We start from the raw sequence: 230686 nt of genomic DNA, 5'->3' as shown, positions 1-230686 counted from the left end.
AAACAATACCAATAATATTAGCGTTGACGAAACATTGCAGTTTCTCTTCATTTGCTCTCAATGCTTCTTGGGCGTGATTGCGTTGACGGCTGAGGCGATCAATTACCATCGCACTTTGCCAAACTAAAACGCTAAAAATTAGGATTAAAACAATAGCAAACAGTGAAATAGCAAAGGCAGGATCATACATCCTTGCTCGTATACCTTCAAGTATCAACCAACCCAATACTAAAGGTACTATTATTGCTGGCAATAATAAACGACGAGCTATTAAACCACCATAGCTATCATTAGTTATTACCTGCATTAACCCCTGCTTTGAACTTGCCCACAAAATGCCAATAGATAACGCCGTGAAAGTCAGCGCCGTATGTAAAGCCATTGACGTTGTGAGTGCGGGAATACCAGAGAAAACTTCCTCTTTGTAGGCGTAGCCTATCAGCGACTGTAAGGAAATCAAAGCGGTAATTAGGGAAAAAATTTGAGCATACCAATAGCTACGCTGTGTGTTTGGCTGGATAATTAGATGCAGTGCCACACTAATCACCATAAAACTTAGTGCGGTGTTAAAACCCATCCGTCCAGGGTGGGATGTCGTCACTACTATTGGTGAATCCCGAAATAACAATTCATCAATCCCGAAATCCCAGCCAAACAAATATTGAAGAAGTGTCAGTATAGCAATTCCAGTTACTGCTACTGCACAAAATCGAGCCAGCCAAAGGTAAAGAACACGCCGACGAGGAAAATTCCTATTGTTTACCTCTTCCCTGATTTCTCTCGAACTCCTTCTCTGACAGACTATAATTTGGGATAACCAGAGCGATAACCCCGACAGTAAAAAGCACAGTGCTGTATTTGCCTTCATTGTCGCAGGACTACCAGGGAAACCCTTTTTGAGAATTTCGATGTCAAAATACCAGCCTAGTAGCACCAAGCCACCCACAAAAATTGCGATCGCCGGAGGTATCATCCTGCTCACTTGTACTACCCCTAAATTTGCTGGTATTTTCAGTAAATCTTTTATCCTCAAATGATTAATGTTTAACATTGAGGTTCTTGAACCCCTACATAGTTTAAATAGTTAATCCACTAGCTTATATATAGTTTTTGTATAGCCGTAGACAGAGTAGTTAAGACATCAATTGTTCATGTAACTCCCTCTTGTAGAAGGTTTTACTCCTGACTCCTGACTCCTGCTATATATAAATTCTCGCTAATGGCTTACAGCTTTTCTTATCTGATGAATAGAATGCAAAGCTTTTTAAGGGGAATTTAAGGAAATATACAGGTATTAGATACCACAATAAAAAGTTTTCAAACACCCTCTCATATACACATTTTATGCAACCTTATTAAAGGCCAACAGTTAATATTAGTTAGTTTATGTAGTTAAAAAAATCTATCTTGGGGTATATTGTGTATCTTAGAGTGCATCAGACCTAAGAAAATAAGCTATTAAACATTTAAGTTGCACATTGAGTCCAGCAGGGGAACAGAGGCGCAGGATTCATGGTTTTTCCCTAAAATTAAAAAAAATTAAAAATATGCAAATTAAATGTCCAGCAGCTTATTTTAAAAATCTATTCACAGGATAATGTCAATTATTACACCTTTTATTTACCGTTAAACCTATGAAATTTACGAATTTAAAACTTACCTTTGTGTTCATTTTAGCCAGTTGCATCTTTTCCCAAGCTGGTCATACCCAAGATTCCACAACAAAAACATCTAAACTAACTCAAGAAGTTACAAAACTACGTCAACAGGGTGCAACAGGATTAAAAACTTTTCTCAAATCCCATATTAACGATTTCACATCACCACAAATCAAAACAGCTTTAGACCAATTATGTCAACAACGAGATTGTTATGCATCTCAATTGTATTGGTACACAGACATAGAACAAGCTAAAGCCGCAGCTAAAACTAGCGGTAAACCAATTCTTTCTTTGCGGTTATTAGGTAGATTAGATACAGACCTCAGTTGTGCTAACAGCCGATTTTTTAGAGTTGCACTATATCCAAATTCAGAAATTTCTCAAGTATTGAGAGAAAACTTTATATTGCATTGGCAAACTGTAAGACCCGTTCCCAAAGTCACAATTGATTTTGGTGACGGACGCAAGTTAGAAAGAACAATCACAGGAAACAGCATTCATTACATTTTAGATAGTTCTGGTCGTCCCATTGATGCTATTCCTGGACTGTATGGACCCAAGGCTTTTCTCAAACAACTCAAGCAAGCGGAAGTAATAGCAACAGCGTTGAATAAACGTAGTGGTACAGAATACGAAAATTTATTACAACAATATCATCTGCGTCAGCTGGATGAAATTCAAAATCAATGGAGAGCAGATTTATTAAAATTAGGTATTCAGTCTCCACCTCAGTTGGTAGAACGTGCAAATAATTTTACTTCACCTCCTAGCGCCAGTGTTGCAGGTTCTTTAGCAATTTCTAAAGCAGCAGTAGAAAGACCAATTATCAATGCAATTCAACCGGAGACTTTAGATAATACACCCAATCCCTTAGCAATACTTGACCAAGCAACTTGGAATAGATTAGCTAAACTGTATCAAACTGATGCAAAACTTGATGGCAACAGTATTGCTTTAATCCAAACTAAAAAGTTACCAAATACAACAACCAAAACTAATTTATCTAGGGTAATTAGTAATTTTGAAACTGTAATGGCTTTGGATACAGTTAGAAATGAATATCTATTCCATAGGCAAATTCATCAATGGTTTTTACAAGGAAATGAAACATCTGATGTAAATCAACTTAATGAAAAAGTTTATGCAGAACTATTTCTAACTCCCAGTTCTGATCCTTGGTTAGGTTTAGCAAACAATGATACTTATAGTGCAATTGATAATGGTGGTATTGTTGATAATTCGGCATCAATAAGCCGCTAAAATGCTCAAAATTGTAAAAATTCAGGTAGGGCGATAAGATACCCGACTTCTGTTATCAATTAATAATTTGTGGATACAATAAACAAAAGAAGTCGGGGATATATGTATGAACGATTTCTACACTATTCCCAAGCTGATTACTGATTACTGAATGCTTACTGATTTTGTACAATTTACTTTCAATAATTTAACTGATGACTACTAATAACTATTTATGCTTAGATAATTTTACAAGCATAAAATAGCCAAAGGAGTATCATGGTTAAGTCTTTGGAAACTCCCCCAGTTGAGTTATTGAAACCAGGTGTCAAAGCACCTGTGCAAGAAACATTATTAACACCCCGATTTTATACCACAGATTTTGATGCTGTGGCAAAAATGGATATTTCTGCTCATGAAGCGGAAATTAGGGCTGTAGTTGATGAACTCAAGGCTGATTATAACCGCCATCACTTCGTTCGTGATGATGAATTTAAACAGTCTTGGGATCACATTCAGGGTGAGAAACGGCTGGCTTTTATTGACTTTTTGGAACGTTCTTGTACTTCAGAATTTTCTGGGTTTTTACTCTTTAAAGAATTATCTCGTCGTATCAAAGATAGTAACCCTTTATTGTCTGAAGCATTTGAATATCTAGCAAGAGATGAAGCACGTCATGCGGGTTTTTTGAATAAGTCCATGGCAGATTTTAATCTTTCCCTGGACTTAAGTTATCTCACAAAAAACCGTACCTATACTTTCTTTCCACCAGAGTGGGTAATTTACACAGTTTACCTATCGGAGAAAATTGGCTACTGGCGTTATATTTTAGTATATCGTCACATGGCAGAAAATCCAGAATTCCAGTTTTATCCTTTATTTAGAAAGTTTGAAAGCTGGTGTCAGGATGAAAATAGACACGGGGATTTCTTCAAGGCTTTGTTACGTTCTCAACCCCAGTTATGGAATAATTGGCAAGCGCGTTTATGGGTGCGGTTCTTTTTATTGACTGTGTTTGTTACCCATACAATGACAGTATTTGAACGGGCGAATTTCTATGAAATTTTAGGAATTCATCCCCGTAAATACAACAATCAGGTCATTACAGAAACAAACAAAACCGCAGCGAGGGCTTTTCCCACGATCTTAAATACAAATCACCCTTACTTTTTCTGGTATTTGGAACAATGTGCAATCAATAACCAGAAATTAATTGAACTCAAGAACAGCAAGAAGTTGGGTATTGTGAAGTTCTTCCAAAAAATACCATTGATTAAAAATATCGCTTGGTATATGTTGAAACTTTACCTAATTAAACCCATCAATGCCGAAAAAGTTCGTGAGACTGTTTGTTAACCAAGTCAGAATTGAGTAGGTAGGAGTCAGAATATTTGAGAAATTGGTTAATGATCAAATAGGTATTTTTGGTGTGAACCTGAAAAAGCTGAATGCTTGCGTTCACTAATAACTACAGACTACAAATCATTTCGGGGAATCTCTTCGTGAAACTCTATCATCAATTCCATAGTTTCTACAGCTAAATCACATAGGTCTTGATTTGGAAATAGTTAGTCAATCATGTTGAGGCAGATATTTCCACAGTGTTCCACAACTTTGCTCCAATTGATGCGTAACCAGATAGAATATTCCTCTGTCCCTTTGGTGCATAACTACCATGACCACCACTGAAAGTCCATTTTCTCCGCAAGAAATAGCTGAAGAAGGTATCAAGCCTGAAGAATATGCAGAAATAGTCCGTCGCTTAGGTCGTCATCCTAACAAAGCCGAATTAGGAATGTTTGGGGTGATGTGGTCTGAACATTGCTGTTATAAAAATTCCCGTCCCTTACTCAAACAGTTTCCCACCACAGGACCCCGTATCCTTGTTGGGCCGGGAGAAAATGCTGGTGTTGTTGATATTGGTGATGGACTGAGATTAGCTTTTAAAATAGAATCCCATAACCACCCTTCAGCCGTTGAACCATTCCAAGGTGCAGCAACGGGTGTGGGTGGTATATTAAGAGATATTTTTACAATGGGTGCGCGTCCTATTGCTTTATTAAATTCGCTTAGGTTTGGTGATTTGGATGATCCGAAAACTCAAAGGTTATTTACAGGCGTTGTAGCGGGCATAAGCCATTATGGCAACTGCGTCGGTGTTCCCACTGTTGGTGGTGAGGTTTATTTTGACTCAGCTTATTCTGGTAATCCCTTAGTTAATGTCATGGCACTGGGATTAATGGAAACAGAAGATATCGTAAAATCCGGTGCTTCTGGTTTTGGTAATCCTGTATTATATGTTGGTTCTACCACTGGTCGGGATGGTATGGGTGGTGCAAGTTTTGCCAGTGCAGAACTAAGTGATCAATCAATGGATGACCGCCCCGCAGTGCAAGTAGGCGACCCATTTTTAGAAAAATCTCTAATTGAAGCTTGTTTAGAAGCGTTCAAAACTGGGGCTGTTGTGGCGGCGCAAGATATGGGTGCGGCTGGTATAACTTGTTCTACTTCGGAAATGGCTGCTAAAGGTGGTGTGGGTATTGAGTTTGACTTGGATAAAATTCCGGCTCGTGAGTTAGGAATGATACCTTATGAATATCTGTTGTCGGAATCTCAAGAAAGAATGCTGTTTGTTGCCCAAAAAGGACGAGAACAGGAATTAATTGATATTTTCCATCGTTGGGGACTCCAAGCAGTGGTTGCTGGTACGGTGATTGCTGAACCTATTGTGAGGATATTGTTTCAGGGTAAAGTTGCTGCTGAAATTCCAGCTGATGCTTTGGCAGAAAATACGCCTTTATATGAACGGGAATTGTTGACAGAACCGCCAGAATATGCTGTTGAAGCTTGGGCTTGGACGGTTGATAGTTTACCTGCTTGTGATGCGACAGGAATTGAAATTGGTAGAAATTGGCAAAGTTGGAATGATATTTTATTGACTTTGCTGAATACGCCAACTATTGCTTCTAAAAGCTGGGTTTATCGCCAATATGACCATCAAGTACAGAATAATACGGTGTTGTTACCGGGTGGTGCTGATGCTGCGGTGGTGCGTTTACGTCCTTTGGAAGAGGTAGGGGGGCAGAGGTGCAGAGACGCAGAGGAGAAAGAAGAATTGGCTTCCCAATCATCAATTTCTAGTTCCTACAGAGGAGTGGCAGCGACAGTAGATTGTAATTCGCGTTATGTGTATCTTGATCCTTATGAGGGTGGTAAGGCTGTGGTGGCGGAAGCAGCGCGGAATCTTAGCTGTGTGGGTGCTGAACCCTTGGCTGTGACTGATAATCTCAATTTTGGTAGTCCTGAAAAACCAATTGGTTATTGGCAATTAGCTTCTGCTTGTCGGGGTTTGAGTGAGGGTTGTCAGGAGCTCTCTACACCTGTGACTGGTGGAAATGTTTCTTTGTATAATGAAACCCTGGATTCCCAGAGAAATCCTCAGCCAATTTATCCAACTCCAGTGGTGGGGATGGTTGGTTTGATTGAGGATTTGAGTAAAATTTGTGGTCAAGGTTGGAGAAAAGCAGGTGATGTAATTTACCTTTTAGGTTTACCGATTCAATTTAGATCCTCCCAACCCCCCTTAGAAAGGGGGGCTATAGAGTCAGGAATATCTAAAATTGAATTGGGTGCTTCGGAATATTTGGCAACGATCCATAATACAGTTGCTGGTAAACCGCCCAGGGTAGATTTTGATTTGGAACGTCGTGTACAAAAAGTTTGTCGTGAGGGTATTCGCGCTGGATGGGTGCGTTCTGCCCATGATACTGCTGAAGGTGGTTTGACGGTAGCTTTGGCTGAATGTTGTCTTTCTGGTAGTCTTGGTGCAGAGATTAATTTGGATATTTCTGCAAGTGATGATTTGAGATTTGATGAGGTGCTATTTGGTGAAGGTGGTGCGAGGATTTTGGTTTCTGTGAGTGAGGAAAATCTGGAAGTTTGGGAATCCTATTTACAGGAATATTTGCCAGAAAATTGGCAGAAATTAGGTGTGGTTAGTAATTCGGATTTAGGTTTGCAGATTTGCACCAATGAAAACCATGATTTAATCAAGGTTAGCATTAAAGAAATGAGCGATCGCTATGATCTGGCAATATCCAATCGGCTCGCTATCTATGCTAATACCTAAATAAGTGATAGGGAAGAGAAAGTTATTTCTTCCCCTTTCTACCTTCACCAGGAAGTGTGAACACAGCACAGCCAGTATTTTCAGTTGGAGATTATTCAATCTAAAATCCAAAATTCCTCTACCTGCTGATAGTAATTTTGTGCTTTTTGGCCTAAATTCCAGAAATTACGCTAATCTTTTAATGGATGGTTAAAGATTTGTTAAGAATTTTGCAACTATCCATTGACATAATCCCAGTGACGAAGAAAGCAGTTCAGAAAAATAAGTATCTTAATATACTGTTTTGTGTATCTCTATTTTTAGAGAACAGGAATATTCTGAACTCCTAAAATTCTTCATTGACAGACACCCCACCAGGAGCAAAACCAGCATGATTCCTCATCATCCCGTCACTCTGGATCAATCTATCAACAGCGATGAAAACCACCATGATAAGCCAGAAGAAGCTTGCGGTGTTTTCGGTATTTACGCACCAGAACAAGATGTTGCGAAATTAACATACTTCGGATTATATGCCCTGCAACATCGGGGTCAAGAATCAGCCGGTATTGCTACTTTTGAGGGTAAGCACGTACACCTGCACAAAGATATGGGCTTGGTGTCTCAAGTCTTCAATGAGACTATTTTAGAAGATTTACCTGGTAATCTTGCTGTTGGTCACACCCGTTATTCTACTACTGGTTCTAGTCGTAAAGTTAACGCTCAACCCGCAGTGGTGGACACTCGTTTAGGCAAACTAGCACTAGCACACAATGGTAATTTAGTAAATACCGTTCAATTGCGGGAAGAGTTGCTCAAAAGTAATGTGAATCTGGTAACAAGCACAGATTCAGAAATGATTGCCTATGCGATCGCAGAAGAAGTCAATGCCGGTGCAGAATGGTTAGAAGGCTCTATTCGCGCCTTTCACCGCTGTCAAGGAGCATTTAGTCTAGTCATTGGTACACCCGATGGGATTATGGGAGTGCGTGACCCCAACGGCATTCGTCCCTTGGTAATTGGTACATTAGATAGTAGTCCAGTTCGTTACGTTCTCGCTTCCGAAACCTGCGGTTTAGATATTATCGGTGCTGAATACTTACGCGATGTCGAACCAGGAGAGTTAGTTTGGATTACAGAAGAAGGTTTAGCTTCCTTCCCTTGGAATCAACAGCCCCAGCGCAAATTGTGTATCTTTGAAATGATCTACTTTGCCCGTCCTGATAGCTTGATGCACAATGAAACCTTATACAGCTATCGAATGCGCTTAGGAAGAAGACTAGCAGAAGAATCACCTATAGAAGCAGATATAGTTTTTGGTGTACCTGATTCTGGCATACCTGCGGCCATTGGTTTTTCCCAAACATCAGGAATAGCTTATGGTGAAGGATTGATTAAAAATCGCTACGTGGGACGGACATTTATTCAACCTACCCAAAGTATGCGCGAAACAGGAATTAGAATGAAATTGAACCCCCTGAAAGACGTATTATACGGTAAGCGAGTGGTAATAATTGATGATTCCATCGTCAGAGGAACTACTAGCCGCAAACTCGTTAAAGCCTTACGTGATGCAGGTGCAGCGGAAGTACACATGAGAATATCTTCCCCTCCAGTCACTCATCCTTGCTTCTACGGTATTGATACAGATACCCAAGATCAACTAATTGCTGCGACAAAATCAGTAGCAGAAATAACCAAGCAATTGGAAGTTGATACTCTCGCTTATTTGAGTTGGGAAGGAATGTTAGTAACAACAAGAGAAGATACTAATAGTTTCTGTTCAGCTTGTTTTACAGGTGATTATCCTGTAGCTATTCCTGAACAAGTCAAGCGTTCTAAATTGATTTTAGAAAAAGCCGTAGTTTAAGTAGGGTTTGCTGAAAAAGCTATTTATGAGGGCTAGGAGTTCAGGAGTATGGCTAACGCCACGCTTCGCTATCAGGAGTCAGGAGTCAGGAGTCAGGAGTCAGGAGTCAGGAGTCAGGAGTCAGGAGTCAGGATAAAGAAGAAATTTCTCCCCTGCTTCCCCTGCTTCCCCTGCTTCCCCTGCTTCCCCTGCTTCCCCTGCTTCCCCTGCTCCCCTGCTCCCCTGCCCCTCTGCTCCCCTGCTCCCCTGCTCCCCTGCTCCCCTGCTCCCCTGCCCCTCTGCTCCCCTGCTCCCCCTTCCTTAACTCATCAATTCTTGAAACATCACCGTACTCAAATAACGTTCCCCAAAAGAAGGCTGAATCATCACAATTAATTTACCAGCATTTTCTGGGCGTTTACCCACTTCAATAGCCGCACATAAAGCTGCACCAGAAGATATCCCTGATAATAAACCCTCTTCCCTCGCTAATCTGCGTCCATAGTTCATTGCTTGTTCATCATTAACCTGAACCACTTCATCAATCAAATCTTGACGCAAAATATCAGGAATAAATCCGGCACCAATACCTTGAATTTTATGAGAACCTGGTTGACCTCCAGAAAGAATAGGGCTATTACTGGGTTCTACAGCTATCACTTGAAAACTCGGTTTCCGTTGTTTAATTACCTCAGCAATACCAGTAATAGTTCCCCCAGTTCCTACACCAGCAATTAATATATCTACTTCTCCATCAGTATCCGCCCAAATTTCCTCGGCCGTTGTTTCTCGGTGAATTTTTGGGTTAGCTGGGTTTCTAAATTGTTGTAACATCACCGCATTGGGAGTGTTAGCGACAATTTCCTCAGCTTTATTAATTGCTCCCCGCATTCCTTGGGGTCCTGGAGTTAATTCCAAAGTAGCACCATAAGCTCGTAGCATAGCGCGTCTTTCCTGGCTCATGGTTTCTGGCATAGTTAAAATTAATTTGTAACCACGGGCTGCTGCTACCATTGCTAAAGCAATACCTGTGTTACCGGAAGTTGGTTCTACTAAAATAGTTTTTCCTGGGGAAATTGTCCCCTCTGCTTCTGCTGTCATAATCATGCTGACACCAATTCTATCTTTGACCGAAGCAGCCGGATTCATACTTTCTAATTTAACAACTATTCTGGCAACTACTCCCTCAGCTTGAGGAATTTTATTTAGCTGAATTAAGGGGGTTTTTCCAATAAGTTCTGTTACGTCTTTAGCAATTCGCATTGATTAGCTCCTAATATTCTAATTAAATAGAAATTTTCAGTTTGTATTTAGAATACAATATTTTGACAATCCTAATGTGTTATTTATCAACATTTAGTTAATTAGATATCACCAAGGTCTACACCAGTCATAATTGCTGGATGCTGATGAAATCAATCATCAACCTCTAAATTTTTAGGGCTAGTATCTATCGCAGAGATTGTATCAATTAGATTATCTTCATAAAATAATTCCACGTCTTAAACATCTACGTTTGTTGATTTTATCAAGGTTAGGTGATTTGTTTATAAATTTTTAATATATTTTTCTGGCTATTTAGTTTATTTTTAATTCAGTTCTCCTTTGTCATGATATATTGTGATTTGAGTACAAGTTTTTATAGCTAATACTCACTCTTAAAAATTCTCAATCATTGGCAACTAAAGCCTTGAGGTTGAGTACAAAAATCCCCGCACCCTATCTTATAAATGCTAGTACCCCCTCCGAAAAACACTAGCACCTCTACCCCATAGAAATTTTATAAATCTTACTAGATAAGTCTTACAGGCTTTGAGTGCTAATTTAATGATTTTAATAATCTTAATTTCGGTCGAGTAAACTGAGTTGTAGAGAGGGGCTGATATAAACATTTATAGGATTTACGCAGAGATTCCCCTCTACCCCCCGAAATTCCTAGATGAAAATCAACCGAATTAGGGGGGACTTCTTAACTCTCATTACATTAAACATCTCTATGCAAACGCGGCTAAATTCTGTCAGTATTAATCAATACGAAATGGAGTATATTTGAAATTTTTAGTTTTGAATTGCTTAGTCATACTTTATGAGTGTTATGCACATAGATTTTAAACTCATAAACCGACAAATTTTAGATTTAAAGTTTTAGATTCAAATCACTAATTAAATTATTGGGTATCATCTACCAAATATATTTGTAGAATCAAAACTTACTAAATCAAAAAATAGAATTTGATTGGTGTTTGAGTATTGACAATACAAAGGTGCAGTAATAGTCCATAAAATATATTTTCTTACTGGGTAATTTTCACCTAGCAAGGGAGAGCGAGGATGAAATTAAAACTTTTAAATGTGCTGACAGTTAGTTTAGTTACTTTAGCCATCTTATCTCCAGGAATAATTGTCTTTAATTTAATCTGGGGACGACATATAGAGTTAGTTAAGACACAGAATTTATCCTGTCAAGTCACGAAGATTAAGAAAGATTATAGCCCTTTATCTCTTCAGCCAGAGAGCATCAATACTCCTCAATTTCCAGCTAACAAAAAATTATCTCAACATAATTTTTTCGTGCAACTGCAAATTCTAGCTGAACAATATAAAATCGCTACGATTTTGCAATGGTTGGTTTTGTGTACACCTATTGGTATTGGCTTCGGGATTCTTGGTTACGACAGGTATCTTGTGTATCGTGCTGCTGTTTTAAAAGCGCAAGTCGAAATGCTAGAAAGACTTTGGCAGCAAAGTATCGAGCAATAAGTTTCATTTTTCTTATTCACCTTAAACTAATTTACCATGACAGACGAACGCCAAACACAGTATTTTAATTTGATTGATGAATTGCTCAGATGTCCTAATGGCCAAGAACCGGAAGTTTTGGAAGCTCAACCAGAGTTAATTGATTCTGGTTTAATACATTCTATGCTACAAGTAGCCACTATGTTTGCCCATGAAGGTAATCAAGATGGCGCTCAGTTTTTATTTTTTATAGCCAAGGAATTAGCGAAACAATTGGGTTTATATCCTGAAGTTTCTAACGAGGTTGCACATCAGGAGTAATAATGCTATTGACTTCAACTGATGCTGGACAAATAGCTTTAGAGTTCCTCTTGGCAGACTGGAATATTCCAGAAGATTATCGAGATTGGTTTACTATTTTTAACTCCCGCTTAACTGGTGAGTTTTGGTATATTGTAGAATTGGGTGTTGAAGGTTTTCCTGATAAGTGGTTTATTCAAGTTTACGATACAGGAAGCTGTGACCCAAATTATACATTTATTTCTCCTATCTCTGGTTCTGAAGGATATCTGGATTTAAAAAATATTCCTGATATCATTGCCGATGTTTTAGTCGCTGAACGCAATTCCCGATAAAATACAGCAGCGGTTTGCGGTCAAGATTAAAAGCTTTTTTGTGCGTTGTTTTTAGCTTTTGGTTTTGCTTCGTTTAATTGCTATATATGGTCATTATTTAGGGGTGATACTTAATTAAAGTACACCCCTTTTTATCATGCAAATTCAAAATAATTTTAATATTTTATTTACATTGAATTGGCTAATTGTCATGTTTAAATGACAAAATAATGTTATACTAAATCGTAGTGATGGACGCTACAGAAATATCAGTCAAATGATTGCTGAAGATATCCTAGCCCAAGAATTCACAAGAGTCGTCAACCATTATTACCCTAGCACTGGGGAACTACTGGAGAGGTGTCATGTGAAAGTCATCACCGGCTTCTGGGGACGACCTGCTAAACGCTTTCAATATATAGGAATTTATTGTTCGGAAGAAATGATGCCATTAGTGCAAGCGCAAAAAGAAATATTGAGGGAATTAGCAGAAAATATGGGACTAATTCAAGTAGTTTGCATGAATGCCAAGCGATTGCTGCGAGATCCGATGTCCAAACTTAAATTATCTCAACCGCGGTTGTGGTTGGAGTTGCATTTAGTGGCAGCCTAAGGGCAGAAAAATGAGGCTAGAAAGCAGAACCTAGAAGGTAGGAATGCTCATATTATCTACGTTTTTGTTTGATTCTAACTTTCTAATTATTTCTGCTGTGCTGTACTAAAATTTTGCCAACCATGAAAACTGGACTGTTCTGCAATTACGATAATTATCACCAAGATGCCCGTCGCGCTATCTTTGAACAAGTTTTACTGGTAAAACAGGCGGAAAACTTGGGTTTTGAAGAAGCTTGGGTGAGTGAGCATCATTTTAATGAATCCAATCTCAGCCCGTCACTTATGCTGTTAATGGCACATTTGGCGGGTGTTACGTCAACTATTTGTTTGGGGACAGGGGCGGTGTTGTTGCCGTTTCATAACCCGATTCGGGTAGCTGAAGATATTGCGACGTTGGATAATCTCTGTAGTGGGAGATTGGCTTTTGGGATAGCTAAGGGTGGGCCTTTTCCTGAACAGAATCAGCATTTTGGTGTATCGACCCATGAATCTCGTCAGAGGATGCTGGAAGCAGCTGCACTGATTCAAAAGCTTTTATATGAAACTAAAGTCACATTTAATGGGCAATTTTATCAGTGTGCGGATTTGACAGTTTATCCTCAACCACTCCAAAAACCAATTCCTGTGTATGTTGCCAGTGGTGATGATGATGCGATCGCCTATGCTGCTGAAAATTCCTTCGGTTTAATGGGTGGCCCCCCGTTTTCTCTGGTCAGATTGAAAAATACAGTCAGTAAATATCGGCAAATAAATTCCAGTGGTGCGGATAAATTCCTGTTAGCACGCTTCTTTTTTGTTGCTAAAACCTACGATGAAGCGGTGAGTGAGGCTTTACCTTCGATTCGTAAATTCAGCAAAAAAATGATCGCTAATTCAACTCAAGTAATGCAGAATAGTCCCCAACCCCAGAAAGCTTATGATCAAACAAATATCTGTTTTGAAGAAGACTTTCTGATCGAAAATTCCATTATTGGTGATGTAGAAACCTGTCGCGGCAAAATCAAGAAATTTCAGGACGAATTAAATCTCGGCACACTGGCGCTTAAACCCTCATCTTCTTCTCTGCAAAAAAATCGAGAGAGTTTAGAGCGTTACAATCAAGAGGTGCGAAATTATGTCTAAACTTCCCTTGCTGCCACCTGATGATTTACCTCCCATGGAGGTGACAAAACAGGATGGTATGTTACAGATGGAATTAGAGCAGTCTATTGGCAGATGTTTTTATTATGGGTGCGATCGCATCACCCAAGTTCTGCTATCTAACTGTCAGTGGTATATGACCAAAAATACTACCACTCTCATGTTAATTATTGACTGTCCTGACATAGTATCTTACTGGCATATAGTCAGTAATATTCCCCAACTGGGTAATAGATTAGAAAGGTTGACAAAGGACGCGAAAATTCGTGTTTATCCTCCTTTTGGTAAGGGGATGCCCTTTGAAATTGGTGTTAATGAAATCTCGGCTTATCGAGATTGGTTGTAAATTTTAAGCTTTATTTCGCGCCAAGGTGCAAAGATACAAAACAAACTTTGTACCTTTGCGTCTTTTGGTAAGATGATAATGAAAATACAGGAGTCAGGAGTCAGGAGTCAGGAGTCAGGAGTAAAACTGGCTTTGTGTATAGGTTGAAAGTTTAATAATGTACCATATTGATTTGCAATCTTCTGTATCTTAGAAATCATAATGAATAACTTTATAACTAACAAAAAACTAATCTTTGACCGTTGGGCAAACAGTTATGATTGGACTTTTCCTTCTTTTATCTATCAAGCCATTCATAAAAGATTGCTTGCCTACGTTGAATTATCATCAAATGCTAATGTACTTGATTTAGGTTGTGGAACAGGCAGATTATTAGATAGATTAGCAAGTCAATTTCCAGAAATACGTGGTACAGGATTAGATTTATCTCCCCAGATGTTGCGGGTAGCTAGACAAAAGAACCGCCACCGTCCCCGCTTAATTTATGTTGAAGGTAACGCAGAATCACTTCCCTTTGCTGAAGGTCAATTTGATGCCGTATTTAACACCATCAGTTTTTTACATTATCCCCACCCAGAACAAGTTTTAAGTGAAGTGAAACGGGTGCTTTCTCCAGGTGGACGCTTTTATTTAGTTGACATTACTGGCAATAATCCAGCATTTAATCTCATGGCTAATTCTCCGGCTGGAATTAAATTATATAGTCGGGAACAGCGTCAACAATTAGGTGCTGATGCTGGACTTTTATGTTTAGGTCATTACTATTTATTAGGGCCAGTTTTATTGACGATTTTTGCTAAACCCGCATAAAAATAATTAAGGAACTGCTAATTGATATAATTGCTGTTTCCCTAACGGTGTAATCACCACAGCTTCAACTCTGCGGTTAGAGGGTAAAGGAACAGTAATATCCAATGTGCCACTGGCATCAATAATCTGACGCTGTTGATTAATCATCAGCAGATTAACCGGATCAATTTTACCGATAATCCGCACTTGTCCACCATTGGCTAAAAGTTGACTCACATTTAAACTAGTATCTTCCCGCAAAGGAACAGGCACAGAAGGGGGTTCTCCGGGAATAGTCAGATTTTGGAAACCAGCCTTTACTAACTGTGTTTGCCCTTGGGCAGAAGTAGCGACAGCACCCTTTTTAGTGCCAACTCCCATTTTGCCATCATCCTGTACACTCACACCAAATTCAGTTCCCCGGACTCCTGCTACCCCAGCCGGAGTTTTAATTTCCACACGAGATGTGTCATGGGTTAAGGGACGAATTTGCAGACTAACTTGGCCAGACTTTACCTCAAGTTCTGTAATTCTTTGACCTTTATTTCCCGTTGTCAACTTCTGGATAGTGACAGTTGTATTTTCAGAAACTTTTATTAAGCCAGTAGCGATATCAATTCCTAGAACTACGCTAGAACCTTGCTTTGTAGTGATTGTATCCCCTATGGCTTGTAGTTTCATGCCGTTAGTGGCTGGTTTAACAGTATTTCCACGAGAATAAATAACTTGCCCAACGGGACGACGTACCTCTAGCCAACGATTAATATTTACCCGTAATGGGTCTGCGGCGGAAGCATGAAGGGTACTAACTAACCCGACCATGACAAATATTAAGTTAAAAGCCCATCTATTTTTCATATTGGTCATGGATATATGGGTAGGGGGTCAGATGAAAAACCCTGTTTGTGCATGGCTTTTTCACTCTTGTTTTGTACTTTTTGCAACCGGGAATAATTCTATATCATCACTTTATCAGCATAAGTGCTTAGGTATCAATTGCTAAAGGTAGGGGTAATTCATGAATCACCCCCACCTTTTATGTAAATTCCATTAGACATCTCCAAAAATTAAATGTGCGTTTCCTATAACCCTTGTAGAGACGTTCCATGGAACGTCTCTACATTTTTTTCTGGAGATGTATATTAAACAATCAATCCATGATTAGGTTAACGGAGAAATAGAATCAATGGTTTGAATAGGTGGCATGATACCAGGGAAAATATCACTACCACCAAGTGCGGGAGGTGCGGGAGGTTCACTAATGGAACCCAGGGGATCTGCTATAACAGCCGGGAAGGAGTTAAACGCTGTTAATTGGATATTTTGGTTAGCTTTAAGTTGAATATCCTTGATAATACCGAATTGTTGTCCTGTGCTACGAGATTTAATTAGGTAGTCTTGAGATAAAGTAGCTTGACCTTTATTGGAACTATTCACAGCAGTAAAGAAGATATCACTGAAGTTGATATTACCAACCAAACCGATGATATCTGTGCCAACTTGGAAGTTAAAGATAGTATCGACACCCCAACTTGAACCAAGAACAAAGGTGTCAATGCCTTGACCTGTTCCACCGTAGAGTATGTCAGTACCTTGACCACCAATGAGGGTATTATTACCTGATTCTCCGTAAAGGGTATCATTACCAGCTTCACCAAAGAGGAAGTCGTTACCTGTGTGGGCGTAGAGGATATCATTTCCAGCACCTCCAAAGACGTTATCATCGCCTGCATCGGCATAAACGATGTCATTTCCTGTTCCTGCGTCTACATAGTCATTATGAGAACCTGCTTCGATGGTGTCGTTACCGTTACCGCCCCAAATTTGGTCATTATCGGAACTGGCGTTAATGTAGTCGTTACCGTCTCCACCAGAGAGGATATCATTTCCTGAACTGCCGCCGTAAAGTTGGTCATCACCTGCACCACCAAGGAGGGAGTCATTATCAGCATCACCATCTAGGGAGTCGTTACCATCGCCTCCAACTAAGAGGTCATTTCCTTCTTGTCCGTTGAGAGTATCGTTACCTAAACCTCCAAAAAGAGTATCATTACTAGCTTTACCATCCAGGAAGTCATTACCAGCAAGTCCTATGATCGTATTTGCGTTGTTGTCACCAATTAACGAGTCATTATGGTATGAGCCTTCTAAATCTTCTACATTGAAAATGTTATCGCCTTGGGCATCTCCACCTTTATTATGACCAGAACTCAGTTGAACAGTAACTCCTTCAGTGGATGTGTAGTAAGAAATCATGTCTTTATCTGCACCACCATCTAGGGTGTCTCCACCTGCACCGCCGATTATGTAGTCATTACCATCTCCACCAAAGATTTGATCTGCACCGTCTTCACCGTAGAGAGTATCGTTACCTGCATCACCGTAGAGGATATCGTCACCGAGTTGACCGTTGATGAAGTCGTTGTCATTACCGCCACTCATGGTATCGTTACCTGCACCACCGGCTAGGCTATCTTCACCATTGTTACCTGCCATGAAGTCAGCATCATTTTCACCATAGAGGAGGTCTTTACCATCTCCACCACGCATGGTATCGTTACCGTCTCCACCAAAGATTTGATCTTCTCCAGTATCTCCATCCATGATGTCGTTATCTCCGTCACCATAGAGGAGGTCTTTACCATCGCCACCACTGATGTAGTCGTTTCCTGCGTCTCCGTGAATTAGGTCGTTGCCGGTTTCACCGTAGATGTTATCTGCACCGTTGTTACCGGAAATGGTGTCGTTGTCTGCACCACCGTAGATGTTGTCGTTACCGTCATCACCTTGAATGAGGTCATTACCTTCATCACCATAGATGGTGTCATTTTCTGTACCTCCACTGATGCGATCGCTTCCTGCATTTCCGTTAATTAGGTCTTGGCCAGCATCGCCAAAGATCAGGTCATCGCCATCGTTACCTTGAATGGTGTCGTTGTCGTTACCACCGCTAATGGTGTCATTGCCGATATTACCTTGAATGTTATCAGCACCATTATCACCAAAGATAGTATCAGCACCTTCATTACCTTGGATAGTGTCGTTATCGTCACCACCATTGATTAGGTCATTACCAAGATTACCAAAGATGGTGTCATTACCAGCACTTCCTTGAATGGTGTCATCTCCATCATTACCTGTGATGTAATCTGCACCACCATCACCTGTAATACTGTCATTGCCTAAGTTACCTTGAATGTTATCGTCACCAAGACCACCAAAGATACTATCAGCACCTTCATTACCTTGGATAGTGTCGTTATCGTCACCACCATTAATTAGGTCATTACCGAGATTACCAAAGATGGTGTCATTACCAGCACTTCCTTGAATGGTGTCATCTCCATCATTACCTGTGATGTAGTCTGCACCACTATCACCTGTAATGTTGTCATTACCTTCGTTACCTTGGATGTTATCGTCACCAAGACCACCAAAGATAGTATCAGCGCCATCATTACCTTGAATGGTGTCGTTATCATCTCCACCATCAATTAGGTCATTACCGAGATTACCAAAGATGGTGTCATTACCAGCACTTCCTTGAATGGTGTCATCTCCATCATTTCCTGTGATGTTGTCTGCACCACCATCACCTGTAATGTTGTCATTACCCGCATTACCTTGGATAGTGTCGTTATCGTCACCACCATTAATTAGGTCATTACCGAGATTACCAAAAATGGTATCATTACCAGCACTTCCTTGAATGGTGTCATCTCCATCATTACCTGTGATGTAGTCTGCACCACCATCACCTGTAATACTGTCATTGCCTAAGTTACCTTGAATGTTATCGTCACCAAGACCACCAAAGATAGTATCAGCGCCTTCGTTACCCCGGATAGTGTCGTTATCTTCACCACCATCAATTAAATCATTACCGATATTACCGGAAATGGTGTCATTACCAGCACTTCCTTGAATGGTGTCATCTCCATCATTACCTGTAATGTTGTCCGCACCACCATCACCTGTAATGTTGTCATTACCTTCGTTACCTTGGATAGTGTCGTTATCTTCACCACCAAAGATGGTGTCATTACCAATGTTGCCAAAGATTCTATCTTCGTTGTTATCTCCATACAAGAGATCGTTTCCATCATTGCCATAGAGAGTGTCTTGGTTATTTCCACCACTGATATAGTCGTTACCAGCGCCTCCATATAGAAGATCATTGCCATTATCTCCCCAAATTTCGTCATCACCATAACCACTATCACCCCAAACGGTGTCATCTCCGCCCCCAGCATGGATATCATCGTCACCATCACCGCCTCGAATGTAGTCGTTATTACCTGCGTCTGGGTTATTTTCTAAATCGCCCCAAATTGTGTCTATTCCTTGGTTGCCGTAAATTGTATCTGCACCAAGTCCACCGATAATGGAGTCGTCACCAAGTTCACCGTAAAGGGAATCATTACCTAAACCGCCATTAATGGTATCGTTGCCAGCATCTCCAGTAATAATATTGTTTTGGTTGTCACCAATTACTTCATCGTTATAGGTTGAACCAGCAACATGGATAAAGTTGAAGAGTAAGTCTTGACCACCCCATCCATCAATTGCGCGACCTGTGGAAAGATTAACTCGCACTCCACCGACATCTCGACGATGGCTGAGGGTGTTAATTCCTGTACCACCATCTAGGGTGTCATTGCCGGCATTACCAATAATGAGGTCATTACCTGCTAAACCTTCGATGGTGTTATCAAGTCCATTACCAATCAGAATGTCGTTGAAAGCACTACCGATGATGTTCTCTAAGTTGCTGAGGGTGTCAACAGTTCCATAACCATCAACTGCTTTACCTTTGGCAATGGCAAAATTTGGTTCTAGGTCGGTGTAATAGCTGTCGGGGTTGGCATCGTTAACGAGTTGGTTGTAGCGTTCTAGACGATTATGGCTGAAGTCTTGGTTTTCTTCAATGTTGACGATAACGGCATTGGGAGACTCTTGATAGATAACTGTATCTATGTTTTCGCCACCATCAATAATATCGTTTCCTTGTTGTCCTCGGATGCGATCGTTACCTGATTGACCATAGATGGTGTCATTACCAGAACCACCTTCTATGTAGTCACCGTAAGTACCACCTTCTACATAGTCATTACCTGCATTAGCATAAATTTGATCGCCGCCATCACCACCATAGATGCGATCATTGCCGTTACCACCACTGATCCAGTCCCAGTCATCTTGACCATAAATCAAGTCGTTTCCGTCTTGACCATAGATAGTGTCATCTTCTGAACCACCATAGATAGTATCGTTTTCTGTACCACTTTCGATGTAATCATTTCCTGAACCACCTTCAATGGAGTCGTTACCAAGACCACTGTAAAGAGAATCATTACCACCCCAACCTTTTAAGGTGTCATTTCCACTATCACCATAAAGAGTGTCAGAAGCATTATCTTCATTACCACCATCTAAGAGATCATTACCGTCTTCACCTTTCAGAAAGTCACTATCTCCCTGACCATAAAGGGTATCATTTTCTGTTCCACCATAGAGAGTATCTTGACCATACCCGCCATAGATTAAATCATCATCGTTCTCACCTCTTAGATCGTCATTGCCTCCGTTACCATACAGAGAATCTTTTCCATAACCTCCATAGAGATAGTCTGGAGATTCATCTTCATTGCCACCATCTAAAATATCATTGCCATCTTGTCCATATAGATAATCTGTACCACTTTGTCCATATAGCTTATCATCACCACCACCACCAACTAGAGTATCACTACCATTCTGTCCATAGAAAATATCAGTGTAATTACCACCATACATTTCATCACTAAATTGTGATCCTACGATTTGCTCAACATTACCAACCGTATCTACAAATCCAAAACCATCCTGAATCTTATAAACATCTGAACCAGCATATTGTGTAGCTTGAACTTTAATATAAAAAAAGCTAATGGAGTAATCAGCAACATCAACTCCATCACCACCATCCAGTAAGTCATAGCCTTGACTACCAATTAAAGTGTCATCACCTCCATTACTATGAATAATATCGTTCTGAGCTAAACCATTTAGTTTGTCCGAATATGGACTTCCTTCAATCCAATCACTTTTGTCTGTCCCACTAAAATCACTGATACTAGTCAGGATTGTTGGTTTATCTAAGAAATAAAAACCTTTAGGATGCAATTCATTAAAAAACTTTTCAAACGATTCAGTTAGTTCAGGTTTGTTAAGATATATATTAAAGTCATGTTTTGTTAAGAAAGGATCTTGTGCGAATGCAACTGCAAAATTGAAAAGACTTCCCAGCCTTAATAACCAATCATCTTTGGAAAATTGCAGCTTGGTTATAGGATCACCTGGATTAACAATATTGTATTTAGCATCTCCATAATAATTGTATTTAGGGTCTCCATCATAATCATACTTTTCAAACCCTCCAGCACTGAGATAATTAGTAGGTGAACCAAGACCAATAAGTTTAATATCTGAAAAATCAGAATTGTCAATCTTAACTTCATCTCTTGATTTCATATCTACTAAGGCATCCTCAAAGAAAAAATTTCCTTGAGAATAACCAACCATAATTAAAGAATTATCTCCGCTTTTAAGCCAATTAACTGCACCTTGTTGACCATCCTTATCTTTCATCCAAGTCTGATTTAGATTGTTGAAGCTGATATCCGTTCCACTAAACCAAAATTGGCTGAATGCCTCTTTAATATCTTCAGGTAATCCAATCATGACACCTTGATATATCGCATCAATTATTCCTACTTGTGGAAACAAAATTGACAAAATAGAAGTAACTGTTCCAATAACTTTTTCAACAAATTGAGCATCGTTAAAAGCATTGGCTGGATCAGTTGAAAATTTAGAAACTATGGAACCAATATCATTAAAAACAGTGGAAAGATATTCATTGTCTTTAAATTTGTTAGCTAAATTTTGTAATTCATCACTAGGATCGCCATCAAATAACCCTTTAATAAGGTTCCAAGTATCTGTAGCAATCTTGGCAATGCCATTTGTTAAACTACTAATCGAAAACCTAGTAGCATAGAACGCTTTTACGGCATCTATGTCAGACCATTTCACTTTTGTTAGCTCATCAACATTCATTCTTTTGTCTAATAAGTTACCTAACGCATATGTAGCGACTCCAATTACTACACCTCTTGCAATGCCGTTTATAAATGCAGGTCCAATATCACCTTCTGAAGTGTTATAGAATGACTGATAATCTATAGAACTTGTATAAATCTTGTTTCCAACATCAATTTTTTCATTAAATGGTAATTTTAATTTCTCTCCAAGTTGAGTAGATTGTTTTTCAAAATTTTCTTTGGTTGTAAAAACACCATTAATAAAAAGGGTACGGTTTTTACCAGCATCTTGCAGAAGTTGATTGTAAACAGAATCGAAATCCCATGTATACCCATTTGAATATGTTGAAGTTGACAACTCTACTGAAGTATTATTCCCACCCAAATTCAAAACAACAGAATCATTCTCCTGCTTTATCTGCAAAATCTGCTGCTGACTCAAATTCACCCCACGCACAAGAGCAGAAAACAACTCCCCTTCATCCCCAGCAGTATCAGTTTTATTAATTACCCAATCTACAGAATGCCCAATTTCTTCTAATAAAACAGCCGCAACAACTTGAGCATTACCCGCATACCTATTCAAGAAATCTTGAGAGACATAAATAGTATTTGTAGCACCTGCATAAGCAGCATTTGCACCCTGTAACTCAGCACCAGTTTTAACTTCTATATTTGGTAAAAATGAAAAATTACCACCATCCCATTGCTGACGCAGACTCTCTACCTTCGCAGCATCATAATTTGTACCAAAAGCCGTTTGAATCTTACTAATAAAATCTGACCGTCTCGCAAAACTTGTCAAGGAACTATAGGCATTTTGTAGCGCGTCCTGTAATAGTTGCACGGTGAAGCTATCAACATTGTTGAAATTGAAAGACATAATTTTTACTCCGGTAGTTACACTCTGGTATGAAAAAAAAAGACAACAAATCCCTAGCAGGTGCTAAATAAAGATACGTAATATCTCCACCTAATACCCGTGTTTTAGCTGATATGAGCAGTATGTATTGAAAACAAAGAGTTTGAATACATACGTTTTAAATCAATTGCTGTTCATGTCCTGATTATTACTTACTTGCTTAGTCTAAACAAGATACTTTGTATAAAGTTTTGATGAATAACTATGTATTTCGTGTGTACTTAGTATAAACTTGCATTTAAGCAAATACAAAATTTCTATAAAGTCAAACCAGGTTGGAAAAAAGAATGGACAGATACAACCCTGGAAACCCTGTTGTAAGCTGGTTTACGGAATTTTGATGTAGTCTGACGGAAGTAATATTTTGAATATTGAATTGGGACTCAACATATTTTCATGAGACATCTGGTAAAAAAATGCGAGTTCAATAAATCTCTCTGGCGCGGAGAGTGGGATTAAAATCCTTAAGAACGTAAAATTAATGGTTTTACGCCTCTCCCTGTTGTGGGGTTTGGAGAGGGGTCAAATTATACTCGTTAAACTCACCTAAAAAAATATAGAGACGTTGCACAGAACATCTCTACAAGGGTTTTGGAACAGGGATATTTGAACTCATTCTGCTACTGAAAATAGACAACTCGTGCATCTAGTCCGTGCGATCGCAAAAAAGAAGATAAGCACTCGGCCTCACCCCGATTTGTAAATCCTCCTGCATGGACATACGCCCCAAGTTTATGCTGTGCCAGGAAAGCATCAGCAACATAGCGTCTGACAAACTTTAATAATTGATCTGAGTTACTGGGAATAACAACCACATAAGGGCGGTCTGCAAATTTGCCAATAACAATCACATTGCTCTGTTGGGAACTATTGAAAAATCTATTAACTTCAGGCAGACTTCTAGATATACAACGGGGAGTCTGTGTCCAAGCTTGGTCAGATAAACCTTGCCAAATCACAGTTGCAACTATTCCTGTAATCAGATATTTATTCACCTACTGTTTAAACTTGTTTTTAGTTTCCTCAAATTACTTTATCAGTTCTGGCTGAAGAATCCACAATTTTTAAGATTACAGAGGATCAAGTTGACAGATTCTGATTTTAATGATGGGATTTCTTAGACCCTATACCCCGTTCATTCTTATTTTCGGCAATAGAATAAATCATAGTTAGTTGTTGCCTTCCTCGTAGCTGCATCTCTTGTACTTTGTGAGTAGGAAAATGGGACTTAATAAGTTGAAACGTTGTTTCGCTCATTAAGATACTATAAGGATTTCCTTCTTTGACATTTTTGTTGAGTTGTTCTAAACGTGCCGCAATGTTGACGGCATCTCCTAAAATAGAATAATTCAATCTTGCCGACCCACCAACACTGCCAGCAATGACTAAACCTGTATGAATACCAATACCAATACTAATGGCAGGTTTACCCTGGCGTTCTAATTCCTGATTTAAGGAAATTAATCTTTCCTGCATAGACATGGCAGCAGCGACGGCATTAATGGCATCTTGTTGAATTTCTTCTGCTTGGGTGTGGGGAAAGGGAATCCCAAACACAGCCATTACGGCATCACCAATATATTTATCTATGACCCCATGATGTTCTTGAACACAGTCAGCCATAGCACCCAGGTAAATGTTTAACCACTCTAATAACTCTCGTGGCTTCATACCTTCAGAAATAGTGGTAAAGTTACGGATATCACTAAAGAGAACGGTTGCTACCATTTCTTGAGCTTCTAACTGGCCATTTTGCAAAATCTCCCGGCGATGTTGCCAGATTAATGTTGCTGTTTCTTGAGAAACATGACGAGCGAATAAACTCATCAATTGTTGTCTTTCTTTTTGTTCTTGCCACTGTATGCTTAATCCAGCGAGGAATATAGTACCGATGGGAGCAGCTATAGGTAAGCAAAGATGAGAGGTTGTCAGAGTTACAACACAGAGGCTAAACCAAGTCAGAGGTAATAATCCTAGTAGTAGGGTGCGTTGGTAGAGTTTCAAAGGTATTAGTAATAAAGTTGAACTCATACCCATGCTGAGTAATAGCAACAGTTCCATCTGCCAAGATAATCTTTGCAGAAATCGCTGGTTCAGGAGATTGTCAATAGCGGCTGCGTGTAGGTAAATACCGGCTGTTGGTGGTGTTTGTTCATAGGGTGTTTTGAGGATATCCTTTGCACCAGTGGCAGTTAAACCAATGAGGATGATTTTGTTTTTGAGTTTGGCTGTATCTATTTTTCTCTGCACAACATCTATAAAGGAATAGGTGGGTATTTCCTGAGTTGGTGCTATCCAGTTAATCCAGACAGTTTGAGTTTTTATGCCTGCTTGCAGAGATGGAATGGGGATGGGAGATTTACGGGAATTATCAGTATTTGCGGTTATGGTTTGTTGTAGGCTGTTGTTATATGCTTCCAGTAATTTAATACTTAAGGAAGGGACTTGATCGATATAGAGAAAAAATTGACGGGTGACTCCATCTTGATCAGGATTGCTAACGATGTGGCCTTTGGCTGCGACACTATCTAAAATGGGGACGGGACGGAGGGTTTTTTGCTGTGTACCAGGGGCGATCGCTAGGACGATGTTACCATTGATTTCGATGGCTTCGGCCAGTCCTGAATCATATTTGGTGGGTTCTGTAAATAGGATATCAAAGCCGATCGCACCGGGAGGAGAGGCTTCTAATGTTTCTAATAGTTGAGTATAGCGATCGCGCGATAAAGGAAATTCTCCATACTCATTTAATGTCGCATCATCAATACTAATCACAGCAACGCGCTCATCCCAAGTAAAATGATATAGACGGTTGCGAGTATTTAATAATAAATTAAATCCTAGTAATTCTAGGGGTTGCCAAGCACCTGCTTGCCATAATCCCATTGATAATAGCAGGGTTAATAGGTAAGGACTCAGTAAATGGTTGTTTATAGAATTAAGTAGATATTTCCGGATCTTTCGCAGAGATTTTTCCCAAGCTTTAAAAGTCATTTGCAAATAAAGGGAACAGGTAATGGGTAATGGGTAATGGGGAAAAATTCAAACACTTCTGCTTCCTAAGCAATAATTCCTTGATGGTACAAGCCCCCGGATTTATCCGTGGAATCAATCCAAAATCCAAAATCCAAAATCGAACGACTTTCCGCTCCCCTGCGATCGCAAGTTTCATGATCTTAAACGAAATGAAGCTGAAAAATCTAAAATAACTGAATGTTTCCACATCTGTAACACATCGTGAACCTACGCCAATTAATTCCCATTTTTGATAGTTCCGTTTCTAGCTGGTCTTTAGAAGCGCGGTTGCTGCGCTGGTTAACCTATGTTTGGCTATTTATCGGCTTGATTATTCTCTTTTCTGCCTCCTATGCCGTAGCTGATGAACGTCAAGGTGACGGACTATACTATTTTAAGCGACAAATTATTTGGGTATTAGTTTCCTTAGTCATCTTTAATATCATTGTGAACCTGCCCTTGCGGAAAATTTTGGGGGTATCTCACTGGTTTTTGATCTTTTTTCTTTTCTTAATTTTTCTCACCCTCGTACCAGGACTAGGTAGAAAAGCCTTTGATGCTGCCAGGTGGATAGCTTTGGGTCCAATTCCCATTCAACCATCAGAATTGATTAAACCCTTTTTAGTCTTGCAAAGTGCGCGATTATTTGGTCAATGGGAAAAACTTTCTTGGGGAGTTCGTCTGTCTTGGTTAGGAGTTTTTTGTCTTGTACTGTTAGGAATTTTGGCACAACCTAATCTCAGTACCACTGCGCTGTGCGGAATGACTATTTGGTTTATTGCCCTCGCCGCAGGATTACCGTATAAATATCTAGGAGGCACAGCTATAGGGGGAATGTTATTAGCCTTATTGAGTATCAGTATTAAAGAATATCAACGCCGACGAGTGATGTCTTTCCTCAATCCTTGGGCTGATGCCACAGGAGATGGCTATCAGTTAGTACAAAGTTTACTAGCCGTAGGTTCAGGTAAAACCTGGGGGGCTGGATTTGGCCTTTCTCAACAAAAGCTATTTTATCTACCTATTCAAGATACTGATTTTATCTTTGCAGTCTTCGCCGAAGAATTTGGCTTTATCGGCGGCGTGTTACTTTTATTACTTTTAGCTGGCTTTGCTACATTAGGATTAATTATCGCCCTCAAAGCTAAAAATCCTACCGCCCAATTAGTAGCTATTGGCGTAACTGTGGTCATGGTTGGACAATCATTGTTACATATTGGTGTAGCTACAGGGGCGCTACCAACCACAGGTTTACCCCTACCCATGTTTAGTTATGGTGGTAATTCTATGATTGCTAGTTTAGTAGCTGCCGCATTATTGATTCGCGTAGCTAGAGAAGGTAGTGAAGCTGAAGTTGTGCCTTTGCGAAGAACCAAACCTGAGAATGGACGCAGAGGACGGATGTTTTAGAGGTTGGTGAAAAAGCAAAGAAAATAGAATCAGATCCCCGAATTATTTGAGATATCAGGGATCTTTTTTTTAGCTTTGCATATTTAGGGCAGATAGCAGGGTTACAAGTAATGAGGCAGAATCAATTACACATATTCTTTTCCTGTTTCCTCTCTCCACGTAGGAAGTTAACTTTGCACGATCACTTATTAGATTACAAGTAAGTATTCAGGATAAAAATACTCTAAGTCAGGAGAATAAAGGCTTTTTTGGTCAACTTTGATGATTTTGATAAAATCTCACTCCTCTCTATTCTTCATTTCATAAGTATTCTGACTCCTGACTCCTAGATTCTTACGATTACAAAGATGTCTATCGGTTGGAACAATACCTAATTAATTTTGCGGATGTACTGATAAGTAGATATATTGAGAAATCTAATTGAGTTTTTGAAAGAATTACTTATACATCCAAAAAACTTGTTTCTTAGCTCCCTATTACCTGCCGTTAACGTCAAATAGGAATGCCATATTACTTGTATTGGGTCAATATGTCAAAATAGTTAATTTTTGGTTAAATTTGAAAATACTGCACCAAAGTGGGGTATTTAAAAATATAGAGAATAAAAAATCGTTCCAAGACGCAAAGCAGCTTGAGAAAGTAGCACAGCGTCAATATCTTGGTGTAGCTTAAATTATAAGCGATCGCTCATTGAAAGAACTAGATAAGTAATAATGCAGATAATTACCAAAAATCAGAAACTTGCATCTACTCAAGTTCCTAGACTTGATCATTGTATTCACCAAACCCTGCTCAATTATTTTGAAAATTCATGGGAATTAGAAGAAACACTCCTCAAAAGCATAATTAACGAAAACACTTTTTACCTTAATCCCGATCCTTTAAGAAATAAATTAATTTTTTATCTTGGTCACTCCGCAGTTTTTTATATTAACAAATTAATTCGGGTTGGTTTATTAGAAAAACGCATCAATCCCCAATATGAAATTCTCTTTGAAATCGGAGTAGATCCAGAAACACCAGCCGAACTAGAAACAGCAACAAAAGATATCATCTGGCCAGATGTAGAAAAAGTTTGGCAATATCGAGAAAAAGCCAGAACAGCAATTACCAAAGTCATCGAAAATACTCCCTTAAATCTGCCTATTCATCCCGAACATCCCCTCTGGGCTTTATTGATGGGCATAGAACACAGTCGCATTCATTTTGAAACCTCATCTATGCTACTGCGTCAATTACCCGTTGATAGATTAAAGCGTCCCCAAGACTGGAATTACGCCCCTACAAATGGAAAAAGTCCTGATAATCAAATGCGGGAAATTCCTGGTGGTTTGGTGAAATTAGGTAAAAAAGAAAATGATTTTACTTTCGGTTGGGATAGCGAATATGGTAATTTAGAAGTTGAAGTTAAACCGTTTTTAGCCAGTCAGTATTTAATCACCAATGGCGATTTTTTGGAGTTTGTGAAAGCTGGTGGTTATGAAAATGCAAATTATTGGAATGTTGAAGCTTGGAACTGGAAGAAACTCTTTAATGTCCAACATCCAAAATTCTGGATACCTGAAAATAACGGAGAATATCGCTATCGAGCCACATTTGATGAATTAGATTTACCTTTAGATTGGCCTGTGGAAGTCAATTATTATGAGGCAATAGCTTACTGTTCCTGGAAAGGTGAAGGAACTCGTTTAATGACAGAAGCAGAATGGAATCAAGCTCTAAAAATATCAGAAGATTTTTCTGAACAAAATTATTTAGACAATAACTATAATCTCAATCTCCAATTCATCTCACCTTCCCCCGTAGGGATGTTTTCAGCAAAGCATAAATCTGGTATTTTTGACTTGCGTGGTAATGTTTGGGAATGGTTAGAAGATACATTTTACCCCTTACCAGGATTTCAAAGTCATCATCTTTATGAAGATCAATCTGCACCTTTTTTTGATGGTAAACATCAAATGATGCTTGGTGGTTCTTGGGCTACAAATGGTACAATGGCTTCACCATGTTATCGTAATTGGTTTCGTCCCTATTTCTATCAGCACGTGGGTTTTAGAATTGCTGAAAATTGCCAATAATTAATTTATTTTTTCATTCAGGATTATTAAGAGGATTTAGAAAATGATTACTCAACCTTTAACAGTTTTAGATCATCATTATGAAGAGTTAAGCGATGATGGAAAAGATGTAATTCAGGGATTAAGTCAAACTCCAAAAACTTTATCTCCTAAATATTTTTATGATGATCATGGCTCTTTATTATTTGAAAAAATCTGTGACTTACCAGAATATTATCCTACACGCACAGAAGCATGGATTTTAAATAAATATGCTGATGAAATTGCTGAAATTACAAATTGTTGTGAGTTAATAGAGTTGGGTAGTGGGAGTTCTACTAAAACTCAAGCTTTATTAGATGCTTATCAAAAAATTGCTAATTCTTGTAGATATCTTCCCATTGATGTGAGTGGGGGTATTCTCAAAACCAGCGTTTTACAGTTACAAGAAAAATATCCTGATTTTTCGATTCATGGTTTATTAGGAACTTATGAACAAGCTTTAGTTCATTTGGAATCTAATTATTTACAGTCGCGTATGTTGTTTTTTCTGGGAAGTTCTTTAGGGAATTTTAACCAGGAAGAATGTGATATTTTCTTAAATCAAATTTCTCGAACCTTAAAAACAGGAGATTTCTTTTTACTGGGTGTGGATTTACAAAAACCCAAGGATATTTTAGAAGCAGCTTATAACGATAGTCAAGAAGTGACCGCTGCTTTTAATTTGAATATGCTTTCTCATTTGAATTGGCGTTTTCAAGGTAATTTTGATATCAATTTGTTTAAACATCAAGCGATTTATAATCAGGTTGATAATCAAATTGAAATGTATTTACATTGTCAAAAAGACCATTGGGTAAGTTTAGAAGCTTTGGATTTAAAAGTGTTTTTTGAAGTAGGAGAAAGTATACTGACAGAAATTTCTCGGAAATTTGATTTAGGAACTATGGAAAAACAATTGCAAAGTAAAGGATTAAATACTGTGAAAACTTGGACAGATGAACAAGGGTGGTTTGGATTGATTCTTTGTCAACTTAAATGAGCTTTTTTTAGCTTAAATAAATGGGTACATCAGATTAGATAAATCATTAATAATGAATATATGACATCTGACGTACCTTTTAATCAAATTAATCAAATATTTGTATAGATAAATTTGGGTTTAAAAAAATGCAAAGGTTCTTTAATTGCTGTTTTGAGTTAGAATTTTATCTCAAGATTGCTATTAGTTGTACAATGGTTCAGCAGGTATTTTATTTTCTGTTCAATAATATAGAACTTAATTTTATCACCCAGGTATTATTATACTGGCTAATTGGTTCTATCTCATTTTATGCTATTGGTTTTTTTATTGAAAAATTCATCAAAAGTAAAGATAATTTAACTAAAAAATTAACTGCAAGAGTTAAGCAAGTCAAAAAGCAATCATTTCCTGCTTTTACTTTAAAAGGTATAATTACAGGAGAAATTAAAAATTTAATAGCAGCATCAATCATACTATATTTAGCTCCTGAAGTTCATAGAGATAATAATTTACTTCTAAATTTTGGATGGTTTTTGATGAGAATAGTTGCGGCTGATTTCTGCTTTTATGTAGTCCATAGATTATTTCATACAAAATCATTTCTCAAAATTCATCTTAAACATCATGATTTTCAAGATACATCAAGTTTTGTAGCTGGACATAAAAGCCTTATGGAATATATTATTGTTACCATCACAGATGTTTTACCTATCTTTATCTTTGGATATGATATAACTCAAATTTGTGCATGGACTTTGATAGGTAATATTTATAATTTAGAAGGACATAGTTCTTTATCAATATTTTTTATTCCCTCAGATTTTCATGATCTTCATCACACTGGTTTTAAGGGGAATTATGGCATTCATGGCTTTTGGGACAGAGTATTTAATACACTAAATCCTCTTACTAAGAAGGTGGGAATTATGTTTCCTGTAAGTTTGATTGAGTATAAAATTATGAAATTCTTTAGTAGAATAGATAAATATAATTCTTTTGATAATGATGATTACGAATCTAAAACATAACGAAGTAAATGATATATTGTAGAATTAGATTAATACGAATTTATTGGAAATTCTAATTTCCACTTCAGACAAGGAACTTACTAACAATGAAACCAAATCCCATTCCCCCACAACCCGGTCAAGAATCTGTTTGGGACTATCCCCGTCCAGCGATTTTACAAGATACAGATAAACATATCAAAGTGATTTTTAATGGTATTGTTTTGGCAGAAACACATAAACCAAAAAGAGTTTTAGAAACCAGTCACCCTCCTAGTTATTACATTCCTGCTGAAGATTTTAAACTAGAACATTTAATAGCTACACCTAGAAAAACTATGTGTGAATGGAAAGGTGTATGTCAATATTATGATGTTTCTGTGGGGGATAAATATGTCAATAATGCTGTTTGGAAATATATTCAGACTACTCCTAACTTTAACTTGATTCAAGAATACTATGGTTTGTATGTTAGTTTAATGGATGCTTGTTATGTAAATGATGAATTAGTTAAAGCTCAAGCTGGTGATTTTTATGGTGGTTGGATAACTTCTGATATTGTTGGACCATTTAAAGGTGAACCTGGTACTTGGGGATGGTAAATAATGAAAATTTCAGTTGTCAAAATTGATAGTTTGACAATTCATGAACATCATCTAGAAATTATCTATCTTTATTTTTTTTGAATTTTAGTATGTAAAGCTGATAGCTGGCTGCTAAATACTTACGAACAAACACCAAAAATCTTAACTATAGCGATCCTATTTGAGTTGAGAACTTATCAGTGATAGCGTAGCGTGACGCAAGTCATGGAAAGGGAACAGGGAACAGAAAGTGTTCATGAATCATTTAGGATTGCTATATAAGGGATGATTTAAGCAATGAAAAAATCACAGCTTGATCTCATATTATAAGAAGTTAAACAAGCTTTGCAAGAACTTTATCAAAACCAACTGGAAGCAATTATTCTATATGGTTCTCAAGCGAGGGAAGACGCTAAAGAATTTTCTGATATTGATATTCTCGTTGTTCTGAAATCAGAAATTATGCTAAAGATAAAAGGACACAATGAGATTACAGTATTGATGATACCCTTAAGTTGAGTGAGGAAGATGTGAGAATTTTGATTGAACAAAGCAAAAAATTTATTGAAATTGTCGAAAAAACTTTATAAAAAGGTTTATATTTTTTTTTGAAAATCAAACATCTTAAAATTATAACTTTTGAGATTTTAACCAATCCCGCACAACTTTTTCCACTGGTTGAGATTGATTATCTACTTGATAATTCATTTTTTGTATTTCAGTTGTAGAAATTTTACCAGCTAATTGATTAATGGTATCTGTGAGTTCTGGATATTTTTGGAGAATTTCTTGATTAAAAATAGGTACAGCTTGATAGGGAGGAAAGTATTTTTTATCATCTTCTAAAATAACTAAGTTTAAAACTGGAATTAAACCATCTGTAGAGTTTGCAGCGATAAAATCTACTTGTTTTTCCTTTAAAGCTTGATACATTAATCCTAATTCCATTTGTTTGATGTTGGCAAAATTTAAGCCATAAGTTTTAGATAAACCTGGAAAACCGTCTGCACGTTCTAAAAATTCATAACCAAAACCTGCTTGCATTTTTGGAGTGTATTTAGCAACTTCCGATAAAGTTTTGATTTGCAATTTTTTTGCATCTTCACCACGAATAATCATAGCAAAGGTATTTTCAAAACCTAAAGATGGCATAACTGTTAATTTATATTTATCTTGATATTCTTTTTTAACTTTTTCATAAACAAGTTGAGGATCTTTAATTACTTTTTCTTTTAAGACGGCTGTAAATGCTGTACCTGTATATTCTACATAACCTGCTATTTTTCCTGCTTTAACTGCTTCATGACAAATAAATGTACCACCTAAATTAAATTTGCGATCTACTTTTAACTTAGTATGATTCTCTATTTGTTGGGCTAAAATTTCTCCTAAAATAACTTGTTCAGTAAAATTTTTTGACCCAATAGTAATTGTGGCTGGTGTTTGCTGAAAGTTAAATGCTATTAATCCGGCTATAATTGAACCGATTATTCCTAAAATAAAAGCTATTTTTCGATTAAACTTACTTTTATTTTCTGTTTGTTTAGTGAGGTTTTTTTCTAATAATCCTAAACCAAAATCTGCACTTAAAGCAATCAAAGCAGCGGGTACTGCACCTGCTAAAATCAATTCATTGTTAACTGTAGAAATTCCTCTAAAAATAAATACTCCTAAACCACCACCACCAATAGCAGCAGCAATTGTGGCAATTCCTACAGATATAACTGTGGCTACTCTCACACCTGCTAAAATAACTGGTAAAGCTAGGGGAATTTCTACTTGTAATAATAATTGTTGATCTGTCATTCCCATCCCTACCCCAGCTTCTTTAATGGCGGGATTAATGCTATTAATGCCAATAAAAGTATTACGAATAATCGGTAATAATGCGTAAAGTGTGAGGGCGACAATAGCGGGAGTTTTACCAATTCCTCCCAAAAAAGGAACGGAAATTAAAAAACCAAATATGGCTAAACTAGGAATAGTTTGAATGGTGTTTGCTAAACCAAGAATAGGAGAAGCTAATTTGGGTTTACGAGTAATAAAAATACCGACAGGAAGCCCGATAGAAATGGCTACTGTCATAGCGATTATTACTAATATTAAATGTTCGCCACTGCGGAGGAAAATTTCTGAAGCATATTGAATTAAAAACATGATTATTTCTGATTTTAATTAAGTTGTTCCCAATTTTTTAAGGCATTCAAACAAGCCAAAAAAGCCTGTGCTTCGGGATGTTGAGATTGGATAAATTCTTTTCTCGTTCCTAAAGCCACTAAATTTCCTTCATACATTAAACCAATTCTAGATGCTAAAAAGAAAGCTTCTTGAATATCATGGGTGACAAATACTACTGTTTTTCCCAGTTGTCTTTGCAAATATTGAAATTGTTGTTGTAATTCTAAACGAGTAATAGGGTCAAGTGCGCCAAAAGGTTCATCCATCAATAATATAGGTGGATCTGCGGCTAAAGCCCTAGCAACTCCAACTCTTTGACGCTGACCTCCTGATAGTTGATGGGGATAACGTTGAGCAAATTGTTTGGGTTCTAAACCAACTAAGTTTAACATTTCATATACTCGCGCTTCAATTTTCTGTGGTGGCCATTTTTCTAAAGATGGTACAAGTCCGACGTTTTCACCGACGGTAAAGTGAGGAAATAAGCCTGTTTCTTGAATGACGTATCCGATACGTCTTCTGAGTTTAATAACATCCCAGTTAATTGTCGGACGTGAACTTACTAAGACTTGTCCCTGGGTGGGTATTAGTAAATGATTGATTAATTTTAAAGTTGTGGTTTTTCCACTACCACTGCGACCTAATAAAACTAGAGCTTCCCCTTGATAAATGGTAAGATTTAAGTTAGATAATAGGGGACGGTGATTAATTTCAAAACTCACATCTCGAAATTCAACTGCTATTTCTGAGGTTGTAGACATAAGGGTTTAGTAAAATAAAATCAAAGTATAAAAAATATATTGTTATGGTTAAAGTTTGTATTCTTCAGAAATGTCTAAATCCCCGAATTCTGGAAAAAATCGGGGATCTTGTTTATATATCAAAACTTGATAGTTGCAGCGGTGATAGCTAAAGCAGCCCAACCAGCCATGAGTGATAATCCGCCTAATGGTGCGATCGCTCCCAAGGACTTTATACCAGTTAAGCTGATCACATACAAGCTACCTGAAAAAATCGTCACACCAATAATAAATAACCAGCCACTAATGAAAAGCGTAGCAGGTGGAGTTTCTAGACGACTGATGAGGATTGCTACTAACAAAAGTGCTAGAGCATGGTACATTTGGTAGCGAGCGCCAGTGTCAAAAATTTCTAGCATTCGTTCACTGACTTTTTCTCGCAAAGCATGAGCGCCAAAAGCACCAGCAGCAACAGACAAACCGCCAAAAATAGCAGCTATAGTGAAGAAAATCTGCGTCATTAGACCTAGCTGTAAATTAGCAGAGTGAGATTAAACATCAAAGTGATATGATACGCCTCCTTCCTCACTCACTTGAAAATTTGCATTAAATTCTTTAGCTTTCTCATCTAAATATTGTTTGGCTTCCGTTGCTGTTAACTGTGACTGCATGGCAAAACTTAACAATGTGATTCTGCCATTATTTTCTTGTAACATTTGATAAAATTGTGATAGCTTCGCTTGCTCTTGCGATCGCAAATATTCATTTTTTTGTTCTGTCAACGCCTTGGTATTTTGTCGGTTTTGCTTATACATTCCTAATGCTAACCATCCCCCCAATAGCACCGTAGGAAAGCCAAACATGATACCTTGGGTAGCAGTATGATCAAGTTGATATAGCGCCTCTTGATTGACAAACTCTTTTGCTAATGCTTCATCCGGTATCCCTGGTAATATCGGCTTGAGAGTAGTATTTTTTGTAATTACAGCTGATACTGTAGTTGTTAAAAACATGAATCCGAGTGTAAGCAGCCAACCAGCAGCCAATTTTTCCGCCGTCTTCATAGTTTTACTTCGAGTTAGACTTTGCTTGCGATTGTAGCCTTACTTGCGCCAAGCTTCCAGTCATTAATTATCAGCCAGCAGGGAACAGGATTTCCCTATTCCCTACTTGTGAAAAAAGTTTATTGACTTCGTGGCGATTGTTACACTATGCGCGTGTAGCTTCCAACAATCGAGAAAAATAGAAACGAGTTCGAGTCATTGCTTGACGCTGCACTGTAAAGCCATTTTTTTCCAGAATTTTCACCACATCAGCTTCACGGTGTAAATAGGCACGAGTGGCTTTACTCGGTCCTGGGAAAAAACTACCTATTTTCTTGAGGATAGAAAGAAAGCAGGTTTTAGGGGCAAAACTGAGAATAATCCGTGACTGTGCCAAAGAACATAGGTGAGAAATCATCTCATCTGCTTTATCTTGGGGATAGTGAATCAGAACATCCAGGCAAATAACGGTGTGATAATTACCACTCAAAGATTCTAAATCTTGTACCGCAAAAGTAGGATTTGTAGAATTGGAAAAAAGCTTGACACTTCTATCCTGAGCTTCAGAAACCATTTTAGCGGAAATATCACTAGCGTAAACCTTAGCACCTTCAGATGCTAGAGGAATACTCAAACTACCCACACCACACCCAGCATCACAGATTGATAACTCAGATAAATTGTTATCATCTTTTAACCAGCCGATGACGGTATCCACGGTTTGCTGATGTCCAGTACGGATATCTAGCTGTACCTTGTTGACTTCACCATCTCCATAGATGCGTTTCCAACGGTCGAAACCTGTGGAATTAAAGTATTCACGTACTATTGTTTTATCGTCGGCTGCGTTCATAACCTTGATTGTTAAGGATTCACAATTCTTAAAATTATAATGATTTTGAGTAAGAATTCAGCTTTTTAACAGTTACGACTTTTTTTAGATTGACTTATGCGTATATTCAACTTAGTTACTCAAAAGAAACCTCTGCTACTAATATTCAGCTTCAGCCTAACTACTTTTTCTCTGTTACCTCTTCTAACCGCACAGGCGGAAATGATACCCCGTCCTTCTGATGCACCACTAGAACTAAACTTATTAACTAAGCCCACAGGTTCTGTAATTACAGCTAATATTATTAATCAATCAGGATTAACTATCCCTAGTTTATGGTGGGCAAAAGAAAACTCTGAAAACAAACTTCTAGATAATTGGATAGCATACCCAGCATCTGAACAAGAACCAGCCCGTGTAGATTTGATAGTAAATCAACAAATTTGGAGTTTATTAGACTATTTAGAACGTTACAATTTTGTTAATGGCTTGGGTAGCATGGCTAGGAATTTTGGTTATAACATCCGAGTTTTTAATTATCAACGAGATATGTTAGCAACTTACACTTGTAATTTGAGTATCAGTCCATCTTCATGCAATATCCAGATGAGTAATCAGAGTAAGTTAGGGCTTCGTCAAAATTTACAATCAACTGGAAATTAAAATTTCCTCGTCAGAATTTAGGAGACAGGAATAAAAATGTTTGATAAATTGGTGAATAATCAAAAAAGCGGGGTGTACTATCATTAAGTTGATTTTTTTTCACTGTGGGGAATTTTTGATTTTGTTAAATAAATACTTGTAACGCTTATTGACTGATGCTGGCAAGGGAAGTAAAAATTCACTTTTCTCAAATAATTCCTGATTATTTAGTAACAGGCTTTGTAATGAATTCTGAAGATCAGCGGCTACAATGTTTGTCACAATTGGTGAATTATTTTTAGTCAGTATGGCAATTTGTTTGGCTATATTTGGTTGCCAACAAAAATTAATCCATTCCCATAGTAAAGTGTTTTGAGTAACACCTGTTGGATTTACCCATAAATCAGCCCACATTGCTGTTCCTGATTGGGGAATAACTGCGGTAAGTTTTGGATAACGACTGAGCATAGGCATAATGTCATTTGACCAACCCACAGCTAACCAAGTATCTCCAGTGAGTAGTGGTTCTAGATAGGTAGTAGAATCATAAAATTTCACTTGTTGGTGTAGTGCCAGTAACTCTGCTTTTAAGTTGGGAATTTGAGTAATATTCTCTGTATTGTAGGATTCTCCGAGTTTTTTTAAAACCAAACCAATGACTTCTCTAGGATGATTGAGTAAGGAAATGCGCGATCGCAATTCACTGCGCCATAAATCGCTCCAGTCCTTTGGTTGCCAATCAAATTTTTGAAATTTTTCCCGATTATAAATAATTACTGTATTACCCCAGCGATAAGGTGCAGCCCAAATCTTTCCTTGTGGATCTATATTTCCTTGATCATCGCGTCTGACTAATTGCTGCCACCTGGGATTTAAACTTGACCAGTTTTTAATTTTTTCTGTTTCTAGTGGTTGAATCAGCTTCTGTTCAATTGCTGCTTTTAGCCAATAATCTCCCAATGTCACTAAATCAGCTTTAGAGGGTGTTTGACTTTGCATCAAGGGAATATAGTTTTTCCATCCCTGTTGATCTTTAGTTTCTGGTTTTTGCCATATTTGTAATTGCTTAAATAAATCTAAAATTTGATTAACAGGGACAAACTTTAAATTTACGTCTGACTCTAGAGTTTTACGAAATTGATTAACTACCTGACCAGGTATAGAACCTTTTAATAACTGTACATTTAGATGTGTCTGGTTTTTACCAGCACAACCGATGAGTATCTGGGAAAATGCCAGTCCGCTTGCACCTAACAAAAAAGAGCGTCGATCCATTGAATTTTAATTCGGTGACTATGAATAGAATTTTAACGACAGGAGTAGGAAGAGTTAAATATCTGAACAAATATCCATATTCTGCCTCAGAAACCGATGATAGCAAAATCAAATAAGAAATCAGAATACCCTGCGGGAAGCAAGCTACAGAATGCAATCAGTGAGGGATTTAGACCCGCTACCGACTGTTCGCCCTTGGCGTTCCCGAAGGGTAGACCACCAAATCTATATTCGATTCTGACTCCTGACTCCTGATAGCGTAGCGTGGCGTAAGCCATATTCTTTGTTGTGAAATTTATCTGTTGAGGCTGGGTGTGGGATCTTCACATTAGAGAAACAACCTCATGATCCTGAACCTTGGATTTCTCTCAAAAAAGACCAAATGCTTAACCTTTTTCAATAAAAATAGGAGTAAGACTTTTAGTATTTGTTGAGTTGTATATATAAATAATGATTTTATTGACATAAAACTAAGAAAACTTGGAAACATTAAATAAATCATAAGTATTTTTAACTTGAGCAGTAAATTGAATAACATAGAGAAACTATTTTGGGATAAAGGTATTAAATGGAGTCATTACAAAAACAGATACTGACTTTGAGTGAAAAAGTAGATGCTTTGTATCAGGTGATTGAAAAGCTGGATAGGAAACTATCTCAGGGTTTATCTGATTGTTTTTTAGAGCAAAAACAGCCAAAAAATAATTATCTAGAAAAACATCAAGTTGAACATTACCCGTTAAAAGCATGGAATAATTTAACTTCTGATTTAGAGCATAAGGATGTGTTAATAGACGGGATTTATCCAGAGATGAATCCCCAAGCTGGAGATAAGCAAATAACGCCAGAAATTCAAATTCATCGACTTACAGCACAATTAACAGCGGCATATAATCGGATTGCAGCTTTAGAAGAACAATTAATGCGAGAGCGAATTCATTAATTGCTCAAATTGGTCTTCAATAGCTGTTAAAAGTTCATTGTGCTGCCAATTTTGGCTGATATAGGCTGCGATACAAGCGGCTCCAGCACCAACACCTTCTTTGACAAAACCCTGCTCATAAGCTTGGAGTTGGGGATAACGAGAACCCGCGAAACTTAACTGTGTAGCTAAGAGGGGAGGGGTTTCTTGACTTTGATTCACGCTGTTTTTGCCTAAACTGAGGGATAAGTCAACTGTAGCCCCAGTGGAGTCTTCAGCTACCCAACGGGTTGTACCAACGACTATTGCTTCTGGTTGCCAAGATAAAGAGTAAGCTTGAGCGATCGCTTGGATTAGGGCATAAACAGCCAGCATTTGTGTACCACCAGCCAATAGAACGCCACAACGACGACTAGCGGCGATCGCCATCCCAGCTACCACCACCTGCATGGGATCTCCCACAGCAGCCACAAGTTCAAGAGGATCTACAGAAGTGGGAATTTTTGCCAGTCCAGCTTCTACCACAGCCCACTTTTGCTCATGGTTACAAACAGCATGGCTACTGTTAACTTTTCCAGCGGCTTCAATACCTAAACCAGTTAAAATCGCTAAAGCAGTCGTAGTACCACCGACAACACATTCACTTAAAATCAAATAGCTGTGTGAAATATTAGCACTCAGTTGAGAACCCCACAGTAAACCTTGTGCAAATAAATGTTTGACCGTAGCTATTTCCAGAGCCGCACCCGTGCTTAAACATCGAGCGATCGCCCCACCCAAATCAATTATTGGTACAGAGGGGACTAAGGGTAAACCCGCATTAAATATATAAACTGGTATTTTTAGTTTTTCCACCACAGCACGAGAAATTACAACAGGAGAAGCACCAGCAGTCAAAGGTGGTAGGGGATATTTAGGCTGATGTGCTGCACCATAATATAAAAACTCCGCATCAGCACAAGCAGTATACTTTCTATCCTCTGGGGTCAAACCAGCCGCCGAAATCCCTGGAATTAAACAAGTCTCTGTAAAACCTAAAACACAAGCAAACACAGGTAAACTACCACGATATCGTCGTACCCATGCTTCACCCTGTTCAATTTGCGTATAAATACGGATCATATTATCAAAGGGATTGGGCATCGGGCATGGGAAAATTAATCAACTTTTACCTATTCTCTTATAACTAACCTTCATAATCCATTAATACTTGTACCCAACGTGGAGGACGGGGGATAGGATTTCCCAAACGATCCAAAAGTAACCATGCTGCCAAATGTACTACGAACAAATAAATCAAATTGTTGAAAGCTATTAAAACCACAGCCCCCACCTGAATCACCAACACACTCGGAGTTGCCAATATTTGCAGCTTCAGGAATATCCACTCAGTAATTTCCGTAACCTGGTTAATAACATAAATCCAAAGGTCTTCACCAGATAATACTGACAGCAGCCACAGACGGAAAAACACACCTAAAGTACCCAAAAGCATACCTAAAGTAATCGACACCATCCAGGGTACACGACGATACCAAGTAGCCCCCAACAGCACACCCATCAGGCCAAAAGGCATAACAAATAACATACTGCGAACTGGACCCATCAGCACCGCCAATAGTAATCCAGACGTAACAGCACTCATCCAGGCTGCACGTTTACCCCAGCGTAGATAAACTAACGCAATGGGAACTGGAAAAAATATCCGTAACACTGGACCCAAGGGAAAATAGAAATTAATAAACCAAATCAAACTAGCCGTACTAGCCAAAAACGCTGTTTCCACCATCCGCAAAGGAGCATCAACCTGGAGTTTGGGGCGCTTTAAAGCTAGTTGAGCCTCATTAATAGGAATTGGTGATTCAAGTGATGGATCTTGCTGAGGTTCATCTGGCAGCGAATCTAAAATACTCATATCATCTTCGTAATTCTTAATAGAGCCTGCTACCTCTTGACTTTTGCCTTATACCTTCTGGTACTAAATAATCATTTTTTCCAAAGCTGAAACATCAGGAATACACAAAACATCTTGTTCTCTAGCGATCAAGCCTTTTTTCTCCAGCCTTGTTAATACACGAGTTACTGTTTCCCTAGCTAGACCACTGAGACTACTCAATTCCCGATGAGGTAAATTGGGAATTTCTGTACCTGTTTGTCCTCTCTTACCCTGTCCTTCTGCCAAAAATAGCAAAGTATCTGCCACTCGCGATTGACTATCCGATTCTCGCAGCCGTAAGCGACGATTTACTTGTCTTAACCGTCTTGCCATTAACTGCGCTAATCTCAGTCCTGCTAAAGGTTCTGTTTGCAGCAACTTCACAAAATCTTGAGCAGGCATACTACCAATCACCGTTGGAGTAAGAGTAATAACATCAGTAGAACGAGGAACTTCATCTAAGGCTGCCATTTCTCCGAATAATTCCCCGCTCCCAATAATATTTAGCGTTACCTCTTTTCCTTCTAAATTGTAGGTACGGATTTTTACCCATCCCTCTACAATGAAATAGACAGAACCACCCCAGTCATTTTCCAGCAAAATCACTTGATTGGCTGGGTGAGTACGAGTAACAAGATGGGTGAGGGCTGTTTCGACTATAGATTCAGGCAACCCTTGAAAAAAGGGTGCTGAGGTGATCCAGTTATGCGTGGATGTCTGCAAGCTATATCTATCTTCCATTAGAACATATTTATCAAAGCTGCTATCAACAGAAAAAGCAATATTCAGCTATCAGCCATCAGCAGTCAGCTTTTTGAGGCTAACGCCAAAAATACCTATTTGATAATTAACCAATTTCTCAAACATTCTGACTCCTGACTCATGACTCCTGAATTTTTACGTATTTTAAACCTAAACTATAAAATCACAGCCGCTTTCATATAGGAAACTAAACTATGTTACACAAGAAAACGACAATATAATTTTTTCTCAACAAACTTAATTTTGTCTTAGTGTTTACTGGTTACTAAAAAATGGGTTCAGGGAATGGTTCACGGACAAAGTGAAAAACCGCGAATCTCTGATTTTGCAATATGGAGTTCCTCTGCCCCCTGTATACTTTTCCTCCTTTTCTGTTGATGTACAATTGAAACTTCTGTTGCTATTATTACATAGATAATCAATTTAACACTTAAAAAAAGTACAAAATTTGAGTGAACTACCTGAAAAGGGGGTGAACCCTGGGAATCAAGTTGCATCTCTGAGTAATTCATAACATAATTGCCCTCAGAAGTCAGAGCAATAACTTTTGTTACTCAGCACTTCGGTAATTGTAAATACCATAAACATCAAAGTACATTTTTAGCTAAGGTAATTTAACGTGACTTCCCGTACAGATGAAATTCACAAACTGATTGCAGACATTGACAACTTACTTGCCAACGGTGGCAATCGTCTAACAAAACTGCTGTCTGGTCAGGGGTCTGAAGAAAGAGACATTTTACAAAAAGTTCGTGACTTTCTGGTAAAACTCAACGAAAGTGAGACATCAGAAGAAATCACACCCGATCCGTCTGAGGCACCACTATCATCTTTGTTAGCACGATATGTGGAGCAGGAAAATCAGCAAGAGGTCTATTCTTCTTATTCACAACAAGAACAAAGCAAGTTTATTGGTGGACAATTAAAAGATGAAATTTCAGTTTTGCTTAAACCGTTGCAAGCAGAATTGACAGGAATGTTGCAAGAAAGAGCTACTCTTGCACAGGAAATTAGGCAGCTAGAACAAAAGCGACTGCAAAACTATTCTTTAACACAGCAGTTAGCAAACCAAGAGCAGATAATTACCGAATTTTTACAAGTGCTAGTTAGTCGGTTAGTGCCAAATTTAATTCCATATTTGACACGAAACGCGCCTAATTCTCCCAATTTGACTACAGGTGAATATAACCAAGAAGTTACTAAATCTGCTATTCAACCTATTTTAGAATCAGCGGATGGGGTAGAACGATTAGCTAGTCTGGCCAGGGAGTTAGATCAACGCTTGCTGTCATTAGATGGAACTGTCAATATTGTTTTTCAGTCTTTAGAGCGTAATATTAACACCTATCATCAGTCCTTATCCCAAGCACTGGCAAAAATGCACAGTCAGGGGATGCAAGGTGAACAGATGATGGCCAATTTTTTGAATAATTTGACTGAGTATTTACAACAACAATCTCCTGATACTCAATCTTTTATCTTTGGGATAGATACTGGCTCAATAGCATCATCACCATTATTAGAACCACAAGCGGTTGATGATCCTGTTGAAAAATTAACTCCAGATATTGCCACTGATTCACAGGAAACTCCTACAGTGGAGGATTTGGATTCAGTGTTGTCAGAACTGACCCTAACTGACACTTTTAGCTTTGCTGATGAATCACAAGAGCAATTAATCTCAGATATTACTGCTGATTCACAGGAAACTCCTACAGTGGAGGATTTGGATTCAATGCTGTCAGAACTTACCCTAACTGACACTCTTACCTTTGCTGATGAATCACAAGAGGAATTAGTCTCAGATATTGCTGCTGATTCACAGGAAACTCCCATGGTGGAGGATTTGGATTCAGTTTTGTCAGAACTTACTCTGAATGAGCCAACAACGTCCGCTACTGCCACTTTTACCACCCCTGATGAATCACAAGAGAAATTAGTCTCAGATATTGCTGCTGACTCACAGGAAACTCCCACGGTGGAGGATTTGGATTCAGTGTTGTCAGAACTTACCCTGAATAAATTGCAGTCTGAGAATGCTGATGAAGTAGACCAACTTTATGCAAGTTTATTTGGTGGTGAAAACGCTCAAAATACCACAACAGATGCTATTACTTTGCCGATTGTCAAGAATGAAGTATCTACTCCAGATCAGACGTTTGAATTAGGAACTCAAATGGCTGAGAGTATTTCTCCATCTTCAATTTCTTCAATTATTTCAGCAGAACAACAGGATGAGCTATTGTCCTTAAATTATGTGGAGTCAGAAAATTCTACTATTTCTGAGGAGCGGGATAATTCTCTACCAGAAATTTCTGATACTTTCATAGAAGCAACTACTCAACCATCTGAGTTATGGGGAGAATCATTGTTAGCTGAGGATAGCCAGCCTCAAGCCGAATTTGCTAGTTTACCTACAGTATCTGTGTCTCTGCCAGATAGTAGTGATACTATTACTGTTCTGACTGATTTATTAGTTGATGTTGGTGATGAGGAAGAAGTTGTAGAAGTTTTATCTGTGGAAGATAGGGTAGAAACTACAACTAATAAAACTGCTATATTAGCGTCACCAGTAGAGAATCAGACTGAGAATTCAGATTTACTTGCAACCACTTATATCGCTGCTTCACCCAATGAAAATTTACTGTCTTTAGAAAATTCAGAAACTGAAGGTGTACCGGAGATTGTTTTGGATGAAGCACAGTTGCAGCAATTAGATCGAGATTTGGCTAATTTTGATTCGCGGTTAAATTCTGAAACAGTAAATACCAGAAGTTTAGAATATATCCAGAATTCTTTGCCTGACATTGAGGATCTGATGGATACAAGTTTTTCAATGGCAGAATTTCCTAGCAGTGAATCGACAGAGAACATCCCAATAATGACTATGTTGGATTTAGATATTTCTAAGTCAGAAACTGAGTTAGATTTGAGCCTGAATAATGTAGAAAAACAGGAAGTTACAGATTCAAAATCAATAAATTCAGAGCCAAAATCGGCTGTGTTTGCTGGTGATAATTCTCTGGTAAATGTTATAGACAAGGATTCTGTTTGGTATTTAGGAATTGATTTAGGTACGACTGGTATTTCGGCGGCTTTGTTGAATTATTCAAGATTGGTTGTGTATCCGATTTATTGGTCAGCAGAAAGCCAAGTAGATGCAACTTCTTTTGAGCAATCATTTCGTTTACCTGCGGAAGTTTATCTACCTACGGCTTCTATACCTCATTCAGAGGTTGAAAGCGCCACAAATATTGAGCAAATAGCACCTGCGGTAGTGGCAAAAGATAAAACTTCTTCTACACCAGCGCCGAAACAAAATCTTTATTCTGCCAATTTAAAGCCTTATTTACATATAGCTATTCCCTACAAAAGTACCCAGCAGAAATGGGAACCTGTGCTGCAATTAAATGACTTTTCTGCGGGGCCTTTAATTTGGGTGGTGCGATCGCTCTCCAAATTGCTGTTAACCCTCAAGTCGGATCAAACCAGTACGACCCCCGCTTTAATTGCTCATGCTGTGGGTATAGATAAACCAACGTTCTCTGAGATTATCAATAATATTGCTGGTGTGGTCTGTACTTGTCCTTCTAGCTGGTCTGAACAATATCGGTTTAATGTGCGGGAAGCCATACTCACCAGTAAACTTGTCTCCCATCCCCAACAAATATTTTTTGTCGAAGAAGCGATCGCAACTTTACTTCCAGAACTTGATACTGTTAATTCAACATCAGTGCAGTTGCATGAAAATCAAGGTTTACGTCTGCTCAAAACTAGTGAAAATCCGCTCTTAGGTAATACCCTGACCTTGAATATTGGGGCAACATCCACAGAAATGGCACTGGTTGATTTACCGTCAGATTTGAGTCAATTAACATATAGAGATTTCATGTTGCACGGTTTTGCCTATGCTGGTAAGGCAATGGAGCAGGATATTATTTGTCAGTTACTACTACCACCAAAATCTCATCAACCCCGTGGTGCAGCAGCGTCCAATAGTAACACCTCTGCTAGTAACCCCTGGCATTGGCAACCCTCAATCCCTGGTTTAGAGAAGATGCAATGGTCTAGTTTGAGTTTGGATGGGTTAGAATTACCGCGAGTTGCTGAACCAGATATTCCTGCTCGTATCCGCTTCCAACAAAGATTAGAAAGTTCCTTACTAGGACAAGCTTTATTAGATGCGGCTCTAGCTCTAAAGCTGATTTTGCAACACCAAGAATCTTTTACTTTGGAATTAGCTGATCAACGTTGGGTATTGCAAAGAAGAGATTTAGAAAGCCAGGTATTTGTGCCTTATGTGCGTCGTCTCAACCGCGAACTCAATAAATTATTAGTAGCTCGTGGTATTCCCACAGAAGCAATTAATCAAGCGATTCTTTCTGGTGGAGTTGCTGCTATCAGTACAGTTAACCGTTGGTTACGCCAAAAATTACCCAACGCCAAAATAATTCAAGATTTATATCTGGGGGAAAATGGCGCTCCTAATTGTAGCCGAGTAGCTTATGGTTTGGCGATGTTACCTCTGCATCCCCAAGTTTTAGAAATTCCCAGACAACAGTATACAGATTATTTCTTGTTTACTGAATTGCTGAAAATTATACCAGAACGTTCCTTATCCTTTGGTGAAGTTCTGCAATTGTTTGAGAATCGGGGTATCAATACTCGCCAATGTCAACAGCGACTACTAGCTTTCTTGGAAGGGGAACTACCGGCTGGTTTGATACCTTCTGTGCTTTCAGAAACTCTATCTGATCCAGAAGATAATCAAACACCTTTAAATGCTATGTGGTTAGCAAAACACTCCCAGGAAAATCCAGATTATCAGGCGATCGCATCCGCACCACTCTTTGAAAAACAAGGTAATCTCTCCTATCGTCCCAATTCTCAGCAACTAATATTGTTGCGTCGCTATTTGGATGCAGTCAAAGCCAGTTCTCTGCAATCACTGGAAGAACCTTATGTAGTTAATTTTGCTTTGGCAATTAACCCACTTCATTAATACTTTAAAAAACATCTACCTTACGGAAGATATCTACGGATATTTTCTATAATTTACGCAAAACTTAACTAAAACTTCATAAAAGATGCCCACTTTCGAGTAGAAATACTATGATCTCAAGAGTGGGCATTTCTATGTGTAATAGCCTATATTTTAACTTGTTTGAAAAAAAACATCAAAAATTTAAAATAACCTTCCTGAATTCAAAGATTGTATGAATTTTCACTATTTTGCTTTGTAAAGTATGAAAAATTACATAGAATTTTATTAATTTCAATACAGTTCACATTTAATCAAAATCTAGTCCATATCTAGTTCGTAAAAATACGGTGTAAAAAATAAGTATTAATTATGTCACTTTCTACCATCAGAACTAGAACGAAAAACTATACCATGCCTGGTTTGGGTCTTCTGAATCACTTGATTTTGATTGACCAATCACTAAATTCCTTACACCCATCAACCACCAGCATTGCAAAAAGATTAATTGATATACTCGGAGCCATAGTAGGTTTAATAATTACATCTGTGGCAGTAGTACCTATAGCCGTTGCTACTTTAGTTTCCGATCCTGGCCCCATATTTTATTCTCAACTCCGTTGTGGTCTAAACGGACGCACTTTTCGGATTTGGAAATTCCGTTCTATGGTGGTTGATGCAGATAAAATCAAATCTCTAGTCAAAAACCAAGCCAAAGGCAACATTTTTAAATCTACAGATGATCCACGTATTACACCCTTGGGTAAATTCTTGCGTCGCACCAGTTTAGATGAATTACCTCAATTTTGGAACGTCTTAAAGGGAGAAATGAGTTTAGTTGGTACTCGTCCCCCCACACCTGATGAAGTCATCAATTATGCACCACACCATTGGGAAAGGTTGCGAGTTAAACCCGGTATCACTGGAGAATGGCAAACTAATGGACGTTCAACGATCACAGAATTTGAAACTATTGTCCGTATGGATTTAGACTATCAGCGTAAATGGTCAATCACTTATGATTTGATGTTAATTGTTAAAACTATTTGGGTAGTCTTAGACAGAAAAGGAGCTTATTAATAGGTGACAGGTGACAGGTGACAGGTGACAGGTGACAGGTAACAGGTAACAGGTAACAGGTAACAGGTGACAGGTGACAGGTGACAGTGAAGAGACTGATAACTGATTACCCCTTAACACCGCTACCCGTATCGGTGGGTACAATAAATCTTTGTAAAAATATAAATAATAGCAATACTGGTGCAATAGAAATTATAGAACCAGCTGCTACCAATCGCCAATCTAGAGAAAACGTACCTGCTAATTTAGAAACTCCCAAGGGCAAAGTATATAAACTCTCATCTTGGATGACAATTAAAGGCCATAAAAAGTCACTCCAAGCACCAATAAATACAAAAATAGCCAGAGTTATGAGTGATGGACGAATAGCTGGCAACATCACAAACCACCACAATCCTAGCTCAGAACTACCATCCATGCGGGCTGCTTCTTCAATTTCTTTAGGCACACCCATAAAAGCTTGTCTTAATAAAAAAATGCCAAAAGCAGAAGCTAAACTGGGGAAAATCATCCCTAAATAACTATTTGTTAAGCCTAATTGAACTATCAAAATATATAAGGGAATCATCACGATTTGGAAGGGAATCATAATTGTGGAAACAATAGCAATAAAAATGCCATTTCTTCCCACAAATGATAATCTCGCTAAAGGATAAGCAGCTAAAGAACAAAACAGTAGATTCAGTATTACAGTTAATAAAGCTACTATGATACTGTTGTATAAATATTGCCCAAAGGGTAAAGATTCCCAAACACGAGTGAAGTTATCTAAAGTCGGTTGACTAGGCCATAACTGGGGTGGTGACTGGAGAATATTTTCGGTTGGGGATTTTAAGGACGTACTAACTAGCCATAATAAGGGAAAAAGGGTCAGGAGTGCGATCGCACTCAATAAACCATAAGTGATCAAAATTTGCAGTTGTGATTTTTTGATATTCATAAGATTCTCATCATAATTAAACGCAGATGTAGCTTGCTTCCCGAAGGGTACGCAGATAAACGCAGATGATTGATAACATCGAATTTTATTGATTTTAGACTTCTTGATCTGAGAAGAAAAAGTTATATCATAACCGTACTTTTTCTGGTAATATTTTTGACGGTAGTAAGTGCGAGTTCCTTGGGTAAGACAATTATGATATCACCACCGCAACTTCTGACAGACCCATTTTTACAACTCCCAACAAAAAATTCTGTGCGAGTAGTTTGGTTTACTGAGTTTGCAGGTGATAAACACTTAGTTTTTTACGGTGAAAAACTTGATCAAAGTTCAGTTGCAAAGACTAGAAAACTTAGTCGCACTAGAGAAGATCAACTATCCAGAGTAGCAAATCAAACTGAAAATGGGCAAATTTTTCAACAACCTGTAAAGCGGGAAATTTGGCGACATGAAGCCGAAGTTACAGATTTAACTCCAAATGTAAGAATTCCCTATCAAGTCACCAGTATTAGAGAAGATGGTGAAAAAGTTAGCAGCGCAGTTTTTACCCTTGCACCTTCCCCAAAACCTGGCACAGCTTTAAAAATTCTCCTCACTTCCGATCATCAATTAAAACCCATGACAGCCGCAAATTTGCAAAAAGTGGTGGAAACTGTAGGAAGGGTTGACGGAGTATGGTTTGCAGGAGATTTAGTAAATGTTCCCGACCGCGCTTCAGAATGGTTTGATGATAATCGCGGAAATGCTTTATTTCCAGGCTTGCAAGGTCGCGCTAATTATGAAATTGAATATAACGGAGTAAAAGCAATTTACACAGGTGGAAAAATTATTCAAAATGCGCCCATGTTTACTTGTATTGGTAATCATGAAGTCATGGGGAGATATGCCAGAACGAAAAGTTTAGATTCTGAATTTAATGATACTATCCCCCGTGAAGTTGCCGAAAAATTGTATGGTGAAGATTCTCTCAAAGATAATTCTTTTAATACTCTAACCTACGAAGAAATTTTTACTTTACCTGAAAGCAAAGCATCTGGAAAAACTTATTATGCAGTTACTTTTGGTGATGTCCGATTGGTGGTTTTGTATATTACAAATATGTGGCGACATCCTCAATTAAATTCAGAACGTAAAGGCAGATATATAGAACCAGTAAAAGATTTTCAGAATCCTGAAAATTGGGGCTATGGACAGTTAATTTATGAACCTATTTTCAAAGGTAGTCAACAATATAACTGGCTTCAGCAAGAATTAAATAGTGATGAATTTAAAAAGGCAAAATATAAAGTTGTGATGTTTCATCATCCACCTCATACTTTAGGCGATAATATTGTTCCAGCTTACACTAATCCTCTTACCATAATTGAGCGAGATAACGAGGAAAATATCAAAGCTGTTCGTTATGAATATCCGAAAAATGCAGATTATATTATTGGTGATTTAATTCCTTTATTAGAAGCAGCTAAAGTACAGTTAGTATTTTATGGACATTCCCATTTATGGAATCGTTTTGTTAGTGACAGGGGAATGCACTTTTTAGAAACGTCTAATGTTGGTAATTCTTATGGTGCAGCTTGGGGTGAAAGAAAGCGAGATATTCCCACAAACTATCCAGAAAATTATACCAGAATTGGTGATCCAAATGGTTTAGAACCCGTGATACCCAATATTTCTCCCTTATTAGGAGAAGATGGCAAACCTCTACCTTATATTGCCAGTAATGAGATTACAGTTTTTAGTATTTTTGACACAAAAAAAGGTACTATTAGCAGTTATCGTTTTGATACGAGAAAACCTGATTCTGAAGTTGTGAAATTTGATGAGTTTGTAATTGGTGATTGGTGATTGGTGATTGGGAAGAATAAACTTTTGCCTCTTGCCTTCTTTACTGTCACCTGTCATCTACCGTAGATAAAATTTCCTGCGCCCTTTGAATATTTTGGCGTACAGAATTGGCTGAGGTTTGCAAAGCGGCTTTTTCTTCATCATTGAGAGTCAATTCTAAAATGTTCTCAACTCCACCACATCCCAGACGACAAGGAACACCGATAACCACTTCATTTAAACCATATTCACCCTGTAAATAAGCTGCAACTGGCAATAAGCGTGACTGATTTAATAAAATTGATTCTACCATCAGGGATGTGGCAGAAGCAGGAGCAAAAAACGCGCCTCCTGTGTGCATTAGTTCGACAATTTCTGCGCCACCGTTGCGGGTTCTTGCTACTAAATTTTCAATTGTGGCTGCATCTAATAATTCTGTAATAGGAATACCATTAACAGTTGCATAGCGGGCTAAAGGCACCATTAAATCACCGTGGCTACCCAAAACCATTGCTTTGACATCCGCAGGTAAAACCCCTAATTCTAAAGCGATGAAAGTTTCAAATCTGGCTGAGTCTAAAACTCCAGCCATTCCCATAACTTGATTTCTAGGTAAACCTGTGGTTTGCCAGGTTAAATAAGTCATCACATCCAAAGGATTGGTGACAACAATAAAAATAGCATGGGGAGAATGTGCGATCGCATTTTTTGCCGCTTCAACCACAATCTTGGCATTAATTTTCAACAAATCATCCCGACTCATTCCCGGTTTACGGGGAAAACCAGCGGTAATGACCACAATTGTTGAATTAGCCGTATCCGCATAATTATTAGTGCCGCTAATTTGCCGATTATGTAACTCTAGTCCCCGTGCTTCCAGCAAATCTAAAGCCAAACCTTGGGGCATTCCTTCGACAATATCTAATAACACTACATCAGCCAGATTTTTTTCCGCAATGCGTTGGGCTAAAGTGCTACCAACTCTACCCGCACCCACAATCGTCACACGGGGAGATTTACAAACAACTGGGGAAGAAGACATAATCAGTTATCATTTAACAGTAGTAGGGTGGATAATCCCTACCACAAGCATAACTATAGAAAGCCTATTTAAACTCTTCTAATTGTTCTAGCTTTAACCAAATATTTGGCGTTGGTACTTTCCCAAACTTCACCAAAGCATAATCACCTTTGATATCTACTACTTCCCCTTCGCTATCAAATAAATAGGAAGGAAAGCGAGTATCACTAGCTTGGGCTTCTAAGCTATTCTCCAACTTTTCGCGCACAGCCCGAACCATATTTCCTTTTTTAACTGCCATGAGTTCCCCTTACAATTTATAATTGCTTTTATTTAAGATGATATCTCGCGCCAAGACGTAAAAGCGCAATTTCTTTCCTGAAAATTTCTTTCCTGAAAAAATATAACCGCCTACCATCAGGTCAGCGGCATTGATAAAATCATAGATAGTTCTTCCTTATCGAATTAATGATAGCAAATATCGAACCAGTTGTCAAGCCCCAGTCTATGTTTTTGCGCTGCATCACAGAAGTCAAAAAAATGATCAGCCTTCAGTCGTCAACTATTGATTAATGCTAAAATTCTGCTGGAAATTACTAATTTGTCGCTATTCTCATGAATTATTGTGCAAATCTAGCTAATAGTTCCTCACGAGATAATTGTAAAAGCAACGGAGTAAATTCTTCTCTGGTCATAGCAATCAGAAAGTCGATAATTTTTACCAATTCTGGATCAACTTCCCCAAACCGTATTTGCATGATACTTTCAATCATAGCGCGTCGTTCTCTTTCTATACCTGCCTGGATTCCTTCTTGTCGTCCTTCTTGTCGTCCTTCTTGTCGTCCTTCTTGAAGTCCTTGTTTTTTCAGTTCTTCTAATTGTTGTTGATACATTTCCGATAATTTCATAATCAACTCCTGATCATCTTTATCAATATCTTGTTCTTGACGTTGACGAGCCGATAAAACAGCAATTAGGTCATGTACTAATTGTATGATATGGGAAAGAAAGGGACTATTTTTAGATAGTGCTTCTAATTCTTCAACTGCTTGTCGTTGAACTTTCCCTTTACCTAATATCCTCAAAAATAGTGTTTGTGGTGTGTTGGGAAGTTGATGAATAGCAATAATGACGGTTTTTAATCCCTCTCCCAAGAAGTAAATACCTTTAGACCAGTTTTCTTCATCAACAGTAGTATTAAAACTCGCTAGGAGTTCTACTGAAGCGGTAGGAGAAAAAATCCACAGTCGGGGTAATTCTGCTTCATTTATACGGGTATTGTTGCGATTAGATTGACGTTCTATTTGTGCATGGATGTCAAATAATTTACCCATACAACTGCGAATTTCACTTTTGGTGACAGCATTACGGAATGGTTCAAATATAGCATAATTTGTTGCCATTCTTCCCAGTATTCCTAGTATTTCTAAGCTGTCTGTAGATTGGGTTGAAGGAATAAATAAAACGTCAATTTGTCTGACTTCTGCTGTGATATCTTTGCTGGTTTCTACTTGACCATAGGGTGTTAATAGTTCAGTTAGATATTGTTTGGCAAATTGGTCATGTATAAAGCGAGTCATGGAAATTGATTTAAAGGTAGGAAGATTAATTTTATACTTTTTGGATAATAGCGCGTACCAAACTGGATATGATCAATTTCTGTGATGTCGCTGTTTGATGAACAGGAAAACTTTCAACGATAATTAGGAAAAACTCTTTCCTTTCACCTGTCCTCTACTTCTGACACTGGGAACAAAAATGACTAGAACGCCCACCTAATTTAATTCGCTGGATGACATTACCACACACTTTACAAGGCTCCCCAGTGCGGTTGTAAACCCAAGCTTCACCACCATAGTTGCCATTTACACCTTTGACATTGAGGAAATTACTGAAAGTTGTCCCACCAGCGGCAATACTCGCGGATAGAACTTCAATTATGGCTGTTCTTAAAGGTGCAATTTGTTTTTTCTGTAAGTCTGTACAGATGGTTGTAGGTAAGATACCACTTTTAAACAAAGCCTCATCAGCATAAATATTACCTAATCCTGCAACTATCGACTGATCTAACAGCGCAGTTTTAATGGGACGACGACCTTTTTGCAGTTTATTAGCTAAATATTCAACGGTGAATTCTGGTGAAAATGGGTCTACTGCCAGTTTTGCTAAACCTGTAATAATGGTTTCTACAGCCACACCAGGGGGAACATACCACATTTGCCCAAAGGTGCGCTGGTCAACAAAGCGTAATTCTTGCTGTTCTCCAAAAAATAATCTGACTCTTGTGTGTTTGTGTAAGGGTTCATTTCGGTCTAACCATAATAATTGACCGGTCATTCGCAGATGAACACCTAACCAAGTTGAAGAGGGTGTGAGTTCAGCTAAAAGATATTTACCACGACGATGCCAGGATTTAATGCTGCTTCCTTTGAGGTTATCTATAAATTCGCTAACAGAAAAAGGGTAGGCGATGGTGCGTTTTAGCAGGACATCTCCCCCCGTAATTCCGTCGTTTAGGGTTAATTGATTTAAACCCCGTCGGACTGTTTCAACTTCAGGCAGTTCAGGCATTTAAGCAAAATAAGCAAGCAATGTGATATTTTTAGGCACTGTAAAGACAAGACATAAGGAAGGTTGAATATTTTTGCCTTCGGGCTTTGTACTTCACACTTCCTTATATCATGCCTTAAACAATGCCCTAGTAGCTTAATTGCTTACTTTTTAGCAGCAACTTTTTTGGGTGCTTCGATTTCGATTAATTCATCTACGGCGAAGTTGTTGGTGTTGATGCCAGAGTAGTTAACATTGGGGAAGCGGACAATTACAGAGTATTTGATACCGCTTTGGTCTACAGATGCCACGGTTCCTACATCTTGATACCAGTAGGATTCGGGGCGGAGGACACGCACTTTAGAACCACGTTGAACCATGATGATCTTCCCTTTGAATTAATTGCCAATAAATTAGGGCTAATTCTTTTCAGTCTAGAACTTTTTTGCTACTGGTCAACAGCTTGAATAAAATCTTTACGGCTTTCAAAGCTATTCGCATTCTTTTGGGGCGGTGGGAAAACTTAGTGTAAATCTTTGGGTGGCCTGTCGTTACTCCAAGCCCACCAAGCACAACCACAATGGCAATGATAGAATTCTTGCCATTTACGACGATGGTCTACTGTTGTAACAGGCGATCGCCTATTTAACCAAACTGCTGCTGCTTCTCGACTACTGGAGTGGCACTTGGGACAGCAAAACTGATATGCGTGAATAGCTTGATTTGTCCATTCTGGAGGTGTGGGAGCAAAAGCATCCATGTAAATATTTTAAATAAAGTCTTAGTAGTAAATTAATATACATATATTATGGCTAAGAATAAAGACAATGGAGCCAAATAGTGAAATTCGCCGTTTGTTAGATGTAATGCCAGCTTCTGGGCGGATGATGACTAAAATCGTCAGTAAACCAGAGCAAAAAAAGGTGATAGATGCTGCTTTTCCCTTACCTTGGGGTCAGGAACGACCGATATATATTAATTTTGATTTGTGGAGACGCTTAACTAAGCCACAACGAGATTTACTGCTGCTATATCAGGTTAGTTGGTTGACGGGGGTGAAGTGGTTACAACCAGATATTTATCAAGGACTGGTTTTAGCGGGGTTGTTAGGTGGTGTGGTGGAAGTTGCCCAAGCTGATGTGGTAGGTGTAATAATCGCTGGAGGATTAAGTGCTTTAGCTGGTGTGCGGATATGGCGAATGAATCAGTCACAGGAATCAGAATTAACTGCTGATAAAACAGCCATTAGCATTGCCAAAAGACGCAATTATTCAGAAACAGAAGCCGCACAGCATTTGTTAACCGCCATCGAGACAGTAGCCAGGATAGAAGGGCGTTCTGGCTTAGACTTTAGTGAATTAATTCGGTGTCAAAATCTGAGAGCGATCGCAGGTTTGTCTCCCGTAGGCATTCCAGAAAGTAAAATTGAAAATTGGTAATTGTTTGGCATTTTTAATAAGTTTGAATTTTAAATTGGAGCAGAAATTGACATTGTTCAGGATTAAAACCATCAATATTTCCTTGATTAAAGCTGGTTTCATCTGCTCCGACTACCGCCGTATTTTGGATATAAAGTTTGGCTTCATCTACACAACTTGCCACTGCATTACTCGCTTCCAGCCTGAGTTTGTTGACTGTTCCCAACGATATTGAAATTCCAAACACTTCTGCCATCGCACTTTGTACCATTCTGTGGCTGTGGCGATAGACTCCACTTAGCAATGCCACTAGAGCTACAACTCTTAAGTGCGTAATTCAATTAATAAAGGAATAGGTTGGGAAATAATATTATCAATTGATGATTCTACCCAATTTAATGCAAAGAATTGCAGTAATGTAGATTTACCAGAACCTGGATCACCTAAAATTACTACATATTTATAATTTTGCTTGTCGTTAATGATATCTAAAACTGGTCGAGTTGCTTGTTCAAAATAACTTTGTTTGTGGCGTTCTAAATCTTGTATTGCTACTTCTGCTTCTAGCTGATTACTTTCCCGAAGTCGATTCAAATGTTCTTTAGGCAATTCATAAATTTGTGGTAAAACTTGGTGAACTTCCCGCAATTTTGAGCGATGAACATTCGCCATAATTTCAGTTCGTTATAGGCGTAACCTGTTGTATCTAAACTTTCTAATTTCAAATTGCCATATTGAGGCAACCTTTTAATAAATCTTTAGCCCAATCTTTGGTTGCATCTTTGGCTAAATCTTCTAAAATTGGCTTAAACACAAATCCCGCAGCCTGAGTTACTCCCCAAACAACTAACCAGTCCAACATAATACTCGTATATAATTAGCTTTTAACTACCAGTATATACATAAAATTCAGTAATTATTCTAAATAGCAGTAAATTTTCTTTCTCTCAATATAAAAAAGAGCAAATCTACTCACGAAAGTCTAAAGAAATATGAATATCTTTATATTTATAAGAATATTAATAGTTAAATATTTTGTAAGAGATAAAAAGTCCTGAATCTATATCAGCAGTGGTATTTGCTGGATAGATTGGTGCAGCACCCCATAAACCTAGAATAGCAATTTTCTGGCTGTGGTATCGACGGCTAACTGATAAACAAGTCGATGACTATTGAGCAAATTTGCGCGTGAACATGAAGGAAGCAACAATGAGTAATAATTTAGCCATCAAACTGCGTTCTGGTACTCAACAAGCTCATACAGATGCAGAAAATGTCGGCTTCATGAAATGTTTTGTCCAAGGTGTTGTAGATAGAGAATGCTTCATTAAGTTTTTAAGTAATCTGTATTTTGTTTACAGTGAACTAGAAACAGCAATTGAAAAAAATAAACAACATCCTGTAATTGGTGGAATGTATTTTCCTGAACTTAATCGCCAAGCATCTCTAGAAAAAGATATGCTGTTTTATCATGGGAATTTATGGCCGCACCTCATCAGACCATCAACAGCCACTCAAAATTACATTGCACGTATTCATCAAATCTCTACTCATGAACCTGCTTTGTTATTAGGTCATGCCTATACTCGTTATATGGGTGATCTTTCCGGTGGACAAATGCTACAAAAAATTGCTCAGTCAGCCTTAAAATTGTCTGGATATGAAGGAACTTCCTTTTACAACTTTGAGCAAATTGCCGATAAGCAGGAATTCAAAAATAGATATCGTCAAGCATTAGATACCGTCCCTGTTGATGATATCACTGCTGATAAAATTGTCGCCGAAGCTAATCATGCTTTCTACCTAAACATGGAGATAATTAAAGAATTAGAAAGTATTTTAATTCAAGCTTTAGGTCGAGCTACATATAATGACCTAGTTTGATATAGTATTTTTAATCAACACCGGGTTTCTTGAAGTAAGTCCTAGCTAGTTAGTTTCAGTTTTGGAAGCTGAAACATACAAATATATTGGCAATTAGTAATAAAAAATTGTCAATTTTACAACAATTGATTGGGAAAAATTAGCGTAATTACTCCCAATTCAAAAACCACAATCTCTACAATCTCTACAATCACTAGCAGTAAACTAAAAGTCTCTCGGAGGTTTTAATGGTCTTTCTATTACCAGGTGTAAAGTTTGATCTGGATCTGATTAAAAAGTATGATACCCGCGCACCTAGATACACCAGTTACCCACCCGCTACAGAGTTAACTGAAACGTTCACCACAGAAGATTTCCAAGCCTCTATTGCTGCTTCTAATGCACGTCAAACTCCCCTATCTTTGTATTTCCATATTCCATTTTGTCAGACTGCTTGTTATTTTTGTGGCTGTAATACGGTAATTTCTAATAACAAGAATATTGCCAAACCATATCTACAAAATTTGGTACAAGAAATTCACAACACCACAGAGTTGATTGACACAAGCAGAAAGGTGCTTCAGGTACATTGGGGTGGTGGAACACCTAATTATTTGGAACTCAACCAAGTTGAATTTTTGTGGAATCAGATTAATCGTTATTTCACTATTGATTCATCAGCAGAGGTTTCGATTGAAATTAACCCCCGTTATGTCAATAAAGAATACATTCAGTTTCTGAGAGATATTGGTTTTAATCGCATTAGTTTTGGTATCCAAGACTTTAACCCGGAAGTACAAGCAGCAGTAAATCGAATCCAACCGGAAAAAATGCTGTTTGATGCGATGGGTTGGATTAAGGAGGCTAATTTTACCAGTGTCAATGTAGACTTAATTTATGGTTTGCCATACCAAACTCTGCATACTTTTGAGGAAACGGTCAAAAAGACGATCGCTCTAGACCCTGATCGAATTGTGGTGTTTAATTTTGCTTATGTACCTTGGATGAAACCTGTGCAGAAGCGGATTTCCCAGGATACATTACCCGCAGCACAGGAAAAGCTAGATATTCTGAAGATGACCATTGAGGAGTTGACAAATAACGAGTATTTGTTTATTGGCATGGATCATTTTGCGAAAACTAATAATGAATTAGCGATCGCTCAACGTAATGGTACTCTAAAACGCAACTTCCAAGGCTATACTACCCACGCAGAAACAGAACTTTTTGGCTTTGGTTCTACATCTATCAGTATGCTAGAAGATGCTTATGCTCAGAACCATAAGGGTTTAAAGGACTATTATCAAGCGGTATCAGCGGGTGTTATCCCTACCAGTAAAGGCATTAAATTAACCCAAGACGATATCATCAGACGGGATGTAATTATGTCTATCATGTCTCACTTTCAGCTACATAAGTCAGACATTGAACATAAATATCACATCAATTTTGATGAATATTTCTCTCAGGAACTAGAAGAGTTAAAACCCCTAGAAGCTGATGGACTAGTAAATTTATTTACTAACCAAATCGAAATTACAGATACTGGTAGATTACTGGTCAGAAATATTGCGGTGAATTTCGATACTCATACCAGAACTAGAGAAAGAAAATTCTCTCGTGCAATTTAAGAGGTGTTTTAAAAGTTTCTGGTTGTGGCTTTAGGCTACTTATTGATTCCCCCTAACCTCCCTTAAAAAGGGGGGTTAAATTTTTAAACATATCTATTTTCAATTAATAAAAAAATATCAATTATCTCCACCTTTTGGCTGACAGGATTCTATCAAATGATAGAAATAATTATTTTTAATCATTGATAAAATTGATACAAATAAAATATTAGAGGTAATAAGCAATGATCAATATTATTGCTTGGGTAATTTTAGGATTATTAGCTGGTGCGATCGCCAAAGCTATTTATCCAGGTTCTCAAGGTGGTGGGATGCTCTCAACAATCATTTTAGGTGTTGTTGGTGCTTTTATTGGTGGAACTTTGTTTACACTACTCCGCACAGGTACTTTACAATTTACAGCTGCTACCTTAAGTATTCCGGGTCTTTTAGTGGCAATCATTGGTGCAATAATAGCCATTTATTTATGGACGCTATTTCAAAGAAGTAGCAGAGCATAATTTGAGTCTAATTGTTGAATTTTGAGTTAATTAGTTGTATGTTTTTTCACAAAAAAGAACCAATTCATTTTGTCAAAGTTGATGAATCTAACCCCCGTTTTGCTCAATTACTTCTAGAGCAATTTGGCGGTGCGACAGGAGAACTGACAGCAGCTTTGCAATATTGGGTACAATCTTTTCATGTCGAAAATCCTGGTATTCGGGATATGCTCCAAGATATTGCCATTGAAGAATTCGGTCATTTAGAAATGGTTGGTAAACTCATCGAAGCTCATACAAAAAATACCGATCAAACCGAAGCTTACAAAAGCACTCTTTTTGCACTGCGAGGAATCGGTCCCCATTTTCTTGATAGTCAAGGTCAAGCTTGGACTGCAAGTTACTTGAATGAAGGTGGTGATGTAGTCCGTGATTTACGCGCTAATATTGCCGCAGAAGGTGGCGCTCGTCAAACCTATGAAGAGTTGATTAAACTGGCAACAGATCAGGGAACTAAAAATGCTTTAGTCCATCTTTTAACGCGCGAAATTTCCCATACCCAAATGTTTATGAAAGCTCTAGATTCTTTGGGTAAGTTGACTGACCCTATATTTGGTAATGTTCAACCGGATGAAACAGTTTCTCTTTACTATAACTTATCAACAAACGGAACTGAACAAGAACAGCGTGGTCCTTGGAACTCTGAACCAACTTTTAATTACGTTGCCAATCCTTTAGAATCTCGAACTTAATCATTAGCCGATTTTAATCTAGCTACAGTTTTGTATTACTTAGGGTGGAAAAAATCCACCCTTATCTGAATTTAGCAATTATCAATTATCAATTACCCATTACCCATTACCAATTACCTATTACCCATTACTATGATTGTCAATCCAACAAAAAATGGTTGGGAAATTATCTATCATCGCGCTCATGCTTTACTTGCGGCTCAATTAGCAGGACAATGGCAACGCAAAAATGCTCCTGCTAGATTGTATGAAACCTTGGCTGCTATTTCCCATCATGATGATTTGGAAAAAGAGTGGGAGGAAGACAATTTAACTGATGCAGGTGCGCCAATGGACTTTATGCTGAATACAAATATAGATGTTCCCAAAGTAGCTAATTTGGCAGAAAATGCTCTTTACCGTGGTAGATGGGTAGCTTTATTAATTTCTAAGCACATTAGTCGTATACATGAACCGGCTCGTGGACGATTGGCAGAATTGGATATATTTTTAGATGAACAACTTAAACACCAACAGCATTTGCAGGAAGAATTAGGAATAGCGCAGGATCAGGTTGACGCAGCTTATGCTTTTATGCAATGGTGCGATCGCTTGTCTTTGATTCTCTGTCAGCAAGAACTCCCCGCTGATGAACGATGGCTAGAAATTGGTCCAGGCCCTGATGGACAGCGTTATGACATTATGCAACACCGTGATGGTCTGGTAACAGTTCAACCTTGGCCTTTTGAAGATGAACAATTTACCGTCAATGTTGAAGCTTGCAAGTTGTCTCAGGTCAAGTTTAACCACTCTCAAGAACTTTCTCAAGCTCTCCGTCAAGCTCCCATAAATGTTCTGGAATGGACTTTTTTCAAGAGTTAAGCAGATGACAGGTGACAGATGACAGATGACAGATGACAGATGACAGGATAAAAGTCTTGTCGTGTCTACGTTTTATAATCTATTGACAAAATGTAAAGAAGTCGTTAAACTTGTTAACATAAGTTAACTAATACCCACCATTTAATCCAAGAGAGCGGCATACTCAAGGACTGAGCGATTGAAACCCAGAGGTAATATGTCCGTTCATCTCCACAAAGCGGTCTAGTTACTGCACGATATGTCATCGCTAGAGTTCTGGTGGTTTTTGGTACTAGTTAAGAAAGACTGACATCGGTTTTCTATCATTTATTGACATTTGATCTTCTCCCAACTACCTCAGCTACACAGCTGAGGTTTTTTGTTTCAACCTACATTCTTCTAAACGGACTTCGCTATTACTCCTAGTTGCAACCCTGGAGGAAAACTACCTTCTTCTTTAATGCGCTTGATTTCAGCATCGGTAATTCGCAAATTTAACTTTTCTGCTAAACATTTGACAGTATCTCCTCTGTCAATCACACCAGCTACAGCACCTGCGGGAGAAAGTACGGTAATTTGCGATAGCTGTTCGTTTTCTAGCTTGTTAATTACCTCTGCTAAGGAAGTAGATTCACTAACTGTGGGTATGGTTGTAAGAGGATGAACAATGCTTTGTAGGGTTTGGGTTTCCCACTGACTTCTTTCGGTTGTTCGCAAATCATCAACTTTTACTAAACCTCGATAACGTCCATCAGCAGCAGCAAAGTAAATATGAGGGGAAGATGATTCTAAAAGATATAAGTCAGCAAACTCGCGCAGTGTTTGGTCTGCATCCACCACGCGAAAATCACGAGTCATCGCATCACTAGCTACTAGTTTGAGCAGAGTTTCTTGTAATGTGGTTACACGGTCGTAGCTGTTGGCGTTGCGAATTGCAAACCAACCCAATAACACGATCCACAGACCTGTTACCAATTCCTTGGTAAAGAAATCTATAGCAAATCCCAGTGCGATCGCACCATAACCTAAAATTTGTCCAGACCTAGCTGCCCAATGTACTGCTTGAAAGCGATCGCCTGTAACTTTCCATAGTGCTGCTTTTAACACCTGTCCCCCATCCAGAGGTAAGCCGGGAATCAAGTTAAATAAAGCCACAATCAAGTTAATTCTCGCTAAATCCCTGACCATGAAACTTACTAGAGTGGTATCAGAAATAACATTAGAAACTAGATTTAGTAGCAAAAACAGGACGATACTTACCATAGGACCTGCGATCGCCACTTGAAAAGCTTTACCAGGAGTTTTTGATTCCTCCTCTATCGCAGCAATCCCACCAAAGAAAAACAGCGTAATAGAGTTAACTTTAATCCCTTGTGACTGTGCCACCAAGCTGTGACCCAACTCATGTAACAGCACAGAAGTAAATAACAGCAGTGCCATTACCAGTCCTGCACTCCAAGCAGTCCCATTTCCCCACTGTTGATAAGCCACCCCAAAATTTAAAGTTGCCAACCCCAAAACTACAAACCATAAAGGGTCAAGAAACAGCGGAATACCAAATAAAGATCCAATTTGCCAATTTTTTTGCATTACTTTAATTTATCTATTTTTTATACATTTCCCACCTTAAAACACCAGTTTCTAAATTAGAACTAGCGAAGGTCATATTTATAGAATAGACAATTAATTAAAATTAATGCACCTTAGCGGCAAATCTCAATTTGGTAATCAGCGAAAACTGCTTCTCAGGCTAAGTTTAAAGGATTTTTGTAAGTATTCAGCTATAAAACACCCAAATTAGTCAAACCTAAAACCGCAGCCACACCAATAATATGACCAAAACTCATCGCTGCCAAAAATGTAGCAACACTAGGATTATTAAATAATCTTGGAAAAGGTAAAGGCATCTTGCGACCAACATGAGGATAGCGAATTGACCAACCAGCAAGCACAAGCACTAATAGACAGCTGCCAATGATAATTCCTGTGATTGTCCAGTTCCAAGTTGTTACAGTCTTGGGAACAGTAGCTTGAACTGCTAATAATATTGATGACATAGGAGTTGATTTCCATCTATAAAGACAGTCATCTTTATCTTCTATCTCTTCAACCAAGAGATTCTTCTCTCAAAAGTAAGGTAATTCCATCTCCCCTCATCCCCCCATCTCCCTCATCCCCCTCATCTCCCTCATCCCCCTCATCTCCCCTCATCCCCCCATCCCCCAGTTCCCAGTCATAAAAAAGCGGCAAGCAATTTGATCTTTACTTACCGCCAAATTTTTACTATCTGTACTTAGAGAGTATCAAATTGAACTTATAAACGACCAATATTAGTCAAACCCAAAACAATACCAATACCAATCACATGACCAAAAGCCATTGCACCAATAAATCCTGCCACACTAACAGGAAGTAAAGGCAGTTGGGGTCCAACCTTGGGAGCTTTGCTTGCTAAACTCAATAAAAGCACAACAAAACAGCTGGCACTGATAATGATTCCGACTGTAGGACTCCACTCTGGTGTTGCAGGTACGGATGCTGCGGCTGCTAGTAAGATAGATGATAACAAGATGTATTCTCCTACAATGAAAAAATGAATCTAAACCTACAAAATTATAGAATTACGCAGGACAAAGCAAAAGTTTTTCCTCTAACTTAGTGTAGTTTTGTAATTATTTTTAATTTCTCAAACCTAAATGCGGATTAAAATTTGCGGCATTACTGAACCACACCAATCTATAGCAATAGCTTCTTTCGGTGCAACAGCACTGGGATTTATTTGTGTACCGACTTCACCACGCTACGTGACTATAGAGCAAATCCAGGCAGCAGTAGCCAAACTACCTGACAAAATTGATAAAATTGGTGTTTTTGCCAATAGTAATATTTCTGAAATCCAGCAAACAGTAATAGCATCTAATTTAACAGGTGTCCAGTTGCACGGAGATGAATCACCAGAATTTTGCCACCAGTTGCGTCAATCTTTACCCCAAGTAGAAATAATTAAAGCTTTGAGAGTTCGTAATTTGGAACAACTAGAAACTACAGCAAACTATATTGAGTATGTAGATACTTTACTACTTGATGCCTATCATCCTCAACAATTAGGCGGTACAGGACAAACTTTAGACTGGCAAATGTTACAAGCATTTAGTCCTAATCGTCCTTGGTTTCTAGCCGGAGGACTAACACCAGATAATATTATAGATGCACTAAATCAACTGCATCCTAATGGGATTGATTTATCTAGTGGTGTGGAACTTTCACCAGGTAATAAAGATTTGAATAAAGTAGCATTGTTGTTTCAAAGGTTAAAATCAGTCTAAAAGCTGATAAATGAATGATATAATCAAAAAATTACAACTTGATGCTATATCAAATTTATGATCATTGCACAAGAACTAGAAACTCAAGAAAACATCTTCCCAGATATAATTTTTCCCCCTGGTGATTTATATAGTGATGAACCTCCCGTGGAAACAGAACTGCATCTCAGACAAATAATTTTATTATTAAAATGTTTAGAATGGTTATGGAAAGATAGAAATGATTTCTATGCTACTGGAAACATGAGCATTTACTATAGTCCTAACCAGAAAAAATCAGAAGATTCTCGTGGTCCAGATTTCTTTGTAGTTTTAGAAACTGAACGCAAAACCCGGAAAAGTTGGGTAGTGTGGAATGAGGATGGTAAATATCCCAATATGATTGTAGAAATTCTCTCCCCAAGTACAGCTAAGACAGATAGAGAATTTAAAAAACAACTTTATCAAAATACATTCCGAACTCCAGATTATTTTTGGTTTGATCCTTATACTTTAGAATTTGCAGGTTTTCATTTATTAGATGGAAAATATCAGCCACTTGAATTAAATAAAAAAGGACATCTTTGGAGTCAACAGTTAGGTTTATATTTGGGTGTTTATAATGGTTTATTGCGGTATTTTACACGGGAAGGAATTTTAGTTCCTACACCGGAAGAAAGCGCAGAACAGGAAGCTCAAAGAGCAGCACAGGAAGCTCAAAGAGCAGCACAAGAAGCTCAAAGAGCAGAACAGGAAGCAGAAGCCAGAAAAGCAGCAGATGAAAAAGCAGCACGTTTAGCAGCAAAATTGAGAGAATTAAATATTGACCCAGAGACAATTTAAAAGGATTTAAAATAGACATCTGGTGAAACAGATGTAGGGACAATTCATGAATTATCCCTACAATTTTAAGTCACGTATATCAAAAACCATTGTAGATAATTATGTGAGAGCAAAATAAAAATTTATAATGTAAGAGAATAACATAAAATAGTTACATTCTGTCAGAATCAGGATATCCAGGAATCCCTTCGGTGAATCAAAAATTAACAATTAAATATCTGAGTTTATCTGCATTTATCAGCGTTAAAATTTTATACAATTACTAATTATGCTGCTATTTTATATAGCAATCCTAAATGATTCATGAACACTTTCAGTTCCCTGTTCCCTTTCCATGACTTACGTCACACTACGCTATCACTGATAAGTTATCGACTCAAATAGGATCGCTATATAACTCAGATGTTAATTCTCGTAAAACTGAAATATATTGAGATTTATCGCCAAATATTTTTACAATTTCTGTCGGATATCCCAATTGTTTTAGAGATTCCTTTGGTATTTTTGGAAGTTTCTTGATTTTGATTAAAATTAATGTTTTCTCCTGTTTCTTGATCAATACTTTCTGCTTTTAAATCTCCTGTAAGATTATTCTCTGTCATCAAAAATTAAACCGGATTTCTATATTACTAAAGCAGCAAAATCACTCACCCCCTAATGTATTTTGAGGATGAGCGATAATTGCAACAATCCCTAATTCTTAAAAGAATGCAGGTTGATGACGAATCAAATTCAAGAACTCTTCACGGGTTTTTTGCTCATCTTGGAACACACCCACCATAGAACTGGTGACAGTCCAAGAACCAGGTTTTTGTACACCTCGCATCACCATACACATATGGGTGGCTTCCATAACCACAGCTACACCTTTAGGTTCAAGAATTGTCTGAACGGCTTCGGCAATTTGTCGAGTTAGCCTTTCTTGGACTTGTAAGCGACGAGAATACATTTCCACAATTCGCGCCAGCTTACTTAAGCCGACAACTTTTTGATTAGGGATATAAGCAACGTGCGCTCTACCCATAAATGGCAGCATATGATGTTCGCAGAGACTAAAGAAATTAATATCTCGCACTAGCACCATCTCGTTATGGCCTTCATCAAAGATGGCACCATTCACCAGTTCTTCTAAAGATTGGTTGTAGCCATTAGTGAGAAACATCATTGCTTCAGCTACGCGCTTGGGTGTTTTGAGTAATCCTTCCCGTTCTGGATCTTCTCCAACACCGATGAGCATTGTCCGCACAGCTTCCATCATTTGCTCCATGCTTCCCTCTGAAGGTGGGTGCAAATCTGCCTGTTTGCCATTGTGGGTGTTACGGTCAGGTCTGGGACTGATAGCTTGTGCTAAGTCAGGAATCAGAGGAGATTGTGAGCGATTGGAACCGTTGGAACCAGCGATAGTCATGGTATAAGTCTTGGTAATTGGTAATTGATATTGATAATGGGTAATTGGTCATGAAAACAATAAATGACAAATTACTAATTAAAGAACGCCAGCGTTAGACATCAGGGTTAATTCTTCAATTACTGCTTCTTGTGGTAATAAAGCGGTGTGCAGAATTGTCTGAGCTACTATTTCTGGAGTTAACATTTTGGAACGATCAAAGTTAACATGAACTGTTTCGGTGTCCCAAATTTCTGTATTTACAGAACCTGGACATATTGCAATCACACGAATACTGTGGTTTCGTTCTTCTAGTGCTAGGGTTTGAGAAAGGGCTAGTAAACCAGCTTTGCTAACGCAGTATGCTCCCCAACCTGCAAAAGCGTGTTTGGCAGCTATGGAGGCAATGTTGATGATTGTTCCTTGACCTCTTTGCCTCATTTCCGGCAAAATTCCCATCATGGACTGAAAGACGCTGGTGAGGTTTAAGTTAATCACCTGCTGCCAATCTTCTAAGGGAGTTTCGCTGAGGTTGGCTGTGTATCCCATGCCGGCATTGTTGACCAGAATATCTATGTCACCAAATTCTTGGGCGATCGCCTGTATTTTCGCTTGTACTTGGGAAACACAACTTAGATCAACAGTGAAGGCTTTTGCTTCCACTCCTATCTCTTTTGCTGCTGCTGCTACCTTCTCTAATTTATCTTGGGAACGGCTAACCAAGGCGACATCTATTCCCGCCTTTGCAAAGGCTAAAGCCGTTGCTTTCCCAATTCCACTGCTTGCACCGGTAATTAAGGCGCGTCGTTTCTGCTCAAAACTCATGGTGTCTCCAAATTTTTTGGCAGCGTTGTGAGCCGCTACCTACCCATAAATTAAATAAATCTAAAATTCAATTGCTGTTTTTATGACAATTGCTATAATGCATTGCCATTATGGGTATATTGCCTATCATTAGTTTTACCAGTCAGGACGAAAAATATCGACCTGATAAATCAGGTTTTAAACTCAAGGCTAATTACTGAACACTCTGCAAACTAGTCAATTAGATTGGGTTTGTTTGCTGAACACACAACACAAATGCCTATAACTGCTCAGATTGTTAAGAATCGTTAAGCTTTCATAGGCAATTATAGCACCGTTGATGTACTAATCAGTTAGTAGCTATTATTTTTAGTGAGCAAGTTCTGTAAAGACACCAATTTTGCGGAATTTTTCATAGCGGAGTTGGCGACGTTCAGTTGCGGTTAAACGGTTGAGTTCGTCTAGGTTCTCCAACAAAGCTTTTTTGAGATTGGTAGCGGCTGTCAAGGGGTCGGAATGAGCGCCACCAATGGGTTCAGGTAATATTTGGTCAATAATGCCCAAATTTTTGAGGTCATGGGAAATAATTTTTAATGCCACGGCTGCTTGGGGGGCTTTACCAGCATCTTTCCACAAAATAGCGGCACAGGCTTCTGGGGTAGCTACGGTGTAAACAGAGTGTTCAAACATGAGCAGGCGATCGCCCACTCCAATACCCAAAGCACCACCTGAACCACCTTCTCCAATCACTGTACAGAGAATTGGCACATCAAAGCAAAACATTTGCCGTAAATTGTAGGCGATCGCTTCACCTTGTCCTTGGTGTTCGGCTTCTATTCCTGCCCAAGCACCTGGAGTGTCGATAAATGTAACAATGGGCATACCAAATTTGTTAGCGTGTTCCATTAACCGCAGTGCCTTACGGTAGCCACCAGGAGCCGCCATCCCAAAGTTACGGGCGACATTATCTTTTGTATCCCGGCCTTTTTGATGCCCTAACATCACCACAGGTTGTCCACCCAAGCGACCAACTCCACCAACTAAAGCTGGATCATCACCACCACAGCGATCGCCATGTAACTCCATCCATTCATCACTAATAGCCTGAATGTAATCTAGGGTACTGGGTCGGCGTGGGTGTCGAGCTACTTGTAATCGTTGAGATGGTGTCAGACTGCTGAAAATTTCTTCACGCAATTGCATCGCTCGTGTTTCCAGTTGGCGAATTTGACCAGAAACATCCACGCCATTTTCATCTGCAAGTTGCCGAATTTGATCAATCCGGGTAGCCAGTTCTGCTAGAGGCTTTTCAAAATCCAACAGTAGGGGTTTGCGTTCAGTAATTGCCATAGCTAGGAAATAGGGAATAGGGAACTCTTAACTCTTAACAGGGAACAGACCATTCAGTCACTCATTCCCAATGACCAATGACTAAACCAACAATGGTCTAAAACCGTGTTTAATCGACACCCGACCAATTTGCTCCATTTTATCTACGGTAATCTGATTGCGTCCCCAAGAAAAGTTTGTGTATAACTTCTCAAATTCCAACAACATTGATTCCGCGAAACAAGCAAATAATTGGCGACCTGGAACTTCCATATTGACAATTTTCATAATTTTCCAGTCAATATCTAGGGAATGTTCCACTATTCCACCATTTAACACATACACTCCTGGATGCTGAATTTTTGTCCCTAAGTTTTTAGGATAACCACCATCAATCAGCAAACAGGGTTGTTTTAACACTGTGGGATCAATTTCTACACCTTTGGGCATACTAGCCACCCAAACGACAATATCTGCTTGGGGTAGTGCCTGCTGTAGATCCATAATTTTACCCCTTCCCAGTTCAGCTTGCAGTTCTTGAAGACGTTCTTGATTGCGAGCTATCAGCAATAGTTCTTGGACATCTGTTTTTTTATCTAGCCAGCGGGTAACTGCGCTACCAATATCCCCTGTTGCACCACACACAGCCACAGTTGCTTTTGACAGTTCTATCCCTAGTTGTTTAGAGGCTTCTTCTACCTGGCGACAGATAATATAGGCAGTATGAGTGTTACCTGTAGTGAAGCGTTCAAACTCTAATGTGACATTACGGACTTGGCTAAACTGCTCTAAATTAAAGTTCTCAAAAATAATTGAGGAAAACCCACCTAAAGCTGTAATATCAATGCCATGCTTTTGAGCATGAGCCATAGCATTGAGGATTTTACGGGTGGCAGCTTTAATCCGCCGATTTGCCAGCATTTCCGGCAAAAAGCAAGATTCTACATACCGGCCTTCTATTTTTTGTCCTGTGATACTGGTGACAGTGATGTGATCAACAATCTGCGGAGGGGCGCTACACCAAAAATCTAGCCCTTGATCGGCATATTCTGGATATCCCAATTCTTGAGCTACGGATTGAGCGTGTTCTAAACTAGTCAGATGTCCAATTAGACCAAACATTAGTGATATATTAGGCGTGTGCTATGAAAAGCGTGGAATTAATAAGCAATACAAATTTTAGATTTTTGATTAACAGTCTGTGCTAATAGACTGCTCTGGGAATAGCCAAAAATACTAAATTATGCCAACTAGGGATAGAAAATAATCTCTAATTCTTAAAAATACTACATAAAGGTGTCACTATCATTTGTTATTTGAGGCCAAAGGTAGAAGTATGGCAGGTGGTGTGACGAAGTAAGAGTTATACCCCACGCTACCAGGAGTTCAGGAGAGAACAAGAAAAAATTAATTTTTCTCCCTGCTCCCTGCTCTCTGCGCCTTAGACGGTTGCCAGTCCGTATGCGGAAAGACGCATGATCTCACGAGTTGTGAAACCAATTTTACTTAATGCTTCACCGTATTGAATCATGAAGTCTTCTACTAAAGCTTCTTTTTCCATTGCTAAGACACGAGCATCGTCAGCTACTTGGTTAAGCATTTGCCAGACAATGGGGAGGTTTTGGCGGTTTGCTTGATCAAGTTCTGCTTGAGATTCTGCAAAGTGTTTTTGTAGCCAAACTTCGCCAAAGTTGAGATGACTGTATTCTTCTTTAACTACGCCTTCTGTAATTTTGCGGGCAAATTCATCAGCAACGGGAATATAGATGTTATAGGCTGCGATCGCAAAACATTCGATAATCAAAGATTGAATCAGGAGACAGGTAACAACTTTTTTTTCTTTTGCTGCTGTTTGGAAATTTTGGTGCAGTCCAGAGAAGAACTCCTTAGCAAATTGCATATCGGGAGTAACTTGTAAATTGCGTCCACAGGCCTCAAATCCTTTTTTGTGGCGGCTTTCCATTTTGGATAGCTTAATCAGTTCATCTTTGCTTTCCGGCAGCAATTCAGCCAATGTGATGTAATTCTCATGGGCTTCTTGTTCTCCTTCAATCACAATCGCATTAATACGGCTATATGCGTCTTTGTATTCTTCACTTTGGAAATCAATTTTTTCAATTTCTTCAACAAGTTGCTGCATGATATGTTTACTCCGTAACCCTAAATTATTTGATACCGAAATTTATTTTACCCTGTCAATTTAGGGTAATCATCACTGTGGTTTAATTTAACTTAACAAGAAATTATGGTAATTAGATTAGTTTTTACCAAGGAGCTATCCTTTAAGGGGAAACCACCCACTACAAATGAAATAAACCATCCTTCCTTGTTCCTGTTTCCTATTCCTTGTTATCTATAGTCAGACTAAGAAAAACCAATGCTTGTGGAGCAATAACCCATGTCCAAGCTTACCTGGAATTGGAAAAACGCGAATTTTTGGAGCCTGGTACTGTTATTACTAGGAGCATTCATCGTTTTACTGCCTTTGATAGTGGTTTTTCTCACCTCCTTTGCTCCCACAGGTACAACACCGGGAGTTATGGGAAAAAATAACTGGACTTTAGCTAATTACCGTGAAGCTTGGGAAAGGGGGAAGTTTTTACTGGCGTTTGCTAATTCTACCTTGGTAGCGATCGCAGTTACAGCTTTTCAAATTATCACATCTGCTTTAGCTGGTTACGCCCTTGCTAGGCTGAAATTTCGTGGTAGACAAGCACTGCTACTAGTTGTATTGGCAACTTTAGTCATTCCTTTTCAGTTATTGGTGATTCCCATCTTTTTGGTACTGAAATGGGGACATATCATCAACACCTATTGGGCGCTAATTTTACCCAGTGCGGTAAATGGCTTTGGCATTTTTTTGTTACGTCAATATTTCCAGACAATTCCCATAGAATTGGAGGAAGCCGCAGCAATTGATGGAGCGAACAGATTACAGATTTTATGGCAGATCATGTTACCTTTAGCACGTCCCGCTTTGGTAACACTATTTTTGTTCACCTTTATCGGTGAATGGAACGATTTATTTAAGCCATTGGTATTTACCACTAGACCAGAGTTAAGAACCGTACAACTGGCTTTAGCAGAATTCCAAGAACAATTTACCAACAATTGGCCATTGATGATGGCAGCAGTGATAATTACCACCATTCCTGTGATGGTGTTATTTCTAATTGGTCAAAAACAGTTTATTCGGGGTATTGCTACCACGGGAATCAAGAATTAGTTATCAAAAAATATCAAGGCTCATCATATTTTCAGAATTTACAGCTTTGTTAAAATATAACTGGTGTCATTAAATACACAAAACCCTAAAAAGTTTTTAGGCTTTTAGGGTTTGACTTCAGGTAATTCAGTCTATTTTTCTATAAAAATCGCTGAAAAATTGAATTATTTGCTTTCAGTGAAATCAGCATCAATCACATCATCACCACCACCAGAAGGAGGAGTAGCACCACCATCTTGAGGTTCAGCACCAGGAGCCGCACCACCAGCTTGTTGGTAAATATTACTACCTACCGCAAACAAAGCTTGTTGTAATTCTGGTGTCAGTTTCTTGATTTGCTCATCATCATCTTTTGCAACCGCTTCTCGCAGTTCTTTCACCAAACCTTCAACTTTGGTTTTATCAGCTTCAGGAACTTTATCACCTAATTCTTGCAACTGCTTTTCCGCTTGGTAAGCTAAAGAATCAGCTTGGTTTTTACGTTCAATTTTTTCCCGTTTTTCTTTATCAGAATTGGCGTTTTGTTCAGCTTCCCGTACCATCCGGTCAACATCATTTTTATCCAAAGTGGAAGCGCCAGTAATGCTGATAGATTGTTCTTTTCCGGTTCCTTTATCCTTCGCAGTAACGTTGAGGATACCGTTAGCATCAATATCAAAAGTCACTTCAATTTGGGGAACACCACGAGGTGCAGGAGGAATACCATCTAAGCGGAAAGTTCCCAAACTCTTGTTATCATTAGCAAATTCCCGTTCCCCTTGGAGAACATGAATTTCTACGTTAGTTTGACCATCAACAGCGGTCGAGAAAACCTCTGATTTTTTGGTAGGAATAGTAGTGTTGCGGGGAATAATCTTGGTCATCACACCACCCAAGGTTTCTACACCCAAGGATAGTGGTGATACGTCTAACAACAAGATACCTGTAACATCACCAGCCAGAACACCTGCTTGAATAGCTGCACCAACTGCCACAACTTCATCAGGGTTAACAGTTTGATTAGGTTCTTTACCCAGTACCCGCTTCACCACTTCCTGCACAGCGGGAATACGAGTAGAACCACCAACTAAAACAACCTCATCAATATTGTTCTTATTTAACTTGGCATCTCTGAGAGCATTTTCTACAGGAATGCGGCAACGGTCAATTAAGTCTGAACAAAGTTCTTCAAATGTGGCACGAGTTAAAGTCGTATCCAGGTGTTTTGGTCCATCCTGGGTAGCAGTGATAAATGGTAGATTGATTTCTGCTTGGGTAACGCTAGAAAGCTCAATTTTGGCTTTTTCTGCGGCTTCAGTCAGACGTTGTAAAGCTTGTTTATCTTTGCGGAGGTCAATACCTTCAGCCTTTTTAAATTGTTCTGCTAAGAAGTCAACAATTTTTTTATCGAAGTCGTCACCACCAAGATGGGTATCACCAGATGTAGCCAATACTTCAAATACGCCATCACCTACTTCTAGTACCGATACATCGAATGTACCGCCACCAAGGTCAAATACGAGAATGGTTTCGTTACTCTTTTTATCAAAACCATAAGCTAGAGAAGCTGCTGTTGGTTCGTTGATAATCCGCAAAACTTCAATCCCGGCAATTTTACCAGCATCTTTTGTAGCCTGGCGTTGGGAGTCGTTGAAGTAGGCAGGAACAGTAATTACTGCTTGGGTAACAGTTTCACCAAGATATTTACTAGCATCTTCTACTAGTTTGCGGAGAACTTTGGCAGAAATTTCTTCTGGAGAAAACTGTTTACCAGCACCAGGTGAGTCTACCTTGACGTTACCACCACTGCTGAGAACTTTATAAGAGACTTCAGTGGTTTCTTTGGTAACTTCATCGAAGCGACGACCGATAAACCGTTTAACCGAATAAAAGGTATTTTCGGGGTTCATTACCGCTTGGCGTTTAGCGATTTGACCAACTAAATTATCGCCATTTTTAGCAAATGCCACCACTGATGGCGTTGTCCGAAAACCTTCGGCGTTAGCAATTACAGTGGGTTTACCACCTTCCATCACTGCTACGCAAGAGTTTGTCGTACCTAAGTCAATTCCTACTACTTTTGCCATTTTAAGTGCTGGCTCCGTATAACTACAAATGAATGGGATTATAATGGACTACATCTTGAACTAACCGATTGAAACAATCAATCAATACCAGGATGGTTTAGCTTGTCTGGGGTTGAAACCGCAAATTACGCTGATATATATACTGAACTTGTGTAGCCAGTCCATGAAGGGTGGTTTCCCGAACCTTTGGTAGGACGGTTAATTTTAAACTTTGTTTTTAGTTGGTTCATGGATTGAGCAGTTGCCACTCTGACTAATGTATGAGAATTAATACGTTCACGAATTGGGGTGAACCGTAATTTCTAAGTCGTATTTGCCGTCTTTTCATCCATTGGTAAGGAGATATGGTAATGAAAAGAGGAAAATTGCTCTGAGGGTTTATTTATCACTGTTAAAGAGTTAATAGACAGAAATTGTCCAAAAATCAGCAATTAACAACAGCAGTTGAGGAATAATCATGAAAAATACCATCAAATTAACTCAACTGGAATTAGTTCTACTCCAATTAGTCTCTAAAGGAAAAGGAGGTTGGAGTTGGTATGAAATAGCAAATTCTCTTTCTCGCTTAGATGTACCCAGAGAACCTGACATGATGACTGTGTTAAAGGATATGAAATCTAAGGGTTTAGTGGAAAGATATATACAGCCAGGTTCACCAGGCGATCGCTGGGAGTTAACACCAGCCGGTAGTGAAATTTTGATGGAATGTCAATCATCTACCTAAAGCAAGTAAGCAATTATTAGACGGCAACTCAGTAAAATATTTACAGTGCCAATTTCAGCAATTGATCGAGCGTGAAAACTGACAGCATATTTTATCGCCTTTTTCAAGAGTTTCCCAGCATATTTTTTGAATTAATTGGCAACCAACCCCAAACAGCAGCAGCTTATACATTCTCATCTATCGAAATTAAACAAACTGCTTTTCGCATAGATGGGGTTTTTCTGCCAACACAAGATGAACAAAACCCAATTTATTTTGTGGAAGTGCAGTTTCAAAATGATGCAGAAATTTATTTCCGTCTATTTTCGGAAGTATCTTTATATTTACGGCAATATCAACCTCAAAATCCCTGGAGGGGTTTTGTTATCTATCCCAGTCGCAGTTTAGATACAGCAGACACCAAACATTTCAGTGAATTTTTCACCAGTCAGCGTGTCAGCCGTATTTATCTAGATGAATTAGGTGAAAGTGCATCTTTGCCTATTGGTATTGCTACCATAAAATTAATCATCGAGGATGAAGACAAAGCAATTACTACTGCTAAAGAGTTAATTAATAGAACTCAGCAAGAAATCAGCAATGAAGAACAACGGCAGTTATTAGAATTAGTAGAAACCATCTTGGTTTATAAGTTTCCTAGAATGAGTCGCAAGGAGATTGAATCTATGTTTAGTCTAAGTGATTTGAAACAAACAAAGGTTTATCAAGAAGGAAGAGAAGAAGGCAGCTTGGAAGCAAAATTAGAATCTGTTCCTAGATTGTTAGCATTGAATTTGACGGTAGAACAAATTGCTCAGGCTTTGAATTTAACAGTTGAAACTGTTCAACAAATTTCACAAGGAATCCAAAATCAGGATGATGTAAATAAAAGAAAATGAAGATTTGATAGTTAATTACATTTCAACCAAAAAGCCTTAATTAATAAGGCTTTTGTTTTGATTAGGCTTTCAATATTTAAACCAAAGATGCAATTAACTGAATCACTCTTTCTTTCACCTCATCTCGCACACGACGAAAGGTGTCAATATTATGACCTTCAGGATCATCAAGTTGCCAATCTGCAAATACATCTCTTAACACCCATTCTTGGGGTAAATTCACACCACAACCACATAAAGAAATCACAGCATCAAAATCTTCAGGATTAAAATCACTTAATGCTTTAGAACTTTGATTACTAATATCAATGCCAATTTCTGACATCACTTGTACAGAAATAGGGTCTACTTCACTTGATGCTAAACCAGAACTAAAAACAGATATTTTTCCTGCTCCTAAAACTTTAGCAAAACCCTCTGCCATTTGGGAACGACGAGAATTTTTTTTACAAACAAACATTACCTTTTTCATGATGTTATTAGTTGTTAAGTAACCGTTTATGAATTCAAAGCACTATTAGCTAAATTAATAGCTTCTTTTGCTGCTTTTTCTTTGCGTTCACTGTAGCGGTCAGTTAAATAATCAACTTGATCACGCAACAGCAAGGTAAATTTATATAATTCTTCCATGACATCAACTACTCGGTCACGATAAGCAGAATCTTTCATGGTTCCATCTTCGTGAAATTCTTGATAAGCTTTTGCAACGGAAGATTGATTAGGAATGGTAAACATTCGCATCCAACGTCCTAAAATTCGCATTGTATTTACAGCATTAAAAGACTGAGAACCACCACTTACTTGCATTACTGCTAAAGTTCTACCTTGAGTGGGTCTAACTGCACCAATACTCAGAGGAATCCAATCAATTTGATTTTTCAGAATCCCAGTAATATTACCGTGCATTTCCGGTGAAGACCAAACTTGACCTTCAGACCACATACTTAATTCTCTCAATTCTTGTACTTTGGGATGAGTATCAGGAAAACTACCATAAATTGGTAATTCACAGGGGTCAAAAAATTGGACTTCTGCACCAAATCCTTCAATGATTCTTGCTGCTTCTTCGGCTAACAGACGACTATAAGAACGTTCTCGCAAAGAACCATATAAAAATAATATTCTCGGTGGATGATGGAAATCTGTCATGGCAATTGTTTATTAATTATCAGAACTAAAGGCATTAATACAACGTGGATCTGGTAAAGTTGCTTTGTGTGGTTCTCTGGGAAACCAAGCTGCTGTAAGTTTACAAAATTCCACTAGCATCAACATGACTGGAACTTCAATTAAAACTCCCACTACTGTTGCTAGTGCTGCACCGGAATTTAAACCAAATAACATTACAGCAGTAGCTATAGCAACTTCAAAATGATTACTAGCACCAATTAAAGCCGCAGGTGCAGCATCTTCATAAACTAGATTTAGCTTCAGCCCTGCTACATAACTAATTAGGAAAATAAAATTAGTTTGAATGAATAAAGGAACTGCTATCAACAAAATGTGTAAAGGATTTTTAACAATTAATTCTCCTTTAAAGGCAAATAGTAACACTAAGGTAATTAACAAGGAAGAAATGGCTATAGGAGAGAGATATTTTAAAAATTGTCTTTCAAACCATTCTTTACCTTTATATTTGAAAATCCAATAACGGCTGTACATCCCTGCTGCTAGGGGTAAACCAACATAAATTAGGACTGAGAAAACAATAGTTTGCCAGGGTACTGTTAAATCGTTGGCTGCTAATAACCACCTACCTAAAGGTGCATATAAAAATAGCATTGCTAGAGAATTCACCGCTACCATTACTAAGGTATGTGCTTGATTCCCATAGGAAAGATATCCCCACATTAATACCATTGCTGTACATGGGGCTATTCCTAATAAAATAGTACCGGCTATATAGGAGTTAGCTAAACTCACTTCACTACCACGGATTAGTTCTGTACCTGTAATTAATGGTTTGAATAACCAACCTAAAAAGAACTGGGCAAATATTACCATTGTGAATGGTTTAATTAACCAATTCATGACCAAGGTGAGAATTACAGGTTTTGGTGTACGCAGTGCATTTGCTGCTTGAGTAAAGTCTATTTTCACCATGATGGGATACATCATAAAAAATAAACATAAAGCTATAGGAATGGAGACTTGATAGATACTCATTGCATCTAATGTTACTGCTATTTCTGGAAATAATTTTCCGAGTATTATTCCTATAACAATGCACAAAAACACCCATACCGTTAGATATTTTTCAAAAAAACTTAGTCTACTTCCGGCTTTGACTGGGGCTTTATTTTCTGAATGGTTGATAGTCATAAATATTTCCTACTCGCTAAAACTGCTTTTGTTTACGCAATAATTCCCCCAGTGTTAAGTCAAATTGCGACTTACCACCAAATACTGTTCCGACTTTGCCTTTGTATAAGTGAACGTAATCGAGTTTGTAAGCTTCCTCTGGTAAAGGCACATAGCCGACAGAAATAGCTGTTTTTCCTGCGTTTTTAATGTAAAAGTCTGCAAACTTGTAAACTATGGTTTTATTTTTGCTAGACCAAAGATTTACATATATAAATAGAGGTCGAGAAAGAGGTTGATACTTGGCTTTTTCTACTGTTTCTCGTGATGGTAAAACAGCACCTTTACCGTTATTAACTGCTACGACTTTTAATTTATCTTTGTTTTCTTCGTAATAAGCATAGCCAAAGTAACCCAAGGCTTCAGGGTCTTGATTAATACCTGTAACTAATACTTCATCATCTTCGCTGGCTGTGTAATCTGTGCGGCTGGCTTTGGCTTTACCGACAATTGCTTCGGTAAAATAGTCAAAGGTTCCAGATTTATCGCCAGCACCATATAATTTGATTGGGCGGTCTGGCCAAGAAGCGCGTACTTGGTTCCAATGGGTGATTTTTCCTTCAGCTTCTGGTTCCCATATCTTTTTCAGTTCGGTGACGGTGATGTCTTTTACCCAGTTGTTTTGAGGGTTAACAGCTACAGTTAGGGCATCAAAGGCTATGGGTAATTCCATATAGGCAACGCCATTTTTTTTACAAGCTGCCATCTCTGTCTGGTTAATTGGTCGAGAGGCATTACTGATGTCTGTTTCTCCAGCGCAGAATTTTTCAAAACCTCCGCTACTACCGGAAACACTGACTTTTATTTGGGCGTTGTTTTTGGAGTCTGCTTGAAACTCTTTAGCTATGGCGTTAGTAATGGGATATACCGTACTAGACCCATCAATTTTAATAACGGTTACAGTTTCAGAATTAGCCACTTTTGTTGCTTGTTGTGACTGCTGAATGTTGCTGGAGGATTCAGGTGTACTGCTACAACTGGCTGCTAATACTGAAACTCCCACTGTGATAACTAATCTTTGTGTAGTTATTTTCACTGGCTTTTGCTGTATGGTTACTGCTAAGGTTATGTATCTATCATTTCAAAAAAACTTGATATGTCAACCACAAGAATAACACAATACACAAAAATTAATCAAAAAAAGTTGATGGATAACCTGGGAATGGAGATAAAATTACCTATTCCCTGTTCCCTTCTTTACAAATTACAAATTTTTAATTGATTTTTCCCAGTTTTCTTACTCACAACAAGAACGAGTAGGTAAAAGGACAGAATTATGGCGAATATTAGCTAAATAAAGTTCTAAAACCTGAAATTGAGGTAAATTTAAACTATAATAAATCCACCGTCCTTCTTGACGGGCATTAACTAAGTTTGCTTCTTTAAGATTTTTGAGATGAAAAGATAGTTTTGATTGACTGATTTCTAAAGCATCACATAAATCACAGACACATAGTTCACGCTGACGTAGCAATTCTATAACTCTAATTCTAATAGGCTCAGAAAGGGCATGAAAGCCTTCAGCGATAAGGTGAGGAGTTGTAGGAATGATCATTTATTTATAATAATATCAGGCAGCAAAGTTGCTAATATTTTATTATAGCTTTTTTGTCAGAATCAGGATATCCAGGATTTAAGGATTTACAGTATAGAAAGCGCAGATAAAAGCAGATAATTTTATATGTATTGAACGAGGAAAGATTATAAGTAGTCGTGCAAAATAAATTTTATAGTTAGGAGAGGAAACAGTTAACAGGTAAGGAGTACAGACATTATTGTTTTCAATCAATATGTTCAATTAATTTTGCTTGGGTACTTATTAGTTCTGATTCTGCGTCTTTCAACATCATTTCTATTTATTCTGTTTTAAAGTTTTTATTCTAATAATTTAGCATATTAGGTACTGAAGAACCAAAATGGTTTACGTTGGGTTGCGATGCAGCTTAACCCAACCTACTATTCATTATTACGCAGAAACTACGGCTTCAGGTTGATAACGAATTCCTGCTTGTTTAAATCTTTCTAAAGCTTCACCTAAGCGATCGCACTCGGCTATTAAACTGATTCTCACATAGCCTTCACCACCAGCACCAAAGGCGTTACCAGGAGTGAGAACTACACCTGTTTGCTGTAACACATTCAAGGCAAAATCTGTAGAACCCATACCCACAGGACATTTTATCCACAGATACATGGTAGCTTTAGTTTTGGGAATATTCCAACCCAACTTACCTAAACCGTCAATCAGAAAATCTCGACGAGTGCGGTAACGTTGTTGTACTTCGTGTAAATAAGAATCTGGTAGTTGTAAAGCGGTTTCTGCGGCTGTTTGCAAGGCGGAAAAAATGCCATAATCTAAATTGGTTTTTAATGTCCGCAAGCCTTGGATAATGTGACGATTTCCGACCACAAAACCGACGCGCCAACCAGCCATATTATAAGTTTTAGATAAAGTGTGAAATTCCACGCCGATATCTTTTGCACCGGGAATTTCTAATAAGCTGGTGGGTTGATAGCCATCAAAAGCTAACTCTGCATAACATAGGTCATGCACTAACATAATTTCATACTTGCGGGCAAAAGCAACTATTTCTTCAAAAAATTCACGGGGTGCGGTGGCGGCGGTGGGATTACTGGGATAATTGAAATAGAGGATTTTGGCTTTTCTGGCTACTTCGTCAGGAATGGATGTTAAATCAATCAACCAATCGTTTTCTTCTTTGAGAGTTATACTGTGAATGACTCCGCCGGCGATGATGGGACCACGGAAATGGACGGGGTAGGATGGTGACGGTACTAAAACAGTATCACCAGGATTGATGTAGGCGATCGCTAAATGTCCTAAACCTTCCTTAGAACCCAACAAAGGTAAAGCTTCACTATCAGGATCTAAGACGACACCATAACGGCGATCGTACCATTTAGTAATTGCTTTGCGGAAATTTGCAGTCCCTTCAAATGGTGGATAACCATGATTGGCAGGATTTTGTAAAGCGGCTATCCCTGCTTCTATAATTGGTTGAGGAGTAGCACCGTCAGGGTTTCCCATGCCCAAATCAATCAAATCTAGCCCTTGTTCCCTGGCTTTTGCCTTCAGTTCATCTAAACGGGCAAAGACATAAGGCGGTAATTTTTGTATTCGTTCTGCGGGGGTAATCCAACTCAAACTCATTCTAAAACCTCGAAATAGATGACTGGGAATAGGGAACAGGTGACAGGTGACAGGTAGGTGACAGGTGATAGGGAAGAGGGAACAGGGAACAGATGAGAATTTTACCAATAACCAATCACCTGTTACCAATTACCCATTTTTTAATTTTTAACTTTTAATTGATGTGGTGCTGTAGTAGAAATCATGGCGGCCATTAACTGTTCCAATGCTACTGGAAAAGGCAAACGGTGAATATCAGAATTAGGTGCTAAAGTGATTTCTGCGGCTGTTTGCAACTGGGCTAAAGTAATATTTCCTAAACCCAAATCTGCTAATTTTTGCGGTAATCCAATCTCTGCATAGAACTTGAGTAATTGCTGTCTAGCTGCGTCTGCAAGTTGATTACCTTGGAGCATTTCTTCTAATCGCAGTTGTACTAAAATACCATAAGCGACTTTTTCACCATGAATGCTGCCATGTCCAGATAAGTGCGTTAAACCATTATGCACTGCATGGGCGGCTACAGTCCGACATTGTGCGCCACCTAAACCACCAATCACACCGGCAGATAATACAGTGGCATCAACAACTTCTCGCCAAACTTCGCTACCAGGAGATTTTAAAGCAGCGGCAGCTTTTTGGAACAGGATATCTCGTAAAATTCTAGCTTGTTGGACTGCGGAAATCACCAGAGTATCTTGTAAATGGCCACTGCTAACAGATGCTTCATACCATTTTGCGATCGCATCCCCAATTCCTGCAACTAAAGTCCGTTGGGGTGCAGTCTGAATCAAATCATAATCCAAAATCAGCAAATCAGGACAGCGCGACAACGCCACATCATACAAAAACGCCCCAGATTCCGAATATACATTAGATAAAGCCGTCCATCCTGCACAAGTAGCAGCAGAAGTAGGAATAGTCACTACAGGTAACTGTAACTGATGACTGACTAACTTAGCCGTATCTAAGGCCTTACCACCACCCACACCAATAATCACATCTGCTTTATGTTCCTTTGCAGCTTTGCGTAAGGCTTTTAAGGTCACTTCACAACAATCAGCACCATAAGAAACAGAAGTAGTTTGTAATTCTTGGGCTAGAAAAATTTCCTGTAAACTCTCTTGGCAAATACCAAGCGTGCGATTTCCTGCCACAATCAGAGGACGAGTTCCCAACTTAGCAATTTCTGCCACAGTTGACGACAACACACCCGCACCTCGAATTACTTTAGCCGGTGCAATAGTTAGCGTTAATAATGAACTAGCGGTTTGAGTAGAAGATTGATTAGGCATAAATAATCTAGTATGTCAAAACTTGATATTTTTTAATCAAATTAGACTGTTAATTAAAGGTTGTTGTTGCCACGTTGACAGAAGTCTATTGCCCATTGGCCAGGAAGGTGATCAATTTTTCCTGATAGTGGAATTTCTGAAGTTTTAATATTTTAATATAAAAATAATCTTTATTGTATTCTAATTGACAAAAAAATTGTATTCATTTGGGAATGGGGAGATGGGGAGAATAACCTTCTACCTGTTCCCTGTTCCCTGATAACTGATTTAAGCCGTGGGTTTTGTTAGTTGGGCAAACTTGTCAAGATAAACTTCTACAGCCATTTCTGGGTCTTCACGAGTTGTCAAAGTTCTTTGTACCTTACCTAAGTAAACTGGTACGGATACCCCTGGTTCTGCGTGGATTATAGTACGGGCGCGGACAGTCAATTGGTTGTTTCCCCTGCTACCTAAACGACCATAAGAATAGAGATTACTAGCCGCTTGACGTAAAGTAGCTTCTAATTCTGTTGGTGTAATTTCAGGCGAAGTCGCAATTACAGCCTGACTGGAACCATTATCATAAACTAGGGTGTACTTAACTGCACCCGGAATCACAGTCCGACTCAGAGGTACTAAAGACAGTGAAAATAAGCCAACGGTCAAAACTATCATAAAGCCTGTTGTACCCACCAGCCGAAAGCGGAAACCCCATTTGAAAATAAAAGCCAGAATTGCTAAGACTGCAAATAATAGGGTAGCAATTCCTGACCATTGGGAATATTGCAAAAAATCAGCGGTTGTAAACATAAGATTTTCATGACAAATATAGCCATTTTACCCTACAGACAGCCACTCCGCTTGATCATCCTGAGTTTGAGGTTCGGCATCAATTCAAAAATTATTCAAAAATAAATACTTAAGATTGCAAACTTACTTAAGTATGATTACGGCACAAAAATTTTCAATTACCCATAGAATTCAGGAAGAAAAAAAAGTTGTAGTTTCAGTAATCGTGACATTAGCTGTAATTCTGTTAACAGATAAAATAATACTTGTACAGACAATAAAACTCACACAAAAATCTCTAAGCCTTAAGCATTCAGGGTTATTTAGCTATTAATACTCTATTATCCATCAATTGAATGCCTAATTGATGACAGTGGTGCAAATGCAAGGATTGATAAAAAATCAATAGCAATCAGGTCACGTACTACAATAAAATGGTGAAATAATTATGATCGAATGCAAAACTTTATTAAACAACCCCATAATCAATGAATATCAGGACTTGCAAGCAAAAAGCCAGTCATTGATTGCTGAAACTTTATCGCTATATCATAGCGTTGCTTCTATTTCTTACTATGATATTCATGGTGCTTTTAGAATTATCAAAAATTCTCTAAAAATTCAACAAAAGCTGACTCACTTACAACAAATACTAAAGGCTACGAATATAGCCAATTTCATGTTAAAGGAAAGTCTCAGAAAAGCTGAAAAAACTCATTATGTAGACTTCCAAGAAATTAACATCCTTGCCACAGAAATTACCAAAGATATTGATATGGCTGCTAAATATAAGGATTACATATCTTCAATGTTGTTTAAAAATAATATTGTTGGTTTGATAATTAATCCGGTGGAAATGATGAAGTTATTTGTTGTTGACACAAGCACCTGTATTATTGAATCAAGGGGCTTTTTGTCAGCGGATACTTTTAAAGACTATTATTAAAATTTGTTGATGTAATAATTTCAACACTTTTTAATACTGTAATGAATTTTGTCGGGTTATTTTTTTAAATTTGGATTGGGGAAAACCTAAAAATAAGATTGTTTTTTTATTACTTCTTATCCACAATGTCGGATAGGTGTTCAAATGGTTGTGATTCTTGTCATGTTGTGTTTTAAAAAATCCCATTAATCTTTTGTGTAGGAGTTATTATGTTTCATATCAGCCAATATAGTTCAGAACAAGAAGATTATCTGCTGATGCAAGTTTGGGAAACTGATCAAAAACAAAAACACCTGTGTGACAGTTATTGTGATATCAACTATTATCAGCTAAAAATAGATAACTGGAAGGCAAATTTAGCAGAAATACAAAATCAATTAAATTCTATTTCTGATGTCAATAAATGGAATTTATTGTTTAAATTTTTAAAAAAGCCAAATTTAGATCCTTTGTATGAAAATTTAAACAGAATTAATCAGGAAGTTAAAATAGCCATTGAAAATTATGTATATGTGATGGAAGAGTCAAAAGAGGACAATCTTTTACATTTGACACCACTATTAGAAATTATTGTTGATGTGAATATGATGATGAATAAGTTATCAAAAAAAGATGTTCAATTGTTCTTACTCAACCAGTCATAACTTATTGCTTCTTAATTAGTGAATTGTGTTGAAAAATTACTCCACATAATGCGGCTAAAAACACCCAAAATAGGGTACTTAAACGCAAATCAAAAGTGGTGACATCTACGGTATTAAATAGTATCCAACCAATAAAAGCTAGTAGATAGCTAAAAAATATTAATCTATTTTCTGGTTCTAAAGATTCTGATTTCCATAGAATTTGACTGGCGGTAAATAAAATTCCAGCGAGTATTGCAGAAAATAATAAAGTTGTAATTAAGCCTGTTTCCGCAGATAGCATTAAAAACAGGTTGTGGGGATGACCTAAATCAGTTTGCATTTTGGCTTTGTAGAGTCCACTAAAACTGCGTAAACCCCAACCGGTAAAAGGATGCTGTTGTGTTAAATTCCAGGCGAATTCCCATTGGGTTTTTCGCATTAAGGCCAGTGGCCTGTCGGGATACATATCGTCATTTAACCGCGCCCAGATAAAATAGGGAACGAAGCGACGGAAAAATTGTGCGATCGCTCCAGGTGCAAAAGCTGCTAAAAGAATCACAGTGGCTATACTCATACAACCAGCCACAATTAGCCGCCAACCTTGGTACAAGGCATAAGCTAAACAGGTAATAATAGCAATTACCCAGCCATTGCGGGAGTTGGTTAAAATCAAAGCGATGAAATTAGCAAATACCGCTATTGTTAAGAAAATAATAGGACGGTAGTCAGCTTTAAGTTTTTGTTTGAGTTTATGATAGTTTTCTAACCACAAACCTAAACCTAAAATAAAAATAGTCACCAAATAAGCGGCTAAAGTGTTGGCGTGCATGAGTACAGAAGCCATACGTCCTGGTGGTTCTCCTCCAGAGGAAAGTGTTGAATCTATCAACACCCACAAGAATTGTAATTTGAAACTCCAGCCTAAAAATAATTGCCCAAAGCCAATAATTACCACAGGTAAAGAACCAAATACCATAATCCAAGCTATTTGTCTTAATTGGGCTGATGTTTGGATGAGGGCGGTCAATGCTGCAAATACGAAAAAATAAGGTAACAAGTTGAATAAACCCAGGAAAGCCTCTAGTTTATGAGAGGCAAATCCTGTGGTAATTAACAACAATAAACTGAGAATTGCCAATCCTTGGTGTAGTGGTCTGCGGATAATTAGGCGGTATTTTTTTGCCCAAGTAATTAATGCTGCCAAGGAGATTGTCACAGCCCCCAAAAATGGATTGACTGGGAAGACAAGTAACCCAAATTGAAGACTGTTCCAAGGGATTTGCAAACTAGAATCTGGATGATAAAAAGCCTTATTCAAGCTGGCTCCCAACATTCTTCTGCACGGGTGAGACGAATTTGCGCTAAGGTGAAAATAGTGGGAATAATGCGACCATAATTAGTTGCGATCGCTCTCCATCCCAAATCCGCAAAAAACCAAGCCCACATCATCGGGCCAATAAAGGCAAACATACCACGAACTGCACTATAACGGGCTGCACTCATCGTCATTCCCCGTCGCGCCATTTGCGCTGTAACATAGGTTTGAAATTGTTTGCTGGCTACTTGTGTGCCTGTAATTGCCGCTTCTTTAGCCACTTGATAGGTAGCAAAATGGACAGCAAATTGACGGGCGATTTGTTTAAGAACATAAGGTTGAATGACGGAAGTTACAGCTAAAGCACTACCGCCTTTAAAAATTAAACCCAAAGGATCTTTTTGCAATGACAGTGGTAATGGTTGTTGAATTTCTGATGTTAACAACTGACGCTGTACATTGGTCGTGATTTTTTGCTGTTCTTGTTTTGGTAGCTTTTTCCAGACTTTTCCTAAAAGATGTAAAAAAACTTCTGCTTCTAAATCAACGGTGGCTAAATCATCATAATAAGGAATTTTCAAATATTTACATACTTGAATTAAAGCTTGTCGGTAAGTTACTTGTTCAGTACGTCCGCGTAATACCGTCATCCCATCAGCCGCTAAAAAACGAAACCGATCTTCTAGTGCATCTAACCAAACTTGACGATCTTGGCTTTGTACTTCGATGGGTTCAGGTGTGTGAACATAATCTAGGGGATTAAACTTGCGACTAAACAGAATTGCTGTTAAGTCCTGTAGTTCTTCTTCGGTGGCTAATTCTAATACCGCCCTTAGTTCATCCAATTTCCCATCCTCCGTTCCATGCAGCTTGTCTGTATATTCTACTATTAGCTTTTAGCAGATATTCTCAAGGTTGAGGTGTGAGGCATGAAAAATCCTAATTCTCAGAATTCCCAAGCCAAAATTATTATCCCTGATCTTGCTGTCATTGGTGCAGGTATATCTGGTTTAGTTTGCGCCCAGCGGTTACGTCAAGCTGGTTATTCGGTAGTAGTTGTGGAAAAATCTCGCGGTGTGGGAGGAAGAGTAGCAACACGCCGTTTGCAAGGAACTTGTGCGGATCATGGTGCTTGTTATCTCCAACCCAAAGGTGAATTATTCAGTAAATTTGTGGATTTATTGCAAAGTCGCCAAATTCTGAAAGTTTGGACAGATGTAGTTGATGAATTCTGGGTTAGTAAAGGTATATCTCAATCAACAAACCGCAGTCCGCGTTATACTGCACCAGCAGGAATGAGTGCGATCGCTAAATTTCTGACTCCTGGGTTAGACATTATACTCAATCAGCGAGTTATCAACATTAATTTAACCCCAGAAAATACTTGGCTTCTGACCCTGGAAACCAACGAACAATTAACCGCCAAAGCGATCGTCGTAGCGATTCCTGCACCCCAAGCAGAGGATTTATTAGCACCTTTAGGTAAAAGTTTACTAGGTGCTGAATTTCTGGCTAGTCTACATTCCGCCAAGTTTAACCCATGTATCAGCGTCATGGCTGGATATTCCCCCGACCTCCAACCCCTTCCCAACTGGAAAGCTTTAACTTTTCATGATCATGCAGATTTAGCATGGATTGGATTCGATAGCAGCAAGCGTATCCAGGCTGAACAACCGCATTTTGTGGTACAAAGTAGTGCAAGTTTAGCGCAACAACATCTCGAAACCCAAGACTTACAATCTGTTGGCAATTATATATTGCAAAAAGCAGCAGAAAATTTAGCAATCCCCTGGTTAAAAAATCCTCAATGGATGCAAGTACATCGTTGGCGTTATGCCTTTCCTCGCACTCCTTTAGATGTAACTTGTTTATCTGCGAAAACTCCTCTACATTTAGTTAGCTGTGGCGACTGGTGTGGTGGAAATTTGGTGGAAGGGGCAATGGTTTCAGGACTAGCTGCTGCTGTTGAAATTGACAAACAACTGCGTAATCTACTCCCAGAAAACATAGATTTTTTAGATTTTTTAGAAAAATTAGTCTAATAAACACTGTAGCTAGCAGTATTCACTAATAGAAAGGGACGAATAACCCAGTAGAATCACCAGGAACACAGGCAAAATTTATAAAAAGAAATGTAAATTTTATAGTGAGCTTAATTTGACCATTAGGTTAAGCAGAATTAACATAATTTTTAGTGATCAAAATTGATCCCTAATAGTTTATGCTGCGTTTTGTGTAGTTTTTACCTAAAATAGGGTAAATTTGAAATAATTGAATTTGTAGAGCTATAACATCGGTAATTAAGCAGTAGCTTGAATCCCATTCAAGAATTTATTCTGTCAATGGTTATAGATTCAATACTACTTGGTTAACAATCCGAAAGTTGTGATATTGAATTGGGGGTTTCAGGTCTAGTACGGGAAGTGGTTATAACTGCTTATCATTACCAAATTGGTATTGAGCTAAATTTATCGTGGCATAAATCATTAACTAGATTTAAAAAGGACATAATAAATCATGAAAACCGCATTAAAATTAACACATCAATCTGTTGTTAGTGAAATTGAAATTGTTTTAGATACATATCCATACGAAACTTATCAACAGGCTTTTGCAATCCCTGATTTACGCCAAGAACTAATTTCGTTTGTGATCAATCGTCTTCCTTGCTTTGACAGCGAACTTTCTGATCATCAAATTATCTTAGATGAAGAGGAAAAAGACAATTCATTACATCACAAATTATCCCGTAATCCTTTAGAACAACAATTACATCTGCAAAATCTAATTCACCAAGGTATTTTCTCAATTATTCAACAAAAATCTGATTGGATTAGTCATCATCTTTGTGAAACAGTTCAACCAGGTTGTCAAACTTCTCACTGGTTTGGTTGATGCTTCTCAAGAGTCTTTTGGGTTGCCATTAAAGAGGCAGGAGGAGGAAGGCAGGAGGCAGGAGGTAATCCCCATAAATAAATTTAGGGGATTTAATCAGGACGTATTTTTCCTTGCGCTGCGCGTCTCGGAAAAAATATTTTTATTTTTTGCATAAATAAATTTAGGGGCTTTAAACCCTTTTGGCAGAGGACAAAAATTGTATTTTCTTCCTTCTGCCTCCTGCCCTCTGCCTTTCTTCGGTAATATACAGTAGAATATGGCTTACGCCACGCTATCAGGAGTCAGGAGTAAAGCCGACTTTGTGTATAGGTTTGAATTTAGATGTTGTACCTCCTAACTACGCAAACTGCTGTATGTAAGGATCGATTGATATCCTACACCGTTCTTAATCGTAAGGTAAGGCATAACTACCTTACCTACAAATGAAATAAACACTTGTGCAAGAAGTCTACTTCAGATAGGTATGACTTCATATTTCTTATTGAAAAAAAAGTTTATTTAACATTTATAATTGTGATTATCTACGACCCTATTTGATGAGTCTGAATTTAAGGTTTGCCCGTACTGATTTTTATTGCTTTACTTATATATTTGTTATCAGTCTGTTAAGAAACAATTAACAAATTAGCCGGCAAGAGGGAAAAATGTCATTAGTAAAGTTGGAAGTACAATTATCTTCAGAAGAATTACTCAAAGTTGTTGACCAGTTACACCAGCCAGAGTTAGAAAAATTTGTATCTCAAATTATTATTTTACATACTCAAAAAAAATCTGCTAATTTGCTAAAAGATGAAGTAGGATTTTTACTAGACAACCAACATAGTATGTCTTCTAATACTCAAAATTATTACAATCAATTTTTATCTAAAAGCACAGAGGAAAATCTTACCCACGAAGAGTATAGAGAGTTATTACGTTTAAGTGAACAAATAGATCAACTGCAAGCACATCGCTTAGAATATTTAGCAGATTTAGCTAATTTACATGGAGTTTCTTTGATGGCATTGATGCAAAATTTGGGTTTTCAAACATAAAATATCACTTCTCTCTATTCTTCATCTCATAAGCATTCTGACTCCTGAATTCTTACCTTTATTCTTTTAGGTCTTTCCACTTTTAAAATAGGGAATACCTAATGCTTTTGGGGGTGTAGATTTACCAGCTAATCCTACTAATGCCAAAATAGCAATCAGATATGGCAACATTAGCAAAAATTGATAGGGAATATTGACACCTAAAGCTTGAATTCTGAGTTGTAAAGCTTCCGTTGCACCAAATAACAAAGAAGCCAAAGCACAACCAACAGGATGCCATTTGCCAAATATTAATGCTGCAATAGCAATGAATCCTTTTCCTGCACTCATACCTTCGGCAAAAAATCTAATCTGCACGCTTGTAAGATAAGCACCTCCTAAACTCGCTAGACAGCCACCAATAATCACTGCACAGTAACGCACTGATGACACAGATAAACCTGCGGTATCTGCGGCTGGAGGATATTCTCCCACAGCCCGCAATGTTAAACCAAAGTTAGTAGAAAACAAAATATATCTAGTTAAAATAATCAGTAATAATAATAAATAAACAAAAATATCTTGCTGAAATAGTAAACTGCCAATAATAGGAATTTGGGATAAACCGGGAATTATGATCGCTTCAATTCCTGGTAATCTTTGGGTACTACCGTTAAATACTAACCTGGCTAAAAATGATGTTATTCCTGATGCTACTAAATTAATAGCTAACCCAGAAACTAATTGATCAACTCGCAAAGTTACAGATAAAAAAGCGTGAAGTAAACCTACTAGACCCCCAGCAATTACAGCAGCAAAAATACCAAACCAAGGATTTCCAGTGTAGAATGTTGTGGCTGCACTGGTAAAAGCACCTGTTAGTAGCATTCCTTCTAAGGCAATATTGAGAACTCCTGAACGTTCTGAATATAATCCTCCTAATGCGGCAAATGCTAGAGGTACAGAAAGATGTAAACTAGCAACTAAATAATCTGAAAAAAAGTTAAGGTTATTCACACAGATTTGGTAATTGGTGATTAGGGATTGCTGAATTACAACCTCCTGACTCCTGAATTGTTACTTAATTTTTAATTGCTTTTACCCGATATTCTAAAGCCAAAGCGATCGCAATAAATAATACTGTTAAACCTTGAATCGCATAAACTATCGTTGAGGGTACACTGGCGCTGCGCTGCATGATATTGGCACCACTACGCAAAGCGGCGAAAAACAGGGAAGTTAGCACTATACCGAAGACATTACCACGACTTAGAAAAGCGATCGCAATGGCATCAAATCCATAACCAGGTGATACTTGTTCAAATAGGCGATATTTCAAGCCTATCACCTCACAAGCACCTGCTAAACCAGCTAAACCACCCGCTAAACCCATGACTAACAGAATGGTGCGTTCTACGGAAATTTTGGCGTAACGGGCGGCTATGGGGTTAAAACCAACGGCATTAATTTGGTATCCTAAAGGCGATTTTGTTAATAATACCCATAGAACACCTGCTGTAATTAACGCTAATAAAATTCCGGCATGGGCAAGACTTCCAGGTAAAATAATTGGTAATTGGGCAGTTTTAGCAATTAATGGCGAATATGGACTAGGTGCTGCTGGTGCTTTTAAAGGATTTTGTACCAAATAGCTAATTAAATTCACAGCAATGTAATTTAACAGCAAAGTGGTAATTACTTCATTTACACCTTTGATAGCTTTCAGATAACCAGGAATTAAACCCCAAAATGCACCAAAAAGAAATCCAAAAAATAACGCCAAAGGAATATGAATAAATGCAGGAATACCGTGAATATATAACCCAATTAAACTACTTCCCAAAGCACCTAAATAAATTTGTCCTTCCCCACCAATATTAAATTGTCCAGCACGTAAAGCCACCAAAACACCTAAACTAGTAAATAATAAAGGAGTCATTTTAGTAAGCGTGTTACCAAAACCAAAATAAGTAGAAAGGGATTCTTGAAATAAAGCGGTGTATGCAACAATGGGATTAGCACCAGCAAGCAAAATGAGAATTGCACCAGCCAAGAGAGCAAAGACGATGGCAATTAATGGTGATATTATTGGTAGTAGGTGCTTAAATCTATTAGCTATAAACATGATGAGTTAAATCATAAGAATTAAGCCACGCCATACCCTGTGTATTCTCTTGCGTAAGCTGGCTGTAAGCCTAAGATAATATCTTCCTTAATTACGCCCATTTCTACTAATTCATTTGCAATTTGTGTATCTGTTTGATTTCTTTGAATCCAAATTTTACCATCTTTAATATCCAAATGAATTAAGCAGTTATAAATGCGACGATGTTTATCCCAGCCTAAATCAATAACTTGATAATGATCTTGTTCTCTATCAAAAATTGTTTGAACTTCTATATCACCATTAATAGGTTTACTTTTGCTATATTCAGTCAACAATTCTTGAACACAATGACGATAAAATGTTAATTTATCAACTGTTCTATCCATTTTACTATCACCTCATCAATTGGGTCATATACAATTAGCTTAACTTGATATTCCTTAATAGAAGCCTTTGGTAAATCACGTTGAAAAAATGACTCATAAGCTGATATAGGTACTGCTAAATATAAAATTCTTTTACTATCATTTTCTTTTAATGCTAAACGATAGTTTAAAAATTGCCCCAAAGCAGTATGAAAATCAAACAAAGCTGAGTCATTCAAAAAACTTTTAATTTCAACGGCAATTTTTTCTCCTCCTCTTTCTGCACCTAATAACTTTTCTGCACCTAAGTCAATTCTAACTTCATCCTTTTCACCAAAGTCAACTCTTAGAGGGTCATGTGTAATTAACCACTGTTCTTTCTGTAGACCTTTTTTAACTGCTTCATGAAATTTATCTTTGGCTGACATTTCTTCCTCCACCCATTAACAACCCAATTTCCTCAATAGTGGCTGTTTGTGCATCCAAAATATCAACAAACTCACCTTTATACATTACCGCAATGCGATCGCTAATCGCCATCACTTCCTCTAACTCAGTGGAGATATACACAATAGCCGCCCCTCGTCCCCTTTCTGCTAACAGTTTTGTATGTACTACTTCTGTTGCACCCACATCTAAACCCCTGGTAGGCTGCATAGCAATAATTAAACTCGGTTCTCCTGCTAATTCTCTGGCTAGAACTACCTTTTGTTGATTTCCTCCTGATAGTTGGCTTACTTTAACATCTTCAGAATTGATTCTAATATCAAAGGCTTGCATTGCAACTTGGGCATTATTTTTAATTGCTTGTTTTTGTAATAAAAATCGCCGAGAAAATGGTAACTTTCTAAAAGTCTTTAAAATCAAGTTTTCATCAATATTAAACTGTAATACTAACCCCATTTTCTGCCTATCTTCGGGAATATAACCAACTTTTAAATTTTCTTCACTTCCGGGATGATATTCAATTTTACCCTGTTTAATAGTTTGTAAACCTGCAATCGCATCTGCTAATTCTCGCTGTCCATTTCCATCAACTCCTGCAATTCCTAAAATTTCCCCTTCCCGTAATTGAAAAGAGACATTTTTAACAGCATTTACACCTCTATCATCTGCAACTTGTATAGTCTCTACCGATAACAATACTTTTCCTAAAGATGCTGGAGATTTTTGCAAATTTAGAACCACTTCCCGTCCTACCATTAATTCCGCTAATTGCTGAGATGTGGTATTCTGAGTATTTATTGTAGCGACGACTTTACCCCGACGTAAAACCGTTACCGTATCACACAAATTTATCACTTCTTCTAATTTATGACTAATAAAAATAATCGTATTTCCCGTATTAGCAAGTTGACGCAAAATAGTAATTAATGATAGTACCTGCTGAGGTGTTAAAACTGCTGTGGGTTCATCAAGAATTAATAATTTTGCCCCTCTGTAAAGAACTTTGAGAATTTCTACCCGTTGTTGTGTTCCCACTGGTAAATATTCAATCTTTGCATTCGGGTCAATTTCTAATTGATATAATTGGGATAAATCAGCAATTTCCTGTTGTTTTTGTTGGAGATTTAAACGCCATTTTGTTTCAGTTCCCAAAATAATATTTTCTGTAACTGTTAATTGGGGTACAAGCATGAAATGTTGATAAATCATGCCAATACCTAATTTAATCGCTTCACGAGGAGAGTTGATAATTACTGGCTTATTTTCTAAATAAATATTTCCTGAATCTGGTTGATAAAAGCCACTTAAAATATTCATTAAAGTGGTTTTACCTGCACCATTTTCTCCTAATATTCCGTGAATTGTTCCAGATTCTACGGTTAGGTTAATATTGTCATTAGCGATAAATGAACCGAATTTTTTAGTAATATTTTCTAATTGGAGATATATCATTTTTTTGTCAGAATCAGGATATCCAGGATTTAAGGATTTACAGGATTGTTCTTTAAATTCTAATGTTTTAGTATTGAAATTTTTAATTGTCAGAATCAGGATATCCAGGATTTAAGTTAATAGTAGGGTGTGTAAAGCCCTTGTGGGCATGGCTACGCTTAGAGCAAAGCGTAATGCATCTTAATCTATAGGATTATTTTTAATAAATTTGGTGCGTTACGTCGCGTATTTAATCTAATGGTATATTTTCTCATCTTTTCCCGATCCTAACGCATTTCTAAACTTATTCACCAAGCCCTACTTTTTTACATCGTCACAAAGATGGCGATCACTCTCCTCAACACTGGGGTTATTCTTCAGATATTTATGTATCCAACTACACCCGTTTATAAGTAAATTATTGAGTTCTAGAGAGAATTTCAATCTCTGGCTACCATTATCAAAATAAATAGTTTTACTATTAGGACTCCAATTAATCTTGGGGTTAGACTTTCTAATAAATCTTTTAAGAGGAATTATTTTTGATGTGCCTCCTTCTATATCCCATATTACTATTTCTTGATAAATAGTATTTATTAATATTTTATCCTGTAGAAAAGCCAAGGTTTTGCTGTCGGGACTCCAAACAACGGAGGAAATACTGCTGTTGCCATAGTTTACCGACTTTGCTGAGATATCCTTATGAAGCGATTGCTTATCCAGACTTTGTAGTTCAACTTTTGTTGTAAAATCATCACTTACACTTATTGAGGCTAATATTTTGCGATTAGGACTCAAAATTGTAGTTAAAGTGTTTGGTTCTAATTTTTTTTTATCCTCGTCTGTGTGTCGTACCACTTGTTCGGTGGTCGATAAAGCTATTCCGCCCATATCCCATATATGTAATATTCCGTCATTAGTTAAAGAAATTAAATTTTTACCATCAGAACTCGAATCAACGGTAATGACACCACTAGTAGTTTTAATAGTTTGGAACAACTTCCATCCCCATCCCGATCCAATTTCGCTGTCTGAAAATTGCCACAAATTTATTATCCCATCATTACTACTGGAAACTAAAGTAAAATCTTCGTAGCTGTAGTTACCAGAACGCTGTCTACCAAAATCCTGTCCATTAATATTTTTACTCCAACTTAAGCTGTTAACATAAGTTGCGTGTCCTGGAAGATTCACAATTAGTTCACCATCGCGATTCCAGATTTGTATGGTCTGGTCAGTGCCACTAGCAGCTAAAACTTCTCCATCAGGACTCCATGCTAATTGAAAAATAGCCCCCGTAGTACTTCCAAACCCACCACCATTCAAATTTATAGGACTGGGAAGTGTTTTTAGCAAATTTCCCTCCCTGCTCCAGAATTGAATTTTAGCGTCTTTGTTACCAACAGCAAGGATTTTACCATCAGGACTCCAACTTCCAACGTAAATAATATTTGCATTTCCAAGCCAGTTCTTTAGCAAATTTCCGTCCTTATTCCACAAACTAATACCCGTTAAATAATTATTGATATCTGTTCTAGCTAGTATATTTCCATCGGGACTCAAAGTATGCCAAATGTATTCGGAATTTTCATTTATTATTGAGAAAGTTTTGAGCAATTGCCCATCTATTCTCCATAGTTTGATTATAGTTTTATCATTAATTGAAACTGACGATGATAATAGGGTTTTCCCATCACGACTCCAACTCAGGTCTTCAACTTTGCTTCCAGCAAAGAAAGTTTTGAGTAACTGCCCATCTATACTCATTAGCTTAATGATACTTTTATCATTAACCGATACTAATGCCAGAATTTTGTCATTAGGATTCAAACTTATTACTTTTATATCACTCCAACGATTGTGTTCAATTGCTCCATAGACAACTTGAAGTAATGCTGCCATCACATCTGAGTCAGTTCTGTTTTGCTTTTGCAGGATTTTTCCCGCCTTAATAGCTGTGACAAAAGCCTCTAAGTCTTTGTTTTCATTAAGTAGAGATAAGGAATATTGACCAAGAGATTTGGCTCGATTGAGTTCCGCCTGTTTATTCTGATTCCATGCTATCAAACCCAGTCCACTGCTAATTACCACTGCCACTAATGAACCTGCGGTAATTGTTCGCGCTGTCCTAATTTTTTCATTCTTTTGGCGTTCTGCTTGAGTCTCACTAGCCTTAATAAATTCCTTAGCTATATCATCATCATCTAAATTAGGAAGAGATTGCTCTTTCTTAAGTTCAATAATTCGCACTAACTTTGAACCACTCCAAAGTTCATTGTTGGCTTTTTGAGAATCTTTGTTGCGTAACTCATCCCACTGTTTCGCATCAGCAGATAAGCGATTGCCGAGAATGATTATCTCTTCATTCTCTCGAATTAAATCCTGTAAAACTTTCCAAGATCGCAGTAATGCCTCATGTGCTACTTCAACCGTCGCTTTTCCGTCTTCTCTTTTAGTTACCAAAAGGCGATTGTCAATCAATGCAGATAAAACTTTTTGTGTCTCATTTTTATCAAAACTTGTGATATCAGCCCTTTTGCTAACAGGTTCTTTGCGTTCTAATCCGATTAATTTGATAAAAATCTTCTCTGCGGCTTTTCTTTCGTCTTTATTAAATTGATTGTATATTTTATCAGCTTGTTGTTGAAGTGCGCCCGTGACTCCGCCCAAATCTTGATAAGTTTGTTTATTTAAAACTCAGTCTTCTTTATTATCTTTTTTCCACAATTTATTTAAAGTATATTGTAAAAGTGGTAAAGAACCAGCCTGTTGATGAAAATCAGCAAGAATTTGCTCAATTAATCCCTGTTCAAATGTTACTCCATTTCTGGCAGCAGGTTCAGCGATCGCCAATCTTAAGTCACTATCCTCCATATCAGTGAGCATTTTGCCATAGGAATCATGTATTTTTCCTAATTTTAGATAAGGACTTAATTTATCAAGAAAATCAGCCCGCATAGTCAGAATAATTTTGACTGAATTATCACCATTATCAATCAATTTAATCAGGCTATTTATAAAAATATCTCTTTCTTGTTTCGGTGTGATCGTAAACAATTCCTCAAATTGATCTATAAAAATCAGCCATTGAGAATCTTGTTTAAGAGATTGAACAACTTTAATCAGAGTATCTTCTTGAACAGTTTGAGCTAGTTCTGCTGCTGATCTTTTATAATTTTGACTCAGAAGACCAGCATAAAAAGATTCAAAGGGATTATCATCAGGAACAAAAGTTAAATTTATTAATTTTTCATAACCAGATTGATCTTCCAAGGCAGGAATTAAACCGGCTCGAATCAAGGATGATTTACCGCTTCCTGATGCCCCTAAAAGTAAGAGAACATTCTTTTGTTTGAGGTGATTTGTTAATTCATTAATCCAAATATCTCGACCAAAAAATTTACTCCTATCTTTCGTTTCAAATTTACTTAGTCCCAAATAGGGAGAACGTTCAATCAGCTTTTGGGCATGAATATCAGTATCAGATGATGTTTGAGAAATATAAATATTGACAGTTCCTGTATTTGTTCCAGCAACGCCCAAAACATCACCTTCAGCATTTATACTGGAAGGATTTTCCGTCATTTTAATGTTAATTAAATTTGATTAAACTCAGTTATAAATAACTTATTTACCCTTATTTACTCCACCAATATTAACTGTTCCCTGATTTGTCCCAGCCACACCAAATACATCACCTTGAACTGTGACAGTTGTGTTATATTTGCCATCTTGAAATCCTTGAGGATCTTCTTTTTTCATTACTTCTTCGGCTGCTTTAATAATTTCTGCATCCTTATCAACTCCTAAATTAGTTAACTCTTCTTTAAGCAATGCTTTAAAAGCTTCTGAATCTAGCTTTTTCTCATGCTTATCTACCATATTGCTATCATCTTCTTTACCCTGTTCAACAAACTTCGCCTTAATCAAATCTTTCAACCCTTTATAAGCATCTTTAACAGCTTGTCCTGCGGTATCCTTAGCAGCAGCAGTAGCACCAGCGATTAAAGCAGCAATAATTATCTCCATAGTCAATCCTCAACAATTTATAACCGGGAAAATACGTATCTTTGAGATTTAGATTATCACAGAATGTACATTTTGGTAAATCTCTCAGTAATCTCTCTCATTATTACGGTACAAAAGGCTTGGTCATATTTAAGCACAAGCTATCCCAATGCCATACATTGCATCAGATGCAATCACATCCTGTAAATCCTTAAATCCTGGATATTATCTCGACTTGTCTTCGACACACTTCGTGAACGCTCGATAACCGCCTGATTCTGACAGAAATTCACATCATTTCTTCACACAACGGGTATCTTTTCCACCTTGTTTACATGACTCAAAAATGATTTTCTTATCCACAATTTCCTGTTTTATTTTCATCACTTTCTCTTGAATTTCCGGCTTCACCACTCCAAACTTACCCAAATATAAAATCTCTGGTTTTTCCAAACCAATCGTATATATTTCTCCTTTTAATTCTTTTTTCTGGGCTAACTCTGCTAAATAAGCGATCGCTAAATCTAACCGTTTAACCGCACTGGTTAAAATTGCTTTCGGGGCAATATCTAACTGATCCTTTGTATTTCCAAAAGCATAAACTCCTTTATCACTTGCTGTTTGTAAAACTGTGGCTGAAGAATTATCTAACCATTGAAAAATTACATCATTACCAGCAGAAATTAAAGCCAGAGTTGCTTCTTTAGCCTTAACAACATCATTCCAATCACCAATAAAAGTAGGAGTAATTTGAATTTTTGGATTTACAGATTTTGCCCCTAAATCAAATCCGCGTAATTCTTGCTGTGTTGCTTCAAATTCCTGCCCAGCAATGTAAGCTAATTTATTAGATTTAGTGACAGAAGCACCAATGATTCCACATAAATAACTAGCTTGTAAATGATCTATTCGCAAAGCGGCTATATTATCACCTTTAATAGAACCATTCACGGCAACAAAAAAAGTATTAGGAAATTGGGAAGCAACTTGTTCTATTGCGGCATCAAATTGTCCGCCATGTGCAAATACTACATTGTAGCCTTTACGAGCAAAATCTGTTAATGCTTCAGTTTGATCTGCTTGTGCTACATTTTCTACATAAGCAATTTCTGCACCCAGCTTTTGTTTAGCGAGGTTAACACCTTCATAACCGGATTGATTCCAAGCTTTATCTGTGATGACTCCAGGGAGGACAATGGCTATTTTTAATTTTTCACCACTATTAGCTGTTGTGGGTGTAGATGTAGGATTTGCATTAGGGTTATTAGTACAGGCTTTTAGTAGTAAACTAGTACCTAATGTAGCTGAACTATATATAATAAATTTCCGCCGATTTAAGTTAATCACTGATTTGATGTCCCTGTAAAATTATCTTTTGAATACACGATAAAATATTTTAACATTAGCTATGTAATACCACGTTAATATGAAGATGTATAGAATAAGATATTAAGAATAATTGAACGCAGATAAACGCAGATAAACGCGGATGAATTAATGAATATAAAAAATAAGTGCCATGTCCAAACGTCTCTTAGTGGTTGAATCACCGGGAAAAGTCAAAAAGCTGAGTCAAATTCTCGGTGCAGATTGGATTGTTCGCGCTAGTTGTGGACATATCCGCGAACTCAGCAATGAGGGTGATGATTCACTGGGATTTACAATGGATGGTAATAGTGTTCGCTGCAATTATGTTCCCCGTGACCAACGGGCAAAGGAAACGATTCAGCAATTAAAAGCGGCGGTTAGACAGGTTGATGAGGTCGTTTTAGCAACAGACCCAGACAGGGAAGGAGAAACCATTGCTTGGCATCTTAAAGAAACGTTAGGATTAAGAGAACCAAAGCGAGTAGTATACACAGAGATTACAGCATCTGCGGTCAAAAATGCGATCGCACATCCCAGAAAACTTGACTCCAATTTAATCGGTGCAGGATTATGTCGAGATTGCCTTGACAAGCTGGTAGGATACAAAGGCAGTCCCCTAGTTTGGGCATTAAATAACGGTGCAAAAAGCGTAGGTAGAGTCCAAAGCGCCACATTACACCTGATTTGTCAGCGCGAAAGAGAAATTCAAGTCTTTGTCCCCCAAGATTACTGGAGTGTTTGGGTAGATTATCAAGAAGGATTCCGGGCTTTTTACAAAGGTACAGCCAATACTCCCACAGAAACACCAGAAGCAGAAACGGAAACTCATGATGATGCAGCTAGTAATAGCACAGAAAAACCCGAATCTAAGCGCGTTCTCTCAGAAGCAGAAGCCACAAGATTGGTTGAGGAAGCAAAACGTTATCCGCATCAAATTATTCAAGTGGAAGGGAAACTTGTTAATCGTCAACCACCTCCACCATTTATCACCTCAACCCTCCAACAAGCAGCCGGTTCCAAGTTGAAATTTGCCCCTGAGAAAACCATGCAGGTGGCACAAAAGCTATATGAGGTAGGGTTAATTACATATATGCGAACCGATTCAGTGATGCTGAGTCCTGAATTTTGTGCCAGTGCGCGTCAATGGTTAGAACAAAATGACCCGCAGAATGTCCCCCAGCAAGTAGCGAAGCATCGCAGTAGTAAAACAGCACAGGAAGCACATGAAGCCATTCGTCCTACAGATGTTTTTCGTCCTTCGGTGCAGTTACGGGCAGAATTACCTGAAGATGAGTTTAACCTGTATGTGATGATTTGGAAAAGAGCGATCGCTTCCCAATGTCGTCCCGCACAAGTTAGAAAAACTCTAATCATTACTCAATCAGGAAATCTCCTCTGGCAAGCTAGAGGGCAGGTTGTAGAATTTTACGGTTATGCCAAGTATTGGCCTAATCTTGGTAAAGATGCCGTTTTACCTCTTTTACAACAGGGACAAACACTAACTTTAGAAAATGCCGGACATGAAAAGAAACAGACCCAACCACCACCAAGATACAGCGAACCAAAACTGGTACAATTGATGGAACGCAAAGGTATTGGTCGTCCTAGTACATTTTCCCCTACAATTGCTACTTTAAAGAAACGCAATTATGTGGAATTGAAAAAAGACAATCTTCAACCTACAGCTTTAGGTTTAGAAGTTGATGATTTTTTACAAAAGGCTTTACCAGATTTATTAGAAGCGGAATTCACCGCCAAAATGGAAGATGCACTAGACGCAATTTCTGAAGGGAAAAACTCTTGGCAACATTACCTAACTAGTTGGAATCAAAATTATTTTGTACCAGCACTTTCCAAAGCTAAAACTGTAGTTGTCAATTCATCATCTCCAGCTAAAAGTAATAATTTAGTTGAGCGCAAATATGAAACTTCTAGAACTCGTTGTCCTGATTGTAAGAACTTTTTAGCTAAAATTCCCAGCAGTAAAGTTAAGAAAAAATACTTTCTTAAATGTGTGAGTGGCTGTGAAAATATTGTTCTATTTTGGAGCGATTTTAACAAAACTTGGGAAGCACCCAAAACTAAAACATCTCCAGATGAAAATACTCCCAAACCTTCCGCAAAACTTACTTCATATCCCTGTCCAGTATGTAAAAAACCTTTGGAGGAATACAGCTATATTAAAGATGGACAAAATAAAACTATGTTGCGGTGTTCTGGTCAAGATTCATGGAAGGATAAGAAACATAAAGATGTGGCTTATTTCCATACCGCAAAAGGATGGTGGAGTCCTAAATTTGGGAATTTAAATTTAATTGGTTAAAACATCAATTCGGGTTTGTTGAAAAAGTTTTTTCGTTAGGGCTAGGAGTCAGGAGTCAGGAGTCAGGAGTCAGGAGGAAGAATTAGAAGAAGATAAGAATCATCTTGAACCTGGAAAAGTGATAGGTAAATGAACAGTTTCAACGCTTATTCCTTGCACCTGATTCACCTGTTTTAACCTTCAAAGTCTTGATATCTCTAAGTTTTAGATTTATTAAGCAAGCCCAATTATTTTTTATTTCCTCCTAAAAACAAAACCCACCCACACATAAAAGTGTGAAGTGGATTTGTTAATTATTGAAAGTGGAGCTTATGGGAATTGAACCCATGTCCAAATTGGGTATTAACCCCCCGCTCGTTCACAGGTTTAGCCTTTCTGACCCTCAAGGCGGGAATCGTTCATTATCCCGAACGTAGGATGCTCTGATTTAATCTTAGTCAGCAAGCCAACCAGAGAACGCTTACTGAAGCATCCGTTGGGGTTAGGTCTTTAATCCTTAACGGAGTCAAATTAAAGACGCTCGAACCTAAAAGAGGTTTCTTAGGCAGCTACTAGAGCTTCCCGACGAGCAAATTTTACGATATTGTTCGCATTTACTTTTTTTTCGAGTCTTTGATTTCCGAGAGGTGACTCGCTCTCGACCTGAATCACAGAGCAGCTTTCGCCAACCTGTCGAAACCGTTAAAGCCCCGTGTCTTTCATATTTCTATTATAGTACGCATTTTTGCCATTTGACAAATAAAAGGTATAGCTATTTTATTTTGGGAATAAATTAAAGTTAGAGATAGATAGTTTACAGGTATAGTAATACGCCATGACTAGCCAAATTCTGATGCAACCGCAAGAAATTGTCCATTTATCAGGGATTAGTTGGCATACTTATGAGAGTTTGCTAAATGAACTCAGTACCACTAGCCGTTTTCGCTTAACTTATTATCGGGGTAATTTAGAAATAATGGCTCCTTCCCCTGAACATGAACGTTATAAAAAAATTGTTGGTCGCTTTGTAGAAGCTTTAGCGGAGGAATTAGAATTAGATATTGATCCTCTAGGTTCTACTACTTTCAAACGTCCAGAAATATCTGGTGGAGAACCTGATGAATGTTTCTATATCAAAAATATCAAGTTCATTCAAGGTAAAACTAGAATTAATTTAGAACAAGATCCACCACCTGATTTAGTTGTGGAGATTGATATTACTAGCAGTTCAAAAGATCGTTTTGCGGTCTATGCAGAAATGGGTGTGCCAGAAATTTGGCGATATGATGGTAATGTATTTACTATTAATATTTTAGAAGATGGTAAATATATAGTTGTTGATGAAAGTTTAGCTTTTCCTAATTTACCTTTAACAGAAATTTCCAATTTCTTGAAAAATTCTGGTAGTAAAAAATATTTGGAATTAGTTAGAGAATTTAGAGATTGGGTGAGAAGTCAAATTCAAGAATAATCGGAAATTTGAATTTGGACTAAATAATGATTGAGAATATTGTGAGTAGCTGACTGTAGCAAGTTAGGTAATTAAACTTTTATTTTGTTAAATTTCACTAAGTATAATGTCTTTCTCTTATTGAGTTAGTTGTTTATATTTTATAATATCTTGGTTTACAACATCATTTTAAATTAATATGTCTACCGAATCAGCAGATAATTTACTATTACTTCAGCAACTTGAAGAACGTTGTCAACGAGCAAATCTTGACATAGAGCGACTTAATCAAGAAAATATTAATCATGGATTTTGTCTGAAGCTAAATGCTGGGAATGATTATATTAATATTTACATTACACATAACGAAGCAAAATTAATACCAAGAGATGATATTTTTTTTGAGACCATTAAAAAAATTAGTGGTATGAGTGATTTTCATACTTATTATTCCATCGAAGATAAGTATATTGAAGCAATGATTGACTGTGAAGATAGGCCGCAAGGACATGATTCAATTTATAAAAATTTAATTAAACCTAGAATCAACAATGAAGAAGAAAATTCAAGGACAGTTATTAACATTAATGATGATAATTACTCAAGCATTAAATTATCTGTTGGTTTATCTACGCCAACATTTTCAGTTTTAGCAACACTTAAAGACCCCATTTCTCAACCTCAAATTAAGCAATATTCTACTATCCGTATAGAACAAGTAACAATTTCATCCCATGAACAGGCTTTAGAAATTTTGAAAAAAGTTGCGACTGTACTTATTTTGGAATTAAATTATAAAACGGGACTCTCAATTTATTTGTCAGATCAAGGATCATATTCTAAATCACTGAGTGATTTAAAAGCGGAAAGGAACAGAGATTTAATTAAGAATAAAATTCCATTTAAGCCTACAGTAGATATTAAAAAAATGTACGAGTACGAAGAAAAGCCCCTATCTTTGTACATTTATGCTCTTTCAGAAGAAGAAATGCCTGTATCACAATATTTACATTATTACCAAGTAATTGAATGTTATTTTCCTAAATTTTTCAATAAGGAAGCATTAAGAATTATGAAAGAAACAATTAAAGATCCATCATTTTACGAATCTGAAGAAACATTAGATAGTAACATAAATAATTTATTTGATAAAATAATAGGCATAATACGTAGTCAAACTGAAGAAGACCTGTTGAAATTAACTATTAAACATTGTGTGAATAGGGAAGAACTAAGATCATTCTTTCAAGAAAAAAAAGATAGACAAAAGTTCTTTGAAAACTATAACAAATGGAATGATATCACAATTAAAGAAAGTCCTCTTAGTACAGGAGGCGATATTAGAAATAAAACAGCAATTCGCATTTATGATATACGGTGTCAAGTAGTTCATACAAAAAATGACCCAACTGATCAAAGAAAATTTATTCTACCATTGTCAGAGGAAGCTCAAAAACTAGGATACGACATTGAATTAGTTAAATTTATAGCTAGAAAAGTTCTGGAATATTTTAGTAAACCTTTAGAAATTTAGAATGATACAATTCACCATTTCAGGTTTAAAATGTTGGTAAATATCCATAAACTTACAGTTTGCCGCCATAAGTAACCATAATATGTTACATTTGTAGTGAGAGTATGGTTGTAATATGAAATCCCTCCAAGACTATATCAATGTTATTCGTCCTGATGACAATGGTACTTTCGTTGCCTATATTCCCGCTATTCCTAGCTGTCATGCTTTGGGACAAACCCAACACGAAGCCCTGAAAAAACTACAAGACGTATTTGAGATGATTCTAGAAGAGTACGAAGAAGAAGGAAAACCTTTTCCTGAAGACGTTAAACTTGGTATCTTCCGTGAAAACTAACACACTGAGAAATCATCTTCTCAGCAACTATCAAACCATTATTTATAACAAACTGCCAAATATATTAAGTGTTTGGCAGTATTATTTTTTGTGTTATTCTGGCTACAAAGCCTAGACAACTCCATAACCTTCCTCAAGAAAGTCTTTCTCCCGTGCTATCTGTGTAGTCCACTATTAGGGCAAATATATGCCAGTAAAAACACGAGAACTGGAAAGACTAGCATCTGATCTTGGCTTTGAAAGAAAACGCCAAAAAGGTGATCATGTGCGCTGGAAGCATCCAGATGGACGAGCAACCACAATACCAGTTTATCCTGAGATTGGGGGTTGGCTTCTGTACGAAATCCTAGCCCAGCTAGGTGCTACTAAGGAAGACTTGAACCGACATCACAAAAAAGTCTGTTCAACATTCAGCCAGTTAGTGAAGTAAGGTAAGGTAAAAAAATGGTTGCTAGTTTACAAAAACTTGATTATGGTTGGTGTTTAAAACTGAGAAGTTTAAAATATCTCAATAGCTCTTAAAAAAATAAATAACTGAGTATGTCTAGGCTGACCTAGCACTGGGTACATTTCTTGCGGTAGGTCAAAAACAATAAAACCCAATTCGATAATTACGGATTGGGTTTTTCAGTCCAATATGAAGTTAAATAGTAAATTTTGATAGTTGAAAATAATTATGAGACTATATACAATTGATACTGTACAAAAAGATAACTATTATAAAGTTAATTTTCAACCTCAAGCGGGAATTACTCTTGAATTTTTTAAAAATGTACCTTGCCTGGGTTTTTCTGGTGGTTCTGCTATTAGTTAATGCTGATTTCATTTATATTAGAATAATAGCCTAGTAGTAGAGGTGAAACTATGACCATTGAACAAGCAGTTTTAGAAAATCTGCGAGAATTACCAACCGATAAACAACAAGAAGTTTTAGATTTTATTCAATTTCTCAAACATAAATTACCACCAAAAAACCCACGTCCTAGTTTTTACGGGTTATGGAGTGACTTGGATATAAATATTACAGAACAAGATATTACAGAAATTCGCCAAGAAATGTGGGCTAAATTTCCCAAGGATATTGAATTGTGAGAGCTATTGTATTAGATACTCATGCTATTATTTGGTATTTTCTAAAATCTCCAAAACTATCAAATGCGGCATTAACAGCAATTGATCAAGCAGATTCAGTTTATATACCTTCTATTTCGATTATTGAAATTATTTACTTACAGGAAAAAGGCAAAATACCAGAGACAGCATTACAAAGATTTATTGAAATTTTAGCAAATAGTAATACTGGATGGTCTGTAATTTCTCTAAATTTAGAAGTTGCTCAAACAATTACACAAATCCCCAGGAATATTGTTCCAGAAATGGCAGATCGGATTATTACCGCTACGGCGTTTTATTTGAATTTACCTTTGGTAACTTGTGATTCCAAAATTAACTTGTTTAATATCCAAATAATTTGGTAATTCATTTAGTTAAAAATAAGGTATTTATCATGATCATGATTGAGGAGGTTTGACAATGACATTACAAGAAATAATTAAATCTCTGGATGATTTATCTATAGAAAATAAAACTTTTCTACTTAACTTACTGAAATCTCAATTATCCCAAAACAAGGAAAAGGAAGAGATAAAAAGTTTTAATCCTGACGGTGAAAATTTCCGGGAAATGACCTTGCGCTTTCGGGAACGTATGGAAAGGGAGGGTATTGAATTTACAGATGAAGATTTTGCCAATCTTAGAGATCGCAGTCCAGGAAAGGAGATAGAAATGTGAGTTTTCGGATTCTACCGTACTTGTTATACTAAATCTCCAGTCTGAAAGAGGGAACAGGGTAAAGAGGCAATATTTTGTAATAATGTGCAAAATTATGGTTTATTTCTGATGTATAGTCAGCTTTCCGAAATTTTTTTTGTTTGATTTTGCATATTAGGTACTGAAGAACCAAAAATTGAAGATAGAATATTAGTAAATAAACACGGTAAATAAATAAAAAGTTGCTATATTTTTATCAATAGCCAGAATATTTGCCATATCAATATATGAGGAATAAAACATTATGTCTCAATCCGATTTAATTAATAAACCTGAATTAAATAACACTGTTGCAGAAAATTATCTCACAGAAATTTTACGAGAAATTCAAGCAACACCTAAAGAATACTGGCCGAATTTACTACAAATGATGCGAGTATTTCGGGAAAGTGTTACTTTTAAACCTGAACTTTCAAACCCTTCTCCATCAGAAATAGATGCACAACAGGAAAAACTTTTAAATCAACAACATCAAGCACTCAAACAATTAACCAAAGAGTGGTTAGAAGAAGGAGAACAAGAAGAACAAACAGAAACTTGGGAATATTTAAGCCAAGAAAATAATGAAAATCCTGTTTAAGATTAATCTGAATTTATATGAATAAATTGATTTTACTCGATACAAATATTTTAGGAATGGTAACAAATCCTAAAACTTCTAATTCTACTTGTCAGGAGTGTAAAGAATGGTTAGATGAATTACCCTTAAAAGGGTATCAAGTCATTTTACCTGAAATTGCTGATTATGAAGTAAGACGACAACTACTGAGAGCCGGAAAAACAAAAGGAATTAAACGTTTAGATCAACTCAAACAGGCGATTACTTACTTATCTATTACTACTGCTACCATGCTTTTAGCAGCACAATTTTGGGCAGAAGTTAGAAACACGGGAAAACCAACTGCTGATCCAAAATCCCTTGATGGTGATGTCATTTTAGCAGCACAAGCAAAAATAGAAGAATTAAATGGAAATCAAGTTATTGTAGCTACTACTAATGTTAAACATTTATCCTTATTTGTAGATGCTCGTGAATGGCAAATGATAATTTAGATTAAATATCAAAGTTTTAAGTAATTTTTTATGCAGTATTTATATATTCAAAAATTTAGTAATTGATGATTGGCTATAGTTGATTTTACAACTACCCATTACCAATCACCAATCACCATATTAAGTTAGTGCTTCTGCACCACCGACAACTTCCAGAAGTTCCTGGGTAATTGCGGCTTGACGGGCTTTGTTGTAAGAGAGAGTTAGGGTACTAATCAATTCCCCTGCGTTCTCGCTGGCGTTACTCATCGCTGTCATCCGTGCTGCTAGTTCACTAGCTGCGGATTCTTGTAATGCTCTTAATAGCTGATTGCTCAGATACAAGGGTAACAAAGAATCGAGAATTTGTACTGGGTCTTGCTCGAAAATCATGTCACGGGGTAAAGCCTTAACTTGACTAACGACTTTTTCCCGTTCGACTTGGAACTGACCACCACGGGTAGTTAAGCGGAAGACTTCATCATCTGCTGCTTCTAAACCTTGGGTATCTAAAGGTAACAAGGTTTGGACTACAGGACGAGAACTAACCAAAGAAACGAATTTGGTATAAACTAATTCGATTCTGTCTACTTTTTCGGAAAGAAACAGAGAAAGTAATTCGTCAGCAATATTAGTTGCTTCCGCTGCGGTGGGGATTTGTTCTAAGCCGCTGTAGGTCGCATCAATTTTATAGTTGCGACGTTGGAAGTATTGGGTAGCTTTGCGTCCAACAATTACAAGGGTGGTATCTACACCTTCTGCTTGCAGTTCTTTGACACGATTTTCTGCACGACGGATTACGTTACCATTGTAACCACCACACAGACCACGGTCGCCGGAAACTACTAATAAACCGACTGATTTAACTGCCCGTTTTCTGAGTAGTGGTAAGTTGACATCTTCAAACCGCAACCGGGTTTGTAAGCCATACAATACTTGTGCCAAGCGGTCAGCAAAGGGACGGGTAGCAATTACCTGTTCTTGGGCGCGACGTACCCGCGCTGCTGCTACCAGCCGCATGGCTTCTGTGATTTTTTTGGTGTTTTTGACCGACTGAATGCGATCGCGTATTGCTTTGAGATTAGCCATAATATTCTACAAGAATTCAGAATTGAGAACTCAGGATTCAGAAGGCAGGAATAGTCTTATCTTCTGACTCCTGACTCCTGACTCCTTGATTACGCTGCTGCTTGGAAGGTCTTTTTGAACTCAGAGATAGCGGTTTTCAATGCTGCTTCTTCTGGATCACCAAGGACTTTGCTACCTTGTACTGCTTGGTAATAAGCTGTATTACCAGTCTTCAAGTAATCGCGTAGACCTTTAGCAAAGCTGGTGACTTTATTTACAGCAATGTCATCCAAATAACCGTTAATACCAGCGTAAAGAACTGCTACTTGTTCAGCTACGGATAGGGGGTCGTTTTGGGGCTGTTTGAGGAGTTCCCGTAAGCGGACACCACGTGCTAACTGGTCTTGGGTGGCTTTATCTAAGTCAGAAGCAAATTGTGCGAAAGCTTGAAGGTCATCAAACTGTGCCAATTCCAGTTTAATCTTACCAGCAACTTTTTTCATTGCCTTGGTTTGTGCCGCAGAACCTACACGGGATACGGAGATACCGGGGTTTACAGCGGGACGGATACCAGAGTTAAACAAGTCGGAAGACAAGAAAATCTGACCGTCTGTGATGGAAATTACGTTGGTAGGAATGTATGCAGATACGTCACCAGCTTGGGTTTCGATGATAGGTAGGGCAGTCATGCTACCTTTACCTAGTTCGTCGCTGAGTTTAGCAGCACGTTCCAACAAGCGGGAGTGAATGTAGAATACATCTCCAGGATACGCTTCCCGTCCGGGTGGACGACGTAGTAGCAAGGACATTTGGCGATAAGCCTGTGCTTGCTTGGAAAGGTCATCGTAAATTACTAAGGTCGCTTTGCCTTTATACATGAAGTATTCAGCAATTGTTGCGCCTGTGTAAGGTGCGAGGAATTGTAAGGTTGCTGGGTCACTGGCGTTAGCTGCTACAACTACGGTGTAGTCCATTGCGCCTTTTTCTTGTAAGGTTTGGACTACGTTAGCAACTGTGGAAGCTTTTTGACCGATCGCTACGTAAACGCAAACTACATCTTCACCTTTTTGGTTGATGATGGTGTCAATTGCGATCGCAGTTTTACCTGTTTGACGGTCGCCAATGATTAATTCCCGTTGACCACGGCCGACGGGAATCATGGAATCAATTGCGGTGATACCTGTTTGCATCGGTTCGTGTACAGACCGACGGGCAATAATACCAGGTGCTGGGGATTCAATTAATCGAGTTTCGGTAGTCTTAGGATCACCTTTACCATCAATAGGACGACCCAAAGCATCAACAACACGACCAATGAGGACTTCGCCTACACCTACTTGGGCAATTCTACCAGTAGCAGTTACGGAGCTACCTTCTTGAATGTCCCGACCTTCTCCCATCAGTACCGCACCGACGTTATCTTCTTCTAAGTTTTGGGCGATACCAATTGTGCCATCTTCAAATTCTAGGAGTTCCCCAGCCATAGCCTTTTCTAGACCATAGATCCGGGCAATACCGTCACCTACTTGTAGCACAGTACCAACGTTAGCAACTTTCACCTCTTGGTCGTATTGCTCGATTTGCTGTTGGATAATGTTGCTGATTTCGTCAGGTCTAATGGAAATGCTCATGTGACTATCTGTAATTTTCTGTCGAGACGGAAGAAGTTAATGATGATTGGTAATTGGTGATTGGTGATTGAGTAATCGGTAAAAATTTTACCCAGTCCCCAGTCTCCAATTCCTAGTTACTGGTTAAGCGCAAGGAAAGACGACGGAGTTGACCGCGCAAACTAGCGTCTATCACTTGAGAACCAACTTTGATGATGACACCACCAATTAAATCGGAGTCTATCTTGGTAGAGATTTCTACTTCCCGTGCTTTGGTGATAGCAACAACCTTTGTTTTCACTGCTTCCAGTTGTGCTTCTGTCAAAGCAACAGCAGATGTAACTTCAGCTAAGACGGTTTGATTTAGTTGCCGTAACAAAGCTAAATACTGATCTAGAATTGCTTCTAAGAAGGCTATGCGTCGTCTATCGACCAAAAACAGTAAGAAATTACGTAGATAAGGACTTGCTCCTTCCCCTACGATTTGTTTGAGCAGATTCTTCTTGTTGTCAGACTCGATAAAAGGATTATCCAAAAAGTTTTGGAGTTCTTGAGAGCCTGAGAGCAAGTTAATCAATGTTCTCGCATCTGTCCCAAACTCTTCTGTCAGATTGTGTGATTGGGCGATGGATAATAAAGCCTGTGCGTAAGGTTGAGCTACTTCGGCTGTGGCTGCATTACTTTTCATGGTCAAGCTCCCAGTTGCGCGATGCTGCGCTCAATTAAAATTTGTTGAGCATCCTCGGCAATGCCTGTTTGCAGTTGTGCTTCTGCCTTTTTGAGTGCCATAGCTACCACTTGTTGACGGAGTTGGGCGATCGCTCGCTCTGTTTCCGCATTCAAATCAGCCGCCGCAGTTTCTTTCAAACGTTCTACATCCAGAGTCGCCCGTGCTAGAATTGCCTCTCTAGCAGCTTGAGCCTTTTCTTCAGCTACTTGGGTGATTCTTTGTGCTTCTGCCTGAGCCTGTGTCAACTGCTCCTGTACTTGTGCCAAAGCAGTTTGTGCTTCCTTCAAGCGGCTTTCTGCATCTTGAATAACGCTTTCAATATTTGAGCGTCGCTCATTCAAGATGTTAGTTAAAACTTTACGTCCAAAGTAGAATAGTATGCCAATCAGAAGCACTAAGTTAATGAGATTGGTTTCTAGGATGTCTAGGTTTAGACCGAAACCACCTTCTGCCATTTCAGAATGTTCTGTGGCAAGTAATAAAAAGTTGCCCATGTTACCCATCTACAAGTGCGCTGCTCGCTAATTCGTTGATTTTTCCCTACAGGGAAAAAAGTGCCTTTTTGGACACTTAATTTCAGCACGCTGGGACTAATGCCCTTATGTGTTTATGCTTTGATAGCACCAATTTGGCGAGATAGTATTACCTATTTCACCAATGCTGGCCCTAATAGTTTTTCTAGAATCTGGCTGCTGAGGGCATCAACTTGCTGCTCTAAGGTAGCCATAGCTGCTTGCTTTTGCTGCTCTATTTCTTTAGCAGCTTGTTCTCGTTGAGCTTGTGCTTCTTGTTGAGCTTGGGCTATTTTCTGTGCCGTAATTTTCTTAGCTTCAGCCTGAGCAGTTTCCATTGTCAGTTGCGACTGTCTACGGGCTGATGCTAGTTGTTGCTCATACTCTTGGGTTAAGCGTTCAGCTTTTGCCAAGCGTTCACGAGCATCAAGGTTATTGGTACGGACATAATTATCCCGATCATCCAATACCTTGGTCATAGGCTTGTAGAAAATTACATTCAACAAAGCTGCCAGCAACAGGAACTGCAATGCCATTAATGGCAAGGTAGCATCGAAATCAAACATTTCTCTCCTCTGGGGCTGGGATAGTAATTTTCAAAGGCTAGTAACATCATCCAGCCACTCCAAAAAATGCTCACAATTGCTCACATTTTTTCCTGCTTAACTCTGGCAGTATCAACACTATCCAGTCCACAGGTAGCAGTGATTTTTCTAGCCGCTGGCTGTAAATTCTCAAAAAATTGTCAGTTGTAGAGGCGTGATTATGTCTAGCAAATTCTAGCTAAACATCTCTCACGTCTCTACACTAACAAAACTTTTTAGGTCTTAGGCGAAGGGGTTAGCAAACAACAATACTAGCGCGATGACCAGACCGTAAATTGTCAGGGATTCCATGAACGCTAAGGTTAAAAGTAGTGTGCCGCGAATTTTTCCTTCTGCTTCTGGCTGACGGGCAATACCTTCTACTGCTTGACCTGCTGCATTACCTTGACCAATACCAGGTCCAATTGCAGCTAAACCGATAGCGAGAGCAGCAGCTAGAACTGAAGCAGCTTGTACTAATGGATCCATGACGATTTTCCTTGCTTTAACTACAAAAATTACAAATGTACGTGACAACTAGATGTGTGTTTTTTACACTACACTAGGTTTTTAAATCGCCTAAGCGATATCTGGAGCAAGTTTGCTCGTCTGATAGTGCAACGTGGCGTAAGCCATACTGTGCGATCAACTGAGGGCGTTAATGCTCCTCATGTCCTTCTTCGCCGTGTCCCTCTAGTGCCTCATGAATATAAGCCCCTGCTAGGGTAGCAAATACTAGGGCTTGAATGGCGCTAGTAAATAAACCCAAAGCCATAACAGGCAAAGGCACAAAGAGAGGCACGAGCAAAACCAGCACCGCTACTACCAATTCATCCGCTAATATATTTCCAAATAAACGGAAGCTTAGGGAGAGGGGCTTGGTGAAATCTTCGAGAATTGCGATTGGCAATAGTATGGGCGTTGGCTCTATATATTTCTTAAAGTAGCCTAAACCTTTTTTGCTAAACCCAGCGTAAAAATACGCTAAAGAAGTTAGCAATGCCAATGCCACGGTTGTATTGATGTCGTTGGTGGGGGCTGCTAATTCACCGGCTGGCAGTTTGATCAACTTCCAGGGTATGAGCGCACCTGACCAATTTGATACGAAGATAAACAAGAATAGCGTACCAATAAATGGTACCCAGGGACGATACTCTTTCTCTCCGAGTTGGTTTTTCGCTAGATCCCGAATAAATTCTAGGGCATATTCCATGAAATTTTGGATGCCGCTGGGAATTTTCTGGACGTTTCTAGTGGCTGCTAGTGAAGCTATTACTAGGATACCAATCACAAACCATGAGGTGAGAAAAACTTGCCCATGTATTTTGAGACTGCCCAGTTGCCACAGGAAGTGTTGACCTACTTCCAATTCGGCGAGGGGAAAAGCGTTAAAGGCGTTTAAGACACTAAGCATGGGCGTTCTTCAAGATTCTTCCCCAAAAATCGAGGATTGGAGGATTGTCTGGAGTGAGCCTGAGTTTTAAGTTTCAGGAATGAATACAGTTTGCACCATATAGATGAGGAGGGTAACTTTGTAGGTAAGAAATCCCAAGAATATAGGCAGAATATGTAGCTGATGCCATTGACTTGCCAATATAATCGGTATAATTATCAGAGCAAAACGATTTTTGCTCAGACTTTGTTTTTCGCCACCAAGTCTCTCAACATCTTTAGCCAGCATTTTTAAGTAAACCACACCTGTACACGCCCCAATAAAATAATTGAGGGCAATGTTTAAGGAATAAAAAATCCACACAGAGATAAAAATAATCCCCGTCAACACAAGTGTGATTACTAACAACTTCTGATAGAGTTGATAGAACTCTTGCATAGATGTATCTTCTGGTTCTGTATCTTCAAAACCAGGTTGGGCATCTTGTTGTGTTGTCTGATTGGGCGCAATTGATTCGTCTGACAAGCTCACAGGACTTGAAACCAGTACAGCTAAATATGGTGACTGCACATTCAGTCAGCTGAATCATATCACGATCCGGTAACAATACTTTAGGAAAAAACAATTAACTTATTTTTTGAGGAGTTAGGAGGCAGGAGGCAGGAGGCAGAAGGCAGGAGTTCAGGAGTTCAGGAGTATGGCTTACGCCACGCTGCGCTATCAGGAGTTCGGGAGGAAGAATTGATTTTTTTTCTATATTTTGACTTTTGACTTGTCTTACGCCCTCTTGCTGGGTGTTAGTAAGAGTAGTTGTTGTTTGAGGAGGTGTCTTACTCCGTTTAAGTCTAGCTCGACTTGGGCTAGAATGTTAGCCACTATGGCAAAACCATTACATTTTTTCAGAAACTCAAATTCGACTGTTGATAAGATAAGGGCGAAAAGTTGTTCACCCTTACATCTTCTAGCGATCGCTAGACATTGTCGTTGCCACTGCCGGCGTTCAAAATATCATTGCCGTCATCGTCGCTGAGAAAATCGTTGCTATCCAGAGTACCCATGAAATTTCCCAACAGTTAGTTAGGAATGAGCGATCGCACAGTTAAGAAACATTTAGAAAATATTTACGATAAATTTGGTGTCCAAAGCCGCCTTGGTGCGGTCATGTACGCATTACAGAAATTGGGTGTTGTCAATCAATTTCATTATGAAATCCCTGAGAAGAAAATTACACCAACATCATATAGTGGAACTATTTGGTGTGGAAAAGCATACGGAACTCTTGCCCCAATCTTCATAATCATTGTGAATTCTAGGTAAAAATAAGGTTTTGGCAGTTATTTTCACAGAAAATCTAGTACCGTAATTGTACGTATTAGGTAGTAAGTAGAATTAACTGAAGTTTAACAAGATTTCTCACTCCATCTAACCCAAACTGCACTTTGGTGAAAATCTCTGCTACGGTAGATTTACCATCACAGTTTTGCATAAACTCAAGTTCGATATTTCTATGAAAGCATCACATCCAGATATTATCGTGACTAGCCCGGATGGAGAATATTTGATGATTGTTGAAGTAAAACTCAATGATGATACTATCCATCATAAAAATATTATTAATCAACTTAAATGCTACATGATTGAATTTGGTTGCTCCGTTGGCTTGCTTGTGGTAGGGGAGCGTGTTATTGTCCTACGGGATTCTTTTGATGATTCTCAGGGTTCATCAATTCGCGTAGTTGGTGAAGCAAAGTTTCCAAATTACTTGTTACCACCAGCAGATGGGCAATGGAAGGGAAACCCTTACCTTGAGTTTGAATCACAAGTTCAGCGATGGTTAGAGAAATTGAAACTTCAAACTAATGTAGACAGTTTACCAGATGATTTGAAAAATTTGTTTGGCGGACGGATAGTAAATCTTCTGCGAATTGGTGAAATTAGGGCTGGTGGACTAAGGTGGAGTAAAGTTGCAAAATGAAGCCTCAAGCGGTTTTTGTCGAAACAAACTGGGTGGTAGATATTAAAACCTATTCTTAATGATCTCTACAATGCTTCTCGAATCTGGGTATATCGAGATTTTTTGGTGGAAGATGTAGATGAACTTCCCGAAATTTGGTTTTCTTCTAATTAACCGGGTGTTAGTAAAACCATTTGTTGTTTCAAAAGATTTCTCACTCCATCTAACCCAAACTGCACTTTGGTGAAAATCTCTGCTACGGTAGATTTCCCATCACAGTTTTGCATAAACTCAAATTCGGCTGTTGATAGGTTAACTATTTGGTAATCGTAATTAAATAAGCATTGACTGGGAAACCCATCTATGCAGGGGTTGAGTTCGGGAATTGCTGCTAATAGGGTTTTATCTGCTGACCAGTCGGTTTTGGTGAGGGGGGGACGACTGAGGAAAAACTCGTAATGAGTTACTTCAGGATTCAGTAATTCTATCAAGCGATAACGTTGACGTTCTGTTAATTCTTCTGCTCTCTCTATTAACTCTGGTGCTTTTTCTAGGAGCTTTTCTAATTGCCAAAACCCAGGATTTGAGAATCCTACAAAGTCTAAACCGGAAGCGTCTATTAATTCAAATAGTGTATCAATGTTGTAGTCAGTTTCCTGGGGATGAACGTACATATCGGCAAAACATTCGTCCCGCTGATTTTCTAAAGCCCAACGTTCTTTTTCTCTCTTGACAATGCGGTTATTTTCTGGTAAAGAAGCAAATATTTTTCTACCGACTTGCACACCATCACAGTAGTCGCCTTTTTTGTTACCTTGGAGAAGTGCGATCGCTTTTTGCATGAGTTGAATTTCCCAGCGTCCCAATTCTCCATAGACAAAAATGTGCATTAGTCCACCGGGAGCTAATTTTTTCGCTAATGCTTGGATACCGCGAATGGGGTCTGGTAAGTGATGCAATACACCAACGCAATTAATTAAATCAAATTCACCTGGTATTTGTTCCACATCATAAATACTCAGGTGATGAAATTCTACACGGTCTGCACCAGAACTTTGACAGCGTTTTTTGGCTACTTCTAGGGTACCAGCACTTAAATCAATTCCGACTACCTGCGCGCGGGGGTTGAGATGTACTAAATATTCGGTTCCGACTCCTGAACCACAACCAGCGTCTAAGATGCAGATGTCTTGTTTTTGTGGTTTTCTACCTGTGCAGAAGTTGTAAGCGGCTAACCAATTCCAACGCCAATTGTAACCTGGTGGTGGTTCGTCGAGGATGGGTTCGGGGGGGAATGGATAGGTGTCGTAGAGTTTCGCAACAGCAGCACTTACTTGGGAGTCGGACATATTCGGGATTAACGCAGCATTTCTGAGTTTAGCGGATAGGGGGATTTTGGGGAAGGTTGACTATATCAATTCTGTCCATTCGTAGGTGTTTAGCAATGCTAAACCCTTACCGTTGATAGCTATGGGTATTGATACAGTAAAGACACTAATGTTAAGCTATGTAGTAATAAGTAAAATCTAGTTTATATATTTTACATCTTACTTTGATTAACCAGGAGTATTAATAATGCCTGTAGGTTTGCCTGAATTTGTGGAAAACCCGGAAAATCGTTGTCCGGTAATTCTCTTGCTTGATACCTCTGGCTCAATGTCAGGGCAACCTATCCAGGAGTTAAATAGAGGTTTGGCAGCTTTCAAAGAAGATGTGATGAAAGATGCTCAAGCTTCTTTGAGTGTAGAAGTTGCTATTGTCACCTTTGGACCTGTGCAACTAACACAAGATTTTGTCACTATTGATCATTTTATACCGCCTAAGCTAGAAGCAGATGGTGTTACCCCAATGGGTGAAGCCATAGAATACGCTTTGGATTTATTGGAAAAACGCAAACAGTCTTATAAGGATAACGGTGTTCTCTATTATCGTCCTTGGGTATTTCTAATTACCGACGGTGCGCCTACAGATGATTGGAAAGGTGCAGCGCAAAGGGTAAGAGAAGAAGAAGCACAGCGCCGAATGTTGTTTTTCACTGTTGGTGTTCAGGGTGCAGATATGAACAAACTTAAACAAATTGCCCCTCCTGAACGTCCTCCAGTGACCCTGAATGGCTTAGATTTTCGTGCTTTATTTGTTTGGCTTTCCACTTCCATGAAACGGGTTTCTAGTGGCAAAGTAGGGGAAGCTGTGGCATTACCGCCGGTGGGATGGGGTCAAATTACTACTTAGATTTTGAGGATTTATTTATTGTGGGTTGGAAAGCTATAGCGCGTTCTGCTGTGGGAACGAGTCATCAAGAGCAAAAAATACCTTGTCAAGATTGTGGAAATTATCGCATTTTTAATGATGTGATTGTGGGTGCAGTTTCTGATGGTGCTGGGAGTGCTAAATATTCTCATTTTGGTTCTGAATTGGCGGTAAAAACTGCGCTCAAATACCTTTCTAGAATTAGTGAATATCTTCAGAAGCGAAAAGGATTTTGGCAAAGGTTTTCTCAGCCACTTTCCCAAATAGAAGCGAAAAAGCTTTTTACTAAAACAGTTAACCAAGTTATTGCTGAGTTAAATAAACAAGCAACTAATAAAGGTTATTCTGTCAATGATTTAGCTTGCACTCTTTTGGTTTTCATAGCTACTCCTAAATGGGTTGCAGCCATGCAAATTGGGGATGGATTTATGGTGGTGCGTTTCCAGGATGCAGAATATCAACTGTTGTTTGAACCAGACAAAGGGGAATTTTTCAACGAAACAACTTTTGTGACTTCAGCTAATGCGCTGGAGGAAATGCAGGTACAAGTAATTTCAGGGAAGCAAGAGTTTATTTGTGCTTCTACTGATGGATTAGAAAAAGTAGCAATTCGCTTGAGTGACTGGAAACCTTTTCCACCATTTTTTAAACCTTTGGAGGAATATTTGAGAGAAACATCTAAACCAGAATATGATGATCAATATGTGATTGATTTTCTCAATTCTGATCGGTTAAATTCTCGCACTGATGATGATAAAACTTTGCTTTTATGTCTGTTGAGATATGATGCAATTGATGGCAATAAAACTGTAGGTTGGGTTGAAGAATGAAACCCAACATTTTCAATATTTCTGAGATTTTGTTGGGTTTCGCAAAGCCTCAACCCAACCTACGGATTTTAGGATTTTAGAAATATATTTCAAACCATCTAATTGAAATTCTATGACGGTTCTTACCTGTGCGAGTACGGGGAAATCAATTACTCTATTGGGTGAAGAGATTGCTAATAGTGGTGAAGCGAAAGTTTGGCGAACTAATCAAAATGGTTATTTAGCTAAAATTTACCATTGTCCAACACATGAACGGGTGCAGAAGTTAGCGGTAATGATAGCAAATCCACCCACAGAACCAAATTCCCATCTTAATCATGTTTCTTTTGCTTGGCCTAAGTCGGCGTTGAAAAATGCTCAGGGTGATTGTGTGGGCTTTTTGATGCCAGAAATTAAGGATGGAAAAGAACTTATTGATGTTTATAATCCCCGTCGCCGTAAAGCATTAAAACTTGAGGTTGATTGGCGGTTTCTGCACACAACGGCGCTGAATATTGTTTCAATTATTGAAGCACTGCACGCTGCTGGTTATGTTTTGGGTGATATTAAACCACAAAATATTTTAGTTAATAATCGGGCTTTACCTTCAATTATTGATACAGATTCTTTTCAGTTAAAAAATCCGAAAAATAGTAAGGTATATAATTGTTTAGTTGGTTCCGAGGGATATACACCACCGGAACTAATTGGAAAAGATTTTGATAGTATTGAGCAAACGGAAGTACATGATAGATTTCGGTTAGCATTAATTATTTATCAATTATTGTTTAGTGGTAATAGTCCTTTTGACGGAAAATGGACAGGCGCAGGGGAAACTCCAGAACTTGATGAACGTATTAAGCGGGGTATATGGTTGTATTCTCCAGATAATTTAATTCAACCAGTAGATAGAACAATTCCTATGAAAATTGTTCATCCAGAAATTCAGAAATGTTTTATTAAATGCTTTAATGATGGATATAAAAATCCTCATTTACGTCCGACTGCTAAGGAGTGGTTGGAGGCTTTAAGAATAGGAAATGAGAATTTAACTATATGTGGCAGGGTAGATAGTCATTTTTATAGTAGAACTTATGGTAGTTGTTATTGGTGCGATCGCTCTGCAAAATTGGGTGTTGATATTTTTCCTGGGGTTGTTAAGGTAAATTCATCTAATGTTGTTGCTTCCAAATCACAGTCTCAAGTTTTTGTCGCTACTAATACCTTAGAACTGGTACAGCAACAAGGAAAGATCATAACTGTAGTTGGTAAAGTTGTTATTACTAGCCATCTTAGCAGCACAAATATATTGTTTATTAACTTTGGTAACGTTTCCAGTCTCGTCAACGGTTACAGTCCTTTTACAATTGTTATATTTTCCGAAGGTTTAAAAAATTTATATAATTCCAGAACCTTAACAGTTACTCAGTTACGTAACTGGGTAGGAAGTTATATCAAAATTACAGGAACTCTTGAACTATATAAAAAATCTGCTCGCACTACTCCACAGATAATATTAAAAGACTCAAATCAAATAAGTCTTATCAGTCAATCTGAGGCTTATAAACTAATTGCGGGACAGACTGATACAAATACATCATACTCAGTTCAACAAAATCAATCTCAGGTTTCGCAACCAGCAGTTTCTCAACCTCAAAATCAAACTATAATAACCCAAAAATCAGGAACATATACTAATACAAATACTGTACCTACTGTACCTACTGTACAGCCGACTCAATCTAAAGTTCCGCAAACTAATCAGTCTGCTAATTTGCCTCGTCAGGTTGCACAAACGCCAGTTTATAAACCTCAGAGTCAAAGTGTAACAACACCTTTCGTAAGCAATAAGAAACTGAAAAAAGTATTATTAACAAGTGCCATAGTAGGATTAGTGGTAACTCAGATTTATGGCTATGCACGTTCTGTTTTATTTCCAACTAATTCTATATCTGTAATTGCAAAGTCACCTCGTAGTATCTCTTTGGAAAAAACCCTCTCTGGTCATTCTCAGTCGGTTATTTCTGTAGCCTATAGCCCCAATGGACAAACCTTGGCTAGTGGGAGTGCGGACGACACTATCAAACTATGGGATGTGACGACAGGAAACCTACTGCAAACTCTCTCTGGTCATTCTTACCGAGTAGCTTTCAGCCCTGATGGTCAAACTTTAGCTAGTATAAATAGGGAGATTACGGACGAAACTATCAAACTGTGGGATGTGAGGACGGGAAACCTACTGCAAACCCTCTCTGGTCATTCATACGGAGTTAGCTCTGTAGCCTTCAGCCCCGATGGTCAAACCTTGGCTAGTGGGAGTAGGGACAAGACTATCAAACTGTGGGATGTGAGGACAGGAAACATACTGCAAACTCTCTCTGGTCATTCTTACTGGGTCAATTCTGTAGCCTTCAGCCCCGATGGTCAAACCTTGGCTAGTAGTGGGAGTACGGACAACACTATCAAACTGTGGAATGTGAGGACGGGAAATCTACTGCAAACCCTCACTGCTCGTTCTTCAATGGTAGCCTTCAGCCCAGATGGTCAAACCTTAGCTAGTGGGAATGAGTATAACATCATCAAACTGTGGAATGTAACTACAGGAAAGCTACTGCAAACCATCACTGGTCATTCTGACGGGGTTTTTTCTGTGGCGTTCAGCCCAGATGGTCAAACCTTAGCTAGTGGGAGTAGGGACAAGACTATCAAACTGTGGGACGTTAGGACGGGAAAGCTACTGCAAACCATCACTGGTCATTCTGACTGGGTTTTTTCCCTAGCCTTCAGTCCTGATGGTCAAACCCTTGCTAGTGGAGGTCGTGACAAGACTATCAAGATTTGGCGGTTAAGGTGAATTATAAAATGTATTTAATTTAACTAAATCTTCCTTATATTCATCACTTGTACTAACATGACAAAAACAACATCCTAGAAAAAGCTATTGTACTTCTATACATTCAGCTAAGGATAGATAAAATCAAAAAAAGTATTTATAATGAGTGGAATACCACAAGTTAACATTAATCAATTACCTCCCGAAGTTCAAACTACTATCAATCTTATTTCCATAGGCAGTCCCTACCCTCACAGCAAAGATGGCATTGTGTTCAAAAACCTTGAGGGATTATTGCCACCACAAACGCGAGGATATTATAAAGAATACACAGTACCCACCCCAGGAGCAACAGACAGAGGTACTCGTCGCCTAGTTATTGGGCAAAATGGCGAAATTTACTATACTGCTGATCATTACATTACCTTTCAAGAAGTCATCTAATAGCTATAATAAGTGAGGAATATTATGAATAATTTTTTCAATGTTTTATCAACAGACATTAAAGAAAACATCCATCAAACAGTGGAACAAATGGCCGCAGAACCAGGAACAAAAGTCTTCTATCTGAATGGTAAAAAAATCAATAACAAACAAACTTTTTTAAAACAAGCTGCTGAAGCAATGGAATTTCCTGAATACTTCGGCAATAACTGGGATGCTTTTGATGAATGTATCACCGATTTAACATGGTGTCCGGCTCAAAGATATGTCATATTATATGATTATGCTGATATCTTTGCTCAAGCTGAACCGACGCAATACCAAATAGCATTAGATATTTTAAATTCAGCGCAGGAATACTGGGAAGATAATAATACTTCTTTCAAGTTTTTAACTATCAAAAAATAGGTAAATTCAATTTTGCACTATTTATCGTTTGTTGTGGTTGTCAGAATCAGGATAACCAGGATGTGAGGATGTACAGGATTGCAGTTTATAGATTGTCTGTAAATATTTAATGATGATAAATTTTAATTCAGACAAAAAATATATTTCCTATCATTCAAAGAAAACTATTTAGGAGTACCATATAAATAAAAATCATGTTGACTTGACCAATAACTTGGTGCTTCAATAGTTCCTGTTAATGACTCTAGTACATCCCAAGCATTACCTTCATTTTTTATATATTCTGATGTTTCCTCAAAAAGAGGATTATCTTTGTGCATTCCCGCAAATTTCATCCAAGGATGTTCTGTGTTCTGTTTGAGGTGGTTCGATTTCTAAAGTTACTATTTCTGGTTTTCGTGCTTGAAAAATTTGAATTAGATTATTTAATGCTTCTTCTTTAGTAGCACCTAAACTTTGGCATTCTGGTAAACTTAACAGTGTAGCTTTAACTGTGCCATCTTCTTGATTTTCTATCAGCACATCATAAGTTAACTTAGGCGCAATTGTGGAAAGAGAATTTTTAACAGATAAAATCATGATATTTTTACTCTTATAACTCTTGATTGATTATAACCTTGATCAAAATTTCTATATAATCTGATATTCTTGGCACAAAAACTGACCATATTAGAGGAACTTAACCAGACTAACCCTGACTAAAATATCCCCGACTTCTTAGAAGAGTTGGGGCGCTTTTAATTTTTACAAATTCAAAGTATAAAATATAGAGTATAAATTATTAATTAAGAATTATAGATTATAAATTATGGTCGTCTCCACAATCTATGTAAATCCTGTTACCGGAAATGATACTAATACTGGTTCTCGGCTAAGTCCTTTCAAAACCATTACTGGGGCTTTAAAGGCGACTCAATCACCAGCAATTATTCAGTTAGCACCGGGGACTTACAGCACTGCTAGTGGTGAGGTGTTTCCTCTGATTATTGGTGGAGGGATGTTGGTGGTGGGTAATGAAGCTAACAAAGGTCAGTTAATTGTGATTTCTGGGAGTGGTGAGTATCAAAGTCCTACCTTTGGTCTACAAAATATTACATTATTGCTGCTAAGTGATGCGAGTTTGTTGGGTGTGACGGTAAGTAATCCTATTTCTAAGGGTACGGGGATTTGGATTGAATCAACAAGTCCGACTTTAGCAAATAATACTTTTAGTAAATGTGGGAGAGAAGGGATATTTGCAACTGGTAACGCTAAACCTGCAATTTTGGATAATTTGTTTGTACAGAATGTGGCTAGTGGGTTGATGATGGCACGTTATAGCAAAGGGGAAGTGTTGCGGAATGCGTTTGAAAATAATCCGGTGGGGATAGCTGTTAGTGATTTTGCAGCCCCTCTGGTGGCTAATAATAAACTCACAAATAACCGAATTGCGATCGCACTGTCTCGTGATGCTAGTCCTGTATTACGACGCAATCTGATCAGCAAAAATATTCAAGGTGGTTTGTTGGTAAATGGTAATGCAAATCCTGACTTGGGCAAAGAACAAGACCCGGCTGATAATATTTTTAGAAATCAAGGTGAATTTGATGTCCAGAATTTATCTTCCCAAAAGTTAATTTCTGTGGGTAATCAGTTGAATCCCACTCAAGTGAAGGGGTTGGTAGAATTTATTGCGGCTACAGCCGACACTCCCAGTCAAGTGGGAATTAGTACCAGTTTTTCTGATTTGGATGGACATTGGGCTGCTGCTTTTGTTGAAGCTTTGGTGAATAGAGGTTTTATTAGTGGCTTTCCTGATGGTACTTTTCAACCATCCACACCCATTACTCGCGCTCAATATGCTGCCTTAATTACTAAGACTTTTCAACTCCCTGATAGTAAAAATTTAAATAAGTTTAAGGATGTGAGAACGGATTTTTGGGCTGCTGGTGCGATCGCAAATGCTGCTGATGGGGGTTTTTTGGGTGGTTTCCCTGATGGGACTTTTCGACCAGGACAAAATTTAACCAAGGTTCAAGCCATAGTATCTATTGTCAATGGGTTGAAATTTACTGGCAGTAATCCCAATGGTTTAACAGTTTACAAAGACCGGGCGCAAATTCCCAGTTATGCTACCAATGCAGTCACAATTGCCACACAAAAGCTGCTAATAGTCAATTATCCACAACTAGAACTTTTAGAACCATTACGAGAAATCACCCGTGCGGAAGTAGCCGCTTTAATTTATCAAGCATTGGTGGCTAAAGGTGAGATAGAAGCTATACCTTCTGCTTATATTGTTAAACCAGATACAGATATTCCCTCATTTTCTGATTTAGTGGGACATTGGGCAGAGCCTTTTATTCGAGCTTTAGTAAGCATGAATTTAACTCAAGGTTTTGCTGATGGTAGTTACCAGCCAGATAAACCCATGACTCGCGCCCAGTATGCGGCTTTTATTACGGCTGCTTTTAACCCAGTGTCCAAACGTCAAGCCACAGAATTTACTGATGTACCATCAAATTTTTGGGCTGCTAAGGCGATTCAACAGGCTGCTAATGGGGGTTTTGTGGGCGGTTTTAGCGATCGCACTTTTCGTCCTGATCAGAATGTACAACGCCTACAAGTCATAGTTTCTCTGGTCAACGGACTAGGACTACCAGCCGCCAGCACTGATTTATTAAATGTCTATAGTGATAGAAAGTCTATTCCTGAATATGCTCGCACAGCGATCGCTACTGCCACACAATATAAAATGATCATCAATTATCCAGACTCCAAATTACTTGCACCCACACGAGATGCCACACGCGGCGAAGTTGCAGCTATGATTTATCAGGCACTAGTTGCCCTTCAGCGTGTAAAACCCATTAATTAGGGAGTAGGGAGAAAATAAATTCTTCTGAACTCCTTAGTTTGGTTCTATTTCATACCAAAGTAATTTTGTCAATAGCGTAAGTTATACTATATTATTTTGCATATTAGCGATTGACAAGTAGAATAAAAAACACTGCCTATAAAATTTGCAGCTGGTGAACAAACATTCATGTAGCTAAAAAGACTTAGGCTAGATGCGATGGGTGACACATTTATACCTATTGCTTGGAACTAAAAGCCCCATGCTAACAACACCCCCAGATACCTCCGCCGAATTGGCCGTCAACTTATTAGTCCACTATAGTTTTGACCTCAATGGGTACAGTGCCAGTGAGTTAATTAACCGTTGGCGATATGATTACCCAATGAATTGGCTACATCTAGCAGTTATTGAAGCACTGTATCAAGGACGCTATAAAGCGATATCAGTACAACAAATATTAAACTTTTGGCTACGGCGAGGTGAGGTAATTTATCATTTCAACATGGAATTTGAACGCCTAATTTGCAGTAAGTTTCCAGCTAATTTAAGCAAAGTATCTCCGCCTGTTTTACCACCAATACCGCAAGCGCAGCCAATTGAGCAGCCAAAAAACTCTCAATTACTACCTGCACAAGGGGGTAATTATTACCGAGAAAGTCATACTGCATCCCGAACAATAGCCAATGGAGAACCGGAAAGCCGTGTTTTAACATCTCCTTCATTTAAAGTGGCAGCAGATGTTAGCAAGCGACAGTTAGCTGCAACAGTTAGTCAAAAGCTGATTGCTCAAAAAAGCCTGATTCCAGCGCCAATGCCAAAACTGCTGCCAGGAAATGCTAATAATCCGCCAATTGGTCAGTTTACTCCCCAAAGAAGCGATCGCATTGAGTCATTCACATCCAAACTCAAAGCGATGACTGGTGAAGAAGCGGAATTTGCCGTGTGATTGGAGATAAGCCCAATTTTAGATTTAATTTAACGGTTCCATCATGGCTCTCAAACCCCTGCTATTAAGGATTTGAACCATTTCTCTGGCGTTATCTAGAGTGCTAAAAACTCCTACTTGCATGACTGTGCGACCTTGTGAGACTTTAGCAAAAGCATCAGGAGCAACAGAAAGCACTGTTTCCCGTTGTTGATTGTTGGTGACTGGGACTACCACACGATAACGTGAACCCTGACGAGTGGTTGTATAAGGTTTGGATGCTAGGACTACACTAGAATTGCTATCAGTTCTAGGCGTGGAAATGGATGCTTGAGGAGCAATAAATTCAATTACTCCTGATTCCATCACTTCTGATTCAGTTACACCCTGTTTAATGACTCTGGGTTCAACTCGCACATAATTTAATTGCGGTGTATTGGTTTGAGAATTAGTTTTGGGGACAGAATTTTGTAGATTAGTTGGGGCTACTTTAGGGAGAAGATTATTTTCAGGAGGGGTGCTTCGACTGGATAAAATCACCGTAGACTGATTGAAAGCTCTAGGTATATTAGGTTCTGCAAAAACTATTTCTCCTCCTGTGGGTATTTGCTGTGCAGAGACAGAATTAGTTGCAGAATTTCTAACAGAATTTCTCACAATGGTGGTTCTTGAAGCGTTAATATTTACATTGCCGATAATACGATTTTTAGATAGGTTGTTTCCCCCAGCAAAAATTACCTGCTTGGCAGCTTTGGCATTAATATCATAGCGGGCATTATTCCAAAATTGGTTGCCACCAGACTCGCTAGAATTGCCTAAATCTGGTATAGCTTGGGCAATAATCACCAAACCATCTTCTTTGCTGCTTTGAATGACATTATTTCGTAAAATCGGGCTTGTATTTGCTTGAACGATAATTCCTGATCTGTTATTGGAAATTTGATTACCAACAATTATGGGAGCAGCATTTTGAGCGACGTTAATCGCAAAACCCGTATTTTGAAAGACATTTTCCCGAATTTCGGCACGAGAATCACCAGAAACGGTAATACCATTGGCACCATTTTGATAAAAATAATTTTTGCTAATTGTGGGAGTAGCATTACCAGTGGTAGAAATGCCATCTTGGGTATTGCCAGTAAATGTATTTTCCTGAATCACGAGATTAGCCGATTCAATCCATAAACCATAACCACGGCTGTTGGTATTGGTGACTGTGACTCCGCTTAAACTGGCTTGATTCGCACCGACAATAGCAACGTTTTGACGGCCAAAGCTGCGACTGAGGTATTCACCACCACCGTTAATTTTGACGGTTCTGCCTTGGTTGCGAATATCTCCTTGAATAGCTACATTCTGTTTGAGGATGATGGGGAATACTTCCCCTGTTTTGGGACTATATGTACCGGGAGCAAGGATAATCAGAGTATTTGGTTGTGCTAGTTGTAAGGCTTTGGTAATTGTCTTGAAGGGAGCGATTTCACTACCGTTACTTTCTTGGTCATTACCGATACTTGGGTTGACAAAGAGGATGTTAACCTGAGAAATTGTTTTCTCACTCTGGACTATTTTTGTTGATGTTGTGGGAATTTGAGCGATCGCACTGCTAATGTTGGTACTTAGTAAGGCTGGAATTACTACCACCAAACCCAAGGTCAAACCTACAATTGGGGAAGGTGTAGCAGAAAGTCTGTTAAATTCTGAGAAAATGAGTTTTTGAGACATCATCTCTGCTTTACGGCTAGAAATAAAATTAAGAAGAGGCATAAACTATATACAACTCCGGTAGCACACCCATCAGTAATTTTCTCAGACTGTCAGACTGAATATTTCGATCATATTATCCGTAAAGTTGACCAAGTGGCTATTTTTCCTACAAATAAATTAGTAAATTTTAACTCTAGCAATCCTCAATGCAGCGTAAGTAAACTCAATGCCCAATGCCTAATTTCCAAACAACATAAGTAAAATAACAAATTAAATCGGATTACTATATGTCAATTTTAATTAAACTCAGAATGGGGTTGTTGTAATGGTTACAGCCCATCATCAAGGACAAGAAACACAACAAGTGGTATACCGTATTCTGGATGCTAATTTAGACCGCGCTCGCGAAGGGTTGCGTATTATTGAAGAATGGTGTCGTTTTGGGTTAAATGATGCCTCGTTAGCTGAAGCTTGTAAGCACTTACGTCAAGAGGTAGGTCGGTGGCATACGGCACAAATGAGGGCAGCACGAGATACACCTGGTGATCCTGGTACGGATTTAACTCATCCTCAAGAGGAACAACGGGCTGATATCACATCTTTACTGCAAGCTAATTTTTGTCGTGTCCAAGAAGCACTGAGGGTTTTGGAGGAATATGGCAAATTGTATGACCCAAATATGGGGAGTGCTTTTAAGCAGATGCGTTATCAGGTTTATACTCTAGAAAGCACTTTGATGGGTTATCAACGTCATCAATTACTGGGGCGATCGCGTCTATATTTGGTAACATCGCCAGTAGATCATTTGCTGGAAACTGTGGAAGCGGCTCTCAAAGGTGGATTAACGCTGCTACAGTATCGTGAAAAGACATCTGATGATCTGATTCGTCTGGAAAGAGCCAGGAAACTCCAGCAATTATGTCAGGATTATGGTGCTTTGTTTATCATCAATGATAGGGTAGATTTGGCGCTGGCTGTGGGTGCGGATGGAGTGCATTTAGGACAGCAAGATATGCCGATCGCCGTTGCTAGGCAATTATTGGGTTCACAACGGTTAATCGGGCGCTCTACCACAAATCCCCAAGAAATGCAAGGGGCAATTGCAGAAGGTGCAGATTATATTGGTGTCGGTCCAGTCTATGAAACACCAACTAAAGCAGGTAAAGCCGCAGCAGGGTTGGAATATGTCAAGTATGCAGCCAAAAATTGTCCCATCCCTTGGTTTGCGATTGGGGGAATTGATGCCAGTAATATTAATGATGTGATTGATGCCGGAAGTCAAAGAGTGGCTGTAGTGCGATCGCTCATGCAAGCTGAACAACCTACTTTAGTCACACAATATTTTATTTCTCAGCTTTATCGGAAATAGGTGACAGGTGACAGAAAGCTGGGGACTACGACCAAAAGTTTTTGAATTGTGAATTTTGAATAGATTGATTATGAATTCTCAAATTAGTTTGCAAGTCAATGGGGAAAATCAGAGTTGTGTACCCCAAACCCCTTTACCTGAATTACTTCAGCAGTTGGGTTTTAATCCCCGTTTGGTAGCAGTGGAATATAATGGTGAAATTTTACACCGTCAATTTTGGTCAGAAACTAAAATCGAAAATGGCGATCGCTTGGAAGTAGTCACTATTGTCGGCGGAGGATAATTTTCTGTATATATTTAGACATACCAGTTATGTAGTTATTGAGGTACAGAATCTAAATTGAAACCTAGACAACAATAAAGTTTTACTCCTGACACCTGACACCTGACTCCTGCTGTAAGTTCTAAAATAAAAAAGAAACGCAATCATTTATAACATTCATCAAAATCAATGGGAATATTCGGATTAGGTAAAAAACTGGCTATGATTTCACCTGAACAAGCCTTACCAGGACGCACAGACAAAATGCCCGTACCGGCAAAACACTACGTTAACAGCAATCCTCTCCAACCGCCTTTTCCTGAAGCAATGGAAACAGCAATGTTTGGTTTAGGCTGTTTTTGGGGTGCAGAACGTAAATTCTGGCAACAACCAGGAGTTTACAGCACTGCGGTTGGTTATGCTGCTGGTTACACACCCAACCCAAACTACAGAGAAGTATGCACAGGTTTAACAGGTCATAATGAAGTAGTGCTTGTGGTTTTTGACCCCACTTTAATTACTTATTCCCAACTGCTAAAAGTCTTCTGGGAAAGTCATAATCCCACCCAAGGTATGCGTCAAGGTAATGACAGTGGTACTCAATACCGTTCAGGTATTTACGTTTATTCCCAAACTCAAAAGCAATTAGCACAAGCATCACAGGAAGCTTATCAACAAGCACTTAATAGTGCTGGTTATGGCAAAATTACCACAGAAATTTTAGAAGCACCTGAATTTTACTATGCTGAAGACTACCATCAGCAATATTTAGCCAAAAATCCTGGTGGATATTGTGGCTTAGGTGGTACTAATGTGGCTTGTCCCGTAGGAGTTTCCGTTAACAGTTAACAGTAGGAAAAGGCAAGAGGCAATAGGCAATAAATAGGTTATTTTCTCCGTCTACCCACACTTCTATTACCTAATTATTTGCCTTTGAGCCTTTTGCCTTCTATTTGTAGCTCATATTCTTTTTCTAAAAAATGCTCATGATTGTAATGATCCCTGCACTAGTCAAAACAATTAAAAAACCCATGACTATAGATTGACTCAAACTATTTGGTAATTTTGTATTATTCATTTCTCAGTAAAATCCTTATTATTTTAAAGCTTAGGTTAAGATTAACAGGATTTGTATAAAGGAATATCTAAAGTCTAGGCAAAATCAAGTAAAAATTAAAATTGCTTAAAAGAACTTAGCATATTCTTCATTTTTCTTTATAAATTTATAGCCGTATTAATACAATTTGATTTTTATAATTCCTGATACTTGTATTTATGCGTATTTAATTAGGATTGTGCCTACGTATTATCTAACAGTTAATTTTTAAATCCGATTCCATGCAGCTTTAATTCAAACTTTATATTGATATCCGTACATAATCAATACCCTATTATCGACAGGGATAGGTGTCTTTATAGGGTAAGATAAAGCTTAATTAAGGTAAAAATATCTATTTCTAGGGAATCATCATGACAGTTTCCACAGCTTTTGACTTGGATCGCTTAAATCAGCAATTTGAAACCGCTACGCCCAAAGAAATCCTAGCATGGTCTATCGAGAACATCCCCACAGGACTGGTACAAACCAGCGCCTTTAACGTCGATGACTTGGTAATTACTCATATTCTCTATACTGAACTCAAGCATCCAGTCCCTGTAATCTTTCTCGATACCTTATATCACTTTCCCCAAACCTTAGAACTTGTTGCTAAAGCTAAAGAAATCTATAACCTAGATTTGCAAACTTATAAAACTCCAGATGTAGAATCCCGCGAAGCCTTTGCTGCTAAGTTTGGTGAAGCACTTTGGGATAAAGATATTACAGAATTCCACCAAATTACAAAAATTGAACCACTGCTACGGGGTCTAAAGGAACTCAACACCACAGCGTGGATTACAGGCCGTCGCCGTGACCAAGCTGTTACTCGTGCAAATATGCCTATATTTGAATTGGATAATTTGGGAAGATTAAAAGTAAATCCCATTGCAGCTTGGACACGCAAAGATAGCTGGGCTTATGTAGCTGAACATGGAGTAATTTACAATCCTCTCCATGACCAAGGTTATCCTAGCATTGGCGATGAACCCATTACCACCAAAGTAGCTGATGGTGAAGACGAACGCGCTGGACGCTGGAGAGGAACTGCTAAAACTGAGTGTGGAATTCACATTTAGTCAGTTCTCAGAGTAGGGTGTGTTAGCGACAGCGTAACGCACCTTAATTTATATATTTTATCTGAATCAGGATTTTCAGGATGTGATTTAATTGTTATTACAACCTACTAAAAATTATAAAACCATTGCTATTTTGACATTAATTTTTTTCGTTCAGCTAGTCTATCTTCGCTATTAATTTGCAACAAATTAACGCGAAGTTTTATAATACTCACAGGTTATTACTCAAATACGATAAATTACCAGCTTTAATCATGACAATTAAGTGTTCAATACGTTCATACTCATCGAGTTCTTTTGACTCTGTGGGTGTGAGTGTACCTGCTTGACTGCGTGCGAGTAAGGTACTTAATCTATCTTGCATTTCTGGTGTGGGTTTAAATTCTGCTATTTGTTGTGGGGTGGGGTTACTAGCAAGAAAATTAAGAATATACTTGTAAATAGTTGTTGGTATAAGGGGTTGTTGAAGACTCAAAGCAAGTAGTTCTGGTAAAGAATCTATTCCTATTTGTGCTATTTGTTGAGATAATTCTTCTGATATGTCTAGGGTAATTTTGGGCATAGTGTATTTTTCCAAAATCTGTTATTTTATTATTGTCTGAATTAGGATTTACAGGATATTTATTTTATCTGTGATGTACTAATATTTTAAGTTGTCTGAATCAGGATGTCCAGGATTTTAGGATTTACAGGATTAAATTACCCATAGAGGATATCTTTGTAACCTCTTACCTTCGTATCCTTCGCTTCTTCGTGGTTCAATAAAAAAGATAGAATATATCTGAATCAGGATGTCCAGAATTTGAGGATTTTCAGGATGTGATTGGATGATTTATGATAGGAAATTGGGATTTTTAGGATGTTGTTGAATGATGGGTTTTCAATGATTATCAACTATCTATAAATTACCATCCTGTTCATCCTTAAATCCTGGTTATCTCTACACAAAAGACTATTAGGAGTTTTATTCAAATCTTGATGTTTTGCTTTATAAGTAACACCAAAACCCTCAACACCAATTTCTGCTTCTATGACATATTGGGGAAGTTGTTGTAAAGGCTTTCCTGGTTGTAATATAGAAAGATGTATGCTTAAATATATCCGTAATTGTAATATATCTAACTAATTAAAAATCCCAGTCCCTTCCCAACTAAAAACCACCGTCTTCAAACAATCGAACGCAGATAAACGCAGATAAACACAGATAAGGATTTAAACATCTTCTCTCTGTGTCTGGAGTAATTCTTTAATAAAAACTCAGATTCATTAACATGATAAAAATACTTCATCTTTCAGATATCCATATAGGAAGCGGTTTCTCCCACGGACGTATCAATCCGGTGACGGGTTTGAATACGCGATTGGAAGATTTTGTTAATACTTTATCTTTGTGTATTGACCGAGCTTTAACAGATAATGTGGATATGGTGATATTTGGTGGTGATGCTTTTCCTGATTCTACACCACCACCTTATGTGCAAGAGGCTTTTGCTAGTCAATTTCGCCGTTTGGTAGATGCTGATATTCCTACAGTTTTGTTAGTTGGTAATCATGACTTACATTCTCAAGGTGTGGGAGGTGCAAGTTTAAATATTTACCGGACTTTGGGTGTACCGGGGTTTGTGGTCGGTGATAAGTTGACAACTCACCACATCCAAACCCGTAGCGGCATGGTGCAAGTAATTACACTACCTTGGTTGACTCGTTCTGCGTTGATGACTCGCAAGGAAACGGCGGGTTTATCTATGGCTGATGTGAATCAAATGTTGACGGAAAAGTTACAAGTAGTTTTAGAAGGGGAAATCCGCAAACTTGACCCGGATGTACCTACGGTGCTGTTGGCGCATTTGATGGCTGATAATGCAACTTTGGGTGCGGAACGTTTGTTGGCGGTGGGGAAGGGTTTTACTCTACCTCTATCTTTGCTGACACGCCCTTGTTTTGATTATGTGGCTTTGGGTCATGTGCATCGACACCAGAATTTAAATAAATCGAATGACCCGCCGGTGATTTATCCGGGTAGTATTGAACGGGTGGATTTTAGTGAAGAGAAGGAAGATAAGGGTTATGTGATGGTGGAATTGGAAAGGGGAAGTGTAGAGTGGGAATTTTGCTCCTTACCTGTTCGGACTTTTCGTACAATTGAGGTAGATTTATCTAAGAGTGATGATCCTCAAGCAGTATTATTTAAGGCGATCGCCAAACATGATTTGCAAGATACCGTAGTTAGACTGATTTACAAACTGCGATCGGAACAGTTAAGTTTAATTGATAATTCCTCTATTCATAGTGCTTTAAGTGGAGCGCATACATATACTATTCAACCAGAATTAGTTAGTCAGTTGGCTAAACCCCGCATTCCAGAATTAAGCGCCAGCAGCAGTATTGACCCGATGGAAGCGTTAAAAACCTATTTAAATAATCGGGAAGACTTAAAAGACCTTGCCACATCTATGTTAGAAGCAGCACAAAGTTTATTAGATGATGATGAGGAAATTTGGTCAATATAGCAAGCCAGAGCTAAAAATTAATAAAGTACAGTATAAAAACTTATCCAGGTTATTTACTAAGAGGATATTTGCACAATCCATACCAATCTTACAGCAGTTTGCGAGCTAAATCACTCTTCTCAATGTCCACACACAAATGTTAATCAGTTCCCTCACACTTACCCAATCAGAATTGCAGTCTGCCATTGTTGGTGATCCCCTAATGGTGAAACCAGAGACAATGGTGATTGATGCGATTACCCAGATGAGTGGTGTACGGGTAATTTGTAATACGGCTAAAACAATAGATGGACTACTGGATGATTTCCATCTAGATATAAGATCAAGCTGTGTGCTGGTGGTTGAAGATGGAAAATTGCTAGGTATTTTCACAGAAACCGATGTAGTGCGTCTGATTTCCGAGCCGCGTTCCTTGGCGAATTTGGCGATTCAAGATGTGATGACCTATCCAGTTATCACCCTGTACGAGTCAGCTTTTAGCGATTTATTTTCTGCAATTAATCTCCTTGATCAGCATCACATTCGCCATATACCCATTCTGAATGAGCAAGATTGTGTAATTGGGTTGGTGACTGATGAAAGTCTACGGCAAGCCTCTCGTTCTATAGACCTGTTGCGGTTGCGGGTGGTATCTGAGGTGATGACAAATCAAGTAATTTGTGCAGCACCAGATAGTTCTATGCAGGTGATAGCCAAACTGATGTCAAGCAATCACATTGGTTATGTGATGATTGTACAGAGCCATGGTAGCGAAGCTGAACCACTGCAAATTCCTGTGGGAATTATCACCCAGCGAGATATTATCCAGTTTCAGGCGTTGGGTTTGAATTTAGAAACCTGTGCAGCAGAAGCGGTAATGAGTAAGCCGATTTTCTCTGTTAAACCTGATGATTCTCTGTTGGTGGTGCAGCAGATGATGAAACAACGGTTGATAGGTCGGTTGGCGGTGACGAATGAGCAAGGTAATTTATTGGGAATAGTCACCCAAACGAGTCTACTACAGGCACTCAATCCATTAGAACTCTACAAATTGGTAGAGGTACTCGAAAAGAAAGTATTGCAGTTAGAAGCAAAGAAAACGATTCTCCTGGAAACTCGCACTGTTGAATTAGAACAAGAAGTAGAAGCGCGAAAAATTGCCCTTCAGACTAAAGGAGAGCAAGAAAAATTAGTAGCAGTAATTTCTACCCAAATTCGCTCATCCTTGAGTTTGCAAACGATTTTAGACACGACAGTGAAAGAGATACACCGATTGTTTAATTGCGATCGCGTTACTATTTGGCAATTAGAAGCCAATGGGACAGTAATGACTGTGGCTGAGTCCACAAACTCCGATCTGTCTCTGCTAGGAAAACAAATTCAAGACCAATGTTTTCAGCAACAGCTAGTTGAGATGTATAGTCAAGGAAAAATTCGCGTTGTGTCAGATATCTACACAACTGAAATGTCAGACTGTCACCGCGATATGTTAATTCGCCTCCAGATCCGTGCCAAGATTTTGATGCCGCTTATGTGTGGTGATGAACTGTGGGGCTTTATGAACGTCGCTGAAGGCCAGCACCCTCGTCAATGGCAAGAGTCAGAAATTGAACTATTGCAACTATTAACAATACAACTGGCGATCGCCCTTCAGCAAGCTACCACCCACCAAAAATTACAGGAAGAACTAAGAGAACGCCAACGGGCTGAATCAACACTGCAAAAATTGGTAACAGGTACTGCCACAGTCACAGGAGATGACTTTTTTCCAGCATTGGTGCGACATATTGCCGAAGCCTTGGATGTCAGCTATGCGATCGTTACCGAACTAGTGGGTAATAAACTTTATACCCTGGGTTTCTGGGCTCATGGATCTTTGCAACCATCAGTTTCCTACTATGCGGCTCATACTCCTTGCGAATATGCCCTCAGAGATGGGCAATTTTCCTGCAAAAGCGGAGTACAAGAAGTCTTTGCTAATGATTTTGATTTGGTGACGATGCAGGCAGATAGTTATTTGGGCATTGCCTTAAAAGACGATCTAGGTAAAGCAATTGGCAACCTTTGCATTCTAGATGTACAGCCTTTACATAATTCTCAACTCAACGAAGCCAGGGATATCCTCCAAGTATTTGCAGCACGAGCAGCAGCAGAATTACAACGCAAAGTAGCCAAAGATGCCTTAATTCGTTTGAATCAGGACTTGGAACTGAGGGTAGAACAGCGGACAATCAAACTACAAACCAGAGAAGCGCAACTGCGCGATTTATTTGATAATGCCACCGATTTGATTCAAAGTATTTCCCTCAATGGTCGAATTTTATTTGTTAATAAGTCATGGAAAGAAACCTTGGGATACGATGATACCGACTTAGAGCAGTTGTCCATTTTTCAAGTTATCCATCCCGATGAACTTGTACACTGCCAAACATTAATGGCAAGTTTATTTGCTGGTAATCCATCTGTGGGCATGGAAACCAGATTTTTGACCAAAGATGGCCGCGAAATTATCGTTGAAGGCAATGTCAATTGTCAGTTTGCAAATGGAAAACCGATGGCAACACGGGGTGTTTTTCGGGATATTACCCAGCGTAAACAAGCTGAACTTGCCCTACAAGAAGCACAACAATTTCTCTACACTGTACTTGATACATTTCCCCTATTTATATTTTGGAAAAATCGAGAATCAGTTTATTTAGGCTGTAACCAAAGCTTTGCCATTCAAGGGGGTTTTAATTCCCCTGCTGAAGTTATCGGTAAGACAGACTATGATTTTCCTTGGGGAAGTAGCGAAGCCGATCTCTACCGATCCGATGATCGTCAGGTTATGGACTCCGGCATAGCTAAACTCGGCATTATTGAAACTCAGCATCAGGCTAATGGAACAACAATCTGGTTAGAAACCAGTAAATTACCCTTACGTAATCTGAAGGGGGAAGTAATTGGGATTTTGGGAACTTATCAAGACATTACCGAACGTAAACAAGCTGAAATTGCCCTCCAAAATAGTGAAATTCGCTTCCGTCGGATATTTGATTCCAGTGTAGTTGGCATGATCTTTGCCGATTTTCAGGGATGCATTATTGATACCAATGATCGCTTCCTAGAGATGGTTGGTTATACCAGGGATGATCTAGATGCTGGGGTAATTGATTGGCTAAATATGACCCCACCAGAATATATCTCTGCTGATTTGGCTGCTATGGAACATCTCATGCAACATGGTGCAATTGATCCCTGGGAAAAGGAATACTACCGCAAGGATGGCAGCCGGATTCCTGTGCTGATTGGAGCGGCAATTCTCGCCAACTCAGAGGAGCAAACCATTTGCGTAATAGTTGATATTAGTGAACAGAAAGCTGCACTTCAGGAACGGCAACAAGCCGAGATTCAACTGCAACAGCAGACAAGAAATCAACAGTTATTGTTGGATATTACCCAAAAAATTCGCCAATCCCTAGATATAGAAGTAATTCTCAATACGGCTGTTAATGATTCAAGGGAACTATTAGCAGTAGATCGGGTGGCAATTTACCGCTTCCAACCCGATTGGAGTGGTGAATTTATCAATGAGGCTGTAATTGATCCTTGGGTAAAACTTGTTGGATCTGATGTTAACCAGATTTGGGAAGATACCTATCTCCAAGAAACTCAAGGCGGCCGCTTCCAAAATCATGAAACCATGATAGTTACTGATATTTATCAAGCTGGGTTACAGCCTTGTCATATTGAACTTTTGCAGCAGTTTCAAGCCAGATCCTATACCATTACACCCATTTTTGTGGGTGGATCACTTTGGGGTTTGTTAGGAATGTACCACAATGATCAGCCTTATGACTGGACAAAATGGGAAATAGAATTATTGGAACAAATTTCTATACAATTAGGCATTGCTATTTATCAAGCTAATTTATATAAACAAGCTGAATTAGAATTAATCACCCGCAAAAAAGCCGAAGCTATAATTATCAATCAGTTACAAAAACAGCAAACTATAGGAAAAATTGTCCAAAAAGTTCGAGAATCGCTTAATATTGCTGAAATTCTGGCAACAGTAACTGGGGAAATTAGAGAGTTGTTTAACTGCGATCGCGTGATCGTTTTCCGGCTGTTTGCTGACAACAGAAGTGAAATTGTGGAAGAAGCCGTATCTAGTGAGTTTCCTTCCCTGAAAAACTGTCAGTGGCATGATGAAGTTTGGTCTCAGGAAATTCTCGATTGCTATTGGCAAGGTAAACCCCGCATTGTCCCTGATGTCATGAATGATATCTGGACAGACTGCCTGACGGAATATTGCATCACAGGGCAAATCCAGTCCAAAATCGTCGCCCCAATTTTGCAAGAGATGCGAGATGGGGAAAATGATCGCTGGGTTGCTCCCTGGCAAACTAACAGACTCTGGGGGATTTTAGTCGTTCATAGTTGCTCAGAAAAACGAGTCTGGAAAGACTCTGAAGCCCTACTCCTCCAACAAATTGCCAACCAATTAGCGATCGCTATTCAGCAAGCAAATCTTTTTGAGCAATTACAGCAAGAACTCACAGAAAGGCAGCAAACAGAAATAAAGCTAACTCACAGTAATCAACAACTGGCTATTTCCAACCAAGAACTCGTCCGCGCTACCCGCCTCAAAGATGAATTCCTCGCCAACATGAGTCACGAACTCCGCACCCCCTTAAACGCCATTTTAGGCATGACTGAAGTGCTGCAAGAGAAAGTTTTTGGTAGCATCAACGAACGCCAACTTAAAGCCTTAAAAACTATTGAAAACAGTGGTAATCACCTGCTGGAATTGATCAATGACATCCTGGATTTAGCCAAGATTGAAGCCGGACAAATTGAACTCGACTATACTTCAATTTCTGTATCTCATCTGTGCCAATCCAGTTTGTCATTCATCAAACAGCAAGCACTGAAAAAACGCATCCAGCTAAATATTACACTGCCACAAAACCTACCTGACCTGCTTGTAGATGAACGACGGATTCGTCAGGTACTAATTAACTTGCTTAACAATGGGGTCAAATTCACTCCACAGGGAGGACGTATTACCTTAGAAGTTACCCAAGTTCCCCCCAATATGGACATCGCTGATTTCCCCACGCAGCACTTCCTGCGAATTGCCGTGATTGATACCGGTATTGGCATCTCTCCAGAGAATATCAATAAACTATTTCATCCCTTTATCCAAATTGATAGTGCTTTAAATCGTCAGTATGCGGGTACAGGCTTGGGATTAGCATTAGTGAAACAAATTGTTGAACTCCATGGCGGACAGGTGGGAGTAACCAGTGAACTGGGTGTGGGTAGTTGCTTTATGGTTGATTTACCCTGTAGCCCTTTGTTATCTGAAATCCCCGTAGATGATCAATCAAACTCTGCTCTAGCGTTGGATTCCCCATCTATTCAAGAAGTAGCAAGCCCAGCCCCCTTGATTTTGTTAGCAGAAGATAACGAAGCCAATATTAGTACCTTTTTTAGCTACCTGGAAGCTAAGGGCTATCAAATTATCTTGGCAATGGATGGTCAAGAAGCCGTCAACCTGGCTAAAACTCACCAACCTGATTTGATTTTAATGGATATCCAAATGCCAAAAATGGATGGCATAGAGGCTATAAAGCAAATTCGCCTTGATGCTAAATTGATGAATATACCGATTATCGCACTGACTGCTCTAGCAATGACAGGCGATCGCGAAGTATGCTTAGAAGCAGGAGCAAATGATTATTTAACTAAACCAGTTATGCTTAAGCAATTGGTTGCTACCATTCAACAGCTTTTAACCAAAAGTCAGGAGTTGAAAGGCAGGAGGCAGGAGGCCGATTAGAGGGGGACTTAAACCTAAATTGGCGAGTCAAAAAGGCTTTCTTCTTAATTCAAAATTTTCCCTTCTGCCTCCTGCCCTCTGCCTTCTGCCACGCCCGAAGGGCATTAAACTTGAGAGGTCAATATATTATTCCATAGCTCTGGTTTTGATTTAATGTTTAACTTAAGTAGAAAAACATTTGTCAGGTGGACTCTCTATGTCCTTATACCCTCAGATTAAGAAATTTTTTCTTGGTAAATCCTTACCAACTAGCGCCCATAGTGAAGAGCGATTGAGTAATGCTGCTGCTTTAGCGGTTCTTTCTTCTGATGCTCTTTCCTCCGTTGCGTATGCGACTGAGGAGATTTTGCTGGTTTTAGTAGCAGCAGGAAGCGGTGCGCTTGGTTTGTCTCTACCTATCGCTATAGCAATTATTTTCCTACTGGGAATAGTTGTGCTGTCCTATCGTCAAACCATTCGCGCTTATCCTCAAGGTGGTGGTTCTTACATTGTCGCTAGAGAAAATCTGGGTCTGTATCCAGGTTTGGTGGCTGGTGGTTCGTTGATGATTGACTATATTTTGACTGTAACTGTCAGTATATCTGCTGGTACAGCCGCTTTGACATCAGCGATGCCTGTACTGCAATCTCATACAGTTCTTCTGTGTTTGATTTTCATCTTTTTGTTAATGCTGGCAAATCTCAGGGGTGTGAAGGAATCAGGTCAAATCTTCATGATTCCTACTTTTGCCTTTATTGGTAGTATTTTCTTGTTGATTGGTATTGGTTTGTTTAAATATAGCACTGGGCAAGTTATTACAGAATACCCCTCTCTTCCTGTTACTCAAGGATTGAGTTTGTTTTTCATTTTACGAGCCTTTTCTGCTGGATGTACAGCACTGACGGGAGTAGAAGCAATATCTGATGGGGTGTTAGCTTTTAAACCTCCAGAATGGAAAAATGCTCGCCTAACTTTGTTATATTTAGGGGTAATTTTGGGACTGATGTTTGTAGGTATCAGTTACTTGGCAAACATTTATCATATTGTTCCTGAAGAGGGACAAACGGTGGTTTCTCTGTTAGGTAGAGTAATTTTAGGGACTGGGCCATTTTACTATTTTGTGCAAATAGTGACTTTGTTGGTTTTGCTGTTAGCTGCTAATACCAGCTATGCAGATTTTCCTAGACTTTGTTACTTTTTGGCACGAGATGGATTTTTACCTCGCCAGTTGTCTCTCTTGGGCGATCGCTTGGTTTACTCTAATGGTATTGTTCTCCTCAGTGTCTGTGCGGGGATTTTAGTAATTATCTTTAAAGGACAAGTTAACGCAGTTATTCCTCTCTATGCAGTTGGTGTATTTACTTCCTTTACCCTTTCCCAAGCAGGAATGGTACGCCACTGGTTTAATGAACAGACTGGAAGTTGGCGTGCAGGTGCGCTGATGAATGGTTTGGGGGCGATCGCCACTTTTGTGGTGCTGATAGTAATTATTTCTACTAAATTTTTATTAGGCGCTTGGTTAGTGGTAGTAGCAATTCCCTTGGTAGTAAGTCTTTTTGCCGCCATTCATCGTCACTATCAATATGTAGCCCAACGTCTCAGTATTCAGGGGATAACACCACGAAGTTACATCCCTAGACAAAAACCTGAAGTTATCACTCATCCTGCTGTCGTTGTAGTCGGACAACTGAATAGAGGAACAGTAGAAGCTTTAGAATATGCTCGCACAATTGCTGATGAAATTGTAGCTGTTCACGTAGATATGGGTACAACAGACCGAGAGAAACTGCAAGAAAAATGGCGACATCTCGAATCCGATATTCCTTTGGAAATTATTGACTCTCCTTATCGTTCTGTCATTGAACCAATTGTTAATTTTGTTAGTCAATTTGAAGACCATCATCCAGATGTGTTCACAACTATCATCATTCCTGCTTTTGTTACACGCAATTGGTGGGATGGAATTCTACATAACCAAACAACTCTATTTTTAAAGAATGCTTTACGAGCTAAAAAAAGTCGAGTTATAACTACTGTCAGATATTATTTGTAAAGTAAGTTGTAGGGGGTAATAATTTATAGGACTTAAGTATTGATAAAATCTATCAAATATAGATTATGAATTTTATCTCTTGTAGGGTGCGTCAGACCCGATAATTGAGCATCTAACAGATTGTCTCTATCTGACGCACCGCACTAATATACTATTCCAAAAGCCTGAAACTAGGCAATTTTGTTCATACATATCATCTGAAGTTTGTACAGTGCGTAAGTCTTAATTTATTTAATTAGTTGAGGAGTGTCTTATGTCGAGGTTAATTTCAGCAACATTAATTGCTACTGCCTTATTACTAACACCAACTAACAATTCTCCTGTCACATTAGCTCAAACCTGTGCTTCTCATTGTGGTGTGCGTCCACTTCAGTTTAAACCTGGGCAATATATTCGTTTGCAGATTGTAAACCGTACACCTAGAATATTGAAATTGGAGAAATTCCCAGAAATGCGCCGTATTTCTCTAGAACCAGGAAAGGAATATATTGTAGATCAACAAAACGGTACAGAACCAAATCTGTCTCTTCTGTTTTGGGATGATACAGGTAGGTCTTTACAAGCTAATGTTTCTAAACCTAATCTTGCTACACTGCGTTTAGAACTGCGACCTAGTAATAAATTTCCAGGCGATCGCTCTCTTTATATTCTCAATGATGGTCAGATAAATGTGTTTTAAAACATTTAGACATTAGACACCCTACGTATCTTGTCAGAAATCAAACTGGATTCCTATATAAAACATAAAATTTAGTTAACACTAGCACTAAAGGAAATACAGACATAGTAAATTAATACAGTATTTTTATACACACCAAAATATTGTATGCGATTTATCATAGCGTTTTTGCTCTTTTTTCTGCTTATTGGCCAGCAACCAACCTATGCGGACTATCCCATCACAGGAAATTTCACCTCTAATGGCTGCGAAGCTTACACCAGTAGCAGAACCAAAAGTGAGCCTGTATCACTTCCATCAGGACAGATTTACTCAGCCGTTGGTTTGAATATTAAAGACGGAGATTATGTATCTATTAAAGTCGAAGGGCGAAATAAATGGGTTAATAAAAACTGTGGTCAATTGAGTTTAGCCAGTGCAGACATTACTAATAATGCCACCAACAATAATACTAATACTAGCAATCAACCTGTAACTGCTCCAGGTTGTCCACCTAAAGGCTGTGCTGAAAAATATTTATTAGCACTCTCTTGGCAATCAGCTTTTTGTGAAACCCATCCAACCAAAAAAGAATGTCTTGCTCAAACTGAAAATAGCTATGATGCCAATAATTTTACCTTACACGGTTTATGGCCTGATAAACTTTCCTACTGCGGTGTCCCATCTGATGATATCAACAAAGACGAAACAGGAAATTGGAAAGATTTGCCTATATTAGACCTTGATTCAGAGACAAATGGTGAATTAACTAAAATCATGCCCGGTGTAAAATCTAATCTTGAGCGTCATGAATGGACTAAACATGGAACTTGTGATGGCAGAGATGCAGATGATTATTATGATCTAGCCATTGACCTAGTCAAAGAAGTTAATGCTTCAGATGTCAGAGACTTATTTGCTCAAAACATTGGTGAAACAATTACCTTATTTGAAACTAAAAAAGCATTTGAAAGAACCTTTGGTACTGGAACTGCTACCAGTCTTAACCTCAAATGTAGCAACAACCTTGCCACTGAAATCCGCATTAAAATCAAGCGTCCTCTTCCTGGACAAAAATTAGCAGATTTGTTAATTCCCAGTGGTGGAATTTCTTGTGATCAGGTCGTAGTTGATGCTGTTGGTGTAGGTCGTGTGAGCGAATTATAGAACAACATTGCCAAACTAATTAGGTGGGACTTACCCACCTTTCCAATTACTCAATTATGACTGCTACGCAAGTCCTACTGGTTTTAGGTTCAAGTTCTCTTGTGTTTAATAATTTAAAATAGTTCTTCCTTATCAATTCCATGATAACACATTTTTGACCCGTGTCAATAGTTTTAAACCATAATTCCTTGATGATAAAAGCCACTACATTTATTAAGTAGGGAGTAACAATTATTTATAAGATGAACTCTTGGATTCAACATTCTCTAAACCCTTGATTAATAAAAGTTTTAGATGCCTTATCTATCTTACATTTAATTCCATCCGTATACTTACATGGACTCAGTCAAAAATCGGATGACTCTTCAAATCTGAGAAAATTGAGGTGAAGTTTAACAAGAAAGGATTAAATTTAATACATTTAATTCTTGAGAGTTTAAAAGGTACTTTTCTGTAAACAGTTTATTTCTAATTTCCCCTAAACTATAACTTCTAAACACAACAAAGGGAAATTCTCGATAATTATGACCTATGGGTAAAACGTTACCAACAGGGTATAATGAACGAATGTAGGTAGATAGAATATCTTTAAAACGCTGGTCTTCAGGTTCTTCTACTTTACTCTCAAAATATTTTTTCATTACTTCACCGCTAATAAATGCCAATAATGGTAAAGCGTAATATTGATCATGATGTTGACTTTTTTGAATAAAATTCTGAGTTTTTGGTGCTGAATTTCTTAATTTTTCTACTAATTCTATCGCATTTTTAACTGCGTAAGTGAGACTTTCAGGATAAGTTTTATTTCTACTAATGCTTTTTAAGTCATTCCATAATTCTGGTTTGACGTATTTTTCAATGTCTAATAATCGTATTTGATAAGATTCTTGGATATTCTGACTCGGTACAATTAATAAACCACCACTAATATAACCTAACTCCAGCGGTTTAAAATCAAGTAATTGATCAAAAGTTTTAGAAGCTGTTAAAAATTGGCTATTGAAGTTTTGTCGAATAGCTAAATAACTTTCTTCTGTAGTTTTCTCTACTCGAAAATCACCTGCACCCATTAGTAATTCTAAATTGGTATAAGCTTGTTTTAATAAAGTGTGATTCTTGTGGATATTATATTCTTTTTTCAGTTGCTTGATGAGATTTTCGATTTGACTAGAAAAACTTTCTCCAGCAGCTAAAACCGATTTTCCCCCAATAGGTATAAGTAAATAATTTTTTCTCCCAATTTGACCATAACCTTGAATTCTTGTCATGATAGAAGCTTTGAGAATTAAGAGTAGATTTAATAAACTCAAAATGCTTTCTTGTACGGAAAGTTGGGGATTATCTTGATAATAAATTGAACGTTCAGCTAAATAAAAAGTTAGATATTTATCTTGATAATCTATGATATCATTTCCCCTACCTCGGTAAATTACTTGAATAATTTCCATGAGGTTTTTTTCAATTTCAAATTTAGGAATTTCTACCAAAATATGTTTGGCTTTGGGAAAAGATAAACCGCGACTTCCTGACGCAGTCATGAAAACGACTTTGACATTTTCTTGATATTTTTTAATTTCTTGTTTTTCTTGTTCAGAGATATTTGCGTGTATTTCTAAGAAATGTATATTTTTACGGAAATTTTCTTTACCTAGTTTCGATTGAATTTTATCAATTAATTCTGATAGTTTCAGTTTATTTTGGATGTAGACTATAAATTGTTCAACATTGGATTTTTGGATTAAATTTTGAATATCTTGAAAAATAGCATCTTGTAATTTGTTATCTAAATTAGATTTATCCTTTAAATTGTTTCTATCAGTAAACCTGCATGATTCAATGATAATCTGATAATTGATAGTTAAGCTTTTGGCTGGATAAGTGTTAGTATTAATAATGATAGCAGGTAACTTACTAAAAGTGAAAGATTCCACTGATAAAGGTTGGATATTTGATTCGGCTTTACGGAAGTAGACTTTATTCGGTTCGGGAGTAGTATCTTCTAAATGTTGACAAATTACATTTTTATCCACTATGGAAGCATCAGCAACAATTATTTTAGTATTAAACCCATTTTCGGGAGACATTAATTTATATCTGCTGACAATTTTTTGAATCCCATCTAAAAATTCTACTCCTCCTTCATCTCCAGTAATTTCGTCTATCATAATAAATAGATGTTTGATACGACGTGAAATATTTCGCATTTTTTCTGGAAAAACTTTACTTTCACCTTCTTTATATGCGTCACGAAAGATTTTAGTCAGATGTTTCAACGTATCCCCGTAGTCTGTTTTTTTCAATGACTGAGTAGAAGCAGTAGCAATAATCTGGTTATATTTTTCACAACTAATGAGGTTATATAAAGCTTCGCAAATACTATTTAAAACTCCTTTAGTTTTTTGTCCGATATCTTGAAAAGTATCATCAGTAATATGTTGAAGCCTATCTTTTCGTTGTGTCTTTCTTTCCACATTGTCACTTTTAAGAAATTTCACACCTCCTAAATTAAAATCATTTTGATGTGTATTTGATGTATACTCTACTGAGAAGTTACCATGATTGTCTTGAATCAAATTACTGTGAGTATTGATAGCGAAAATTCTGTCATCAACTAACTTTCCAGTTTCCCGAACTTTGAATTTTTCAATGATATCAAGATTGACTTGTTTGCGAGGACTGACATAAAATAGAAGGAAACCATCATCTTTATATTCTGTAAGAAAATCAACTATAGCGGTAGTTTTTCCAATTCCAGGGTTTCCTGTTAAGAAGATATAGGTATTCTCGGAGAGGAGATTTTTTTTAATTAGTTGGTTATGTGCTTGTCGAAAGTTGAGATTTCTGGTTAAACCTAAACTAGAAATTAACTCTGATGGTACTGTTGCGACAGAGTTAAAAAATCCGGTGATTTTTTCTGTGTGAACTGGTACTATATTGATAGTATCTGGAGTAATATCTAGAAGTGAGTTAACAAGTTCTCTTCCTCTGTCAAAACTGCTGGAAGCATTACGTTTGATTTGATTTAAAACTCGATAACGTGCGTCAGTAATTTGTTCTTTGTTATCATGGTGTTTATAAATTTGATAACAAGTTTGAAAAATATCAAGATTTTGTGCTTGAATAGAGATAGTATTAAAAGAGCGATCGCTATATCCAACTGCATTACATACCAACTGTGATATATCTGGGATAACCGCAGTTTGTTTGAGAAACTGACAAAAACTATAAATATAACCACCAGCTTGAATTAATTTCGCGCTTTCCTTATCCTGAGATTTAAAAGCTGTAAAATATTCCTTTAAACTTGGGGAAAAATCTAAACCTAAAGATTCGGTATCAATACGCAAGCTGGAGAACACGCTTTTAGAACGAATATAGTTGATATCGCGCAGCAACAAACGTCGAATAATTTCTACGTAATCAATATTTGCGATATCTTCATCAGTATGAATTGAAAAAACCGACAAATCAAGACATATAACCCGGTAGTTATTTCTATATTTCAACAAAATTAAACTATCAGCGTTGAGAAAATCACCTTTATTTTTATATGTATCAATATCCTGAGAAGTTGGTTCTAATTTTGGAAACTGGGAAAGAACTTGTTTAAACCATTGTTTATCATTAACTTCATGAGTACCAATACTGTTATCTCCATTAAATCGACATTGATAATATACAATTTCTAGATGTCGAAATTTTTGCTTTTCATCACATCCAATAGACTTGAGATATTCACGAAAGAAGTTTAAACCACATAAAAATCCCTTCTGGACAAAGAATTGACACCAAGTTGCAGTTATTTCTCGTTCTAATTTACTGACTACCTTATCAACTATGCGTTTTTTGATTTGAGAAAATTCGAGATTTACTAGTTCATAACGGTATAAATTACCAAAACTATTTTTAATATTATTTTGGTGAAAATAAGATAAGATTCCAATATTGAAACCTATCTCAAATAATCTTCCCAAATCATCTGCGATTTTTGCTGTCATTTTATTTTCCTCCTTAGGTTGGGTAGATACAAGAAAACCTAGTATTATTAAAAATAACCAAGAAAAAACCTTATAAAAAGCCTCTAAAACTCATCTTTAGGGAATTTTTAAGTTAGCTAACAGGAGGTATTGATTTTCACCAAAAAATGCGAAGAAATAAGAATTTAATTTTTTTATTTATCTTTTGCTGCGAGTATTCCTTTGATATGAGTTAAAAATGCGAGAACGTTAAAATCAGCTTTCACTGGATGATGTTGGAATAACGCAGCTTGACTAACTGATTCATCTCCAATTAAATTTTGATAGGGATCTAACTTTAATTGAACATCTCTTGATTTTTCATATCTAGAGAAATGAAAAAGGGTTAAACATTGGAGGATTTCGTTTTTTAGCTGACTTTCATCATCTATTAATCCTTTGATGATATCTTTGTCACCTAAAATTTTATCGTAAATATTTAATAATGTCGCATAAGACATGACTCCGTTATATTTACTGTCGTCAGAAAGTGAAAATCCATTAAATAGGTTGAAGAAAATCACAGATTGTTTATTTTTATCCTCTGCTAAGTCAGTCAATTCCAGAGTATCCTGAATATATAATGATGTTGATTTTATCCCTGCTACTTTGACTGCGTAGTATTTTTCAAAAAACATCGGATAGATTTTGATATCATGTCTTTCTTTTTTTAACGCGCTAATCACGTTTTTGGACATAAAAAACAATTCTTCATCTTTTTCAGTTTGGGTAATATGTAATGTGCTGCTGTAGGGAACTTTTGCTATATAAATAAAGTGTCTATACCCTTTTCCATAAAGTTTGTCTACATTATCAACTACTACCGTAGGATATTCATACATTTCCTCATGATCTTCAAAGTTTTGCGAGAAGGTTTTAAAAAGTTGAAATCTTGCGCTTTGCGCTTCCATCTCTAAGGTAATAATTTCTCCCATTAAGTTAGATTTTTTTGTACTAACTCCTCTTTTAGCATCACTTTCTCGACTGGAAACTACAATCATAGCAAGTTTATCCAGGTTTTCAAATTGAAATTTTTCAGGATTGTGTAATGTAAATTTTTTAGGGAAAACTGAATACAAAGAACTGAGAACATTAGGAATTTTATGTTGTACTTTGTCAAGGTTATTAATAATAATCCCTTGTTCATTACTACGATATTCTTCATTCAATACATGGGATAGTACCTTAGTTAAGGAAACTATAAATTTTTCGATAATCGCAGTGTCATCGGTTTTTTCTTTGAGGTGTATTCTCAACAGGGGAATAAATGGTTTTGTCTGCTTTTCTAAAATTATATGAAGACAAAGATATGTAAGTAAGCTATATGCGATTTTGTAAATAAATTCTTCATTAGGTTTTAGTTTTTCAGTTTCTAAGCGATGAGGAAAAATTAACAGATTACGATCTTTTAAATTTTTTTCATAAAAATTCTTGCATGGTTGACTATCCATTCCTAAAAATACCACAGGTAAAATTTTAACTCCTTCAGGAATATCATATTCCATACTAAAATTTTCTTTATCTTCTGTTTCTAAAAAATTAATTTCGCTAATAGTGATGTTTGCAGAAAGACTGATAAGTACGTTTGTCTGTGTCGTCGGGTTTCCTAAATTGATGTATTTTAAACAGTCTTTAAAGTTTTTTCTTAACGTCTCTTTAAAGAGAGTATCTCTTTTGCTGATTGTGTCGATGTCATCTTCTAGAATACTATATTTTACGGAAATATGTACAGGATATTCCCTAGCTATAAATGGGGTTTCTCTTTTAATTAGGTTTTGTAAAACTTCTTTTAGTGTGTTGATTTTTTGCTGAATTTTAAATTTATCAAAACCTTTTAGCAGATTTCTGAATAGTTTCTTTTTATCTGCTTCATTATCACCTTTTAATATTGGTAAGACATAGCTTTCAAACTTTTTAACAGGATTATATTCTAACTCACTGTGAGGATTGTAATTTTCTGCTTGAGGATCTTGAAGTGATGCAAATATGAAATAATACAAAAATGCAATTTTCAAAACTTTGTTGACAAAATTAAATTTTCTCAAATCATCATCAAGTTCTTTTTTATGATCTTCGTTATCTGGATCTAAAATATCCAGATTTCTTTGAAAAACATTTTTACCTCCATCGGTTTGTACTTTACCATCAAATTTCAACTTTAACCCAAAGGTAAATTCTATTATTTCTCGATTTGGATCTTCAGTTTCTCCTAAATAACCTTCGACAATAGGAATAATGGGTAACATATCATAAGCTTCACTGCGAGAAAACATGGTTTGATAATTAACTGATATTCCCTCATAGTTAACTTGATAATCTCCATCTGCTTTGTTGGTATCGTTAATATAATCCTCTAATAGTTTTAATCTCCTGATTAAATCTTGTAAATATATTTTAGCTTTAAAGTTTTTATCACTAGCATTTTCGTCTAGGTTCTCACACAGAAATTCTAGGTAATTAATTTTTGCTAGTTTCTTCAGCTTTCCTAGTGTCTCTTGGTTAACTAGGTTTTGTAATATGTAAATATCGGATTGGGGATTTTCTTTTAGGTTTTCTAAAATATATTCCAGTTCTTCTTTTTCGCTAGAAGTAGAAAATCTTGTATCTATAAAATTATTAATCCCTGTTAATAAGGCTGCGTAAAAATCACGGGGTTTGTCTACAGAAATTTTGACTTTATGCGCTTTTAGAAGTTTTTTTTGTTTGGTTGCTTTGTGTTTTTTAACGGTTAATTTTTGTTTTTGCAGGTTTGAAGCTATGGGAAAATCATAACTCAAGTCTAATTTAGATGGTTTACTGGAAGTTTTAAATGTTTGTAATTCGGTAAGTAGATTTTTAATAAAGGCTATTCTATCTATTGATTGATTTCCTAGATTATTCTGAATAGCTTCTGTTAAGTTTTGCTGAATATACTCGACAATTTCTTTAATTTTTGCAATAAAAGAATCTTGAGAATTAGGACTAAAATTCAAGGTTGCAGCACGTACTAATCTTTCATTCCCTAAAGGGTTATATGGATTTAATTTAATAACTTCGTTAACTACTTCATTAATGTTAATCCTCACCCTTTTGTGATCAGAAGAAATTGTAAATATTTGCTTTTGCTTTAATACTTGTAGGATTTTATTTAATAAATCAGTATAATCCACATTGGCTAAGTCGGGGTTTATTGCTATTTTGTTCATCTGCGCCCTTTCTTGTGGTTTTTAAAATTACAATTATTCGATAATAATATTTGGCATCTTGGCAAGTCAAGATATAGCAAAGATAAAAATACCCGACCTCTCCAAGAAGTCAGGAATATTTTACACCATAAAATTCATAATATTTGATTATTACAGAGTTACTAAATTCTCCAATATCTGCTGTAAATCATTGGTTAATTCAGCTACTGCTTGTCTGGCACCAACGCGACTGCCTTTATAAGCTGGATATCGTTCAGAAACAGATATCGGTGTACCCACAGTAATCTGCACTTTTTGCTTACCCAGTTGGGGACGTTTTAAAGGATTATTACCTTTAATTTTATTGACCATATCCCATAACAGTAAGGTAGTTTCGGCAAATCTTTCTACTGTTGGTTTTTCACGGATATAACTCCCAGAAACAGCTACAAAACTTTCTACTAACCTCATGTGCCACATCCGAAAATATGCTTCTTCGGCAATGCGATCGCCTAAACTTTTCTCAATTGGTGATAATGATTTAAGATCCTTAAAGTCTTCTCTAAATATATAATTCCAAGCTGCTTGTTCTACTCGTCTACATCTATCATTCCAATTTCCTCTAGATGCTAAATCAAAGTATTGTTCAGCAATGAATAAAGCTACATTCATTACAGCTTGCAACCGATAAGCTAAGGCTTCGTTTCTATCTTTAATTTCTCCGTTAATAATTTTTTCATCAGGCAATTTCTGATGATAAAATTTGGTGTAGAACTGCTCCATTATTGATAATAAATGTTCTGATAAACTCAAAATTCGGGGATAAAGAACTTCAAAGGAAGTTGCATTATGATCTGAGTTAACAGACAAACCACTAGCTGTTTCTAATTCACTTAATAAATTAGCCAACGCAGCCCAAGGTTCATTAATATAACTATATTTTAATCCTATAGGGACAATGAAAACTTCTTCGTTTCTACCTGCTTTTTGCAAATCTTCTGCACACCAAAAACCCATTTGTGAAATACCAGGTTCTAATGGACTGACAATTTCTGATAAACCATTAGTTGCACCTTCGGGTGCAGCGGCCATGGGGAATTTGCCATTAATATACAAATCTCGCGCTGAACGTAATCCCATCCAGTCAGCCTTACCGCGCTGGATAGGAGTTCCACCTAAATTAGCAGCCATCCAACCAATATGTTTACCAGCCCATAAAGGAATACCCCGATCATAAATAAAATGAGCATGAATAGGGTTTTCCAAACTTATTTTCTGCTCATTTGCTGCCTGTGGTACAAGTTGGGAAAACAAATAACCTAGACAAAGGGGATCTGCGGTTTGAGGATGTCGAAACGCTAACATAAAGCGAATCTTACCTTCTTGAAATTGACGATATAGATCCGCTAAAACTTCAACATTATCTGCTTGAATTTGACTGATAGGAGTTTTCCATCTGATCCAGTTGGGTAAGAAAAGATGTACAAATCTTAATAGTAAGGGGTTAAACGCGGGAGGGATAAATTCTAGGGGTGGTTGTGCTTGGTACATTAAATCTGACAAGGTACTTTTCTCCGTAATTGACTATAAGATGGTTGAGATTTAAGGATGAGAATATTTATGAGTTTCTTTTAAGATACCCTAGCGATCGCCAACAAGAGACATCGGGGTAGCAGACTATAGGCGATCGCACAGGACAAAATTGCGGGAAACTGAGAACAGATATGTAAACAAAGGAGAACTGTATGGCCTGGACAAAAATTCTCGCAGAAAATGCACTGGCCTCCGGTGCGCGACAAGTAGTGAAAGTAGGTGACAAAAATATTTTGGTGGTAAACCACGAAAATCAGCTTTATGCCGTGGAGAATAACTGCCCTCACCTTAAATTACCCCTAAAATCTGGAAAAATCCAAGACGGAGCAATAGTTTGTTCTTTCCACCGTAGTGCTTTTGACCTCAATACTGGAGAAGTAAAAACCTGGTGTCCTTGGCCACCTGGAGTTGGTAAACTCCTGTCAATGGTTTCCCAGGAAAAAACCCTACCAGTATTCCCTGTGCGCGTAGAAGACGGCAATATTTTGATTGACGTACCAGAAGCATAAATAGGGCTTGCTAATTTTTTGCACCTTTTCAACAAAGGCATAGTGGGCAATGCCCACCTTCAGTAAATCACAAACTTATCTGTTGAGGCTGGGTGTTAGGATGCAAATAACATTCAGCACTCGACAGTCAACACCAAAACCCCTTGGTGTATAGCTTTTTTACTCATCCTTGGTACATAGAGCAACCTGCAATATGTTCTAAATAAATCTAGAAAATGTTACATAAAATTTACTAAACATTTTCTGTAGTTATTTTTAGACGATAATAAAAGAGAAATAGAAATTAAATTGATTAATTCACTCCAACCCCAAATACTTAATTAACTATTAGTAAATGGAGGTGAAAGAAAATGACCTATAATCTTATCATTCCAAATAGTAACGCCTACCTACTCATTAAAATCGGCGTACTAATTTTAGCAATTTTACTATGGTTTGTAGTCACAGCCACACCAGTGATTTAAGCACCTACCATCATTCCCTATCCTGAGCAGAAACTTTCCTCGACTGAAGCTTATTCTATTATAGGATGGACAAAGTGTTACAAAGTTTGGGGCTATTATGGCTCGCTATACCTGTTCGTTTATCGTTTCTGTACCCATAGACCATCTGCAAGCATTACTGATAGAACTACTACAGGATTGTGGTTTAGATGTTCAATACTACACAGCAGACTACATTATGGCTCGTGAAATTCCGGGTAACGTATCTTTCTCTCAATTAGTGACAGTGGAGGTATTAGTAGATAAATCCAGTGCTACTGAAACGGAAACTCGAATGAGTATTGTGATTAAGAATGAAACACTCCCACTTCAATTAAACAATCACTGCCGACAAGTATTTGATTTTGTGAGGCAAACGATTGAACAGAGCCGACATTGGCATCTAATTGAAAGTATTTCAGGTTAACACTTCTCAGTTTCCAAGACACGGGGATGTAGGGAGGGAATTTTAGATTTTGAAATTATAAAATAAACACATCATGTTGCTTTATAACCGCAACTACACAAACAAAAAGCGTAGCGGTTGCCCCAACATAAATCCACTAACATGGGTTGGGAATCGTTAATTTTTAATAAGTCCACACAGGTGGACTTTGTTTTTGTAGTAGTGAATAATGCTACTCCCTTGCCACTAAGAATATGGATTAAATGTTCGCGTAGCGTGCCGTAGGCATACCGCAAAGACGCGTTCGCGTAGCGTCCCGTAGGGATAGGAAGAAGGAAGAAGGAAGAGGTTTTCAAGGATTTTGCATTTTGTCAAATACTTTTTCAGACATCCTCTAAGATCTATCGTTAAATAAACCCAACAAGGGTCCAAGAATTGCCCCAAAAATAAAACCACCAGCATGAGCCCAATAAGCAATACCACCACCTTCCATGCCGATATTAATAGGTGCTTCTAAACTAGCAATTCCGTAAAAAGCTTGTTGGAGAAACCAAAATCCTAAAAAGAAATATGCGGGTACACGGAAAGTAGGAAAGAAAATACCCAGAGGAAGTACAGTGAGAATTTCAGCTTCGGGAAATCGGAGAATGTATGCGCCCATCACACCTGCTATTGCTCCGCTTGCACCCAAAGAAGGAATATTGGAATATTGGGCAAAATACCATTGGGTTAATGATGCTAAAACACCGCAAGATAAATAGAAAACTAGATATTTAAAATGCCCTAATTTATCTTCTACATTATTACCAAAAACCCAGAGGAACAACATATTACCAGCTAAGTGCAGAAAACCACCATGTAGAAATTGGGCTGTAATTAAAGTTGCCCATTCTGGAATGGGCTGATTTATAGGAATACCTGCAAAGCTTAAAGAAAGTTCTCTGGGAACTACAGCAGCTAGATGTAAAAATCCATTTAATGCTTGAGGAGGAAGACTTGCTTCATAGAAAAAAGCGAGAACATTGATAATAATTAGCCCATAAGTTACATAAGGCGTAATTTCTGTAGGATTGTTGTCTTTAAGGGGAACCACTGGAATTTGCCTAATTTTTAAGAACTATCTTTAAAGTAACGAATTTTTTAAATCCCACATTCCGCGCTTCATGATGTAGTACGCACATGAGTAAAATAAGTAACAGGCAAGCTTTAAATATTAACACATAGTCAATTCAGTAACAAATATAAATAGTAAGTAGATGGGTGCAAATAAGCATAACTATGTGAAAAAAAATTAACGAGGCTAAAACCCTCTTTGCTTATGCCTTCTGCTTTATCCTAACGATAAATATTCCCGCCCATCTACTTAGTATAAAAATTCCTCCTACCGAGATCGCCTAATCAATTGAAATGGAGTAGACAAATCCAGACTCACAACTTTTTTGCCTTCAGGTTTAATCCTTATTCTAATGGCAACCATTGAGGGTGATTATAGTAATCATTAAATTTAATTAGTGTTATTTCTATTCAAGCACTAAAATCTAGTGTTAACTTTATTTTAACACTTATTCATGGAAACTAAATCATTATGGTTCAAGCTGTATCTACCGTTGCTGCACCAGGAGATAGACAGCCGGACATTTGGCATTCCTTGGAAATTAGGGAGGCGATCGCACGGCTAAAAACCGATCAAGAAACAGGTTTAAGTAGCACTAGAGCCACACAGCTATTAACTGAGGTGGGTGCAAACGAACTCACAGCCAAAAAAACCCAGCCTTGGTGGTTGAAGTTTCTATTGCAATTCAACCAGCCACTCTTGATTATTTTGTTATGTGCAGGATTAGTGAAAGCTGTGACTGGTAGCTTTGTCAACGCCGGAGTAATTTGGGGTGTGACTACTACCAATGCCATTATTGGATTTATCCAAGAGTCAAAAGCTGAAAGTGCGATTTCTGCCTTAGCTAAAGCTATTACCACCGAAGCCATAGTCTTGCGGGATGGGCAGAAAGTCCGCGTACTGTCACGGCAATTAGTGCCTGGGGATGTAGTAATCTTAACTTCCGGCGACAAAGTACCCGCAGACTTACGCTTAATTCAAACCCGCAACTTGCAAATTGATGAATCTGCTCTCACTGGGGAGTCGGTAGCTGTCGAAAAAGATACACGAATTTTAAAACCAGATACAGCCCTCGCAGAACGGAAAAACATGGCCTATGCTGGGGGATTTGTTACCTTCGGACAAGGTACTGGGGTAGTAGTCGCCACTGGTAACGCCACCGAAACAGGGCGAATTTCCCAACTAATGGAGCAGCATACTGATATTTCTACACCATTAACGCGCAAATTTAATAAATTCAGCCAGAATTGGCTGTATATGGTTTTAGGTTTAGCAACTCTCTGCTTCGTTGTCGGATTGAGTTTTAGAGGGATGAATGAAGCTCTAGAAGCCGCAGTTGCTTTAACAGTTAGTGCCATACCAGAAGGCTTACCAGCAGTAGTTACAGTCACCTTAGCCATAGGTGTTTCCCGCATGGCGCGACGGAATGCCATCATCCGGAAATTACCAGCTGTAGAGACTTTGGGTGGTGCAACTGTCATCTGTTCCGATAAAACCGGGACTTTGACAGAGAATCAGATGACAGTCCAAGCCATTTATGCTGGAGGACATCAATATACGGTTACAGGTATAGGTTATATTCCTGATGGGGAAATTCTGCGAGATGAACACCCGGTAGATTTAAATAGCGACAAGGGTTTACAAGAATGTTTAATTGCGGGATTACTCTGCAATGATTCCCACCTAGAAGTGAAAAATAGCCGATGGGTGGTGATGGGAGATCCCACAGAGGGCGCTTTGATTGCATCAGCAAATAAAGCTGGTTTTAATCAATCCAATTTAGCCCAGCAAATGCCTAGACTAGATGGGATTCCCTTTGAATCAGATTATCAGTACATGGCAACTTTACATGAAACACCGAGAGGGAAAACTATTTATGTGAAGGGTTCAGTAGAGGCGATTTTGCAACGCTCTCACCTGATCATCAATACCGAAGGAAAATCCCACCCCTTAGATTGTGTAGAAACATTATCACGAGCCAAAATTGAACGGGAAGTGAATATTATGGCGCGTCAGGGTTTGCGAGTCTTAGCCTTGGCGAAAAAGCCTGTAGGAAATGAGCAAAATACAGTAGATCATCCAGATATTGCTGATGGCTTAATCTTCCTGGGATTGCAGGGGATGATTGATCCGCCCCGAGAGAGTGCGATTAAAGCCGTGCAAGCTTGCCAATCAGCGGGGATTCAGGTGAAGATGATCACTGGAGATCATGCTGTGACAGCGCAGGCGATCGCGCGGAGAATGGGAATTAACAAAAATGGCTCAGTTCTGGCTTTTACCGGTGCAGAACTCGCCCAAATGGATAAAACCGAACTAGCTCAAGTAGCTGAGGAAGGCGTAGTCTTTGCCCGTGTTGCACCAGAGCAAAAACTGCGACTAGTCGAAGCCTTACAATCCAAAGGCGAGGTTGTCGCCATGACCGGGGATGGTGTCAACGATGCACCAGCTTTGAAACAAGCAGATATCGGGATTGCAATGGGTGGCGCAGGTACAGAAGTAGCTAAAGAAGCCGCAGATATGCTACTTACCGATGATAATTTTGCCTCCATTGAAGCGGCGGTTGAAGAAGGACGAGCCGTTTATAAAAATCTCATCAAAGCGATTTGCTTTATTCTGCCTGTCAACGGTGGGGAATCCATGACGATTTTAATTAGTACATTGTTGGCTAGAGATTTGCCGATTTTATCTCTACAAGTTCTCTGGCTAAATATGTTGAATTCCATCACTATGACAGTACCTTTGGCATTTGAACCCAAAGGACAAAACGTGATGCAACAACCACCACGTCATCCCAAAGAACCCTTATTATCAGGCAGTCGGATACAAAGAATTTTAGCAATTTCTCTATTTAACTGGATTGTGATATTCGGAGTTTTTGAATACATCCGCCAAACAACAGGCAATATAGATTTAGCCCGAACAATGGCGATTAACTCTTTGATTGCTGGACGAATATTTTATCTGTTGAGTATTAGCCAATTAATCCCTAATCTTATTGCCAAAATGGACGGGACAATGAAAGAGAATGTTGACATTCCCGCCATCGGTTTTGGAATTGTAGGAGCAATTCTCTTACAGATTGTCTTTGCTCATGTGCCGTTGATTAATGAAGTATTTGAAACAGCACCATTAACCTTACAACAGTGGTTATTTTGTTTAGGCATAGGTTCACCAATGATTTTGTGGGCTACAGTTGTGAATCGTTTAGATCCACCTAATTAATGATTGCACACTTAAAGAAAAACTTACCGAAAAAATGAGTTTAAAGCCATTTTTTCGGTAAATGAAGATTTAGTCTCGGTCGAGTCATGGCTAAACTTCGTCATACTTCTTTAACTTCTATTGCTATTTCTTTTGGCTCTTCAGTATTTGTTATGCCAAATATGAGTTTATTTACCCCATAACCCTTATAAATAAAGGACTTTATTGTTTTTGATGCCAAATTTATGTCGAATCAACCGATGAAATAACCTACAATCTTTATATGGCAAGGTTTTTAGAAGTTTATAAGTTAATTTAGTATAGTAAGTACCGAAGAGCCAAAAATGTTTGAAGAATCGTTGTGACGCACATTTTAAAAACCAATATGCTGATCTTCGACTTCTTAAAACATTTGATAATCCATGTTGTATAGCAGATTTACTGTTTCAGAGGGATTTGAATAATAAACTCTGTCCCTTCTGTAATTTTAGAGAAACAATCCAATCTACCTCTGTGTTTTTCGATGATAATCTGATAACTGATTGCCATGCCCATACCAGTTCCTTTACCAACTGGTTTTGTTGTGAAGAAGGGATTGAATATTTTCTGTCGAACCTGTTCAGGCATACCCAAGCCATTATCTACGATCGCTATCTTCGCCCATTGTAAATCAACTATAGATGTACTAATTATTATGCAACCAGGATAATTTTGATTTTCTTTTGGCGTTTGTTGGGAATAACGTTCTTCAATTGCATCGATCGCATTAGCTAAAATATTCATAAACACCTGATTCAATTGCCCTGCAAAACAGGGAATTTGGGGCAAGTTACCATAGTTCTTGATCACAGTAATGGGGGGAAAATTGCCTTTAGTCTTTAACCGATGTTGCAGGAGCATCAAAGTGCTATCTAGTCCATCGTGTAAATTTGTTTGTTTATATTCTGCTTCATCCAACCGGGAGAAGGTGCGTAATCCTAAAACTATATTAGTGATGCGATCGCTACCCGTCTTGATTGAATTCAAAAGCTGGAACAAATCTTTAATAACAAAGTCAAGTTCAGATTTACTTAACAGAGATGTAATCTGAGTATCTGGCTCAGGGTATATTTTCTGATAGAGATGAAGCAAATCTATCAAATTCTGCACATAGATATAAGCATAATCAATATTGCCATGAATAAAATTAATCGGGTTATTAATTTCATGGGCAATACCTGCTACCAACACGCCTAAAGCAGACATCTTTTCAGATTCCACTAGTTTTGTTTGTATCATTTGCAGATTATTGAATGCTTCCTGTAGCTCCTGGCTACGGGTTTCGGCTTCTGCTCTTGATTTTTCTAACCCTTGAATGACTCTGTTGACTAGCTTGGATTGGATTTCATAGGAGTTTTCTAATTCCACCCGATTGAATTCTGATCGATCCAGTTTTTTCTGCAATAGACGATTATGCTTTTCCAAATCTTTCACCCGTTGTTGCAGTTGCTCAAAAGACAGATTATCCATAGTGGATTACTCCACCCCCAACAGCAAAGTCACGAAAGTTTCATTGTGAAATTGCGCTTCGGCATGGGGTCGCAATGGAGCAATTTCACCATAGGTATAAAAACCAGCACAAGTCGCCCCAGCAGGTATTTGAGGTTGCAATACTTGATACTCTTCCTTGGCTCTGGTTCCTAGTGTGTGCATTCGTCCAGTGCAGGAGAATAATAACACTACAGTCGGCTGAATTCCAGGATAATGCTCAAGTGCTTGCTGCATAGAGAGACGAGCAGAATCAACTATTTCATTTCGGTTAGATCGTACAACTTGAACTTCCGAGTAGAGTGGAATATCTGCAAAAAAAGCGATGCTACCGGAGGCTTCGTTGTATTCTCCATTGGAGCTTCTCATGTACCAACTATCCCGGTTAGGTTCAAAGACTGCTAATCTATAGGCAGCAGAGGGGCGAATGTCACCTAAATAATCCCGATAGAACTCCAAGGCTGGTTGTCCATCAACCTCATAAAGCACATTCCCCTCGACTTTGGTAGCCATTCCTTTTTTGCCGATTGGTGTCCAACCACTTGAGACTCCATGTCCCCAAAGTAGATGACCTGAGAGTAACAGAATGGGTAAGGCATCGCTGAGGACTTCTTCTCCAAAAAATTGGTAGGTTTGCTTAAATTGCCATTGGTCGCAGGTGGTGCCACCGACAATAGGGACTTCTGCCCCCAAGGCTTGCTGTAATCCTTGCAGGATTAAGAGTCCACTGGTAGTCAAGCTTTCAGGAGTGGTGATACATAGAGCGGTTGGACAATTCGCCTGTGTTTGGGCAGTTTGAACGGTTTTTTGGGCGATCGCTATAGGATCAGAGGAGACATGACGACCAACAGCGGCATGAAATTCTATTTCATCAGAACAAAATAGAATTAAAACCAAAGAGTCTTGTTGAAACTCTAAAACTGAGGAGATTTCACCGTCTGTTGTGCCACCAATTAATTGAATACCTGGAAAGGTCTGATGAATAGATCGTAAGATTTCAGCATGATCAAAATCTAGAGCCACCAGCACAATTCCCGCCTGAGGGCGGATATCAGCCAGTCCAGTCAGGCATTGTTCCAATACTTCTGCGATCGCCACTTCTGTCTCTGGATCATTACTGTGTCCAACTATTGCTTTTAGCATTGCTTCCTCAGATCCTCTCTGTACTCTTGTTCATCAATTTTGATTCCCTAGTGATCAGGATACCCAAACTGATTTTCTCATACACTATTCGCTGCTTTTATCCCAATATCTATGACCTCGATTATATGGGATATGGTTACACATCCATGATTGCCTACGACACTGGTCAAGCCTCGGTTGTTTTACGTGAAAGTGTGCCAGTAAATTCCTCCCAAGACATTTCCTCCTTCTGCCTCCTGCCTCCTGCCCTCTGCCTTTCTTCGGTAAGTCCTAATTCCAAAATTTTACGGTTTCCGTCATTTAAAATAAATAGTTATAGACTCTTGCAAATAAATTCAATTATGCCAATTATAATTATGGTAAAATATAATACCGGAATTCATCATAGCGACAAAATTTAACTTAGAGTCAGACTATGCGACTAGGTGGACGTTACGAGATTATCGAAGTATTAGGAAATGGCGGTTTTGGCATTACCTATAAAGCTACAGATACCCAAAAACCTAGTAAAGCTATTTGTGTGGTGAAGGAACTTCTACCTCAACACCATAATACCCTCCGTGTGGACTTTTTTGAAAAAGAAGCAAGAATTTTGGAAATCTTGGGTACACATCCCCAAATTCCTCATTTACTAGCCTACTTTGAAGAAAACCAAAAATTCTATATTGTGCAGGAATTTATTCAGGGACAGTGTTTAGATAAAGAAATTATTCCTGGTAAGCGATTGAGTGAAGGTTATATCATCAAATTATTGCAGGATGTTTTAGAAGTTTTGGCATTTGTTCACCACAAACAAGTAATTCACCGCGATATCAAACCGCAAAACCTCATCCGCAGACAGCAAGATGGAAAAGTTTGTTTAATTGACTTTGGCATAGTCAAGGAACTTGCTTCTCAAATTATAGATAGTCATGGTAGTGTAAAAACTTCCATTATGGCTGGTACTCTTGGTTATATGCCATCAGAACAAGCTAGGGGAAAAACTGTTTTTGCCAGTGATATTTATGCCTTGGGCATAACTGCCATTCAAGCTTTAACAGGGTTGCGATCGCAAGATATCGAAGAAGACCCACAAACAGCAGAATTAGTATGGCAACAACAAGCCCAAGTCAGTCACAATTTAGCGGCATTTTTAACCAAAATGGTACGTCGTCACCATAGCTTACGTTATCAAAATGCTCAAGCAGCTTACCAAGATTTGAAACAACTTAATTCTTCTCTACCTACAGCAATTCTATCACCTCCATCTGTACTTCCTCCTGCCAGAGATATATATTATCAAGAAGCTGTAAATTTAGCTCAACAAAGTAACGGAAATTTTTCTCCCGTCATGTTGAAAAGATTAGAAACTAAAAGAATTGACTTAGGTTTATCTGAACAAGAAGCGCGAGAAATTAGGCAAGCAGTATCACAACACTATCATCCATTAGAATCTCAGCAAAAAACAACACCAAAATTAAATCAAACTCAGCCATCAATCTCTACACAAGCGCCAAAATTACCTACTAAAAAATCTGTCTCAAAATCTGAACCTCAACAACAACCAAAAACAGAAAATCAATCAGTCTCTCAACCAAAACCTTTAGCTATTATCCAAACCCAATCATTTGAATTTGAAACAGCACAATTAGTTTCAAAACCTGGCTTTCTAGGTTTAGGAACAACCTGGGTAATTCAGCGCAGTAACAAAAAAGTAGAATTGTTTTTAGAAGACTTAGAAAATAGTATACCTTTAGAATTGATTGCCATTTCTAGCGGTAATTTTTTAATGGGTTCAGCAGAAAATGAAGTAGAAAGCGCAGATAGAAGTAGTCCTCAACATCAAGTGACTATTCAACCTTTTTTATTAGGAAAGTATCCCATCACTCAAGCACAATGGCAAGCAGTGGCTAATTTACCAAAAATTACAATTGATTTGCATCCAGATCCATCTCACTTTAAAGGTGATAACCGACCAGTAGAAAAAGTTTCATGGTATGATGCACAGGAATTTTGCGCCAGATTATCACGAAAAACAGGTAAATTATATCGTTTACCTAGTGAATCAGAATGGGAATATGCTTGTCGTGCAGGTACAACTACACCTTTTTATTTTGGTAATACTCTTAGCACTGATTTAGCAAATTATAATGGTGAATATGTTTATGCTAATGGCTCAAAAGGTGTCTACCGCAAAGAAACAACAAATGTGGGAATTTTTCCAGCAAATGCTTTTGGTTTACATGATACCCATGGTAACGTCTGGGAATGGTGCGAAGATGGATGGTATAATAATTATATAGGTGCGCCAACTGATGGTAGTGCGCGATTGAGTGGTACTGATAATCACCCTCGTCGGGTATTGCGCGGTGGTTCTTGGTCTTATCGTCCAGTCTACTGCCGTTCTGCTTATCGCGTCAATTATCCGGCTGTCAGCAGAGATTTTAATCACGGTTTTCGTGTTGCTTGTTCTGCTAAGTGGAATTAGTAATTTTTGGTTATTTATTATTAATTATTTTTCATCACACAATTCATGTTTTTTACCAATTCTCTAGAAAATCAACTCCAACGCTGGAACGAAACGATTCGTAGTCAACCAAATAACCCTAATGTTTACATTCGTCGGGGAATGGTTTATTTTCAACTGGCGAAAATTGAGGAATCAATTGCAGATTTTGATACCGCAGAAAAGTTGGATGCTAGACTTACACCCTATCTTTGGCAACGGGGTTTATCTTATTATTATGCAGCGAAATTTGTTGAAGGTGCGAAACAGTTTGAAATAGATTTGACCGTCAATGCACAAGATGTAGAAGAAACTGTGTGGCGATATCTTTGTATAGCGCGGTTATCGGGTGTGACAGAAGCTCGTAATTCTTTGTTACCTGTGAAAAACGATCCTCGGAAAATCATGCGGTCTGTATATGATTTATTTGCGGGTAATTGTACAACTGATGAAGTTTTAAATATTGGCAAATCAGAAGGATTAAAAGGTAATTTTTATAGTCATCTTTATTTAGGTTTGTATTTTGAAGCTGAGGGGAATTTGGAGTTAGCAAAAGAGTATATTTTGAAGGCTGCGGATAATTATAAAATTGATGATTATATGTGGTATTTAGCGGTGGTGCATAAACAGGTGAGGGGGTGGGTTTAATTAGTTAAAAAAATGTCAAATCTGCTGTTTATAAAAAAAACTTTCCAAAATATAAATGATGGTAATGCAAAATGGTTTGTATTTACCATCATCATCTAATTCTAAATAGTCCTTAATAATATTCCTAATTTCTTCCTCATTAAAATCCTCATCTGCTAATAATTCTAATTCTGCATCAATAGCAGCTTGACGCATTCTTTGTAACTTAGGAATATTCAATGCTAAATTTTCTATGGTTTTTTCAGCAGCAAGTTTTTTATCTATTTCTTCAGTTGGTAAGGGAGCATCCACTTTTGGCGGATAGCCTTTTTTAGATGAACCATATAGTATGGTTTTTGGACTGCGAGAATTATGTTTCTTCCAAAAGTGGATGCTCCCGTTGGTAAAATTTCCCCAGCAGCAGAATATCTAAAAAACACTGTACAGTTTGCTATTAATGGAGAAACTAACAAATTTTCATCATACCAATTATCTTTTTGATGTCCACAATGTACGGGAATTTTGGCTTGAGTTTCATCTTCTCCTTGACAGGAAACTATCAAATTAAAATAATCAAATCTCACAGATTCATCTGTACCTTGAGGTTTAAAATGTTCAATATGACAACTTCCTTTATCTATAGCAACACCACAATAACAACAAATATAACCTTGTTCTTGTAATAAAGTCTCTAAAAGTTGCTCTTTAACTACCGTTCTCCTAAAACTTTTCCAAGTAGGAATTTTATCACCTTGTTTGATTTTCCATGCAGATAAGCTACTTGGTTCTACACCCTTTTGAATATATTTCATTTATGGGAAAGTCCTTTTCTCCTCATTAAAATATCTGCTTTTACAAACTGCGCTTCATCTTCACCAATTTTTTCAGCTAACTCTTGTCGTAATTGTTTAGCAGCATCTAAATTTCCTGCATCGATTAAACGAAATAATTGTAAAAGGCCTTCTTTTATTTCATAAGGACGTTCAGGAACATCCATTAAATCTTCTAAAATTTGATTACTATCTCTACCATAGGAACTTTCAGGACGTTTAGCAATTATACCATCATTTGTTTTTTCTAAAATGTAAATTCCTTGGGGTTTTATTTGACTAATAACTTGTGGGGAATGGGTAGTAACTATAAACTGACAATGGGGAAAAGTTCTGGTTAAAGCTGGGATAATTTCTCTTTGCCATTTTGGATGTAAATGTAGTTCAATTTCATCAATTAAAACCACTCCATAACCATCTAGAGGATTTTCTAACCCAGGGTTAGCAATAGCTAATCTTCTTGCTAAATCTCCTACCATTGCTAATAAGCATTTTTCCCCATCTGATAATTGATTAACTATTAATTCTTCACCATCTTTTTCTACTGTCATTCTTAAAGGAGAACGACGGACACGCAATTTAGTGAAGTTAGGAATTAATGAAGATATAGCTTGTCTAACAGCTTCTAATTCTTTATCTCGATAATTAGTGTTATTTTCTAAACGTAATTCATTTTCTATATCTTCTTGTCTCCTAAACCATTCAAAAAAAATTCTAAACTCACTAACTGTACCAGTAAGGGAATTTTCATAAGTATCTATTTGTTTAAAGTCATGTTGTTTTTTAATTCTTAATGGAATATCAAGAACTGCACGATTAGTAGAATAATAAATTATGACAGGAAGATTATATTCTTCAGATGCAGATAATTGATGTTTAATATTGTCAACAATCTTGTTGATTTCGGATAAATTTGTACTTGTATCTTTAATACGTCCTTTTTTAACCTTAGTTAAAGACCAAATAAATTGTTGAGATTCAAAATCAGATGTTATTTCATTATGAGTTTCATTTTTGTCATTTTTTATGTCTTCTTCTCTAAACAATCTTCCTGAAGCAGTTGAATATTGAATTGTACTAGAAAAGCGTGATAATAAAATTGCTAAACAATCAATAATACTTGATTTACCTACACCATTAATACCAATAAATACCGTAGGTTCTATTTCATCAAAATCTAATGTTAAATCACCAATTCCGCGAAACCCTTGCATTTTTAGCTTCTTAACTCTTATCATAGTTACGATTTTATTTCAACTGATTGAATATCAATATACAACTTTTTATTTACTTTAAACCTTCTTTAAAAAATCCCTAATCGTAATTTCACACTCAGGGAAAGCTAAAGGAGATATTGTCAAATTTTCTCCTAAAATACTTTGACTTTGATAACCTGCTATATGAGGATTACGATCAACATATAACTTCCTTCCATTAACATCCAAAACCCAATAATCAATAATGCCAGATTGAGCATAAGCTAAACTTTTAACTTCCCGGTCATATTTCAAACTAGAATCAGCAACTTCAATCACTAAAAATACTTCCGATGGTTGAGGATGATGATCTTCATAATCTAAAACATTAGTTTTCACAACCGCAACATCTGGTTCAGGTTCAGAAAAATCATCAAGAGTAATAGGTGATTGAGTCCTAATTAAAACCTGATCACCCAAACGTTGATTTAAAATTCTTTGAATACGAGTAATAGCTGCTTCGTGTGCAGTTCCTTTAGCCGGCATTTTGATAATTTGTCCTGACAGTAATTCTAGACGTTCTTCCGGGTGAAAAATCCCCATTTCTGCCATTTTATGATATTCAGTAACGTTAATGTGGCGAATGTTAGTTAGCATAAGTTTTGGTTAGCTTTTATATTATCTTCCCAACATTTTATCCCGCAAATGCTTAATGCGATCGCGCAATTTTGCTGCTTCTTCAAATTCCATTTTTTTCGCTGCTTCTTTCATCTGTTTTTCTAACAGTGTAATTAACTCTGGAATATCTTCTAAAGATAATTCATCTAGATGTTCATCTACCACCTTTAAATCACCTGAACTTAACCGCCGCGATACATCTAAAAATGATAAAATGGCATTACTTGATTTCTTCACAATCGGTTGCGGTGTAATTCCGTGCATTTTATTATATGCTGTTTGAATTCCCCTTCTTCTATCAGTTTCATCAATAGCTTTAATCATGCTATCTGTTAACTTATCAGCATACATAATCGCTTTTCCGCGAATATGACGCGCAGCCCGGCCAATTGTTTGAATTAACGAACGTTCAGCACGCAAGAAACCTTCTTTATCTGCATCCATGATTGCAACTAAGGAAACTTCTGGTAAATCTAAACCTTCCCGCAATAAATTCACACCCACCAAAACATCAAATTTACCAATTCTTAAATCTTGTAAAATCTCAATTCTCTGAATCGAATTAATTTCCGAATGCAAATATCTAACTTTAATTCCCTTGTCTTCTAAATATTCAGTTAAATCTTCCGCCATCCTTTTGGTTAATGTGGTAATTAACACCCGTTCTTTAAGTTCAACTCTATCTTTGATTTCTCCTAATAAATCATCAACTTGTCCTTCTGTGGGACGAACAAATATTTCTGGATCGATTACTCCAGTGGGTCTAATCACTTGTTCAACAATATTATCTTCAGAAATTTCTAATTCCCAATTTCCTGGAGTTGCAGAAACGAAAATACATTGATTAGCTTTTTGCCAAAATTCTTCTACTTTCAAAGGACGATTATCGGCAGCACTGGGAAGGCGAAAACCATGATCAATTAAAACCTTTTTTCGTGCTTGGTCGCCGTTGTACATCCCACGAATTTGGGGAACAGTAACGTGAGATTCATCAATTACCAATAACCAATCTTTGGGAAAATAATCAATTAAACATTCTGGTGGTTCTCCCGCTTGTCTACCCGCTAAATGACGAGAATAATTTTCTACACCGTTACAATATCCTACCTCGCGCAACATTTCCAAATCGTAGCGGGTGCGTTGATCTATGCGTTGGGCTTCAACTAATTTACCTAATTCTTCTAATGTTAATTTTTGCTGTTTTAATTCTGCGGAAATATCTTCACAAGCGACTTCTAAACGTTCTTCTGGGGTGACAAAGTGACGCGCAGGATAAATATTGATTTTTTCTAAACTGCTGAGAATTTCCCCTGTTACGGGGTCAATATAACGTATTGCATCAATTTCATCACCAAAAAATTCAACACGAATAATTCTATCTTCGTAAGCGGGTCCAATTTCTAACACATCACCGCGGACGCGAAATTTACCCCGACCCATTTCTATATCGTTGCGACTATACTGCACAGATGTCAAATCTCGTAAAATCTGCCGTTGGTCAACCTCTATGCCTATTTGTAGTTTAATTGCGGCTTTGAGGTATTCAGCCGGCATCCCTAAACCGTAAATGCAGCTAATGGAAGCAACAACAATTACATCCCGACGTTCAAACAGGGAACGGGTTGCAGAATGCCGCAACATATCTATTTCATCATTAATTGCCGCTGTTTTTTCTATATATGTATCTGTGACGGGAATATACGCTTCCGGTTGGTAATAGTCGTAATAGCTGACGAAATACTCAACGGCGTTATTGGGGAAAAATTCCCGTAATTCGTTACATAGTTGCGCTGCAAGGGTTTTATTATGTGCCAGAACTAGGGTTGGTTTACCAACTTTTTCAATCACTGCGGCGATAGAAAACGTCTTACCGGTTCCCGTCGCACCTAGTAAAGTTTGGTAACGATTACCCGCTTGGATGCTGGTTATAAGTTGAGCGATCGCCTGTGGTTGATCACCAGTGGGGCTAAAAGGAGCTTGAAGGCTAAATTTTGTCATCACCGTTTTTGCTAAACATACCCTTTCCCATAGTAGCGATAGTGGCGATGCGATCGCATTTGGTGGTGGTGTAGCGATCGCCTATCCGTATGAGTCAGATATTGTTCACAAAAATTCACTCTTTTAATTTACTTATGTATCAGTTTTGAAGAAACTTATATCTATGTGTGCTTTTTTAAGGTTACACTCTTAATATTATGGGAAAAAATAAACCTTTCCTTAATTATTGTAAAATTCATGTAACAAGCTGGATGCGTTAGTTTAGAAAGCACCCAGCTGCAAAGGAGATAAAAAAGTGGAAGAAAATAACCAAGGTAATACAGAACAGGGATCTCAGGGGACAATAATAGTTGCTGGAGAGCGTCCTATTGGTAGCAGCGACTTACAATTTGCAGGAACAGTATCAATCTCTGGATTGCGTCCCATTAGTACAAGCAGCATACAAGTGGTTGAAACTTACAATTCAATGGGAATTCGTCCTATTACTGCTAACACATTCCAAGTTGTGAGCAGCATTAACCTATCTGGCATTCGTCCTATCGGTTCTAGTGCATTGGTAGTTTCGGAAAACTATTCAATATTTGGCAATCGTCCAATAGCATCAAATACTGTTGATGATTCTGAGACTTTAATGGGTTTTCTAGACTAATTTCAAATATTATTCCCATATTCTTAACAACCCAGTTTTATTAGTCAACTGGGTTTTTTTATTATTTATCAACATCTGTGCCAAACCAATAATCTACTGAAAATAGGCAATAGAAATCCTTTCTGCCTCGTTCTTATTTTGGAAATCCTAACTCCTTAACTCTACTTTATATATTCCTTTTTACACAGATAGCTAATATATCTTATATACCTTGTGGTGGAAGTATTAAGTTAATATTCAAGCTAATTTAAGTATGGTAATGAATAATTATAGGCAAAGCAAATGAGCTTAGAAGAACGTGCAAAAGCCACAGGTAAAAATATTGAAGGTAAAGCACAAGAAGCTTTAGGAAATGTTACTGGTGATCCCAAAGATAAAGCCGAAGGTAAAGCAAAGCAAGCAGAAAGTGAAGTACGTCACTCTGTAGAAGATGTCAAAGATAATGTCAAGCAAAAGCTTGACTAAAAGACAGATAGAGTAAAACACAATTCTTAGTGAGAGAAAAATCTCTCACTTCCAAATTTTAAAAGACTTGTATATCAGATTAAAACTTGTGTTTTTATCTTTATTTAGAACTTACACAAGTCTCATATTCAAGTCTATTGTAGAGTCCAGCAGATGCCAAAAATCTCTTGATATTAAGCAATTTATAGGTCTCGCACACCGTAATGATATGCCAGTTGCGTAACCCGAATTTCTCTTTCTATCGAAACTACGACTTTACTTTTGAGTTGTCTGAGGAGAAAAATAATGATTCTAATTCAACAGAGTCGTAAAATTTTAATGTCTTTAGTTTTGATTTTGGTGCTAACATTAACTGCCGCTTGCAGTGGTGGAAGAGTCGCAGAATCAAACCGCACAATTACCCCATCAGCAGTAGGAAGAGATGTTACCTATGCAGAATTAGAACGTGGTAATACTCCAGGAGGGCAGAATTTTGGTAACTGGGTTGTACAAACTTCTAAAGGATTAGTTACAGATGCTTATGTGCGAGATAATAACAAACTAGGTGTGGTTATTTCGCCTCAAGTTAGTCCTAATGATGTGCGACCTTTAGCAAATTCTTTGGTGCAAGGTTTTAGAAAGAATTTCCCTAATCAAGACTTGAAAGTTTTGATATATGCACCTGATAAAAAATTAATTTTGACTGCTGATTATATTGCTCAGACAAATCAAATTAAGTATAGCTAACCATAAACAGTTTCATTGTGTCAATAGTTTAAATATAAAACAGGAGAAAAGTCACATGAGAAGTAGTGAAGAATATAAACGCGATATCATGAAAGATTTGGCACAAGGAAATGTCGAATCTTTGGATAATATGCCGACAGATACAACAAATGAATATGAAACTTTTGATGATTTTGCTCAACGGACAACAACAGACCAACGTCGGCAATTATTTAGTCAATCCTTGCATCCAGAACGCATCCCTCCTAGTCAAATGGAGCCAGAATTACAAAAGGCAATTGCTCAAATTAAACCCAATGAACGAGATGATGTAGCAAAGGCATTTTTCAAACAGTTAAAGGAAAGAGGACTAGATGAGAAAAGGTTAGAACAACAGTTAAATCTTTCTACTCACAACCCTAACCGCATGACTGCTGATGATGTGAGTAATCTTGCATCTTTCACTTATCATAGTCATCCTGATGTTTTCCGTGAAGTGTTAGCAGAACAACCAGGAATTATCAAGTTTCTTAGTAATCCTATTGTGGCAGGTATTATTGGGATTGCAGCGGCTAAATGGTTGGGAAGTCGCAAGTGATAATTGAGGGAAGATAAATTTCTCAAAGTCCCCTTTTATAATGGGGATTTACTTCTCAAATTCCCCCTTTATAAGGTGGATTTAGGGGGATCTACAAGTATTTGATACCAGACGAAAAGAACATCGAAAATTATCGTTTAATTTGGTTATGAAAATCAGGAACTAACAAAGATTTTTCTAATTCACCTTGTTCATTATAGAATTGTATTTGACCTTGTTCATTACATAACCATACTTCAATCGCTTGAGCTTCTAAATATAAATTCTTTTTAAATTCCATTTCCTCAAGAGTGTTACCCGTTGATTTAACTTCTATACAAATTTCTGGTGCAATAGAAGCTGATATTTCATCTTGGATTTGATCAAATCTTGCCTCTGAACACCAAACCACATCAGCTACTTTAACGCCATCTGATGTATTGATTGCACATTCTGGCATGACTTCACCAGTTTTTAATAAAGATTCTAATAAACGTTGAATTCTTCCTTGATAAAATGAATGTTTAATCTTTACAGGACTCATTACGATTTGTCCCCATTTATTCAACTCAATCTTAAAAGGTAAATCTTGTAATTGTTTATTTTCACAAACTTCTTCCCATTTCATAGTCAATTACCTAGAGGGATTATATCAATAATCATCTTAACTGATTGGTGCTTGATTATCAATTCAGACTTAGGGTATAAAATCTGTATTCAGAACTTCTGTTAAGGAGAAAGGAGGTTCTTCGGGGAATAGGTTTGAGGAAAGTTGATATTTGTTAATTGTATCTTTTCTAGCATCTTGATAACAGTCTAGAAATACATCATTTAAGATAGCTTTTAAACTGGGACTATCTGCAAGAGTATAGGCTATTTGTCGTCTTTGTTTAACAACTGTATTACGCCAACCTCTAGCGTTATATTCTTTCTCTTCTGTCCAATATTGTAGTTTTAATAAATGTTCAATTAAAACAACTAAGCGAGTTTTTAGTTCTTTCTTTTCCCTCCTTCCTATACTATCAATTTCTTCAATTAAATTCTCAATATCTAGTTGTTCTACGTTTCTTTCTTTCAATTGTTGAACTGTGGTTTGTATCCATAGGTAAAAATCTTGCTCATATAATTTTTTGTTGTTATCAACTGTCAGCATAAATGTTTCTCCTGAATCAAGTTATTGTTAACAATATTGTACAAGGAATAAAAAGGGTAAACTGATCAGTTAGCAATGCTCTATGAAATTTCAACTCATAAATTTTGAGAAATACTCTCAGAAAGAATTATTCCTATTTTCTCTCTATCCAATAGTTTGGCTTGCGTTGAAGGTGCATTACAGCTAAAATTTGAATTTTATCACCATGAACTCTGTATACTATGCCATAGGGAAATCCATCAATATGGCAACGTCTAGCATTTTGGATCATTGGTGTCCAAGCATCGGGAAAATTAACTATGCGGTTAAGTGTTCTTTCCACCGCATCAAGAAAAGTATTGCCAAGTTTAGAACTAATGTTATCGTAATATAAAGTCGCTTCTTCAAGTTCTATTTGTGCATAAGGATCAAATTCAATCAACATCACCGATTCCTTAATCTTTGTAATACTTCATCGGCTGGTATTAACGTAACTTGACCTTCATCTATTGCCTGAATGCGATTTGCAATTTCTGTTTCCCAAGCAGCCTCAACTTCAGGATTAATTTCATCAAGACTTTTGAGAAGATGTTCAGCAAGCATCGCTCTGTATAGAGGAGGTAAGGTTAATACTGCTCCAAAAATTTCGTCGTAAGTAACGTCAGCCATACAGAAAACTCCTGACAGAGTACGGTGATCGCATTTTAGCATAAATGCGCTTAACCCACCCTACAGGCTGAGAGTGAAAAGTCAATATATACCCATAAAAGACTCACGTAAATGTTAATTCTCCTATGGGAAAATATATGAGAAACAACCGTCAGCACTGCCATGAGGTAGTCTGACTTTTAATTTGTGAGTGTTACACAAAAATATTTTCTACCCACCTCTAAAGAATACCACAAGAAGCGGATGGATTGCAAGCAAAAATTTATATTAATTCTAGTATAGTCTATCCACTAATGAGATGTCAAGAGATAACAAGTAAATTAAGTAAAACCCTTATCCCGTAATAAATACGGGCATTGTTTACATACATTTAGTCGCAATAAGTAACGAAAACATAGGCGTTGTAGAAATATTATTGAGAATAAATAATAAAAAATGTCTAATTCCCAGAAAACCTTATCAGAGAAAAGTTTTAGCGATCGCCACCTTGGGTTAATGACATTCTAGAATTTGGTTAAGGTAGTTGATCGTTTTGGTTGTGTAATTGGTGATCGCCTACACCATCATCTAACCCTCACCCTGACCACCTGATTGCTTGATTAAGTAATCTAAAATTCTGTCAATTCGTTCCAAAGCCGCATTAGTAGTACGTTGAAACTCTTGATTATTTCTTTGGAACTCCTGAAACTGTCTTTCAGACTGCCTTAGTGCTTGCTGATGTAAACGCGCAATATCCGCAAGGTTGGTTACTGTTCTTTCTAATCGTGCTAATGCTTGACTGTTAGAACGGGTTTCACGTCTGACACCCTCCTGAATAGTGCGGACTAAATCAATTTCATCTCCAAGCTGATCTAATCTGCTGTCAATATCATCCAGCCTTGCGGGAAAATCTTCTAATGGCTGTGAATTACTCATAATGCCTCTTTATTTTGTAGATTTTCTTTATTTTTCTCCTTAATAGCTTTCGTAACAATGTACGCTGCTAAGTTAGCTGGTGTACGCTCCTGTTCTTCAGCTATGTTTGTAAGCTCTTTATATATTTCTTCATCCAGTGTAATTGTTACTCTAGGTCTGATAGCCATAGGGGTAATGTTTAGCAGTGATACTATTACAGTGACACTATTTTAGACTCCTGTTGCTTAAAAAATATTCTGTTGACTGCTGACGCGATTAACATCACGGGTCTACTATAGCATCAGTAGCAGCAAAAATAAACCCCCGACTTCCCAAAGAAATCGAGGATTTAAGTATTATTTAGTTAGCAGTATTGATTTAAACAGCCGCTAATTCAGGTGTAGGACGCTTGCTGTTACGGATATTCTTAATCGCTTCAGCATAATCAGGAGCATTGAACACAGCAGAACCCGCTACAATTGCATTAGCTCCTGCTTCCAAAACTTGCCAAGTATTATTGGCTTTCAGTCCACCATCAACTTCAATCCAAGGATCTAAACCGCGTTCATCACACATTTGACGCAGTTGGCGAATTTTAGGAACTACGCTAGGAATAAAGCTTTGTCCACCGAAACCGGGGTTAACGCTCATAATCAGCACTAAATCACACAGTTCCAGTACGTATTCAATTAATTCTAAAGGTGTACCGGGGTTTAGCACAACTCCAGCTTTTTTACCGAGTTCTCTGATTTGTCCCAAAGTGCGGTGAAGGTGAGGTGAAGCATTATGTTCAGCGTGTACAGAAATGATATCAGCACCAGCCTTAGCAAAACCTTCTACATACTTTTCTGGTTCCACGATCATCAAGTGGACATCCAGAGGTTTGGTTGTAATCGGACGAATCGCCTCCACAACCAGAGGACCTATTGTAATATTAGGTACAAAACGTCCGTCCATTACATCAACGTGAATCCAATCTGCTCCCGCTTTGTCTACAGCGCGAATATCGTCACCCAGACGGCTAAAGTCTGCTGATAGGATAGATGGAGAGATAACTATAGGTTTTTTAGATGGGTTTTGGGTCATGGCTAGTGGGTTCTTAAGCGTCCTCGTCTGTAAGCATTGTAACAAAATATGGAGAAATCTATTCTAATTTCAAATTGTAAAATTCAAAATTTTCAATAAAACTCCTTCTTTTGCCTCTTGCGGGAAAATTGACTATGAACAAATTTTGGATAATTTGCGGTTTGGGTGTTTCCTGTTTGACTGTGCCAGTTTTGGCATCTGTGCAGTTTGGCAGTTCGCTAGGAAGTGGTGGTATTGATGTACTGAAATTACATCAACCTCCTTACAATTTAACTGGCCGCAAAATTGCCATTGGTCAGGTAGAAATTGGTCGTCCTGGTATGTTTGGCTTGGATAAAGCGGTGTCTAAAAATCGTGCGATTTCCCCTGTGGCTGTGTTTTTACGCACTGCACCAGCTAAGTCAAATAGTGGTGTTGATCCCCATGCTTATAATGTTGCTGCGGTGATGGTAAGTCAAGATAAGGCTTGGCCGGGAGTTGCACCAGATGCAAGGCTATATTCTTCTGCTGTCGGATCTACGAAAAATATGGGTCAACCGGAAGAGTGTTTATCAACACAACATATAGCTTTACAAAATAGCGGTGATGTTCGCGCCATTAACTTTAGTTTTGGTGAACCTTTGAACCGTGACCCCAGACCAGAGGCTGTTTTGGATGGTCAAGCTTTACTAACTTTGTGTATTGACTGGTCGAGTCGGGTTCATGATGTGGTGTATGCGATCGCAGGTAACCAAGGCAAAGGCGGGATTCCCATTCCTACAGATAATTTTAACGGAATTAACGTGGCTTTTTCATCCCCAAGAGCAGGGATTTTCAATAAAGTTAACGTTTCTAATCTAGCAGGTAATAATCAAGGTGTGGGCGATCGCTTAGTTGGTAAGGAATTTAATATTGATGGACGCAGATCAATTAGTTTAGTCGCTCCCGGTAGTAATATTCCTTTACTTAATCCTGATGGCAAGTTGAATAAATCTACAGGTTCGAGTTTTGCCGCGCCTCATGTTACAGCGACGGTGGCTTTATTACAAGAATTTGCTGACCGACAGTTAAGAATTAAACAACCAAATTGGACTCTTGATGCTCGAAATCATCAAGTTATGAAAGCTGTATTATTAAATTCAACCGATAAAATTCAAGATAGAGGTGATGGTTTATGGTTGGGTATGACTAGGACTTTAGTTGATAAACAAAATCGAGATTGGTTTGCTTCTGATGCTTACAAAGATGAAAAAGTTCCCCTTGATGATCAAATGGGGACAGGTCATTTAAATGCTTTTCGTGCTTATCAACAATTTCTGCCTGGTCAATGGCAACCTACAACTTCTATTCCAGCAATTGGTTGGGATTATAATACTATTAATGCTGCATCATCTGTGGAATATAGTTTAGCAAAACCTTTAAAACACAATAGTTTTGTAGCTATTACCTTAACTTGGGATAGGTTGGTAGAATTAGAAGATAGAAATAAAAACCAAGAATATGATGTCAATGAAAGTTTTATAGATAAGGGATTAAATAACCTCGACCTTTATTTAGTCAAAGCAGACGCTCCCACAACTGAAGTCGCTACTTGTTCTTCTGTGAGTGAAATAGATAATATAGAGCATATTTTTTGTCCTGTTCCATCTGATGGAAATTATAAAATTCGGGTGCAGTTTAAACAACAAGTTAATGAACCAACTCAAGCTTATAGTTTAGCTTGGTGGACTGTTCCTGTAAATTAAAAGGATGTTATATTTCCATTAAACTTAAAATGGGATAGATCCCCGACTTCTCAAATAAGTCAGGGATGTGGGTATTAGTAGAAATGCGCGATCGCACAAAACCAAAATTGAATGTATTTCAATATCTGTTACCAAAACTGTAACGGTCAACTGTTCTTGTACTGGTAAATGCCATAGTGAACATCTGACACATAATCAGCGTCTAATTTGATGGATAGCTAAAACAACTAATGAGGTAGTAGATGAACGTATACAAATTTAGTGCTGTGCAAGAAAATTTCTTACAAAGACGGTACGCAGTGAGTTTGGGTAGACGCTACGTTTTAGCCGCTGCTAGTGTTGTGATGTTAAGTGTGTTTGGATGTTCGCAAATTGATAATAGTAGCAATTTGCTCACTAAATCTCCTCTACTTAGTCCTGAATCTAAGGGACTTCCAAAAAACAACATCTAAAATTCGCTTGTCTCTTCAACTTTGGATTTGTAATTTTAAATTGTAGATAGTTGCATCAAAAATCCAAAATTTTCAAGCTACGTTATCAGAAACACTAAGGGAATTTTTCACTTCAGCTTTTGCAGATTCTTCTGGTGTCATGGGTGCAACTATCTCTCCTGATGAGGATTCTTCGGTATCATAACGAATTACTGGAGGACGGATGGCGCTAATTATTGTTTTAATCACAACAGCGCAGGGAACCGCTACAATTACACCCAAAAGTCCGCCTATTCTCGCTCCTGTTAAGACGGAAATTAGCACCCAAACGGGATTTAAACCGGTAAAACTTCCTAAAATTCGGGGTGCAATTAGGTTTTCTAAAATTTGCTGGACTATGACGGCTGCGGCTAAGACTCTAGCTCCCATCCAAACATCTTGGAGGGATACTAATAAAGTTGTAGCAGCAATACCCACAGAACCGCCAAAGGGGATAAGAGCCATAATTCCGATGGTTAAGCCAAATAATAACCCATAAGGCACTTTTAACCACAAAAAGCTGGGTATAAGGGCAGAGGCCATACAGATAGATAGTATTAATTGGCTGATGAAGAAGTTTTGGAAACTAAGGCGTACTGTTCTGGAAAAAGGTTCACGGAATCTGCTAGGCAGCCATTCTACTAAACTTTCCCAGAGTTCACCACCATGTTGCAATAGATAAAAGGTTAATACCATTGTCAACAGAAAGTCTAGCAAGCTGGTGACGGTGACAACTGCTAGATTTAAAACTTGTCCAGCTATGGCTTGTAATTGTCCTTTGACGCGATCATTAATTTGCACGACGATCGCATCGAGATTAATTGGTAAGCCCATGCTTTCGGCTTTTTCGTTTAAAATCATTAATTGCGATCGCCCGGAGTCAATTAACTCTGGTAAGCGGGCTACAAGTTGTTGGGCTTGGGTAAGGGCTAGAGGAAAGAGGGTGACACCCAGCGCCAATAAAATGGACAAAGCCAATAAAAATACTAAGATAGCAACTTGTTCTCGCCTAGCACCGCGCCTTTCCATCCAACTAACTGGGTAGTTGAGGAGAAAAGCTAGAACTGATGCTCCGACTAAAATAGCAATCAAAGAGTGAAAATAATTGAAAATTGCCGAAATTGCCCAACCATTGAGAACTAATAGAGGAGCGAATAGCGCGATCGCCCCGATTCGCACTATTGGTGTAAATGTTTGCCACCAGTCGAGTAGCTTGCGTGTCTGCATTTTCAGAGGATTGGGGATAGAACTAAATAGAACTAAGTTAAATTCTTCTTTACAGACTATTATCTCTAACTATATGAGTCTTTTTCATTTCTCTAGTTTATAAGTAGACCCACCACAATGCACAATCTACCACCAATGGAAAATTACCCACATCCTCAAGACACAGCCACCTCTAACAAACTTTTGCTTTTATACTTAATTCCCGTGTTTGGCTTTTTCCCCTCCCTCTGGACTCTCTATCGCCGTCAGGGTAGTCGGGAACAACTAGCCGTAAGCCGTCTGTCCATTACCTTGGGTTTTACATGGATGTTGGGATACTTTTTGTTATCTTCTGGGGCGGCTACTTCGGATTTTTTGGCAATCCGTTTGTTGATTCTTAACAGTTTTTTCACATCTGGTTACTTTTTGGTGAGTATTTGGCTAATTTTCCGTGTTATCCAAGGAAAGTCTTACCGTTTACCAGGATTTAGCAATTTTGCCGAACGTATACTGCGTAAATATTAAATCTACGTCTTTTAAGTAATTAGCCCGTTAAGATATTTATTGTTGATACACAACTTTAGAGTTAATCCATCAAGCAATATGATCAAATCTGGTTTATTATTGCCGTACTTCCAGAAACCTCTCCGGATTGTCAACAGATAAATAGAAATCCGGGTAAAGGTCTTGTAGTTCCCAAGATCATAAAAAATCAGCACTATTAATTAAGATCTATCTATTATAGTCTGGTTTGTCTACATATATTGATTCGGCAAATTTACGGTATTGTATCAGTCAGTGTGAGGGAATTTGTGACTAGTCAAAGAACATCAGCAGAAAATAATAAATCAGCAAAAGCCAAAACCAGAAGTAAAACTTCTCGTAAATCAAAATCAGGGCGTTGGTTGTGGTTTGTGGTGGGTATGGGTGGGATTGCAATGGTTTCAGGTATGGCGGGGGCTTTGTTGGCAGTTTCTTGGGACAGTACGCCTTTACAGCAAGCGCAGTTGAGTGCCAAGGATGCAGCAGTTTTTGATGGCGATCGCATTTCTGGTGATGGATTCCAATTTTCCCAATTAACCCGCCCAGTTAATATCTTAGTTATGGGCATGAGTGTACTACCACCAGATGTTCAAAACCCACCCAGTGATACCAAGGAACTCAGGTATCTACCCCAAATCAATTCTTTTGACGGTCTTGCTGACGTAATGCTCTTGATCAAATTTGATCCAGAGACAAAAAAAATCGCCATGCTTTCTATTCCTAGAGATACTCGCACAGAAATTGAAGGGTTTGGAACAAAAAAAATTAACGCTGCCAATGTCGATGGTGGGCCAGCTTTAACTGCTAAAACCGTCAGTAATCTCTTGGGTGGAGTGGGAATTGACCGTTATGTCCGCATTAATGTTTTGGGGGTTGCCAAGCTGATAGATGCTTTGGGCGGAGTAACAGTGTACGTTCCCAAAGATATGAAATATCAGGATGATTCACAGCATTTATATATTAATTTAAAGGCAGGTAAACAGCATCTTAAAGGTGAACAAGCCTTACAATTACTACGCTTCCGCCATGATGAACTAGGTGATATTGGACGAATTCAGCGTCAACAAATGGTTTTGCGTTCTTTGATTGAACAAACTCTCAATCCCTCAACATTAACGCAATTGCCCCAAATTTTGAATGTAGTTAAAGATAATATTGACACTAATTTAACAGTTGAAGAATTAGTTGCATTGGTTGGTTTTGGCTCCCGAACTAATCGTTCTAATATGCAGATGTTAATGTTGCCTGGACGCTTTAGTGAAAAAAGTGAGTATGATGCCAGTTATTGGATACCCCAGAAACGAGCAATCAAAAAATTAATGGTTCAGAATTTTGGTTTAGAATCAGAATTATTAGACACCGAAACAATAGACCTTGGTGCATTGCGAGTAGCAATTCAAGATAGTACAGGTGGCGATCGCTCTCAAATCCGCCCCCTCATTACAGCCTTGGAAAAAGCCGGATATCGCAACATCTTTATCTCTAAACCATGGGGTGAACCTCTAGAAATTACCCACATCGTCGCCCAACAAGGAGACAGTGAAAGCGCCGAATCAATTCGTAATACTTTAGGATTTGGCGAAGTGCGAGTAGAAAGCACAGGTAATATCGGTTCAGATATCAGCATCCAAGTCGGTAAAGATTGGCTAGAAAACAAAGCAATTTTTGAAGCCGGAAGCAGGTAAGGGAGCAGGGGGGCAGGGGTGCAGAGGGGCAGGGGTGCAGGGGTGCAGAGGTGCAGGGGAGAATAAATAATCATTTCTTTTCTATTCCCTATTCCCTATTCCCTGTTCCCTGTTCCCTATTCCCTGTTCCCTGTTCCCTATTCCCTGTTCCCTATTCCCTGTCACCTGTCACCTAACTCCTGTTAACAAAAAGGCGTGGAATTTAATCTCACGCCTTCATTGTTATTACTTCTACAAATGTGAAGTTTTTTTAAGTAAATATCTACCAAGATGCAGCTTTACCTTTTTTATAAGGAACACCAGTAAAAGGTTGGAAACCAATTACAGGATAGGCATCATCTGTGGGGCTAAAAATTCGCATGAAGCCTTCAGAAACAAATTGAGTCATACTAGCAAGCATTTTAGTGATAGCCATAATATTTAGACTCCCTTTTTTTATGCTTTTTATCTGTGATATCTATAATTTAATGCTGATATCTATCGCTTGCTCATATTCGCAATATATTGATATTATCTGCAATGATTATTCAGATATATTCGTAATACTTTATTTTATTGTATCTGCAAACTTTTCCATTTCATTCTAATTGTAAATGTCATCGTGGTAAAGGGCATTCCCACCGCTTAATTATTGGTTTTACTATTAAAAATTATAAAATAATAGGCGTTTATCGCTTAATCAACCTGTATTTACAAGACTTTCCAGCATTATTATGCTAAGACTTGACATTAATTATGGTAGGATTTACCATAATAAGATAAGCAATTTTGCTAGGATACAGTTATATGACCACTTTTATAGATGTGGACTATGGCTACCAAAACCCAGACCTGAATCTCAGTCAAGAAGATTACAGCTTACTGACTGACCTTTATCAACTAACAATGGCAGCTTGTTACACAGGTGAAGGGATAGAACAAAAACGGGCAAGCTTTGAATTATTTGTGAGGCGCTTACCTGATGGTTTTGGCTACTTAATAGCTATGGGTTTGGCACAAGCTTTGGAATATTTGGCTAAATTCCGCTTTAATTCCGCACAAATTGCTGCTTTGCAGGAAACAGGAATTTTTACCCATGTACCTGATCGTTTTTGGTCACTATTGGCTGAAGGGGCGTTTACTGGGGATGTATGGGCTGTACCAGAAGGAACTGCGGTATTTGCCAATGAGCCATTTTTACGGGTGGAAGCACCTTTATGGCAAGCACAGTTAGTAGAAACCTATCTTTTAAACACTATTAATTACCAAACTTTAATTGCCACCAAGGCAGCTAGATTACGTGATATTGCGGGAGAAAAAGCAACACTTCTGGAATTTGGCACGCGCAGGGCTTTTAGTCCCCAAGCTTCTTTATGGGCTGCAAGGGCGGCTTTAGCTGGTGGTTTAGATGCAACTTCTAATGTGTTAGCGGCGATACAACTAAACCAAAAACCAAGTGGTACTATGGCACACGCCTTAGTTATGGCTTTGTCAGCTTTAGAAGGAAGTGAAGAACAAGCTTTTACAGCCTTTCATGAATATTTTCCCGGTGCGCCATTGTTAATTGATACCTATGATACTGTGGCTGCGGCTCAAAAGTTGGCACTGAAAGTAAAAACGGGGGAAATGAAATTAACGGGAGTGAGGTTGGATTCTGGAGATTTGGTTAGTTTATCAAAAACAGTGCGATCGCTCTTACCAGACGTTGCAATTTTTGCCAGTGGTGATTTAGATGAATGGGAAATTCAGCGACTCAAAACAGAAGGTGCAAAAATAGATGGTTATGGATTAGGAACAAAATTAGTTACCGGTTCTCCTGTGAATGGAGTTTATAAATTAGTAGATATTGATAGCATTCCAGTTATGAAAATGTCTAGCGGTAAGTTTACTTATCCAGGACGTAAGCAGATTTTTCGTGCTTTTACAGCAAATAAATTACAAGCAGATAAATTGGGTTTATCAGAGGAAAGTTTTAGTGAAGAAAAACCTTTATTACAGTTGGTGATGAAAGATGGTAAACAATTACAACCACCGGAAAGTTTAACAACAATTCGTCAACGCACTGCTGTATCAGTAGCTAGTTTACCAGAAGAAACAAGAAGATTAGAAAATCCTATTTCTGTAAAAGTTGAGATTTCTGAAATGTTGCAAAATTTGACTGAAGAAACGAAATCACAATACTAATCATAAACGCAGATAAACACAGATGAACGAATTATTAATTGACACCTGTCACCTGTCACCTATTTCCTGAACTCCTAATTCTTATGAACATTGCTTTATTTGGTACAAGTGCTGATCCACCAACTGCTGGACATCAAAAAATTCTCAAGTGGTTATCTGAAGATTTTGACTGGGTTGCAGTTTGGGCTGCTGATAATCCCTTTAAATCTCAGCAAACTCCTTTACCTCATCGGGCAGCCATGTTACAACTTTTAATCAGAGATATAGAAAATCCCAGAGATAATATTTCTTTGGAACAAGATTTGAGCAGTTGGCGAACTTTTGAAACAGTAGAAAAAGCTAAATTACGTTGGGGTGATGATGCAGAATATACTTTAGTAATTGGTTCAGATTTATTGCATCAGCTACCACGATGGTATCATATTGAAGAATTGTTAAAACAAGTGAAACTTTTAGTAATTCCCCGCCCTGGTTATGTCATAGATGATTCTAGTTTGGAAGAAATTAAGCAGTTAGGAGGAAAAATTGCGATCGCCAGTTTAACTGGTTTAGATGTTTCTTCCACAGCTTTTCGTGAACAAAAAGATCCCGAAACTCTCACTCCCCCTGTTATCGCTTATATTTATCGAGAGCATTTGTACGTTTAAATGCCAGCACGCAACCACAAAAAAAATCCCAATCCGATAAATCAACAACCTTTGGCTGATTTCAAAGTCGGTGTAGATAATGTAATTTTTTCCGTAGATACAGCCCAAAATCGGCTGTTAGTTTTATTAGTAATGCGACAGCAAGAGCCATTTTTAAATTCGTGGAGTCTTCCCGGTACTTTAGTACGTCAAGGAGAATCTTTAGAAGATGCAGCTTATCGCATAATGGCAGAAAAAATAAAAGTCAATAATCTCTATTTAGAACAACTCTATACTTTTGGTGGACCCAATCGTGATCCAAGGGAAAAAACTGATAGTTATGGAGTACGTTATTTATCAGTCAGTTACTTTGCTTTAGTCCGGTTTGAAGAAGCAGAATTAATTGCTGATAAAGTTGCTGGTATTGCGTGGTATCCAGTTAAACAAATACCCCAACTAGCATTTGATCATCATGAAATTATCACCTATGGACACAGAAGACTGAAAAATAAATTGGAATATAGCCCTGTAGCTTTTGAAGTCTTACCAGACACCTTTACTCTCAACGATTTATATCAGCTATACACCACCGTTTTAGGAGAAAATTTCTCAGATTATTCTAATTTTCGAGCGCGTTTACTCAAGCTAGGTTTTTTATCTGATACTGGAATAAAAATATCAAGAGGAGCAGGTCGTCCTGCTAGTTTATATAAATTTGATGCAGAAGCCTTTGCACCTTTTAAAGATAAACCATTAGTGTTTATATGAATTAGGTGACAGGTGACAGCTGACAGTTAAAAGGCAATAGGGAATAGAGAAAAGCAAATAATGACTTACCGATTACCAGTCACGAATCACCAATTACCAATCACCCATTACCAATTACCACTATGAAAATAGCCATTGCTCAACTTAATCCTATCATTGGTGACTTACCTGGAAATTCCCAAAAAATATTGGAATCTGCACAACAGGCAGCATCAGCAAATGCACGTTTATTATTAACACCAGAACTTTCTTTATGTGGCTATCCACCAAGGGATTTATTATTAAATCCTAGTTTTGTGGAAGCTATGAATATCACATTACAAAAATTAGCTAAAGACTTACCACCCAATTTAGCTGTATTGGTAGGAACTGTTGTCAAAAATACCGAAGCATACATTACTGGTGGTAAAACTTTATTTAACAGCATTGCTTGGCTAGAAGCAGGAAAAATCAAGCAATACTTCCACAAAAGACTACTACCAACTTACGATGTATTTGATGAAAAACGATATTTTGAACCAGGGTTACAAGCTAATTATTTTTCTTTAGATGATATCAATATTGGGGTAACAATTTGCGAAGATTTATGGAATGATGAAGAATTTTGGGGTAAACGTAGTTATGCAGTTAATCCCATTGCTGATTTATCAATTTTAGGTGTGGATTTAATTGTCAATTTATCAGCTTCACCTTACACAGTTGGTAAGCAGAAGTTACGGGAAGAAATGTTGAAACATAGTGCTGTAAATTTTCAAGAACCAGTAATTTATACTAATCAAGTCGGTGGTAATGATGATTTAATTTTTGATGGTCGCAGTTTTGCTTTAAATCTTCAAGGTGAAATTATTTGTCGTGCTAAAGGATTTGAGACTGATTTATTAGTTGTTGAGTTTGATGAAAACCAGCGAGATTTAAAATTAGATTCTATTTCTCCAATTTATGAATCTGAAGATGAAGAAATTTGGCACGCTTTGGTTTTGGGTGTGCGTGATTATGTTAATAAATGTCGCTTTTCTCAAGTCGTTTTAGGTTTAAGTGGCGGGGTTGATTCGGCTTTAGTTGCGGCTATTGCTACTGCGGCATTAGGCAAAGATAATGTTTTTGGTGTGCTGATGCCTTCTCCTTATAGTTCTGAACATTCTATTAGTGATGCTTTGGCATTAGCTGATAACTTGGGAATTAAAACTCAAATTTTACCAATTGGGGAATTAATGCAATGTTTTGATAATTCTCTGGTTGATTTATTTGCAGGAACAGAGTTTGGTATTGCAGAAGAAAACATTCAATCCCGAATTAGGGGGAATTTATTAATGGCTATAGCAAATAAATTTGGTCATTTGCTTTTATCTACTGGGAATAAATCAGAAATGGCTGTTGGTTACTGCACTCTCTATGGTGATATGAATGGTGGTTTAGCGGTAATTGCAGATGTTCCCAAAACTCGTGTTTATTCTCTTTGTCATTGGTTAAATTCCCATAGCAATAGGGAAATTATTCCCCAAAATATCCTCACTAAAGCACCAAGCGCAGAACTAAAACCTGGTCAAGTTGATCAAGATTCTCTACCTGCTTATGAAATATTAGATGATATTTTAAAACGTCTGATTCATGACCACCAATCAGCAGAACAAATAGTTGCCGCAGGACATGATTCAGCTATAGTCAATCGAGTGTTGAAAATGGTAGCAAGGGCTGAATTTAAACGCCGTCAAGCACCTCCTGGTTTGAAAATTACTGACCGCGCTTTTGGTACTGGTTGGAGAATGCCTATTGCCAGAGTGGTTATTAGTCAGTAAGGTGACTGACCTGCATGATGGTTCACGGACTGGTTATGCGATCAATATTGATAATCAAAATTTATTTAATTAGCGACAATTTAGGAAAGCAATAGTTAAAGTGGGGCGTTCCACTAATTTTATTTTTCCCCCAATAGCGCCTTGATAAACATCAAAATAGCTTCATGATTTTAGATTAAATGATTTTATAAAAGATGCACCATTAGTTTTTAATTCTTCAGGAGATGGGGTAAATACCACAGCTTCAATAGCGTGATTATCCTTGATGCAAAGCAAACTTCTTTGATAAAATAACTTGCTCTTAATTGTTAATCCTTTCTTCTTGGCTTCTCCTATGATATAAGAACTTGGCTTACCTGTTAAACTAAAATCTTGACATTTATATCCATTCTTATTAACAGCAGTTTGAGATATTTTTTTACCTTTGATAAAATTCGTTTTAATAGCGGCGTTAATTAGCAATTGTAGAAACTTTTGTAATCTATCAGGAGCTATTTTTTTAGGAAGTTTTACATCAGCTACTGTATATATAGATTCTTTTTTAATACTTGACCAATTACGTGAAGTAATTCCTTTAACGGGCGAATTAGTTTCTTCTAAAATAGCCCCCGGCATCAATATACTAAAATTTCCTTCTTTGGAGGTAAACAGTAGTCCTTGAGATGATGTAGGAGTACAAGCTGATACAATTAGTAATCCTAAATAATTAATTATCCAAAGTCGTCTTAATCTGCTAAATAAATTCATAATTATGATAGATTTGGGTAATTCTGGTTATCTATGCCTGTGTTAAATCCTGATGTACTTTATTAATGCTATGTACACACTAATGTAAACTGCTATTAGCATTATAAAAGAGTGGTGTAGTTGATCACAAGAGTTTTTAGGTGATTTATAAAAATAGGACTTACGCAAAACATAACGAAAGTAGGGGTAATTCATGAACTGCCCCTACGCGATAATCAGGTTTTTGGTCACATTGTGGGTAAGTCCTAAAAAAAATGAATGAATGTAGAGACTTTCCGTCGGAACTTCTCTACAAGGGTTAGAACACCGATTCATTAATCGTAAGGGCGAAGCATTCGGACAGAATATCAATGGTTTCAGCGATAGGTTATCACCCTAATGCTTCGCCCCTACAAAAGAAAACTCTACATATTTAATTTTTATTAGATGTCTATTAAATTTCATCGTTAGTATGCGTTAGCAGACTTTGCTTAAACAACAAGAAGACTCTCACCTACCTGAAGGGAGGCGATAAGATGAATTTTTGTGCTAGTTGCAATAATTAACCGCCTATTTCTCGTAACATGGCTTCTACTCGGTCTACACCTTCTGGGTCATTACTACTGCGATATAAATTCAGGGCTTTTCTTAAGACATTGCTGGCTTGTTGAGTTTGTCGTCGCTGTTTAAACATTGAACCCATCAACTCATAGGTGCGGGGGTTGTTCCTATCTAGGTTGATTGCTTGTTCATAAGCCCACATTGCTGATTGATAGTCTCCCAAAGTAGTTTGGGTTACACCTAAACCTAAATAAGCATTAATATTATTACGGTTTAGCTGGATGGCACGACGATAAGCTTCTTTCGCGCCTGGTGTGTCTCCTGTGTTACCTTTGATATAACCTACTGCGTAATAAAAATCACTGTTATTAGGGTCGATAGCGATCGCTCGACGGTAAGATGCTAATGCCAATGGAAAATTACCTTGTTGAGCATATAAGTAGCCAATCCCAGAATGAATTTTGGCATTTCTAGGATCTAATTTCCCTGCGTCCTGATAAACTGCGATCGCTCCATTATAATCCCCTGCATCTACTAGCCTCCGTCCTTCTTCCAGTAGTTCCTTTAACCGCGCATTACTGGCTTGAGCAACTAATACTTCTGCACCCACTGCTACCAAAGGAGTAGTAGTAACGAGAGATCCTAATAATAGAACAGTCACTAAAAATGATGTCTGTTTATACACAATAAATTTCCTTAAATTTTAATGAAGTTTTTGTTTGTACATTAAAACAAAATTCTTTCAATTTGAAAACGGTATTTTTTCACATTGACAAAATACTCCACTCAAATATAGGAATCCGGTTTGATGACTAATAGTAGTAACATGAACTCAACTTCCTTGTTATCGTTTAGGTATAAAGGTAATTGCTCAAAACTAAAATTATTGTAAGCATTCAGTTATTAATCATCATCTATCAGTTCAGGATAACGTCAAAAATACCTATTTGATCATTTGATAATTAACCAATTTCTCAAATATTCTGACTCCTGAATTCTTCCAACTGCCTTGTGTTCTCAGTTCCCCTAACTAACAACTTACGTTATTAGGATGACAACAAGATCTAAAAAGTTCCAGGCATTGTTGCCTTCTTCATCAAAAAATGCAAAATTAGAAAATATCCAGCTATTTGCTATTTATGAGGTAATTTATGCTTTTAAGTACCACCGATGTAATTCAAGGTGCTGTAATTGATTCTTATTTGGGCATAGTAACAGCCGAAGTTGTCTATGGTAGCAATTTCCTACGGGATTTCTTAGCCAGCATTCGTGATATTGTTGGTGGACGTACTGGTAGTTATGAGCGTTTATTTGAAGAAGGACAACGAAAGGCCTTAGAAGAACTAGAACAAAGAGCGCAGCGTTTAGGAGCAGATGCTGTCATCGGTATTGACATTGAGACTGGTACAATCAACGTTGACCAATCTGGAGTTTTATTACTGATTACTGCCACAGGTACAGCAGTGAAAATGCGCTAATATTTTCATCATTCTCCAATAGATAAAAAGTCTGACCGATAAATTTTGAGTTATAGTCAGACTATGATTAAATTTGATTATTTTGATTAAATTTAGATATTGAGGATAACTAAACCTAGTATTACAATGAATTGAAAATCAAAAATTAATACAGCATTGTTGTTTATGAATTTGATATGAATTTAAAATTAGTGGCTTATCTATGCCGTAATTTACTAGTTTAATTCAATTAAATTGCCCAATTTTATTCTAACTAAAGACATAGTAATTAACTCTTTCTATTGATAGATATTAAAAAGCCAAATTGGCAATTTAATTTTAAATATAAGCATAAATATACCTGATAATCTTTGCTGAAATAGCAAGGGAGCAAATAAACTATGTCATACGTAAATCGAGTAGGCGATGAAATTATTCCTGAATCTACGGTCGCTACTAGAGTAACAGAATATCGCGATCGCGTGCGTTGGGGTCCAGTTATTTCTGGTGTTTTGCTGGCTTTGACTATTCAACTAATTTTAAGTTCCTTTTTTGGGGCGCTGGGTGCAGGTAGAATAGCCGACTCTTTAGCACCAAGATCAATTGCCACAGGTATTATTAGTAATGTAGGAATTTGGTCAACTGTCGCTTTATTACTTTCCCTATTTCTTGGCGGTTGGGTAACAACTCGTGCTTGTGGACCAATGCACCGAGATACAGCCCTACTTAATGGCGCAATTCTTTGGGGAACAACCTTAGCAATTAGTTCTTTTTTATTAGCAAACGGAGTCTGGGGTGCTTTTGGTGTTGCGGCTTATAATGCTGCTGAAGTAATGAATCAACTACGACTACAAGGAAGTAACATTTCACCAAATTTACCTGCATTAACCGCTGCACAAACTCGTGAAATAGCAGCAGCAACTTCGAGAACATTATGGTGGTTTGTCTTAGGTTCTTTGTTAAGTTTAGCAGCCGCATTAATGGGTGCAGTTGTGGGCGCTCGTACACCCCGGACTAATAATTACAATCATTAACCAATTTTAGATTTGCAATTTTGGACTTCGTCGTGATTGATGAGTCTAACTATTTGGGTTTGAAAATTCAAACAATAAATTTTATATCCCTGAATTCTCACAAGAATTTGGGGATTAGATTATTACCCCAGTACCGCTCATGATATGAGTTTTTTGGCTTTATTCAACACCGCCATACTCATCTTGAATTAATTGTTGAAATCTAGGATCTTTGTTAATATCGTCAAAATCTATATCACTTGTAGCATCTTCTCTGTAGCTAGGTTTAATTTGAATAGCTTTTTGGAGATTTTCTAAAGCTAGTGGAACTTCTCTTTGTAGTGCAAAACAAGCTGCTTTATTATAATAAGCACTAGGATAATCTGGATTAATTTCTAATGCTTTGTCAAAATTTGTAATCGCTTCGTCATCTTGCCCCAATCTTACCAAAGTGTAACCGCGTTTATCCCAAATTTTGGGGGAATTAGGCTGGAATTCTAAAGCTTTATCAAAGGAAGAAATAGCATCTTCGTAATTTTCCAATTCTAGCAAAGATAACCCACGGTTTAACCAAGCTACACCATCATCAGGCTTAATTTGTGTAGCTTTATCAAAACAGTTGTAAGCTTCTTGATGTTTACCTAAATTACCACAAGCCACACCGATATCACACCAAGCTTGATGATAATTAGGATTAATTTTAATAGCTTGATTGTAAGACATAATTGCATCTTTATAGCGTTTTAATCTATTCAAAATTAAACCGCGCTTTAGCCAAATTTCTGCATCATCAGGGTTAATTTTAACGACTCGCTCATAAATTGCTAAAGCCTCATCATAGCGTTTTTCTGAAAATAGTATTTCCGCTTCTTTGATATCATCAACAGTAGAATTTTCTGGTTGTTTTTGTTCTGGGATTGTTTGCAGTTCTGGAGTAGGTTGAGGTTTGATTTCCGCGAATTCTTGTAAAATTGCATCTTTACGCTGTTGAGCATCTAGGAGGATGTTTGAAAGTTGCTCAACAAATTCAGATTCTAACTTTTCTAATTTGTCTAATTTCTGTAAAATCTTCAATTTCTGTTGTTGGACATCAGATTGAATATCAGAAAACTGAGCAGTAAATTCATTACCTGATGCTTCTAAATTATCAATTATTTCTTGTTGACGTAATTGAGCATCATTCTGTAATGTAGCAACTTCGTTACTAAATTCAGATTCTAATTTTTGCAACTTCTGTAAAATCTTCAATTTCTGTTGTTGAACATCAGATTGAATATCAGAAAACTGAGCAGTAAATTCATTACCGGATGCTTCTAAATTATCAATTATTTCTTGTTGACGTACTTGAGCATCATTTTGTAATTCTGAAATTTGGTTAATCAACTTGGCTTCTAATTTGTGTAGATTTTCCACAATCAGAACTTGCTGTTGTTGAATATCTTTCTGCACATCAATTTGAATCTGTGAAACCTGAGAGGTAAATTCACTACCAGTTTTTTCTAAATTATCAATAATTTCCTGTTGACGCAGTTGTGCAGTATTCTGTAATTCTGAGAGTTGGTGAGAAAATTCTAATTGTAATTGTACCAAACCATTAACCAGGTTATTTTTTTGGTTTTGAGCATCAGTTTGTAATTCAGCAATTTGTGATTTCAATAAATCATTTAATGTTTTAATATAATCTATAAATACGTTTTTTTGATTTTGAGTATCTAGTTGAAATTGAGATAATTGTTCAGTAAATTCCAACTGGAATTTTGATACATTTTCAAAAGTCTGTTCTTTTTGTTGTAGAGTTTCCGATTCTAAGCCATGAAGTAGAGATATCAACTGAGAACGGGATTGTTCAATATCATTAACGGTAGTATCTTTTTGATTGCCAATTTCTAACTTTATTTTAGTAAATTCAGAAACTAAATCAGCTTCTAATTTTTTGACATTTTCAATAGTTATTTTTTGTTGTTGAGCAGATATAGTTACTTGTTCTAATTGTGTATTCAATTTAAATTCTAAATTGCTGATATTTTCTTGAGCAGATGTAATTTCACGTTCTAAAGCTGTTAAAAATTCTTGTTTTGATTTTGGTAAGTCTGATAAAAGTATAGATAAATTTTCTTCTTCTCCTTGAATTGCTTGCTTGAGTTTATTAACTTCCTGTGCTAATTCTTGAGTGAGATGTTGTGATGTTTGAATCAAGTTTCCTGCATCTTGATTAACAGCCAGTAATTGAGTCTGTAATTTGTCAATTCCTTCTATTTGTTGCATTGCTCGCTCGACAATTTCCCGAATGATGGCTTTTCTTAAAAACCATACTGTAGCGATTAAAACTACTGGAAATAAACTTAAAATAGTTAACCAGATATTTAGTAGGGTATTGGTGCGAGTAAAAGCACGCTCAAAATCTGACTGTACTTGCTTTTGAATGCGGTTTTCTGTTCGCAGTCTGGTTAACTCTTCCCTTTCTGGATTTGATATTACCTGAGCAGTAGCTGATTGTTCGAGTTTTCCACTGAAAAAACTAGTAGATATCAACAGGGGTGACAATAAAATGGCGCTTTTTAAAGCTAATTTTGAAAACATGGGTTTTTTACTGTTCATTACACTTTCCCTATCTGTTGGTTAGTATTTGCAGCGGTATGTGTCTATGCAATCTATGATAAATGATGGATATCAGGTTAGTGGATCTGAGGGTGGTTGTTTGATGTTAGCAGATTTATGATTAGCGATCGCTCTATCAATAAGCTGGTAACAATGTTTGATAAAGGGATGAAAATCGTGATTATAGCTGGCTGACAAATGCTAGAGGTGTCCGAATTGTGATAGTACCAACAGAATGAACAGTAAGTAAATCAGAACGAAAAATTCATAAATCAAATCGGATCGCTATAGTTATTCAAAATCTGAGTTGAAATACTTAAATCATCCCCAAATCACCATAGAATAATTAGCGCGGTATCTTGAAGATTGAGGAAAATTCAATGACATTATTACAAGATCAAGTTGCAATTGTCACAGGTGCATCAAGAGGAATCGGACGTGCGATCGCTCTCCAACTAGCCTCTCAAGGCGCAAAAGTCGTTGTTAACTATGCCAATTCTAGTACAGCAGCAGACCAAGTAGTAGCAGAAATTATAGCAGCAGGAGGCGAAGCGATCGCCCTCCAAGCAGACGTTTCTCAATCAGATCAAGTAGATACATTGATAAAAACAACTTTAGACAAATTTAATCGCATTGATATCTTAGTCAACAATGCAGGTATTACCCGTGACACCCTGCTATTAAGAATGAAACTGGAAGAATGGCAAGCAGTAATAGATTTAAATTTAACAGGTGTATTTTTATGTACAAAAGCTGTGAGTAAAATTATGCTTAAACAACGTTCAGGACGAATTATCAACATATCATCCGTTGCTGGGCAGATGGGCAACCCTGGACAAGCCAACTACAGTGCCGCCAAAGCAGGTGTAATTGGGTTTACCAAAACCGTCGCCAAAGAACTAGCCACCCGTGGTATTACAGTAAACGCAGTTGCCCCTGGTTTTATTACCACTGACATGACCAGTGATATCAAAGCCGAAGGCATTCTGCAATACATCCCACTAGGGCGTTTTGGTCAACCAGAAGATATTGCTGGCATGGTGCGCTTTCTAGCAGCTGATCCCGCCGCAGCTTACATCACTGGACAAGTTTTTAATGTCGATGGTGGCATGGTGATGTAATTAGACAGGGGGCAGGGGAGCAGAGGGGCAGGGGAGCAGGGGAGGATGGGGGAGAAAATTAATTCTTTCTTCTTTCTTCTTCCTGACTCCTGACTCCTGACTCCTGAACTCCTGATAGCGAAGCGTGGCGTAAGCCATACTCCTGAACTCCTGAACTCCTGCTGTAATTAAGAATTACTGTGGATTCTCTGCCAGATAGTAAAACCCAAAAGCAAAATAATACTGATGGCAGAAGCCAACATCACAGATAAAGTCATACCTTGTATTCTCATTGCCAGCAAATTAAAAAACAAGGTGATTGACCAGAGAGTAAAAGCTGCATAACGTTGGGAGAAACCCCAAGCCAGCAAACGGTGGTGTAGATGGTCTTTACCGGGTGTACTCAGGGGATTTTTTCCTGCTAAAAGTCGCCGCACAAACACTTGAGTGGTGTCTAATACCGGCAACATCAGAAATAAAACCGTTGGGATCAGAGCATAAACAGTATTTTGTTGAAGTTTTCCTAATATGCTAGTTGCGGCTAGTACATAGCCAAAAAAGTATGCTCCAGCATCACCCATGATGATGCGTGAAGGGTGAAAATTGTGTCTTAAAAAGCCGAGTGCTGCACCTCCCAAAGCAGCTAAAACCAGGGTTGCTGCTGCCCGATTGTCAAACTGAGCAGAAACCCCTAACAAACTCATGGCAGTAATAAAACTGATCCCGCCAGCTAAACCATCCATCCCATCCATCAAATTAATGGCATTGGTAATACCTACTACCCACAATACTGTCAATGCCATTGACAATAGCGAGTCGATAGGTGTACCAAACGTGACTTTGATACTAATGCCATTAGCCACCAATAACAGGGCTGTGATCATCTGCGCCCACAAACGCACAGAAGGAGGTAAGCCAAATTGGTCATCAATAAAGCCAACGAGAACTAAGATTGAACCTCCCAACAGTACAGTTAATACCTGAGCTAATACGCCTTGGAGTTCAATGGGTCGTAAAAGACTGGCTAATACTAAAGCGGCAATAACACCGGCATAGATAGCCAAACCTCCGGCATTAGGTAAGGGTTCTCGGTTAAGTCGTCGAGCGTTCGGTTGATCAGCCCAACCTACCCGCAAAGCAAATTTACGGATGGCGGGAATCAAACGCCAAGTTACAAGCCAAGCCAAAATAAAAGTAAATACTACCGCCAACCAGCCGGTGCCGCTAGGGTTAGCAATACCAAGGGATCTAAGGGAGTTGTCTAAATTCATCTCCCGATTCAACCATTACTGCTAGTATCCAAAATGAGCATCAACTGTAATATTAATCAATTTTTTATGACTATTTGTAAAATTGAGTAGCTGAAACTCTTAGCACTCTTAACCTGTGAGTGCTAAATTGTCTAATGGAAGCGTTAGAAAAATTAAACATGGCAAAAATTATTGCATTTAATGAAGAATCTCGGCGGGCTTTAGAAAAGGGTATTAACCTCCTGGCCGATGCTGTGAAAATCACCTTGGGACCAAAAGGTCGTAACGTCCTGTTAGAAAAAAAATTTGGTATCCCTCAAATTGTCAACGATGGTATCACCGTTGCCAAGGAAATTGAATTAGAAGATCCTTTAGAAAATACTGGTGCTAGACTTATCCAAGAAGTAGCATCTAAAACTAAGGATATAGCTGGAGATGGGACTACAACCGCTACAGTTCTAGCACAGGCACTTGTGCGAGAAGGACTGAAAAACGTAGCAGCAGGTACAAACCCCATTGCTTTAAAGCGGGGTATAGATAAAACTGTTGAGGCGCTGGTGGCTGAAATTGCGAAAGTAGCTAAACCAGTAGAAGGAAGTGCGATCGCACAAGTAGCTACTGTTTCCGCTGGTAACGATGAAGAAGTCGGCAATATGCTGGCACAAGCAATGGAAAAAGTCACCAAAGATGGTGTCATCACCGTTGAAGAATCCAAATCCCTCACCACCGAATTAGAAGTAGTGGAAGGGATGCAGATTGACCGGGGTTACATTTCTCCCTACTTCATCACCAACAATGATCGGATGACAGTGGAATTTGAAAACGCCCGCATCCTGATTACAGACAAAAAAATCAGCGCCATTCAGGATTTAGTACCTGTACTGGAAAAAGTTGCCCGTTTAGGTCAACCTTTGTTGATCATTGCTGAAGATTTAGAAGGTGATGCTTTAGCAACTTTAGTAGTGAACAAAGCACGGGGCGTTTTAGCCGTTGCAGCCATTAAAGCCCCTGGTTTTGGCGAACGTCGCAAAGCATTATTACAAGATATTGCCATTCTCACCGATGGCCAGATGATTTCTGAAGAAATCGGCTTGAGCTTGGATACAGCTACTTTGGAAATGTTGGGTACAGCCCGCAAAATCACCATTGATAAGGAAAATACCACCATAGTGGCTGGTAGTTCCACCAAACCAGAAGTGCAGAAGCGAATCGCCCAAATTCGCAAACAGTTGGAAGAAACAGATTCCGACTACGATAGCGAAAAACTCCAAGAACGCATCGCCAAGCTGGCTGGTGGTGTGGCAGTAATTAAAGTGGGCGCAGCCACCGAAACCGAACTCAAAGACCGTAAACTGCGGATTGAAGACGCTCTCAACGCCACCAAAGCCGCAGTAGAAGAAGGTATTGTTCCCGGTGGTGGTACAACCTTAATTCACCTGTCTACAAAAGTAGATGCGATTAAGAATAGCCTCAACGCTGAAGAAAAAATTGGCGCTGAGATTGTGCAAAGAGCATTAGAAGCACCTTTACGGCAAATTGCAGACAATGCTGGTGCTGAAGGTTCTGTCATTGTTTCTAGAGTTAAAGAAACCGACATTAACATCGGCTACAACGCTGCTACTGGAGAATTTGAAGATTTGATCGCCGCAGGTATTATTGACCCTGCCAAAGTTGTCCGTTCTGCATTGCAAAACGCCGCTTCTATCGCAGGTATGGTTTTAACCACCGAAGCGATCGTGGTTGAAAAGCCTGAAAAGAAAGCTGCTGCACCTGACGCTGGTATGGGCGGCATGGGCGGCATGGGCGGTATGGGCGGTATGGGCGGCATGGGCGGCATGGGTGGTATGGGTATGTTCTAATCACCCTTGTTCCAAATAAATAAAGTGTAATTTTTTCTACAGTTTGTCTTGACAAAAAGGCAAACTGTTTTTTATACAGGGAACAGGGAATAGGTGACAGGTGACATAAACTGAGGTTAGTTTCGTGATCAAAAGCGGATTGCTAATTGGTGACTGCTCAAAAATAGGTAAAATTTGATGATTAAAAAAATTCGCCGTCTTCCTAAAAACATCAATAAACTCACGTCTATACAAGACTATTATCACCAACCAGGAACTATTCCAGGCACAATAATTATTGATGAAAATGCTGTCCAGCCAAATATTATTTTGATTGATTACAACCAAACAGAATTGATTCGTGTACAAATAAACAACCCAGAAGATTGTAATAATTATTTAGATACTGAATCAGTTTCTTGGGTTGACGTTCAAGGTTTAGGAAATCGAGATATCTTAGAAAGATTGGGGCAGGTTTTTGATTTGCATCCTCTGGTTTTAGAAGATGTGGTAAATATGGCAGAGCGTCCAAAAATTGAAGACTATGAAGACCAATTATTGATTATCGCTCGCATGGTAGTACCAAAAGAAAGAAACTTTGGTTTTCATAGTGAGCAAGTAAGTTTAGTCTTGGGCAAACATTATTTACTTACAGTTCAAGAAGAACCGGAATATGATTGTTTTGACGGAGTAAGAACACGAATTGAAAAAAACAAAGGCATAATTCGTAAACAAGGAGCAGACTATTTAGCTTATTCTCTATTGGATTCGATTGTTGATGGTTTTTTTCCAGTCCTAGAACTCTATGGAGAACGCATAGAAGAATTAGAGGAAGAGGTAATTGTTAAGCCTACGCCGCAAACATTACAACAAATCTACAAAATTAGGAGAGAATTATTACAATTACGTCGAGCAATTTGGCCTCAAAGGGATGCAATTAATTCTTTGATTAGAGATAGTAGTCAAATAATTAGTGATGATGTAAGAATCTATCTAAGAGACTGTTATGATCATACTGTACAAGTTATGGATATGGTGGAAACTTACCGAGAATTGGCTTCTGGATTAATGGATGTCTATCTTTCAGCAGTTAGTAATAAAATGAATGAAATCATGAAATTACTAACGGTAGTTTCATCAATTTTTATTCCGCTAACCTTTGTGGCGGGAATATATGGGATGAATTTTAATACTGAAAAATCACCATATAATATGCCCGAATTAAATTGGTATTGGGGATATCCATTATGTCTGGGATTGATGGCATTAATATCTGGTGGGTTAATGATATTTTTTTGGCAAAAGGGTTGGCTATCTAATTCATTTCAAATTAAGTAAACATAAAGTTTCAAAATCATACAGGGAGTTTATTAACAGTTCTATGGCAGTACAAAGTGGTGATCAAAATCTAATTATTTTGACAGTTTATATTCTAGGAATATATTACACGGTCAATCGGATGATTGAATCTATCGACGACATGGTAATGCTAAATTTCCAAAAAAGTGCTGTTGAGGAACAATTGAAAGAACAAAATCTTGAAAATAAAGTAGGGATTTCCTTCGGTACAGGCACATATTCTTTGGATAAATTGAAAGACAATTTGAAAGAAATGTCAATTACTATTGATAATAAATCAGAAAGTTTAGCGGTATATGTGGACTGGGATAATAGTTCTTGGGTTGTTGAACATACTAAAAAATCCCGCAGAGTGATTCGCAAATCTCCAGACCTCAGTCGTGATTTAGCAATACCACAAGTTCCAACTATTATCGCTCCGAAAAAATCAATGTCTGAAAAAGTGACAGCAGAAGATGTTTTAAAAAGGGATAAAGATACAGGAACATATCAAACAGGAGAGCCTTTAATTGACATTGTTGGTATGAAGAATAATAAGGATTTAAAGGGTTTATACAAAGATTTTATGGATCGTAAAAAGAAAGTAGAATTTTCTTTTCAATTGGTGCTGAGAATATCTGAATTGCGTGTTGGTTTAGCTCCGGGTTTAAATGTTCCTCCAATATCAATTATCAATTGTCCGTTTACTATTGAAAAATTACACTGGACTTATGCTTTGCCTTGGAATAAGAAAAAGTGATGGAGAGCAGGGGAGCAGGGGAGCAGGGGAGCAGGGGAGCAGGGGAGAATAAATTATTATCTATTCCCTGTTCCCTGTTCCCTGATAAATGAAATAACACAGAAGGGGCTATCAAGGCTTAAACTGAATGTAGGAGAGAGTAGGCGCAGGTGGTTGCAGATCAGTCATTAAGACTGGTTTGAGGAAAGTCCGGGCTCCCGAAAGACCAGACTTGCTGGATAACGTCCAGTGCGAGCGATCGTGAGGATAGTGCCACAGAAAGATACCGCCAATACTGGGGACTGGGTACTAGGGACTGGGTACTGGGGAAGAATTTTCCCAATCCCCGATCCCCAATCCCCGATCCCCAATCTTGGTAAGGGTGCAAAGGTGCGGTAAGAGCGCACCAGCAGTATCGAGAGGTGCTGGCTCGGTAAACCCCGGTTGGGAGCAAGGCCAGAGGAACTATGGTTGGTCTTTTACCAGTTCCGTTAAGAAAGAGCCGCTAGAGGCGTTTGGTAACAAGCGTCCCAGATAGATAACCGCCCTCGTAAGAGAACAGAACCCGGCTTATGTCCTGCTCTCTCTCTTTTTTAATGAACTATGGATGTTGATTTTTCCGTAGTTCGTTTTTTCATGGTGGTGACTGTTAGTTTTTTTGAGGAAGAGGCGATCGCTCAATAGTAGTTAAGTATAGGATAAACTGGATATGTTCACACAATTTATAGAGGTTGAATAGTTAAAAAGTGTGAAAAAACTATAATGGTAAACACACAATCAAACGAATTTTCACTTTATGAACTTAAACATAGATTTAAAAGAGCTTTCTGTTAGAGAAAGTGAGAGGGTAGAATGGAAGGAAAATGGAGATGATATCAATATAATCAAGGAAATAGTAAAAACTATTTCTGCATTTGCCAACGATATTTCCAACGTTGGTGGTGGATATGTTGTTTGTGGTGCAAAAGAGATAAAGGATGAACATGGTTTTCCAAAAATTCAATATACAGGTCTGAGTGCAAATAAATTAAAGGAAATCGAAGGTAAGGTAACTCAACATTGTCGTGATCGTGTGCATCCAGCCTTATCGCCAATTGTCCATGAAATGGAAAACCCTGAAAATAACAGCACAAGGATTTTAGTATTTGTAGTTTTAGCAACTTCAGATGCTCATGTATACAGAGATGGCGAAACGTCTAAACATTATGTTCGTATCAGCAGAGAAAATAGAGAAGCAAAAAATGGCATTTTGACGCAACTTTTAATAAAAAAACAAAAAATAGAATATTTTGATAAACGTATAAATTATGCTGCTACACAAGCTGATATTGATGTACTTTTATTTAGAGATAGTATGCAGGAAATGGGGTTACTTTTTCCTGAAAAATCATTAGAGGATTACTTTTCTGATAGAGAACAAATAGCAGAACTAGTTGCTCCATTATTTGTGCGGACAAATTTAGATGGTATATTACGTCCCAGAAATTTCACTTTATTAATGTTTGGAAAAAAAACAAGTATTACAGCAATATTTCCAGAAGCGTATACTATTCTTTCGATATATAAAGGTTCAGATCGTAGTGAACCAACAGCAGAACGTTATGAATTAACAGGAACAATTATTGAGCAAGCAAAGAAATCTATAGAATTATTAAATACACAAGCCTACACTGCATTTGATAAAACCAGCAGTAAACCAAATCAAGTTAAGTATCCTAAGCGTGCTTTACAAGAAGCAGTAATTAATGCTATTGTTCACCGTGATTATGAAGTGCCTGAACCTATAAGGATTACCGTCTTTGCAGACAGAATAGAAATTAAATCTCCAGGAACTTTACATTGGGGAGTTGATAAAGAGAAGTTTTTGCAAGGAAAAGCCAGTCCTAAATGGAGAAATCAGAGTTTTGCTTACTTATTTAATAAACTGCAATTAGCTCAATCAGAAGGTCAGGGTATCCCAACTATTATTCGGACAATGAGAGAAGAAGGATGTCCCGAACCAATCTTTGAAATTGAACCAGAAAGTCTCACTTGTATTCTTCCTGCACACCCAAGACATCAAATTATTAGAGAATTACAAGAAATTCAAGACAAAGTTATTTTACAAAAATATCAAGAAGCTAAAATTCAAGTTTTAAGACTCTTAGAAAAAGATTTGTACAATTTTAGGTCATTAGATTTATATTGTGAGGTTATTGCCAAATTAAAACTTCCCAATGAACTTTATAATTTTTTGGAAACAAAGAAATTAGATTTTTATCTAATCAATCCTAATACACTTATCAATATTGCTGAAATACTTGCTGGTGATAAAGACAATATTAAATATCAAAGCCTAGCAAATAAAGCCTTATCTGTTGCTATATCTGGTAAAATAGAAGAAGGTCAAATTGCCAAAGCAGTTGTCAATCTTAAAAAGATAGGTGAACCAGATGATGTGATAAAATTTGTGGGCGAATCTATTTTAAAGTATCCTAATCTAGCTCATAATTCTACACTTTTAGAAAAACGTGCAACTGCTAGAATTGATAAGGCAAAAAAATGTATAGATGCAGGTAGAGATCGTAACAACAATCCAAAAACAAAGGCAAGAGCATGGGAAATGTGCCGAGAATTGCTAGAAGAAGCAGAAAGAGATTTGAATTTGGCGTTAGAAAATGCTGAAAATCCTAACGAGAAATTTTTTATTGAAAATGATATTAATTTCTTGAATAGAATGAAACAGATTTCTAAAAAACCATCAAATAAATAGTGTGCCTTGTATTTATACCCTATAATTTAATGCTAAGTTAAGAGTTATTAGCCCCTTTTTTCCATACTTACCTAATGTCCCGCGTTTATCCTCGTCGTCAACGGCAACTTGAAAGTTTAGTCCAAAAGTTAGGTTTGTCACCAGATAGTCCGATAAAGTGGCCTTTACTTGATTTGGCACTAACTCACGCTACGGTTTCTGAGTCGGCAAATTATGAACAACTGGAGTTTGTTGGTGATGCGGTAGTGCGGCTGGTGGCGGCTGTGGTGTTATGGGAACATTACCCTGATTGTTCAGTGGGTGATTTTGCGGCTATTCGTTCGGTGTTGGTGAGCGATCGCATTCTCTCCCAACTCGCAAGAGAATATGGTTTAGAATTATACTTACTAGTTGCTGGTAGTGCTACTGCTGATCACGTTGGTCAAGAGTCACGTCTAGCAGATGCTTTTGAAGCGGTACTGGGGGCGCTTTACCTTAGCACTCATAATTTAGAATTGATACGTCCTTGGTTAGATCCCCACTTCCAAGAACTCACAAAAGAAATTCGCCTTGATCCGGCTCGACTCAATTATAAAGCGGCTTTGCAAGAATGGACTCAAGCACAATTTAAAGTTTTACCAGAGTATCGAGTTGTGGAAGTCAATCAACCCCACCGTACTCATGAGCGTTTTATGGCTGAAGTTTGGTTGCATGAGAAAATGTTAGGAAAAGGTAAGGGACGCTCGATCAAAGCGGCTGAACAAGCAGCTGCTAAAGTAGCTTATTTGACAGTTAGTGAAGCAGTCACAGGTGACAAATAAGAGGTGACAGGTAACAGGTAACAGGTGACAGAGAAAAGAGCAGGGGAGCAGGGGAGATCATGGCTAATGACTAAAATTCAACTTGCAGTTATCGGGGTTGGACGGTGGGGAGTACATTTGTTGCGGAATTTTCTCGCACATCCCCAGGTCAGTGTAGTGGCTGTAGTAGATCCACATAAAGAAAGGTTGACAAAAATCAAACAACAGTTTGATTTAGATGAAAATGTATTATTAACAACGGAATGGGAGTATGTAAAACAGATTGCGGGACTCACAGCCGTGGCGATCGCAACCCCCGCTACTACTCATTATGCCTTAATTAAAGATGCTCTCCAGCAGGGATATCATGTTTTGGCGGAAAAACCTCTCACTCTTGACCCAGAAGAATGTCGGGAACTTTGCCAATTAGCAGAGTCTCAGCAGTTGATACTTATGGTTGACCACACTTATTTATTTCACCCAGCAGTGGAAAAAGGTCAAACAGTGGTTCAAGCTGGTCAGCTAGGTGATTTACGTTATGGTTATGCTACCCGTACTCATTTGGGTCCCGTTCGCCAAGATGTTGATGCCTTATGGGATTTAGCAATTCATGATATTGCTATCTTTAACAATTGGTTGGGTAAATTACCTATAAAAGTACAAGCAACGGGTACAGTTTGGTTACAGGAAAATAGGGAAGTGGGGGAAAACTCCATGAGCAAATTACCTGAACACCAAGGTTTAGCTGATTTAGTTTGGGTGACACTGACGTATCCAGATAATTTTCAAGCTTACGTTCACCTGTGCTGGTTGAATCCTGATAAACAGCGTCGTTTAGGGATTGTGGGTAGTAAAGGAAGTTTAATTTTTGATGAAATGTCAGCTTCCTCACCGTTAACTTTGATACATGGTGAATTTGCCAAAGAGGGAAATTCATTTATCCCTGTAAATCAACGTCAAGAAGTGGTGGAAATTGAAAAAGCTGAACCTTTGGGAAAAGTGTGCGATCGCTTTGTTTATTCTGTGATTCAGAATACACCTTCACTGATTTCCTCTGGTTGGGTAGGAAGAGAGTTAGTAGTAATTCTCAGTGCTTTAACCACATCACTCAATCAAAAAGGAAAATCTATCAACATCAGTAATGGTTGATAATCAGCCCCTTTAGTTTTTTTCAGGACAGGATTCAGCTATAAGCCATCAGCAGTAAGCTTTTTCAGCCTAACGCCAAATACCTATTTGATAATTAACCAATTTCTCAAACATTCTGACTTCTGGCTCCTGAATTCTTACTTTTTTAGGTAAAAACTTCACATTAAAAGAGGAAACTTATGACATCAAACTCTCCAGACTCCAACAACCCTGCAAATATCAAATCCCTATCTGAGTTTGTTAAACTCAACCCTCCCGCTATATTTATTACTGATGCACACCCAGCCCTGGTTAAAGAAATACAGGAAATCTTAAAAATCGAGGTAGATGGGATTGTTGGACCACTAACAAAACAAGCATTCAGCGAATTTAAAGAAGAGAATAAATTAGAATTTCCTTTAGGTTTAGGAGTGACAACCGTTAAGGAATTACTAGAGTTAAAGGGTAACGAAGAAACAGGCTCTGATCAAGAAGAAAGTACCAACTCAGAAGTCAACATTAATCCATCTGCTGGCTCACGTACCGGTTCAACAATGAAACTTCCTGGAGGTGAAATAGTATATGCCAACCAATACATTGTAGAAGGTATACCTCTAACTTGGGGTGAAGCAACCAAAGATTGTACTCGCATTCCCACTAGTTCAGAATATGTCGCAAATGCAATTAAACTAGCAAAAGTTTGGGGAGGAGTAAGAGAAAAATTTGATTCACCCATTAGGATTACTTCTGGCTACCGTCCACCAGCAGTAAACAGAAGTGTTGGTGGTGTTAGCAATAGCCAACATATTTACTTCCGCGCCCTAGATATGCAGCCCATGAACGGAGACTTTAGGAAACTTTGGGAAGTTTTAAAAGCTTCTCAATTTACAGGTTTGGGAGATGCTGTCTTCATGGGGCGCAATAAAGGATTTTTTCATGGAGATACTAGACCTAGTGGCAGAATTATTTTTCCTTATTAATAGCTCAAAGCGGCAATTAATCAATTAATTTCAAGAGGCAGGAGGACGAAGGCAGGAGGCAGGAGGTAATCCCCATAAATAAATTTAGGGGATTTAATCAGGACGTATTTTTCCTTGCGCTGTGCGTCTCGGAAAAAATATTTTTATTTTTTGCATAAATAAATTTAGGGGCTTTAAACCCTTTTGGCAGAGGACAAAAATTGTATTTTCTTCCTTCTGCCTCCTGCCTCCTGCCCTCTGCCTTTCTTCGGTAACAGGGGAAAATACTATAGCGTAGTTGCTTTTTCCCCTTTTTGTGAAACTAAATTTATTTCACTACTATCAACTGATTCGGTATTTAATTCCCCTAAAGAAAAATTGTCAATTTCTGAAGATTTATCTGGCAACAAGTGAGAATAATTAGTACCTTTGACCTCATTAATGGAAGTGCGTTCATGATTACCTAAATCTCCCTTTTTACCAGATGCAGATAATAGAGACATATCAATTAAAGGTAATATAATTTTTACCGTTGTTCCGTGGTGCAAACCCAAACTCTCCAGAGTTATTTTTCCTCCCATCAGTTCAATTAAGTTCCGGGAAATTGCCAATCCTAATCCAGTACCTTCAAATTTGCGTGTAGTTGTACCATCAACCATCACAAAAGGACGGAACAGCTTACCTTGTTGCTCAGGATCAATACCTATACCCGTATCTTTTACAGAAATTATCACATGAGATGCGCCATTATTATGGCGAATTTCCGTACTAATAACGATGCTACCTTTGTCGGTGAATTTAGTAGAATTACCAATAATATTAATCAGGACTTGTTTAAGTTTTAGCTCATCTGCCCTCACAGGTATCAGTTCATTACCAATTTCACATTTTAATTGTAGCCCCTTTTGTTGAACATTAACTGATTGTAAATTAATCACTTCTAGTAATAATTTACGTAATTCCAAAGGCATCGTAATTACAGAAAGTTTACCAGCTTCAATTTTGGAAATATCCAGTAAATCATTAATAATTCCTAACAAATGAATTGCTGTTTCATCCGCTCGCTGAAGAAACTCTAATTCTTCTTCTCGGTCATCACACAAACCATCTCTAACCAAGCGAACACAGTTAATAATAATATTTAGTGGGTTTCTTAATTCATGGGAAGTTGTCGCCAAAAACTGACTTTTAACAATGTTAGCTGATTTGGCTTCTTTCCAAGCTATTTCTAGTTCTTCTGCCCATGCTTTGAGTCGTTCAACCATTTGATCTAGTGCTTGAGCAAGTTGATTAAATTCCCGGATTTTAAAGTTTCTAGGAATTGGTTGTGCAGCGTGGTGACTGTGAATATTTAAAGCATAGTCTCTGAGTTCTTCTAAAGGACTAGCTAAGTAAGGTGCTAAATATAAAGACACTAACAAACTCGCACCAATTAAACCAGCAGTTAATACTATGAGAATCAGTTTGATTTCATTTAAACCCAACAGGGAATCTTTGACACTAGCAACAGCTAAAATAATCCATTTTTGTTGTTTTTGTTGTGTAATCGGATTAGGGATTGCTGTATAACCAATGATTGATTCTTGTCCATTTGGCAAATTAATATTTATAGAGTCATTATTTCCTTGAAGGGCATTTTTAATAATGTCTTGTATTTGTTGAATATGTGCAGGATTCTTAAGATTGGTTACGATTTTTTCAGGTGATAAATTAGCCAAAATAGTACCATCTTCAGCAATTACTACCAAATAACCCATCAGTGAACCTTGCCGATCTTTAATTTGGTGATGTAATGTAGTTTTGATAATTAAGGTATAAGCTAAATTTCCTCGTTGATTATACACTGGTGCTGATAACAGTAATTGCAGTTGATTAACTTGGTCTTTTTTACCAGTTGTTCCTGGTTTGGGTGGTGAAATAGCAGTAATTTGCACTTCATCATTAGTAAATGATATTGGCAATTCAGCAATTGTTTGATCGCCGCAGCTACTAGCAATAATTTTATGTTTTCGGAGAGTTTGAAGTTGAATGCAATCAATTTTAGTAGGTAATTGCTCGGCTAACTGAGTGAGGAATTTTTGCGCTTGATATGATGATCCAGACTGAACAGCTTTTGTTTGACTGGCACTCAATAAATTAGCTTTCAGTGCAGCGATATCATCAGTGATTTTTTCCCCTTTGTTAATAGCACTGTCTGTTAGATTTTGACGTGCGGTTGTCAGAAGGCTGGAACGTGCCTTATTGAGTGTAACCATTTCCCCAATTAGTAAAACTGGGACAAATAGTAGTAATATTCTAGTTACTAAAATTCGTCGAAAGGACGATTGACGGGACTTAGCCATCGAGTCTCTCACTTCGTATCTGCAAACCACAATAATAACGATATGCGATGAGTTTAGCTAAATGAGGCATTTTACTACAGCAGAATATGGCTTACGCCACGCTATCAGGAGTCAGGAGGAGGAAGCGCGTTGGGCGGGTTCCCCGACTTGTAGCAACTGCCGTTCAGGAATAAAACTGGCTTTGTGTATAGGTTTGAATTTAGATGTTGTACCTCCTAACTACGCAAACTGCTGTATGAAGTTATGAGAACTTTATTGTAATTTCCTAAAGGTATAAAATTGTGATTTCTTTAGGATTTACGTAAGCAGTTTCACAGTTACAATTAAGAAGTTCAGAATACAAGAGTTAATCAGAAGTTTATGGTTTGTTTAGCTTAGTCACTGTTGTATGATGCTATTACGCTTTGTATTTACGGTACAACAGCTTACCATATAAAACCCAGCATTGTTACTACAGAGAAATAAAATAAATCTCCTCAGCCTCTTCATATAGTGCTTTCAAGTTTTAGAAACCTCAATCCGGATATTAAATTCTTTCAACAACTGCTTAAATGCTGGTTGTTGCTAGAAGTTTACACAGTTGTACTGGAAGTTTTTTTCCATGATTGGCTGCAACGACCAGTGGCGATGTATTACGCTAAATAAAGCTTTTGCTAACTTTTAGATATTCAAAGTAGATATTCAAAGCCACACGATGCTGAAAAAATTCAAACCGAATTACTCTGTTGTTTGGACTAATAAAATTACCGAAGTTCCTCAAGCAGCCTGGGATGCTTTGGCTATGCCCCTAAAAACACCGTTTTTGGAGTGGGATTGGCTGAATAATATGGAAACTTCCCACAGTGCTACAGCGAATGCGGGTTGGTTGCCAAATCACTTAACTTTATGGCGAGATAGAGTATTAATTGGTGCTGCCCCACTGTATCTAAAAGGGCATAGTCAGGGTGAATTTGTATTTGATCATCAGTGGGCAGAATTAGCTTCTCGCATTGGGGTAGAATATTATCCAAAAATGTTGGGAATGTCACCTTTTACTCCCGCTGAAGGCTATCGCTTTTTAATTGCAGAGGGGGAAGATGAGGAAGAAATCACTGCGCTAATGGTGCATGAGATTGATGCTTTTTGCGTTAAATATGGGATTTCTGGTTGTCATTTTCTCTATGTTGATCCCCAATGGCGGCCTGTGTTGGAAAGACAAGGTTTTACGCCTTGGTTACACTATAACTATGTTTGGGAAAATGCTAATTTTCAAACTTTTGATGATTACTTAAAAGTATTCAATGCTAATCAAAGACGGAATATTAAGCGGGAACGTAAGGCTGTAGAAAAGGCAGGTTTACGACTGCAAGCAATAACTGGGGATGAAATTCCTAAGTCGCTGTTTCCGTTGATGTATGATTTTTATGCTGATACCTGTGATAAGTTTGGTTGGTGGGGCAGTAAATATTTAACCAAAAGGTTTTTTGAACAACTATTTCATAATTATTGCCATCGAGTGGTGTTTTTCGGTGCTTATAGTGAATATAATCAGCATCAACCTGTGGGGATGTCATTTTGTCTATTTAAGGATGACAAACTGTATGGACGCTATTGGGGCAGTTTTCAGGAAATAGATTGCTTGCATTTTGATGCTTGCTATTATGCACCAATTGAGTGGGCGATCGCACATGGTATCCAAACTTTTGATCCCGGTGCAGGTGGAAGACATAAAAAACGCCGTGGGTTTCCCGCTACCCCCAATTACAGCCTACACCGCTTTTACAATAATCGTTTAGGACAAATCTTACGTCCCTATATCTTGGAGGTGAATCAAATGGAAGAGGAGGAAATGAAAGCGATTAACGCAGAGTTACCTTTTGCTGAAAAGAGCAGTCAGCGGTCAACGGTCAGCGATCAGCAGTAAAATCTGCTTGGGGTATTCTGCACTATAGCAGGGAACAGGGAACTCTTAACAGGGAACAGAGTTGAAAGTCTTTTAGTGTATGGATTTTTGACTTAATTGTGTATCTCATTCAAGTGCATACCGCTATAGTACAGCACGGCGTAAATAAACCGACCATTCCAAGTCAATGAAAGGCCTATAGAATAAGTTTTTTGACTTTTGACTTTTGACTTTTGATTTCCGCCCTGCGGTGCTACGCTGTAACTTCAAAAGTAGGGAATAAATATTTAGTGTCCGCTTGTAATTTTGAATAAAAAGGTAAGGTAAGAATTACACTGGAAATGTAATGTAAAAAAAACTGTTGAAATAATTTCTCTTTTTGGAATGGGTATGGATTTAATACTTGATGATTTAACGGCCATTGATGATAAACTTTCACAGCGACATATTGACCTTGACCCTAACGGCTATTTCATTATTTACATCGACTGCAATGATCGGTTGATTTATGCCAAACATTTCACAAATGTGATTGATGATCGTGGTTTGGCTGTAGATCCAGAAACAGGTAAAGTGATTCCAGCACGGGGTAAGGTAGAGAGAACTCACACTACAGTATTTAGCGGACGGACAGCGAAAGAATTGTGTGTGAAAATCTTTGAAGAAACTCAACCTTGTCCTGTTACTTTTTTAGATCATGCTGCTTATTTGGGTAGGGAATTTGTCCGGGCTGAAGTTGCTTTGGTGACAGGGAAGGATTACGTACAGGATTAAGGAGAGGTGACAGGCGACACTGTAGTCTATTTTTCGTATTTAATGTAGGAAATGGGTAATTGGTTAGAGTTTAAACTGTTACTAGCCCTATTACCAATTACCAATCCCCAATCATCTAGCCTTGATTAGAAGGCTGATTGATTTGATAAATGTAATATGTTGCCATGGGGATGACAGTGGCAGCAATTAACAATCCTACTACCCAAGCGGTGGAATTACCCTTGTTTTTGTCGGTGTCTTCAGCTTTAGTAAATGTTCCTTCTACCTGTATTGTTTCTTTTTCTTCTGGTGGTCCAGGATCAGGTTTACCGGAAAGGACAGCAACCAAGCGATCGCTCACATCCAGTAATCCTTGGTTATATTTATTACCATTGCGTAAAGCTGCACCCAGTGTTCCCTCGGTGACACTATTAGCAATAGAATCAGTCAATAGAGATTTAACTTGATCCCCGCTAATAATAGTTGCGCCATTGGTAACAGTATCAATCACCAACAGAATTTGATTAGCCTGTTCCTCTGGTGTGGGAAACCATTTTGTCAATAGTCCTTTAGCAAAACTTTCCGGTGTTTCCCCATAATCAAGACGATGAACAGTGACAATTCTGACTTCCTTACCAGTTTCCTTAGCCAAATCTTTGAAAGCACCGCTAATTTGACCTTCATTAAAACGGCTAATAACATCACCTTCATCCACAACCCAAGTATCTGCTGTCAGGTTGGGGATTTGATATACACCTGTAGCGAAAGCTGGTGTCGCAAAGACAGAAATAGCCATCATCATTATTACCAATACAGGTAAAATAAGACGAGTTAGATATGTGTAACTACTAAATAATTGCTTGAGTAGCTGTTTCATGGGATGAATCCTAAAACACTCTTGCACTCAAAATACTACACAACCCACGTCAAAAGCATCTCATCAGCAGATTATTTTCCATTCCCACCTCTGCGTACCTCTGTCTTGAAAAGTTTCCTACGCCGGGAAACCCGGCTTCGAGGAACTTTTCGCCGCGCTACCTCCGCGTTCCTCTGCGTTAAAATACAACCATGACAATAATCTTAACCAACGATGACGGTATCGACGCACCAGGTATTCAAGCCTTACTCAAAGCGGTAAATAGCAAAAATGTGATTATCGCTGCACCACAGGAACATCAGTCCGGTTGTGGACATCAAGTTACTACCCATCGCCCTATTAACTTGCAACGCCGTTCTGAAGTTGAGTATGGAATTGCTGGTACTCCCGCCGATTGTGTGAGAATTGCGATAACACAAATTTGCAAAGATGTCAAATTTGTCCTTTCAGGTATTAACGCCGGCGGAAATTTAGGAGTTGATGCGTACATTTCTGGTACTGTTGCGGCTGTGCGAGAAGCAGCAATGCACGGTATTCCGGGAATAGCCATTTCTCAGTATCGCCAAGCCAAGCTCAATTATGATTGGGATTTAGCCGCTAAATGGACATCAGAGATATTAGCAGATTTACTGAAACTTCCTTTAGAAAGTGGTAGCTTTTGGAATGTAAATTTACCCCATCTATTACCAGGAGATGCTGATCCTGACGTTGTATTTTGTCAACCTTGTACCAAACCTTTACCTGTGAATTATCGCATCGAAGGTGATAATTTTTATTATGAAGGTGAATATGGTAAACGAGATCGCACTCCTGGTAGTGATGTAGATATATGTTTTTCTGGAAATATTGCAATTACTCAGTTAAAGGTTTGATTGAAAACTTCATGTTTCTTCATCTGAACATTGCAGCAAAGACACAATTTTATCTACCGTTTGTGTCAATTGACTAATTTCTTCTAGTGAATCTTTCTGAGATTCAGCCAAACTTTGGACAGCATCACACAAAGCAAAAATTTGATACCCTTGTTGCTGTACTTGTTTTCCTTGAGCTTCTACTTGTGAACTAAGCGCATCTAATCTTTGAGCGAGACGTTCAATTGTCTCAGTTGTAGAGAGTACAGCTTCACCAATTTGCTCAACAATAGATTCTAATCTGTTGATTTTAGCTTCGATGCTTACTGAAATCATTTCCTGACCGCCCCAATTTTGAGAAATCATCATAGTAATATCGTTAATATTCATCAAATAATTTCATAATCAGCCATAAACTGTGTTAAGTGAAATTTCGGAATTAAAAGAAAATTCCATAGCAGTGTGGTTTTATTTGTTCGCTTGTAAATATTCACACACACAAATAATTGAGGATGACAAAATTTAGTCATCTAGTAGTTATTCGGTAATAATTTTGACGTTGTTTTCGCAAAAATTAGGGTTGTTAGCAACAATAATACTAAGTGTGTAATTGGGCAAATTATTTTAATTTTTCTTAAGGACAATTACCAACTTAGTGGTTTTCCAAGTAGCAAAACAACCCTAAAATATTTTGTTAATCCTAGATTACTGCATTGCCCAAAAATACAACACCAATTGCACAAAAAGTTAACCCAATCCAGCGGATAGTTCTAGGTAACATCTGATTCATTACCTGCTGAGTGATAATAATACCTATTCTCCTAGCAGACATGGCGATCGCAATTTGAGTTAAGCTCACACCAATCAAATATGGAACCAGAGTGAGAATTTCTGTACCCATGATGGCTTGACCATCAGTATAACCTTGAGATAGACCAGCAGTAACACTGAGTATAGCGCCAGCCAACCAACTTATTTGTACAGGTACAATTAACAGTATACCAAATATGATAGTGCATAAAGCGACTACCATTTCTGCACCTTGGAGATTTAGCTCACACAAATAAAGTATTTGTCCACATAAAGCAGCTAAGACAAAAAAGACACTTATCCAAGCACCACGGATAAACCTGGCAGAGAGTAAACCTAAAGCAAGTATACCAGCTAACCGATTTAAGCCAATAACAGGATCTGCTATACCCCAAATAAATCCTTCCCAACTGTTAGAAATGGTATGCTGTATAGGCGCTCCACCAGATGAAGTCCACAGACTAATTAAAACTAGAGTAGCGATCGCACCCATAAAACGATACTCTTTATTAGAAGTGGGGACTTTTTCAGGAATAGCCGATGTTGATAATGGAATTTTGAACATAGAAATAAGATCTCAAATTCTCGCTTTCGGTAATTTATATTACTCCAATCCTCAAAAAAATAATGTAATTACATATATTTCTCAGCATCCTGTTTCAAGTTGATAGGTAAACCATCTATTCACTTGTGGAAATCCCTCAGTAATAGTCACAGATTGGCTAAAATGACAGCATAGAATCAATTTGAGTTCTTAAACTCAGTAACCTCCTGTAGCCTTGACTACTTTCGTGAACATTTATTCTCCCTGAATTAAACCTGAACGAAAATTTATGTCTTCTTCCAATCCCAAATCAGACAAACGCTTTGTTTACCAAGAATTTGGTAATGGTAGCTCACCCGCATTAGAACGCGCTGTAGAACGCGGAATCCAAGATTTACCTCCCAATCAACAAAATGTGAGAGTACAAGCTACTCGCGCAGGACGCAAAGGTAAAACAGTGACCATAATTACTGGGTTTCAAACCAAACCAGAAAATTTAGCTGCTTTATTGAAACAGTTAAAAACCCAATGTGGTACAGGTGGAACTGTCAAAGAGAATGAAATTGAAATTCAGGGAGATCATAAACAAAAAATACTAGAGATTTTAATCAAGCTGGGATACAAAGCTAAAATCAGCGGTGGTTAAGAAGTGCGGTTTACCGTATCTTTTCAGGAATCGTATTTACAGTAAGTGATGTTAATTGTAGAGACGTGGAACATTAACAGGAGGCTGAAATGGATTTAGTACGGATTTTATGCGCGGTTTTTCTGCCACCTTTAGGAGTATTTTTGCAAGTAGGTTTTGGTTGGGATTTTTGGATTAATATCGTTTTAACTTTGTTCGGTTATATTCCGGGGATTATCCACGCAGTTTGGATAATTGCGAAGAAGTAATTATTGCAGAGAGGTAGGTGGTATTTTCCTATCTCTCAATTTATTTTGCTAACTTAAAAAATTTAAAAAAGAAGCAGAAGATGAAAATAAAGTACCCAATCAATTTTCACAAAGGTCTAACTTTCCCATTTGTATTGGGACTAATGGTGTTATACCAAAATTTTACTATTGGAGCTTGGATTTATCTTGCCCTTCATGCTACTTATGGTTTTCTTTGGTTAATAAAAGATAGTATTTTTCCAGATAAGCAATGGGAGCAAGAAATTCCCACTCCCCAAGGAATTATTACCTTTTTTTTACTTGGCCTATATTGGGTAGCACCATTTATTCTCATTAGTAGCGGTACTATTCCACCTTTACCATTAGTAGCTGCTGCTATTTTTTTAAATATTGTGGGTGTGTTTTTACATTTTACCAGCGATGCCCAGAAATATTATACACTCAAGTATAAAAATGGACTAATTACAGAAGGTTTCTTTGCTAGATGTCGTAATACTAATTACCTGGGAGAAGTATTGATTTATCTGGCATTTGCTATGTTAACTCAGCATTGGCTACCTTTCTTAATTCTTGGGTTATTTATAGCCATGATATTTGTTCCTAACATGAACAAAAAAGATAAATCTCTATCTCGATATCCTGAATTTGCAGAATACAAAGAAAATTCTGGGTTGCTGTTTCCTAAACTATGGACATCCAAGAATATTCCAAACGAAGAAACCACTGTTTAACGAGAATAAATACACAATACAACAATAGAATTTTAAATTCACCATAGAGAATTTTATGAACTACAAAGGTATTGCTTTAGCAGCTTTTTTGAGTATTGCTACACCTGCAATTCTTGATATTGCCATTCCTCAATCTGCACTTGCAGCAAAATACAATTATCCAAAAGGAACATTTGCTGATAAAGAATGGAGAGTAAGTTTGTCATTTAATAATAATGTTTATTATTACTATGGCGAAAAACTTAATAGTAATGCTTATATAAGCCTGTCTGGTGCTGTTGCTTCAGGAACTAATGATCGTCAAGTTTATACTTGGAATAATAATGGCACAAAATATCAAGTAAGTTGGCGACCAAGCGATCCGAGTTTTATTCGGGTAGAGGTAAAAAGTCCTAGTGGTAAGGTGATTTTGAATCGCTTGTTGATGGCTACAGGAGATTAGAGAAATTGATTGAGAATAGGTAATCAGTTTTCACCAATTACCTATTTTTTATAGCTTTTATAAAGCCATGAAATCAACGAACTACGAAGACGCAAAGAGCGCGAAGGAAGAAGAATAAAGAGATTTTTCAGATGATAATTTTGTCTTTTTCCGAAGATGTTATTATACTTTTGTATAAATAAGTGTAGCTAAACCGTATAAATTCATGGATATTGCTGTAATTGTTAAGTTTCTCGCTCCCTGTATGCCTTTTTTGCTGGCTATGGGTAATAAAGTCGCTGAAGGTGCTTCCCAGAAAGTTGGTGAGGATATTTGGAATAGGGCTAAAGCGATTTGGGCTAAGTTACAGATGTAAGGTATAAGCAAAAGAAGTGGACATTATTCTGTGTCAATTTCTGTGGTATATGGTACTCCATTTATATTTAATTTTTTCTATATTTTTCATTAAAAGCAGCATCTAAAATATCACTTTTTATATCTCGCATCATTTGAACAACAATATCATAAATATCCATATATCCATCATAATCAACCTGTAGATGCTTCCCGTGTGCAATCTTATTTCTTCTTTCAACAAGCATAGTATCTATTGCTTTTTCCTTTAATTGATATTTTTTATAATCTACTCCTATGATGATACATATATCACGAAATACCCAAAATTTTAAATTTGATTTTGTTTGAATTATTCCTTCGTATGGAACATAAGCTCTTTTATCTAATTCATTTAACATAAAATCAACAAGATTTTGCTGTAATTCAAATTTATTTGTTTGTAAATCGTTTATTTGTTTTTTAAAACACAAAGCTAAAAAACACGACTGAAGTTCGTTATGTTTTAATTTTTTTAATGAAACAAAATTCAAGTAATTTTCAGCCGCATTTTTTACGAATCCTTCCCAATGAGCATATAATAGAGTTATTCCTGCTCTAATTAATGCGTGTTGTTCTTCATTTTCTTGACTGGGAATTTTATTTTTGATAATATTAAGCTCCTTTATTCGCCAAGAAAGATCATTATCTAAGTTAACAAGAAGCATCTGTTCTGTTTTGTTATCTTTGCTCATTTCTGAAAATGTTGTATGCCAAATTGAACCATTCTAGGTATTCTACTTTTTGCATTTGAACCCGAACCACTATACTGAGTAAAATCATTGGCTGACCATATCTGCTGCACCTTATCTCTTAATATAGAAATATCGTCAAAGTCAGCATCGTAATAATCATCTATATTATTCCCTAAACCAACAGTAATTGCTTCATAGGCTGATTCCAGAAATTGTCCTTTAAATCTTTCACCATCATATTTTTTAAAAGTCCCTTCTCCTGTTGCTTGATTTAACAATGAAAAGAGTTTGTCAAATTTCTGCTTTTCACTTTCTAAATCGAAATTAGGATTTTGGCATATAGATGTTAATGAATCAGTTAAGTATTCATTTACATCTTTACTGTTTAGTGGAAAGTGAGAACAAGCTATATATCGCAGAATGAGTTCCATGTCATAGCGTTCTTTGCTAAGTCTGTCTGAAATGGAAATACAATTCTGGAAATCTTGATTATCTGCTAAACTACATAGCCATGAATGTACATTTCTATCAATCATGATCAGCAGGCAATTACGCACTTCTTGATATGATAAAAATGAACCCCCAGTATTTAGTCTTTCAAAAATTTCAAATTTAGCATTAATATCAGACTCTTTTTGAATAATTTCTATTTGAATTTTAGCTCTTTTAAAATCAAGCTTAAGCGAACCAGATAGGTTGTGTTCTTCATCCTCGGCTCCTTCCCACATTACTCCTTTTAAACTTGGAAGTATTTTAGTTCCTTCTAGTTGGAGACATTCCTTTTTATTGCCATTTTCATCTTTAAGGCTGCCTACAAATTCTAAAATAGTAGATATTCTTTGTAATCCATCTACTAATTCCCAAACACCATCTTCTCTTTGATAAACAAAAATCGACGGTGTGGGAATACCCAGTAATATAGATTCAATAAATTTGGATTTTTGCTGCCCACTCCATCTAAAATACCTTTGAAATTCAGGATTAATAATCAGTTCATCATTATTATAAATACTGATTATTTCTCCAATAGACATTGGATAGCTATCTTTGCGAAATTCCTTAGTTTTTGCTTTGATATCTTCTAGTAAATTCATATCACATCACCTCATTAGTCTTATTATACACAACAACGAAATCAAAAGTCATAAAAATTTTGACCGCTTTCCTATATGTTAGTTGAAAGAGGACAAATACAGCTAGATAGATAGATATATATATATATAAATACTTAAACATCAACTACCCCTCCTTACTAGTAAAGAGGGGTGAGGGGTGTTTAAACTTTCCTTTCAGCCAAATACTGATACATCTCCCAACGTGCGTTAACTTCTGCTTGCGCTTGTTCTAGCAACTGTTTAGCAACTTCCGGTTTACTCTTTGTCAACATCTTGAATCGGTTCTCTTGATACATGGACTTTTCCACCGATTCAGAAGGCGCTTTCATATCCAATTGTAGGGGATTTTTTCCCTGTGTTTGTAATGCCGGATTATAGCGATATAACAACCATCTTCCTGAGTCTACTAAGGCTTTTTGCTGTTGTAAACCGGTGGTCATATCAATACCGTGAGCTATACAATGACTGTAGGCAATAATTAAGGATGGTCCATCAAAAGCTTCTGCTTCTAAAAAGGCTTTTAATGTGTGTTCATCTCGCGCACCTAAAGCGACGCTGGCAACATAAATATTACCGTAAGTCATGGCCATTAAACCCAAATCTTTTTTAGGTGCAGGTTTACCACCAGTCGCATATTTAGCTACTGCGGCTTTAGGAGTTGCTTTGGAAGATTGACCGCCTGTGTTAGAATAAACTTCTGTATCCATGACGAGGATATTGACATTTTTACCACTGGCTAAAACATGATCAATTCCACCAAAGTCAATGTCATAAGCCCAGCCATCACCACCTACTATCCAAACGCTTTTCTTGACTAAATAATCAGCGAGAGATTTGAGATTTTGGATTTTTGTTTTTTGTAGAGACGTTCCATGGAACGTTTCTAAATTGTGCAACATTTCATCTAACTTTCGTTTGAGAATTGCGACTCTTTCCCGTTGTTCCCAAATGTCAGCTTCGTCTTTTTGTTCAGCTTTGAGGATATCATTAACCAAATTATCCCCAATTTCACTACTTAATTGTTGCAATAATTCCGCTGCAAATTCCGATTGTTTATCTAAAGATAAGCGATAACCAAAACCAAATTCGGCATTATCTTCAAATAAGCTATTAGACCATGCTGGGCCTCTTCCGTCAGCGTTTTGACTCCAGGGTGTTGTGGGGAGGTTTCCACCGTAAATGGAAGAACAACCGGTAGCGTTAGCGATGAGTGAGCGATCGCCAAATAATTGTGTTAATAATTTAAGGTAGGGCGTTTCTCCGCACCCAGCACAAGCACCGGAAAACTCAAACAGTGGTTCTTGCAGTTGTTGTTGACGAATTTGGTTTAATTTCAACTTCCTGCGGTCAGGATTTGGTAAACTCAAAAAGAAATCCCAGTTTTCCCGTTCCTGTTCTCTAATGGGTAGCTGCGGACTCATATTAATAGCTTTTTTCGTCGGTTCTGCTTTATTTTTCGCAGGACAGACATTTACACAAATACTGCAACCTGTACAGTCTTCCGGTGCGACTTGAATAGTAAATTTCTGGGTAGCAAAATCTTTATCTTTCGCGGTTGCTGACTTAAAGGTTACAGGTGCATTTGCTAATTTATCCGCTTCATAAGCTTTCGCACGAATAGCAGCGTGAGGACAAACCATCACACACTTCCCACATTGAACGCAGACATCACCATCCCACACAGGAATTTCTACCGCAACGTTGCGTTTTTCCCATTTCGCAGTTCCACTGGGAAAAGTTCCGTCCGCAGGTAAAGCACTTACAGGTAAGTCGTCACCTTCCCATAACATGATTTTACCAAGAACATCACTGACAAATTTGGGTTGGTCTTTTTGTAGAGACGTTGTAGGAAACATCCCTACATCTAATAATTTACCTTTTTCTACTAGGGGAATTTCGACTTCATGCAAGTTGTCCAGGGTGTTGTCTACCGCTTGCAGGTTCATACGGACGACTTCTGCACCTTTTTTACCGTAGGTCTTTTCTATTGCTTGTTTAATTTTAGCGATCGCTTGATCCTGTGGCAATACTCCTGCTAAAGCAAAGAAACACACCTGCATGATAGTGTTAATTCTGTGTCCCATACCACTATTTTTTGCTACCTGACTAGCATTAATAGCATAAACTTTTAAGTCTTTAGCGAGAATTTGTTTTTTTACATTTGCTGGTAAATGTTCCCAAACCATCTCAGCTTCGTAGGGGCTGTTTAATAATACAATCGCTCCTGGTGCAGCATTTTTTAAGATATCAATTTTTTCAATGAACCCCCAGTGATGACAACCGATAAAATTAGCTTTGTCGATGAGATAAGTAGAACGAATTTTACTCAATCCAAAACGCAAATGAGAAACCGTCATCGAACCAGACTTTTTAGAATCATAGACAAAATAACCTTGAGCGTTATTTTCCGTTCCTTCACCGATAATTTTAATAGAATTCTTATTTGCACCCACTGTACCATCAGAACCCAAACCATAAAACATGGCACGAACTACATTATCAGCTTCCGTTGAAAAATTTGCATCAAAATTCAAAGAAGTGAAACTAACATCATCCTTAATCCCAATCGTAAAATGGTTTTTGGGTAATGGTTGAGCAAGGTTATCAAAAACAGATTTTACCATTGCTGGTGTAAATTCTTTAGAAGATAAACCATATCTACCACCAACAATTTTAGGAAATGTAGTTTTTTTCCATCCTTCATAAATAGCAGTCACCACATCTAAATATAATGGTTCTCCAGCACTTCCAGGTTCTTTAGTCCTATCCAGAACAGCAATTGATTTAACACTATTAGGTAAGGCTTCTACAAGTCTTCCTACATCAAAAGGTCGAAAAAGCCGCACTTTCAAAACTCCAACTTTTTCACCTCGTTGATTTAAATAATCAACAGTTTCATGGACTGTCTCACAACCAGAACCCATGATAATCACTACCCGTTCCGCATCAGGTACACCATGATATTCATATAACTTGTAATATCGGCCTGTTCTCTCTCCAAATTTGTCCATAGTTTTTTGAACAATATCCGCACACGCGCTGTAATAAGGGTTTGCACCTTCACGAGATTGAAAGTAAACATCGGGGTTTTGTGCAGTTCCTCTTAACACTGGTTTATCAGGAGTTAAACAGCGTTGACGATGTGCGGATACTAATTCAAAAGGAATAAGTTTTTGGAAATCTTCATCAGATAATAACTCAACTTTCTGCACTTCATGGGAAGTTCTAAACCCATCAAAAAAGTGCATAAAAGGAACACGCGCTTCTAACGTTGCAGCATGAGCAATTAAAGCAAAATCATGACTTTCCTGCACAGAAGCCGAACATAATAAAGCAAAACCTGTACTCCTTGCAGCCATCACATCACTATGATCACCAAAAATAGATAAAGCGTGTGTAGCTAAAGAACGTGCTGCAACATGAAGTACAAAACTAGTTAATTCTCCCGCAATTTTATACAAATTGGGAATCATTAATAACAAACCTTGGGAAGCAGTAAACGTTGTACTTAATGCACCTGTTTGTAATGCACCATGTACCGCAGCAACCGCACCACCTTCACTTTGCATTTGGGTAACACTAGGAATAGTACCCCATAAATTTGGTTTATTTTCTGACATCCAAGCATCAGCCCATTCACCCATTGCGGAAGATGGTGTGATAGGATAAATAGCAATTACTTCGTTTAATTTGTAAGCTACACGCGCAACCGCTTCATTACCATCAATTGTGGCAAATAATTGACTCATGATTTTTCTTCCTGTGTCTTTTCTGGTTGTTTAAACTGTATGCAGAGAAACCAAAAAGATAAGCATTGAAAATAGCTAAAGCCAGGAAGTGAATTTGTGATATTTTCTACATTTTTATTAATTGCAAATCATAAATTATGAATTATGCTGACTTTTAGCCAATCTTTTAGAGGTTATCATATCTTTTTATATACTATCTATTAGATATTAATAATGTACTCAAAAACAAAAATTACGTATTTTCAAGTATTTCAGGAGTTGGGCTTTTCCCAATAGGGTATAGGTGCGGGTAAAGTCAAGTTTAAAAAATTAACGAATATGAAAAGATTGATTTTGTTTGGGTGTAGTATATGGACGCTGAGGTATTTGATTTCTTATTAAAAGCAAAGGAATACTTAGCAAGCCGAAAATCATCACTACTCCAGTCATAATCAAAACAGGTAAACGTTTAGGTATATAGTTACCTTGTTCAATTTGCCAAAAAATTTGATTGTATCTCCATGCTGCTAAAGCAATAGTAAGAATACCAAATACTACTAAAAAAATTCCCAGGTTTTCCGAGTTAAATAAAGGGTTTACAGTAGTTTCTTGTTGTGTAAAAGCAGCGTTAATTTGACGTAGAAATATACCAAATCTAGAAATTGCAAAACCAAAGCCAATTAACGCAATAGAAGTACGTAACCAAGCTAAAAAAGTTCGCTCGTTTGCTTGATGTTCTCGAATACGCTCAAGATTAGGTAATTTACTCATTTATAGCAGTTATATTCCTGTATTATCTAGTATAGAACAGTGTTTTAGGTACAAGATAAAAATTTGCAAGTTGCAGTTGAAAAAATTTGTAGTGTTGCGTAGCACTAAATTTGATTTATAATTAACTAACACTAACCGTATTTGTACATAAAAATCAGAGTAATAACATAACTTGAGCTTGAAAAGAAGGTAGGGTATGACTTATCGAGATCCTGAAATTGAAGCTGAACTACAACGGATGAAGAGAGATTTAAACATCTCTATAAATAAGAATCACCAGGTTAATTCTGATTCTAAATCTCAAGGGTTAGATGATGTTATTAATAAACTCAATCATCTAGTAGGAATAGAAAATGTCAAAAATGACATCAACACTTTAATCAATTTTCTCAAAGTCAAGAAAATGCGACAGGAACAAGGTTTAAGCAATATTTCTATCTCATTACATTCCGTTTTTTGTGGTCCTCCTGGAACTGGTAAAACCACAGTTGCGCGTTTGATGGGTGAAATATACAAAGAATTAGGAATACTTTCCCAAGGTCATGTTGTGGAAACTGACAGATCAGGTTTGGTTGCTGGATATGTTGGACAAACAGCTTTAAAAGTAGATGAAGTTGTAGAATCAGCATTAGACGGAGTGTTATTTATTGATGAAGCTTACGCACTAGCACCAACAGGTTCAGGTAAAGATTTTGGACAAGAAGCAATAGATACTTTATTAAAAAGAATGGAAGACTATCGAGATAGATTGGTTGTAATTGTCGCTGGTTATAGTGATGAAATGTCCCGTTTTATTAATGCTAATCCTGGCTTACAGTCGAGATTTAACAGATATTTTAACTTTCAAGATTATCAACCGCTAGAGTTGCTAAAAATATTTGAGAAAATTTGTGAAAATAATCACTTCCTTATAACTGAAGAAGCAAAGCAAAAATTAATTGATAATTTCACTAAGTTGTATAACAAAAAAGACAAGAATTTTGGCAATGGAAGACTCGTCAGGAATATCTTTGAGAAAACAATTGAAAGACAAGCTAATAGATTAGTGAAAATCCAAGCAGTCAACAAAGAAACGCTGATGACTATTACAGGAGAGGATATTTAAGAAATATAAGCTAGATTTATAACAAGAGTCGGGTTTTTAATGCTGTGCTAAAATAGTACCTATTCCCAAAAAAGAGGTAAAAAATATGATTCACACATCTGTTAAAGAACAAACAACCTATAAACGCATTTCCGCAATTGTCGAAAATCTGATTGCTAATAACAGTGTATATCAAGAAAGATTAGATCAACAACATATGATTGAAAGAATGTATGAACTGTTTACTCAACCAAATTTAGGAGATGATGTAGAAACAATAGCTGACGATGACTTATCTCAAAGAATTAATAAAATTTTAGCTGTAGAAGCAATTAGTGGGTTATTAAATGATTTGACACCAGAAGAAATGGCAATATTTGATGAAGCGGTAAAACGGAAATAAGTCAATGGGATATTTACTAGATACCAATATAGTGACAGCAGTTCTCAAGCAAAATCCAAAAGTAACCGAACAGCTAAAAGTTTTAAATCGCCAAAATGAGGAAGTTTTTATTAGTGCTATGACGTACTATGAAATTGAGCGAGGATTTTTAGCTATTAAAGCTGTCAAGAAATTATCTAACTTTGAAAACTCGGTGAAAAAATACCAAGTATTACTCTTAGATAATAGGGCAATTTTTCAAAAAGCCTCGGAGATTTACGCCGATTTAAAACAAAGAGGTTTACCAATTCAAGATGCAGATATATTTATAGCCGCTACAGCTATATTTCATAATCTAATTTTAGTTTCCCATGATTCTGACTTATCCAGAATCACAGGTTTACAATTACAAGACTGGTTACAAGATGAATAAATCTGCATCAAGGTTTATCAGGTATAGCAGGATTAGTAATTACACAAGGATTAACTTCACATTGTTTTTGATATAATTGATTAACATAACCTTTTTGCCAATTCAACGGAAGTTCTAACAAAGACAAAGTACCAGTCACTCCTAAACCAAAAAACAATAAAAGTGCTAAACAATTAGCAGCAATATGGACTTTACGCCACACATTGCTTTTATCCTTATAAATTTCTGGTAAAATTGCCACAGAAACAATCATTAATAAAGCAGCAGTTATACCATAGTAATAATGAGACATATACCATTTATCCGTTAAGCGATAAACCCCATCTTGACAACCAAGTATTACCAAACCCATACCTGTCAGGGTAGCAAACACACCCCGCCATTTTTTATCATTAGCTTTAGCTTTATATAGTAGAATTGTTGAACCTATAGTTGCGGCAAAAATCAAGACTATAAATATTACTTGAAAAGAGGATTTTAGCCAAACTTGATTCTCAAAAACATTACTAAAAATAGCATAAGCTAGTGCTATTAAGACAATACCAACAACTGAACCTGTTAACCAACGACCTAATTGAGTGTGTTCTTGTCCTGCGACTGGGGGGATTTTACTTTTACCTGTAGCTATAGTTTCCAAGCGACGTTGACGCACTTGTAAAGCACGATTTAAAACTATCCCAATTAAAGGAAAAACAACTGTTACAGCAATGATTGGATGTAAGAGTAAGATGATATCTTTGAAATTCATATCAAATGGTGAACAATTTTTGATAATTTTGATAATGTTGGGAAGGATACTTTAGGAATAAGACCTAAAATATCCTTAGAGTGAAATGAAAAAAATTACTTGACTTCGCTAGGTTGAAATTTGGTTATTTTACCTGATTTGATATTGACTACTACATCATAAGTAGCGCAGTAAGCAATGGTTACGTTATTAGCTTTGTTGTATAAGTTAACTACCATACCTGCACCACCTGGTTGTACAGAAATTGGTTCTAAATCACCAAAAAAGAAACGACGTAATTGATCACCGCTACCAAACTGGCCTTTATTCTTCATCAGCATATCAATCTTTTGTTTAGCAGTTAAGCCAGTAGTATCTTTCATTTCAGCTTTCTGCATTTGCTTAACTTCTTGTGCTGATGCTTGAACTAAACTAGGATTGATAGCTTTAAGGGGAACATCCCAAACAGTCACTATACCAGCTAAAGCTACAGTTGTAAGTAAAGAAGAAGTAAATTTCATGGTTTTTTCCGGAATTAATTTCAACTATCCAAAGCATCCCATCCCATAGTGAAACTGAACTGAAGACTAGCCATAAATTATCTGAGTTTACGGGAAATAATAATTAAACTTCTACTCAGCATTTTCTCAGAAAGACTTCACTCAAACGTCATCTAGAAAGTCTAGTATGATGTGTTGTGGCTGAATAGCATGGAATTTATGGTGAATAAACTAAAAAAATGGCATGATTTAGTTGACAAAGTTCCCGGAAAAGTGTACCTTTTATCGGCTACTTTGATTTTTGGCATTTCTAGTGCAGTAACCCGCAAGTTAACAGAAATAGGAGCGCAAAATTTAATAAGCGATCGCAATCCTATTTCTTTGTGTAATGTTTTATTTGTGGGAAATCTCTGTGCCTTAATATTCTTAATCCTCATTTATTGGCGACAATGGAACACAGCTACTCTCAAGCAACTTTCTCTTAAAAATTGGTTTTATCTCACTATAGTAGCTATTCTTTCAGGAGCATTAGCCCCTGGTTTATTTTTCCAGGCTTTAGCTATTACTAATGTCAATAATGTAGTTTTAGTTGGACGTTTAGAACCGCCTTTAACATTAGCTTTATCGGTTTGGTGCTTAAAAGAAAGAGTTACTAAATGGCAAATTTTAGGTGCATTTTTAGCTTTTTTTGGTGTTGCTTTGAGCATCATTCTTCAACCACCAGAAAAAACGATGATGAATATGGGAGGTTTTGCTATCGGACTGGGCGAAATTCTCACCGCTATAGCCTCTATAGCTGTAGCTATTGCCACAATTATCTCTAAACAACATCTCTCCCAAATACCTGTGGGAATTTACAGTATTTTTCGCACTATTTTAGGAACTGTTCTATTTTTCTTTATCGCTTTAATACTCTATGGTCAAGATCATTTTATAGATGTATTTTCACCTTTTTTATGGCAGTGGATGTTATTATATAGTGCTGTAATTGTAGTCTTAGGTCAATTACTTTGGCTTAGAGGCTTCAAAACTTCCTCTGTATCTACAACTTCCTTAGTTAGCTCAGTGACACCACTAATCAGTATTTTGGGATCTTATATAATCTTGGGCGAAATTCCTACTCAAGCACAATATATTGGTGGTAGCTTGGTTTTAGTGGGAATATTTTTGAGCCAAATCAAAACTAAACACCAAATTAATCAATTTGTATCTTCGATGAGTGTAACTCAAATTCAACAAAAGATCGAAGCAGAAATGGGATTTAAAGGGTTTTAATGAGGCTTGATTTCTGCTCAAATACTCAAATTGAGCTAAAATGTAAACAGAGTCAGCCTTTCTCGTTCAATCATACCTATGCTGGAGAATCTGCAAACCCAAATTTATCAACTCGAACAATTCGCAAACACCCTTGTTGCTAACCAACTCACCCATCTCAGTATCGTAAGTATTGCTATTATTTTTGCAGCTGGCTTGCTCACTAGTCTCACGCCATGTATGCTGTCTATGCTGCCTATTACTATTGGTTATATTGGCGGTTATGAAGCAAAAAGCCGACTTCAAGCAGCTGCACAATCAACTTGGTTTGCTTTAGGATTAGCCACAACATTGGCAGGTTTAGGAATTGTAGCAGGTTTAGTGGGAAAAATATACGGTCAAGTGGGAATTGGTTTACCAATTATTGTTAGTATTATTGCCATTATTATGGGCTTGAATTTATTAGAAGCTCTACCCATACAATTTCCATCTTTGAATGAAACAAATTGGATTACTCAAGATTTACCTCCCGGTGTTCGTTCATACTCTATCGGGTTAACTTTTGGTTTAGTTGCTTCCCCTTGCAGTACACCAGTTTTAGCCAGTTTATTAGGTTGGGTTGCTAATACCCAAGATTTGCTTTTAGGTGCTGTTTTACTACTTTCTTATACAGCTGGATATGTTGCACCATTGATTTTAGCAGGTACGTTTACTGCGTCAATTAAAAAACTATTAGAATTGCGTCGTTGGTCTGGTTGGATTAATCCAGTTAGCGGTGCATTATTAGTTGGCTTTGGTGTATTTTCTTTACTTTCTCGTATTCCCCTTGGTAGTTTCTAGACAATGACTGTAGACAACACAACATCCAAAGACTTAAATTTGTTTTCCATTCCTGTTCGCTTCCTGCGACGGGAAATTTTACCTGTGCTTACAGATTTAAGATTAGCAATTATTTTGTTGTTAATAATTGCTTTATTCAGTATTAGTGGGACGGTAATTGAACAAGGACAAATACCAGCTTTTTATCAAGCTAATTATCCAGAACATCCGGCTTTATTTGGTTTTTTAACTTGGAAGGTGATTCAAGTTGTTGGTTTAGATCATGTTTATCGTACTTGGTGGTTTTTAGCTTTATTAGTTTTATTTGGAACAAGTTTAACAGCTTGTACTTTTACCCGTCAATTACCAGCCCTGAAAGCTGCTCAAAGATGGCAATATTACGATGAACCACGCAAATTTAATAAATTAGCTTTAAGTGCAGAATTAGAAGGTGTGTCTGTTAGTTCACTGACACCAATTTTAACAAAAACCCGTTATAAAATATTTCAAGAACAGGAAAAAGATCATCTTCTTTATGCGCGTAAAGGAATAGTCGGACGCATTGGACCGATTATTGTGCATATTGGTATTGTTATGATTTTACTAGGAGGAATTTGGGGTTCAATGACAGGTTTCATGGCTCAGGAAATGATTTCTACTGGTGATACTTTCCAAGTAAAAAACATTATTGATGCTGGTGCTTGGTCATCTCAAGATGTGCTGAAAGATTGGGCTGTGAGAGTTAATAGATTTTGGATTGATTATACTCCAAAAGGAGGAATTGATCAATTTTATTCAGATTTATCTGTTTTGGATAATGATGGCAAAGAAATAAACCATGAGAAGATTTATGTAAATAAACCTCTGCGTTATCATGGCGTAGTTTTTTATCAAACAGATTGGGGTATTTCTGCTGTTCAGGTGAGATTAAATAAAAGTCCAATTTTTCAATTACCAATGGCACAATTGGACACCAAAGGTAGAGGCAGAATTTGGGGAACTTGGATTCCAACTAAGCCTGATTTAAGTGAAGGTGTTTCTTTATTAGCGAAAGATTTGCAAGGAATGGTATTGATATATGATGCTAAAGGCAAATTGATTAATACGGTTCGCACCGGAATGTCTATACCTGTGAATGGTATAAATCTTAAAATTATTGATGTACTTGGTAGCACTGGTTTACAAATTAAATATGACCCAGGAATACCGATTGTATATATGGGCTTTGCTTTATTAATGTTGGGTGTGGTGATGAGTTATTTTTCCCATTCCCAAATTTGGGCTTTACAAATAGGAGAAAAACTTTATATTGGTGGTAAAACTAACCGCGCTCAAGTTAGCTTTGAAAGAGAAGTGTTGGGAATTTTAGACCAGCTTAATGATCAAGGAAAAAAATAATTTTTTCTTCCTTATTGGGTCATAATAGCAAGTGAGTGGTGTATTTTATTATTGTGATACCACTCAAGATGGTGCATATATCCTATGGATCAATCCCGTATTCAGTCACTGATTACAAGTATTCAGCAAGAACTGATCCCACAATTAATTGTCGAAAGTGTCCATCCTCACAACCCAGCAGAAGTGCGCTTTATTCCCCCACCGTGGGAACTACTAGGTACAGGAAACTATGCAGCAGTAGTTTATCATCCTGAATACCCAGATATGGTGGTTAAAGTTTACGCACCTGGTCGTCCTGGGTTTGAGGAGGAACTTGAAGTTTACCGTCGTCTTGGTTCCCATCCAGCTTTCTCTGAGTGTTTTTATGCTCAAGAAGGGTTGTTAGTCTTAAAAAGATTATATGGTGTGACTCTTTATGACTGTCTGCACAGGGGTTTGCGTGTTCCTCCCCAGGTGATAAGAGATATTGATAGTGCTTTGGATTATGCACGGACTCGTGGACTTTACCCTCATGATGTTCATGGAAAGAATGTGATGATGTTTGAGGGGAAAGGTTTAGTTGTTGATATTTCTGATTTTCTGCATCAGGAAAAATGCTCAAAATGGGATAATTTAAAAAAGGCTTATTATTGTCTATATCTGCCTGTTTTATATCCTTTGCGGTTACGAGTACCTTATTCACTTTTAAATATGGTTCGCAAAACCTACCGCTTTATGACTTCTTTTTCTGGTACAATTTTTCACCTCTTTAATAGATTAATTCATCGTAAATCTCTCAAAAAATAAGGCTATATTGAGATAAAAGATAGTAAGGACTTAAGTCCTCACTACAAACCTGCATTAAAAAACGACTTCTTTTTTATGCTTTACCTCAACCACAGTATGTACATTTCCACGGGGAGTAAAGTCAGCTTTTACTGTTATTTCCAAAGGTTCACAAGCTGCTACTACATCATCTAAAATTTGATTTGCTGATTCTTCGTGAGAAATATAGCGATCGCGATAACTATTAATATACAGCTTCAAAGCCTTCAACTCTACTACTCGTTGATCAGGGATGTAGGATATGTGAATGGTTGCAAAGTCTGGATAACCGGAAAACGGGCATTTACAGGTAAATTCCGGCAAAGTAATATCAATATTATAACGCCGACCCACACGCGGATTAGGGAATGTGATTAGTTGTCCTTGGGCTATCTCGCGTTCACCATATTTGATTTCTTGATTTTCTGGGGTTACAGTCTCAGGTGATAAATTACTCATAAAATTATGCTTGAAAAAATGCAGAGATTCATCAATACTAATTTAACACTTAAAACTCTCGGTGATTCTTTTCCCAATCTGGACAACTCGCGTCATCCCAACCTTGGGGGTGCATAGCACAAACTAACAAATTACCACCATAAACTTGGCCATGATAATTGCTACAACCTATACAAGCTGGTTGATGTTCGGTTGTGGCTTCAACAGTATAAGGAAAACCAGGATCTACATCTGATACCACATCTTCTAGATCCCAGTAAACTTCCAGCAGTGGTTCGGCTAATTCCTGTAGATACTGGTCAATATCTGTGGCAATGTTGTTGTGTACCTGTTCGGTAATTTCTTCCGTTAGCTCAAAAAATGCATCTACCATGTCATTAATTCCTTGGAAGAAGCTTTCTACTTCATCAGCCACAGTTTCGATGATATTAATTAAGTCTTTTTGCCACGGTTCCATAAGCTTAACGGTCTTACTGGCTATAAATATGGCGCTTCTGGATACCTGGTTATAATTGCAAGAGTACGCAATAGGCAATGCCTATCAAACCAG

Annotated in this window: 209 protein-coding genes, 2 other RNA genes and 3 pseudogenes (1 of these 214 only partly in view); 111 read left to right on the top strand and 103 right to left on the bottom strand. The window is 37.8% G+C overall.

Features of this window, described 5'->3' with window-relative positions; genetic code table 11:
- Window positions 1-1051, bottom strand: the beginning of a protein-coding gene (locus tag ACLLO5_RS05520) for an ATP-binding protein (protein ID WP_413174482.1). 3026 nt of this gene lie to the left of the window's left edge; the window shows 1051 of its 4077 coding nt (coding positions 1-1051); the start codon lies at window positions 1049-1051; its stop codon lies beyond the left edge, outside the window.
- Between the two features lie 583 nt (window positions 1052-1634).
- On the opposite strand from ACLLO5_RS05520, the gene ACLLO5_RS05515 reads away from it, so the two are divergent.
- The 4 genes from ACLLO5_RS05515 to purF all read left to right on the top strand — a co-directional run bounded on the left by ACLLO5_RS05515 (window position 1635) and on the right by purF (window position 8878).
- Window positions 1635-2921 (top strand): hypothetical protein, encoded by a 1287-nt coding sequence (locus ACLLO5_RS05515; protein ID WP_413174481.1) that lies wholly within the window; start codon window positions 1635-1637, stop codon window positions 2919-2921.
- 258 nt (window positions 2922-3179) lie between these two features.
- Complete coding sequence (acsF, locus tag ACLLO5_RS05510) at window positions 3180-4256, top strand: magnesium-protoporphyrin IX monomethyl ester (oxidative) cyclase (protein WP_413174480.1); 1077 nt, start codon at window positions 3180-3182, stop codon at window positions 4254-4256.
- A gap of 319 nt (window positions 4257-4575) precedes the next feature.
- Complete coding sequence (purL, locus tag ACLLO5_RS05505) at window positions 4576-7029, top strand: phosphoribosylformylglycinamidine synthase subunit PurL (RefSeq protein ID WP_413174479.1); 2454 nt, start codon at window positions 4576-4578, stop codon at window positions 7027-7029.
- Window positions 7030-7399: 370 nt separating this feature from the next.
- Window positions 7400-8878, top strand: a complete 1479-nt coding sequence (purF, locus tag ACLLO5_RS05500; RefSeq protein WP_413174478.1) for an amidophosphoribosyltransferase — start codon at window positions 7400-7402, stop codon at window positions 8876-8878.
- Between the two features lie 300 nt (window positions 8879-9178).
- Here the strand turns inward: purF and cysK are convergent, their stop codons facing one another.
- Window positions 9179-10120, bottom strand: a complete 942-nt coding sequence (gene cysK, locus ACLLO5_RS05495; protein ID WP_413174477.1) for a cysteine synthase A — start codon at window positions 10118-10120, stop codon at window positions 9179-9181.
- Between the two features lie 1068 nt (window positions 10121-11188).
- On the opposite strand from cysK, the gene ACLLO5_RS05490 reads away from it, so the two are divergent.
- The 7 genes from ACLLO5_RS05490 (at window position 11189) to ACLLO5_RS05460 (ending at window position 15121) form a co-directional block, all read left to right on the top strand.
- The gene (locus tag ACLLO5_RS05490; protein WP_413174476.1) at window positions 11189-11617 is read left to right on the top strand and encodes a hypothetical protein; all 429 of its coding nucleotides are present in this window, start codon (window positions 11189-11191) and stop codon (window positions 11615-11617) included.
- Window positions 11618-11653: 36 nt separating this feature from the next.
- Window positions 11654-11917 carry a hypothetical protein gene (locus tag ACLLO5_RS05485; protein ID WP_413174475.1) on the top strand — a complete coding sequence of 88 codons (264 nt, stop codon included), beginning with the start codon at window positions 11654-11656 and terminating at the stop codon, window positions 11915-11917.
- 2 nt (window positions 11918-11919) lie between these two features.
- Window positions 11920-12231: a hypothetical protein gene (locus tag ACLLO5_RS05480; RefSeq protein WP_413174474.1), complete on the top strand. Its 312-nt coding sequence runs from the start codon at window positions 11920-11922 to the stop codon at window positions 12229-12231.
- 256 nt (window positions 12232-12487) lie between these two features.
- Window positions 12488-12823 carry a hypothetical protein gene (locus tag ACLLO5_RS05475; protein ID WP_413174473.1) on the top strand — a complete coding sequence of 112 codons (336 nt, stop codon included), beginning with the start codon at window positions 12488-12490 and terminating at the stop codon, window positions 12821-12823.
- Window positions 12824-12945: 122 nt separating this feature from the next.
- Window positions 12946-13947, top strand: coding sequence for an LLM class flavin-dependent oxidoreductase (locus tag ACLLO5_RS05470; protein WP_413174472.1), 1002 nt, complete (start codon window positions 12946-12948; stop codon window positions 13945-13947).
- Window positions 13940-14311 carry a hypothetical protein gene (locus ACLLO5_RS05465; RefSeq protein ID WP_413174471.1) on the top strand — a complete coding sequence of 124 codons (372 nt, stop codon included), beginning with the start codon at window positions 13940-13942 and terminating at the stop codon, window positions 14309-14311. Before ACLLO5_RS05470 ends, ACLLO5_RS05465 begins: the two co-directional genes overlap by 8 nt.
- Window positions 14312-14512: 201 nt before the next feature.
- Window positions 14513-15121, top strand: a complete 609-nt coding sequence (locus tag ACLLO5_RS05460) for a class I SAM-dependent methyltransferase (protein WP_413174470.1) — start codon at window positions 14513-14515, stop codon at window positions 15119-15121.
- A 6-nt stretch (window positions 15122-15127) separates the two neighbouring features.
- On the opposite strand, the gene ACLLO5_RS05455 is transcribed toward ACLLO5_RS05460, so the two are convergent.
- The 4 genes from ACLLO5_RS05455 to ACLLO5_RS05440 all read right to left on the bottom strand — a co-directional run bounded on the left by ACLLO5_RS05455 (window position 15128) and on the right by ACLLO5_RS05440 (window position 26101).
- Complete coding sequence (locus tag ACLLO5_RS05455; protein WP_413174469.1) at window positions 15128-15967, bottom strand: FecR domain-containing protein; 840 nt, start codon at window positions 15965-15967, stop codon at window positions 15128-15130.
- 294 nt (window positions 15968-16261) lie between these two features.
- Entirely contained in the window at window positions 16262-23068 is a 6807-nt protein-coding gene (locus tag ACLLO5_RS05450) for a beta strand repeat-containing protein (protein ID WP_413174468.1), read from the bottom strand.
- 659 nt (window positions 23069-23727) lie between these two features.
- Window positions 23728-24102: a hypothetical protein gene (locus ACLLO5_RS05445; RefSeq protein ID WP_413174467.1), complete on the bottom strand. Its 375-nt coding sequence runs from the start codon at window positions 24100-24102 to the stop codon at window positions 23728-23730.
- 106 nt (window positions 24103-24208) lie between these two features.
- The gene (locus ACLLO5_RS05440) at window positions 24209-26101 is read right to left on the bottom strand and encodes a CHASE2 domain-containing protein (RefSeq protein WP_413174466.1); all 1893 of its coding nucleotides are present in this window, start codon (window positions 26099-26101) and stop codon (window positions 24209-24211) included.
- 243 nt (window positions 26102-26344) lie between these two features.
- Between ACLLO5_RS05440 and ACLLO5_RS05435 the strand changes: the two genes are divergently transcribed.
- From ACLLO5_RS05435 to ACLLO5_RS05410, 6 genes are all read left to right on the top strand, one after another.
- Window positions 26345-27532: an FtsW/RodA/SpoVE family cell cycle protein gene (locus ACLLO5_RS05435; protein ID WP_413174465.1), complete on the top strand. Its 1188-nt coding sequence runs from the start codon at window positions 26345-26347 to the stop codon at window positions 27530-27532.
- Between the two features lie 713 nt (window positions 27533-28245).
- Entirely contained in the window at window positions 28246-29610 is a 1365-nt protein-coding gene (ovoA, locus tag ACLLO5_RS05430) for a 5-histidylcysteine sulfoxide synthase (RefSeq protein WP_413174464.1), read from the top strand.
- 43 nt (window positions 29611-29653) lie between these two features.
- Entirely contained in the window at window positions 29654-30631 is a 978-nt protein-coding gene (gene egtD, locus ACLLO5_RS05425) for an L-histidine N(alpha)-methyltransferase (protein WP_413174463.1), read from the top strand.
- Between the two features lie 194 nt (window positions 30632-30825).
- Entirely contained in the window at window positions 30826-31641 is an 816-nt protein-coding gene (locus ACLLO5_RS05420) for a sterol desaturase family protein (protein ID WP_413174462.1), read from the top strand.
- Window positions 31642-31727: 86 nt separating this feature from the next.
- Window positions 31728-32222, top strand: a complete 495-nt coding sequence (locus tag ACLLO5_RS05415) for a DUF427 domain-containing protein (RefSeq protein WP_413174461.1) — start codon at window positions 31728-31730, stop codon at window positions 32220-32222.
- 327 nt (window positions 32223-32549) lie between these two features.
- Entirely contained in the window at window positions 32550-32723 is a 174-nt protein-coding gene (locus ACLLO5_RS05410) for a nucleotidyltransferase domain-containing protein (RefSeq protein ID WP_413174460.1), read from the top strand.
- Window positions 32724-32834: 111 nt separating this feature from the next.
- On the opposite strand, the gene ACLLO5_RS05405 is transcribed toward ACLLO5_RS05410, so the two are convergent.
- From ACLLO5_RS05405 to bchM, 5 genes are all read right to left on the bottom strand, one after another.
- Window positions 32835-34361 carry a glycine betaine ABC transporter substrate-binding protein gene (locus ACLLO5_RS05405; RefSeq protein ID WP_413174459.1) on the bottom strand — a complete coding sequence of 509 codons (1527 nt, stop codon included), beginning with the start codon at window positions 34359-34361 and terminating at the stop codon, window positions 32835-32837.
- A 14-nt stretch (window positions 34362-34375) separates the two neighbouring features.
- Window positions 34376-35143: an ATP-binding cassette domain-containing protein gene (locus ACLLO5_RS05400; RefSeq protein ID WP_413174458.1), complete on the bottom strand. Its 768-nt coding sequence runs from the start codon at window positions 35141-35143 to the stop codon at window positions 34376-34378.
- A gap of 119 nt (window positions 35144-35262) precedes the next feature.
- Window positions 35263-35643: a DUF423 domain-containing protein gene (locus tag ACLLO5_RS05395; protein ID WP_413174457.1), complete on the bottom strand. Its 381-nt coding sequence runs from the start codon at window positions 35641-35643 to the stop codon at window positions 35263-35265.
- Between the two features lie 30 nt (window positions 35644-35673).
- On the bottom strand, window positions 35674-36186 hold the full coding sequence (locus ACLLO5_RS05390) for a hypothetical protein (RefSeq protein WP_413174456.1): 513 nt from the start codon (window positions 36184-36186) through the stop codon (window positions 35674-35676).
- Window positions 36187-36331: 145 nt separating this feature from the next.
- Window positions 36332-37018: a magnesium protoporphyrin IX methyltransferase gene (gene bchM / locus ACLLO5_RS05385; RefSeq protein WP_413174455.1), complete on the bottom strand. Its 687-nt coding sequence runs from the start codon at window positions 37016-37018 to the stop codon at window positions 36332-36334.
- A gap of 96 nt (window positions 37019-37114) precedes the next feature.
- Here bchM and ACLLO5_RS05380 point away from each other — a divergent pair, with 96 nt between their 5' ends.
- Window positions 37115-37660: a hypothetical protein gene (locus ACLLO5_RS05380; protein WP_413174454.1), complete on the top strand. Its 546-nt coding sequence runs from the start codon at window positions 37115-37117 to the stop codon at window positions 37658-37660.
- Between the two features lie 99 nt (window positions 37661-37759).
- Here the strand turns inward: ACLLO5_RS05380 and ACLLO5_RS05375 are convergent, their stop codons facing one another.
- On the bottom strand, window positions 37760-38914 hold the full coding sequence (locus ACLLO5_RS05375) for an extracellular solute-binding protein (RefSeq protein WP_413174453.1): 1155 nt from the start codon (window positions 38912-38914) through the stop codon (window positions 37760-37762).
- Window positions 38915-39482: 568 nt separating this feature from the next.
- On the opposite strand from ACLLO5_RS05375, the gene ACLLO5_RS05370 reads away from it, so the two are divergent.
- Window positions 39483-39857 carry a hypothetical protein gene (locus tag ACLLO5_RS05370; RefSeq protein WP_413174452.1) on the top strand — a complete coding sequence of 125 codons (375 nt, stop codon included), beginning with the start codon at window positions 39483-39485 and terminating at the stop codon, window positions 39855-39857.
- On the opposite strand, the gene cobT is transcribed toward ACLLO5_RS05370, so the two are convergent.
- From cobT to ACLLO5_RS05355, 3 genes are all read right to left on the bottom strand, one after another.
- Window positions 39834-40958, bottom strand: coding sequence for a nicotinate mononucleotide-dependent phosphoribosyltransferase CobT (cobT, locus tag ACLLO5_RS05365; protein WP_413174451.1), 1125 nt, complete (start codon window positions 40956-40958; stop codon window positions 39834-39836). The two genes, ACLLO5_RS05370 and cobT, sit on opposite strands and share 24 nt — an antisense overlap.
- A 64-nt stretch (window positions 40959-41022) precedes the next feature.
- A complete protein-coding gene (locus ACLLO5_RS05360) occupies window positions 41023-41751 on the bottom strand; it encodes a DUF2232 domain-containing protein (protein ID WP_413174450.1) in 729 nt (242 codons plus the stop codon).
- 63 nt (window positions 41752-41814) lie between these two features.
- On the bottom strand, window positions 41815-42513 hold the full coding sequence (locus tag ACLLO5_RS05355) for a Crp/Fnr family transcriptional regulator (protein WP_413174448.1): 699 nt from the start codon (window positions 42511-42513) through the stop codon (window positions 41815-41817).
- Window positions 42514-43153: 640 nt separating this feature from the next.
- Here ACLLO5_RS05355 and ACLLO5_RS05350 point away from each other — a divergent pair.
- The gene (locus tag ACLLO5_RS05350; protein WP_413174447.1) at window positions 43154-47536 is read left to right on the top strand and encodes a hypothetical protein; all 4383 of its coding nucleotides are present in this window, start codon (window positions 43154-43156) and stop codon (window positions 47534-47536) included.
- A 393-nt stretch (window positions 47537-47929) separates the two neighbouring features.
- The gene (locus ACLLO5_RS05345; RefSeq protein ID WP_413176016.1) at window positions 47930-48595 is read left to right on the top strand and encodes a sugar transferase; all 666 of its coding nucleotides are present in this window, start codon (window positions 47930-47932) and stop codon (window positions 48593-48595) included.
- Window positions 48596-48701: 106 nt separating this feature from the next.
- Here the strand turns inward: ACLLO5_RS05345 and ACLLO5_RS05340 are convergent, their stop codons facing one another.
- Window positions 48702-49535, bottom strand: coding sequence for a carbohydrate ABC transporter permease (locus tag ACLLO5_RS05340; protein WP_413174446.1), 834 nt, complete (start codon window positions 49533-49535; stop codon window positions 48702-48704).
- A gap of 195 nt (window positions 49536-49730) precedes the next feature.
- Here ACLLO5_RS05340 and ACLLO5_RS05335 point away from each other — a divergent pair, with 195 nt between their 5' ends.
- The gene (locus ACLLO5_RS05335) at window positions 49731-51380 is read left to right on the top strand and encodes a metallophosphoesterase (protein WP_413174445.1); all 1650 of its coding nucleotides are present in this window, start codon (window positions 49731-49733) and stop codon (window positions 51378-51380) included.
- 46 nt (window positions 51381-51426) lie between these two features.
- On the opposite strand, the gene mdh is transcribed toward ACLLO5_RS05335, so the two are convergent.
- The 6 genes from mdh to ACLLO5_RS05305 form a co-directional block, all read right to left on the bottom strand.
- Complete coding sequence (gene mdh, locus ACLLO5_RS05330; protein WP_413174444.1) at window positions 51427-52401, bottom strand: malate dehydrogenase; 975 nt, start codon at window positions 52399-52401, stop codon at window positions 51427-51429.
- A 64-nt stretch (window positions 52402-52465) separates the two neighbouring features.
- On the bottom strand, window positions 52466-52681 hold the full coding sequence (locus ACLLO5_RS05325) for an NAD(P)H-quinone oxidoreductase subunit O (RefSeq protein ID WP_413174443.1): 216 nt from the start codon (window positions 52679-52681) through the stop codon (window positions 52466-52468).
- A 319-nt stretch (window positions 52682-53000) separates the two neighbouring features.
- Window positions 53001-53960: a hypothetical protein gene (locus ACLLO5_RS05320; RefSeq protein ID WP_413174442.1), complete on the bottom strand. Its 960-nt coding sequence runs from the start codon at window positions 53958-53960 to the stop codon at window positions 53001-53003.
- Between the two features lie 154 nt (window positions 53961-54114).
- Complete coding sequence (locus tag ACLLO5_RS05315; RefSeq protein WP_413174441.1) at window positions 54115-54951, bottom strand: DNA-formamidopyrimidine glycosylase; 837 nt, start codon at window positions 54949-54951, stop codon at window positions 54115-54117.
- 143 nt (window positions 54952-55094) lie between these two features.
- Window positions 55095-55310 (bottom strand): photosystem I reaction center subunit IV, encoded by a 216-nt coding sequence (locus ACLLO5_RS05310; RefSeq protein WP_413174440.1) that lies wholly within the window; start codon window positions 55308-55310, stop codon window positions 55095-55097.
- A 143-nt stretch (window positions 55311-55453) separates the two neighbouring features.
- Window positions 55454-55690 (bottom strand): hypothetical protein, encoded by a 237-nt coding sequence (locus ACLLO5_RS05305; RefSeq protein WP_413174439.1) that lies wholly within the window; start codon window positions 55688-55690, stop codon window positions 55454-55456.
- 67 nt (window positions 55691-55757) lie between these two features.
- Between ACLLO5_RS05305 and ACLLO5_RS05300 the strand changes: the two genes are divergently transcribed.
- Window positions 55758-56369: a DUF3318 domain-containing protein gene (locus ACLLO5_RS05300; protein WP_413174438.1), complete on the top strand. Its 612-nt coding sequence runs from the start codon at window positions 55758-55760 to the stop codon at window positions 56367-56369.
- A gap of 13 nt (window positions 56370-56382) precedes the next feature.
- On the opposite strand, the gene ACLLO5_RS05295 is transcribed toward ACLLO5_RS05300, so the two are convergent.
- Both ACLLO5_RS05295 and ACLLO5_RS05290 read right to left on the bottom strand, forming a co-directional pair.
- Window positions 56383-56658, bottom strand: a complete 276-nt coding sequence (locus ACLLO5_RS05295; protein WP_413174437.1) for a hypothetical protein — start codon at window positions 56656-56658, stop codon at window positions 56383-56385.
- Between the two features lie 17 nt (window positions 56659-56675).
- Window positions 56676-57210, bottom strand: a pseudogene (locus ACLLO5_RS05290) (hypothetical protein); the annotation flags it as partial.
- A 347-nt stretch (window positions 57211-57557) separates the two neighbouring features.
- On the opposite strand from ACLLO5_RS05290, the gene ACLLO5_RS05285 reads away from it, so the two are divergent.
- The 5 genes from ACLLO5_RS05285 (at window position 57558) to ACLLO5_RS05265 (ending at window position 61934) form a co-directional block, all read left to right on the top strand.
- Complete coding sequence (locus ACLLO5_RS05285) at window positions 57558-58232, top strand: heme oxygenase (biliverdin-producing) (protein ID WP_413176015.1); 675 nt, start codon at window positions 57558-57560, stop codon at window positions 58230-58232.
- 227 nt (window positions 58233-58459) lie between these two features.
- Complete coding sequence (gene hemN, locus ACLLO5_RS05280; RefSeq protein ID WP_413174436.1) at window positions 58460-59842, top strand: oxygen-independent coproporphyrinogen III oxidase; 1383 nt, start codon at window positions 58460-58462, stop codon at window positions 59840-59842.
- A 227-nt stretch (window positions 59843-60069) separates the two neighbouring features.
- Window positions 60070-60342: a GlsB/YeaQ/YmgE family stress response membrane protein gene (locus tag ACLLO5_RS05275; RefSeq protein WP_413176014.1), complete on the top strand. Its 273-nt coding sequence runs from the start codon at window positions 60070-60072 to the stop codon at window positions 60340-60342.
- A 38-nt stretch (window positions 60343-60380) separates the two neighbouring features.
- On the top strand, window positions 60381-61073 hold the full coding sequence (locus ACLLO5_RS05270) for a manganese catalase family protein (RefSeq protein ID WP_413174435.1): 693 nt from the start codon (window positions 60381-60383) through the stop codon (window positions 61071-61073).
- A gap of 132 nt (window positions 61074-61205) precedes the next feature.
- Window positions 61206-61934, top strand: coding sequence for a DUF3891 family protein (locus tag ACLLO5_RS05265; RefSeq protein WP_413174434.1), 729 nt, complete (start codon window positions 61206-61208; stop codon window positions 61932-61934).
- A gap of 378 nt (window positions 61935-62312) precedes the next feature.
- Here the strand turns inward: ACLLO5_RS05265 and ACLLO5_RS05260 are convergent, their stop codons facing one another.
- The 3 genes from ACLLO5_RS05260 to psaK (ACLLO5_RS05250) all read right to left on the bottom strand — a co-directional run bounded on the left by ACLLO5_RS05260 (window position 62313) and on the right by psaK (ACLLO5_RS05250) (window position 64482).
- Window positions 62313-63503 carry a site-2 protease family protein gene (locus ACLLO5_RS05260; protein WP_413174433.1) on the bottom strand — a complete coding sequence of 397 codons (1191 nt, stop codon included), beginning with the start codon at window positions 63501-63503 and terminating at the stop codon, window positions 62313-62315.
- A 191-nt stretch (window positions 63504-63694) separates the two neighbouring features.
- Window positions 63695-63970, bottom strand: a complete 276-nt coding sequence (gene psaK / locus ACLLO5_RS05255; protein ID WP_413174432.1) for a photosystem I reaction center subunit PsaK — start codon at window positions 63968-63970, stop codon at window positions 63695-63697.
- A 257-nt stretch (window positions 63971-64227) separates the two neighbouring features.
- The gene (gene psaK, locus ACLLO5_RS05250) at window positions 64228-64482 is read right to left on the bottom strand and encodes a photosystem I reaction center subunit PsaK (protein ID WP_413174431.1); all 255 of its coding nucleotides are present in this window, start codon (window positions 64480-64482) and stop codon (window positions 64228-64230) included.
- Window positions 64483-64609: 127 nt separating this feature from the next.
- Here psaK (ACLLO5_RS05250) and ACLLO5_RS05245 point away from each other — a divergent pair, with 127 nt between their 5' ends.
- Both ACLLO5_RS05245 and ACLLO5_RS05240 read left to right on the top strand, forming a co-directional pair.
- Window positions 64610-65239, top strand: a complete 630-nt coding sequence (locus ACLLO5_RS05245) for a phosphoribosylanthranilate isomerase (RefSeq protein WP_413174430.1) — start codon at window positions 64610-64612, stop codon at window positions 65237-65239.
- 57 nt (window positions 65240-65296) lie between these two features.
- Entirely contained in the window at window positions 65297-66061 is a 765-nt protein-coding gene (locus ACLLO5_RS05240) for a Uma2 family endonuclease (protein ID WP_413174429.1), read from the top strand.
- 437 nt (window positions 66062-66498) lie between these two features.
- Here the strand turns inward: ACLLO5_RS05240 and ACLLO5_RS05235 are convergent, their stop codons facing one another.
- From ACLLO5_RS05235 to ACLLO5_RS05210, 6 genes are all read right to left on the bottom strand, one after another.
- A complete protein-coding gene (locus ACLLO5_RS05235; RefSeq protein ID WP_413174428.1) occupies window positions 66499-66663 on the bottom strand; it encodes a hypothetical protein in 165 nt (54 codons plus the stop codon).
- Between the two features lie 98 nt (window positions 66664-66761).
- Window positions 66762-67469 (bottom strand): GTP cyclohydrolase I FolE, encoded by a 708-nt coding sequence (folE, locus tag ACLLO5_RS05230; RefSeq protein WP_413174427.1) that lies wholly within the window; start codon window positions 67467-67469, stop codon window positions 66762-66764.
- A gap of 78 nt (window positions 67470-67547) precedes the next feature.
- Window positions 67548-68273, bottom strand: a complete 726-nt coding sequence (locus tag ACLLO5_RS05225; protein WP_413174426.1) for an SDR family oxidoreductase — start codon at window positions 68271-68273, stop codon at window positions 67548-67550.
- A gap of 348 nt (window positions 68274-68621) precedes the next feature.
- Complete coding sequence (locus ACLLO5_RS05220) at window positions 68622-69602, bottom strand: acetyl-CoA carboxylase carboxyltransferase subunit alpha (RefSeq protein ID WP_413174425.1); 981 nt, start codon at window positions 69600-69602, stop codon at window positions 68622-68624.
- 81 nt (window positions 69603-69683) lie between these two features.
- Window positions 69684-70703 (bottom strand): long-chain acyl-[acyl-carrier-protein] reductase, encoded by a 1020-nt coding sequence (locus ACLLO5_RS05215; RefSeq protein WP_413174424.1) that lies wholly within the window; start codon window positions 70701-70703, stop codon window positions 69684-69686.
- A 319-nt stretch (window positions 70704-71022) separates the two neighbouring features.
- Window positions 71023-71721, bottom strand: coding sequence for an aldehyde oxygenase (deformylating) (locus ACLLO5_RS05210; RefSeq protein WP_413174423.1), 699 nt, complete (start codon window positions 71719-71721; stop codon window positions 71023-71025).
- Window positions 71722-71979: 258 nt separating this feature from the next.
- Here ACLLO5_RS05210 and ACLLO5_RS05205 point away from each other — a divergent pair, with 258 nt between their 5' ends.
- Entirely contained in the window at window positions 71980-72807 is an 828-nt protein-coding gene (locus ACLLO5_RS05205; RefSeq protein ID WP_413174422.1) for a carbohydrate ABC transporter permease, read from the top strand.
- A gap of 164 nt (window positions 72808-72971) precedes the next feature.
- Here the strand turns inward: ACLLO5_RS05205 and dnaK are convergent, their stop codons facing one another.
- A complete protein-coding gene (gene dnaK / locus ACLLO5_RS05200) occupies window positions 72972-74873 on the bottom strand; it encodes a molecular chaperone DnaK (protein ID WP_413174421.1) in 1902 nt (633 codons plus the stop codon).
- Between the two features lie 457 nt (window positions 74874-75330).
- Here dnaK and ACLLO5_RS05195 point away from each other — a divergent pair, with 457 nt between their 5' ends.
- Entirely contained in the window at window positions 75331-75597 is a 267-nt protein-coding gene (locus ACLLO5_RS05195; RefSeq protein ID WP_413174420.1) for a hypothetical protein, read from the top strand.
- A 71-nt stretch (window positions 75598-75668) separates the two neighbouring features.
- Window positions 75669-76475: an Rpn family recombination-promoting nuclease/putative transposase gene (locus ACLLO5_RS05190; protein ID WP_413174419.1), complete on the top strand. Its 807-nt coding sequence runs from the start codon at window positions 75669-75671 to the stop codon at window positions 76473-76475.
- A 76-nt stretch (window positions 76476-76551) separates the two neighbouring features.
- On the opposite strand, the gene arsC is transcribed toward ACLLO5_RS05190, so the two are convergent.
- From arsC to ACLLO5_RS05150, 8 genes are all read right to left on the bottom strand, one after another.
- Window positions 76552-76947, bottom strand: a complete 396-nt coding sequence (arsC, locus tag ACLLO5_RS05185; protein WP_413174418.1) for an arsenate reductase, glutathione/glutaredoxin type — start codon at window positions 76945-76947, stop codon at window positions 76552-76554.
- Between the two features lie 26 nt (window positions 76948-76973).
- Window positions 76974-77624, bottom strand: a complete 651-nt coding sequence (gene arsH, locus ACLLO5_RS05180) for an arsenical resistance protein ArsH (protein WP_413174417.1) — start codon at window positions 77622-77624, stop codon at window positions 76974-76976.
- A 12-nt stretch (window positions 77625-77636) separates the two neighbouring features.
- Window positions 77637-78797: an ACR3 family arsenite efflux transporter gene (gene arsB / locus ACLLO5_RS05175; RefSeq protein ID WP_413174416.1), complete on the bottom strand. Its 1161-nt coding sequence runs from the start codon at window positions 78795-78797 to the stop codon at window positions 77637-77639.
- 16 nt (window positions 78798-78813) lie between these two features.
- Window positions 78814-79872 (bottom strand): PstS family phosphate ABC transporter substrate-binding protein, encoded by a 1059-nt coding sequence (locus tag ACLLO5_RS05170; protein ID WP_413174415.1) that lies wholly within the window; start codon window positions 79870-79872, stop codon window positions 78814-78816.
- 201 nt (window positions 79873-80073) lie between these two features.
- On the bottom strand, window positions 80074-80391 hold the full coding sequence (locus ACLLO5_RS05165) for an ArsR/SmtB family transcription factor (RefSeq protein ID WP_413174414.1): 318 nt from the start codon (window positions 80389-80391) through the stop codon (window positions 80074-80076).
- Between the two features lie 411 nt (window positions 80392-80802).
- A complete protein-coding gene (locus ACLLO5_RS05160) occupies window positions 80803-82008 on the bottom strand; it encodes an aspartate aminotransferase (RefSeq protein WP_413174413.1) in 1206 nt (401 codons plus the stop codon).
- 140 nt (window positions 82009-82148) lie between these two features.
- Entirely contained in the window at window positions 82149-83282 is a 1134-nt protein-coding gene (locus ACLLO5_RS05155; protein ID WP_413174411.1) for an iron-containing alcohol dehydrogenase family protein, read from the bottom strand.
- Window positions 83283-83549: 267 nt separating this feature from the next.
- Entirely contained in the window at window positions 83550-84071 is a 522-nt protein-coding gene (locus tag ACLLO5_RS05150) for a Ycf51 family protein (RefSeq protein ID WP_413174410.1), read from the bottom strand.
- 427 nt (window positions 84072-84498) lie between these two features.
- Here ACLLO5_RS05150 and ACLLO5_RS05145 point away from each other — a divergent pair, with 427 nt between their 5' ends.
- Together ACLLO5_RS05145 and ACLLO5_RS05140 are read left to right on the top strand one after the other, a co-directional pair.
- Window positions 84499-84996: a hypothetical protein gene (locus ACLLO5_RS05145; protein ID WP_413174408.1), complete on the top strand. Its 498-nt coding sequence runs from the start codon at window positions 84499-84501 to the stop codon at window positions 84994-84996.
- A gap of 209 nt (window positions 84997-85205) precedes the next feature.
- Window positions 85206-85640 (top strand): hypothetical protein, encoded by a 435-nt coding sequence (locus tag ACLLO5_RS05140; protein ID WP_413174406.1) that lies wholly within the window; start codon window positions 85206-85208, stop codon window positions 85638-85640.
- A 1-nt stretch (window position 85641) separates the two neighbouring features.
- Here ACLLO5_RS05140 and ACLLO5_RS05135 read toward each other — a convergent pair whose 3' ends face one another.
- A complete protein-coding gene (locus tag ACLLO5_RS05135; protein ID WP_413174405.1) occupies window positions 85642-86955 on the bottom strand; it encodes an O-antigen ligase family protein in 1314 nt (437 codons plus the stop codon).
- Complete coding sequence (locus ACLLO5_RS05130; protein ID WP_413174404.1) at window positions 86937-87782, bottom strand: YaaW family protein; 846 nt, start codon at window positions 87780-87782, stop codon at window positions 86937-86939. Before ACLLO5_RS05130 ends, ACLLO5_RS05135 begins: the two co-directional genes overlap by 19 nt.
- A 126-nt stretch (window positions 87783-87908) precedes the next feature.
- Between ACLLO5_RS05130 and ACLLO5_RS05125 the strand changes: the two genes are divergently transcribed.
- The 3 genes from ACLLO5_RS05125 to ACLLO5_RS05115 all read left to right on the top strand — a co-directional run bounded on the left by ACLLO5_RS05125 (window position 87909) and on the right by ACLLO5_RS05115 (window position 90869).
- Window positions 87909-88979, top strand: coding sequence for an NAD(P)/FAD-dependent oxidoreductase (locus tag ACLLO5_RS05125; RefSeq protein WP_413176013.1), 1071 nt, complete (start codon window positions 87909-87911; stop codon window positions 88977-88979).
- Window positions 88980-89454: 475 nt separating this feature from the next.
- Window positions 89455-89832 (top strand): hypothetical protein, encoded by a 378-nt coding sequence (locus ACLLO5_RS05120; RefSeq protein ID WP_413174403.1) that lies wholly within the window; start codon window positions 89455-89457, stop codon window positions 89830-89832.
- Window positions 89833-90479: 647 nt separating this feature from the next.
- Window positions 90480-90869 carry an STAS/SEC14 domain-containing protein gene (locus tag ACLLO5_RS05115; protein ID WP_413174402.1) on the top strand — a complete coding sequence of 130 codons (390 nt, stop codon included), beginning with the start codon at window positions 90480-90482 and terminating at the stop codon, window positions 90867-90869.
- 66 nt (window positions 90870-90935) lie between these two features.
- Here ACLLO5_RS05115 and ACLLO5_RS05110 read toward each other — a convergent pair whose 3' ends face one another.
- The 9 genes and pseudogenes from ACLLO5_RS05110 to ACLLO5_RS05070 all read right to left on the bottom strand — a co-directional run bounded on the left by ACLLO5_RS05110 (window position 90936) and on the right by ACLLO5_RS05070 (window position 100553).
- Complete coding sequence (locus tag ACLLO5_RS05110; protein WP_413174401.1) at window positions 90936-91865, bottom strand: ABC transporter permease; 930 nt, start codon at window positions 91863-91865, stop codon at window positions 90936-90938.
- Between the two features lie 64 nt (window positions 91866-91929).
- Window positions 91930-92973: an ABC transporter permease gene (locus ACLLO5_RS05105; protein ID WP_413174400.1), complete on the bottom strand. Its 1044-nt coding sequence runs from the start codon at window positions 92971-92973 to the stop codon at window positions 91930-91932.
- 20 nt (window positions 92974-92993) lie between these two features.
- Window positions 92994-93341 (bottom strand): XisI protein, encoded by a 348-nt coding sequence (locus tag ACLLO5_RS05100; RefSeq protein ID WP_413174399.1) that lies wholly within the window; start codon window positions 93339-93341, stop codon window positions 92994-92996.
- Window positions 93317-93748, bottom strand: coding sequence for a XisH family protein (locus ACLLO5_RS05095; RefSeq protein WP_413174398.1), 432 nt, complete (start codon window positions 93746-93748; stop codon window positions 93317-93319). Before ACLLO5_RS05095 ends, ACLLO5_RS05100 begins: the two co-directional genes overlap by 25 nt.
- Window positions 93732-95219, bottom strand: a complete 1488-nt coding sequence (locus tag ACLLO5_RS05090) for an ABC transporter ATP-binding protein (RefSeq protein WP_413174397.1) — start codon at window positions 95217-95219, stop codon at window positions 93732-93734. Before ACLLO5_RS05090 ends, ACLLO5_RS05095 begins: the two co-directional genes overlap by 17 nt.
- 297 nt (window positions 95220-95516) lie before the next feature.
- On the bottom strand, window positions 95517-96965 hold the full coding sequence (locus ACLLO5_RS05085; protein ID WP_413176012.1) for a hypothetical protein: 1449 nt from the start codon (window positions 96963-96965) through the stop codon (window positions 95517-95519).
- Between the two features lie 537 nt (window positions 96966-97502).
- Window positions 97503-98783, bottom strand: a pseudogene (locus ACLLO5_RS05080) (hypothetical protein); the annotation flags it as partial.
- Between the two features lie 42 nt (window positions 98784-98825).
- A complete protein-coding gene (locus ACLLO5_RS05075; RefSeq protein WP_413174396.1) occupies window positions 98826-99227 on the bottom strand; it encodes a hypothetical protein in 402 nt (133 codons plus the stop codon).
- 273 nt (window positions 99228-99500) lie between these two features.
- Complete coding sequence (locus tag ACLLO5_RS05070) at window positions 99501-100553, bottom strand: BMP family protein (protein ID WP_413174395.1); 1053 nt, start codon at window positions 100551-100553, stop codon at window positions 99501-99503.
- 172 nt (window positions 100554-100725) lie between these two features.
- Here ACLLO5_RS05070 and topA point away from each other — a divergent pair, with 172 nt between their 5' ends.
- Window positions 100726-102897, top strand: a complete 2172-nt coding sequence (gene topA, locus ACLLO5_RS05065; protein ID WP_413174393.1) for a type I DNA topoisomerase — start codon at window positions 100726-100728, stop codon at window positions 102895-102897.
- A 300-nt stretch (window positions 102898-103197) separates the two neighbouring features.
- On the opposite strand, the gene ssrA is transcribed toward topA, so the two are convergent.
- Window positions 103198-103588, bottom strand: a transfer-messenger RNA (tmRNA) gene (ssrA, locus tag ACLLO5_RS05060).
- A 123-nt stretch (window positions 103589-103711) separates the two neighbouring features.
- Here ssrA and ACLLO5_RS05055 point away from each other — a divergent pair.
- From ACLLO5_RS05055 to ACLLO5_RS05010, 10 genes are all read left to right on the top strand, one after another.
- Complete coding sequence (locus tag ACLLO5_RS05055) at window positions 103712-104347, top strand: Uma2 family endonuclease (RefSeq protein ID WP_413174392.1); 636 nt, start codon at window positions 103712-103714, stop codon at window positions 104345-104347.
- 178 nt (window positions 104348-104525) lie between these two features.
- A complete protein-coding gene (locus tag ACLLO5_RS05050; RefSeq protein WP_413174391.1) occupies window positions 104526-105860 on the top strand; it encodes a hypothetical protein in 1335 nt (444 codons plus the stop codon).
- A gap of 115 nt (window positions 105861-105975) precedes the next feature.
- Window positions 105976-106197: a type II toxin-antitoxin system HicB family antitoxin gene (locus tag ACLLO5_RS05045; RefSeq protein WP_413174390.1), complete on the top strand. Its 222-nt coding sequence runs from the start codon at window positions 105976-105978 to the stop codon at window positions 106195-106197.
- Between the two features lie 187 nt (window positions 106198-106384).
- Window positions 106385-106627: a type II toxin-antitoxin system HicA family toxin gene (locus ACLLO5_RS05040; protein WP_413174389.1), complete on the top strand. Its 243-nt coding sequence runs from the start codon at window positions 106385-106387 to the stop codon at window positions 106625-106627.
- Window positions 106628-106873: 246 nt separating this feature from the next.
- The gene (locus ACLLO5_RS05035; RefSeq protein ID WP_413174388.1) at window positions 106874-107011 is read left to right on the top strand and encodes a hypothetical protein; all 138 of its coding nucleotides are present in this window, start codon (window positions 106874-106876) and stop codon (window positions 107009-107011) included.
- Window positions 107012-107061: 50 nt separating this feature from the next.
- A complete protein-coding gene (locus tag ACLLO5_RS05030; RefSeq protein WP_413174387.1) occupies window positions 107062-107289 on the top strand; it encodes a DUF2281 domain-containing protein in 228 nt (75 codons plus the stop codon).
- Window positions 107286-107675, top strand: coding sequence for a type II toxin-antitoxin system VapC family toxin (locus ACLLO5_RS05025; RefSeq protein WP_413174386.1), 390 nt, complete (start codon window positions 107286-107288; stop codon window positions 107673-107675). Before ACLLO5_RS05030 ends, ACLLO5_RS05025 begins: the two co-directional genes overlap by 4 nt.
- Before the next feature lie 55 nt (window positions 107676-107730).
- Window positions 107731-107988 carry a hypothetical protein gene (locus ACLLO5_RS05020; protein ID WP_413174385.1) on the top strand — a complete coding sequence of 86 codons (258 nt, stop codon included), beginning with the start codon at window positions 107731-107733 and terminating at the stop codon, window positions 107986-107988.
- Between the two features lie 283 nt (window positions 107989-108271).
- Entirely contained in the window at window positions 108272-108607 is a 336-nt protein-coding gene (locus tag ACLLO5_RS05015) for a hypothetical protein (RefSeq protein WP_413174384.1), read from the top strand.
- A 17-nt stretch (window positions 108608-108624) separates the two neighbouring features.
- A complete protein-coding gene (locus ACLLO5_RS05010) occupies window positions 108625-109080 on the top strand; it encodes a type II toxin-antitoxin system VapC family toxin (protein WP_413174383.1) in 456 nt (151 codons plus the stop codon).
- A 120-nt stretch (window positions 109081-109200) separates the two neighbouring features.
- On the opposite strand, the gene ACLLO5_RS05005 is transcribed toward ACLLO5_RS05010, so the two are convergent.
- The 8 genes from ACLLO5_RS05005 to ACLLO5_RS04970 form a co-directional block, all read right to left on the bottom strand.
- Window positions 109201-110148 (bottom strand): F0F1 ATP synthase subunit gamma, encoded by a 948-nt coding sequence (locus ACLLO5_RS05005; RefSeq protein WP_413174382.1) that lies wholly within the window; start codon window positions 110146-110148, stop codon window positions 109201-109203.
- An 89-nt stretch (window positions 110149-110237) separates the two neighbouring features.
- Entirely contained in the window at window positions 110238-111758 is a 1521-nt protein-coding gene (gene atpA, locus ACLLO5_RS05000) for a F0F1 ATP synthase subunit alpha (RefSeq protein WP_413174381.1), read from the bottom strand.
- Between the two features lie 112 nt (window positions 111759-111870).
- A complete protein-coding gene (gene atpH / locus ACLLO5_RS04995) occupies window positions 111871-112425 on the bottom strand; it encodes an ATP synthase F1 subunit delta (protein ID WP_413174380.1) in 555 nt (184 codons plus the stop codon).
- A 2-nt stretch (window positions 112426-112427) separates the two neighbouring features.
- A complete protein-coding gene (locus tag ACLLO5_RS04990; protein ID WP_413174379.1) occupies window positions 112428-112970 on the bottom strand; it encodes a F0F1 ATP synthase subunit B in 543 nt (180 codons plus the stop codon).
- 143 nt (window positions 112971-113113) lie between these two features.
- Window positions 113114-113545 carry a F0F1 ATP synthase subunit B' gene (locus ACLLO5_RS04985; protein ID WP_413174378.1) on the bottom strand — a complete coding sequence of 144 codons (432 nt, stop codon included), beginning with the start codon at window positions 113543-113545 and terminating at the stop codon, window positions 113114-113116.
- Between the two features lie 261 nt (window positions 113546-113806).
- Window positions 113807-114052: an ATP synthase F0 subunit C gene (gene atpE, locus ACLLO5_RS04980; RefSeq protein ID WP_013192016.1), complete on the bottom strand. Its 246-nt coding sequence runs from the start codon at window positions 114050-114052 to the stop codon at window positions 113807-113809.
- 169 nt (window positions 114053-114221) lie between these two features.
- Window positions 114222-114977: a F0F1 ATP synthase subunit A gene (gene atpB / locus ACLLO5_RS04975; RefSeq protein WP_413174377.1), complete on the bottom strand. Its 756-nt coding sequence runs from the start codon at window positions 114975-114977 to the stop codon at window positions 114222-114224.
- A 66-nt stretch (window positions 114978-115043) separates the two neighbouring features.
- Entirely contained in the window at window positions 115044-115487 is a 444-nt protein-coding gene (locus tag ACLLO5_RS04970) for an ATP synthase subunit I (RefSeq protein ID WP_413174376.1), read from the bottom strand.
- A 552-nt stretch (window positions 115488-116039) separates the two neighbouring features.
- Between ACLLO5_RS04970 and ACLLO5_RS04965 the strand changes: the two genes are divergently transcribed.
- Together ACLLO5_RS04965 and ACLLO5_RS04960 are read left to right on the top strand one after the other, a co-directional pair.
- Complete coding sequence (locus ACLLO5_RS04965; protein WP_413174375.1) at window positions 116040-116273, top strand: LuxR C-terminal-related transcriptional regulator; 234 nt, start codon at window positions 116040-116042, stop codon at window positions 116271-116273.
- Between the two features lie 190 nt (window positions 116274-116463).
- Window positions 116464-116931: a hypothetical protein gene (locus ACLLO5_RS04960; RefSeq protein WP_413174374.1), complete on the top strand. Its 468-nt coding sequence runs from the start codon at window positions 116464-116466 to the stop codon at window positions 116929-116931.
- Window positions 116932-117080: 149 nt separating this feature from the next.
- Here the strand turns inward: ACLLO5_RS04960 and ACLLO5_RS04955 are convergent, their stop codons facing one another.
- Window positions 117081-118259: a class I SAM-dependent methyltransferase gene (locus ACLLO5_RS04955; protein WP_413174373.1), complete on the bottom strand. Its 1179-nt coding sequence runs from the start codon at window positions 118257-118259 to the stop codon at window positions 117081-117083.
- 226 nt (window positions 118260-118485) lie between these two features.
- On the opposite strand from ACLLO5_RS04955, the gene ACLLO5_RS04950 reads away from it, so the two are divergent.
- The 5 genes from ACLLO5_RS04950 (at window position 118486) to ACLLO5_RS04930 (ending at window position 123654) form a co-directional block, all read left to right on the top strand.
- On the top strand, window positions 118486-119142 hold the full coding sequence (locus tag ACLLO5_RS04950) for a vWA domain-containing protein (RefSeq protein WP_413174372.1): 657 nt from the start codon (window positions 118486-118488) through the stop codon (window positions 119140-119142).
- Between the two features lie 20 nt (window positions 119143-119162).
- Complete coding sequence (locus ACLLO5_RS04945) at window positions 119163-119990, top strand: PP2C family serine/threonine-protein phosphatase (protein WP_413176011.1); 828 nt, start codon at window positions 119163-119165, stop codon at window positions 119988-119990.
- 112 nt (window positions 119991-120102) lie between these two features.
- On the top strand, window positions 120103-122823 hold the full coding sequence (locus ACLLO5_RS04940) for a protein kinase domain-containing protein (protein ID WP_413174371.1): 2721 nt from the start codon (window positions 120103-120105) through the stop codon (window positions 122821-122823).
- Window positions 122824-122964: 141 nt separating this feature from the next.
- Window positions 122965-123246, top strand: coding sequence for a ribonuclease domain-containing protein (locus ACLLO5_RS04935; protein WP_413174370.1), 282 nt, complete (start codon window positions 122965-122967; stop codon window positions 123244-123246).
- Window positions 123247-123270: 24 nt separating this feature from the next.
- On the top strand, window positions 123271-123654 hold the full coding sequence (locus tag ACLLO5_RS04930; protein WP_413174369.1) for a barstar family protein: 384 nt from the start codon (window positions 123271-123273) through the stop codon (window positions 123652-123654).
- Window positions 123655-123818: 164 nt separating this feature from the next.
- Here ACLLO5_RS04930 and ACLLO5_RS04925 read toward each other — a convergent pair whose 3' ends face one another.
- Window positions 123819-123974, bottom strand: a complete 156-nt coding sequence (locus ACLLO5_RS04925) for a hypothetical protein (protein WP_413174368.1) — start codon at window positions 123972-123974, stop codon at window positions 123819-123821.
- A complete protein-coding gene (locus tag ACLLO5_RS04920; protein WP_413174367.1) occupies window positions 123961-124233 on the bottom strand; it encodes a type II toxin-antitoxin system HicB family antitoxin in 273 nt (90 codons plus the stop codon). Before ACLLO5_RS04920 ends, ACLLO5_RS04925 begins: the two co-directional genes overlap by 14 nt.
- A gap of 229 nt (window positions 124234-124462) precedes the next feature.
- Between ACLLO5_RS04920 and ACLLO5_RS04915 the strand changes: the two genes are divergently transcribed.
- The gene (locus tag ACLLO5_RS04915) at window positions 124463-126511 is read left to right on the top strand and encodes an S-layer homology domain-containing protein (RefSeq protein ID WP_413174366.1); all 2049 of its coding nucleotides are present in this window, start codon (window positions 124463-124465) and stop codon (window positions 126509-126511) included.
- Between the two features lie 241 nt (window positions 126512-126752).
- Window positions 126753-127439, top strand: a complete 687-nt coding sequence (locus ACLLO5_RS04910; protein WP_413174365.1) for a hypothetical protein — start codon at window positions 126753-126755, stop codon at window positions 127437-127439.
- A gap of 24 nt (window positions 127440-127463) precedes the next feature.
- On the opposite strand, the gene ACLLO5_RS04905 is transcribed toward ACLLO5_RS04910, so the two are convergent.
- Window positions 127464-129185, bottom strand: a complete 1722-nt coding sequence (locus tag ACLLO5_RS04905; RefSeq protein WP_413174364.1) for a DUF1565 domain-containing protein — start codon at window positions 129183-129185, stop codon at window positions 127464-127466.
- Between the two features lie 265 nt (window positions 129186-129450).
- On the opposite strand from ACLLO5_RS04905, the gene ACLLO5_RS04900 reads away from it, so the two are divergent.
- The 4 genes from ACLLO5_RS04900 (at window position 129451) to cysH (ending at window position 132931) form a co-directional block, all read left to right on the top strand.
- Window positions 129451-130494: a thiamine phosphate synthase gene (locus ACLLO5_RS04900; protein ID WP_413174363.1), complete on the top strand. Its 1044-nt coding sequence runs from the start codon at window positions 129451-129453 to the stop codon at window positions 130492-130494.
- 70 nt (window positions 130495-130564) lie between these two features.
- Window positions 130565-130777, top strand: a complete 213-nt coding sequence (gene thiS, locus ACLLO5_RS04895; RefSeq protein ID WP_413174362.1) for a sulfur carrier protein ThiS — start codon at window positions 130565-130567, stop codon at window positions 130775-130777.
- 168 nt (window positions 130778-130945) lie between these two features.
- On the top strand, window positions 130946-131605 hold the full coding sequence (gene msrA, locus ACLLO5_RS04890) for a peptide-methionine (S)-S-oxide reductase MsrA (RefSeq protein WP_413174361.1): 660 nt from the start codon (window positions 130946-130948) through the stop codon (window positions 131603-131605).
- Between the two features lie 621 nt (window positions 131606-132226).
- Entirely contained in the window at window positions 132227-132931 is a 705-nt protein-coding gene (gene cysH / locus ACLLO5_RS04885) for a phosphoadenosine phosphosulfate reductase (RefSeq protein WP_413174360.1), read from the top strand.
- A gap of 211 nt (window positions 132932-133142) precedes the next feature.
- On the opposite strand, the gene ACLLO5_RS04880 is transcribed toward cysH, so the two are convergent.
- Window positions 133143-133493: a hypothetical protein gene (locus ACLLO5_RS04880; protein WP_413174359.1), complete on the bottom strand. Its 351-nt coding sequence runs from the start codon at window positions 133491-133493 to the stop codon at window positions 133143-133145.
- A 709-nt stretch (window positions 133494-134202) separates the two neighbouring features.
- Between ACLLO5_RS04880 and sbcD the strand changes: the two genes are divergently transcribed.
- From sbcD to ACLLO5_RS04855, 5 genes are all read left to right on the top strand, one after another.
- Entirely contained in the window at window positions 134203-135441 is a 1239-nt protein-coding gene (gene sbcD, locus ACLLO5_RS04875) for an exonuclease subunit SbcD (RefSeq protein ID WP_413174358.1), read from the top strand.
- A gap of 136 nt (window positions 135442-135577) precedes the next feature.
- Complete coding sequence (locus ACLLO5_RS04870) at window positions 135578-141247, top strand: GAF domain-containing protein (RefSeq protein WP_413174357.1); 5670 nt, start codon at window positions 135578-135580, stop codon at window positions 141245-141247.
- 196 nt (window positions 141248-141443) lie between these two features.
- Window positions 141444-143279 carry an APC family permease gene (locus tag ACLLO5_RS04865; RefSeq protein ID WP_413174356.1) on the top strand — a complete coding sequence of 612 codons (1836 nt, stop codon included), beginning with the start codon at window positions 141444-141446 and terminating at the stop codon, window positions 143277-143279.
- Between the two features lie 253 nt (window positions 143280-143532).
- Complete coding sequence (locus tag ACLLO5_RS04860; RefSeq protein ID WP_413174355.1) at window positions 143533-143958, top strand: hypothetical protein; 426 nt, start codon at window positions 143533-143535, stop codon at window positions 143956-143958.
- A 147-nt stretch (window positions 143959-144105) separates the two neighbouring features.
- A complete protein-coding gene (locus ACLLO5_RS04855) occupies window positions 144106-145104 on the top strand; it encodes a ribonuclease T2 (RefSeq protein WP_413174354.1) in 999 nt (332 codons plus the stop codon).
- 392 nt (window positions 145105-145496) lie between these two features.
- Here the strand turns inward: ACLLO5_RS04855 and ACLLO5_RS04850 are convergent, their stop codons facing one another.
- The 3 genes from ACLLO5_RS04850 to ACLLO5_RS04840 all read right to left on the bottom strand — a co-directional run bounded on the left by ACLLO5_RS04850 (window position 145497) and on the right by ACLLO5_RS04840 (window position 153847).
- Window positions 145497-149102 (bottom strand): helicase-related protein, encoded by a 3606-nt coding sequence (locus tag ACLLO5_RS04850; protein ID WP_413174353.1) that lies wholly within the window; start codon window positions 149100-149102, stop codon window positions 145497-145499.
- A gap of 173 nt (window positions 149103-149275) precedes the next feature.
- The gene (locus ACLLO5_RS04845) at window positions 149276-152305 is read right to left on the bottom strand and encodes a hypothetical protein (protein ID WP_413174352.1); all 3030 of its coding nucleotides are present in this window, start codon (window positions 152303-152305) and stop codon (window positions 149276-149278) included.
- A gap of 150 nt (window positions 152306-152455) precedes the next feature.
- Window positions 152456-153847 (bottom strand): 1-acyl-sn-glycerol-3-phosphate acyltransferase, encoded by a 1392-nt coding sequence (locus tag ACLLO5_RS04840; protein WP_413174351.1) that lies wholly within the window; start codon window positions 153845-153847, stop codon window positions 152456-152458.
- 182 nt (window positions 153848-154029) lie between these two features.
- On the opposite strand from ACLLO5_RS04840, the gene ACLLO5_RS04835 reads away from it, so the two are divergent.
- The gene (locus ACLLO5_RS04835; RefSeq protein ID WP_413174350.1) at window positions 154030-154386 is read left to right on the top strand and encodes a Rieske (2Fe-2S) protein; all 357 of its coding nucleotides are present in this window, start codon (window positions 154030-154032) and stop codon (window positions 154384-154386) included.
- 561 nt (window positions 154387-154947) lie between these two features.
- A complete protein-coding gene (locus ACLLO5_RS04830) occupies window positions 154948-155295 on the top strand; it encodes a hypothetical protein (RefSeq protein ID WP_347609501.1) in 348 nt (115 codons plus the stop codon).
- Window positions 155296-155668: 373 nt separating this feature from the next.
- Here ACLLO5_RS04830 and ACLLO5_RS04825 read toward each other — a convergent pair whose 3' ends face one another.
- Entirely contained in the window at window positions 155669-156367 is a 699-nt protein-coding gene (locus tag ACLLO5_RS04825; protein ID WP_413174349.1) for a rhomboid family intramembrane serine protease, read from the bottom strand.
- 492 nt (window positions 156368-156859) lie between these two features.
- Between ACLLO5_RS04825 and ACLLO5_RS04820 the strand changes: the two genes are divergently transcribed.
- A complete protein-coding gene (locus ACLLO5_RS04820; protein ID WP_413174348.1) occupies window positions 156860-159610 on the top strand; it encodes a cation-translocating P-type ATPase in 2751 nt (916 codons plus the stop codon).
- 417 nt (window positions 159611-160027) lie between these two features.
- Here ACLLO5_RS04820 and ACLLO5_RS04815 read toward each other — a convergent pair whose 3' ends face one another.
- Together ACLLO5_RS04815 and ACLLO5_RS04810 are read right to left on the bottom strand one after the other, a co-directional pair.
- Window positions 160028-161098 carry a sensor histidine kinase gene (locus ACLLO5_RS04815; RefSeq protein ID WP_413174347.1) on the bottom strand — a complete coding sequence of 357 codons (1071 nt, stop codon included), beginning with the start codon at window positions 161096-161098 and terminating at the stop codon, window positions 160028-160030.
- A gap of 6 nt (window positions 161099-161104) precedes the next feature.
- Window positions 161105-162259, bottom strand: a complete 1155-nt coding sequence (locus ACLLO5_RS04810; protein WP_413174346.1) for an FIST signal transduction protein — start codon at window positions 162257-162259, stop codon at window positions 161105-161107.
- A gap of 415 nt (window positions 162260-162674) precedes the next feature.
- On the opposite strand from ACLLO5_RS04810, the gene ACLLO5_RS04805 reads away from it, so the two are divergent.
- Both ACLLO5_RS04805 and ACLLO5_RS04800 read left to right on the top strand, forming a co-directional pair.
- On the top strand, window positions 162675-164726 hold the full coding sequence (locus tag ACLLO5_RS04805) for an SUMF1/EgtB/PvdO family nonheme iron enzyme (protein WP_413174345.1): 2052 nt from the start codon (window positions 162675-162677) through the stop codon (window positions 164724-164726).
- 45 nt (window positions 164727-164771) lie between these two features.
- Entirely contained in the window at window positions 164772-165392 is a 621-nt protein-coding gene (locus ACLLO5_RS04800; RefSeq protein WP_413174344.1) for a tetratricopeptide repeat protein, read from the top strand.
- Window positions 165393-165407: 15 nt separating this feature from the next.
- Here the strand turns inward: ACLLO5_RS04800 and ACLLO5_RS04795 are convergent, their stop codons facing one another.
- From ACLLO5_RS04795 to uvrB, 5 genes are read right to left on the bottom strand one after another with little or no spacing between them, the layout of a single operon-like run.
- The gene (locus tag ACLLO5_RS04795) at window positions 165408-165683 is read right to left on the bottom strand and encodes a hypothetical protein (protein WP_413174343.1); all 276 of its coding nucleotides are present in this window, start codon (window positions 165681-165683) and stop codon (window positions 165408-165410) included.
- Window positions 165653-166183, bottom strand: coding sequence for a retron system putative HNH endonuclease (locus tag ACLLO5_RS04790; protein WP_413174342.1), 531 nt, complete (start codon window positions 166181-166183; stop codon window positions 165653-165655). The genes ACLLO5_RS04795 and ACLLO5_RS04790 overlap by 31 nt, the downstream gene beginning before the upstream one ends.
- Window positions 166180-167439 carry an AAA family ATPase gene (locus ACLLO5_RS04785; RefSeq protein WP_413174341.1) on the bottom strand — a complete coding sequence of 420 codons (1260 nt, stop codon included), beginning with the start codon at window positions 167437-167439 and terminating at the stop codon, window positions 166180-166182. The genes ACLLO5_RS04790 and ACLLO5_RS04785 overlap by 4 nt, the downstream gene beginning before the upstream one ends.
- A 54-nt stretch (window positions 167440-167493) precedes the next feature.
- Window positions 167494-168054: a Uma2 family endonuclease gene (locus tag ACLLO5_RS04780; protein ID WP_413174340.1), complete on the bottom strand. Its 561-nt coding sequence runs from the start codon at window positions 168052-168054 to the stop codon at window positions 167494-167496.
- Window positions 168055-168075: 21 nt separating this feature from the next.
- On the bottom strand, window positions 168076-170073 hold the full coding sequence (gene uvrB, locus ACLLO5_RS04775) for an excinuclease ABC subunit UvrB (protein ID WP_413174339.1): 1998 nt from the start codon (window positions 170071-170073) through the stop codon (window positions 168076-168078).
- 295 nt (window positions 170074-170368) lie between these two features.
- Between uvrB and ACLLO5_RS04770 the strand changes: the two genes are divergently transcribed.
- The 4 genes from ACLLO5_RS04770 to ACLLO5_RS04755 all read left to right on the top strand — a co-directional run bounded on the left by ACLLO5_RS04770 (window position 170369) and on the right by ACLLO5_RS04755 (window position 172490).
- Window positions 170369-170722, top strand: coding sequence for a hypothetical protein (locus ACLLO5_RS04770; protein ID WP_413174338.1), 354 nt, complete (start codon window positions 170369-170371; stop codon window positions 170720-170722).
- A 282-nt stretch (window positions 170723-171004) separates the two neighbouring features.
- Entirely contained in the window at window positions 171005-171187 is a 183-nt protein-coding gene (locus ACLLO5_RS04765; protein WP_413174337.1) for a CsbD family protein, read from the top strand.
- Between the two features lie 285 nt (window positions 171188-171472).
- Window positions 171473-171913, top strand: coding sequence for a hypothetical protein (locus ACLLO5_RS04760; RefSeq protein WP_413174336.1), 441 nt, complete (start codon window positions 171473-171475; stop codon window positions 171911-171913).
- 55 nt (window positions 171914-171968) lie between these two features.
- Window positions 171969-172490: a hypothetical protein gene (locus tag ACLLO5_RS04755; protein WP_413174335.1), complete on the top strand. Its 522-nt coding sequence runs from the start codon at window positions 171969-171971 to the stop codon at window positions 172488-172490.
- Window positions 172491-172620: 130 nt separating this feature from the next.
- Here the strand turns inward: ACLLO5_RS04755 and ACLLO5_RS04750 are convergent, their stop codons facing one another.
- The 7 genes from ACLLO5_RS04750 to rpe form a co-directional block, all read right to left on the bottom strand.
- Complete coding sequence (locus ACLLO5_RS04750; protein ID WP_413174334.1) at window positions 172621-173097, bottom strand: Uma2 family endonuclease; 477 nt, start codon at window positions 173095-173097, stop codon at window positions 172621-172623.
- Window positions 173098-173166: 69 nt separating this feature from the next.
- Window positions 173167-173622, bottom strand: a complete 456-nt coding sequence (locus ACLLO5_RS04745) for a DUF29 domain-containing protein (RefSeq protein WP_413174333.1) — start codon at window positions 173620-173622, stop codon at window positions 173167-173169.
- A gap of 133 nt (window positions 173623-173755) precedes the next feature.
- The gene (locus tag ACLLO5_RS04740; protein WP_413174332.1) at window positions 173756-174046 is read right to left on the bottom strand and encodes a type II toxin-antitoxin system RelE/ParE family toxin; all 291 of its coding nucleotides are present in this window, start codon (window positions 174044-174046) and stop codon (window positions 173756-173758) included.
- A complete protein-coding gene (locus ACLLO5_RS04735; protein WP_200321180.1) occupies window positions 174046-174270 on the bottom strand; it encodes an addiction module protein in 225 nt (74 codons plus the stop codon). The genes ACLLO5_RS04740 and ACLLO5_RS04735 overlap by 1 nt, the downstream gene beginning before the upstream one ends.
- Before the next feature lie 567 nt (window positions 174271-174837).
- On the bottom strand, window positions 174838-175185 hold the full coding sequence (locus ACLLO5_RS04730) for a hypothetical protein (protein ID WP_413174331.1): 348 nt from the start codon (window positions 175183-175185) through the stop codon (window positions 174838-174840).
- Window positions 175182-175352 (bottom strand): ribbon-helix-helix domain-containing protein, encoded by a 171-nt coding sequence (locus ACLLO5_RS04725; protein WP_413174330.1) that lies wholly within the window; start codon window positions 175350-175352, stop codon window positions 175182-175184. Before ACLLO5_RS04725 ends, ACLLO5_RS04730 begins: the two co-directional genes overlap by 4 nt.
- A gap of 190 nt (window positions 175353-175542) precedes the next feature.
- Window positions 175543-176250 (bottom strand): ribulose-phosphate 3-epimerase, encoded by a 708-nt coding sequence (gene rpe / locus ACLLO5_RS04720; RefSeq protein WP_413174329.1) that lies wholly within the window; start codon window positions 176248-176250, stop codon window positions 175543-175545.
- A gap of 134 nt (window positions 176251-176384) precedes the next feature.
- On the opposite strand from rpe, the gene ACLLO5_RS04715 reads away from it, so the two are divergent.
- Together ACLLO5_RS04715 and ACLLO5_RS04710 are read left to right on the top strand one after the other, a co-directional pair.
- Window positions 176385-177974 carry a S8 family serine peptidase gene (locus tag ACLLO5_RS04715; RefSeq protein WP_413174328.1) on the top strand — a complete coding sequence of 530 codons (1590 nt, stop codon included), beginning with the start codon at window positions 176385-176387 and terminating at the stop codon, window positions 177972-177974.
- Between the two features lie 242 nt (window positions 177975-178216).
- Entirely contained in the window at window positions 178217-178426 is a 210-nt protein-coding gene (locus tag ACLLO5_RS04710) for a proteinase inhibitor I4 serpin (protein WP_413174327.1), read from the top strand.
- Window positions 178427-178498: 72 nt separating this feature from the next.
- Here ACLLO5_RS04710 and ACLLO5_RS04705 read toward each other — a convergent pair whose 3' ends face one another.
- Window positions 178499-179671: an AI-2E family transporter gene (locus ACLLO5_RS04705; RefSeq protein WP_413174326.1), complete on the bottom strand. Its 1173-nt coding sequence runs from the start codon at window positions 179669-179671 to the stop codon at window positions 178499-178501.
- 117 nt (window positions 179672-179788) lie between these two features.
- Here ACLLO5_RS04705 and ACLLO5_RS04700 point away from each other — a divergent pair, with 117 nt between their 5' ends.
- Together ACLLO5_RS04700 and ACLLO5_RS04695 are read left to right on the top strand one after the other, a co-directional pair.
- A complete protein-coding gene (locus ACLLO5_RS04700; protein ID WP_413174325.1) occupies window positions 179789-180175 on the top strand; it encodes a hypothetical protein in 387 nt (128 codons plus the stop codon).
- Window positions 180176-180462: 287 nt separating this feature from the next.
- The gene (locus ACLLO5_RS04695) at window positions 180463-181878 is read left to right on the top strand and encodes an LCP family protein (RefSeq protein WP_413174324.1); all 1416 of its coding nucleotides are present in this window, start codon (window positions 180463-180465) and stop codon (window positions 181876-181878) included.
- A 262-nt stretch (window positions 181879-182140) separates the two neighbouring features.
- On the opposite strand, the gene ACLLO5_RS04690 is transcribed toward ACLLO5_RS04695, so the two are convergent.
- On the bottom strand, window positions 182141-182293 hold the full coding sequence (locus ACLLO5_RS04690) for a nicotinate phosphoribosyltransferase (protein WP_413174323.1): 153 nt from the start codon (window positions 182291-182293) through the stop codon (window positions 182141-182143).
- A gap of 371 nt (window positions 182294-182664) precedes the next feature.
- Between ACLLO5_RS04690 and ACLLO5_RS04685 the strand changes: the two genes are divergently transcribed.
- From ACLLO5_RS04685 to ACLLO5_RS04670, 4 genes and pseudogenes are all read left to right on the top strand, one after another.
- Window positions 182665-184041, top strand: a complete 1377-nt coding sequence (locus tag ACLLO5_RS04685; protein WP_413174322.1) for a nicotinate phosphoribosyltransferase — start codon at window positions 182665-182667, stop codon at window positions 184039-184041.
- Between the two features lie 83 nt (window positions 184042-184124).
- Window positions 184125-184728: pseudogene (locus tag ACLLO5_RS04680) on the top strand (nicotinate-nucleotide adenylyltransferase).
- Window positions 184689-185435, top strand: coding sequence for an NUDIX hydrolase (locus ACLLO5_RS04675; RefSeq protein WP_413174321.1), 747 nt, complete (start codon window positions 184689-184691; stop codon window positions 185433-185435). The pseudogene ACLLO5_RS04680 and the gene ACLLO5_RS04675 overlap by 40 nt, the downstream one beginning before the upstream one ends.
- A 122-nt stretch (window positions 185436-185557) precedes the next feature.
- Window positions 185558-187231: an NAD+ synthase gene (locus tag ACLLO5_RS04670; RefSeq protein ID WP_413174320.1), complete on the top strand. Its 1674-nt coding sequence runs from the start codon at window positions 185558-185560 to the stop codon at window positions 187229-187231.
- 162 nt (window positions 187232-187393) lie between these two features.
- Here ACLLO5_RS04670 and ACLLO5_RS04665 read toward each other — a convergent pair whose 3' ends face one another.
- Both ACLLO5_RS04665 and ACLLO5_RS04660 read right to left on the bottom strand, forming a co-directional pair.
- Window positions 187394-187978 (bottom strand): hypothetical protein, encoded by a 585-nt coding sequence (locus ACLLO5_RS04665; protein ID WP_413174319.1) that lies wholly within the window; start codon window positions 187976-187978, stop codon window positions 187394-187396.
- Between the two features lie 541 nt (window positions 187979-188519).
- A complete protein-coding gene (locus ACLLO5_RS04660) occupies window positions 188520-189203 on the bottom strand; it encodes a tetratricopeptide repeat protein (RefSeq protein ID WP_413174318.1) in 684 nt (227 codons plus the stop codon).
- Between the two features lie 466 nt (window positions 189204-189669).
- On the opposite strand from ACLLO5_RS04660, the gene ACLLO5_RS04655 reads away from it, so the two are divergent.
- A complete protein-coding gene (locus tag ACLLO5_RS04655) occupies window positions 189670-189996 on the top strand; it encodes a YbjQ family protein (protein ID WP_413174317.1) in 327 nt (108 codons plus the stop codon).
- Between the two features lie 380 nt (window positions 189997-190376).
- Window positions 190377-191009: a hypothetical protein gene (locus ACLLO5_RS04650; RefSeq protein WP_413174316.1), complete on the top strand. Its 633-nt coding sequence runs from the start codon at window positions 190377-190379 to the stop codon at window positions 191007-191009.
- Window positions 191010-191168: 159 nt separating this feature from the next.
- On the opposite strand, the gene ACLLO5_RS04645 is transcribed toward ACLLO5_RS04650, so the two are convergent.
- Window positions 191169-193586, bottom strand: coding sequence for a tetratricopeptide repeat protein (locus ACLLO5_RS04645; RefSeq protein WP_413174315.1), 2418 nt, complete (start codon window positions 193584-193586; stop codon window positions 191169-191171).
- A 380-nt stretch (window positions 193587-193966) separates the two neighbouring features.
- Here ACLLO5_RS04645 and fabG point away from each other — a divergent pair, with 380 nt between their 5' ends.
- Window positions 193967-194707 carry a 3-oxoacyl-[acyl-carrier-protein] reductase gene (gene fabG / locus ACLLO5_RS04640; RefSeq protein WP_413174314.1) on the top strand — a complete coding sequence of 247 codons (741 nt, stop codon included), beginning with the start codon at window positions 193967-193969 and terminating at the stop codon, window positions 194705-194707.
- A gap of 167 nt (window positions 194708-194874) precedes the next feature.
- Here fabG and ACLLO5_RS04635 read toward each other — a convergent pair whose 3' ends face one another.
- Window positions 194875-195957: an MraY family glycosyltransferase gene (locus ACLLO5_RS04635; RefSeq protein WP_413174313.1), complete on the bottom strand. Its 1083-nt coding sequence runs from the start codon at window positions 195955-195957 to the stop codon at window positions 194875-194877.
- Window positions 195958-196115: 158 nt separating this feature from the next.
- Between ACLLO5_RS04635 and groL the strand changes: the two genes are divergently transcribed.
- The 8 genes from groL (at window position 196116) to ACLLO5_RS04595 (ending at window position 205490) form a co-directional block, all read left to right on the top strand.
- The gene (groL, locus tag ACLLO5_RS04630) at window positions 196116-197795 is read left to right on the top strand and encodes a chaperonin GroEL (RefSeq protein WP_413174312.1); all 1680 of its coding nucleotides are present in this window, start codon (window positions 196116-196118) and stop codon (window positions 197793-197795) included.
- Between the two features lie 177 nt (window positions 197796-197972).
- Complete coding sequence (gene corA / locus ACLLO5_RS04625; RefSeq protein ID WP_413174311.1) at window positions 197973-199112, top strand: magnesium/cobalt transporter CorA; 1140 nt, start codon at window positions 197973-197975, stop codon at window positions 199110-199112.
- 43 nt (window positions 199113-199155) lie between these two features.
- The gene (locus tag ACLLO5_RS04620; RefSeq protein WP_413174310.1) at window positions 199156-199872 is read left to right on the top strand and encodes a hypothetical protein; all 717 of its coding nucleotides are present in this window, start codon (window positions 199156-199158) and stop codon (window positions 199870-199872) included.
- A gap of 135 nt (window positions 199873-200007) precedes the next feature.
- Window positions 200008-200440: RNase P RNA component class A (gene rnpB, locus ACLLO5_RS04615), an RNA gene on the top strand.
- 207 nt (window positions 200441-200647) lie between these two features.
- Window positions 200648-202603: an ATP-binding protein gene (locus tag ACLLO5_RS04610; protein ID WP_413174309.1), complete on the top strand. Its 1956-nt coding sequence runs from the start codon at window positions 200648-200650 to the stop codon at window positions 202601-202603.
- A 74-nt stretch (window positions 202604-202677) separates the two neighbouring features.
- Window positions 202678-203403: a ribonuclease III gene (rnc, locus tag ACLLO5_RS04605; protein ID WP_413174308.1), complete on the top strand. Its 726-nt coding sequence runs from the start codon at window positions 202678-202680 to the stop codon at window positions 203401-203403.
- 66 nt (window positions 203404-203469) lie between these two features.
- Window positions 203470-204531 carry a Gfo/Idh/MocA family protein gene (locus tag ACLLO5_RS04600; protein ID WP_413174307.1) on the top strand — a complete coding sequence of 354 codons (1062 nt, stop codon included), beginning with the start codon at window positions 203470-203472 and terminating at the stop codon, window positions 204529-204531.
- Between the two features lie 179 nt (window positions 204532-204710).
- Window positions 204711-205490 carry a D-Ala-D-Ala carboxypeptidase family metallohydrolase gene (locus ACLLO5_RS04595; RefSeq protein ID WP_413174306.1) on the top strand — a complete coding sequence of 260 codons (780 nt, stop codon included), beginning with the start codon at window positions 204711-204713 and terminating at the stop codon, window positions 205488-205490.
- A gap of 266 nt (window positions 205491-205756) precedes the next feature.
- Here ACLLO5_RS04595 and ACLLO5_RS04590 read toward each other — a convergent pair whose 3' ends face one another.
- Window positions 205757-207811 carry an ATP-binding protein gene (locus tag ACLLO5_RS04590; protein ID WP_413174305.1) on the bottom strand — a complete coding sequence of 685 codons (2055 nt, stop codon included), beginning with the start codon at window positions 207809-207811 and terminating at the stop codon, window positions 205757-205759.
- 61 nt (window positions 207812-207872) lie between these two features.
- On the opposite strand from ACLLO5_RS04590, the gene ACLLO5_RS04585 reads away from it, so the two are divergent.
- The 3 genes from ACLLO5_RS04585 to ACLLO5_RS04575 all read left to right on the top strand — a co-directional run bounded on the left by ACLLO5_RS04585 (window position 207873) and on the right by ACLLO5_RS04575 (window position 210467).
- On the top strand, window positions 207873-208058 hold the full coding sequence (locus ACLLO5_RS04585) for a hypothetical protein (RefSeq protein WP_413174304.1): 186 nt from the start codon (window positions 207873-207875) through the stop codon (window positions 208056-208058).
- Window positions 208059-208505: 447 nt separating this feature from the next.
- The gene (locus tag ACLLO5_RS04580; RefSeq protein WP_413174303.1) at window positions 208506-209714 is read left to right on the top strand and encodes a GNAT family N-acetyltransferase; all 1209 of its coding nucleotides are present in this window, start codon (window positions 208506-208508) and stop codon (window positions 209712-209714) included.
- 369 nt (window positions 209715-210083) lie between these two features.
- Complete coding sequence (locus tag ACLLO5_RS04575; protein ID WP_413174302.1) at window positions 210084-210467, top strand: DUF4346 domain-containing protein; 384 nt, start codon at window positions 210084-210086, stop codon at window positions 210465-210467.
- 115 nt (window positions 210468-210582) lie between these two features.
- On the opposite strand, the gene psb32 is transcribed toward ACLLO5_RS04575, so the two are convergent.
- Window positions 210583-211323, bottom strand: coding sequence for a photosystem II repair protein Psb32 (gene psb32 / locus ACLLO5_RS04570; RefSeq protein ID WP_413174301.1), 741 nt, complete (start codon window positions 211321-211323; stop codon window positions 210583-210585).
- Window positions 211324-211514: 191 nt separating this feature from the next.
- On the opposite strand from psb32, the gene surE reads away from it, so the two are divergent.
- Entirely contained in the window at window positions 211515-212195 is a 681-nt protein-coding gene (gene surE, locus ACLLO5_RS04565; protein ID WP_413174300.1) for a 5'/3'-nucleotidase SurE, read from the top strand.
- Between the two features lie 9 nt (window positions 212196-212204).
- Here the strand turns inward: surE and ACLLO5_RS04560 are convergent, their stop codons facing one another.
- Window positions 212205-212564, bottom strand: coding sequence for a hypothetical protein (locus ACLLO5_RS04560; RefSeq protein ID WP_413174299.1), 360 nt, complete (start codon window positions 212562-212564; stop codon window positions 212205-212207).
- A 310-nt stretch (window positions 212565-212874) separates the two neighbouring features.
- Entirely contained in the window at window positions 212875-213549 is a 675-nt protein-coding gene (locus tag ACLLO5_RS04555; RefSeq protein WP_413174298.1) for a HupE/UreJ family protein, read from the bottom strand.
- Window positions 213550-213817: 268 nt separating this feature from the next.
- Here ACLLO5_RS04555 and ACLLO5_RS04550 point away from each other — a divergent pair, with 268 nt between their 5' ends.
- The 5 genes from ACLLO5_RS04550 to ACLLO5_RS04530 all read left to right on the top strand — a co-directional run bounded on the left by ACLLO5_RS04550 (window position 213818) and on the right by ACLLO5_RS04530 (window position 215950).
- Window positions 213818-214174, top strand: coding sequence for a translation initiation factor (locus ACLLO5_RS04550; RefSeq protein ID WP_413174297.1), 357 nt, complete (start codon window positions 213818-213820; stop codon window positions 214172-214174).
- An 89-nt stretch (window positions 214175-214263) separates the two neighbouring features.
- Entirely contained in the window at window positions 214264-214422 is a 159-nt protein-coding gene (locus tag ACLLO5_RS04545; RefSeq protein ID WP_347610962.1) for a YqaE/Pmp3 family membrane protein, read from the top strand.
- An 80-nt stretch (window positions 214423-214502) separates the two neighbouring features.
- Window positions 214503-215153: a methyltransferase family protein gene (locus tag ACLLO5_RS04540; protein WP_413174296.1), complete on the top strand. Its 651-nt coding sequence runs from the start codon at window positions 214503-214505 to the stop codon at window positions 215151-215153.
- A 55-nt stretch (window positions 215154-215208) separates the two neighbouring features.
- Window positions 215209-215595: a hypothetical protein gene (locus ACLLO5_RS04535; RefSeq protein WP_413174295.1), complete on the top strand. Its 387-nt coding sequence runs from the start codon at window positions 215209-215211 to the stop codon at window positions 215593-215595.
- Window positions 215596-215800: 205 nt separating this feature from the next.
- On the top strand, window positions 215801-215950 hold the full coding sequence (locus ACLLO5_RS04530) for a hypothetical protein (protein WP_413174294.1): 150 nt from the start codon (window positions 215801-215803) through the stop codon (window positions 215948-215950).
- A gap of 67 nt (window positions 215951-216017) precedes the next feature.
- Here ACLLO5_RS04530 and ACLLO5_RS04525 read toward each other — a convergent pair whose 3' ends face one another.
- From ACLLO5_RS04525 to ACLLO5_RS04510, 4 genes are all read right to left on the bottom strand, one after another.
- On the bottom strand, window positions 216018-216662 hold the full coding sequence (locus tag ACLLO5_RS04525) for an MAE_28990/MAE_18760 family HEPN-like nuclease (protein WP_413174293.1): 645 nt from the start codon (window positions 216660-216662) through the stop codon (window positions 216018-216020).
- Complete coding sequence (locus ACLLO5_RS04520; RefSeq protein ID WP_413174292.1) at window positions 216659-217756, bottom strand: DUF262 domain-containing protein; 1098 nt, start codon at window positions 217754-217756, stop codon at window positions 216659-216661. The genes ACLLO5_RS04525 and ACLLO5_RS04520 overlap by 4 nt, the downstream gene beginning before the upstream one ends.
- A gap of 182 nt (window positions 217757-217938) precedes the next feature.
- Entirely contained in the window at window positions 217939-221526 is a 3588-nt protein-coding gene (nifJ, locus tag ACLLO5_RS04515) for a pyruvate:ferredoxin (flavodoxin) oxidoreductase (RefSeq protein WP_413174291.1), read from the bottom strand.
- A 309-nt stretch (window positions 221527-221835) separates the two neighbouring features.
- A complete protein-coding gene (locus ACLLO5_RS04510) occupies window positions 221836-222276 on the bottom strand; it encodes a YidH family protein (protein WP_413174290.1) in 441 nt (146 codons plus the stop codon).
- Window positions 222277-222472: 196 nt separating this feature from the next.
- Here ACLLO5_RS04510 and ACLLO5_RS04505 point away from each other — a divergent pair, with 196 nt between their 5' ends.
- The 3 genes from ACLLO5_RS04505 to ACLLO5_RS04495 all read left to right on the top strand — a co-directional run bounded on the left by ACLLO5_RS04505 (window position 222473) and on the right by ACLLO5_RS04495 (window position 224175).
- Window positions 222473-223381 carry an AAA family ATPase gene (locus ACLLO5_RS04505; protein WP_413174289.1) on the top strand — a complete coding sequence of 303 codons (909 nt, stop codon included), beginning with the start codon at window positions 222473-222475 and terminating at the stop codon, window positions 223379-223381.
- A gap of 85 nt (window positions 223382-223466) precedes the next feature.
- The gene (locus tag ACLLO5_RS04500) at window positions 223467-223763 is read left to right on the top strand and encodes a hypothetical protein (protein ID WP_413174288.1); all 297 of its coding nucleotides are present in this window, start codon (window positions 223467-223469) and stop codon (window positions 223761-223763) included.
- A 4-nt stretch (window positions 223764-223767) separates the two neighbouring features.
- Window positions 223768-224175 (top strand): type II toxin-antitoxin system VapC family toxin, encoded by a 408-nt coding sequence (locus ACLLO5_RS04495; protein ID WP_413174287.1) that lies wholly within the window; start codon window positions 223768-223770, stop codon window positions 224173-224175.
- Between the two features lie 7 nt (window positions 224176-224182).
- Here the strand turns inward: ACLLO5_RS04495 and ACLLO5_RS04490 are convergent, their stop codons facing one another.
- Both ACLLO5_RS04490 and ACLLO5_RS04485 read right to left on the bottom strand, forming a co-directional pair.
- A complete protein-coding gene (locus ACLLO5_RS04490) occupies window positions 224183-224923 on the bottom strand; it encodes a DUF4079 domain-containing protein (RefSeq protein ID WP_413174286.1) in 741 nt (246 codons plus the stop codon).
- Window positions 224924-225018: 95 nt separating this feature from the next.
- Window positions 225019-225423, bottom strand: a complete 405-nt coding sequence (locus ACLLO5_RS04485; RefSeq protein ID WP_413174285.1) for a hypothetical protein — start codon at window positions 225421-225423, stop codon at window positions 225019-225021.
- A gap of 198 nt (window positions 225424-225621) precedes the next feature.
- On the opposite strand from ACLLO5_RS04485, the gene ACLLO5_RS04480 reads away from it, so the two are divergent.
- The 4 genes from ACLLO5_RS04480 to ACLLO5_RS04465 all read left to right on the top strand — a co-directional run bounded on the left by ACLLO5_RS04480 (window position 225622) and on the right by ACLLO5_RS04465 (window position 229659).
- Window positions 225622-226677, top strand: a complete 1056-nt coding sequence (locus ACLLO5_RS04480) for a DMT family transporter (protein WP_413174284.1) — start codon at window positions 225622-225624, stop codon at window positions 226675-226677.
- A gap of 78 nt (window positions 226678-226755) precedes the next feature.
- Window positions 226756-227496 (top strand): cytochrome c biogenesis protein CcdA, encoded by a 741-nt coding sequence (locus ACLLO5_RS04475; RefSeq protein ID WP_413174283.1) that lies wholly within the window; start codon window positions 226756-226758, stop codon window positions 227494-227496.
- Between the two features lie 3 nt (window positions 227497-227499).
- Entirely contained in the window at window positions 227500-228873 is a 1374-nt protein-coding gene (locus ACLLO5_RS04470; RefSeq protein ID WP_413174282.1) for a cytochrome c biogenesis protein, read from the top strand.
- A gap of 84 nt (window positions 228874-228957) precedes the next feature.
- Entirely contained in the window at window positions 228958-229659 is a 702-nt protein-coding gene (locus tag ACLLO5_RS04465) for a serine/threonine protein kinase (RefSeq protein ID WP_413174281.1), read from the top strand.
- Window positions 229660-229713: 54 nt separating this feature from the next.
- On the opposite strand, the gene queF is transcribed toward ACLLO5_RS04465, so the two are convergent.
- The gene (gene queF, locus ACLLO5_RS04460) at window positions 229714-230136 is read right to left on the bottom strand and encodes a preQ(1) synthase (protein WP_413174280.1); all 423 of its coding nucleotides are present in this window, start codon (window positions 230134-230136) and stop codon (window positions 229714-229716) included.
- Between the two features lie 49 nt (window positions 230137-230185).
- Window positions 230186-230593 (bottom strand): hypothetical protein, encoded by a 408-nt coding sequence (locus ACLLO5_RS04455; RefSeq protein ID WP_413174279.1) that lies wholly within the window; start codon window positions 230591-230593, stop codon window positions 230186-230188.
- Between the last annotated feature and the right edge of the window lie 93 nt (window positions 230594-230686).

The sequence above is a fragment of the Anabaena azotica SJ-1 genome (assembly GCF_047275885.1).
In the GTDB taxonomy this organism is placed as follows: Bacteria; Cyanobacteriota; Cyanobacteriia; order Cyanobacteriales; family Nostocaceae; genus Trichormus_B; species Trichormus_B azotica_A.
This window is presented reverse-complemented; position numbering and strand designations above follow the sequence as displayed.

What these genes read in the sequence shown, in the direction of transcription:
- ACLLO5_RS05515 (WP_413174481.1), top strand. Translation starts at nt 1,635, where the DNA reads ATGAAATTTACGAATTTAAAACTTACCTTTGTGTTCATTTTAGCCAGT.
- acsF (WP_413174480.1), top strand. Translation starts at nt 3,180, where the DNA reads ATGGTTAAGTCTTTGGAAACTCCCCCAGTTGAGTTATTGAAACCAGGT.
- purL (WP_413174479.1), top strand. Translation starts at nt 4,576, where the DNA reads ATGACCACCACTGAAAGTCCATTTTCTCCGCAAGAAATAGCTGAAGAA.
- purF (WP_413174478.1), top strand. Translation starts at nt 7,400, where the DNA reads ATGATTCCTCATCATCCCGTCACTCTGGATCAATCTATCAACAGCGAT.
- cysK (WP_413174477.1), bottom strand. Translation starts at nt 10,120, where the DNA reads ATGCGAATTGCTAAAGACGTAACAGAACTTATTGGAAAAACCCCCTTA.
- ACLLO5_RS05490 (WP_413174476.1), top strand. Translation starts at nt 11,189, where the DNA reads ATGAAATTAAAACTTTTAAATGTGCTGACAGTTAGTTTAGTTACTTTA.
- ACLLO5_RS05485 (WP_413174475.1), top strand. Translation starts at nt 11,654, where the DNA reads ATGACAGACGAACGCCAAACACAGTATTTTAATTTGATTGATGAATTG.
- ACLLO5_RS05480 (WP_413174474.1), top strand. Translation starts at nt 11,920, where the DNA reads ATGCTATTGACTTCAACTGATGCTGGACAAATAGCTTTAGAGTTCCTC.
- ACLLO5_RS05475 (WP_413174473.1), top strand. Translation starts at nt 12,488, where the DNA reads ATGATTGCTGAAGATATCCTAGCCCAAGAATTCACAAGAGTCGTCAAC.
- ACLLO5_RS05470 (WP_413174472.1), top strand. Translation starts at nt 12,946, where the DNA reads ATGAAAACTGGACTGTTCTGCAATTACGATAATTATCACCAAGATGCC.
- ACLLO5_RS05465 (WP_413174471.1), top strand. Translation starts at nt 13,940, where the DNA reads ATGTCTAAACTTCCCTTGCTGCCACCTGATGATTTACCTCCCATGGAG.
- ACLLO5_RS05460 (WP_413174470.1), top strand. Translation starts at nt 14,513, where the DNA reads ATGAATAACTTTATAACTAACAAAAAACTAATCTTTGACCGTTGGGCA.
- ACLLO5_RS05455 (WP_413174469.1), bottom strand. Translation starts at nt 15,967, where the DNA reads ATGACCAATATGAAAAATAGATGGGCTTTTAACTTAATATTTGTCATG.
- ACLLO5_RS05450 (WP_413174468.1), bottom strand. Translation starts at nt 23,068, where the DNA reads ATGTCTTTCAATTTCAACAATGTTGATAGCTTCACCGTGCAACTATTA.
- ACLLO5_RS05440 (WP_413174466.1), bottom strand. Translation starts at nt 26,101, where the DNA reads ATGACTTTTAAAGCTTGGGAAAAATCTCTGCGAAAGATCCGGAAATAT.
- ovoA (WP_413174464.1), top strand. Translation starts at nt 28,246, where the DNA reads ATGCAGATAATTACCAAAAATCAGAAACTTGCATCTACTCAAGTTCCT.
- egtD (WP_413174463.1), top strand. Translation starts at nt 29,654, where the DNA reads ATGATTACTCAACCTTTAACAGTTTTAGATCATCATTATGAAGAGTTA.
- ACLLO5_RS05420 (WP_413174462.1), top strand. Translation starts at nt 30,826, where the DNA reads ATGGTTCAGCAGGTATTTTATTTTCTGTTCAATAATATAGAACTTAAT.
- ACLLO5_RS05415 (WP_413174461.1), top strand. Translation starts at nt 31,728, where the DNA reads ATGAAACCAAATCCCATTCCCCCACAACCCGGTCAAGAATCTGTTTGG.
- ACLLO5_RS05405 (WP_413174459.1), bottom strand. Translation starts at nt 34,361, where the DNA reads ATGTTTTTAATTCAATATGCTTCAGAAATTTTCCTCCGCAGTGGCGAA.
- ACLLO5_RS05400 (WP_413174458.1), bottom strand. Translation starts at nt 35,143, where the DNA reads ATGTCTACAACCTCAGAAATAGCAGTTGAATTTCGAGATGTGAGTTTT.
- ACLLO5_RS05395 (WP_413174457.1), bottom strand. Translation starts at nt 35,643, where the DNA reads ATGACGCAGATTTTCTTCACTATAGCTGCTATTTTTGGCGGTTTGTCT.
- ACLLO5_RS05390 (WP_413174456.1), bottom strand. Translation starts at nt 36,186, where the DNA reads ATGAAGACGGCGGAAAAATTGGCTGCTGGTTGGCTGCTTACACTCGGA.
- bchM (WP_413174455.1), bottom strand. Translation starts at nt 37,018, where the DNA reads ATGAACGCAGCCGACGATAAAACAATAGTACGTGAATACTTTAATTCC.
- ACLLO5_RS05380 (WP_413174454.1), top strand. Translation starts at nt 37,115, where the DNA reads ATGCGTATATTCAACTTAGTTACTCAAAAGAAACCTCTGCTACTAATA.
- ACLLO5_RS05375 (WP_413174453.1), bottom strand. Translation starts at nt 38,914, where the DNA reads ATGGATCGACGCTCTTTTTTGTTAGGTGCAAGCGGACTGGCATTTTCC.
- ACLLO5_RS05370 (WP_413174452.1), top strand. Translation starts at nt 39,483, where the DNA reads ATGGAGTCATTACAAAAACAGATACTGACTTTGAGTGAAAAAGTAGAT.
- cobT (WP_413174451.1), bottom strand. Translation starts at nt 40,958, where the DNA reads ATGATCCGTATTTATACGCAAATTGAACAGGGTGAAGCATGGGTACGA.
- ACLLO5_RS05360 (WP_413174450.1), bottom strand. Translation starts at nt 41,751, where the DNA reads ATGAGTATTTTAGATTCGCTGCCAGATGAACCTCAGCAAGATCCATCA.
- ACLLO5_RS05355 (WP_413174448.1), bottom strand. Translation starts at nt 42,513, where the DNA reads ATGGAAGATAGATATAGCTTGCAGACATCCACGCATAACTGGATCACC.
- ACLLO5_RS05345 (WP_413176016.1), top strand. Translation starts at nt 47,930, where the DNA reads ATGCCTGGTTTGGGTCTTCTGAATCACTTGATTTTGATTGACCAATCA.
- ACLLO5_RS05340 (WP_413174446.1), bottom strand. Translation starts at nt 49,535, where the DNA reads ATGAATATCAAAAAATCACAACTGCAAATTTTGATCACTTATGGTTTA.
- ACLLO5_RS05335 (WP_413174445.1), top strand. Translation starts at nt 49,731, where the DNA reads ATGATATCACCACCGCAACTTCTGACAGACCCATTTTTACAACTCCCA.
- mdh (WP_413174444.1), bottom strand. Translation starts at nt 52,401, where the DNA reads ATGTCTTCTTCCCCAGTTGTTTGTAAATCTCCCCGTGTGACGATTGTG.
- ACLLO5_RS05325 (WP_413174443.1), bottom strand. Translation starts at nt 52,681, where the DNA reads ATGGCAGTTAAAAAAGGAAATATGGTTCGGGCTGTGCGCGAAAAGTTG.
- ACLLO5_RS05320 (WP_413174442.1), bottom strand. Translation starts at nt 53,960, where the DNA reads ATGACTCGCTTTATACATGACCAATTTGCCAAACAATATCTAACTGAA.
- ACLLO5_RS05315 (WP_413174441.1), bottom strand. Translation starts at nt 54,951, where the DNA reads ATGCCTGAACTGCCTGAAGTTGAAACAGTCCGACGGGGTTTAAATCAA.
- ACLLO5_RS05310 (WP_413174440.1), bottom strand. Translation starts at nt 55,310, where the DNA reads ATGGTTCAACGTGGTTCTAAAGTGCGTGTCCTCCGCCCCGAATCCTAC.
- ACLLO5_RS05305 (WP_413174439.1), bottom strand. Translation starts at nt 55,690, where the DNA reads ATGGATGCTTTTGCTCCCACACCTCCAGAATGGACAAATCAAGCTATT.
- ACLLO5_RS05300 (WP_413174438.1), top strand. Translation starts at nt 55,758, where the DNA reads ATGGAGCCAAATAGTGAAATTCGCCGTTTGTTAGATGTAATGCCAGCT.
- ACLLO5_RS05285 (WP_413176015.1), top strand. Translation starts at nt 57,558, where the DNA reads ATGAGTAATAATTTAGCCATCAAACTGCGTTCTGGTACTCAACAAGCT.
- hemN (WP_413174436.1), top strand. Translation starts at nt 58,460, where the DNA reads ATGGTCTTTCTATTACCAGGTGTAAAGTTTGATCTGGATCTGATTAAA.
- ACLLO5_RS05270 (WP_413174435.1), top strand. Translation starts at nt 60,381, where the DNA reads ATGTTTTTTCACAAAAAAGAACCAATTCATTTTGTCAAAGTTGATGAA.
- ACLLO5_RS05265 (WP_413174434.1), top strand. Translation starts at nt 61,206, where the DNA reads ATGATTGTCAATCCAACAAAAAATGGTTGGGAAATTATCTATCATCGC.
- ACLLO5_RS05260 (WP_413174433.1), bottom strand. Translation starts at nt 63,503, where the DNA reads ATGCAAAAAAATTGGCAAATTGGATCTTTATTTGGTATTCCGCTGTTT.
- psaK (WP_413174432.1), bottom strand. Translation starts at nt 63,970, where the DNA reads ATGTCATCAATATTATTAGCAGTTCAAGCTACTGTTCCCAAGACTGTA.
- ACLLO5_RS05245 (WP_413174430.1), top strand. Translation starts at nt 64,610, where the DNA reads ATGCGGATTAAAATTTGCGGCATTACTGAACCACACCAATCTATAGCA.
- ACLLO5_RS05240 (WP_413174429.1), top strand. Translation starts at nt 65,297, where the DNA reads ATGATCATTGCACAAGAACTAGAAACTCAAGAAAACATCTTCCCAGAT.
- ACLLO5_RS05235 (WP_413174428.1), bottom strand. Translation starts at nt 66,663, where the DNA reads ATGACAGAGAATAATCTTACAGGAGATTTAAAAGCAGAAAGTATTGAT.
- folE (WP_413174427.1), bottom strand. Translation starts at nt 67,469, where the DNA reads ATGACTATCGCTGGTTCCAACGGTTCCAATCGCTCACAATCTCCTCTG.
- ACLLO5_RS05225 (WP_413174426.1), bottom strand. Translation starts at nt 68,273, where the DNA reads ATGAGTTTTGAGCAGAAACGACGCGCCTTAATTACCGGTGCAAGCAGT.
- ACLLO5_RS05220 (WP_413174425.1), bottom strand. Translation starts at nt 69,602, where the DNA reads ATGGCAATTACTGAACGCAAACCCCTACTGTTGGATTTTGAAAAGCCT.
- ACLLO5_RS05215 (WP_413174424.1), bottom strand. Translation starts at nt 70,703, where the DNA reads ATGTTTGGTCTAATTGGACATCTGACTAGTTTAGAACACGCTCAATCC.
- ACLLO5_RS05210 (WP_413174423.1), bottom strand. Translation starts at nt 71,721, where the DNA reads ATGCAGCAACTTGTTGAAGAAATTGAAAAAATTGATTTCCAAAGTGAA.
- ACLLO5_RS05205 (WP_413174422.1), top strand. Translation starts at nt 71,980, where the DNA reads ATGTCCAAGCTTACCTGGAATTGGAAAAACGCGAATTTTTGGAGCCTG.
- dnaK (WP_413174421.1), bottom strand. Translation starts at nt 74,873, where the DNA reads ATGGCAAAAGTAGTAGGAATTGACTTAGGTACGACAAACTCTTGCGTA.
- ACLLO5_RS05195 (WP_413174420.1), top strand. Translation starts at nt 75,331, where the DNA reads ATGAAAAATACCATCAAATTAACTCAACTGGAATTAGTTCTACTCCAA.
- arsC (WP_413174418.1), bottom strand. Translation starts at nt 76,947, where the DNA reads ATGAAAAAGGTAATGTTTGTTTGTAAAAAAAATTCTCGTCGTTCCCAA.
- arsH (WP_413174417.1), bottom strand. Translation starts at nt 77,624, where the DNA reads ATGACAGATTTCCATCATCCACCGAGAATATTATTTTTATATGGTTCT.
- arsB (WP_413174416.1), bottom strand. Translation starts at nt 78,797, where the DNA reads ATGACTATCAACCATTCAGAAAATAAAGCCCCAGTCAAAGCCGGAAGT.
- ACLLO5_RS05165 (WP_413174414.1), bottom strand. Translation starts at nt 80,391, where the DNA reads ATGATCATTCCTACAACTCCTCACCTTATCGCTGAAGGCTTTCATGCC.
- ACLLO5_RS05160 (WP_413174413.1), bottom strand. Translation starts at nt 82,008, where the DNA reads ATGAGTTTGAGTTGGATTACCCCCGCAGAACGAATACAAAAATTACCG.
- ACLLO5_RS05155 (WP_413174411.1), bottom strand. Translation starts at nt 83,282, where the DNA reads ATGCCTAATCAATCTTCTACTCAAACCGCTAGTTCATTATTAACGCTA.
- ACLLO5_RS05150 (WP_413174410.1), bottom strand. Translation starts at nt 84,071, where the DNA reads ATGTTTACAACCGCTGATTTTTTGCAATATTCCCAATGGTCAGGAATT.
- ACLLO5_RS05145 (WP_413174408.1), top strand. Translation starts at nt 84,499, where the DNA reads ATGATCGAATGCAAAACTTTATTAAACAACCCCATAATCAATGAATAT.
- ACLLO5_RS05140 (WP_413174406.1), top strand. Translation starts at nt 85,206, where the DNA reads ATGTTTCATATCAGCCAATATAGTTCAGAACAAGAAGATTATCTGCTG.
- ACLLO5_RS05135 (WP_413174405.1), bottom strand. Translation starts at nt 86,955, where the DNA reads ATGTTGGGAGCCAGCTTGAATAAGGCTTTTTATCATCCAGATTCTAGT.
- ACLLO5_RS05120 (WP_413174403.1), top strand. Translation starts at nt 89,455, where the DNA reads ATGAAAACCGCATTAAAATTAACACATCAATCTGTTGTTAGTGAAATT.
- ACLLO5_RS05115 (WP_413174402.1), top strand. Translation starts at nt 90,480, where the DNA reads ATGTCATTAGTAAAGTTGGAAGTACAATTATCTTCAGAAGAATTACTC.
- ACLLO5_RS05105 (WP_413174400.1), bottom strand. Translation starts at nt 92,973, where the DNA reads ATGTTTATAGCTAATAGATTTAAGCACCTACTACCAATAATATCACCA.
- ACLLO5_RS05100 (WP_413174399.1), bottom strand. Translation starts at nt 93,341, where the DNA reads ATGGATAGAACAGTTGATAAATTAACATTTTATCGTCATTGTGTTCAA.
- ACLLO5_RS05095 (WP_413174398.1), bottom strand. Translation starts at nt 93,748, where the DNA reads ATGTCAGCCAAAGATAAATTTCATGAAGCAGTTAAAAAAGGTCTACAG.
- ACLLO5_RS05090 (WP_413174397.1), bottom strand. Translation starts at nt 95,219, where the DNA reads ATGATATATCTCCAATTAGAAAATATTACTAAAAAATTCGGTTCATTT.
- ACLLO5_RS05085 (WP_413176012.1), bottom strand. Translation starts at nt 96,965, where the DNA reads ATGAGTATAGATGGGCAGTTACTCAAAACTTTCTTTGCTGGAAGCAAA.
- ACLLO5_RS05075 (WP_413174396.1), bottom strand. Translation starts at nt 99,227, where the DNA reads ATGGAGATAATTATTGCTGCTTTAATCGCTGGTGCTACTGCTGCTGCT.
- topA (WP_413174393.1), top strand. Translation starts at nt 100,726, where the DNA reads ATGTCCAAACGTCTCTTAGTGGTTGAATCACCGGGAAAAGTCAAAAAG.
- ACLLO5_RS05055 (WP_413174392.1), top strand. Translation starts at nt 103,712, where the DNA reads ATGACTAGCCAAATTCTGATGCAACCGCAAGAAATTGTCCATTTATCA.
- ACLLO5_RS05050 (WP_413174391.1), top strand. Translation starts at nt 104,526, where the DNA reads ATGTCTACCGAATCAGCAGATAATTTACTATTACTTCAGCAACTTGAA.
- ACLLO5_RS05045 (WP_413174390.1), top strand. Translation starts at nt 105,976, where the DNA reads ATGAAATCCCTCCAAGACTATATCAATGTTATTCGTCCTGATGACAAT.
- ACLLO5_RS05040 (WP_413174389.1), top strand. Translation starts at nt 106,385, where the DNA reads ATGCCAGTAAAAACACGAGAACTGGAAAGACTAGCATCTGATCTTGGC.
- ACLLO5_RS05035 (WP_413174388.1), top strand. Translation starts at nt 106,874, where the DNA reads ATGAGACTATATACAATTGATACTGTACAAAAAGATAACTATTATAAA.
- ACLLO5_RS05030 (WP_413174387.1), top strand. Translation starts at nt 107,062, where the DNA reads ATGACCATTGAACAAGCAGTTTTAGAAAATCTGCGAGAATTACCAACC.
- ACLLO5_RS05020 (WP_413174385.1), top strand. Translation starts at nt 107,731, where the DNA reads ATGACATTACAAGAAATAATTAAATCTCTGGATGATTTATCTATAGAA.
- ACLLO5_RS05015 (WP_413174384.1), top strand. Translation starts at nt 108,272, where the DNA reads ATGTCTCAATCCGATTTAATTAATAAACCTGAATTAAATAACACTGTT.
- ACLLO5_RS05010 (WP_413174383.1), top strand. Translation starts at nt 108,625, where the DNA reads ATGAATAAATTGATTTTACTCGATACAAATATTTTAGGAATGGTAACA.
- ACLLO5_RS05005 (WP_413174382.1), bottom strand. Translation starts at nt 110,148, where the DNA reads ATGGCTAATCTCAAAGCAATACGCGATCGCATTCAGTCGGTCAAAAAC.
- atpA (WP_413174381.1), bottom strand. Translation starts at nt 111,758, where the DNA reads ATGAGCATTTCCATTAGACCTGACGAAATCAGCAACATTATCCAACAG.
- atpH (WP_413174380.1), bottom strand. Translation starts at nt 112,425, where the DNA reads ATGAAAAGTAATGCAGCCACAGCCGAAGTAGCTCAACCTTACGCACAG.
- ACLLO5_RS04990 (WP_413174379.1), bottom strand. Translation starts at nt 112,970, where the DNA reads ATGGGTAACATGGGCAACTTTTTATTACTTGCCACAGAACATTCTGAA.
- ACLLO5_RS04985 (WP_413174378.1), bottom strand. Translation starts at nt 113,545, where the DNA reads ATGTTTGATTTCGATGCTACCTTGCCATTAATGGCATTGCAGTTCCTG.
- atpE (WP_013192016.1), bottom strand. Translation starts at nt 114,052, where the DNA reads ATGGATCCATTAGTACAAGCTGCTTCAGTTCTAGCTGCTGCTCTCGCT.
- atpB (WP_413174377.1), bottom strand. Translation starts at nt 114,977, where the DNA reads ATGCTTAGTGTCTTAAACGCCTTTAACGCTTTTCCCCTCGCCGAATTG.
- ACLLO5_RS04965 (WP_413174375.1), top strand. Translation starts at nt 116,040, where the DNA reads ATGAGCGATCGCACAGTTAAGAAACATTTAGAAAATATTTACGATAAA.
- ACLLO5_RS04960 (WP_413174374.1), top strand. Translation starts at nt 116,464, where the DNA reads ATGAAAGCATCACATCCAGATATTATCGTGACTAGCCCGGATGGAGAA.
- ACLLO5_RS04955 (WP_413174373.1), bottom strand. Translation starts at nt 118,259, where the DNA reads ATGTCCGACTCCCAAGTAAGTGCTGCTGTTGCGAAACTCTACGACACC.
- ACLLO5_RS04950 (WP_413174372.1), top strand. Translation starts at nt 118,486, where the DNA reads ATGCCTGTAGGTTTGCCTGAATTTGTGGAAAACCCGGAAAATCGTTGT.
- ACLLO5_RS04940 (WP_413174371.1), top strand. Translation starts at nt 120,103, where the DNA reads ATGACGGTTCTTACCTGTGCGAGTACGGGGAAATCAATTACTCTATTG.
- ACLLO5_RS04935 (WP_413174370.1), top strand. Translation starts at nt 122,965, where the DNA reads ATGAGTGGAATACCACAAGTTAACATTAATCAATTACCTCCCGAAGTT.
- ACLLO5_RS04930 (WP_413174369.1), top strand. Translation starts at nt 123,271, where the DNA reads ATGAATAATTTTTTCAATGTTTTATCAACAGACATTAAAGAAAACATC.
- ACLLO5_RS04925 (WP_413174368.1), bottom strand. Translation starts at nt 123,974, where the DNA reads ATGCACAAAGATAATCCTCTTTTTGAGGAAACATCAGAATATATAAAA.
- ACLLO5_RS04920 (WP_413174367.1), bottom strand. Translation starts at nt 124,233, where the DNA reads ATGATTTTATCTGTTAAAAATTCTCTTTCCACAATTGCGCCTAAGTTA.
- ACLLO5_RS04915 (WP_413174366.1), top strand. Translation starts at nt 124,463, where the DNA reads ATGGTCGTCTCCACAATCTATGTAAATCCTGTTACCGGAAATGATACT.
- ACLLO5_RS04910 (WP_413174365.1), top strand. Translation starts at nt 126,753, where the DNA reads ATGCTAACAACACCCCCAGATACCTCCGCCGAATTGGCCGTCAACTTA.
- ACLLO5_RS04905 (WP_413174364.1), bottom strand. Translation starts at nt 129,185, where the DNA reads ATGCCTCTTCTTAATTTTATTTCTAGCCGTAAAGCAGAGATGATGTCT.
- ACLLO5_RS04900 (WP_413174363.1), top strand. Translation starts at nt 129,451, where the DNA reads ATGGTTACAGCCCATCATCAAGGACAAGAAACACAACAAGTGGTATAC.
- thiS (WP_413174362.1), top strand. Translation starts at nt 130,565, where the DNA reads ATGAATTCTCAAATTAGTTTGCAAGTCAATGGGGAAAATCAGAGTTGT.
- msrA (WP_413174361.1), top strand. Translation starts at nt 130,946, where the DNA reads ATGGGAATATTCGGATTAGGTAAAAAACTGGCTATGATTTCACCTGAA.
- cysH (WP_413174360.1), top strand. Translation starts at nt 132,227, where the DNA reads ATGACAGTTTCCACAGCTTTTGACTTGGATCGCTTAAATCAGCAATTT.
- ACLLO5_RS04880 (WP_413174359.1), bottom strand. Translation starts at nt 133,493, where the DNA reads ATGCCCAAAATTACCCTAGACATATCAGAAGAATTATCTCAACAAATA.
- sbcD (WP_413174358.1), top strand. Translation starts at nt 134,203, where the DNA reads ATGATAAAAATACTTCATCTTTCAGATATCCATATAGGAAGCGGTTTC.
- ACLLO5_RS04870 (WP_413174357.1), top strand. Translation starts at nt 135,578, where the DNA reads ATGTTAATCAGTTCCCTCACACTTACCCAATCAGAATTGCAGTCTGCC.
- ACLLO5_RS04865 (WP_413174356.1), top strand. Translation starts at nt 141,444, where the DNA reads ATGTCCTTATACCCTCAGATTAAGAAATTTTTTCTTGGTAAATCCTTA.
- ACLLO5_RS04860 (WP_413174355.1), top strand. Translation starts at nt 143,533, where the DNA reads ATGTCGAGGTTAATTTCAGCAACATTAATTGCTACTGCCTTATTACTA.
- ACLLO5_RS04855 (WP_413174354.1), top strand. Translation starts at nt 144,106, where the DNA reads ATGCGATTTATCATAGCGTTTTTGCTCTTTTTTCTGCTTATTGGCCAG.
- ACLLO5_RS04850 (WP_413174353.1), bottom strand. Translation starts at nt 149,102, where the DNA reads ATGACAGCAAAAATCGCAGATGATTTGGGAAGATTATTTGAGATAGGT.
- ACLLO5_RS04845 (WP_413174352.1), bottom strand. Translation starts at nt 152,305, where the DNA reads ATGAACAAAATAGCAATAAACCCCGACTTAGCCAATGTGGATTATACT.
- ACLLO5_RS04835 (WP_413174350.1), top strand. Translation starts at nt 154,030, where the DNA reads ATGGCCTGGACAAAAATTCTCGCAGAAAATGCACTGGCCTCCGGTGCG.
- ACLLO5_RS04830 (WP_347609501.1), top strand. Translation starts at nt 154,948, where the DNA reads ATGGCTCGCTATACCTGTTCGTTTATCGTTTCTGTACCCATAGACCAT.
- ACLLO5_RS04820 (WP_413174348.1), top strand. Translation starts at nt 156,860, where the DNA reads ATGGTTCAAGCTGTATCTACCGTTGCTGCACCAGGAGATAGACAGCCG.
- ACLLO5_RS04815 (WP_413174347.1), bottom strand. Translation starts at nt 161,098, where the DNA reads ATGGATAATCTGTCTTTTGAGCAACTGCAACAACGGGTGAAAGATTTG.
- ACLLO5_RS04810 (WP_413174346.1), bottom strand. Translation starts at nt 162,259, where the DNA reads ATGCTAAAAGCAATAGTTGGACACAGTAATGATCCAGAGACAGAAGTG.
- ACLLO5_RS04805 (WP_413174345.1), top strand. Translation starts at nt 162,675, where the DNA reads ATGCGACTAGGTGGACGTTACGAGATTATCGAAGTATTAGGAAATGGC.
- ACLLO5_RS04800 (WP_413174344.1), top strand. Translation starts at nt 164,772, where the DNA reads ATGTTTTTTACCAATTCTCTAGAAAATCAACTCCAACGCTGGAACGAA.
- ACLLO5_RS04790 (WP_413174342.1), bottom strand. Translation starts at nt 166,183, where the DNA reads ATGAAATATATTCAAAAGGGTGTAGAACCAAGTAGCTTATCTGCATGG.
- ACLLO5_RS04785 (WP_413174341.1), bottom strand. Translation starts at nt 167,439, where the DNA reads ATGATAAGAGTTAAGAAGCTAAAAATGCAAGGGTTTCGCGGAATTGGT.
- ACLLO5_RS04780 (WP_413174340.1), bottom strand. Translation starts at nt 168,054, where the DNA reads ATGCTAACTAACATTCGCCACATTAACGTTACTGAATATCATAAAATG.
- uvrB (WP_413174339.1), bottom strand. Translation starts at nt 170,073, where the DNA reads ATGACAAAATTTAGCCTTCAAGCTCCTTTTAGCCCCACTGGTGATCAA.
- ACLLO5_RS04765 (WP_413174337.1), top strand. Translation starts at nt 171,005, where the DNA reads ATGAGCTTAGAAGAACGTGCAAAAGCCACAGGTAAAAATATTGAAGGT.
- ACLLO5_RS04760 (WP_413174336.1), top strand. Translation starts at nt 171,473, where the DNA reads ATGATTCTAATTCAACAGAGTCGTAAAATTTTAATGTCTTTAGTTTTG.
- ACLLO5_RS04755 (WP_413174335.1), top strand. Translation starts at nt 171,969, where the DNA reads ATGAGAAGTAGTGAAGAATATAAACGCGATATCATGAAAGATTTGGCA.
- ACLLO5_RS04750 (WP_413174334.1), bottom strand. Translation starts at nt 173,097, where the DNA reads ATGAAATGGGAAGAAGTTTGTGAAAATAAACAATTACAAGATTTACCT.
- ACLLO5_RS04745 (WP_413174333.1), bottom strand. Translation starts at nt 173,622, where the DNA reads ATGCTGACAGTTGATAACAACAAAAAATTATATGAGCAAGATTTTTAC.
- ACLLO5_RS04740 (WP_413174332.1), bottom strand. Translation starts at nt 174,046, where the DNA reads ATGTTGATTGAATTTGATCCTTATGCACAAATAGAACTTGAAGAAGCG.
- ACLLO5_RS04735 (WP_200321180.1), bottom strand. Translation starts at nt 174,270, where the DNA reads ATGGCTGACGTTACTTACGACGAAATTTTTGGAGCAGTATTAACCTTA.
- ACLLO5_RS04730 (WP_413174331.1), bottom strand. Translation starts at nt 175,185, where the DNA reads ATGAGTAATTCACAGCCATTAGAAGATTTTCCCGCAAGGCTGGATGAT.
- ACLLO5_RS04725 (WP_413174330.1), bottom strand. Translation starts at nt 175,352, where the DNA reads ATGGCTATCAGACCTAGAGTAACAATTACACTGGATGAAGAAATATAT.
- rpe (WP_413174329.1), bottom strand. Translation starts at nt 176,250, where the DNA reads ATGACCCAAAACCCATCTAAAAAACCTATAGTTATCTCTCCATCTATC.
- ACLLO5_RS04715 (WP_413174328.1), top strand. Translation starts at nt 176,385, where the DNA reads ATGAACAAATTTTGGATAATTTGCGGTTTGGGTGTTTCCTGTTTGACT.
- ACLLO5_RS04710 (WP_413174327.1), top strand. Translation starts at nt 178,217, where the DNA reads ATGAACGTATACAAATTTAGTGCTGTGCAAGAAAATTTCTTACAAAGA.
- ACLLO5_RS04705 (WP_413174326.1), bottom strand. Translation starts at nt 179,671, where the DNA reads ATGCAGACACGCAAGCTACTCGACTGGTGGCAAACATTTACACCAATA.
- ACLLO5_RS04700 (WP_413174325.1), top strand. Translation starts at nt 179,789, where the DNA reads ATGCACAATCTACCACCAATGGAAAATTACCCACATCCTCAAGACACA.
- ACLLO5_RS04690 (WP_413174323.1), bottom strand. Translation starts at nt 182,293, where the DNA reads ATGGCTATCACTAAAATGCTTGCTAGTATGACTCAATTTGTTTCTGAA.
- ACLLO5_RS04685 (WP_413174322.1), top strand. Translation starts at nt 182,665, where the DNA reads ATGACCACTTTTATAGATGTGGACTATGGCTACCAAAACCCAGACCTG.
- ACLLO5_RS04675 (WP_413174321.1), top strand. Translation starts at nt 184,689, where the DNA reads ATGCCAGCACGCAACCACAAAAAAAATCCCAATCCGATAAATCAACAA.
- ACLLO5_RS04670 (WP_413174320.1), top strand. Translation starts at nt 185,558, where the DNA reads ATGAAAATAGCCATTGCTCAACTTAATCCTATCATTGGTGACTTACCT.
- ACLLO5_RS04665 (WP_413174319.1), bottom strand. Translation starts at nt 187,978, where the DNA reads ATGAATTTATTTAGCAGATTAAGACGACTTTGGATAATTAATTATTTA.
- ACLLO5_RS04655 (WP_413174317.1), top strand. Translation starts at nt 189,670, where the DNA reads ATGCTTTTAAGTACCACCGATGTAATTCAAGGTGCTGTAATTGATTCT.
- ACLLO5_RS04650 (WP_413174316.1), top strand. Translation starts at nt 190,377, where the DNA reads ATGTCATACGTAAATCGAGTAGGCGATGAAATTATTCCTGAATCTACG.
- ACLLO5_RS04645 (WP_413174315.1), bottom strand. Translation starts at nt 193,586, where the DNA reads ATGAACAGTAAAAAACCCATGTTTTCAAAATTAGCTTTAAAAAGCGCC.
- fabG (WP_413174314.1), top strand. Translation starts at nt 193,967, where the DNA reads ATGACATTATTACAAGATCAAGTTGCAATTGTCACAGGTGCATCAAGA.
- ACLLO5_RS04635 (WP_413174313.1), bottom strand. Translation starts at nt 195,957, where the DNA reads ATGAATTTAGACAACTCCCTTAGATCCCTTGGTATTGCTAACCCTAGC.
- groL (WP_413174312.1), top strand. Translation starts at nt 196,116, where the DNA reads ATGGCAAAAATTATTGCATTTAATGAAGAATCTCGGCGGGCTTTAGAA.
- corA (WP_413174311.1), top strand. Translation starts at nt 197,973, where the DNA reads ATGATTAAAAAAATTCGCCGTCTTCCTAAAAACATCAATAAACTCACG.
- ACLLO5_RS04620 (WP_413174310.1), top strand. Translation starts at nt 199,156, where the DNA reads ATGGCAGTACAAAGTGGTGATCAAAATCTAATTATTTTGACAGTTTAT.
- ACLLO5_RS04610 (WP_413174309.1), top strand. Translation starts at nt 200,648, where the DNA reads ATGAACTTAAACATAGATTTAAAAGAGCTTTCTGTTAGAGAAAGTGAG.
- rnc (WP_413174308.1), top strand. Translation starts at nt 202,678, where the DNA reads ATGTCCCGCGTTTATCCTCGTCGTCAACGGCAACTTGAAAGTTTAGTC.
- ACLLO5_RS04600 (WP_413174307.1), top strand. Translation starts at nt 203,470, where the DNA reads ATGACTAAAATTCAACTTGCAGTTATCGGGGTTGGACGGTGGGGAGTA.
- ACLLO5_RS04595 (WP_413174306.1), top strand. Translation starts at nt 204,711, where the DNA reads ATGACATCAAACTCTCCAGACTCCAACAACCCTGCAAATATCAAATCC.
- ACLLO5_RS04590 (WP_413174305.1), bottom strand. Translation starts at nt 207,811, where the DNA reads ATGGCTAAGTCCCGTCAATCGTCCTTTCGACGAATTTTAGTAACTAGA.
- ACLLO5_RS04585 (WP_413174304.1), top strand. Translation starts at nt 207,873, where the DNA reads ATGAGGCATTTTACTACAGCAGAATATGGCTTACGCCACGCTATCAGG.
- ACLLO5_RS04580 (WP_413174303.1), top strand. Translation starts at nt 208,506, where the DNA reads ATGCTGAAAAAATTCAAACCGAATTACTCTGTTGTTTGGACTAATAAA.
- ACLLO5_RS04575 (WP_413174302.1), top strand. Translation starts at nt 210,084, where the DNA reads ATGGATTTAATACTTGATGATTTAACGGCCATTGATGATAAACTTTCA.
- psb32 (WP_413174301.1), bottom strand. Translation starts at nt 211,323, where the DNA reads ATGAAACAGCTACTCAAGCAATTATTTAGTAGTTACACATATCTAACT.
- surE (WP_413174300.1), top strand. Translation starts at nt 211,515, where the DNA reads ATGACAATAATCTTAACCAACGATGACGGTATCGACGCACCAGGTATT.
- ACLLO5_RS04560 (WP_413174299.1), bottom strand. Translation starts at nt 212,564, where the DNA reads ATGAATATTAACGATATTACTATGATGATTTCTCAAAATTGGGGCGGT.
- ACLLO5_RS04555 (WP_413174298.1), bottom strand. Translation starts at nt 213,549, where the DNA reads ATGTTCAAAATTCCATTATCAACATCGGCTATTCCTGAAAAAGTCCCC.
- ACLLO5_RS04550 (WP_413174297.1), top strand. Translation starts at nt 213,818, where the DNA reads ATGTCTTCTTCCAATCCCAAATCAGACAAACGCTTTGTTTACCAAGAA.
- ACLLO5_RS04545 (WP_347610962.1), top strand. Translation starts at nt 214,264, where the DNA reads ATGGATTTAGTACGGATTTTATGCGCGGTTTTTCTGCCACCTTTAGGA.
- ACLLO5_RS04540 (WP_413174296.1), top strand. Translation starts at nt 214,503, where the DNA reads ATGAAAATAAAGTACCCAATCAATTTTCACAAAGGTCTAACTTTCCCA.
- ACLLO5_RS04535 (WP_413174295.1), top strand. Translation starts at nt 215,209, where the DNA reads ATGAACTACAAAGGTATTGCTTTAGCAGCTTTTTTGAGTATTGCTACA.
- ACLLO5_RS04530 (WP_413174294.1), top strand. Translation starts at nt 215,801, where the DNA reads ATGGATATTGCTGTAATTGTTAAGTTTCTCGCTCCCTGTATGCCTTTT.
- ACLLO5_RS04525 (WP_413174293.1), bottom strand. Translation starts at nt 216,662, where the DNA reads ATGAGCAAAGATAACAAAACAGAACAGATGCTTCTTGTTAACTTAGAT.
- ACLLO5_RS04520 (WP_413174292.1), bottom strand. Translation starts at nt 217,756, where the DNA reads ATGAATTTACTAGAAGATATCAAAGCAAAAACTAAGGAATTTCGCAAA.
- nifJ (WP_413174291.1), bottom strand. Translation starts at nt 221,526, where the DNA reads ATGAGTCAATTATTTGCCACAATTGATGGTAATGAAGCGGTTGCGCGT.
- ACLLO5_RS04510 (WP_413174290.1), bottom strand. Translation starts at nt 222,276, where the DNA reads ATGAGTAAATTACCTAATCTTGAGCGTATTCGAGAACATCAAGCAAAC.
- ACLLO5_RS04505 (WP_413174289.1), top strand. Translation starts at nt 222,473, where the DNA reads ATGACTTATCGAGATCCTGAAATTGAAGCTGAACTACAACGGATGAAG.
- ACLLO5_RS04500 (WP_413174288.1), top strand. Translation starts at nt 223,467, where the DNA reads ATGATTCACACATCTGTTAAAGAACAAACAACCTATAAACGCATTTCC.
- ACLLO5_RS04495 (WP_413174287.1), top strand. Translation starts at nt 223,768, where the DNA reads ATGGGATATTTACTAGATACCAATATAGTGACAGCAGTTCTCAAGCAA.
- ACLLO5_RS04490 (WP_413174286.1), bottom strand. Translation starts at nt 224,923, where the DNA reads ATGAATTTCAAAGATATCATCTTACTCTTACATCCAATCATTGCTGTA.
- ACLLO5_RS04485 (WP_413174285.1), bottom strand. Translation starts at nt 225,423, where the DNA reads ATGAAATTTACTTCTTCTTTACTTACAACTGTAGCTTTAGCTGGTATA.
- ACLLO5_RS04480 (WP_413174284.1), top strand. Translation starts at nt 225,622, where the DNA reads ATGGTGAATAAACTAAAAAAATGGCATGATTTAGTTGACAAAGTTCCC.
- ACLLO5_RS04475 (WP_413174283.1), top strand. Translation starts at nt 226,756, where the DNA reads ATGCTGGAGAATCTGCAAACCCAAATTTATCAACTCGAACAATTCGCA.
- ACLLO5_RS04470 (WP_413174282.1), top strand. Translation starts at nt 227,500, where the DNA reads ATGACTGTAGACAACACAACATCCAAAGACTTAAATTTGTTTTCCATT.
- ACLLO5_RS04465 (WP_413174281.1), top strand. Translation starts at nt 228,958, where the DNA reads ATGGATCAATCCCGTATTCAGTCACTGATTACAAGTATTCAGCAAGAA.
- queF (WP_413174280.1), bottom strand. Translation starts at nt 230,136, where the DNA reads ATGAGTAATTTATCACCTGAGACTGTAACCCCAGAAAATCAAGAAATC.
- ACLLO5_RS04455 (WP_413174279.1), bottom strand. Translation starts at nt 230,593, where the DNA reads ATGGAACCGTGGCAAAAAGACTTAATTAATATCATCGAAACTGTGGCT.